209 protein-coding genes, 7 tRNA genes, 1 other RNA gene and 2 pseudogenes (2 of these 219 only partly in view) are annotated in these 229747 nt (G+C 74.2%); 82 read left to right on the forward strand and 137 right to left on the reverse strand.

The features are described from left to right. The 4 genes from infB to rimP form a co-directional block, all read right to left on the reverse strand. A protein-coding gene (gene infB, locus FIC82_RS13785; RefSeq protein ID WP_168731880.1) for a translation initiation factor IF-2 crosses the window boundary here: on the reverse strand, window positions 1–526 show its beginning. 2348 nt of this gene lie to the left of the window's left edge; only the first 526 of its 2874 coding nucleotides appear in the window; its start codon is at window positions 524–526; its stop codon lies off the left edge, out of view. 154 nt (window positions 527–680) lie between these two features. Further along, complete coding sequence (locus FIC82_RS13790) at window positions 681–1061, reverse strand: YlxR family protein (RefSeq protein ID WP_154798908.1); 381 nt, start codon at window positions 1059–1061, stop codon at window positions 681–683. A 24-nt stretch (window positions 1062–1085) separates the two neighbouring features. After that, a complete protein-coding gene (gene nusA / locus FIC82_RS13795) occupies window positions 1086–2147 on the reverse strand; it encodes a transcription termination factor NusA (RefSeq protein WP_154798909.1) in 1062 nt (353 codons plus the stop codon). Window positions 2148–2149: 2 nt separating this feature from the next. Continuing rightward, entirely contained in the window at window positions 2150–2764 is a 615-nt protein-coding gene (gene rimP / locus FIC82_RS13800; protein ID WP_154798910.1) for a ribosome maturation factor RimP, read from the reverse strand. Between the two features lie 150 nt (window positions 2765–2914). Between rimP and FIC82_RS13805 the strand changes: the two genes are divergently transcribed. Together FIC82_RS13805 and FIC82_RS13810 are read left to right on the forward strand one after the other, a co-directional pair. Continuing rightward, the gene (locus tag FIC82_RS13805) at window positions 2915–4039 is read left to right on the forward strand and encodes a DUF4439 domain-containing protein (protein WP_154798911.1); all 1125 of its coding nucleotides are present in this window, start codon (window positions 2915–2917) and stop codon (window positions 4037–4039) included. 206 nt (window positions 4040–4245) lie between these two features. Continuing rightward, window positions 4246–4461, forward strand: a complete 216-nt coding sequence (locus FIC82_RS13810; protein WP_154798912.1) for a hypothetical protein — start codon at window positions 4246–4248, stop codon at window positions 4459–4461. A gap of 248 nt (window positions 4462–4709) precedes the next feature. On the opposite strand, the gene FIC82_RS13815 is transcribed toward FIC82_RS13810, so the two are convergent. Further along, the gene (locus FIC82_RS13815) at window positions 4710–6578 is read right to left on the reverse strand and encodes a proline--tRNA ligase (protein WP_154798913.1); all 1869 of its coding nucleotides are present in this window, start codon (window positions 6576–6578) and stop codon (window positions 4710–4712) included. Window positions 6579–6611: 33 nt separating this feature from the next. On the opposite strand from FIC82_RS13815, the gene FIC82_RS13820 reads away from it, so the two are divergent. Further along, window positions 6612–7535: an Fpg/Nei family DNA glycosylase gene (locus tag FIC82_RS13820; protein ID WP_154798914.1), complete on the forward strand. Its 924-nt coding sequence runs from the start codon at window positions 6612–6614 to the stop codon at window positions 7533–7535. Window positions 7536–7553: 18 nt separating this feature from the next. Here the strand turns inward: FIC82_RS13820 and FIC82_RS13825 are convergent, their stop codons facing one another. The 12 genes from FIC82_RS13825 to rpsB form a co-directional block, all read right to left on the reverse strand. Next, window positions 7554–8432, reverse strand: a complete 879-nt coding sequence (locus FIC82_RS13825) for a GNAT family N-acetyltransferase (protein ID WP_253691167.1) — start codon at window positions 8430–8432, stop codon at window positions 7554–7556. Window positions 8433–8523: 91 nt separating this feature from the next. Beyond that, window positions 8524–9663 (reverse strand): flavodoxin-dependent (E)-4-hydroxy-3-methylbut-2-enyl-diphosphate synthase, encoded by a 1140-nt coding sequence (ispG, locus tag FIC82_RS13830; protein ID WP_021482273.1) that lies wholly within the window; start codon window positions 9661–9663, stop codon window positions 8524–8526. 148 nt (window positions 9664–9811) lie between these two features. Continuing rightward, a complete protein-coding gene (locus FIC82_RS13835; protein WP_154798915.1) occupies window positions 9812–11122 on the reverse strand; it encodes a M50 family metallopeptidase in 1311 nt (436 codons plus the stop codon). A 55-nt stretch (window positions 11123–11177) separates the two neighbouring features. Then, entirely contained in the window at window positions 11178–12377 is a 1200-nt protein-coding gene (dxr, locus tag FIC82_RS13840; protein ID WP_154798916.1) for a 1-deoxy-D-xylulose-5-phosphate reductoisomerase, read from the reverse strand. Window positions 12378–12433: 56 nt separating this feature from the next. Continuing rightward, window positions 12434–13195 (reverse strand): class I SAM-dependent methyltransferase, encoded by a 762-nt coding sequence (locus tag FIC82_RS13845; RefSeq protein WP_253691169.1) that lies wholly within the window; start codon window positions 13193–13195, stop codon window positions 12434–12436. A gap of 25 nt (window positions 13196–13220) precedes the next feature. After that, entirely contained in the window at window positions 13221–13772 is a 552-nt protein-coding gene (locus FIC82_RS13850; protein ID WP_168731882.1) for a DivIVA domain-containing protein, read from the reverse strand. After that, window positions 13769–14914, reverse strand: a complete 1146-nt coding sequence (gene rlmN / locus FIC82_RS13855) for a dual-specificity RNA methyltransferase RlmN (RefSeq protein WP_144425681.1) — start codon at window positions 14912–14914, stop codon at window positions 13769–13771. Before rlmN ends, FIC82_RS13850 begins: the two co-directional genes overlap by 4 nt. Window positions 14915–14986: 72 nt before the next feature. Continuing rightward, window positions 14987–15844, reverse strand: a complete 858-nt coding sequence (locus tag FIC82_RS13860) for a phosphatidate cytidylyltransferase (protein ID WP_154798917.1) — start codon at window positions 15842–15844, stop codon at window positions 14987–14989. Window positions 15845–15876: 32 nt separating this feature from the next. Beyond that, window positions 15877–16434: a ribosome recycling factor gene (gene frr / locus FIC82_RS13865; RefSeq protein ID WP_168731883.1), complete on the reverse strand. Its 558-nt coding sequence runs from the start codon at window positions 16432–16434 to the stop codon at window positions 15877–15879. A gap of 68 nt (window positions 16435–16502) precedes the next feature. Next, window positions 16503–17258: a UMP kinase gene (gene pyrH / locus FIC82_RS13870; RefSeq protein WP_253691173.1), complete on the reverse strand. Its 756-nt coding sequence runs from the start codon at window positions 17256–17258 to the stop codon at window positions 16503–16505. A gap of 165 nt (window positions 17259–17423) precedes the next feature. Continuing rightward, window positions 17424–18263: a translation elongation factor Ts gene (gene tsf, locus FIC82_RS13875; protein WP_154798918.1), complete on the reverse strand. Its 840-nt coding sequence runs from the start codon at window positions 18261–18263 to the stop codon at window positions 17424–17426. 131 nt (window positions 18264–18394) lie between these two features. Then, complete coding sequence (rpsB, locus tag FIC82_RS13880; RefSeq protein ID WP_154798919.1) at window positions 18395–19378, reverse strand: 30S ribosomal protein S2; 984 nt, start codon at window positions 19376–19378, stop codon at window positions 18395–18397. 430 nt (window positions 19379–19808) lie between these two features. Here rpsB and FIC82_RS13885 point away from each other — a divergent pair, with 430 nt between their 5' ends. Next, on the forward strand, window positions 19809–20429 hold the full coding sequence (locus FIC82_RS13885) for a M23 family metallopeptidase (protein WP_154798920.1): 621 nt from the start codon (window positions 19809–19811) through the stop codon (window positions 20427–20429). 17 nt (window positions 20430–20446) lie between these two features. Here FIC82_RS13885 and FIC82_RS13890 read toward each other — a convergent pair whose 3' ends face one another. From FIC82_RS13890 to ileS, 29 genes are all read right to left on the reverse strand, one after another. Beyond that, window positions 20447–21355 (reverse strand): tyrosine recombinase XerC, encoded by a 909-nt coding sequence (locus FIC82_RS13890; protein ID WP_154800296.1) that lies wholly within the window; start codon window positions 21353–21355, stop codon window positions 20447–20449. Between the two features lie 235 nt (window positions 21356–21590). After that, a complete protein-coding gene (gene dprA, locus FIC82_RS13895; protein ID WP_168731885.1) occupies window positions 21591–22916 on the reverse strand; it encodes a DNA-processing protein DprA in 1326 nt (441 codons plus the stop codon). After that, window positions 22909–24447: a YifB family Mg chelatase-like AAA ATPase gene (locus tag FIC82_RS13900; RefSeq protein WP_154798921.1), complete on the reverse strand. Its 1539-nt coding sequence runs from the start codon at window positions 24445–24447 to the stop codon at window positions 22909–22911. The genes dprA and FIC82_RS13900 overlap by 8 nt, the downstream gene beginning before the upstream one ends. Beyond that, window positions 24447–24806 (reverse strand): YraN family protein, encoded by a 360-nt coding sequence (locus tag FIC82_RS13905; protein ID WP_154798922.1) that lies wholly within the window; start codon window positions 24804–24806, stop codon window positions 24447–24449. The genes FIC82_RS13900 and FIC82_RS13905 overlap by 1 nt, the downstream gene beginning before the upstream one ends. A 114-nt stretch (window positions 24807–24920) precedes the next feature. Beyond that, window positions 24921–25220 (reverse strand): DUF2469 domain-containing protein, encoded by a 300-nt coding sequence (locus FIC82_RS13910; protein ID WP_024840525.1) that lies wholly within the window; start codon window positions 25218–25220, stop codon window positions 24921–24923. Between the two features lie 60 nt (window positions 25221–25280). Continuing rightward, complete coding sequence (locus FIC82_RS13915) at window positions 25281–26120, reverse strand: ribonuclease HII (protein ID WP_253691175.1); 840 nt, start codon at window positions 26118–26120, stop codon at window positions 25281–25283. Then, complete coding sequence (lepB, locus tag FIC82_RS13920) at window positions 26117–26941, reverse strand: signal peptidase I (RefSeq protein WP_253691177.1); 825 nt, start codon at window positions 26939–26941, stop codon at window positions 26117–26119. Before lepB ends, FIC82_RS13915 begins: the two co-directional genes overlap by 4 nt. A gap of 155 nt (window positions 26942–27096) precedes the next feature. Continuing rightward, the gene (gene rplS, locus FIC82_RS13925; RefSeq protein ID WP_154798924.1) at window positions 27097–27456 is read right to left on the reverse strand and encodes a 50S ribosomal protein L19; all 360 of its coding nucleotides are present in this window, start codon (window positions 27454–27456) and stop codon (window positions 27097–27099) included. 279 nt (window positions 27457–27735) lie between these two features. After that, window positions 27736–28578, reverse strand: coding sequence for a tRNA (guanosine(37)-N1)-methyltransferase TrmD (gene trmD, locus FIC82_RS13930; protein ID WP_168731886.1), 843 nt, complete (start codon window positions 28576–28578; stop codon window positions 27736–27738). Between the two features lie 2 nt (window positions 28579–28580). Continuing rightward, window positions 28581–29177, reverse strand: a complete 597-nt coding sequence (rimM, locus tag FIC82_RS13935) for a ribosome maturation factor RimM (protein ID WP_154798926.1) — start codon at window positions 29175–29177, stop codon at window positions 28581–28583. A 140-nt stretch (window positions 29178–29317) separates the two neighbouring features. Further along, window positions 29318–29557 carry an RNA-binding protein gene (locus FIC82_RS13940; RefSeq protein ID WP_024840519.1) on the reverse strand — a complete coding sequence of 80 codons (240 nt, stop codon included), beginning with the start codon at window positions 29555–29557 and terminating at the stop codon, window positions 29318–29320. Next, entirely contained in the window at window positions 29557–29994 is a 438-nt protein-coding gene (rpsP, locus tag FIC82_RS13945; RefSeq protein WP_168731887.1) for a 30S ribosomal protein S16, read from the reverse strand. The genes FIC82_RS13940 and rpsP overlap by 1 nt, the downstream gene beginning before the upstream one ends. Before the next feature lie 170 nt (window positions 29995–30164). Beyond that, a complete protein-coding gene (locus FIC82_RS13950) occupies window positions 30165–31289 on the reverse strand; it encodes an amidohydrolase family protein (RefSeq protein WP_154798927.1) in 1125 nt (374 codons plus the stop codon). 148 nt (window positions 31290–31437) lie between these two features. Then, entirely contained in the window at window positions 31438–33048 is a 1611-nt protein-coding gene (gene ffh, locus FIC82_RS13955; RefSeq protein WP_168731888.1) for a signal recognition particle protein, read from the reverse strand. Between the two features lie 112 nt (window positions 33049–33160). Next, a complete protein-coding gene (locus FIC82_RS13960) occupies window positions 33161–35023 on the reverse strand; it encodes a [protein-PII] uridylyltransferase (protein ID WP_154798928.1) in 1863 nt (620 codons plus the stop codon). Between the two features lie 16 nt (window positions 35024–35039). Continuing rightward, window positions 35040–35378 (reverse strand): P-II family nitrogen regulator, encoded by a 339-nt coding sequence (locus FIC82_RS13965; protein ID WP_154798929.1) that lies wholly within the window; start codon window positions 35376–35378, stop codon window positions 35040–35042. Beyond that, window positions 35375–36688 carry an ammonium transporter gene (locus FIC82_RS13970; protein ID WP_154798930.1) on the reverse strand — a complete coding sequence of 438 codons (1314 nt, stop codon included), beginning with the start codon at window positions 36686–36688 and terminating at the stop codon, window positions 35375–35377. The genes FIC82_RS13965 and FIC82_RS13970 overlap by 4 nt, the downstream gene beginning before the upstream one ends. 226 nt (window positions 36689–36914) lie before the next feature. After that, window positions 36915–38093 (reverse strand): signal recognition particle-docking protein FtsY, encoded by a 1179-nt coding sequence (gene ftsY, locus FIC82_RS13975; protein WP_168731889.1) that lies wholly within the window; start codon window positions 38091–38093, stop codon window positions 36915–36917. A 115-nt stretch (window positions 38094–38208) separates the two neighbouring features. After that, window positions 38209–38586, reverse strand: coding sequence for a hypothetical protein (locus FIC82_RS13980; RefSeq protein WP_154798931.1), 378 nt, complete (start codon window positions 38584–38586; stop codon window positions 38209–38211). Between the two features lie 149 nt (window positions 38587–38735). Next, window positions 38736–42293 carry a chromosome segregation protein SMC gene (gene smc, locus FIC82_RS13985; RefSeq protein WP_171445710.1) on the reverse strand — a complete coding sequence of 1186 codons (3558 nt, stop codon included), beginning with the start codon at window positions 42291–42293 and terminating at the stop codon, window positions 38736–38738. Window positions 42294–42542: 249 nt separating this feature from the next. Then, complete coding sequence (gene ndk, locus FIC82_RS13990; protein WP_154798932.1) at window positions 42543–42995, reverse strand: nucleoside-diphosphate kinase; 453 nt, start codon at window positions 42993–42995, stop codon at window positions 42543–42545. A 78-nt stretch (window positions 42996–43073) separates the two neighbouring features. After that, entirely contained in the window at window positions 43074–43568 is a 495-nt protein-coding gene (locus FIC82_RS13995; protein WP_336240040.1) for a DUF4233 domain-containing protein, read from the reverse strand. A 4-nt stretch (window positions 43569–43572) separates the two neighbouring features. Beyond that, window positions 43573–45297: an MDR family MFS transporter gene (locus FIC82_RS14000; protein ID WP_154798934.1), complete on the reverse strand. Its 1725-nt coding sequence runs from the start codon at window positions 45295–45297 to the stop codon at window positions 43573–43575. 116 nt (window positions 45298–45413) lie between these two features. Continuing rightward, complete coding sequence (locus FIC82_RS14005; RefSeq protein ID WP_154798935.1) at window positions 45414–46109, reverse strand: TetR/AcrR family transcriptional regulator; 696 nt, start codon at window positions 46107–46109, stop codon at window positions 45414–45416. Between the two features lie 64 nt (window positions 46110–46173). Beyond that, window positions 46174–46911 carry a dihydroxyacetone kinase phosphoryl donor subunit DhaM gene (gene dhaM / locus FIC82_RS14010; protein ID WP_253691181.1) on the reverse strand — a complete coding sequence of 246 codons (738 nt, stop codon included), beginning with the start codon at window positions 46909–46911 and terminating at the stop codon, window positions 46174–46176. Continuing rightward, window positions 46908–47552, reverse strand: coding sequence for a dihydroxyacetone kinase subunit DhaL (dhaL, locus tag FIC82_RS14015; RefSeq protein WP_154798936.1), 645 nt, complete (start codon window positions 47550–47552; stop codon window positions 46908–46910). The genes dhaM and dhaL overlap by 4 nt, the downstream gene beginning before the upstream one ends. A 67-nt stretch (window positions 47553–47619) precedes the next feature. Further along, window positions 47620–48615: a dihydroxyacetone kinase subunit DhaK gene (gene dhaK / locus FIC82_RS14020; protein WP_168731890.1), complete on the reverse strand. Its 996-nt coding sequence runs from the start codon at window positions 48613–48615 to the stop codon at window positions 47620–47622. Window positions 48616–48808: 193 nt separating this feature from the next. Then, window positions 48809–50224 (reverse strand): bifunctional folylpolyglutamate synthase/dihydrofolate synthase, encoded by a 1416-nt coding sequence (locus FIC82_RS14025; protein WP_168731891.1) that lies wholly within the window; start codon window positions 50222–50224, stop codon window positions 48809–48811. Continuing rightward, window positions 50221–53682, reverse strand: a complete 3462-nt coding sequence (ileS, locus tag FIC82_RS14030) for an isoleucine--tRNA ligase (protein WP_154798937.1) — start codon at window positions 53680–53682, stop codon at window positions 50221–50223. The genes FIC82_RS14025 and ileS overlap by 4 nt, the downstream gene beginning before the upstream one ends. A gap of 388 nt (window positions 53683–54070) precedes the next feature. Here ileS and FIC82_RS14035 point away from each other — a divergent pair, with 388 nt between their 5' ends. Next, window positions 54071–56941 (forward strand): hypothetical protein, encoded by a 2871-nt coding sequence (locus FIC82_RS14035; protein ID WP_154798938.1) that lies wholly within the window; start codon window positions 54071–54073, stop codon window positions 56939–56941. After that, entirely contained in the window at window positions 56938–57447 is a 510-nt protein-coding gene (locus FIC82_RS14040; RefSeq protein WP_154798939.1) for a hypothetical protein, read from the forward strand. Before FIC82_RS14035 ends, FIC82_RS14040 begins: the two co-directional genes overlap by 4 nt. Here the strand turns inward: FIC82_RS14040 and FIC82_RS14045 are convergent. The 3 genes from FIC82_RS14045 to FIC82_RS14055 all read right to left on the reverse strand — a co-directional run bounded on the left by FIC82_RS14045 (window position 57426) and on the right by FIC82_RS14055 (window position 60452). Continuing rightward, window positions 57426–57623 (reverse strand): hypothetical protein, encoded by a 198-nt coding sequence (locus FIC82_RS14045; RefSeq protein ID WP_154798940.1) that lies wholly within the window; start codon window positions 57621–57623, stop codon window positions 57426–57428. The two genes, FIC82_RS14040 and FIC82_RS14045, sit on opposite strands and share 22 nt — an antisense overlap. 336 nt (window positions 57624–57959) lie before the next feature. After that, a complete protein-coding gene (locus FIC82_RS14050) occupies window positions 57960–59552 on the reverse strand; it encodes a molybdopterin-dependent oxidoreductase (protein WP_154798941.1) in 1593 nt (530 codons plus the stop codon). Between the two features lie 84 nt (window positions 59553–59636). After that, window positions 59637–60452, reverse strand: coding sequence for an SDR family oxidoreductase (locus tag FIC82_RS14055; RefSeq protein ID WP_253691183.1), 816 nt, complete (start codon window positions 60450–60452; stop codon window positions 59637–59639). 299 nt (window positions 60453–60751) lie between these two features. Between FIC82_RS14055 and FIC82_RS14060 the strand changes: the two genes are divergently transcribed. From FIC82_RS14060 to FIC82_RS14075, 4 genes are all read left to right on the forward strand, one after another. Further along, on the forward strand, window positions 60752–61831 hold the full coding sequence (locus FIC82_RS14060) for a putative F420-0 ABC transporter substrate-binding protein (protein WP_253691185.1): 1080 nt from the start codon (window positions 60752–60754) through the stop codon (window positions 61829–61831). 116 nt (window positions 61832–61947) lie between these two features. Beyond that, window positions 61948–62943, forward strand: coding sequence for a putative F420-0 ABC transporter permease subunit (locus tag FIC82_RS14065; protein ID WP_154800307.1), 996 nt, complete (start codon window positions 61948–61950; stop codon window positions 62941–62943). Further along, on the forward strand, window positions 62940–63842 hold the full coding sequence (locus FIC82_RS14070) for a putative F420-0 ABC transporter ATP-binding protein (RefSeq protein WP_154798942.1): 903 nt from the start codon (window positions 62940–62942) through the stop codon (window positions 63840–63842). The genes FIC82_RS14065 and FIC82_RS14070 overlap by 4 nt, the downstream gene beginning before the upstream one ends. Window positions 63843–63867: 25 nt before the next feature. After that, the gene (locus tag FIC82_RS14075) at window positions 63868–64386 is read left to right on the forward strand and encodes a hypothetical protein (protein WP_154798943.1); all 519 of its coding nucleotides are present in this window, start codon (window positions 63868–63870) and stop codon (window positions 64384–64386) included. 1 nt (window position 64387) lies between these two features. Here FIC82_RS14075 and FIC82_RS14080 read toward each other — a convergent pair whose 3' ends face one another. From FIC82_RS14080 to FIC82_RS14095, 4 genes are all read right to left on the reverse strand, one after another. Then, window positions 64388–64819: a TIGR03667 family PPOX class F420-dependent oxidoreductase gene (locus FIC82_RS14080; RefSeq protein WP_154798944.1), complete on the reverse strand. Its 432-nt coding sequence runs from the start codon at window positions 64817–64819 to the stop codon at window positions 64388–64390. Next, window positions 64816–65268 carry a CoA-binding protein gene (locus FIC82_RS14085; RefSeq protein WP_154798945.1) on the reverse strand — a complete coding sequence of 151 codons (453 nt, stop codon included), beginning with the start codon at window positions 65266–65268 and terminating at the stop codon, window positions 64816–64818. Before FIC82_RS14085 ends, FIC82_RS14080 begins: the two co-directional genes overlap by 4 nt. Window positions 65269–65342: 74 nt before the next feature. After that, window positions 65343–65813, reverse strand: a complete 471-nt coding sequence (locus FIC82_RS14090) for an anthrone oxygenase family protein (protein ID WP_154798946.1) — start codon at window positions 65811–65813, stop codon at window positions 65343–65345. Beyond that, window positions 65810–66718 carry a Rossmann-fold NAD(P)-binding domain-containing protein gene (locus tag FIC82_RS14095; protein WP_154798947.1) on the reverse strand — a complete coding sequence of 303 codons (909 nt, stop codon included), beginning with the start codon at window positions 66716–66718 and terminating at the stop codon, window positions 65810–65812. Before FIC82_RS14095 ends, FIC82_RS14090 begins: the two co-directional genes overlap by 4 nt. A gap of 152 nt (window positions 66719–66870) precedes the next feature. On the opposite strand from FIC82_RS14095, the gene FIC82_RS14100 reads away from it, so the two are divergent. The 3 genes from FIC82_RS14100 to FIC82_RS14110 are packed head-to-tail and all read left to right on the forward strand — an operon-like array spanning window position 66871 to window position 68875. Next, window positions 66871–67821, forward strand: a complete 951-nt coding sequence (locus FIC82_RS14100) for an AraC family transcriptional regulator (RefSeq protein ID WP_154798948.1) — start codon at window positions 66871–66873, stop codon at window positions 67819–67821. Between the two features lie 35 nt (window positions 67822–67856). Further along, a complete protein-coding gene (locus tag FIC82_RS14105) occupies window positions 67857–68267 on the forward strand; it encodes a nitroreductase family deazaflavin-dependent oxidoreductase (protein ID WP_154798949.1) in 411 nt (136 codons plus the stop codon). 8 nt (window positions 68268–68275) lie between these two features. After that, complete coding sequence (locus tag FIC82_RS14110) at window positions 68276–68875, forward strand: HhH-GPD-type base excision DNA repair protein (RefSeq protein WP_154798950.1); 600 nt, start codon at window positions 68276–68278, stop codon at window positions 68873–68875. Between the two features lie 5 nt (window positions 68876–68880). Here the strand turns inward: FIC82_RS14110 and FIC82_RS14115 are convergent, their stop codons facing one another. Then, on the reverse strand, window positions 68881–69525 hold the full coding sequence (locus FIC82_RS14115) for a TetR/AcrR family transcriptional regulator (RefSeq protein WP_154798951.1): 645 nt from the start codon (window positions 69523–69525) through the stop codon (window positions 68881–68883). An 86-nt stretch (window positions 69526–69611) separates the two neighbouring features. On the opposite strand from FIC82_RS14115, the gene FIC82_RS14120 reads away from it, so the two are divergent. The 3 genes from FIC82_RS14120 (at window position 69612) to FIC82_RS14130 (ending at window position 72416) form a co-directional block, all read left to right on the forward strand. Beyond that, complete coding sequence (locus FIC82_RS14120; protein WP_154798952.1) at window positions 69612–70568, forward strand: NAD(P)-dependent alcohol dehydrogenase; 957 nt, start codon at window positions 69612–69614, stop codon at window positions 70566–70568. A 181-nt stretch (window positions 70569–70749) separates the two neighbouring features. After that, on the forward strand, window positions 70750–71967 hold the full coding sequence (locus tag FIC82_RS14125; protein WP_168731893.1) for an AI-2E family transporter: 1218 nt from the start codon (window positions 70750–70752) through the stop codon (window positions 71965–71967). A gap of 83 nt (window positions 71968–72050) precedes the next feature. Then, window positions 72051–72416 carry a VOC family protein gene (locus FIC82_RS14130; RefSeq protein WP_154798953.1) on the forward strand — a complete coding sequence of 122 codons (366 nt, stop codon included), beginning with the start codon at window positions 72051–72053 and terminating at the stop codon, window positions 72414–72416. A 49-nt stretch (window positions 72417–72465) separates the two neighbouring features. On the opposite strand, the gene FIC82_RS14135 is transcribed toward FIC82_RS14130, so the two are convergent. From FIC82_RS14135 to FIC82_RS14145, 3 genes are all read right to left on the reverse strand, one after another. Then, on the reverse strand, window positions 72466–72849 hold the full coding sequence (locus tag FIC82_RS14135; protein WP_154798954.1) for a hypothetical protein: 384 nt from the start codon (window positions 72847–72849) through the stop codon (window positions 72466–72468). Window positions 72850–72912: 63 nt separating this feature from the next. Then, the gene (gene cofE, locus FIC82_RS14140; protein ID WP_154800309.1) at window positions 72913–73722 is read right to left on the reverse strand and encodes a coenzyme F420-0:L-glutamate ligase; all 810 of its coding nucleotides are present in this window, start codon (window positions 73720–73722) and stop codon (window positions 72913–72915) included. Window positions 73723–73781: 59 nt separating this feature from the next. Then, the gene (locus FIC82_RS14145; protein ID WP_047232622.1) at window positions 73782–74780 is read right to left on the reverse strand and encodes a TIGR03557 family F420-dependent LLM class oxidoreductase; all 999 of its coding nucleotides are present in this window, start codon (window positions 74778–74780) and stop codon (window positions 73782–73784) included. A gap of 76 nt (window positions 74781–74856) precedes the next feature. On the opposite strand from FIC82_RS14145, the gene FIC82_RS14150 reads away from it, so the two are divergent. Both FIC82_RS14150 and valS read left to right on the forward strand, forming a co-directional pair. Further along, window positions 74857–75846, forward strand: a complete 990-nt coding sequence (locus tag FIC82_RS14150) for a hypothetical protein (RefSeq protein WP_154798955.1) — start codon at window positions 74857–74859, stop codon at window positions 75844–75846. A 64-nt stretch (window positions 75847–75910) separates the two neighbouring features. Next, a complete protein-coding gene (gene valS, locus FIC82_RS14155; RefSeq protein WP_154798956.1) occupies window positions 75911–78718 on the forward strand; it encodes a valine--tRNA ligase in 2808 nt (935 codons plus the stop codon). 66 nt (window positions 78719–78784) lie between these two features. On the opposite strand, the gene FIC82_RS14160 is transcribed toward valS, so the two are convergent. Both FIC82_RS14160 and FIC82_RS14165 read right to left on the reverse strand, forming a co-directional pair. Beyond that, window positions 78785–79984, reverse strand: a complete 1200-nt coding sequence (locus tag FIC82_RS14160) for a baeRF2 domain-containing protein (protein ID WP_154798957.1) — start codon at window positions 79982–79984, stop codon at window positions 78785–78787. A gap of 154 nt (window positions 79985–80138) precedes the next feature. Then, entirely contained in the window at window positions 80139–80489 is a 351-nt protein-coding gene (locus FIC82_RS14165; protein WP_168731894.1) for a chorismate mutase, read from the reverse strand. A gap of 105 nt (window positions 80490–80594) precedes the next feature. Between FIC82_RS14165 and FIC82_RS14170 the strand changes: the two genes are divergently transcribed. Then, window positions 80595–82412: an AMP-dependent synthetase/ligase gene (locus FIC82_RS14170; protein ID WP_154798958.1), complete on the forward strand. Its 1818-nt coding sequence runs from the start codon at window positions 80595–80597 to the stop codon at window positions 82410–82412. Between the two features lie 715 nt (window positions 82413–83127). Here FIC82_RS14170 and clpX read toward each other — a convergent pair. The 6 genes from clpX to FIC82_RS14200 all read right to left on the reverse strand — a co-directional run bounded on the left by clpX (window position 83128) and on the right by FIC82_RS14200 (window position 88917). Continuing rightward, on the reverse strand, window positions 83128–84414 hold the full coding sequence (clpX, locus tag FIC82_RS14175) for an ATP-dependent Clp protease ATP-binding subunit ClpX (RefSeq protein ID WP_168731895.1): 1287 nt from the start codon (window positions 84412–84414) through the stop codon (window positions 83128–83130). Between the two features lie 212 nt (window positions 84415–84626). Next, window positions 84627–85343 carry an ATP-dependent Clp protease proteolytic subunit gene (locus FIC82_RS14180; protein ID WP_269808394.1) on the reverse strand — a complete coding sequence of 239 codons (717 nt, stop codon included), beginning with the start codon at window positions 85341–85343 and terminating at the stop codon, window positions 84627–84629. A 37-nt stretch (window positions 85344–85380) separates the two neighbouring features. Further along, the gene (locus tag FIC82_RS14185) at window positions 85381–86028 is read right to left on the reverse strand and encodes an ATP-dependent Clp protease proteolytic subunit (RefSeq protein ID WP_087471688.1); all 648 of its coding nucleotides are present in this window, start codon (window positions 86026–86028) and stop codon (window positions 85381–85383) included. A 257-nt stretch (window positions 86029–86285) separates the two neighbouring features. Continuing rightward, entirely contained in the window at window positions 86286–87695 is a 1410-nt protein-coding gene (gene tig / locus FIC82_RS14190) for a trigger factor (protein ID WP_168731896.1), read from the reverse strand. Between the two features lie 109 nt (window positions 87696–87804). Beyond that, the gene (locus FIC82_RS14195) at window positions 87805–88758 is read right to left on the reverse strand and encodes a DMT family transporter (protein ID WP_168731897.1); all 954 of its coding nucleotides are present in this window, start codon (window positions 88756–88758) and stop codon (window positions 87805–87807) included. An 85-nt stretch (window positions 88759–88843) separates the two neighbouring features. Further along, window positions 88844–88917, reverse strand: a tRNA-Pro gene (locus tag FIC82_RS14200). A 214-nt stretch (window positions 88918–89131) separates the two neighbouring features. On the opposite strand from FIC82_RS14200, the gene FIC82_RS14205 reads away from it, so the two are divergent. The 6 genes from FIC82_RS14205 to FIC82_RS14230 all read left to right on the forward strand — a co-directional run bounded on the left by FIC82_RS14205 (window position 89132) and on the right by FIC82_RS14230 (window position 94070). Further along, window positions 89132–89202 (forward strand) — tRNA-Gly (locus FIC82_RS14205). 546 nt (window positions 89203–89748) lie between these two features. Then, window positions 89749–90684 carry a cysteine synthase A gene (cysK, locus tag FIC82_RS14210; RefSeq protein ID WP_154798960.1) on the forward strand — a complete coding sequence of 312 codons (936 nt, stop codon included), beginning with the start codon at window positions 89749–89751 and terminating at the stop codon, window positions 90682–90684. 1 nt (window position 90685) lies between these two features. After that, the gene (gene epsC / locus FIC82_RS14215; protein WP_253691188.1) at window positions 90686–91315 is read left to right on the forward strand and encodes a serine O-acetyltransferase EpsC; all 630 of its coding nucleotides are present in this window, start codon (window positions 90686–90688) and stop codon (window positions 91313–91315) included. Between the two features lie 89 nt (window positions 91316–91404). Continuing rightward, window positions 91405–91758, forward strand: coding sequence for a GntR family transcriptional regulator (locus tag FIC82_RS14220; protein WP_168731898.1), 354 nt, complete (start codon window positions 91405–91407; stop codon window positions 91756–91758). Then, window positions 91755–92771 (forward strand): DUF1648 domain-containing protein, encoded by a 1017-nt coding sequence (locus tag FIC82_RS14225; RefSeq protein ID WP_154798961.1) that lies wholly within the window; start codon window positions 91755–91757, stop codon window positions 92769–92771. The genes FIC82_RS14220 and FIC82_RS14225 overlap by 4 nt, the downstream gene beginning before the upstream one ends. A gap of 249 nt (window positions 92772–93020) precedes the next feature. Then, complete coding sequence (locus tag FIC82_RS14230) at window positions 93021–94070, forward strand: LLM class F420-dependent oxidoreductase (protein ID WP_154798962.1); 1050 nt, start codon at window positions 93021–93023, stop codon at window positions 94068–94070. A gap of 51 nt (window positions 94071–94121) precedes the next feature. Here the strand turns inward: FIC82_RS14230 and FIC82_RS14235 are convergent, their stop codons facing one another. Then, window positions 94122–94544, reverse strand: coding sequence for an MGMT family protein (locus tag FIC82_RS14235; RefSeq protein ID WP_154798963.1), 423 nt, complete (start codon window positions 94542–94544; stop codon window positions 94122–94124). 66 nt (window positions 94545–94610) lie between these two features. Here FIC82_RS14235 and FIC82_RS14240 point away from each other — a divergent pair, with 66 nt between their 5' ends. Then, window positions 94611–95951, forward strand: coding sequence for a GNAT family N-acetyltransferase (locus FIC82_RS14240; protein WP_154798964.1), 1341 nt, complete (start codon window positions 94611–94613; stop codon window positions 95949–95951). 28 nt (window positions 95952–95979) lie between these two features. On the opposite strand, the gene FIC82_RS14245 is transcribed toward FIC82_RS14240, so the two are convergent. After that, complete coding sequence (locus FIC82_RS14245; RefSeq protein ID WP_168731899.1) at window positions 95980–97023, reverse strand: Fpg/Nei family DNA glycosylase; 1044 nt, start codon at window positions 97021–97023, stop codon at window positions 95980–95982. Window position 97024: 1 nt separating this feature from the next. Further along, window positions 97025–97486, reverse strand: a complete 462-nt coding sequence (locus tag FIC82_RS14250) for a ribose-5-phosphate isomerase (RefSeq protein WP_154798965.1) — start codon at window positions 97484–97486, stop codon at window positions 97025–97027. A gap of 60 nt (window positions 97487–97546) precedes the next feature. On the opposite strand from FIC82_RS14250, the gene FIC82_RS14255 reads away from it, so the two are divergent. Next, complete coding sequence (locus tag FIC82_RS14255) at window positions 97547–99601, forward strand: M13 family metallopeptidase (protein ID WP_154798966.1); 2055 nt, start codon at window positions 97547–97549, stop codon at window positions 99599–99601. 105 nt (window positions 99602–99706) lie between these two features. Here the strand turns inward: FIC82_RS14255 and FIC82_RS14260 are convergent, their stop codons facing one another. Together FIC82_RS14260 and FIC82_RS14265 are read right to left on the reverse strand one after the other, a co-directional pair. Beyond that, a complete protein-coding gene (locus FIC82_RS14260; RefSeq protein ID WP_154798967.1) occupies window positions 99707–100900 on the reverse strand; it encodes a hypothetical protein in 1194 nt (397 codons plus the stop codon). Between the two features lie 165 nt (window positions 100901–101065). Continuing rightward, window positions 101066–101710, reverse strand: a complete 645-nt coding sequence (locus FIC82_RS14265; RefSeq protein ID WP_269808395.1) for a mycothiol-dependent nitroreductase Rv2466c family protein — start codon at window positions 101708–101710, stop codon at window positions 101066–101068. Between the two features lie 234 nt (window positions 101711–101944). On the opposite strand from FIC82_RS14265, the gene pepN reads away from it, so the two are divergent. Then, window positions 101945–104524, forward strand: coding sequence for an aminopeptidase N (gene pepN, locus FIC82_RS14270; RefSeq protein WP_168731900.1), 2580 nt, complete (start codon window positions 101945–101947; stop codon window positions 104522–104524). 910 nt (window positions 104525–105434) lie between these two features. Here pepN and malQ read toward each other — a convergent pair. Beyond that, window positions 105435–107618 carry a 4-alpha-glucanotransferase gene (gene malQ / locus FIC82_RS14275; RefSeq protein WP_168731901.1) on the reverse strand — a complete coding sequence of 728 codons (2184 nt, stop codon included), beginning with the start codon at window positions 107616–107618 and terminating at the stop codon, window positions 105435–105437. A 90-nt stretch (window positions 107619–107708) separates the two neighbouring features. Between malQ and FIC82_RS14280 the strand changes: the two genes are divergently transcribed. Then, a complete protein-coding gene (locus FIC82_RS14280; protein WP_216609908.1) occupies window positions 107709–108842 on the forward strand; it encodes a mechanosensitive ion channel family protein in 1134 nt (377 codons plus the stop codon). A gap of 71 nt (window positions 108843–108913) precedes the next feature. On the opposite strand, the gene FIC82_RS21195 is transcribed toward FIC82_RS14280, so the two are convergent. Beyond that, entirely contained in the window at window positions 108914–109489 is a 576-nt protein-coding gene (locus FIC82_RS21195) for a PTS sugar transporter subunit IIB (RefSeq protein WP_336240041.1), read from the reverse strand. Here FIC82_RS21195 and ptsP point away from each other — a divergent pair. The 5 genes from ptsP to FIC82_RS14310 all read left to right on the forward strand — a co-directional run bounded on the left by ptsP (window position 109401) and on the right by FIC82_RS14310 (window position 115340). After that, a complete protein-coding gene (ptsP, locus tag FIC82_RS14290) occupies window positions 109401–111104 on the forward strand; it encodes a phosphoenolpyruvate--protein phosphotransferase (RefSeq protein WP_168731902.1) in 1704 nt (567 codons plus the stop codon). The genes FIC82_RS21195 and ptsP overlap by 89 nt on opposite strands. Window positions 111105–111268: 164 nt before the next feature. Continuing rightward, the gene (locus FIC82_RS14295; RefSeq protein ID WP_154800318.1) at window positions 111269–111712 is read left to right on the forward strand and encodes a globin; all 444 of its coding nucleotides are present in this window, start codon (window positions 111269–111271) and stop codon (window positions 111710–111712) included. 144 nt (window positions 111713–111856) lie between these two features. After that, window positions 111857–112705 (forward strand): acyl-CoA thioesterase, encoded by an 849-nt coding sequence (locus FIC82_RS14300; protein WP_253691826.1) that lies wholly within the window; start codon window positions 111857–111859, stop codon window positions 112703–112705. 101 nt (window positions 112706–112806) lie between these two features. Further along, entirely contained in the window at window positions 112807–113793 is a 987-nt protein-coding gene (locus FIC82_RS14305) for a DNA topoisomerase IB (RefSeq protein WP_168731904.1), read from the forward strand. Next, the gene (locus FIC82_RS14310) at window positions 113790–115340 is read left to right on the forward strand and encodes an SDR family oxidoreductase (protein WP_253691190.1); all 1551 of its coding nucleotides are present in this window, start codon (window positions 113790–113792) and stop codon (window positions 115338–115340) included. Before FIC82_RS14305 ends, FIC82_RS14310 begins: the two co-directional genes overlap by 4 nt. A 66-nt stretch (window positions 115341–115406) precedes the next feature. On the opposite strand, the gene FIC82_RS14315 is transcribed toward FIC82_RS14310, so the two are convergent. From FIC82_RS14315 to FIC82_RS14350, 8 genes are all read right to left on the reverse strand, one after another. Beyond that, complete coding sequence (locus tag FIC82_RS14315) at window positions 115407–115904, reverse strand: acyl-CoA thioesterase (RefSeq protein WP_154798969.1); 498 nt, start codon at window positions 115902–115904, stop codon at window positions 115407–115409. Window positions 115905–116077: 173 nt separating this feature from the next. Then, the gene (locus FIC82_RS14320) at window positions 116078–117820 is read right to left on the reverse strand and encodes a GTPase (RefSeq protein ID WP_154798970.1); all 1743 of its coding nucleotides are present in this window, start codon (window positions 117818–117820) and stop codon (window positions 116078–116080) included. Further along, the gene (locus FIC82_RS14325; RefSeq protein WP_154798971.1) at window positions 117817–119907 is read right to left on the reverse strand and encodes a dynamin family protein; all 2091 of its coding nucleotides are present in this window, start codon (window positions 119905–119907) and stop codon (window positions 117817–117819) included. Before FIC82_RS14325 ends, FIC82_RS14320 begins: the two co-directional genes overlap by 4 nt. A gap of 142 nt (window positions 119908–120049) precedes the next feature. After that, window positions 120050–121084, reverse strand: coding sequence for a phosphotransferase family protein (locus FIC82_RS14330; protein WP_154798972.1), 1035 nt, complete (start codon window positions 121082–121084; stop codon window positions 120050–120052). Between the two features lie 152 nt (window positions 121085–121236). Further along, entirely contained in the window at window positions 121237–122919 is a 1683-nt protein-coding gene (gene ettA / locus FIC82_RS14335; RefSeq protein ID WP_168731906.1) for an energy-dependent translational throttle protein EttA, read from the reverse strand. Between the two features lie 137 nt (window positions 122920–123056). Beyond that, window positions 123057–123731: a single-stranded DNA-binding protein gene (locus tag FIC82_RS14340; protein ID WP_154798973.1), complete on the reverse strand. Its 675-nt coding sequence runs from the start codon at window positions 123729–123731 to the stop codon at window positions 123057–123059. A gap of 44 nt (window positions 123732–123775) precedes the next feature. Beyond that, window positions 123776–125362: a P-loop NTPase family protein gene (locus FIC82_RS14345; protein ID WP_168731907.1), complete on the reverse strand. Its 1587-nt coding sequence runs from the start codon at window positions 125360–125362 to the stop codon at window positions 123776–123778. Continuing rightward, on the reverse strand, window positions 125359–127041 hold the full coding sequence (locus FIC82_RS14350; RefSeq protein WP_168731908.1) for a GTPase: 1683 nt from the start codon (window positions 127039–127041) through the stop codon (window positions 125359–125361). Before FIC82_RS14350 ends, FIC82_RS14345 begins: the two co-directional genes overlap by 4 nt. 133 nt (window positions 127042–127174) lie before the next feature. Here FIC82_RS14350 and FIC82_RS14355 point away from each other — a divergent pair. Beyond that, window positions 127175–127250: transfer RNA gene (locus FIC82_RS14355), tRNA-Arg, on the forward strand. A gap of 17 nt (window positions 127251–127267) precedes the next feature. Here FIC82_RS14355 and FIC82_RS14360 read toward each other — a convergent pair. Continuing rightward, entirely contained in the window at window positions 127268–127792 is a 525-nt protein-coding gene (locus FIC82_RS14360) for a DUF6221 family protein (RefSeq protein ID WP_154798974.1), read from the reverse strand. A 118-nt stretch (window positions 127793–127910) separates the two neighbouring features. Between FIC82_RS14360 and FIC82_RS14365 the strand changes: the two genes are divergently transcribed. The 3 genes from FIC82_RS14365 to FIC82_RS14375 all read left to right on the forward strand — a co-directional run bounded on the left by FIC82_RS14365 (window position 127911) and on the right by FIC82_RS14375 (window position 129933). Next, entirely contained in the window at window positions 127911–128363 is a 453-nt protein-coding gene (locus FIC82_RS14365; protein ID WP_154798975.1) for a hypothetical protein, read from the forward strand. After that, entirely contained in the window at window positions 128347–129444 is a 1098-nt protein-coding gene (locus tag FIC82_RS14370) for a fatty acid desaturase family protein (protein WP_168731909.1), read from the forward strand. The genes FIC82_RS14365 and FIC82_RS14370 overlap by 17 nt, the downstream gene beginning before the upstream one ends. A gap of 135 nt (window positions 129445–129579) precedes the next feature. After that, window positions 129580–129933: a lipopolysaccharide assembly protein LapA domain-containing protein gene (locus FIC82_RS14375; protein ID WP_154798976.1), complete on the forward strand. Its 354-nt coding sequence runs from the start codon at window positions 129580–129582 to the stop codon at window positions 129931–129933. 26 nt (window positions 129934–129959) lie between these two features. Here the strand turns inward: FIC82_RS14375 and FIC82_RS14380 are convergent, their stop codons facing one another. Continuing rightward, complete coding sequence (locus FIC82_RS14380; RefSeq protein WP_253691192.1) at window positions 129960–130325, reverse strand: PPOX class F420-dependent oxidoreductase; 366 nt, start codon at window positions 130323–130325, stop codon at window positions 129960–129962. Window positions 130326–130372: 47 nt separating this feature from the next. Further along, window positions 130373–131113, reverse strand: a complete 741-nt coding sequence (locus FIC82_RS14385) for an SDR family NAD(P)-dependent oxidoreductase (RefSeq protein WP_154798977.1) — start codon at window positions 131111–131113, stop codon at window positions 130373–130375. Between the two features lie 304 nt (window positions 131114–131417). On the opposite strand from FIC82_RS14385, the gene FIC82_RS14390 reads away from it, so the two are divergent. The 10 genes from FIC82_RS14390 (at window position 131418) to FIC82_RS14435 (ending at window position 144377) form a co-directional block, all read left to right on the forward strand. After that, complete coding sequence (locus FIC82_RS14390) at window positions 131418–132635, forward strand: toxic anion resistance protein (RefSeq protein ID WP_087471651.1); 1218 nt, start codon at window positions 131418–131420, stop codon at window positions 132633–132635. Between the two features lie 77 nt (window positions 132636–132712). Continuing rightward, window positions 132713–133285, forward strand: coding sequence for a hypothetical protein (locus tag FIC82_RS14395; protein ID WP_154798978.1), 573 nt, complete (start codon window positions 132713–132715; stop codon window positions 133283–133285). Continuing rightward, on the forward strand, window positions 133282–134976 hold the full coding sequence (locus tag FIC82_RS14400) for an AAA family ATPase (protein ID WP_216609909.1): 1695 nt from the start codon (window positions 133282–133284) through the stop codon (window positions 134974–134976). Before FIC82_RS14395 ends, FIC82_RS14400 begins: the two co-directional genes overlap by 4 nt. Further along, window positions 134973–136331 (forward strand): hypothetical protein, encoded by a 1359-nt coding sequence (locus tag FIC82_RS14405; RefSeq protein ID WP_154798979.1) that lies wholly within the window; start codon window positions 134973–134975, stop codon window positions 136329–136331. The genes FIC82_RS14400 and FIC82_RS14405 overlap by 4 nt, the downstream gene beginning before the upstream one ends. Further along, the gene (locus FIC82_RS14410) at window positions 136328–137347 is read left to right on the forward strand and encodes a glutamate ABC transporter substrate-binding protein (protein ID WP_168731911.1); all 1020 of its coding nucleotides are present in this window, start codon (window positions 136328–136330) and stop codon (window positions 137345–137347) included. Before FIC82_RS14405 ends, FIC82_RS14410 begins: the two co-directional genes overlap by 4 nt. After that, window positions 137344–138450: a hypothetical protein gene (locus FIC82_RS14415; protein WP_168731912.1), complete on the forward strand. Its 1107-nt coding sequence runs from the start codon at window positions 137344–137346 to the stop codon at window positions 138448–138450. Before FIC82_RS14410 ends, FIC82_RS14415 begins: the two co-directional genes overlap by 4 nt. Further along, complete coding sequence (locus FIC82_RS14420; RefSeq protein ID WP_168731913.1) at window positions 138447–140798, forward strand: serine/threonine-protein kinase; 2352 nt, start codon at window positions 138447–138449, stop codon at window positions 140796–140798. The genes FIC82_RS14415 and FIC82_RS14420 overlap by 4 nt, the downstream gene beginning before the upstream one ends. Continuing rightward, the gene (locus tag FIC82_RS14425) at window positions 140795–142084 is read left to right on the forward strand and encodes a PP2C family protein-serine/threonine phosphatase (protein ID WP_154798980.1); all 1290 of its coding nucleotides are present in this window, start codon (window positions 140795–140797) and stop codon (window positions 142082–142084) included. The genes FIC82_RS14420 and FIC82_RS14425 overlap by 4 nt, the downstream gene beginning before the upstream one ends. 92 nt (window positions 142085–142176) lie before the next feature. Beyond that, window positions 142177–143460 carry a VWA domain-containing protein gene (locus tag FIC82_RS14430; protein WP_154798981.1) on the forward strand — a complete coding sequence of 428 codons (1284 nt, stop codon included), beginning with the start codon at window positions 142177–142179 and terminating at the stop codon, window positions 143458–143460. Continuing rightward, window positions 143457–144377: an FHA domain-containing protein gene (locus FIC82_RS14435; RefSeq protein ID WP_168731914.1), complete on the forward strand. Its 921-nt coding sequence runs from the start codon at window positions 143457–143459 to the stop codon at window positions 144375–144377. Before FIC82_RS14430 ends, FIC82_RS14435 begins: the two co-directional genes overlap by 4 nt. A 7-nt stretch (window positions 144378–144384) precedes the next feature. Here the strand turns inward: FIC82_RS14435 and FIC82_RS14440 are convergent, their stop codons facing one another. Then, window positions 144385–144870: an Hsp20/alpha crystallin family protein gene (locus tag FIC82_RS14440; RefSeq protein ID WP_418884323.1), complete on the reverse strand. Its 486-nt coding sequence runs from the start codon at window positions 144868–144870 to the stop codon at window positions 144385–144387. Between the two features lie 359 nt (window positions 144871–145229). Here FIC82_RS14440 and FIC82_RS14445 point away from each other — a divergent pair, with 359 nt between their 5' ends. The 5 genes from FIC82_RS14445 to FIC82_RS14465 all read left to right on the forward strand — a co-directional run bounded on the left by FIC82_RS14445 (window position 145230) and on the right by FIC82_RS14465 (window position 150003). Further along, entirely contained in the window at window positions 145230–145898 is a 669-nt protein-coding gene (locus FIC82_RS14445) for a biotin transporter BioY (RefSeq protein WP_154798982.1), read from the forward strand. A 19-nt stretch (window positions 145899–145917) separates the two neighbouring features. Then, the gene (locus tag FIC82_RS14450) at window positions 145918–147396 is read left to right on the forward strand and encodes a class I adenylate-forming enzyme family protein (protein WP_168731915.1); all 1479 of its coding nucleotides are present in this window, start codon (window positions 145918–145920) and stop codon (window positions 147394–147396) included. Then, the gene (locus tag FIC82_RS14455; RefSeq protein ID WP_154798983.1) at window positions 147393–148589 is read left to right on the forward strand and encodes a thiolase family protein; all 1197 of its coding nucleotides are present in this window, start codon (window positions 147393–147395) and stop codon (window positions 148587–148589) included. Before FIC82_RS14450 ends, FIC82_RS14455 begins: the two co-directional genes overlap by 4 nt. A 155-nt stretch (window positions 148590–148744) precedes the next feature. Continuing rightward, window positions 148745–149407 (forward strand): energy-coupling factor ABC transporter ATP-binding protein, encoded by a 663-nt coding sequence (locus FIC82_RS14460; protein ID WP_168732302.1) that lies wholly within the window; start codon window positions 148745–148747, stop codon window positions 149405–149407. After that, window positions 149404–150003: an energy-coupling factor transporter transmembrane component T family protein gene (locus FIC82_RS14465; protein ID WP_168731916.1), complete on the forward strand. Its 600-nt coding sequence runs from the start codon at window positions 149404–149406 to the stop codon at window positions 150001–150003. Before FIC82_RS14460 ends, FIC82_RS14465 begins: the two co-directional genes overlap by 4 nt. Before the next feature lie 7 nt (window positions 150004–150010). Here FIC82_RS14465 and FIC82_RS14470 read toward each other — a convergent pair whose 3' ends face one another. From FIC82_RS14470 to FIC82_RS14480, 3 genes are read right to left on the reverse strand one after another with little or no spacing between them, the layout of a single operon-like run. Beyond that, on the reverse strand, window positions 150011–151309 hold the full coding sequence (locus FIC82_RS14470; protein WP_154798984.1) for an MFS transporter: 1299 nt from the start codon (window positions 151307–151309) through the stop codon (window positions 150011–150013). Next, on the reverse strand, window positions 151306–151986 hold the full coding sequence (locus FIC82_RS14475) for an ArsR/SmtB family transcription factor (RefSeq protein ID WP_154798985.1): 681 nt from the start codon (window positions 151984–151986) through the stop codon (window positions 151306–151308). The genes FIC82_RS14470 and FIC82_RS14475 overlap by 4 nt, the downstream gene beginning before the upstream one ends. Before the next feature lie 43 nt (window positions 151987–152029). After that, window positions 152030–152821 (reverse strand): phosphatase PAP2 family protein, encoded by a 792-nt coding sequence (locus FIC82_RS14480; RefSeq protein ID WP_154798986.1) that lies wholly within the window; start codon window positions 152819–152821, stop codon window positions 152030–152032. Between the two features lie 224 nt (window positions 152822–153045). Here FIC82_RS14480 and FIC82_RS14485 point away from each other — a divergent pair, with 224 nt between their 5' ends. The 7 genes from FIC82_RS14485 (at window position 153046) to FIC82_RS14515 (ending at window position 157941) form a co-directional block, all read left to right on the forward strand. After that, window positions 153046–153186, forward strand: a complete 141-nt coding sequence (locus FIC82_RS14485; RefSeq protein ID WP_154798987.1) for a hypothetical protein — start codon at window positions 153046–153048, stop codon at window positions 153184–153186. Window positions 153187–153373: 187 nt separating this feature from the next. Continuing rightward, on the forward strand, window positions 153374–154018 hold the full coding sequence (orn, locus tag FIC82_RS14490; RefSeq protein ID WP_154800331.1) for an oligoribonuclease: 645 nt from the start codon (window positions 153374–153376) through the stop codon (window positions 154016–154018). A 76-nt stretch (window positions 154019–154094) separates the two neighbouring features. After that, window positions 154095–154170: transfer RNA gene (locus tag FIC82_RS14495), tRNA-His, on the forward strand. Window positions 154171–154731: 561 nt separating this feature from the next. Continuing rightward, window positions 154732–155565, forward strand: a complete 834-nt coding sequence (locus FIC82_RS14500) for an ABC transporter ATP-binding protein (protein ID WP_154798988.1) — start codon at window positions 154732–154734, stop codon at window positions 155563–155565. Next, a complete protein-coding gene (locus FIC82_RS14505; RefSeq protein WP_154798989.1) occupies window positions 155562–156203 on the forward strand; it encodes an ABC transporter permease in 642 nt (213 codons plus the stop codon). The genes FIC82_RS14500 and FIC82_RS14505 overlap by 4 nt, the downstream gene beginning before the upstream one ends. After that, on the forward strand, window positions 156200–156934 hold the full coding sequence (locus tag FIC82_RS14510) for an ABC transporter permease (protein ID WP_154798990.1): 735 nt from the start codon (window positions 156200–156202) through the stop codon (window positions 156932–156934). The genes FIC82_RS14505 and FIC82_RS14510 overlap by 4 nt, the downstream gene beginning before the upstream one ends. Before the next feature lie 89 nt (window positions 156935–157023). Beyond that, entirely contained in the window at window positions 157024–157941 is a 918-nt protein-coding gene (locus tag FIC82_RS14515; RefSeq protein ID WP_154798991.1) for an ABC transporter substrate-binding protein, read from the forward strand. Window positions 157942–158056: 115 nt separating this feature from the next. Here FIC82_RS14515 and FIC82_RS14520 read toward each other — a convergent pair whose 3' ends face one another. The 7 genes and pseudogenes from FIC82_RS14520 to FIC82_RS14550 all read right to left on the reverse strand — a co-directional run bounded on the left by FIC82_RS14520 (window position 158057) and on the right by FIC82_RS14550 (window position 165798). Beyond that, entirely contained in the window at window positions 158057–158980 is a 924-nt protein-coding gene (locus FIC82_RS14520; RefSeq protein WP_168731918.1) for an ATP-grasp domain-containing protein, read from the reverse strand. Window positions 158981–159076: 96 nt separating this feature from the next. Next, the gene (locus tag FIC82_RS14525; protein ID WP_154798992.1) at window positions 159077–160651 is read right to left on the reverse strand and encodes a dihydrolipoyl dehydrogenase family protein; all 1575 of its coding nucleotides are present in this window, start codon (window positions 160649–160651) and stop codon (window positions 159077–159079) included. 52 nt (window positions 160652–160703) lie between these two features. Next, window positions 160704–161357 (reverse strand): annotated as a pseudogene (locus FIC82_RS14530) (AAA family ATPase); the annotation flags it as partial. 79 nt (window positions 161358–161436) lie between these two features. After that, window positions 161437–163083, reverse strand: coding sequence for a solute symporter family protein (locus FIC82_RS14535; RefSeq protein ID WP_168731919.1), 1647 nt, complete (start codon window positions 163081–163083; stop codon window positions 161437–161439). Next, window positions 163080–163430, reverse strand: a complete 351-nt coding sequence (locus tag FIC82_RS14540) for a DUF485 domain-containing protein (RefSeq protein WP_154798994.1) — start codon at window positions 163428–163430, stop codon at window positions 163080–163082. Before FIC82_RS14540 ends, FIC82_RS14535 begins: the two co-directional genes overlap by 4 nt. Before the next feature lie 194 nt (window positions 163431–163624). Continuing rightward, the gene (trmB, locus tag FIC82_RS14545) at window positions 163625–164428 is read right to left on the reverse strand and encodes a tRNA (guanosine(46)-N7)-methyltransferase TrmB (protein WP_168731920.1); all 804 of its coding nucleotides are present in this window, start codon (window positions 164426–164428) and stop codon (window positions 163625–163627) included. A gap of 59 nt (window positions 164429–164487) precedes the next feature. After that, window positions 164488–165798 (reverse strand): TrpB-like pyridoxal phosphate-dependent enzyme, encoded by a 1311-nt coding sequence (locus tag FIC82_RS14550; protein WP_154798996.1) that lies wholly within the window; start codon window positions 165796–165798, stop codon window positions 164488–164490. A gap of 350 nt (window positions 165799–166148) precedes the next feature. Between FIC82_RS14550 and FIC82_RS14555 the strand changes: the two genes are divergently transcribed. Further along, entirely contained in the window at window positions 166149–166910 is a 762-nt protein-coding gene (locus tag FIC82_RS14555) for an SDR family NAD(P)-dependent oxidoreductase (protein ID WP_154798997.1), read from the forward strand. 121 nt (window positions 166911–167031) lie between these two features. Here the strand turns inward: FIC82_RS14555 and FIC82_RS14560 are convergent, their stop codons facing one another. From FIC82_RS14560 to FIC82_RS14575, 4 genes are all read right to left on the reverse strand, one after another. After that, window positions 167032–170829, reverse strand: a complete 3798-nt coding sequence (locus tag FIC82_RS14560) for a metallophosphoesterase family protein (RefSeq protein ID WP_154798998.1) — start codon at window positions 170827–170829, stop codon at window positions 167032–167034. Window positions 170830–171070: 241 nt separating this feature from the next. After that, window positions 171071–171143: transfer RNA gene (locus FIC82_RS14565), tRNA-Lys, on the reverse strand. 123 nt (window positions 171144–171266) lie between these two features. Next, window positions 171267–171342, reverse strand: a tRNA-Lys gene (locus FIC82_RS14570). 104 nt (window positions 171343–171446) lie between these two features. Continuing rightward, complete coding sequence (locus FIC82_RS14575) at window positions 171447–171743, reverse strand: GroES family chaperonin (RefSeq protein WP_154800334.1); 297 nt, start codon at window positions 171741–171743, stop codon at window positions 171447–171449. A 158-nt stretch (window positions 171744–171901) separates the two neighbouring features. Here FIC82_RS14575 and bcp point away from each other — a divergent pair, with 158 nt between their 5' ends. Together bcp and FIC82_RS14585 are read left to right on the forward strand one after the other, a co-directional pair. Next, window positions 171902–172378 (forward strand): thioredoxin-dependent thiol peroxidase, encoded by a 477-nt coding sequence (gene bcp / locus FIC82_RS14580; RefSeq protein ID WP_154798999.1) that lies wholly within the window; start codon window positions 171902–171904, stop codon window positions 172376–172378. Between the two features lie 97 nt (window positions 172379–172475). Continuing rightward, window positions 172476–172560: transfer RNA gene (locus FIC82_RS14585), tRNA-Leu, on the forward strand. A gap of 56 nt (window positions 172561–172616) precedes the next feature. Here FIC82_RS14585 and FIC82_RS14590 read toward each other — a convergent pair. Continuing rightward, window positions 172617–173309 carry a DUF4333 domain-containing protein gene (locus tag FIC82_RS14590; protein WP_154799000.1) on the reverse strand — a complete coding sequence of 231 codons (693 nt, stop codon included), beginning with the start codon at window positions 173307–173309 and terminating at the stop codon, window positions 172617–172619. Between the two features lie 488 nt (window positions 173310–173797). Then, a complete protein-coding gene (gene trxA / locus FIC82_RS14595) occupies window positions 173798–174181 on the reverse strand; it encodes a thioredoxin (RefSeq protein WP_141388748.1) in 384 nt (127 codons plus the stop codon). A 149-nt stretch (window positions 174182–174330) separates the two neighbouring features. Between trxA and FIC82_RS14600 the strand changes: the two genes are divergently transcribed. From FIC82_RS14600 to FIC82_RS14620, 5 genes are all read left to right on the forward strand, one after another. After that, window positions 174331–175785, forward strand: a complete 1455-nt coding sequence (locus FIC82_RS14600; RefSeq protein WP_168731921.1) for an MFS transporter — start codon at window positions 174331–174333, stop codon at window positions 175783–175785. Continuing rightward, a complete protein-coding gene (locus tag FIC82_RS14605; RefSeq protein WP_253691194.1) occupies window positions 175751–177352 on the forward strand; it encodes a pyridoxal phosphate-dependent decarboxylase family protein in 1602 nt (533 codons plus the stop codon). The genes FIC82_RS14600 and FIC82_RS14605 overlap by 35 nt, the downstream gene beginning before the upstream one ends. A 68-nt stretch (window positions 177353–177420) precedes the next feature. Beyond that, complete coding sequence (locus FIC82_RS14610) at window positions 177421–177990, forward strand: NUDIX hydrolase family protein (RefSeq protein ID WP_168731922.1); 570 nt, start codon at window positions 177421–177423, stop codon at window positions 177988–177990. Then, complete coding sequence (locus FIC82_RS14615) at window positions 177987–178649, forward strand: Pr6Pr family membrane protein (protein ID WP_154799001.1); 663 nt, start codon at window positions 177987–177989, stop codon at window positions 178647–178649. The genes FIC82_RS14610 and FIC82_RS14615 overlap by 4 nt, the downstream gene beginning before the upstream one ends. A 205-nt stretch (window positions 178650–178854) precedes the next feature. Then, entirely contained in the window at window positions 178855–179397 is a 543-nt protein-coding gene (locus tag FIC82_RS14620; RefSeq protein WP_154799002.1) for a flavodoxin domain-containing protein, read from the forward strand. A 30-nt stretch (window positions 179398–179427) separates the two neighbouring features. Here FIC82_RS14620 and FIC82_RS14625 read toward each other — a convergent pair whose 3' ends face one another. Beyond that, entirely contained in the window at window positions 179428–181062 is a 1635-nt protein-coding gene (locus tag FIC82_RS14625) for an ABC-F family ATP-binding cassette domain-containing protein (RefSeq protein WP_168731923.1), read from the reverse strand. Window positions 181063–181222: 160 nt separating this feature from the next. On the opposite strand from FIC82_RS14625, the gene FIC82_RS14630 reads away from it, so the two are divergent. Continuing rightward, window positions 181223–181672 (forward strand): DUF3054 domain-containing protein, encoded by a 450-nt coding sequence (locus tag FIC82_RS14630; RefSeq protein WP_154799003.1) that lies wholly within the window; start codon window positions 181223–181225, stop codon window positions 181670–181672. Here FIC82_RS14630 and rdgB read toward each other — a convergent pair. The 6 genes from rdgB to clpS form a co-directional block, all read right to left on the reverse strand. Next, on the reverse strand, window positions 181661–182353 hold the full coding sequence (gene rdgB, locus FIC82_RS14635) for an RdgB/HAM1 family non-canonical purine NTP pyrophosphatase (RefSeq protein WP_168731924.1): 693 nt from the start codon (window positions 182351–182353) through the stop codon (window positions 181661–181663). The genes FIC82_RS14630 and rdgB overlap by 12 nt on opposite strands. After that, complete coding sequence (gene rph, locus FIC82_RS14640; protein WP_154799004.1) at window positions 182350–183108, reverse strand: ribonuclease PH; 759 nt, start codon at window positions 183106–183108, stop codon at window positions 182350–182352. Before rph ends, rdgB begins: the two co-directional genes overlap by 4 nt. Before the next feature lie 92 nt (window positions 183109–183200). Continuing rightward, entirely contained in the window at window positions 183201–184031 is an 831-nt protein-coding gene (locus tag FIC82_RS14645; RefSeq protein WP_154799005.1) for an MBL fold metallo-hydrolase, read from the reverse strand. After that, entirely contained in the window at window positions 184031–184834 is an 804-nt protein-coding gene (gene murI / locus FIC82_RS14650) for a glutamate racemase (protein WP_168731925.1), read from the reverse strand. The genes FIC82_RS14645 and murI overlap by 1 nt, the downstream gene beginning before the upstream one ends. Before the next feature lie 138 nt (window positions 184835–184972). Then, window positions 184973–185635 carry a DUF2017 family protein gene (locus tag FIC82_RS14655; protein ID WP_168731926.1) on the reverse strand — a complete coding sequence of 221 codons (663 nt, stop codon included), beginning with the start codon at window positions 185633–185635 and terminating at the stop codon, window positions 184973–184975. After that, window positions 185632–185919: an ATP-dependent Clp protease adapter ClpS gene (gene clpS, locus FIC82_RS14660; protein WP_253691833.1), complete on the reverse strand. Its 288-nt coding sequence runs from the start codon at window positions 185917–185919 to the stop codon at window positions 185632–185634. Before clpS ends, FIC82_RS14655 begins: the two co-directional genes overlap by 4 nt. A gap of 113 nt (window positions 185920–186032) precedes the next feature. Between clpS and FIC82_RS14665 the strand changes: the two genes are divergently transcribed. Next, entirely contained in the window at window positions 186033–187463 is a 1431-nt protein-coding gene (locus FIC82_RS14665; RefSeq protein WP_154799006.1) for a nicotinate phosphoribosyltransferase, read from the forward strand. Between the two features lie 37 nt (window positions 187464–187500). On the opposite strand, the gene FIC82_RS14670 is transcribed toward FIC82_RS14665, so the two are convergent. The 9 genes from FIC82_RS14670 to FIC82_RS14710 form a co-directional block, all read right to left on the reverse strand. Next, the gene (locus tag FIC82_RS14670) at window positions 187501–189246 is read right to left on the reverse strand and encodes a DEAD/DEAH box helicase (protein WP_154800341.1); all 1746 of its coding nucleotides are present in this window, start codon (window positions 189244–189246) and stop codon (window positions 187501–187503) included. A gap of 104 nt (window positions 189247–189350) precedes the next feature. Further along, entirely contained in the window at window positions 189351–189686 is a 336-nt protein-coding gene (locus FIC82_RS14675; protein ID WP_034605677.1) for a DUF3039 domain-containing protein, read from the reverse strand. Between the two features lie 177 nt (window positions 189687–189863). Beyond that, entirely contained in the window at window positions 189864–190646 is a 783-nt protein-coding gene (gene nagB, locus FIC82_RS14680) for a glucosamine-6-phosphate deaminase (RefSeq protein ID WP_154799007.1), read from the reverse strand. Continuing rightward, the gene (locus FIC82_RS14685) at window positions 190646–191671 is read right to left on the reverse strand and encodes an ROK family protein (protein WP_253691198.1); all 1026 of its coding nucleotides are present in this window, start codon (window positions 191669–191671) and stop codon (window positions 190646–190648) included. Before FIC82_RS14685 ends, nagB begins: the two co-directional genes overlap by 1 nt. Before the next feature lies 1 nt (window position 191672). Continuing rightward, window positions 191673–192605, reverse strand: a complete 933-nt coding sequence (locus FIC82_RS14690) for a carbohydrate ABC transporter permease (protein ID WP_418884324.1) — start codon at window positions 192603–192605, stop codon at window positions 191673–191675. Continuing rightward, window positions 192602–193555: a carbohydrate ABC transporter permease gene (locus FIC82_RS14695; RefSeq protein ID WP_154799008.1), complete on the reverse strand. Its 954-nt coding sequence runs from the start codon at window positions 193553–193555 to the stop codon at window positions 192602–192604. The genes FIC82_RS14690 and FIC82_RS14695 overlap by 4 nt, the downstream gene beginning before the upstream one ends. A 152-nt stretch (window positions 193556–193707) precedes the next feature. Continuing rightward, the gene (locus tag FIC82_RS14700) at window positions 193708–195018 is read right to left on the reverse strand and encodes an extracellular solute-binding protein (protein ID WP_168731928.1); all 1311 of its coding nucleotides are present in this window, start codon (window positions 195016–195018) and stop codon (window positions 193708–193710) included. 195 nt (window positions 195019–195213) lie between these two features. After that, the gene (locus FIC82_RS14705) at window positions 195214–196374 is read right to left on the reverse strand and encodes an ROK family transcriptional regulator (RefSeq protein WP_154799009.1); all 1161 of its coding nucleotides are present in this window, start codon (window positions 196372–196374) and stop codon (window positions 195214–195216) included. 155 nt (window positions 196375–196529) lie between these two features. Further along, window positions 196530–197420 carry a PfkB family carbohydrate kinase gene (locus tag FIC82_RS14710; RefSeq protein ID WP_168731929.1) on the reverse strand — a complete coding sequence of 297 codons (891 nt, stop codon included), beginning with the start codon at window positions 197418–197420 and terminating at the stop codon, window positions 196530–196532. 150 nt (window positions 197421–197570) lie between these two features. Between FIC82_RS14710 and FIC82_RS14715 the strand changes: the two genes are divergently transcribed. Next, on the forward strand, window positions 197571–198554 hold the full coding sequence (locus tag FIC82_RS14715) for a DUF4349 domain-containing protein (protein ID WP_154799010.1): 984 nt from the start codon (window positions 197571–197573) through the stop codon (window positions 198552–198554). Continuing rightward, complete coding sequence (locus FIC82_RS14720; protein WP_154799011.1) at window positions 198547–198906, forward strand: hypothetical protein; 360 nt, start codon at window positions 198547–198549, stop codon at window positions 198904–198906. The genes FIC82_RS14715 and FIC82_RS14720 overlap by 8 nt, the downstream gene beginning before the upstream one ends. Window positions 198907–198979: 73 nt before the next feature. Here the strand turns inward: FIC82_RS14720 and ssrA are convergent. The 16 genes and pseudogenes from ssrA to FIC82_RS14800 form a co-directional block, all read right to left on the reverse strand. After that, window positions 198980–199346, reverse strand: a transfer-messenger RNA (tmRNA) gene (ssrA, locus tag FIC82_RS14725). Window positions 199347–199484: 138 nt separating this feature from the next. After that, the gene (locus FIC82_RS14730) at window positions 199485–199898 is read right to left on the reverse strand and encodes a hypothetical protein (RefSeq protein ID WP_047234046.1); all 414 of its coding nucleotides are present in this window, start codon (window positions 199896–199898) and stop codon (window positions 199485–199487) included. 98 nt (window positions 199899–199996) lie between these two features. Further along, window positions 199997–200467, reverse strand: coding sequence for an SsrA-binding protein SmpB (gene smpB / locus FIC82_RS14735; protein WP_047234045.1), 471 nt, complete (start codon window positions 200465–200467; stop codon window positions 199997–199999). A gap of 204 nt (window positions 200468–200671) precedes the next feature. Next, entirely contained in the window at window positions 200672–202054 is a 1383-nt protein-coding gene (locus FIC82_RS14740; RefSeq protein WP_154799012.1) for a M23 family metallopeptidase, read from the reverse strand. Window position 202055: 1 nt separating this feature from the next. Next, a complete protein-coding gene (ftsX, locus tag FIC82_RS14745; protein ID WP_168731930.1) occupies window positions 202056–202967 on the reverse strand; it encodes a permease-like cell division protein FtsX in 912 nt (303 codons plus the stop codon). Window positions 202968–203200: 233 nt separating this feature from the next. Beyond that, a pseudogene (gene ftsE / locus FIC82_RS14750) lies at window positions 203201–203881 on the reverse strand (cell division ATP-binding protein FtsE); the annotation flags it as partial. A 219-nt stretch (window positions 203882–204100) separates the two neighbouring features. Beyond that, window positions 204101–205213 carry a peptide chain release factor 2 gene (gene prfB, locus FIC82_RS14755; RefSeq protein ID WP_168731931.1) on the reverse strand — a complete coding sequence of 371 codons (1113 nt, stop codon included), beginning with the start codon at window positions 205211–205213 and terminating at the stop codon, window positions 204101–204103. A 79-nt stretch (window positions 205214–205292) separates the two neighbouring features. Beyond that, window positions 205293–206438, reverse strand: a complete 1146-nt coding sequence (locus tag FIC82_RS14760) for a DUF916 domain-containing protein (protein WP_216609911.1) — start codon at window positions 206436–206438, stop codon at window positions 205293–205295. A gap of 136 nt (window positions 206439–206574) precedes the next feature. Then, window positions 206575–207189 (reverse strand): hypothetical protein, encoded by a 615-nt coding sequence (locus FIC82_RS14765; RefSeq protein ID WP_154799014.1) that lies wholly within the window; start codon window positions 207187–207189, stop codon window positions 206575–206577. Between the two features lie 189 nt (window positions 207190–207378). Further along, window positions 207379–207804, reverse strand: coding sequence for a hypothetical protein (locus FIC82_RS14770; protein WP_154799015.1), 426 nt, complete (start codon window positions 207802–207804; stop codon window positions 207379–207381). A 65-nt stretch (window positions 207805–207869) separates the two neighbouring features. Then, window positions 207870–208349, reverse strand: a complete 480-nt coding sequence (locus tag FIC82_RS14775; protein ID WP_253691203.1) for a TadE/TadG family type IV pilus assembly protein — start codon at window positions 208347–208349, stop codon at window positions 207870–207872. Continuing rightward, window positions 208346–208753, reverse strand: a complete 408-nt coding sequence (locus FIC82_RS14780; protein WP_168731932.1) for a TadE/TadG family type IV pilus assembly protein — start codon at window positions 208751–208753, stop codon at window positions 208346–208348. The genes FIC82_RS14775 and FIC82_RS14780 overlap by 4 nt, the downstream gene beginning before the upstream one ends. A gap of 1 nt (window position 208754) precedes the next feature. After that, entirely contained in the window at window positions 208755–208970 is a 216-nt protein-coding gene (locus FIC82_RS14785; protein ID WP_154799016.1) for a hypothetical protein, read from the reverse strand. 87 nt (window positions 208971–209057) lie between these two features. Further along, entirely contained in the window at window positions 209058–209996 is a 939-nt protein-coding gene (locus tag FIC82_RS14790; protein WP_154799017.1) for a type II secretion system F family protein, read from the reverse strand. Beyond that, window positions 209993–210853 carry a type II secretion system F family protein gene (locus FIC82_RS14795; protein ID WP_168731933.1) on the reverse strand — a complete coding sequence of 287 codons (861 nt, stop codon included), beginning with the start codon at window positions 210851–210853 and terminating at the stop codon, window positions 209993–209995. The genes FIC82_RS14790 and FIC82_RS14795 overlap by 4 nt, the downstream gene beginning before the upstream one ends. After that, window positions 210854–212149, reverse strand: a complete 1296-nt coding sequence (locus FIC82_RS14800) for a CpaF family protein (RefSeq protein ID WP_418884325.1) — start codon at window positions 212147–212149, stop codon at window positions 210854–210856. A 191-nt stretch (window positions 212150–212340) separates the two neighbouring features. Between FIC82_RS14800 and FIC82_RS14805 the strand changes: the two genes are divergently transcribed. Beyond that, window positions 212341–213567 (forward strand): pyridoxal phosphate-dependent aminotransferase, encoded by a 1227-nt coding sequence (locus tag FIC82_RS14805; RefSeq protein ID WP_154799018.1) that lies wholly within the window; start codon window positions 212341–212343, stop codon window positions 213565–213567. Window positions 213568–213627: 60 nt separating this feature from the next. Here the strand turns inward: FIC82_RS14805 and FIC82_RS14810 are convergent, their stop codons facing one another. Together FIC82_RS14810 and FIC82_RS14815 are read right to left on the reverse strand one after the other, a co-directional pair. Continuing rightward, on the reverse strand, window positions 213628–214995 hold the full coding sequence (locus FIC82_RS14810; protein ID WP_253691204.1) for an LCP family protein: 1368 nt from the start codon (window positions 214993–214995) through the stop codon (window positions 213628–213630). A gap of 152 nt (window positions 214996–215147) precedes the next feature. Then, window positions 215148–216383 carry a multidrug effflux MFS transporter gene (locus FIC82_RS14815; protein ID WP_253691205.1) on the reverse strand — a complete coding sequence of 412 codons (1236 nt, stop codon included), beginning with the start codon at window positions 216381–216383 and terminating at the stop codon, window positions 215148–215150. A 133-nt stretch (window positions 216384–216516) separates the two neighbouring features. Between FIC82_RS14815 and FIC82_RS14820 the strand changes: the two genes are divergently transcribed. Beyond that, window positions 216517–217284, forward strand: a complete 768-nt coding sequence (locus tag FIC82_RS14820) for an SOS response-associated peptidase (protein ID WP_154799020.1) — start codon at window positions 216517–216519, stop codon at window positions 217282–217284. 42 nt (window positions 217285–217326) lie between these two features. Here FIC82_RS14820 and FIC82_RS14825 read toward each other — a convergent pair whose 3' ends face one another. Continuing rightward, window positions 217327–218415: an adenylate/guanylate cyclase domain-containing protein gene (locus FIC82_RS14825; protein ID WP_168731934.1), complete on the reverse strand. Its 1089-nt coding sequence runs from the start codon at window positions 218413–218415 to the stop codon at window positions 217327–217329. A gap of 104 nt (window positions 218416–218519) precedes the next feature. After that, window positions 218520–219434 (reverse strand): biotin--[acetyl-CoA-carboxylase] ligase, encoded by a 915-nt coding sequence (locus tag FIC82_RS14830; RefSeq protein WP_154799021.1) that lies wholly within the window; start codon window positions 219432–219434, stop codon window positions 218520–218522. 246 nt (window positions 219435–219680) lie between these two features. On the opposite strand from FIC82_RS14830, the gene FIC82_RS14835 reads away from it, so the two are divergent. From FIC82_RS14835 to FIC82_RS14870, 8 genes are all read left to right on the forward strand, one after another. Further along, complete coding sequence (locus tag FIC82_RS14835; protein ID WP_216610064.1) at window positions 219681–221252, forward strand: acyl-CoA carboxylase subunit beta; 1572 nt, start codon at window positions 219681–219683, stop codon at window positions 221250–221252. A 49-nt stretch (window positions 221253–221301) separates the two neighbouring features. Next, window positions 221302–221820: a hypothetical protein gene (locus FIC82_RS14840; RefSeq protein WP_154799022.1), complete on the forward strand. Its 519-nt coding sequence runs from the start codon at window positions 221302–221304 to the stop codon at window positions 221818–221820. After that, window positions 221817–222074: an acyl-CoA carboxylase epsilon subunit gene (locus FIC82_RS14845; RefSeq protein WP_168731936.1), complete on the forward strand. Its 258-nt coding sequence runs from the start codon at window positions 221817–221819 to the stop codon at window positions 222072–222074. Before FIC82_RS14840 ends, FIC82_RS14845 begins: the two co-directional genes overlap by 4 nt. Next, window positions 222050–222877 carry a hypothetical protein gene (locus FIC82_RS14850; RefSeq protein ID WP_154799023.1) on the forward strand — a complete coding sequence of 276 codons (828 nt, stop codon included), beginning with the start codon at window positions 222050–222052 and terminating at the stop codon, window positions 222875–222877. Before FIC82_RS14845 ends, FIC82_RS14850 begins: the two co-directional genes overlap by 25 nt. Before the next feature lie 10 nt (window positions 222878–222887). Further along, window positions 222888–224630, forward strand: a complete 1743-nt coding sequence (locus FIC82_RS14855; RefSeq protein WP_168731937.1) for a DUF885 domain-containing protein — start codon at window positions 222888–222890, stop codon at window positions 224628–224630. A gap of 80 nt (window positions 224631–224710) precedes the next feature. Then, complete coding sequence (locus FIC82_RS14860) at window positions 224711–225628, forward strand: AEC family transporter (protein ID WP_154799024.1); 918 nt, start codon at window positions 224711–224713, stop codon at window positions 225626–225628. A gap of 59 nt (window positions 225629–225687) precedes the next feature. After that, window positions 225688–226347, forward strand: coding sequence for a Maf family protein (locus FIC82_RS14865; RefSeq protein ID WP_168731938.1), 660 nt, complete (start codon window positions 225688–225690; stop codon window positions 226345–226347). Between the two features lie 196 nt (window positions 226348–226543). Further along, window positions 226544–228343: an acetyl/propionyl/methylcrotonyl-CoA carboxylase subunit alpha gene (locus tag FIC82_RS14870; protein WP_253691206.1), complete on the forward strand. Its 1800-nt coding sequence runs from the start codon at window positions 226544–226546 to the stop codon at window positions 228341–228343. A gap of 475 nt (window positions 228344–228818) precedes the next feature. On the opposite strand, the gene FIC82_RS14875 is transcribed toward FIC82_RS14870, so the two are convergent. Beyond that, window positions 228819–229747, reverse strand: partial view of an MFS transporter gene (locus FIC82_RS14875; protein ID WP_168731939.1) — the 3' portion only. 382 nt of this gene lie beyond the right edge of the window; only the last 929 of its 1311 coding nucleotides appear in the window; its start codon lies off the right edge, out of view — the gene reads right to left on this strand; it ends in the stop codon at window positions 228819–228821.

Here is a 229747-nt window from a genome sequence, read left to right on the forward strand (position 1 = left end):
TGGAGGCGAACGGGTTGTTGCCCGGGCGCGGGGCGCCGGGACGCGCGCTCGTGCCACCCGGACGGGGGGCGGGCGCGTTCGTACCGCCACCCGGCTTGGGCGTGGCGGTGGGCTTCTGGGCGGGCGCGGGGCGCTCGGCAGCAGGAGCCTTCGGCGCGGGAGCCTTCGGTGCCGCGGGCGCGGCGGGCGCCGGGCTCTCGGCCTTCGCCGGTGCGTCCGGCTTCGCCGGGGCGGGTGCCGCCGGCTGGGGCGCGGGCGCCTCCGCCTTCGGTGCGACCGGCTCGGCCTTCACCTCGGGCTTCGGGGCCGGCTTGGGCGCGGCCGGCCGCGCGGCGGGTGCCGCCGCGGGCTTGCTCGCGCCGCCGCCCCCGGCGGGGAAGGCGTCGCGCAGCTTGCGGACCACCGGTGGCTCGATGGTCGAGGATGCCGAGCGGACGAACTCACCGAGCTCCGTCAGCTTGGTCATGATGGTCTTGCTCTCCACCCCGAGCTCCTTCGCGAGCTCGTAGACGCGGACCTTTGCCACAACTCTCCTGTCTCGGCCCGCCCCGGACAGGGAGGACCGTCGTTAGTGCTGGGTGCTCATCGCTGGGTACTCATCGGGTGCCCATCGGCTTCTAACCCGCTTCCTTGTCGACGTGTCGTGCAGTGCGGCCCCGGACGGGACCGTGACGCATGGCTCAGCCGTGCTCTCCGGGCCGGGCCTCGATGACGCCGCGGACCGCGGCGAGGTCGAGGGGCCCGGCGACGTGCAGGGCCCGCGGGACGGCCCGCCGGCGTTCCGCCGTCTCGAGGCACCGGGTCGACGCGTGGAGCCACGCACCGCGACCCGGCAGCGACCGCCCGGCGTCCACCACGAGCCGGGGCTCGTCGGTGCTCGCACCGGACCGGTCGAGGACCAGACGGAGAAGAGCTGACCGCAGGTCGCGTTCCCGGCATCCGACGCACGTGCGGACAGGACCCGAGTCCGTGGGTACGGGGCGGGTCGTGGTGTCCTGGGGCATGGTCGAGGTGCGGGCGCGCGGCCCGGTCGAGGACAGTCTACCGCGCCGTCCCGTCATCCGTGACCGTCCCACGCCCTGCGGCTACCGGCCCTCGGCGCGAGGACCTGCGGGAGCGCCTCCGTCGGACCCGGCCGAGGGTGCGCCGCCCTCGTCCGAGCGGATGTCGATGCGCCACCCCGTGAGCTTGGCGGCGAGGCGGGCGTTCTGCCCCTCCTTGCCGATCGCGAGGGAGAGCTGGAAGTCCGGGACGACGACGCGCGCGGCCCGGGCCACCTCGTCGACGACCGTGACCGACGACACACGAGCCGGCGACAGCGCGTTCGCCACGAACTGCGCGGGGTCGTCGCTGTGGTCGACGATGTCGATCTTCTCGCCGTGCAGCTCGGCCATGACCGCGCGGACGCGCGAGCCCATCGGCCCGATGCAGGCACCCTTCGCGCCGAGGCCCGGGACGCGGGAGCGCACCGCGACCTTCGTGCGGTGCCCGGCCTCCCGGGCGATGGCGGTGATCTCCACCGACCCGTCGGCGACCTCCGGCACCTCGAGCTCGAAGAGCTTGCGCACGAGGTTCGGGTGCGTCCGGCTCAACGTGATCTGCGCGCCCTTCATTCCGCGGGCCACCTCGAGCACGTAGGCGCGCAGGCGCTCGCCGTGCACGTACTCCTCCGTCGGCACCTGCTCGTGCGGCGGGAGGACCGCCTCGGTGCCGCCGACATCGACCAGGACGACGCGCGGGTCGCGACCCTGCTGGATGACGCCCGCGAGGACCTCACCCTCCTTGCCGCGGAACGTGCCGAGGATCTGGTCGTCCTCGGCGTCGCGCAGGCGTTGGACGATGACCTGGCGCGCGGTCGACGTCGCGATCCGGCCGAAGTCGGCGGGCGTGTGGTCGAACTCCGGCCCGTGCTCGACCGGGCCGCGCGGGGCGTCCTCGTCGTCGGTCTCCGGAGCGGGCAGCTCCTCGCGCGCCCACACCGTGACGTGCCCGGTCTTGCGGTCGAGCTCGACCCGGGCGCGCGTGTACGCGTCCGGGGTGCGGTGGTAGGCCGAGAGCAGGGCCTGCTCGATCGCGGCGACCAGGACGTCGAGGCTGATGTCCCTCTCGCGCTCCAGCAGGCGCAGCGCGCTCATGTCCACGTCCATCGTCAGGCCTCCTCGTCGTGGGCGGTCGTCTCGTCGGTCGAGCCGTCGGTGTCGTCGAGCTCGGGCAGGTCCGCCTCGAGGGCGCGCTTGAGCTCGACCTGCACCTGCCCGCGGACCACGGCTGCCAGGGGCACGACGCGCTCCGTCACGACCCCGCGCTTGCCGGGCACGTCCAGGACGAGGTCGGGGTCGACCTCCGACCCGGTGCGCAGCCGCCCCTCGACCGTGCCGCCGTCGGCGAGCACGAGGCGGACGAGGCGACCGCGGGCGCGGCGGAAGTGGCGGGGCTCGGTGAGCGGGCGGTCGGTGCCGGGCGTCGAGACCTCGAGCGTGTACGCACCGTGGAGCGGGTCGACCGCGTCCAGCGCCGTCGAGATCGGGCGCGTCGCCTCGGCCACGGTGTCGAGGTCGAGGTTGCCCTCGACGTCGTCCGGGAGGTCGAGCACGACCCGCACCACCGACCGGGCGCCGGCGCGCGACACCGTGACGTCCTCGAGGTGGAGGCCCGCGCCGCGGACCACCGGGTCGATGGCCTCCCGCACGCTCTCACGGAGCGCGTGCGTGGCCGCGTCGCCTCCGGGTGCCCTGCCGGACTGACCGCCCGCCTGCCCTGCCATGACTCAGCTCCTGTCCGTGTCCCACGCCGGGTACGGAAGACGACCGGTGTGTTGTTGTCTCGGGGTCTCCCGACGATCCGCTCGTCGGGACGTTCGACCGGGGACCAGCCTAACGACTCACGGGCCCCGGACGTGACATCATCGCCCCCGATGACCCCCCACGCGACCGCGGCGGCCGCCGCGACCCGAGCCCGCCGGAGCCGGACGGCCCGACGGGGCGCCCGGCTGCTCGCAGCCCTGTCGGTCCTGGCGACCGGCGCCCTGGCGGCCGGGTGCGGTGTCCGGCTGGAGACCCCGCCCCCCACCGAGCTCTCGCCCGACGCCGTCGAGGTGCTCCGCGCAGCTGCGGTGGACGACGCCCTCGCGGTCGCCGACCTCGTGGCGGACGTCACGCCGGGAGTGACCGACCCGACGACGCTCGCTGCGCTCGAGGAGGTCGCCGCGTTCGCCGAGCAGCACGCGGACGCGCTCGGCGGGGTCTACGACTCCGGCCTGGCCGACCTCGATCTCCCCGGTGACGACGACGTCGCGCCGAGTCCCCCGCCGGCCGGCGACGAGGCCGCTGCGGACGACGAGACGTCGGGCGCCACCGGGACCGACGGCGGGGGAACGGAGGACGACGCGACCGAAGCCCCCACCACCGGTGACGACGTCACCACGACCGACGACGTCGTCGTCGCCCTCGTCGAGGCGGCTCAGCGCACGGGCGCCTCGGCCGACGCGTCGACGGACGCCGGGCTCGCCCGGCTCCTCGCGTCCGTCGCCGCCTCGGAGCACGTCTCCGCGCGGCGCCTCGCGGCGCTCACGGGGTCGACCGCCGCGGACGGGCTCGTGACGACGGCCGCTCCGGTCGATCAGGCGCCCGCGGGGATCGGCGCGGCCGACCTCGCGACGCTGGTCGGGTCCGAGGACGCCGCGGGGTACGCGTACGAGGTGCGAGCCGCGCAGTCCGAGGGTGACGCGCGCACGGCGGCCGTCGCCCGCGCCGCCGAGCACCGGGCCCGCGGCCAGGCGTGGGCCCTCGCGGCCGGGACGGACGGCACCGCGCAGGACCCTCGCCGCGTCGCCTACGTGCTGCCCGACGCGGACCTCGCCGACCTGGCCCGCCAGGTGGAAGCGGGCCTCGCGCAGACGTACGCGGGCCTCGTCGCCACGGCGGCGCCGACGTCCCGGGCTGAGGCCCTCACCCTCCTCGTCGACTCGTGGGCGAGCGCTGTCGCGTGGGGTGAGGCACCCGTCGCGTTCCCCGGCCTCCCGGAGCAGGCCGCCGGCTGAGCCCCCGGAGCCCCCGTCGGACGGGGCGACCCCCGGCTGCCGTCACCCGGTCGGCACGTGACCCGTGCAGGGCCGGCGCGCCCCGACGCTCCCCGGGACGACGGAGGCGCGCCGGTCCCTGACCCGGACCGGTGCGCGGAGAGGGGCAGGCACCTCGCTCCCTCGGGGAACGCGGGGTGGGCGTACTGTCGAGCGATGGACTCCGTATGAGTGTCATCGAGAAATGGATCAGCGTCGTGTGCCCCGACTGCGGCGGACCTGCCCGCGCCCGCGTCCTGCACGTCATCGCCTGGGGCGCGATCCCGACCTCCGCCATCCCGCACCACGTGAGCATCGTCTGCGAGCACCTGTGCACGATCTCGGGGTTCGACGCCAAGGAGACCGTCCGGGTGTGCCCGCACTGCCGGGTCTACATCGGCTGACCACCGCGTGCCGTATCCGGCACCCCACGAGCAGGCGTCCCGTCCGTGGAGACGCCGGGCCAGCCGCAGCTGGCCCAGCGCCTCGACGGGCTCACGTCTGAGCCCCGGCAAGGAGCCCGACGCCTCTTCTCAACGACGAGACCATCACCACCAGGATCCTTGCACGGCATGCGGCACCACACCCCGTGATGCGACGACCACGGGAATCCACCGCACCCGGACCGGGGCGCCTCCGACGCCGCGTCGTGTCAGCCGAGGAGCTCGGCCACCTGCGCCGTGACGTGCTCGACGGCGTCCCCGACGGCGACCTGTACGGCCTCACCCACGCGCGGGCGGACCTCGACGACGCCGTCGGCGAGGCCGCGACCCACGACGAGCAGCAGCGGCACGCCGAGGAGCTCGGCGTCCTTGAACTTCACGCCGGGCGCGGCCTTGGGCCGGTCGTCGTAGATCACCTCGACGCCCCGGGCGGCGAGCTCGGTCGCGAGGCGCTCGGCCGCGTCGAACACGCTCGCGTCCTTGCCCGTCGCGACGACGTGGACGTGCGCCGGGGCGACGTGCGCAGGCCACGCGAGACCGGCGTCGTCGTGGTTGGCCTCCGCGAGCGCCGCGAGCACGCGGGTCACGCCGATGCCGTACGACCCCATGGTCACGACGACCTGCTTGCCGTTCTCGTCGAGCACGGTGAGGCCGAGCGCCTGGGCGTACTTGCGCCCGAGCGCGAAGATGTGGCCGATCTCGATGCCGCGGGCCAGCTCGAGCGGGCCCGAGCCGTCGGGCGCGAGGTCGCCCGCGCGGACCTCGGCGGCCTCGACCGTGCCGTCGGCGGCGAAGTCGCGCTCGGCGACGAGGTCGAACACGTGCCGACCCGGCTCGTTCGCGCCGGTGATCCAGCGCGTGCCCGCGACGACGCGCGGGTCGAGGAGGTAGCGCACGGAGTGCCGCTCGGGCTCCTCGCCCTCGGCGACGTCCGCGGGCACGTCCCGACGGACGTTCGGGCCGAGCGCCTGCGGGCCGATGTAGCCCTTGACGAGCTCGGGGTGCGCGGCGAAGTCCGCGTCCGTCGCCGGCTCGACCTCGGCCGGCTCGAACGCCGCGCCGACGCGCTTGAGGTCGACCTCGCGGTCGCCGGGCAGACCGACGACGACGACCTCGCGGCGGCCGTCGGGGTGCGTGAGGGCGAGCACGACGTTCTTCAACGTGTCCGCCGCCGTCCACGCGCGGTCCGCGCGGGGGAAGCGCTCGTTCGAGAGGGCGACGAGCGAGTCGATCGTCGGGGTGTCCGGGGTGTCCTCGACGTGCGCCGCGGGCGCGTCCGCGTAGTCCACCGCCTCGGGCACGGGCGTGACGACCGCCTCGACGTTCGCCGCGTACCCGCCGGGCGAGCGCACGAACGTGTCCTCGCCGATCGGCGTCGGGGTGAGGAACTCCTCGGAGCGCGAGCCGCCCATGGCGCCCGACGTCGCAGCCACGATCACGTACTCGAGCCCGAGCCGGTCGAAGATGCGCCGGTACGCCGCGCGCTGCGCCTCGTACGAGCGCTCGAGACCCTCGTCCGTGGTGTCGAACGAGTAGGCGTCCTTCATGACGAACTCGCGCCCGCGGATGAGACCCGCGCGCGGACGCGCCTCGTCGCGGTACTTCGTCTGGATCTGGTAGATCGTCAGCGGCAGGTCCTTGTACGACGAGTACAGGTCCTTGACGAGGAGCGTGAACATCTCCTCGTGCGTCGGCGCGAGGAGGTAGTCGCCCTCCTTGCGGTCCTTGAGCCGGAAGATGTTGGGCCCGTACTCCGACCAGCGACCCGTCGCCTCGTACGGCTCCTTGGGCAGCAGCGCCGGGAAGTGCACCTCCTGCGCGCCCGCGGCGGCCATCTCCTCGCGGACCACGTCCTCGACCTTGCGCAGCACGCGCAGCCCGAGCGGGAGCCAGGTGTAGATGCCGGGAGCGGCACGGCGGATGTAGCCCGCTCGCACGAGGAGCTTGTGGCTCGCGACCTCGGCGTCGGCCGGGTCCTCGCGCAGCGTCCGGACGAACAGGGTGGACAGGCGCAGGAGGTCGGCGCCCCGGACGCGGGTGGAGGCCGCGGCGGGCGCGCCGGACGTGACGGAAGACATGCGGCACACCTTACCGGCGGGGAGGATGTCCCCATGCCCGAGCTGCCCGAGGTCGAGGCCCTGGTCCGGTTCCTCGACGACCGCGCGACCGGCCGCACCGTCGTCGCCGCCGACGTCGCCCAGATCGCCGCGCTCAAGACGTTCGACCCGCCCGTCGGCGCGCTCGTCGGGCGCGTCGTGACGGGCGCCCGGCGGCACGGCAAGTGGCTCGACCTCGTCCTCGCGCAGCCCGTCGGCGGCCCGCCCTCGCCGGGGCCCGACGACGAGGTCCACCTCGTCGTCCACCTCGCCCGGGCCGGGTGGCTGCGGTGGTCCGAGAAGGCGCCGACCACGCCCGTCCGTCCCCGGCTCGGCGGCAGCGGCGGCGGGAAGGCCGCAGTGCTCGCGCTGCGCGTGCGGTTCGACGACGGCTCGGGGTTCGACCTCACGGAGGCCGGGACGCGCAAGCGGCTCGCGGTGCACGTCGTGCGGCACCCGGAAGAGGTCCGGGCTATCGAGACGCTCGGGATCGAGCCGTTCGACCCGGGCTTCACCCCCGAGGCCCTCGGTGCGCTCATGGCCGCGCGCAACCAGCAGGTCAAGGGGCTGCTGCGCGACCAGTCGTCGATCGCCGGCATCGGCAACGCCTACTCCGACGACATCCTGCACGCCGCCCGCACGAGCCCGTTCAAGCTCACGCGCTCGTTCACGCCGGACGAGGTCGCGCGGGTGCACGCCGCCGTGGGCGAGGTGCTCGCCGAGGCCGTGGCGGCGTCGTCGGGCAAGCCGGCCGCCGAGCTCAAGGACGCCAAGCGCGCGGGGATGCGCGTGCACGGTCGCACCGGTCTGCCCTGCCCGGTGTGCGGGGACACCGTGCGCGAGGTGAGCTTCGCCGACCGCAGCCTGCAGTACTGCGCCACGTGCCAGACGGGCGGTCAGGTGCTCGCCGACCGCCGGATGTCGCGTCTGCTCAAGTAGCGCGCCGGGCGCGGGTCGTCAGAAGAGGACGGTCGCGTACGTGCCGACCTGCTCGAACCCGACGCGACGGTACGTCGCGAGCGCGCGCGTGTTGTAGTCGTTGACGTAGAGCGACACGACGGGCGGGGCGAGGCGCCGCGCGGCCTCCGCCGGGGTGCCCCGGCGCGCGAGCTGCACGACGGCGGCCATCCCGGGCGCCGCGAGTCCTTGCCCGCGGTACCGCGGGTCGACCCACACGCCCTGCACCTGCGCGACGAGGGGGGTGACCGCCCCGAGCTCGGCCTTGAAGACGACGTGCGGTCCGCCGTCGCCTGCCGCGAGCCGGACGAACGACCGCCCCGCGAGCACGAGCGACCGCACGCGCTCCTCGTACGCGCGCCCGCCGCCCTCGACGGGCGAGTAGCCCACCTCCTCGGTGAACATGCGCACGCACGCCGGGAGGACGACGGGGACCTCGGCGGGGACGGAGCGCCGCACGCCGGGGTCCGGCTCGACGTCGGGGTCGCGGTCGATCGCGAGCGACGGCTGGTTCGCGCGGATCTCGCGCGGCGACGGCCAGTGCGGGGCGAGCAGCTCCCACAGGGCCAGGACCGCGTCGCGCTCGCCCACGACCGACGACGAGCGCCGCCCGGCGTGCCGCGCGAGCACCGCGAACGCGGCGACCGCCGCGCGGGTCCGGTCGGGTTCGAGCGACGCCGGGACAACCGGCACGAGGTTCGCCCCCGCCCAGCACACCGCCTCGAGCGGCCCGACCGCCGGGAACCCCCACGCCTGCCCCCCGGCCGCGTGCAGCCCCGCGTGCTGCGCGACCGCGAGACGCGCCGCCGCGAGCGTCGACGCGACCGGGTCGCCCGCGCACACCGCCAGCGCCTCCGGGACGTCCGCGTCGACGAGCACACGCCCCCGGGCGTGCTCGGTGTCACCGGCCCCCCCGCGCGTCCGCGGCCTCAGGGCCGGGACGGACGGACGCCAACGGGCCACGGGACCGTCAGCCGACCGTGACGACCGGCGGGCCGGCCTGCGCGTCGTTCTCCGGCGTCATGGTCTCTGCGATGCGCAGCGCCTCCTCGATGAGGGTCTCGACGATCAGCGACTCCGGCACCGTCTTGACGACCTCGCCCTTGACGAAGATCTGGCCCTTGCCGTTGCCCGACGCGACGCCGAGGTCCGCCTCACGCGCCTCACCCGGGCCGTTGACGACGCAACCCATGACCGCGACGCGCAGCGGCACCTCCATGCCCTCGAGCCCGGCCGTGACCTTCTCCGCGAGCGTGTACACGTCCACCTGGGCGCGGCCGCACGACGGGCACGACACGATCTCGAGCTTGCGGGGGCGCAGGTTGAGCGCCTGGAGGATCTGGTTGCCGACCTTGACCTCCTCGACCGGGGGCGCGGACAGCGAGACGCGGATCGTGTCGCCGATGCCCTTGCTCAGCAGCGCGCCGAACGCCGTGGCCGACTTGATCGTGCCCTGGAACGCGGGGCCGGCCTCGGTCACGCCGAGGTGCAGCGGCCAGTCCCCCGCCTCCGCGAGCAGCTCGTACGCCCGCACCATGACGACCGGGTCGTTGTGCTTCACGGAGATCTTGAAGTCGTGGAAGCCGTGCTCCTCGAACAGCGACGCCTCCCACACGGCCGACTCGACCAGCGCCTCGGGCGTCGCCTTGCCGTACTTCGCGAGCAGGCGCGGGTCGAGGGAGCCGGCGTTCACGCCGATGCGCAGGGACACGCCCGCGTCGGACGCCGCCTTCGCGATCTCCTTGACCTGGTCGTCGAACTTGCGGATGTTGCCCGGGTTCACGCGCACCGCGGCGCAGCCCGCGTCGATCGCGGCGAACACGTACTTGGGCTGGAAGTGGATGTCCGCGATCACCGGGATCTGCGACTTCTTGGCGATCGCCGGCAGCGCGAGCGCGTCGTCCGCGCTCGGCACCGCGACGCGCACGATGTCGCAGCCCGACGCCGTGAGCTCCGCGATCTGCTGGAGGGTGGCGTTGATGTCCGTCGTCGGCGTCGTCGTCATCGACTGGACGCTGATGGGGGCGTCGCCGCCGACGTCCACCTTGCCGACCTTGATCTTGCGGCTCTTGCGTCGCGGCGCGAGGACCGGCGGCGGGGCGGCAGGCATTCCGAGACTGATGGGTACGCTCACGCCCCTAGTATCCCCCGTCGGCCGTCCGACGCCGCACGTCGGACCTGTCCGGGTCGTCACCTTCCCGGCGGCTCCGGCACATCTTCGCTCCCCCTCCACGCACGCCTCCCGCCGAGACGCCGGACTACGTGAGGCGGACGGGGTCGATGATGTCGGCGAGGATGAGGAGAGCGCCCACGCCGACGAGGACGACGAACATGACGTACGCGACGGGCATCATCCGGGCGAGGTCGGCCGGGCCGGGGCGCGGGAGGCCACGGACGCGCGCGACCGTGCGCTTGGCCCCCTCGTAGAGGGCGTTGACGACGTGCCCGCCGTCGAGCGGCAGGAGCGGGATGAGGTTGAAGACGAACAGGGCGACGTTGAGCGCGGCGAGCAGCAGCAGCATCGTGACGACGCGGTCGAGGATCGGGCTCTCCGCCCCCGCGACGTCGACCGCGACACGACCGACCCCGACGACGCTCATGACGGAGTCCTGGCCGCGGGGCGCGTCGGTGAACGCGGCCTCGGCGGCCTCGTAGACCTTGACGGGGAGGGTGACGATGATCCCCGCCGTGCCGCTCACCTGCTGCCACGTGGCCTCGGCGGCGACGCCGATCCCGGTGGGCTCCCGCTCGACCGTCGGGGTGAAGCCCACGAACCCGGCGGGCTCGGTCACCGGGTCTCCGGAGTCGTCCACGACGGGCGTCCCGTCCTCGGCGACGACCTGCCGCTCGACGTCGACCGGTGTGATGGTGAGGTCGACCTGCTCGCCGTCGCGCTCGACGACGACGGGCGTCGCCTGCCCGGCCGATCCGCGGATCATGCCGGAGAGCTGGTCCCAGGAGGTGACCTCCTCGCCGTCGAACGACACGACCGTGTCGCCCGGCTCCAGGCCCGCGGCGGCCGCGGGCGACGGGTCGGCGGTGGCGGCGCACTCCTCCTGCTCGGTCGCGACGACCGACGGGACGCACGCGGAGACGGAGCCGACGGTCGTCGTGACCGCGGGCAGGCCGATGCCGACGCACACGATCGCCATGAGCACGAACGCGATGAGGAGGTTCATGAACGGGCCGCCGAGCATGACGACGACCTTCTTGGGCGCGGAGAGGTTGTAGAAGGCCCGGTGCTCCTCGCCGGGACGGATCTCCTCGGTGCTCGCGTCGCGCGCGTCGGCGACGACCTGCGAGAAGAAGCCGTTGCCCCGCGGCCGGGCGCCGGCGGGCGCGGGCGGGTACATGCCGACGAGGCGGACGTAGCCGCCGAGCGGGATCGCCTTGAACCCGTACTCGGTCTCGCCCTTGGTACGCGACCACAGGGTCGGGCCGAACCCGACCATGTACTGGCTCACCCGGACGCCGAACCTCTTCGCGGGCACCATGTGCCCGACCTCGTGCAGCGCGATCGAGACGACGATCCCGACCACGATCACGAGGATGCCGATCAGCGTCGCCATCGTTCCCTCTGCTCCTTCTCGGCCCGGGCGCTCGACGCGCCCGAGCGGTTGCTCGTCACCGGCGGTCCAGGATCTCGTGCGCACGGGCCCGCGCCCACGCCTCGGCTCCCGCCACGTCGTCCAACGTCACGGTGTCCGCGGGGGTTCCGTCGTGCGCCGCGAGCACGCGCTCGACCGTCGTCACGATGTCACCGAAACCTGCGCGTCCGCTGAGGAACGCCGCGACGGCCTCCTCGTTGGCCGCGTTGTACACGGCCGGGTGGGTCGCGCTCGCCGCGACGGCCGCGCGCGCGAGGTGCACCGCCGGGAACGCGGCGTCGTCGAGCGGCTCGAACGTCCACGACGTGGCGGCCGTCCAGTCGCACGGCGGGGTCACCGGGTCGAGCCGGTCGGGCCACGACAGCCCTAGCGCGATGGGCAGGCGCATGTCCGGGGGCGACGCCTGCGCGATGGTCGAGCCGTCGACGAACTCGACCATCGAGTGCACCACGGACTGCGGGTGCACGACGACCGTGATGTCGTCGGCCGGCACGTCGAAGAGCAGGTGCGCCTCGATGAGCTCGAGCCCCTTGTTCATGAGGCTCGCGGAGTTCACGGTGACGACCGGCCCCATGGCCCAGGTGGGGTGCGCGAGCGCCTGGTCGACGGTCGCCGCCTTCACCGCGTCCGCGTCCCACCCGCGGAACGGGCCGCCCGACGCCGTGAGGATCAGGCGGCGCACCTCCGCGCGCGTCCCGGAGCGCAGGCACTGCGCGATCGCCGAGTGCTCGGAGTCGACGGGCACGATCTGGTCGTGGCGCTGCTGCGCCGCGCGCACGAGCGCGCCCCCGGCGACGAGCGACTCCTTGTTCGCGAGCGCGAGCGTCGACCCGGCGCGCAGCGCGGCGAGGGTCGGGCCGAGGCCGACGGAGCCGGTCACGCCGTTGAGGACGACGTCGCTCCCCCGGCCGGCGAGCTCGGTCGCTGCGTCGGGTCCGGCGAGCACCTCGGGGACGTCCTCCCTGCCCGCGAAGGCTCCCGCCAGCGCCTCGCGGAGGCCGGCCGCACGGGACGCGTCCGCGACCCCGACCGCGCGCACCCCGAGATCTGCGGCCTGACGCGCGAGCAGGTCGACGTCGCCGCCGCCCGCCGAGAGCGCGTCGACGCGGAACCGGCCGGGGTGGGCCCGGACGACGTCGATCGCCTGCGTGCCGATCGACCCGGTCGAGCCGAGGATCGTCACGGTGCGGGAGGTGCGAGCGGGACTGTCGGGCATGATCCCCATCCTCCCAGCCCCGGGGCCGTGCGTGCGCACGCCGGGCTGCCGTCCGGTCAGCGCGGGGCGGTCCACTCGATCGTGTAGCGGAAGAAGAGCCGACGTCGGACGCGCGCCCCGGGGAGACGCGCTCGGGCCGTGCGCGCGATCTCGTCGACGGAGTGCTGAGGGTCCCGCACGGGCATGCCCGGAGCGTCGGGCCCGGCGTCGCCGGGCCGGGCTCGGCGGGGGTGCTTCACGAGGCCGACGAGCGGGTTGAGGACCGCGGACGCGACGTCGACGGCGAGGTCGCGCGCCGACGCCACGCGCGCGAGACCCACGACGAGCAGGCGACCGCCCGGGCCGAGCAGGTCCCGGGCGTGCCCCAGTGCCTCGTCCAGGTCGAGGTGGTGCAGCACCGCGACCATCGTCACCGCGTCGTAACCGCTCGTGCCGTCGACGTCCGCCCCCACCGGGTGCTCGAGCGGAGCGGTCCCGTCAGGCGAGCGGACGTCGTCGGGCGAGCGGACGTCGTCGAACCTCAGCATCCGTACGACGACCGCAGGGTCCGCGACGTGGCGCGCGCGGGCCTGGGCGAGCATGCCGGGGTCGACGTCGATCCCGTGGACCTCTCCGGCCCGTCCGCGCAGCCTGCCGAGCAGCACGCCGGCCCCGCAGCCCACGTCGAGCACGACCCGGGCGTCGTGCCGCACGCGCCGCGCGACCCAGCCATGGAAGTGGTCGTTGTGGTTCCAGGGGTGCCGGGCGTTGAGGTCGCTCAGCCACGACGCCGCACCCCGGACCAGGGGGCTCGAGGAGGTCCGGGGATCGAGGCTCACGCGCGTCGGGGACGACGACGCGTCGTCACTCGACGCCGAGCAGGACCTCGATGGCCCGCGCGAAGAAGGCGTCGACCGGGCCCTCCGCGTAGCCGTCGCGACCGCGTGCGCGACCGAACGTCGCGGACCGGATCTCCGCCGCGGTGATCGGGACCTGGCGGTCGAAGTAGGCGACGAGCCGGTCGCACAGGTCGTCGACGTCGTCGACGTCGTAGGCGGGCTTGCCGCGCTCCGCGAGCGCGAACTTCTCGCCGTCCGGGCGGCCCAGGCGACCGTAGAGCGACCGGGCGCGCTCCGCGAGCGCGTTCATCCAGGCCTGCTGGCCGTGCGCGGCGACGTACTCCGCGCGCTGGCGCGCGATGAACGCGCCCTCGAGCCGGTCCAGCGCGGCGTCGACCTCGTGCGTGTCGTACCCACCACGGACCAGGTCGAAGACCGAGGCCTGGATCTCGGTGCTCGTCAGGCGCTCGGACACCCGGCCCTCGTACACGTCGCGCGCGTGCTCGAAGAAGTCGTCGACCTCCTCCGGGTCGTACCCGTTCCGGGTCTTGCCGACCGTGGTGAACAGCGAACTCACTCGTCCTCCTCTGCAGCGAGCTGCCCGCAGGCGCCGTCGATGTCGCTGCCGCGGGTGTCACGGATCGTCGTCGGGATCCCGTGCCCGCGCAATCGTGCCACGAACTCCGCCTCGACGGCAGGGTCGCTGGCCGTCCAGATCGAGCCGGGCGTCGGGTTGAGCGGGATCGGGTTGACGTGCACCCAGCCGCGGCCGCGCGCGTTGAGCTTCTCGCCGAGCAGGTCGGCGCGCCACGCGTGGTCGTTCATGTCCTTGATGAGCGCGTACTCGATGCTCACGCGCCGGCCCGTGACCTCGAAGTAGTGCCGCGCCGCGTCGAGCGTCTCGTCGACGCTCCACCGCGTGTTGATCGGCACGAGCTCGCTGCGCAGGTCGTCGTCGGGGGCGTGCAGCGACAGCGCGAGCGTCACCGGGATCCCCTCGTCCGCGAGCTTGCGCATCGCCGGGACGAGCCCGACCGTCGAGACGGTGATGTTGCGCGCCGACATGCCGAGACCGTCCGGGGCCGGCGCGACGAGGCGGCGCACGGTGCCCATGACGGCCTTGTAGTTCGCGAGCGGCTCCCCCATGCCCATGAACACGAGGTTGTTGAGCCGGGTCGCGCCGCCGGGGATCTCCCCGTCCGCGAGCGAGCGGGCCGCGGAACGCACCTGCTCGACGATCTCGGCGACGGACAGGTTGCGCGTGAGGCCGAGCTGCCCGGTCGCGCAGAACGGGCACGCCATGCCGCACCCCGCCTGGCTCGACACGCACAGCGTCGAGCGCTGCGGGTAGCGCATGAGCACCGACTCGACCTTGGCGCCGTCGAAGAGGTGCCACAGCGTCTTGACGGTCGTCCCGCCGTCGGCCTCCATCCGGCGCGCCGCGGTGAGCAGCGGCGGGAAGAGCGCGTCCGTGAGCACGTCGCGCGTCGCCTTCGGCAGGTCCGTCATCGCCTCGGGGTCGCGCGTGAGGTGCGCGTAGTAGTGCGTCGCGAGCTGCTTGGCCCGGAACGGCTTCTCCCCCAGCTCGACGACGACGTCGCGCACCTCCTCCGGCGCGAGGTCGGCGAAGTGGCGCGGCGGCTTGCCGCGCCGCGGCGCGGTCATGACGAGCGGGAGCGGCTTCGACTCCGCGGAGGGGCGGACGGAACGGACGGTCATGAGGAGGTCCAAGCGTGGGGGGGGTCGTGCGGACGGTTCGCACCGCGGTGCGGTCGGGCTGTCGGACGGCGGTCAGACGGCCAGCGCGAGGAGCACGTACACGAACGGGGCGGTGAGGAGCATGGAGTCGAGCCGGTCCAGGATGCCTCCGTGACCGGGCAGGAGCGACCCCATGTCCTTCAATTCTAGGTCGCGCTTGATCATCGACTCGGCGAGGTCGCCGATCGTGGCCGTGAGCGGGGCGAGGACGCCCAGCGCGACACCCACGAGCGGGCTCACGCCGAGGCCCACCACGGCACCGACCACGCCGACCGCCGTCGCGAGCACGAACGAGCCGGCCAGACCCTCCCAGGACTTCTTGGGGCTCACCGACGGGGCCAGCGGGTGCCGGCCGAACAGCACGCCCGCGACGTACCCTCCGACGTCGTTCGCGACGGCGAGCAGGATGAAGATCAGCACCCGGACGCGCCCGTCGGGGGCGGCGAGCATGAGCATGACGAAGCCGGCCATGAACGGCAGGTACGCCGCCGCGAACGTGGCCGCGGCCGCGTCCCGCACCGCCGCCGTCCCCGACCCGTCGATGACCCGCCACACGACAGCGCCCGCGACCGTGAGCATGAACGAGACGAACAGCGCCTCGGGCCCCGAGTAGAACGAGGACACGAGGATGCCGACCGTCCCGACCAGCAGCGGGAGGAGCGGCAGGTGCAGGTCACGGCGCTTGAACGCCTGCGCCAGCTCCCACAGCGCCGCCCCGACCGCCACGGTCGCGAGGAGCACGAAGAACTCGGGACGGAAGGCGAGGCTCGCCGCGACGAGCGCGAGCAGGCCGAGGCCCACCGCGATCGCCGCGGGAAGGTTGCGGCCCGCCTTCGGGGCGCGGCCTGCGGAGGTGCTGTCGCCGGCGGCGGTCGAGGAGGTGTCTGTCATCGGTGCGTGGAGGAGCTCGCCGGGCGAGGTGCTCAGACCTCGAGCAGCTCGCTCTCCTTGCCCGCCAGCAGCGCGTCGACCTGGTCCACGTGCGCCTTGGTGAGGCCCTCGAGCTCCTTCTCGGCGCGAGCGACCTCGTCCTCGCCGGCCTCGCCGTCGCGCGCGATGCGGTCCAGCTCCTCCTTGGCGCGACGACGCACGTTGCGGATCGCGACGCGCGAGTCCTCGGCCTTCGACTTCGCGAGCTTGACGAAGTCCCGGCGGCGCTCCTCCGTGAGGGCGGGCAGCACGACGCGGATCACGTTGCCGTCGTTCGAGGGGTTCACGCCGAGGTCGGAGTCGCGCAGCGACTTCTCGACCGCCGCCATCGAGCTCTTGTCGAACGGCGAGACGAGGATCGTGCGCGCCTCGGTCACCGTGAACGACGCGAGCTGCTGCAGCGGCGTCGGCGCGCCGTAGTAGTCGACCGTGATCTTGTTGAACATCGCGGCGTTCGCACGGCCCGTGCGGATCGCGGCGAAGTCCTCCTTGGCCACCTCGACGGCCTTGTCCATCTTCTCCTCGGCCTCGAGGAGGGTCTCGTCGATCACCAGTGCTCCTTCGTCGTTCGTCGGTGGGGTCGTGCGGTGTCCGTCGTCTGTCCGTCGTCTGTCCGTCGTCAGTCGGTCGTGACCAGTGTCCCAATATTCTCGCCGACCAGGGCCCGGGTGACGTTCCCCGGCTCGCCCATGCCGAAGACGCGCATCCGCACGTCGTTGTCGCGGCACAGGCTCAGCGCCGTCGCGTCCATGACCCCGAGGTCGTTGACGAGCGCGTCGGTGTACGTGAGGTGGTCGAGCTTCGTGGCCGACGGGTCCGTGCGGGGGTCGGCCGTGTAGACGCCGTCCACGCCGTTCTTGCCCATGAGGACCTCCTGGCAGTGCGTCTCGAGGGCGCGCTGCACGGAGACCGTGTCGGTGGAGAAGTACGGCATCCCTGCGCCCGCGCCGAAGATGACGACGCGGCCCTTCTCGAGGTGGCGGATCGCGCGCAGCGGGATGTACGGCTCGGCGACCTGGCCCATGGTGATGGCGGTCTGCACGCGCGTCTTCACCCCCGCCTGCTCGAGGAAGTCCTGGAGCGCGAGGCAGTTCATGACCGTGCCGAGCATGCCCATGTAGTCGGCACGCGCCCGGTCGAGCCCGCGCTGGGAGAGCTCGGCGCCGCGGAAGAAGTTCCCGCCGCCGACGACGATGGCGACCTGGACGCCCTGGGCGACCGCGTCCGCGATCTCCTGGGCCACGCGCTGGACGACGTCGGGCGCGAGACCGATCTGCCCGCCGCCGAACGTCTCGCCCGACAGCTTGAGGAGCACCCGCCGGTGCTCGGTCCCCGCTCGGGGCGTGGTCTGCTCGCTCGCCGTCACTGTCGACACCTGTCCTTCGTCCTGGCCCGGTGGGGCGGGGTGGTCCTGCTCCGCCGTCGTCCACCCGATGATCCGGCACGACGGCGTTCGTCGCGCACGCAGGGCCTCGCCCCGGGTGCGCGGTCGGCCCGGCCCCGACGCCGCGCGGGCGTGGGGACCGGGCCGACGGGGGCGTCAGGCGCCGACGCGGTACCGCACGAACTCGGTGATGGTGCCGCCGGCCTCGGAGACGACCTGGCCGACCGTCTTCTTGGGGTCCTTCGCGAGCGGCTGGTCGACGAGGACGACGTCCTTGAAGTAGCCGTTGAGGCGACCCTCGATGATCTTCGGCAGCGCGGCCTCGGGCTTGCCCTCGTTGCGCGAGGTCTCCTCGGCGATGCGGCGCTCGTTCTCGACCGTGTCGGCCGGGACCTCGTCGCGCGACAGGTACGTCGGGGACATCGCGGCGACGTGCTGCGCGACGTCCTTCGCGACGGCCTCGCCCGCGGCGTCCGTGGCGACGACGACGCCGATCGACGGCGGCAGGTCGCGCGCGGTGCGGTGCAGGTACGCGGTGACGCGCTCGCCCGCGACGCGGGTCACGCGACGCAGGACGATCTTCTCGCCGAGCGTCGCGGCCTGGTTGTCGATGACCTGCTGGACGGTCTCGCCGTCCGCGTCCGCGGCGAGCGCCGCGTCGGCGTCACGGGCACCGGCCTCGGCGGCGGCCTTGAGGACGCGGTCCGCGAGGGAGATGAACGTCTCGTTCTTCGCGACGAAGTCCGTCTCGGAGTTGAGCTCGATGAGCGTCGCGACCTGGCCACCCTCGGTGTCGCGGATGTCGACGGCGATGAGGCCCTCGGAGGTCGAGCGGCCCTCGCGCTTGGCGACGCCCTTCAGACCCTTGACGCGGATGATCTCGAGCGCCTTCTCCGCGTCGCCGTCCGCCTCGTCGAGAGCCTTCTTGACGTCGAGCATGCCGGCGCCGGTGCGCTCGCGCAGGGCCTTGATGTCAGCGGCGGTGTAGTTCGCCATGGTGGTTCCTCACTCGTGGTTCGTCACGGGTTCTTCGTCACAGGGACGTGCTGGTGGCACCGCGCCGGTGCCGGTGCGCCGGTGGCGCGGCGCGGGGTGCGCGGCGGTCGCCCGCCGCGCACCCCGGGACGTCACTTGGTCTCGTCGGCCTCGGCGTCGGCGACGACGGCCTCGGCGTCGGCCACGACGGCAGCCTCGGCGGCGACCTCCGCGACGACCTCGGCAGCGGCGTCACCCGGCTCCTCGGCGGCGACCTCGGCAGCAGCCTCGGCGACCTCCTCGGCCACGGCGGCCTCGACGTTCGCCTCGGCGGCGGTCTCGTCGGCCTCGAGCTGCTTCTCGGCACCGGCGAGGAGCTCGCGCTCCCACTCGGCCAGCGGCTCGGCCTCGGCGCCCGCCTCGGTCTCGGCACCCGAACGGCCGGAGTGACGCTGGAGCAGACCCTCGGCGGCGGCGTCCGCGATCACGCGCGTGAGCAGCGTGACGGAGCGGATGGCGTCGTCGTTGCCCGGGATCTTGTAGTCCACGACGTCGGGGTCGCAGTTCGTGTCGAGGATCGCGACGATCGGGATGTTGAGCTTGCGCGCCTCGTCGACCGCGAGGTGCTCCTTGTTCGTGTCGACGATCCACACGGCGGAGGGGACCTTCGCCATGTCACGGATGCCGCCGAGCGTGCGCGCGAGCTTGTCCTTCTCGCGACGCAGGACGAGGAGCTCCTTCTTGGTCAAACCGGAGCCGGCGACGTCGTCGAAGTCGATCTCCTCGAGCTCCTTGAGGCGCTGGAGACGCTTGTGCACCGTGGTGAAGTTCGTGAGCATGCCGCCGAGCCAGCGGTGGTTCACGTAGGGCATCCCGACGCGCGCGGCCTGCTCGGCCACGGGCTCCTGGGCCTGCTTCTTGGTGCCGACGAAGAGGATGGAGCCGCCGTGCGCGACGGTCTCCTTGACGAACTCGTACGCGCGGTCGATGTACGACAGCGACTGCTGGAGGTCGACGATGTAGATGCCGTTGCGCTCGGTGAAGATGAAACGCTTCATCTTCGGGTTCCAACGGCGGGTCTGGTGCCCGAAGTGGACACCGCTCTCGAGGAGCTGGCGCATGGTCACGACGGCCATGACACGTCCTTTCGCCGTGCGGCCCGGGATCCACCCGGTGCGCGCACGCTTCTGGCGGCCCCTCCCGGAGGACGGACCGCGGTGCGGTTGTCGGTGACGACCTCGTGGTCGCACCCCTGGCGCCACCCGAGCCGACGCCCGCGCCGCACCCTGCGAGCAGGGGCGAGCGGGACCGACGCCGGACGCGGCCCCACCCGTCCGGCGGAGCCGGGAGCACGGGCGAGGACGTGACGCGCGATGTCGACCGGCTCCGCCCTCGGCCGGGGTCGGGACCCCGGTCCGGGCACGGCGAACGCGCCGGTCGCAGCGGCAAGTCTACCCGACGGCTCGGCCGACCACAGCCGCCGTCCCCGGGTACGCGGCGGGCCGCCCGTCCACAGGCCGGCACGACCGCGACCCGCTCTCCGGCGGGGTACGACACCCTGGCGCGATGGCTCCCGACCACCTCTCGCTCACCGTCACCTCGACAGCCCCCTCGCCGTCGCCCGCGGCACCCCGTCGGCGCACGCTCGGGATCGTGCTGAGCGTGCTCGTCCTGTCCGCCGGCCCCGTGGCGGACGCCGCGCCCGGCGCCGTGGTCACGCCCCACGCACTCGCGGAGGCCTCGGCCACCGCCGCCTGGGTGCCCCCGCTCGACCTCGCGCCCGACGACCTGGAGGTCCTCGCGCCCTTCGACCCGCCCGAGCAGGACTGGCTCCCCGGGCACCGGGGCGTCGACCTCGCCGCGACGCCCGGCGCCCCGGTCCGTTCCCCGGCACCGGGGGTCGTGACGTTCGCCGGTCCCGTCGCGGGCCGCGGCGTGGTCGTCGTCACGCACGACGACGGGCTGCGCACCTCGCTCGAACCCGTGACCGGCGTCGTCCCGCGGGGGTCGCGGGTCGCGGCCGGCGCGGTCGTCGGCACGCTCCAGGCCTCGCAGGACGCCCTCGGGAGCCACTGCCCGGGGACCTGCGTGCACTGGGGCGTGCGGCGCGGGGATCGCTACGTGGACCCGCTCGCCCTCCTGGGCGACCGTCCGCCGATCGTGCTCCTCCCGCTCGGGGAGCCGTGACCGGGTGCGGCAGGGTGTCAGGCGCGAGGGAAGGCCTGCTCGAACGAGCTCCGCAGCCGCTCCGCGGTGACGTGCGTGTAGCGCTGGGTCGTCGCGAGCGAGGAGTGCCCGAGGATCTCCTGGACGCTGCGCAGGTCGGACCCGCCCGCCAGCAGGTGGGTCGCGGCGCTGTGGCGCAGGTCGTGCGGGGCGACGTCGTCGACCCCGGCGTCGGCGGCGAGCCGGTGCACGGCGTCGCGCACCTGCCGCTCACCCCAGCGGCCGCCGCGGTCACCGACGAGGAGCGCAGGACCGCTCCGCGCCGTGACCAGCGCGGGGCGCCCGACGTCGAGCCACCGGTCCAGTGCGCGGGCCGCCGGGACCCCGAACGGGACGACCCGTTCCTTGTCCCCCTTGCCGAGCACGCGGACGACACGCTGTGCGAGGTCCACGTCGTCCACGTCCGTGCCGGCGAGCTCGCCGACACGGACACCGGCCCCGTAGAGCAGCTCCGCCGCCGCCCACTCCCGCACGCGTGCCGGGTCGCCCTCGACCGCGGCCTCGCGCGCCGCGTCGAGCATCCGGGCCGCCGCGTCGACCGCGAGGACGGTCGGCAGCGTGCGCGGCACACGAGGGCTCGCCAGGCGTGCCGCAGGGTCGTCCGCGACGCGGCCGGTCCGCCGCGCCCAGTCGAAGAACGCTCGTGCGGCCGCTCCTCGACGCGCGAGCGTCGCCCGTGCGAGGCCCCTCTCCGACTGCTCGGTCAGCCAGGTGCGGAGCGCAGCCAGGTCGACCTCCGCGAGCGTCCCCGTGCCGTGCCGTGCGACATGACGCAGCAGCGCCTCGACGTCGCCGACGTACGCGCGCACCGTGTGGTCGGACGAGCCCTGGGCGACACGGAGGTGCGCGGCGAAGTCGTCGACGGCCACACGGAACGTCTCGGGCAACGCCTCCGGGGTGGTGGCCTGCGGCTCGTCGGGCGCGACGGGCGCCGTGCCCCCGTCTCCGCCTCCGGTCGGTCGGGTCTCCGTCACGCTCCCAGTCTGCTGCCGGGCCGAGCCGGGCGCGTGGAGGCGCTCCGGGGGCGCCTCCTCCGGGCCGTCTCCGTGCCCGGTGCTCGGGCCGACGAGCGTGCCCGCGTCCCCGGGCACCGCCGAGCCGGCGTGACGCCTCGCGCACGACTCATCCCGGGCGCACGCGCCGCCAACCGCCTGCCGTGCGCTCGGCCAGGCCGCGGACCTCCAGCCTGCCGAGGGCGCTCATCGCGTCGGCGACCGCGAGCCCGGCCGAGCGGGCGACCGCGTCCGTCGGCGCGCCCGAACGGAGCGGGAGCGCGTCCCACGCACGGGTCTCGACACCGTCGAGACCGTCGTAGTCGGCGCGGCGCGACGCGCCCCCTGCCACGGGAGGCGCACCGGGTGCGGCGTCGCGCGTCAGGCTCCCCGCGAGCTCCGCCACCTCGTCGGCGTCGGTGACGCACACCGCGGCACCGTCCCGCAGCAGCCGGTGGCAACCCGTCGACGCCATCGACGTCACCGGCCCGGGCACCGCACCGACCGGTCGGGAGAGCTCGGTCGCCCGGGTCGCCGTGCTGAGCGACCCCGAGCGCCAGGCCGCCTCGACGACGACGGTCGCCCCCGAGAACGCCGCGATGAGCCGGTTGCGCTGCAGGAACCGCACCCGGCTCGGTACGGAGCCGGGCGGTACCTCGGACACCACCGCTCCCCCGGTCTCGACGACGGCGCGGAGCAGGTCCGTGTTCCCCGCCGGGTAGAGCCGGTCCACCCCGCCCGCGAGGAACGCCACCGTCGGCCCGCCCGACACGAGCGCCGCCCGGTGCGCGGCGGCGTCGATCCCGTAGGCACCGCCGGACACCACGGTGAACCCTCGTGCGGCGACCCCGGAGGCGATCTCGCCCGTGACGTGCCGCCCGTAGTCGGTGCACGCGCGCGCCCCGACCACGGCCACGGACCGGGCGGCGAGCCCCGCGAGACCGGGTGCGCCCCGCACCCACAGCGCGATCGGCACCGCCGCGCCGAGGTCGGCGAGGGCGCCGGGCCACCCGGGGTCGCCCGGGACGACGAGGGTGCCCCCGAGTCGTTCCAGGACGCGCAGCTCACGTCGCGGGTCGAGCCCGTCGAGCCGTGGCGCCCACCGCGCGACACCTCGCAGGAGCCGTGCGACGGAGCGGCTCCTGGCGTCGTGCGACGCCCCGTCGCCGCTCGGGTCCTCGGGCACCGGGCCGGCGAGCCCGACCCCGCGCGTCGGCCCCGACGTGGGGACGGTCTCGGAGCGGGCGACGAGCGTACGACGAGCCTCGGCCGGGTCGTCGACGGCCTCGTGGAGCCAGGCGAGCGCCGGTCCGGCGCCGAGCTGCTCCACGAGCGCGACCGCGACGTCGTCCCCGGGCTCGGCGATGCGTGACCAGGCCGCGCGGGCGAGCCGGTCGTCGGTGACGTCGAACACGGGCCGCCGCGACGCGCTCGGACGGGTCGGGCGCTCAGCCACGGTAGCCCCGTGTGCGGAGGGCGAGGCCGGCACCGACGTCGCTCCGGCTCGGCGCGTCGCGGCCCGCGAGGTCGGCCACCGTCCACGCGAGACGCAGCACGCGGTCGGCGCCGCGCAGGCTCAGGGTGCCCCGGTCGAGCGCCGTGTCGACGTCCGCGAGCAGACCGGGGTCGGCGCCGAGACGCTCCCGCAGCCAGGTGCCGGGCACCTCGGCGTTCGTCCGCCACGGTGTCCCCGCCAGGCGGGCCGCGGCCGCGGCCCGCGCGGCGCCGACCCGGCGCGCGACGACGGCGCTCGCCTCCGGCGCGCCCGCTCCTGCCCGCTCGACGCGGGTCACGGGCCGGACCTCGACCTGCACGTCGACCCGGTCGAGCAGCGGCCCGGAGAGCCTGCCGAAGTACCGCCGCTGCGCGACGGGCGAGCACGTGCACTCGAGGCCCTTGCCGACCCCCTTGCCGCACGGGCACGGGTTGGCGGCGAGGACGAGCTGGAAGCGCGCCGGGTACCGGGCGGTCCCGCCGGCCCGGTGGATCACGAGCTCGCCGTGCTCCAGGGGCTGCCGCAACGTCTGGAGGACCCGCGCCCCGAACTCGGGGGCCTCGTCCAGGAAGAGGACCCCGCGGTGGGCGCGCGACGCGGCACCGGGACGCGGCAGGCCGCTCCCTCCGCCGACGATCGCCGCCGGGGTCGCGGTGTGGTGGGGGTCCTCGAAGGGCGGCCGCCGGAGCAGACCGGCGCCCGGGTCGAAGACCCCGGCGACCGAGTGGACGGCGGTGACCTCGACCGCCTCGCTCTCCGTGAGGTCGGGCAGGATGCCGGGGAGCCGCGACGCGAGCATCGTCTTGCCCGCCCCGGGCGCCCCGACCAGGAGCAGGTGGTGGCCGCCCGCGGCCGCCACCTCGAGCGCGTGCCGCGCCTCGCCCTGGCCCACGACGTCGGCCAGGTCGCCCGGCCGGGCGCGCACGTCGGCCGCGCGCGGTACGACGACCGGCGGCACGCCACCGCCCGGTCCGTCGAGCATCGCCCCGTGCAGGCGCGCCACGTCCGCGAGGCTCGCCGCCCCCACCACGCGCGCGCCCGGGACGAGGCTCGCCTCCTCGACGTCGGCAGCAGGGACGACGACGTCGCGGAACCCGGACGCGACGGCGGCCGCCACGGCCGGCAGGACTCCGCGCACGGGCTGGAGCCGGCCGTCGAGCCCCAGCTCCCCGAGGTGCACCACGTCCTGCACGGCGCGCGCCGGGACGACCTGTGCCCCGGCGAGCAGCGCGACGGCGATCGCGACGTCGAAGCCCGTCCCCGACTTCGGCAGCGCGGCCGGGGAGAGGTTGATCGTGACCTTGCGCTGGGGCCACGGGATCCCCGACGAGGTGACCGCGGCGCGGACACGGTCCCGTGACTCGCTCAGCGCCGTGTCGGGGAGCCCGACGAGCACGAACCCGGGCACCGACGCCGCGAGGTGCGCCTGGACCTCCACGACGTGCCCCGTGAGCCCGACGAGCGCGACCGCGCGGGTCGTGCCGAGGCCCATCAGGCGCTCACCCCGACGAGGTGCTCGACCTGCGCGGCGCCCGCCCTGGCCACGACCACGGCCACGACGTCGATCCGGACCGACCGGGCCCGGACGTCGTGGGTCGCGAGCCACTCACCGGTCAGGCGTCGCAGGCGACCGAGCTTCGCCGCGGTGACGGCCTGCGCCGGGTGCCCGAAGCCCGTCCCCCGCCGGGTCTTGACCTCGACGACCACCAGGACGTCACCGTCCAGGGCGACGACGTCGAGCTCGCCGCGCGTCCCGCGCCAGTTGCGGTCGAGCAGGGTCCAGCCCGCCTCGACCAGGTGGGCCGCGGCCACCTTCTCCCCGTACCGCCCGACGGCGTCGTTCGCTCCCATGGGCTCACCTCCGCCGCCCACCGTGGAGGTCGACGGGTGCGCGGCGCCAGGTGCGCGTGCGGCCCTGTGGGCACCACCGTCAGAGGACGTGCCTGTGGACGGCCAGGACCCTTGTCAGAGCTGGAGCTCGGCCTTCGCGAGCTCCTCGACGTTGACGTCCTTGAACGTCACCACGCGGACCGACTTCACGAACCGGGCCGACCGGTACACGTCCCAGACCCACGCGTCGGCGAGCCGCAGCTCGAAGTACACCTCACCGGCCGCGGACCGCACCTGGAGGTCCACCTGGTTCGCCAGGTAGAAGCGGCGTTCGGTCTCCACCACGTACGAGAACAGGCCCACCACGTCGCGGTACTCGCGGTACAGCGCGAGCTCCATCTCGGTCTCGTAGTTCTCGAGGTCTTCGGCGCTCACGCCTCCATCATGGACCATCGCCGGGCCCGCGCTCGTCGCGGCGCCGACGCGCGTCGTTCGTCAGCTCGTGGCCAGACCCGCCGCCGGGTCGAGCTCCAGCACGTCGACCGGTTCGCCGTAGGCCGGGGCGTCGAGCACCTCGTCGCCCCGCTCGGGCAGGCGCCACGACCTGCGGTGCTGCGGCGTCGGCCCGTGCTCGCGCAGCGCGTCGACGTGCGCCGCCGCACCGTAGCCCTTGTTCTGGTCCCACCCGAAGGCGGGGTACTGCCGCGCGAGGCTGGTCATGAGACCGTCGCGCTCCGTCTTCGCGAGGACGCTCGCCGCGGCGACCGACGCGCACTGGAGGTCGGCCTTGACCAGGGTGCGCACGCGGGGGTCAGCGAACCGCTCGTCGTCGTGGGGGTCGAGGTCGAACGCCTCGAAGAGGTCGACCGCCGACGGCCTGCTGAGCCAGTCGTGCTTGCCGTCCAGGAGCACCGCGTCGACGTCCCCGACCGTCCGGCGGACCTGCGCGAGCGCGCGCCGCCCCGCGAGGCGCAGTGCGCCCACGATGCCGTGCGCGTCGATCTCGGCAGGTCCCGCGTGGCCCACGGCCCACGCGACGCTCCACGAGCGTGCGAGCGGGACGAGAGCCTCGCGGGCGGCCGCCGTGAGGAGCTTGGAGTCGGTGAGTCCGGGCGGGCAGGGCTTCGTCGTGAGGTCGACGACCACGACGCCCACGGAGACCGGGCCGGCGAGCGCTCCGCGGCCGACCTCGTCCATGCCGGCGACGAGCCGCGCGCCGTCGCGCAGCATCGCGCGCTCCTGGCGCAGGTCCGGACGCCGCCGCGCGGGCGCACGCCTCGCGGCCCTCGGCGACGCCGTGCCGGGAGCCGGACGGGCGACGGCGTCGAGCGTCACGGCTCCACCGCGGGCACGTCGGCGAACACGTCGCCGGGGTTGCGCAGCAGGCCGAGGTGCGACAACGGCCAGACCTTGACGAAGGCCGTCCCGACGACGTTCCCCATCGGGACGAAACCACCGCCCGGCTTCCCGGTGTTGTAGCGCGAGTCCGCCGAGTTCTGCCGGTTGTCGCCCATGACGAACAGCATGTCGTCGGGGACCGTGGTGTCGAACGGGTCCTGGCTCGGGACCGACCCGGGCTTGATGTACGTCTCGTCGATCGACACGCCGTTGACGCTCACGCGCCCCTCCGCGTCGCAGCACACCACGTGGTCACCGGGCGTGCCGATCACCCGCTTGATGAGGTGCTCGCCCGTGTCCTGCGGCAGCAGACCGACGAACGTCAGCGCCGCGCGCACGGCCTCCGAGACCGGGCTCTCCTCCTGCGGCACCGGCGGCGGCAGCCACCCGCCCGGGTCCTTGAACACCACGACGTCGCCGCGGTGCACGTCGAACGCCCCCGGCACGAGCCGGGACACCATCACCCGGTCACCCTCGACCAGCGTGTCCTCCATCGAGGCGCTCGGGATGAAGAACGCCTGCACCAGGAACGTCTTGATGAGCAGCGACAGCACCAGCGCGCTGACCACGATGATCGCCGTCTCGCGCAGCAGCGACGACTTGCGCGCCGGACGCTCGGACCCGCGTCCCGACCGGTGCTCCCCGGGCCCCGCGAGGTGCTCCCCGTGCGGGGTCTGCTCGTCGCCCCGAGGACCGAGCGCCGCGCGCTCGGTGCCGGCGTCGGGATGCGGGCCGCGGGGCGGGGCGCTGTCGGTCACGCGTTCACAATGCCACCTTCTGCCGTCTTCCGAGAAACGGACCGGCTCTCGGACCGCGTGTTCTCGGGAACGACGACGGCGGCCGCCCCTCGAGGGGACGACCGCCGTCGGACGAGCGGAGCAGCAGGTCCGGTCAGGAGCCTGCCGGCAGCCGATCAGCGAGCGGGCGCGGTCTCGCGCTTCTCCTTGATCTTCGCCTTCTTGCCGCGCAGCGCGCGCAGGTAGTACAGCTTGGCGCGACGCACGTCACCGCGCGTCACGACCTCGACCGACTCGATGGACGGCGAGTGCACGGGGAACGTGCGCTCGACACCGACACCGAAGCTGATCTTGCGGACCGTGAACGTCTCACGGACGCCGCTGCCCTGACGGGCGATGACGACGCCCTGGAACGCCTGGACGCGGGAGCGGTTGCCCTCGACGACCTTGACGTTGACCTTGAGCGTGTCGCCGGGACGGAAGTCCGGGACGTCGCTGCGCAGCGATGCTGCGTCGACGCTGTCCAGCGTGTGCATGGTGCTTCTCCTCGCCCGCCACAGGTCGGACGCGTGCTCGTGGCCCGGGCGCGCCGGGCCGTCGTCGTCTGTCGATGGGGTGTGCCGTGCTGGGCGCGGACGGTCGACCACCTCGCGGTCGTCGACGCGTCGTGCCAGTCCGCCCGAGGATCCGGGCGCGGGCTCCCCTGTGGCAGAGGTTCCGGGGCGGCACACACCGATCGACCATTCTGCCACACCCGGAAGGTCGAGCGGCAGCCAGGCCCGTCGCCGACCCCGTTTCGTGAGCGGCGGGGGTGGTCAGGGAGCGTCGCGCGCGACGAGCGCGAGCCGGTCGTCGACGACGGACCACCCCGCGCCCGCGAGGACCTCCAGGTCGTGCCGGTCGAGCGTGCCGACGTCGAGCGCGCGCACCATGTCCGGCCGTCGCGCGGCCGTGCGCCGCAGGGCCTGGTCACGGCGCCAGCGGTGGATCCGCGCGTGGTGCCCGGAGAGCAGCACGTCCGGCACCTCCAGGTCGCCCCAGGCCGGCGGCTTCGTGTACACGGGGTACTCGAGCAGTCCCGCGGCGCCGTGCGACTCCTCGACGAGCGACTCGGGGTTGCCCACGACGCCCGGCAGCAGCCGTCCGACGGCCTCGACCATGACGAGCGCCGCGACCTCGCCCCCGTTGAGCACGTAGTCGCCGATCGACAGCTCGCTGACCCGCATCCCGGTGGAGCGGTAGTGCTCGGCGACGCGCGCGTCGATCCCCTCGTAGCGCCCGCAGGCGACGACGAGGTGCTCCTCGGTCGCGAGCGCCTCCGCGGTGCGCTGCGTGAACGTCTCGCCCGACGGCGTCGGTACCACCAGGTGGGCCGGCGCGCCCTCGCGCGGGGTGCGGTCGACGGCTACCGACGACCCGGACGGGTCCGCACGGCCCGTCACCTCGTCGATGGCGCGGCCCCAGACGTCGGGCCGCATGACCATGCCCGCACCTCCGCCGAACGGCGTGTCGTCCACGGTGCGGTGCCGGTCCGTCGTCCAGTCCCGCAGGTCGTGGACGCGCAGGTCGAGGATCCCTGCCGCGCGGGCCTTGCCGACGAGCGACAGGTCGAGCGACGCGAGGTAGTCGGGGAAGATCGTGACGACGTCGATGCGCACGGTCAGGCCTCGCCGTCGTGCTCGTCGCCCTGCTCGCGCGCACCGGCGACCGATGCGTCGCCGCCTCCCTCCGGTGCCGCCACCTCGAGCCGGTCGGCGTCCGAGGCGAGCAGCCCGCCCGGCGGGTCGAGCACGACGCGGCCCCCGGCCACGTCGACGAGCGGGACGATCTGCCGGACGAACGGGACGAGGGTGCGGGCGCCGCCCGTCTCGCGCAGCACGAGGACGTCGTGCGCGGGCAGGTGCTCGAGGCCGTCGACACGCCCGAGCACCCGGCCGTCAGCGTCCTCCGCCCGGAGCCCGACGAGCTCGTGCGGGTACCACGCGTCCTCCTCGTCGGAGGCGTCGACGTCGACCACGAGCTCGACCCCCCGCAGCGCCTCCGCGGCCGTGCGGTCGCGGACGCCCTCGAAGCCGACGAGCCACCGCCCCTGGTGCACGCGCACCGTCCCGACGGTCAGCGGCCCGGCCGTCGAGGGGCGCGTCTCCAGGCGCTCGCCCACGGCGAGACGCTCCTCGGGATCGTCGGTGCGCAGGTCGAGCGCGACCTCGCCACGCAGTCCGTGCGCCTTGCCGACGCGCGCGACGGTCAGCTCCATGGTCGTCACTCCTCCGGGGTCCTGGTCGGGGCCGGTGCCGGGCGGGCACCTGGTAGGGGGTGGGTGCAGGAAGGCCCGGCCCGCCGGTCGGCGGGCCGGGCCTTGCCCGTGGCCCCTCGCGGGGCACGATCGTGCGGGCCTCAGCGGCGGTCGACGTCCACGACGTCGACGCGGACCGGCCCGTCGGTCGCGAGCGCGCCGATCACCGTGCGCAGGGCACGGGCGGTGCGACCACCGCGACCGATCACGCGGCCGAGGTCGTCCGGGTGCACCCGGACCTCGAGCAGGTCACCGCGACGCAGCGTCTTCGCGTTCACCCGGACGTCGTCCGGGTTGTCCACGATGCCGCGCACGAGGTGCTCGAGCGCCTCGGCGATCATCAGGCCTGCTCGTCGGCAGCGGCCTCGTCGGCCGTGTCGGCGGGCGCCTCGGCCGGAGCCTCGGTCTTCTTCTCGGCAGCCTTGGCCTTGACCTTCTCCGCGTCCGCGGCGGCGGCCTCGATCGCGGCGGCCGGGTCGACCTTCTCGCCCTTGACCTTGAGCGTGCCCTCGGTGCCGGGCAGGCCCTTGAACTTCTGCCAGTCGCCCGTGATCTTGAGGAGCGCGAGCACCTGCTCGGTCGGCTGCGCGCCGACGCCGAGCCAGTACTGGGCGCGGTCCGAGGTGATCTCGATGAACGAGGGCTCCTCGGTCGGGTGGTACTTGCCGATCTCCTCGATCACGCGACCGTCACGCTTGGTGCGCGAGTCCGCGACGACGACACGGTAGTACGGCGCACGGATCTTGCCGAGACGCTTCAGACGAATCTTGACGGCCACAGTGGTGGTCTCTCCTGGTTCTGGTTCGGGCGAACCCGGACCCGTCCCGTGGGGACAGGACGAGGAAGGGGTTCAGGACACGGCACGCGCCGGAGAGAGGGGCCGGGGCACGCCGAGTACCGGGACATTGTGCCAGACCGGACCGGCCCGGACCAACCTGCGGCGACCGCTCAGCCGCCCTGCGGCGCGACGATCTCGCCGCGCAGCACGACCGCCGTCGGGGCGCGCAGGACGCCGACGTCCTGGCGCGGGTCCTGCGGGTAGACGACGAAGTCGGCGGAGGCACCCTCGACGAGCGACGTGTAGCCGAGGTACTCCCGGCCCTGCCAGCTCGCCGCCGCGACGACGGCCGCGTCGGGGATGCCGGCGGCCACGAGCTCGGCGCACTCGTCCGCGAGGCGGCCGTGCGCGATCGTCCCGCCCGCGTCCGTCCCCACGAGGATCTGGATCCCCGCCTCGTACAACGCCCGGGCCTGCTCGTACCGGCGCTCGTGCAGCCGTCGCATGCGCGCCGCGAACACCGGGTACTTCCCGTCGGCCTGCCGGGCGATCGCCTCGAACTGCCCGATCTGGAGCAGGGTCGGTGTCACCGCGACGCCCCGCTCGGAGATCTCGTACATGAGGTCGGGGTCGATCCCCGTGCCGTGCTCGATCCCGTCGACACCCGCGGCGAGCAGGGACGGGATCACCTCCTCCGAGAACGCGTGCACGGTGACGCGCGCGGCCTCCGCGTGCGCGGCGGCCACCGCCTCGGCGAGGACGTCGTCGGGCCACAGCGGTCGCAGGTCACCCTCGGCGCCGAGGTCGCGGTCGATCCAGTCGCCCACGATCTTCACCCAGCCGTCGCCCTGGCGCGCCTCGCGGCGCACGGCCTCGGGGAGCTGCGCGACGTCGTCGAGCTCGAGCCCGTAGCTGCGCAGGTAGCGCTTGGGGCGTGCGAGGTGACGCCCGGCCCGTACGAGCCGCGGCAGGTCGCGGCGGCCGTGGACCCATCGCGTGTCGAGCGGCGAGCCCGCGTCGCGCACGAGGAGCACGCCGCTGTCGCGGTCCGTCACGGCCTGGTCCTGGGCCGTCGCCGCGTCGACCGCGCCCTGGGCGCCCAGGCCGACGTGGCAGTGCACGTCGACGAGGCCGGGAAGGACCCAGCCCTCGAGCTCCACCATGTTGGTGCCCTGCGCCGACGGCCGCGTGAGGCTGATCCGGCCGTCCTTGACCCACAGGTCGCCCACCTCGCGGTCGTCGCCGACGATGACGTGGCCGCGGACGTGCAGCGTGGGGCCTTCCAGCGCGGACATGCGGCTCCTGGGTGACGACGGTCAGGACGAGGCCCGGCTTCGCGGGCACGACGCGGCACCGGGCGGTACCACGGACATAACTTAGCGCTCGGGCGGCGGCGGGACGCACCGGGGCACGACACGCCCCGACGACGCCGCCGCGGACGCGTCAGCGGCCGAGCAGCTTCTCGAACCCGGGCGGGAGCTGGAGGTCGTCGGGCGACGGCTGCGCGGGCTCGCTCGGTCGACCCATGCCGAACGCAGAGCCGGTGGGCGCGGGCGGGCCCGTGACCTCCCCCGCGGCCCGGGCGGCGGCGGCCCGCTCCTGCGCGGCGCGCTTCGCCGGGTTGCCCGACTTCCCCTTGACCTTGCGCTGCGGCGCCTGGCGCCCGCGGGCCTTCTTGCCGCCCATGCCCGGGAGGTTGCCCATGCCCGGCATGCCCGGCATCCCGCCGCCGCGGCTCATCTGCCGCATCATCTTCTGCGCGCCCGCGAACCGCTCGAGGAGCTGGTTGACGTCGCTCGTCGTGACGCCGGAGCCCCGCGCGATGCGGGCACGGCGCGACCCGTTGATGATCTTCGGGTTGTCGCGCTCCGCGGGGGTCATCGAGCGGATGATCGCCTCGATGCGGTCGACCTCGCGCTCGTCGAAGTTGTCGAGTGCCTCCCGCATCTGGCCCATGCCCGGCAGCATGCCGAGCATCTTCTTCATCGAGCCCATGTTCTTCATCTGCTGCATCTGCACCAGGAAGTCCGCGAGCGTGAAGTCCTGCCCCGTCGCGACCTTCTCGGCCATCTTCGCGGCCTGCTCGGCGTCGAACGCCTTCTCGGCCTGCTCGATGAGGGTCAGGACGTCACCCATGTCGAGGATGCGCGACGCCATGCGGTCCGGGTGGAACGCCTCGAAGTCGGTGAGCTTCTCGCCCGTGGACGCGAAGAGGATCGGGCGGCCGGTGACGCCACGGACGGAGAGCGCGGCACCTCCGCGCGCGTCGCCGTCGAGCTTGGTGAGCACGACGCCCGTGAAGTCGACGCCCTCCTCGAACGCCTTCGCGGTCGCGACGGCGTCCTGGCCGATCATCGCGTCGATGACGAACAGGACCTCGTCCGGCTGCACCGCGTCGCGGATGTCCGACGCCTGCTGCATGAGGACCGCGTCGAGACCGAGGCGTCCCGCGGTGTCGACGATGACGACGTCGTGCTGGCGCTGGCGCGCCGTCTCGACGCCCTCGCGCGCGACGGCGACCGGGTCGCCGATGACGTCGTCGACCTCGACCCCGCTCTGGTTGCCCGGGTGGGGGGCGAAGACCGGGACCCCGGCACGGTCGGCGACCACGCTGAGCTGCGTGACGGCGTTCGGCCGCTGCAGGTCCGCGGCGACGAGGAGCGGCGTGTGCCCCTGCTCGCGCAGGTGCAGCGCCAGCTTCCCGGCGAGAGTCGTCTTGCCCGCACCCTGGAGGCCGGCCAGCATGATGACCGTCGGCGGGGTCTTCGAGAAGCGCAGCCCGCGGCTCTCACCGCCGAGGATGCCGACGAGCTCCTCGTTGACGATCTTCACGACCTGCTGCGCCGGGTTGAGCGCGCCCGACACCTCGGACGAGAGCGCCCGCTCGCGCACCGTCGCGCTGAACTCGCGCACGACCGGGACGGCCACGTCGGCGTCGAGCAGCGCGCGCCGGATCTCCCGGATCGTCGCGTCGATGTCCGCCTCGGACAGCCGGCCCTTCGCACGCAGGTTCTTGAAGGTCGAAGTCAGTCGGTCCGACAGCGTGTTGAACACCGCGTCATCCTCACCAGTCGTCGGAAGTCTCGTCCGCGTCGGCGCTCCCGCCTGCCGGCGCCCGAGGCCGGGCACACGCTGGCAGAGGACGGGCCGTCCGCGAGGGTCCAGCCTACCCGGGAGCCGCTGCGTCCCCCGGCACGTCCCTCGGCACGGCCCTCAGCACGCGCAGCGTCTCGCCGACGAGGTCGTCGACGAGACGAGCCCGCCACGCGGTCCACGCGCTCGGGCCGAGCGACGACGCGTCGGCCTCGGTGAGCGCCCGCAGCACCTCGAGCAGGTCGGCGCGATGGTCGACGGCGACGGCGAGCTCGTCGACCGTCGCCGGGTCGTCGGGGTCCTCGCTCACGGCGAGGCGGGACAGCGTCAGGTGGTGGAGCACGAGCGTCTGGACGTCCGACACCACGTCGGGCTCGAAGCCCATCCGGCCGAGGATCGCGGGCACGAGCCGCGCGCCCTCGACGGAGTGGTCGACCGCGCCCGCGCGCTTGCCGATGTCGTGGAGCACCGCGGACAGCAGGAGCAGGTCCGAGCGCGCGACGTCCTTGCGGCTCCGCGCGGCCCGGGCGACGACCTCGACGAGGTGCCGGTCCACGGTGTGGCGGTGCACGGCGGCGCGCTGGGGCCGGTTCCGCACACCGGCCCACTCGGGGATCCACGTGGTCACGACCCCGGCGAGGTCGAGCGCCTCCCACACCGCGACCTGCGCCTGCCCGGAGCCCAGCAGGGAGAGGAAGGCCGAGCGCGCGGCGCGCGGCCACGGCTCGGGCAGGGGCGGGCACTGGGCGAGGCTCGCGACGGAGACCGGCGAGAGCGTCAGGCCCGTCCGCGCGGCGGTCGCCGCGGCACGCAGGGACAGCAGCGGGTCCGCCTCCGGGTGCGCGTCCACCGCGAGCACGAGCTCGCCGTCGTGCTCGACGAGCCCGTCCCCGACGGACCGGAGCCGGGGCGCCGTCCGGCGTCCGCGGACCAGGACGGGACGCCGGGCGACCGACGGCCGCTGGAGGGCCTGGCGTGCGCGCCGGACGGTCGTGTCGAGCGCGTAGGAGATCTCGCGGCCCGCCGCGGCGAGGCTCGCGAGCAGCTCGTCGGGGTCGTCGAACCCGGACAGCGCGGCGACCTCGTCGAGGTCGGCCAGCAGGAGCCGGCTCGTGTGCCGTCCCGTGACGACCTGCAGGGTGTCCCGGACGTCCAGCAGGTGCGCGTGCGCGCGGTCGACCGAGCCGTGCGGGCGGTCCGTGAGCCACGTCGCCGCCAGGGCCGACAGCACGACGGCGTCCCGGATCCCCCCGCGCGACTCCTTGAGGTCTGGCTCGATGAGGTAGGCGAGCTCGCCGGACCGCTCGGCACGCTCGCGCGTCGAGGAGAGCAGGTCGGGCAGGCGGCGGCGCGACGCGGAGCGCCAGTCGGTGAGGACCGCGGACGACGCCCGGTGCACGACGACCGCGTCGCCGGCCACCGCGCGGACGTCGAGCCAGCCGACGGCCGCGGGCACGTCCTTGGACGCCACCTGTCGGCACTGCGAGAGCGAGCGCACGGAGTGGTCGAGGTCGACGCCGGCATCCCAGAGCGGGTACCACAGTCGCTCGGCGACCCGGGCGACGTCGTCCGCCGTGTGGTTGCGGCCGTCGTGGACGAGGACGAGGTCGAGGTCGCTCGCGGGCCCCATGTCGCCCCGGCCGAGGCTGCCCACGGCGGCGAGCGCGATGCCGTCGGGGGCGACGCCGTCGGTCGCCTCGCGCCAGAGGCCCTGCAGCGACGAGGTCACGAGGTCGACGACGGCGGCGCGGCGCGCGACCCCGCTGCGGCCCGGCCCGCTCATGGACCGCGCGACGTCGAGCATCCGCGCGCGGAGGTCCCGCACCCCCTCGGGGTGCGGGACCTCCGCGCTCTGCTCGCCCGGCTGCTGCCCGAGGCGCCCCGCCGATCCCCCTGCGACCCCGCCCGTGGTCGGGGTGTCGGCGTGGTCGGTCATCCGATGGTCCGTCGCCTCACAGGGCGCCGGGGCCGTGCTCGCCCGTGCGCACACGGGCGACGTCGTCCACCGGGACCGTCCAGACCTTGCCGTCACCGATCTTGCCGGTCTGCGCGGCCTTGACGATGACCTCGGTGACCGCCGTGGCGTCCGCGTCGTCGACGAGGACCTCGATGCGGACCTTGGGGACGAGGTCCACCGTGTACTCGGCGCCGCGGTAGACCTCGGTGTGGCCCTTCTGGCGCCCGTACCCGCTGGCCTCGCTGACCGTCATGCCCCGCACGCCCGCGGCCTCGAGCGCCGACTTCACGTCGTCGAGCCGGTGCGGCTGGATGATTCCCGTGACGAGCTTCATGCCCGCACCTCCTTGATGACGCTGCCCTGCTGGATGGACTCGTACGCCGTCTCGCCGTGGACCGCGAGGTCGATGCCGCCGACCTCGGCGTCCTCGCTGACCCGCCAGCCCATCGTGACCTTGAGGATCAGGCCGATGACGAGCGTGGTGGCCGCCGAGAACACGATGGCGACGAGCGCGATGAGGATCTGCACGACGAGCTGCTGCGCGCCGCCGCCGAAGAACAGGCCCGTGTCGGTGGCGAGGAAGCCGATCGCGACGGTACCCCAGAGGCCGGAGACCAGGTGGACGCCGACGACGTCGAGCGAGTCGTCGTAGCCGAACCGGTACTTGAGGCCGACCGCGAGCGCGGAGAGCGCACCGGCGACGAGGCCCAGGACGATCGACGTGACCGGGTTGAGGGCACCGGCCGCCGGGGTGATCGCGACGAGGCCGGCGACCACGCCGGACGCCGCACCGAGCGACGTCGCGTGGCCGTCGCGGATCTTCTCCGTGAGGAGCCAGCCGATGATGCCCGCCGCGGTGGCGCTCGTCGTGTTGACCCAGGCGAGCCCGGCGGTCTCGTTGGCCCCGAAGGCCGAGCCCGCGTTGAAGCCGAACCAGCCGAACCACAGGAGGGCGGCGCCGAGCATGACGAACGGCAGGTTGTGCGGCCGCATGGGCTCCTTGCCGAAGCCCTTGCGCTTGCCGATGAGGATCGCGAGCACGAGGGCAGCGACACCGGCGTTGATGTGGACGACCGTGCCGCCCGCGAAGTCGATCGGTGCGACCGTGGCGGCGCCGTCGGTCACCCCGAAGATCATCGCCGCGAGACCGTTCTCGTTGCCCGAGAGGAAGCCGCCGCCCCACACCATGTGGGCGAGCGGGAAGTACGTGACCGTGACCCAGACCGCCGTGAAGGCGAGCCAGGTGCCGAACTTCACGCGGTCGGCCAGCGCCCCCGAGATGAGCGCGACCGTGATGATCGCGAACGTCACCTGGAACGCGATGTCCACCACGTTCGGGTAGTTGCCGAGCGTGCTCGCCACGGCGCTGCCGTCAGCGTCGGTGATCGCCCCCGAGAGGCCGAACTGCGCGAACGGGTTGGCGACCAGGCCACCCGTCCCGGCCTCGCCGTAGGACATCGACCAGCCCCACAGCACGTAGACGACGCCCACGACGGCCATCGCGCCGAACGACATCATCATCATGTTCAGCACGGACTTGGCACGGACCATGCCGCCGTAGAAGAACGCCAGTCCGGGCGTCATCAAGAGCACGAGGGATGCTGAGGTCAGCATCCACGCGGTTGCCCCGGTGTCCCACTCCATCGGATCATCTCCCCTCGCCAGCCGGGCGGCCGGTCGGGGACTACGGTGGTGCGGGCGGGTTTCCCCCGCGGTGTCGTCGTGTTACGCGGGTGTGACAAGGGCTCCTCGGACGTAAACGTTCCGTTTCACCCGCGTGGAGGGTCCGCGTGGCGTCCGGATCGCGACACGTTCGTGATCGCAGCGTGACACGACCGTGACCCGCCGGGACGACGGCCGGGGTCGCACGTCAGTCGCCGAGGAGGCCGTCGACGAACTGCTCCGCGTCGAACGGGGCGAGGTCGTCCGGACCCTCCCCGAGGCCGACGAGCTTCACCGGGACCCCGAGCTCGCGCTGGACCGCGACGACGATGCCTCCGCGCGCGGTGCCGTCGAGCTTGGTCAGGACGATGCCCGTGACGCCGGCGACCTCGCCGAACACGCGCGCCTGGTTGAGGCCGTTCTGCCCCGTCGTCGCGTCGAGGACGAGGAGCACCTCCGACAGCGGGGCCTCCTTGGTGATGACGCGCCGGATCTTGCCCAGCTCGTCCATGAGGCCCTGCTTGTTCTGGAGGCGCCCGGCGGTGTCGACGAGCACGACGTCCGCACCCTCCGTCCGCCCCCGGCGCACGGCGTCGAACGCGACCGCCGCGGGGTCCGCACCGTCACGGTCCGACCGCACCGTCGGCACGCCCACGCGCGAGCCCCAGGTCTCGAGCTGGTCCGCCGCCGCGGCCCGGAACGTGTCCGCCGCGCCGAGCACGACGCTGCGGTCCTCCGCGACGAGCACGCGCGCGAGCTTGCCCACGGTGGTGGTCTTGCCGGTGCCGTTCACGCCGACGACGAGCACGACGGCCGGGACCGGGGACCCGTCCTCCCCGGCGCGGGGCGAGGTCGCGAGCGACCGGTCGAGCGACGGGTCCACGAGCGCGACGAGCTCCGTCCGCAGCAGGTCGCGCACGCTCGCGGCGTCCCGGACCCCGAGGACGCGGACCTTGGTGCGCAGCGCGTCGATGAGCTCGCCGGCAGGACCGGCGCCCACGTCCGCGAGCAGGAGCGTCTCCTCGAGCTCGTCCCAGTCCTCCTCGGTGAGGTGGTCGCGCGACAGGACGGAGAGAAGCCGGGCTCCGAGCGGCGAACCGGACCGGGCGAGCCGCTCGCGGAGCCGGACCAGGCGCCCCCCGACCGGCTCGGGACGCTCGACCGCCGGTGCCGCCGCGGGAACCTCCTCCGCCACGGGCGGGCCCTCGGTCGCCGTGCCCGGGGGCGCACCCGCGGGCTCACGGCTCTCGGGGGGCTCGACCGGTGCGGCGGGCGGGGGCTCGACGACGTCGCGTCGGCGTCGGCGGACCGACACGGTCCCGAGGGTGACGAGGCCGACGACGAGCAGGACGCCGAGGACGATCCAGAGCGGGAGGAGGTCGTTCACCCCGGAAGTCTCTCAGACGACGACGGACGCCACGCGGCCGAGCCGCGCTCACCGGGTCCGCGGCCGAGCGACGCGCACCGCGTCCAGCGGTGAGCACGACGAGGTCGCGCAGTGGTCACGCCTGGGGAGGACGCTCCCCCGTGTGCAGCGGGCGCACGCGCGCACGCGCGCGGTGCAGGACGTCGGTGAGCTCCTCGGCGTCGACGTACGCGTTGGACGTCACCTCGGTCGCGGTGAAGAAGTCGTCGATGCTCGTGTCGACGGGTCGGGGCATGCGCACGGTCCCGACGTGGTGCGCGTCCAGGCCACCACGACGCCTGCGTCGGCGCAGCCCCGAGCGGAAGTCGCGCCAGAACGCGCGCATCCCCTCGTCGGAGCGGTCACCCTGCGCGGCCGTGGACTGGGCCTCCGAGCGCGCGACGACGCTCGCGAACAGGAACACGACAGCGGCGACGCCGAGCGTGAGCCCCAGCCACACGAACATCCAGACCATGGGTCCAGTATCCGGGTCGACCCGCGTGCCGCGACCCCTGCCACGCCGGGTCGTCCGATCGGCACCACATCTTCACAAGGCCCGGAATTCCAACGTTCCTGCGGTGTCCACCCAGGTCACGAGCGCACCCCGGACGGGCGTGAGTCCTCTCACACAGGGATCTCCTCGTGCGCGTCGCTCATCCGCTGGCTGATGACCGTCGTCACGCCGTCGCCGCGCATCGTCACGCCGTAGAGGGCGTCGGCGATCTCCATCGTGCGCTTCTGGTGGGTGATGACGATGAGCTGCGAGTCCTCCTGGAGCTCGCGGAAGATCTCGAGGAGGCGGCCGAGGTTGACGTCGTCGAGCGCCGCCTCGACCTCGTCCATGACGTAGAACGGCGAGGGGCGCGCCTTGAAGATCGCCACGAGCAGCGCGACCGCCGTGAGCGAGCGCTCGCCGCCGGAGAGCAGGGAGAGCCGCTTGACCTTCTTGCCCGCCGGTCGCGCCTCGACCTCGATCCCGGTCGTGAGCATGTCGTCCGGGTCCGTGAGCACCAGCTGGCCCTCGCCGCCGGGGAACATGCGCGCGAAGACCCGCTCGAACTGCTCCGCGGTGTCGCGGTAGGCGTCCGTGAAGACGCGCTCGACGCGCTCGTCGATCTCCTTGACGATCTCCAGGAGGTCGGAGCGCGACTTCTTGAGGTCGGCGAGCTGGTCCGCGAGGAACTTGTGCCGCTCCTCGAGAGCTGCGAACTCCTCGAGCGCGAGCGGGTTCACCTTGCCGAGCCGGCCGAGGTCGCGTTCGGCGGCGCGGAGCCGCTTCTCCTGGGTCGCGCGGTCGTAGGGCACGGTGCGCGGCGCGTCGTCCTCGGACGGGACGGGGACGTCGCGGTGCGGCCCGAACTCCTCGACGAGGACCGCCGGGTCGAGTCCGAGCTCGTCGACGCTGCGGGCCTGGAGCTGCTCGATGCGCAGCTGCTGCTGCGCGCGCGCGACCTCGTCCCGGTGCGCGACGTCGGTCAGCTCACGCAGACGGGACGCGAGGTCGTCGACCTCGCGCCGGGCACCGGTCACGGCGGCGTCGCGCTCGGCCCGCGCTGCCTCGGCGGCGTCGCGCTCGGCGCCCGCCCGCGCGAGCGACCGGTCGACCGCGTCCAGCGCGCGCACCGCGCCGTCGCGGACGGCCGACGCGCGCTCGGCCTGCCGCACGCGCGCGGCCTCCCGCCGCGCCGCCCGCTCGCGCGCCTCGCGCTCCGCTGCGGCCGCCCGGGCGAGCGCCTGCGCACGGCCGGCCACGGCACGCGCGCGCTCCTCGCTCGTGCGCAGCGCGAGGCGCGCCTCCGTCTCCGCCGTCCGCGCCGCCGAGGCGAGCGCGAGGTGACGGTCGCGCTCCGCCGTCGCGTCGGCGACCGCCTCCTCCGACTGCTCCGGCGCCGCCTCCGCGCCGTCGAGCCGCTCCACGAGTCCCGCGAGCGTCTCGCGGGCGTCGTCGAGCCCCTGCGACGCGCGCTCGAGCGAGGCGCGCACCCGCTCCGCCTCCGCGGCGGCGGAGCGGGCCGTCGCCCCGAGGTGCCCGAGCTGCTCCGCGACGGCCGCGAGCTGGGCGTCCGACTCGTTGAGCCGGTCCAGGGTGTCGTCGTGACGGGCGCGAGCCTGCTGCGCCGCGTCGCGCGCGCCCACGAGGGCGAAGCGCGCGCGCTCGCCGCGCGCCGCGGCGTCGTCGTGAGCGGTGCGCGCCTCGTCGAGCGCGGACTGCAGGTGCAGCACGCTCGGCGCGGACGCCGACCCGCCCCACGCGCGCGTCGTCGCCAGGAGGTCGCCGCCGCGCGTCACGACCGCGACGGCCGGGTGCCGGGCGACGAGAGCACGGGCCTCCGCGAGGTCCTCGACGACGGCGACGTCCCTCAGCAGCCCACGCACCGCGCGGCCGACGCCCCCGCCCGCCGTCACGACGTCGACGGCCCAGCGTGCGCCGTCTGGCAACGCGACGTCGCCGTGCGCGTCACCGTCCGTCGCGTCGGCGGCCACGACCAGCCCCGCGCGACCGGCGTCCTCGGTGCGCAGGTAGCGCAGCGCGTCGACGGCGGCGTCCACCGACTCGACGGCGACGGCGTCCGCGGCGGGGCCGAGCGCCGCGGCCACGGCGTCCTCGTACCCGGCCTCGACGCCGAGGAGCGCCGCGAGGGATCCCACGACCCCGACGCCGTCCGCAGCGAGCAGCGCACCGGCGCCGTCCTTGCGGTCCAGGCTCAGCTCCAGGGCCTCGATCCGCGCGCTCCACGTGGCGCGCTCCTGGTCCGCGGCGGAGGCCGCGTCCTCCAGCTCCCGCACGGCGGACGTCGTCCGCTCGACCTCGTCGGCGGCGGCCTCGTGCTCGGCGTCGAGGCCCTCCTCGCCCTCCTCGGCGCCGACCACCTGGGTCTCCAGCACCGCGAAGTCGGTGCGTGCCTGCGTACCCCGGTGCTCGGCCTCGGCCAGCGACTCGCGGAGCCGCCCGATCTCCGCCTCCGCGGCTTCGACCCGGGTCCGCTGCGCGGCCACCTGGCCCGCGAGGCGCGCGAGGCCCTCGCGCCGGTCCGCGGCACCGCGCAGCAGGGTCGCGACGGCCCGCTCCGCGTCCCCCGCCGACCGCTCGGCGTCCTCCCGGTCCGCCACCGCCGACCCGAGCGCGTCCCGCGCGCGGGCTACCTCCGCCTCGAGCTCGGCCTCGGTCGCGCGCACGCGCTCGGCCTGGGCCTCGAGCTCGTCGGGGTCCTGGCCGCGCTGGGCGGGCTCCGGGCGACCGAGCAGGCGCACGCGCTCCTCCGCGAGCGTCTGCGTGCCGCGCAGGCGCTCGCGCAGGGACGAGATCCGGAACCAGACGTCTGTGGCCGCGCCGAGCGCGGGCGCCGCGTCGGCGGCCTCGCGCTCGAGCCGGCCGAGCGTGTCGCGCGCCGCCGCGAGCGCGCGCTCGACCTCGCTCTGCTGCGCCCGCAGCGCCGCCTCGTCGGCGATCTCCTGCTCCAGGGTCGCGGTGAGCTGAGCGAGGTCGTCCGCGAGCAGGCGGGCGCGCGCGTCGCGCAGGTCCGCCTGGATCGTCGCGGCCTTGCGGGCGATCTCGGCCTGGCGGCCCAGGGGGCCGAGCTGGCGCCGGATCTCCGTCGTGAGGTCGGCGAGGCGCGTGAGGTTGGCCTGCATCGCGTCGAGCTTGCGGAGCGCCTTCTCCTTGCGCTTGCGGTGCTTGAGGACACCCGCGGCCTCCTCGACGAAGCCGCGCCGGTCCTCGGGCGTCGCGCGCAGGACGGCGTCGAGCTGACCCTGCCCGACGATCACGTGCATCTCGCGCCCGAGGCCGGAGTCGGAGAGCAGGTCCTGGATGTCGAGCAGGCGGCACGCGGAGCCGTTGATCGCGTACTCGGAACCGCCGCTGCGGAACAGCGTGCGGGAGATCGTCACCTCGGTGTAGTCGATCGGCAGCGCGCCGTCGGTGTTGTCGATCGTCAGGGCGACCTCGGCACGGCCGAGCGGCGGCCGCCCCGCCGTCCCGGCGAAGATGACGTCCTCCATCTTGCCGCCGCGCAGGGTCTTGGCGCCCTGCTCCCCCATGACCCACGCGAGCGCGTCGACGACGTTGGACTTGCCCGAGCCGTTCGGCCCGACGACGCACGTGACCCCGGGCTCGAAGCTCAGCGTCGTCGCGGACGCGAACGACTTGAAGCCGCGCAGCGTCAGGGTCTTGAGGTGCACGCACCCGAGCCTAGTGCGGCGCTCCCACGATCCTGCGGACGTCCGGGACCGGTCGTGGCGAGCCGGCCGGCGAGCCGACGCCGGAGCGAGGGGCGGGGCGGGTCGTGGCGGGTCATGACGAAACGAGCCGTGAGCCGCGAGGGACGAGCGGGCGGATGGTAGACCCGACCCGCCCCTCGCGCAGGTGTCGGCGGAGGCGAGAACGCGAGACCGCCCGCCCCACGACGGAGACGGGCGGTCCGGCTCGTGTCAGCCGAGCTCGGGGAACCAGAGCGCGACCTCGCGCGCGGCGGACTCGGGCGAGTCGGACCCGTGGACGAGGTTCTGCTGGACCTTGAGGCCCCAGTCGCGGCCGAGGTCGCCGCGGATCGTGCCGGGCAGCGCCTCGGTCGGGTTGGTCGCGCCGGCGAGCGAGCGGAAGCCGGGGATGACGCCCTGGCCCTCGGCGACGACCGCGAGCACCTTGCCCGAGAGCATGAAGTCGACGAGCGGCTGGTAGAAGGGCTTGCCCTCGTGCTCGGCGTAGTGCGCGGCGAGCAGCTCGGGCGTCGCGTCGAGCAGGCGCACGGCGGCGAGCGTGTAGCCCTTGGCCTCGACGCGGCGCAGGACCTCGCCGGACAGGCCGCGGCGGACGCCGTCGGGCTTGACGAGGATGAGGGTGCGCTCGATGGTCTCGGTCAGTGCGGGTGCGACGTCGGTCATGGTCGCCGAGCCTACCGGCCGCACCGGTGTGCGGGACGCCGTGACCAGCACCGGCGCGAGGCGCCGGCGAACCGGACCTCAGTCGGCGTTGGGCGCGGTCTCGGGGTGCTCGGCGTCGTACGCGGCGCGCTCGCGGTCGATGCGCCCGCCGAGCCGGATCGAGACGATCCACAGGACGACGAAGAGCCCGCCCACGAGGAACATCATGGGCACGACGAGGCCGAACGCGAGCACCGGGACCTGGACGACCGACCCGGCGACGTAGCCGCCGGGCGTGCCGACCATGCGCGAGAGGACGACGAGGACGACGGCGAGCGCGCCGCCGACGAGCCAGATGGACGTCGCGCTCGGGAGCTCGAGCGGTCCGCGCGAGTAGGGCACGTCCCGCAGTCCGTAGGCGACGAGCGTGGCGAACACCACGAGGAACGCCTCGAGCAGCAGCGTGGTCGACGCGAACTGGGCCTTCGCGGGCTTCTTGGGCTTGATGCGGTCGCCCGGGGACGGGCGCACCGGGCCCGCCGCGCGGCCGTGGCGGGACGGCTGCGCGGCGGGCTGGGACGACGGGGTGCTCACCCGGTCAGGATACCGGCGCGCCGTCGCGCTCCCGGTGGTCCGGGCGGTCGTCGCCGACCCCCGGAGCGCCCGCGGCCACGGCCACGGCGCCCGTGCCCTCGGCACCCGCATCCGGCGCAGGAGCGTCCTCGACGAGGTCGCCGTGGTCCGCGACGGCCTCGCCGCGCGCGACCATGCCCGCGACGTCGGAGAGCTTGACCTCACGCAGGAAGAGCGCGAGGACGAACCCGACGAGCACGAGCGGGACGAGGTACCAGAAGGCGGGGGCGAGCGCGTCGGTGAACGCGTCGACGACGCCCGTGTGGACCGGCTCGGGGAGCTGCTGCACCATCTCCGGCGTGAGCGAGGAGCCCTCGGCCCCGGCCGGGGCCGAGCCCGCGGGGAGCCCGGCGAAGACGCCCTCGAGGTTGTCGGCGAGGCGCGACGTGAAGATGGTGCTGAACAGCGCCGTCCCGACGGCGGCGCCGATCTCGCGGAAGAAGTTGTTGGCGCTCGTGGCCGTCCCGATCTCGTGCGGGTCGACCGAGTTCTGCACCGCGAGGACGATCGTCTGCATGACGAGGCCCATGCCGGCGCCCATGACGAAGATCATCGCGCCGAAGAGCCACATCGACATGTCGCCGGTGATGCGCGTGAGCCAGACCATGCCCGCCGCGGTGATCGCGAGACCGAGGACCGGGTAGATCTTGTAGCGACCGGTCTTGGTGATCGCGATACCGGACCCGATCGCCGTGATCATGACGCCGACCATCATCGGCAGCATGAGGAACCCGGACTCGGTCACCCCCGCGCCGGTCGACATCTGGAGGAACGTGGGCAGGAAGGCGAGCGCCGAGAACATGCCCATGCCGAGCACGAGGCCGATGAGGGTCGCGATCGTGAAGGTCCGGTTCTTGAAGAGGTGCAGCGGGAGCAGCGGCTCCTCGGCGCGGTTCTCCACCACGACGAACATCGCGATCGACACGACCACCGCGGCCACGAGGCCCAGGAGCCAGGGGTCGGACCAGTCGTAGCCGCGCGAGCTGGTGAGCGACTCCCAGCTCGTGACGAGCACGATGCCGGAGGTGGCGACGACGAGGAAGAAGATGCCGGCGACGTCGATCTTGCGGCCGGAGCGGTGCGACGGGAGCTTGAGCGCGACCCACGCGACGACGAACGCCGCGACGCCGATCGGGACGTTGATCCAGAACGCCCAGCGCCAGCCGGGGCCCTCGGTGAACCAGCCGCCCAGGAGCGGGCCGATGACGGCCGCGATGCCGAACAGGGCGCCCATCGGGCCCATGTACTTGCCGCGGTCCTTGGCGGGGACGATGTCCGCGATGATCGCCTGCGACAGGATCATGAGCCCACCGCCGCCGAGGCCCTGCACGCCGCGCCAGGCGACGAGCTCGGGGAACGACTGCGCGAACCCGGCGCCGGCGGACGCGATCGTGAAGAGCCCGATCGCGACGAGGAACGGCCAGCGACGACCCCAGAGGTCGCCGAACTTGCCGTAGAGGGGCATGACGATCGCGATCGCCAGGATGTAGGCCGTGATGACCCAGCCCTGGTGCTCGACGCCGTGGAGCTCGCCGACGATCGTCGGCATCGCGGTGCCGACGATCGACTGGTCGAGGGAGGACAGGAACATCGACGCCATGAGCGCGCCGAAGATCACCCACACGGTGCGCGGGGTGAGCACGACGAGCGGCTTGCCGCCGTCGACGGGTGCTGCGGTGGTGGAGGCCATGAGGATCCGGTTCGGTCGGGACGGGCGGGCGCGCGCCGACGGGCGCGGCCCGTCGTCGGGTGGGGAGCTGGTGAGGCGGTGGTGCTGGTGGTGCGGTGGACCTGCGGGCCGTGCGGCTAGCCCACGGGTTCGGGGCCGCGCGTGTCCGTCAGGAGCGCGCGGAGCTGGTCGACGACGCCCGGCAGGTGGTCCACGGGCTCGCCCACGCGGTCGCGCTGCTGCCACTCGAGCGTGCTCGCGCGCAGCAGGCTCATGACCACCAGGGCCAGGAGCTCGGGGTCGGGGACGAACGGCCGGACCGCGCGCCGGGCGACGAACATCTCGACGAGCTCGGCGCGGTGGCCCTCGACCCAGGCGACGTGACGGGCGACGAGGTGCGGCTCGCGCTGGACGAGCTCGAGGGTGCGCGCCATGCGCTCGGGCGTGACGACCTGCTGCGCGAGCACGTCGGCCACGACGACCTCGAGGTCGTCGAGCAGCGCCCCGCTGGGCCCGCCCTGGACGAAGGTCGCCACGACCTCCGGACGGACGGCGAGGTCCTCGAGGCCGAGCACCGCGTCGTCCTTGGAGGGGAAGTAGTTGAAGAACGTGCGGGGTGAGACCCCGACCTCGGCGCAGATGTCCTCGACGGTCACCGTGTCGAGACCGCGCTGCAGGACGAGCGTCTGCGCCGCCTCGACGAGCGCCTCCCGTCGCGCGCGCTTCTTGCGCTCGCGCAGGCCGTCGGGCGACGGGGCGAGGCGTGCCGCGGTCCGCCCGGCCGGTGAGGGGCGAGCGGGCACGTCAGGCAGAGTCGTGGGCACGGGAAGCATTCTTGCATCCCATGCAATTTTGCATCAACTGCAATGCCGCGTGACCGTCGTCACACCGCGACCGTCAGACCTCGCCGAACCCGCCCTCCACGGCCTCGACCACCGCACGCACGGCGTCGGCGGCCTGCGGCCCCTCCCCGGTCACGGTGAGCTCCTGGCCGCCCGTCGCGCCCAGCTTCATGAGCTCGAGCACGCTCGCGCCGTTGACCCCGTCGATCGCCACCGTCGCGTCGAACCCGGCGACGAGCCGGGCGAGCACCGCGGCAGGGCGCGCGTGCAGGCCCAGGGGGTTGCGCAGCGTGACGACGGCGCGCGCGGCCCCGGCCGCGGGGGCCGTCGGCTCGGTCGTGGGACCGTCGCCCGCCGGAGGTCCGGCCGCGACCGCGAACGTGCCGCCCGCGTGCTCGGCGGACGCCAGCACCTCGGCGACGTCGCCGCCGCCGTGGGCGGTCACCGCCGCCGCGACGGACCCCTCGACGAACGGGGCGTCCGCGAGCCGCACCCTGCCGTCGAACCCGTCCTCCATGTCGAGGACGGACTCGACGGTCATCACGGCCGACCCGAGGTCTGCGAGCACGACCACGCCGTCCGCGACACCCAGCGCCTCCTCGAGCGCCGCCGACACCCGGTCGTAGCTCGTGCCGAGCCCGCCGTCGTCCGTCCCGCCCGCCGCGAGCAGGAGCACGCCCGGGGCCATCTGCGCCGAGAGCTCGACGGCACCTTCTGCGAGCCGCTGCGAGTGCGAGACGAGGACCAGCGCCACCCGTGCGCGCGCACCGACCGGCGCGGCCTCGCCGCTCACGCCGTCGCCGCGTCGCGCGCGGCCTCGAGCAGGATCGCGGTCGAGGTCGCCCCCGGGTCCTGGTGGCCGGCGCTGCGCTCGCCGAGGTAGCTCGCGCGGCCCTTGGTCGCGACGAGCGGGACGGTCGCCGCCGCCCCCTGACGAGCCGCCGCGGCCGCCGCCGCCAGCACGTCGGCGGTCGAGGCGCCCGCGTCGGCGGCCGCCTCGGCCGCGTCCACGGCGGGCTGCCACGCGTCCACCATCGTCTTCTCGCCGACCTGCGCCTTGCCCCGTGCCGTGATGCCCTCGAGCGCGCCCTCCAGGAGCGCGACGACGCCGTGCGCGTCGAGCTCCTGCAGCCCGGTCACCTTCGCCGCCCGGAGGTACGCGGTGCCGTACAGCGGCCCCGACGCGCCCCCCACGGAGGACATGAGGGTCGTGGCGACCAGCTTGAGCACGTCACCGATCTGGCCCGGCGGCTGCTCCTCGCCCGCCGACCCGTCCAGCTTGGCGACCACCGCGCGGAACCCCCGGTCCAGGTTCTCGCCGTGGTCGCCGTCACCGATCTGACGGTCCAGCTCGGTCAGCTCGTCCCGTGCCGCCGCGATGCGCTCAGCGCTCAGCCGCGTCCACCGGTCCGCCCAGGCCACGTCCAGCGTCATGCCCCACCTCTCCTCGCCGTCGAGCCGGCGGTCCGCCGGCTCGGAGACTGCACGAACGGGCACCGCCTCACCAGCGCAGCGCAGCCGTGTGGACGGGAGCGTCCCACAGGGCGGTGAGCTCGTCGTCCAGGCGCAGCACGGTGACCGACGCACCCTGCATCTCCAGCGACGTGACGTAGTTGCCGACGAGCGAGCGCGTCACCCGTACGCCGCGCCCCTCGAGCAGCCTCCTCGCCTGACGATAGACGACGTACAGCTCGGACAACGGCGTACCGCCCATTCCGTTAACGAACAGCAACACGTCCTCGCCGTCCCCGAGGCCCAGGTCGTCCGCCACCGGGTCGACGAGACGCTGCGTGATCTCGTCGGCCGACGCGAGCGGGATGCGGTGGCGTCCGGGCTCGCCGTGGATGCCGATCCCGATCTCCACCTCGTCGTCGCCCAGGTCGAAGCTCGGCTTGCCGACGTGCGGGACCGTGCACGCCGTGAGCGCGACGCCCATCGAGCGCACGTTCGCGACGACGCGCCCCGCGATCTCGGTCACCGCGCCCAGGTCGTCGCCCCGCTCGGCCGCGGCACCGGCGATCTTCTCGACCGCGACCGTGCCCGCGACGCCGCGGCGGCCCGCCGTGTACAGCGAGTCCTCGACCGCGACGTCGTCGTTGACGAGGATGCTCGTGACCTGCGTGCCCTCGGCCTCGACCAGCTCGACCGCCGTCTCGAAGTTCAGCACGTCGCCCGTGTAGTTCTTCACGATGGCGAGGACGCCCGCGCCCGAGTCGGCGCCGAGGATCGCCGGGACGATCTGGTCCGGCGTCGGCGAGGTGAACACCGCTCCGGGGACCGCGGCGTCGAGCATGCCCGCCCCGACGAAGCCCGCGTGCAGCGGCTCGTGCCCCGAGCCACCGCCCGAGACGAGTCCGACCTTGCCGGGGACGGCGCCCCCGGCCCGCGAGACGTACGGCGGCGCGAGGTGCACCTCCACGAGGTCGGCGTGCGCCTGGCCGAAGCCCTCCAGGGACTCCGACACCGCGTCCTGGGGATCGTTGAGCAGCTTCTTCACCGGTCATCCCTCCATCGGTCCGTGCGTCCGGGGACCCGGACGCCGACGACCCCCGCCCGGCGCGCCCGTGCCGTCGTCGCCTCCATCAAACACCCGGGCGCAGCGGGCCGCGAGGTGTCCCTCCCCGCAGGAGGAACGCCACCGGGTGGAGCGCCTCGTGCGCGCAGGGACACCCCGCGCGGGGGCGGGGGCGTCAGCCGCGGCCGAGGAGGACGCGGGCGTCGGCGACCGTCACGACCGAGCCCGTGACGAGCACGCCCGAGCCCGTCCCGACTCCCACCGTGTCGTCCCGTTCCGCGAGGTCGACCGCCATCTGGAGCGCCTCGTCGAGGCGCTCGGTGCTGTGCACCCGGTCCTCGCCGAACACGTCCGCGGCGAGCTCGGCGAGGTCCGTCGGGTCGGCCGAGCGCTCCGAGCTGTTGCGCGTCACGACGACCTCCGCCAGCACCGGCTCGAGCGCCGCGAGCAGCGGTTCGGCGTCCTTGTCGGCCATGATCGCGACGACCCCGACGAGGTGGCGCAGGTCGAACGCCTCGCCGAGCGCGAGCGCGAGCACCTCCGCGCCCGCGGCGTTGTGCGCCGCGTCGACGAGGACGGTCGGGCTCGACCGCACGACCTCGAGCCGGCCGGGCGACGTGACGTCCGCGAACGCCGCCTCGACGAGCGGTCCGTCGAGCGCGCGGCCGCCGAGGAACGCCTCCACCGCGGCGAGCGCGAGGAGCGCGTTGTGCGCCTGGTGCTCCCCGTGCAGCGGGAGGAACACCTCGGTGTAGAGCGCGGCGGGCGTGCGCAGGTCGAGGAGCTGGCCACCGACCGCGACGTGGCGCGCTGCGACGTCGAGGTCGACGCCCTCGCGCAGGAGGCGCGCACCGACGCGCTCGGCGCGGGCGCGCAGCACCTCCTCGACCTCCGGGCGCTGCGCGGCGGAGACGACGGTCGCCCCGTCCTTGACGATGCCTGACTTGACCGTCGCGATCTCCTCGAGCGTGCTGCCGAGCCAGCGCTCGTGGTCGAGAGCGACGGGCGTCACGACGGCGACCTCGGCGTCGACCACGTTGGTCGAGTCCCACTCCCCGCCCATGCCGACCTCGACGATCGCGACGTCGACGGGCGTGTCGGCGAACGCCGCGAACGCCACGCCCGTGAGCACCTCGAAGAAGCTGAGCTGCGACTGCCCGGCCTCGGCGAGCTCCGCGTCGACGACCTGGACGTACGGGTAGACGTCCTCCCACACCTCGACGAACCGCCGCGGCGAGAGCGGCTCGCCGTCGACGACGATGCGCTCGGTGACGCTCGTCAGGTGCGGGCTCGTGAACATCCCGGTGCGCAGGCCGTGCTCGCGCACCAGGCGCTCGGCCACGCGCGCCGTGCTCGTCTTGCCGTTGGTCCCGGTGAGGTGGATCGTCCGGAACGCGTGCTGCGGGTCGCCCAGCAGCTCGAACAACCGCCGCACGCGGTCGATCGTCGGGTCGAAGTCGTGCTCAGGGGCACGGGACACGATGTGCTGGTAGACGCGCTCGAGGTCCGCCTGCGCGGCGGCGTCCTCCGCCGCCGCGCGGGCGTCCTTCTGGTCCTTCCGGCGGGATCCGCCGGCGCGCGCGGCGCTCACAGTGCCGCCCCCTCGGCGGCGCCGTCGACCTTCTCGACCCGCACCGAGCGGACGTCGGTCGGGGACGTCTCGACGACCACCTCGACCGCGAGCGTCTCGCGCGCGACGAGCTCACGGTGCTCGTCGACCGCGACGAGCCACTCGCCCGGCACGTCGAGCGAGAGGCGGATGCGGTCCGCGACGTCCAGCCCCGCCGCCTTGCGCGCGTCCTGCACGTCGCGGATGACGTCGCGCGCGTAGCCCTCGGCCAGCAGCGCGTCGTCGAGCACGAGGTCGAGGACGGCGAACCCGCCACCCGCGAGGACTGCGGCGGCGACGCTCGGCGCCTCACCCTCGGCGACCCCCCGGTCGGCGACCACCGTCGTCAGCTCGTACTCGGCGGGCAGGAGCGCCACGTCGCCGTCGTCCGTCGTCACGACGACGTCGCCGGCGTCGTCCACGCGCCACGCACCCGCCTTCGAGGCCTTGATGACGGCCTGGACGCCGCGCCCCAGGCGCGGGCCCGCGGCGCGCGCGTTGACGGCGAGGCGCTGCGTGATGCCGAACCGCTCGGCGGCGTCGGAGTCGGTCGACTCGAGGTCGACCGCCTTGACGTTGAGCTCGCGCGCGAGCAGGTCGGTGTACGGGGCGAGCGCCGCGGGGTCGTCCACGACGACCGTGAGCCGCGCGAGCGGCTGGCGCACCCGGAGCTGGTGCGCCTTGCGCAGACCGAGCGCGGCGGACGCGACGGCACGGACCTCGTCCATCGCGGCGACGAGCCCAGGGTCGGCCACGAGGGACGCGTCCGGGACGTGACGGACGACCGTCGCGGACGATCCGTCCTCGCCGTCGAACCGCTCCCCGACCTCCTCGGTGGCCGCGGGCCAGTCCGTGATGTGCACCGAGCGCCCGCCCGTCAGGCCGCGCCAGACCTCCTCCGCGAGCAGCGGGGCGAGCGGCGCCATGACGCGCGTGAGCGTCTCGAGCGCGGTGTACAGCGTGTCGAACGCGTCGGCGTCCTCCGCCCAGAACCGGTCGCGCTGCGTGCGCACGTACCAGTTCGTCAGGACGTCGAGGTGCTCGCGCACGGTCTCGCACGCGCCCGCGATGTCGTACGCGTCGAGCTGCCCGGTCACGCGCACGACGAGGTCGTGCGTGCGCGCGAGCAGGTAGCGGTCGAGCGCCGGGAGCCCGGTCACGCGCTCGGGCGCGACGCGCTGCGCGACGTACCCGCCGCCGTCGGGCACCCCGCCGCCGCTGCGCGCCTGGGCCTTCGACGTGTTCGCGTACAGGGTGAAGAAGTAGTACGTGCTCCACAGCGGCAGCAGCACCTGGCGCACCGCGTCGCGGATCCCGTCCTCCGTGACAACGAGGTTGCCGCCGCGCAGGATCGGCGAGCTCATGAGGAACCAGCGCATCGCGTCGGAGCCGTCGCGGTCGAAGACCTCGTTGACGTCCGGGTAGTTGCGCAGCGACTTGCTCATCTTGCGGCCGTCGGAGCCGAGCACGATCCCGTGCGAGACGGCCGAGCGGAACGCCGGGCGGTCGAACAGCGCGGTCGCGAGCACGTGCAGCGTGTAGAACCAGCCGCGCGTCTGGCCGATGTACTCGACGATGAAGTCGCCCGGGTTGTGGTGCTCGAACCAGTCGGTGTTCTCGAACGGGTAGTGCACCTGCGCGTAGGGCATGGACCCCGAGTCGAACCAGACGTCCATGACGTCCTCGACGCGGCGCATGGTCGAGCGGCCCGTCGGGTCGTCGGGGTTCGGCCGCGTGAGGCGGTCGACGAACGGGCGGTGCAGGTCCGGCTCGCCCTTCTCGTTGCGCGGCAGCGTGCCGAAGTCGCGCTCGAGCTCGGCGAACGACCCGTAGACGTCGACGCGCGGGTGCTGCGGGTCGTCCGAGCGCCACACGGGGACGGGGCTGCCCCAGAACCGGTTGCGCGTGATCGACCAGTCGCGCGCGTTCTCCAGCCACTTGCCGAACTGGCCGTGCTGGATGTGCTCGGGCGTCCAGGAGATCTGCTCGTTGAGCTCGACCATGCGGTCCTTGAACTTCGACACCGCGACGAACCACGACGACACGCCCATGTAGATGAGCGGCTGCCGGCAGCGCCAGCAGTGCGGGTAGGAGTGCGCGTACGACTCGCGGCGCAGCAGCACCGTCCCGGCGCTCGTCGCGCCGAGCGCGAGGTCCGGGGTCTGCTCGCCCGCGGCGACCGCGGCGTCGTGGCGCGTGCGGCCCTTGAGGTGGTCGATGATGAGCGCGTTCGCGTCGAAGACCTGGAGGCTCTCGTAGTCGACGACGGGGAAGACGAACTTCCCGTCGGACGCGACCGGCAGCACGGGCTCGACGCCCTCGCGGTCCGAGACGACCTTGTCCTCCTCGCCGAACGCGCCGGCGTTGTGCACGAGGCCGGTACCGTCCGTCGTCGTGACGAAGTCCGCCTCGACCACGCGGTGCGCCCCGGCGTGCCCGGAGAAGTACGAGAACGGCGGCGTGTAGGAGCGCCCGACGAGGTCGGCGCCCGTGAGCCGCTCGACGACCTGCGTCGTCACGTCCTCGACGCCCTCGTCGGCGAGCTCGCGCGCGTACGCCGCGAGGCGCTCGGCCGCGATCACGTAGCGCTCCTTGACACCCGTGAACGACGACTCCACGACGACGTACTCGACGTCGGGGCCGACCATGACGAAGAGGTTCGACGGCAGCGTCCAGGGCGTCGTCGTCCAGATGAGCGCGAGCTCGCCCGTCTCGAGCCGGAAGCCCACGGTGACCGCCGGGTCCTGGCGGACCTGGTACACGTCCTCGTCCATGCGCAGCTCGTGGTTGGACAGCGGCGTCTGGTCGTTCCAGCAGTACGGCAGCACGCGGAAGCCCTCGTAGACCAGGCCCTTGTCGTAGAGCTGCTTGAACGCCCACAGGACCGACTCCATGAACGTCGGGTCGAGCGTCTTGTAGTCGTGCTCGAAGTCGACCCAGCGCGCCTGGCGGGTCACGTAGTCCTGCCACTCGCTCGTGTACTTGAGCACCGACGCGCGGCACGCGTCGTTGAACCGCTCGATCCCCAGCTCGAGGATCTCCTCCTTGGTCTTGATCCCGAGCTGGTCCATCGCCTCGAGCTCGGCGGGCAGCCCGTGCGTGTCCCACCCGAAGCGGCGCTCGACGTGCTTGCCCCGCATGGTCTGGTAGCGCGGGACGACGTCCTTCGCGTACCCCGTGAGCAGGTGCCCGTAGTGGGGCAGGCCGTTCGCGAAGGGCGGACCGTCGTAGAAGACGAACTCGTTGCTGCCGTTCTCGCCGGCGGGGTTGCGCTCGACCGAGGCGCGGAACGTGTCGTCCGCGTCCCAGTAGGCGAGCACGTCGCGCTCGATCGCGGGCAGGTCCGGGGAGGCGGGGACGCCGAACGCGGCGCCGGGCTGCGCGGTCGTGGGCTCGGAGGTGGGATCGGACGCGGGGTCGCGGTGCAGCGGGTAGGCCATGGTCTCGAGGACTCCGGTGGGTAGCGGCCGGCGGAGGTCCGCCGTGGTGGTACGGGTCGGTCGTGCTCTCCTGCGAGGACGACTCCCCCACCCAGGGGCGGGCTCGCCGCGGTACCACCTCGCTTGCCGGCGTGCGCCTCCGCGCCCGACGCCGTCGGGCCCGGCGGGCGGTCGCCGACCGCTCGTCGCAGGCTGTGACGGGCCCACCCGTCCGGTTCTAGTGAGGACCTGGCCGCGGGGCCGTCAGGCCTGCCCGACGGCGCGGGTCCCGTTCTTCCGGAGGCTCGCCGGTGATGGCCGGGTCGACGCCTGTGCCCCGATCCTACCGCCTGGGGAGCTCCGCGGCCGGGACGTGGCCGGAACCGGAGTCCCGGTCCTCTCTCCGGGTATGAGCCCGGCACACACGCTCGCCACGGACCAGGACGGCCCTCTCCCGCACGTCGTCGCGGACGGCGTGATCACGCTCGGACGGGTCGCGGCACGGTTCGACGTCGAGGGCGCGCTCCCCGCGCTCGAGACGCTGCTGGCGGCCGAACCCGGACTGACGGGGTCCGACCTGCACCGCGCCGCGGCGAGGCACGACGTCGTGTGCACGACCCACCTCGTCGCCGCCCTCGTGACGGCACAGCTGCTCCACTGGGACCGGGGCGGGTCGGGGCTCCTGTGCCTCGCCGTGCCGGTCGGCGACCTCGTCGGCACCTCCCAGGAGCGGGAGCTCCTCGCCGCGTGGACCGGGGCGTGCGAGCGGCTCGCCATGCTCCGGGAGGGCTTCGACGACCCGGAGGCACGCGCAGCGACCGCGATGTCGCACCTCTGCGCGCGGCTCGCCGGGACGGACCCGGACGCCGCGGTCGCGGCCGGCATCAACGGCGTCATGCTCGCGTACGCGTGCTCCGCCACCGGTCCGGCGATCACGGCGGCGGCCGGGACGCTGTTCGCGGCGGCCAACGGTCACGACGAGGACGTCGCGCGACTCGCGCTGGCCTGGCGCGCACGCGGCCTGTCGCTCGTCGACCCCTCGGCCCGCGACGACCTGGCACTCTGGGACGCCGTCGAGAGCGCGTGCCGGTATCGGCCGACTGCGGAACCGGCAGCCACGGCGGCCGCCACCGAGGTCCGCGCCGTCCTGGACAGCGTGGGCACGGTCCGCGACCTCGGGCCGACCTACACCCTCGCGTTCCTGCGCGACCCGGCCGCGTCCGCGGCGCTCGACCGGCTCCGCCCCCTGGTCGACCCGGTGTGGCAGTTCGACGCGGACGCGCTCCAGTCGACCATGGCCGCGCTCCAGGGGATCAGCACCGAGTTCGACGAGCGACGGCTCCTGCTCATCCCGCCGCCCGAGCGCTCGGTCGCGACCGCAGACATCGACGCCTGGTCGATCGACCACCACGCCTTCCGGAGTGCCGTGCCGTTCTCGACCGGGTTCCGCCGGGAGTCCGCCCAGGCCGACATCGTGCTCACGCTCGGGCACGAGCTGGTCCACATCGACTCGGCCTACGGGTGGCTCGGCACCGCCGTCTCCGCGCTGCGCACGGCCGCGACCGCCGACGAGGTGCTCCACCACGTCCGGCTGTCGGGCGAGGGAACCCCCGACCCCGAGGTCGTCGGCGGGCTCGCGTCGCTCGAGCCCGAGGCGGTGCTGCTCCCGTTCGTCGAGCGTCAGCTCGAGCTCGTCGTCAAGGCGCGGATCCTGCGCGACGTGTGGACCCCCTGGCTCGAGGGCGTGGCGGTGTTCGGCGAGCTCGCCTGCGACCCGACCACGGACACGGAGCGGACGACGAGCTTCGGCGGACCGTTGGTGCACCTCGTGGACCGGGTCTGGGACCCGGCCCACGACCCGCCCGTCGAGGAGTGGTACGCAGCGCGGCACGGCGAGGCCGAGCAGCTCTACGCGGACGCGCTCGGCGGGCTGGCGGCGCATCGTCTGCGGACCTACCTGGGACGCTCGCACTCGCGCTACCTTGCGGGCTACCTCGCCGTGCGCGGGGTGGTCGCGGCCTGGCGAGCGCAGCGGGACCTGGGCGGGATCGAGGCGTACCAGTCGCTCCTCGGTGCGACGCGCGCCACGACCCGGCACGCCCTCCCCGACCTGAGCCTGCCCCTCGAGGAGTTCGAGGAACGAGCGGTCGCGCTCATGACCGAGTGGGTGGGTCGGACCGCCGCCCTCGACGACCGCGCGATCGCGCGGCTCGACCCGTACCGTCGACGGACCCCGCTCGACCCCTGGACCGGCGAGGAGGCGCACGAGCCGACCACGCGCGACGCCGCGCTGCTCGCCGAGGCCGCCGCAGCTCCCCGGTCCGGTCGCGACCGCGAGCTGGGCCACCTCACGCCCGAGACGCGGGGCCTGCTCGCGCCCCTCCTCGACATCGCCGCGCCGAGCATGGGCACGCTCGCGACCGACGACCTCCAGCACCTCTCGAACGACCGTGCCCGACGCATGCACCTCGTCCCGATAGGTCGGTTCGACGCGCTCTTCTGGCTGTGGGTCGGAGAGGACGGGTCGCGCACCCAGCTCTTCCTCCAGCTCCGGGTGACGAGCGAGACCGTCGACGACGGGCGTGGCGGCTACTCCCTGTACGGGATACCCCTCACGCCGGACGAGATGGCGCTCCTGCGCTCCGAGACCGCCCGTCTGCGCGGCGCTCGCATGGAGGTCCACCGCTTCGTCGACCGTGCGGACTCGCGCGAGAACGGCCTCACCTCGGGCCAGGTCCTGGCGCTGCGCTACGGCGAGTTCGTCAAGGCCGTCCCGAGCGGGCTGTGCTGGGGCATCGACCCGACCCCGTCGATGCTCGAGGACGTCACGGCGCGCGTCCGTCCCGACACCCTCACCCTGCTCGACCTGCGCGTCAACGACGGACCCGCGCTCGCCCGTCGCGCGCGCTCGTGGCTGACGAGGGTCGAGGGCTCCGACGTCCACCCTGCGGTCCCCGCCTGGTGCGACCTCGTGCAGGGCCTCGCGACCCTCGCCGCGAGCCCCGGGAGCCCGGGGGTCGTGGACCGCTCGGGGCGGGCGCTGCTGGGCCTGCTCGGATGGCCCGGCGAGCAGGTCGAGGACGTCCTGCGCGTCGGTGTGCGCGCGCTCGCGTCGGACGAGTCCGCCGCGCTCGGGCCGCTCCTGGCGACGCTGCTCGCCACCGGTGTCGCCGGTCCTACGGACGCGCCGCACGACCTCGACCCGGGGTTCCTCGACTCGCTGTTCTCGCACCGTGGCCCCGGCTGGGACGTCCGGCCGCTGCAGAAGGAGGAATCATGATCGCGATCGGACTGCTCGACCGTCAGGGGTTCGAGGACGCGCTGGCCCACGCGGGCGCGCTCGGCGCCGGCGGGGACGACCTCGCCGGACTGTCGGCACCCGCCGACGGCGGCTTCCTCGGCAAGCTCTCCGAGGTCTGGGAGTCGATCGAGCGGGCCCTCCGGGAGGCCTTCGTCCACGGCGCGGAACGGGCCACGGCGGCGCGGGACGCCGCCGTCGCGCTCGCGGAGCGGTGCATGGAGGAGGCCGGTCGCCGAGCACGCGACGTCCACCAGGCGCTCCTGAGCAGGCTCCAGGACTACGTCGGCACCCTCGTCGACACCATGCTGGCGCGGCTGCGCCCGGCGTTCGCCGTGGGGGGCTCGGACCTCACCCTCGACTCCGTGGACGTGAACCAGAGGATCTCGTTCACCGGCTCCCTCAAGGCGGCCATCACCGAGGTGGTCGCGCTCACGTCCAGCGGCGAGCTGACGGTGAGCGCCGGCTACCGCGTCTCGCGGTCCTGACGTCGACGCGCCGTGTAGGCGTCGATGTCCCGGGCGACGAGCCACTCCAGCGTGAGGGGCGGGCGAGCGTCGTGCCCGACGGCGGTCGTCGCGGCGCGCGGGCGGACGGCCTCGGGCGACGGCGCGGCGAGCGGCGTCGTCGGGCGGTAGCGGGGAAAGCTCGGGGGAACGTACATGGTGGTCTCGCGTCCTGTGCTCGGTGGGCGTCCGGAGGTGCAGACCCGGGCGTCGCGCGGGACTCATCGATGAGCCCGTGGCACGAGACCGGCGACCGTCACGCCCCTTCGACAGGAGGGAGGGGCGGGAGGCTGCTCGCGGACACCAGGTCGGGGCTGCGCAGGGCGCCGCGAGCCCTCAACAACAGGTGGCGGAGAGGACCTGCGGGCGCGCGGGGACGAGCGTGCTGCTCGTGGGGCGCGGGGAGGTCACGCGGACATGCTGCCAGGGCGGACCGACGGCAGGCAACCCCGGGTCCACGGGCCGGACGACGAGGCCTGCGCGAGGGTGACGGCTCACTGCACGCGGACGGTGACCTCGTGCCAGCCGGACGCACCGTCGGGGGCGGGCGGGGCGACGTCGGCGGTCTGCGTGCGGCCGCCGGCGTCGGTCGCGCGGACCGTCAGGCGGTGCTCCCCCGGCGTGGCGTCCCACGTGTACGACCACTGCCGCCACGTGTCAGGCCCCACCGTGTCGGCGAGGGTCGCCGTGCGCCACGTGCCGTCGTCGACCCGGACCTCCACACCCGCGATCCCGGTGTGCTGCGCCCACGCGACGCCCGCGACGGTCACGACGCCCGCCGGCACCGGCGCCCCCGCGCGCGGCGTGTCGACGCGCGACGCGAGCTTGATCGGGCCGCGCTCCGACCAGCCGCGCGTGGACCAGTACGCGACGTCGTCGGCGAACGTCGTGACCTTGAGATCGGTGACCCACTTGGTCGCCGAGACGTAGCCGTAGAGACCCGGGACCACGAGCCGCGCGGGGAACCCGTGCTCGGCGGGCAGCGGCTCGCCGTTCATCCCGACGGCGAGCAGGCACGCCCGGCCGGGGTCGGTGAGCACGTCGAGCGGCGTGCTCGCGGTCCAGCCGTCGGCGCTCGTGGACAGGACCATGTCGGCGCCGTCCTGGACCCCGGCCCGCGCCAGCAGCTCGTGCACGGGGTACCCGAGCCACCGCGCGTTGCCCACGAGGTCGCCGCCGACCTCGTTCGACACGCACGTCAGCGTCACGTGGTGCTCCGTGAGCGGGAGCGCGAGCACCTCGTCGAGCGTGAGCTCGAACGGCTCCTCGACGAGACCGGTCACGCGCAGGGTCCACGAAGCAGGGTCGACCTGGGGCACGCGCAGCGCGGTGTCGATCCGGTAGAAGTCGTCGTTCGGCGTGACGTACGGCGCGAGTCCCGGGACCCGCAGGTCCGCCCCCGCGGGGACGGACGGCGCGGGCGTCGCCGGCGCCGGCAGCCGCAGCGCCTCGCGCGCAGCGGTGACGGCGCGCGACCCGGCCGACACCGCGCGGGAGGTCGCGAGCGCGACGACGCCCGCCGCGGCCGCGAGACCGGTGACCAGGAGGAAGCGACGGCGGTCCATCGGGCCGCGCACGCCGGTGCCCGCGCCGCCGCCGGCCTCGACGTCCCCCTCGAGGACCCCCGCCTCGGTCGTGCCGCGCAGGGGCGCGAGCGACGCGCGCAGCAGCAGGATCGCGACCCCGACCCCGACGAGCGAGGGCAGCGCCCACGCGACGCTCGCACCCGGCCGGGTCGCGGCCACGAGTGCAGCGACCGCACCCACGACACCCAGGAGCACGGAACCCCACGGCGGACGGCGGAGCTCGAGCCAGCCCGCGAGCGCCGCGCCCGCGGCGAGGACGACGGCCATCCCGCCGAGCAGGACGGCCTTGTCCGCCGTGCCGAACGTCGCCACGGCCCAGTCCTTGACCGGGCCCGGGACGGCGTCGACCACCCCGGCCCCGGCGGCGAACAGCGGGCTCGACCCGGGCCCGACGAGGGCGGCGACGAGCTCGGCGACCGCGAACCCCACGGCCGCGCACACGACGCCTGCGAGCGCAGCCCACGCGCCCGGGTGCCCGTGCCGCCCGGACCTGTCCGTCATCTGTCGCCCTCCTCTCCCCCAGTCAACGCCCGTCGCGGGCTGCGCGCCACGGTCCCCGCGTCACCGGGGCCGGCCGCGCAGCCGTCAGGCCGGGTCGACGCCCTTGGGGACGAGCGGCGCTCGCCACAACGAGTAGGTGGACGCCTGCGCCACGGGGCGCAGGACCAGCGAGTCGATGTTGACGTGGTGCGGGCGCGTGACGGCGAAGGTCACGACGTCCGCGACGTCGTCCGCGGTGAGCGGGTCCACGACGCCGGCATACACGGCGTCGGCTCCCGCCTGGTCACCGTGGTAGCGGTTGAGCGAGAACTCCGGCGTGTGCACGAGGCCCGGAGCGATCTCGATGACGCGGATCGGCTCGCCGACGAGCTCCAGCCGGAGCGTCTTCGCGACACCGAGCAGCGCGTGCTTCGACGCGACGTAGCCGGACCCTCCGACGTACGTGTCGTGGCCAGCAGTGGACGTCATGAGCACGATGTCGCCGCGGCGCGACGCGCGCAGGAGCGGGAGGAACGCCTTCGTGACCCGCACCGTGCCGAGCACGTTCGTCTCGTACATCGCGCGCCACTCGTCGATCTTCGCCTCGTCGACGTGGTCGACGCCGAGCCCGAACCCTGCGACGTTGAGCAGCGCGTGCACCGGCCCGCGCGCACCCGCCTCCGCGACGAGGCGCGCGACGTCGTCGTCGGACGTGACGTCCCCGACGACCGGGTGCGCGCCCGTGCGCTCCGCGACCTCGGCGAGCCGGTCCGCGCGCCGCGCGAACGCGACGACGTCCCAGCCGCGGGCGCGCAGGAGCCGGACGCACGCCTCCCCGATGCCCGACGACGCGCCGGTCACCACCGCGCGCAGCGGTGCGGTCGAGGGGGTGGGGGCAGGCAGGTTCGATGGCTCCGTCACGACGGACACTCTGCCACGCGGCCCCCGCGTGGTCCGCCGTCCCGCACGAGGCGTCCCACCGGTCGGGCACGTCGCGCCGCACCCGGCACGCACCTCGGCAGAAGGACTAGGCTGGCGGAGGATCACGGGCCCTGCACTGGCCCGTCGGGGCGGCACCGGATCTGTGCCGCGGGTCCGCGCGACGCGAGATGACGCGTCGGTCCCGGCCGGCGCTCGCCGGCCGGCGTCCAGAACGCACCGCCGCAGCGGCGCGCCCACCGAGGGCGGCCGCTGCGCGCCCGACCCCGGAGACCTCGCCCGTGCCCTCCCCTCGCACCCTGACCCACGCTCTGCCCCGCCGGTCCGCCCGCCGCGCCGTCCTCGTGCTCCCGGCGGCCGCGCTCGCGCTGCTGCTCACCGCCTGCTCGTCGGGCACGGCGCCCGGGAGCGGCCCGTCCGGGGGCGGCGACGCCTCGCCGTCGGGCGGGACGACGGCGACGGCGACGGCCACGACGTACCCGCTCACGCTCGACGACTGCGGGTTCGAGGTGACGTTCGACGCGGCGCCCGAGCGCGTCGTGACGATCAAGTCGAGCACCACGGAGATGCTGCTCGCGCTCGGGCTGGGCGACCGCATCGTCGCGAGCGCGTTCGCCGACGGCCCCGTGCCAGATTCGCTCGCCGATGCCGCGGCGGACGTCCCCGCCGTCGCCGAGCCGCTGTCCGATCAGGTGCCCGGCGCGGAGGCGGTCCTGGAGACCGAGCCGGACCTCGTCTATGCGGGCTGGGAGTCGAACCTCACGGCCGACGGTGCGGGCGACCGCGAGACGCTCGCGCAGCTCGGCGTCGCGACGTACGTCTCCCCCGCCGCGTGCAAGGCGCCGGAGTACATGCCGGACCCGTTGACGTTCGACGACGTGTTCGCCGAGATCACGGAGGTCGGCACGATCTTCGACGCGCAGGACGCGGCCGCGGACCTCGTCGCCGAGCAGCGCGCCACGCTCGACGGCGTCGCCCGGGACGAGCGCGGGCTCACGGCCCTGTGGTACTCGTCCGGGGACGACATCCCGTACGTCGGCGCGGGCATCGGCGCGCCGCAGATGATCATGGACGCCGTCGGGCTGGAGAACGTCGCGGGCGACGTCCACGACACCTGGACGGCGTTCGCGTGGGAGGAGGCGATCGCCGCCGACCCGGACGTCCTCGTCCTCGTCGACGCCGCGTGGAACACCGCCGCCGCGAAGATCGAGCGTCTCGAGTCCAACCCGGCGACGGCCGAGTTGACGGCGGTGCGCGAGGGCCGCTACCTGACGATCCCGTTCCCGGCGACCGAGGCGGGCGTCCGCAACGTCGACGCGGTCGTGGACCTCGCGGCGCAGCTGGAGGCGCTCGACCTGTGACCGCGACCGACCGCGCGACCGGCACTGCGCCGCACCCGCCGAGGCGTGGGTTCCCGCCCCCGGACCGACCACGTCCGGGGCGGAAGCCCGCTTCTCGGCGCGGTGCCGCGTGGTGGCTGCCCGTCGGGGTGGGTGCGCTCGTCGCGACGGTCCTCGTGACCGTGACGATCGGCCCCGCCGACCTCGCGGTCGGGGACGTGTGGCGCTCGGTCGCGACCCACCTCGGGCTCGGCGGGCTGCTCGGCCTCGAGCCGCTCGGCGCGCTCCAGGACGGCATGGTGTGGCAGCTCCGCCTGCCGCGCGTGCTGACCGCCGCCGCGGTCGGCGCCGGGCTGGCCGTGTGCGGCGTCGTCATGCAGTCGCTCACGCGCAACCCGCTCGCCGACCCGTACCTCCTCGGGCTGTCGTCGGGCGCGTCGCTCGGCGCGGTGCTCGTGCTCGTCGCCGGGTGGACCGTGCTCCTGCCCGTCGCGGCGTTCGGGGGCGCCGTGCTCGCGCTCGTCGCGGCGCTCGGGCTCGCGGGCGCGCTCGGCGCGCTCACGCCGACGCGGACCGTGCTCGCGGGCCTCGCGGTGAGCCAGCTCGCCGCGGCCGCGACGAGCTTCGTCATCTTCTGGTCCGCGACGGGCGACTCGTACCGCGAGATCCTCTCGTGGCTCATGGGGTCGGTCGCCGGGGCGACGTGGACCTCGGTCGCGGTCGCGGGCGGCGCGACCCTCGTGCTCGGGACGCTGCTCGCCTCGACCGGCTCCGTGCTCGACGCCTTCACGTTCGGCGACACCGCGGCGTCCACGCTCGGGGTCGACGTCGCGCGCGTGCGCTGGACGGTGCTCGTGGGCGTCGCGCTGCTGACCGGGGCGCTCGTGTCGCAGTCCGGGTCGATCGGGTTCGTCGGGCTCATCCTGCCGCACGCGGTGCGGTTGCTCACCGGCGCCCGGCACCGGCTGCTCCTGCCGTTGTCCGCGCTGTTCGGCGCGACGTTCCTCGTCTGGGCGGACACGCTCGCGCGCACGGTCTTCGCGCCGCGCGAGCTGCCCGTGGGGATCGTCACCGCCGCGATCGGCGCCCCGGTGTTCGCGCTGCTCCTGTGGCGCGGGAGGAGGTCCGCATGAGCGAGACGACCCGGACGACGACGGACGCGCCCTCCGGCGTCGGCGTCGGCGGGCCGCAGGACGTCGTGGAGGTCGGTCCCGGCGCGACCGGCCCGCAGGACGCGGGTGGCCTGGACGCGAGGCGCGTGTCGTGGTCGGTCGACGGCCGGCTGATCCTCGACGGGGTCGACTGCACCGCCCCCACGGGCGCGGTGAGCGGGCTGCTCGGGCCCAACGGCTCGGGGAAGTCGACGCTGCTGCGCGTGCTCGCGGGCGTGCGGGCCCCGTCCGCCGGGGCCGCCGGGGACGCCGCGCAGGTGCGCTTCGAGGGGACGGACCTGCTCGCTCTGCCGCGGCGGCGCCGCGCGCGCGTCCTCGCGCTCGTCGAGCAGGACGCGTCGACCGACCTGCCACTCTCCGTGCTCGACGCCGTCCTGCTCGGCCGCATCCCGCACCGTGCGCTCCTGGCGGGCGACTCCGCCCGCGACCGGGAGGTCGCGACCGCGGCGCTCGCGCGCGCGGGGATGGCCGCGTTCGCGGACCGCGAGGTCGCGACGCTCTCGGGCGGCGAGCGCCAGCGCGTGCACCTGGCCCGCGCCCTTGCGCAGGAGCCCGCGCTGCTCCTGCTCGACGAGCCGACGAACCACCTCGACATCGCCGCGCAGCTCGACACGATGCGCGTCCTGCGGGACCTCGCGCACGACGGCGTGACGGTCCTCGCCGCGCTCCACGACCTCAACCTCGCCGCCCAGACGTGCGACCACGTCGTCGTGCTCGCGGACGGCCGGGTCGTGGCCGCGGGCGACGTGCGTGACGTGCTGGTCCCCGACGTCCTCGACCCGGTCTACGGGGTGCGCAGCGACGTGCTGGTGCACCCGCGCACGGGGCGCCCCGTCCTCACGTTCGCGCCGCAGGACTGAGCGCCCGTTCGCGTACCCTCGGCGGGTGCGCCCCTCCCTGGTCCCTCGTGGTCGTCGGTCGCTCGTCGCGGCGTGCGTCGTGCCCCTCACCGGCTGCGCGGTGCTCGACGGCCGGTCCCCGTTCGACAGCTCGAACGTCTCGTACGCGGACGTCGACGACGCGCTCCCCGCGGTCCAGGACGCCCTGGACGACGCGGACCTCCCCGTCGACGTGAGCCTCTACACCGGGGCGAGCAACTGCGAGGGCGCGTGCGACCTGGGCGTCGGGGTGAGCCTGCTCCCGACCGAGGACGCCGAGGGTCCCGACCTGCACCCGGACGCGCTGGCCGCCGTCCTCGTGGTCGTGCTGCCCGAGGTGTCCGGCATGCCGGTCTACGTCGGGACCGGTGTCACCGACGACGGCGCGGGCCTCGACCTCGAGCCCGCGGCCCGGGCCCTCGGTCTGGACGAGGGTCCCTTCTCCGTGTCGATCGGCGAGCTGCGACTCCCGAAGGACGAGCTCGACACCGCCCTCGACCTGGCCGCCGCCCGCCTCGACCGCTGACTCAGTACCCGCGGAGGCGTTCGAGGCGGATGCGGACGGTGACGGAGTAGTCGTCGTGGAAGCCGTCGGGGGTCGTGCCGAGGCCACGGATCCCCTCGTCGTACTTCGCGTCGTACGCGGCGCGCTCGGCGGGCGTCAGGCCGGCGTCGTCGATCGCGGCGGTGCCGGTGAGGACGACGACGTCACCTCCCGTGGCGGTGCTGTTGAGGTGCACCGCGACCCGCGGGTTGCCCCGGACGTTACGGAGCTTCGCGGTGCGCGGCTGGGACTTCACGACGACCTCGTCGGCGCCGTCCCAGCGGAACCACACCGGGGTCGGCTGGGGTGCGTCGTGCGGGTCGACGGTGACGAGCCAGAGGACCTGCTCTACCGGGAGGCGCGCGGCGGCGCGCGCGCCCAGGTCGGTCGTCGTGTCGATCGCGGTCACGGTCATGCCTCCTTGTCGGGGGTGGTAGCCGCCAGGCGCGGCAGCTCGATCGCGGGGCAGCGGTCCATGACCATGTCGAGGCCGGCGTCGCGGACGCGCTGCGCGGCCTCCTCGTCGATCACGTCGAGCTGGAACCAGACGGCCTTCGCCCCGATCGCGACGGCCTGGTCGGCGACGTCGCCCGCGAGCTCGGAGCGCACGAACACGTCGACGACGTCCACGGGGAACGGCACGTCCGCGAGCGTCGCGTACCCCTGCTCGCCGTGCACGGTCTCGGCGGACGGGTGCACGGGGACGATGCGCTTGCCGTGCTGCTGCAGCACGCGCGCCACGCCGTACGCCGCGCGCGCGGTGTTGTTCGAGAGGCCGACGACGGCCCAGGTCTCGGTGCCCTCCAGGACACGGCGGACGGTCTCCTGCTCGTGGGCCGGCTCGGCGGCTGCGACGTCGCTCATGTCGTGCGCAACCCGGCCCCGCCCGCGGCTATTCCGCCCGCGGTCCCGGAAGCGGCACGAGGCACGGGTCGACGTCAGACGAGGGCGAGCGCGAGCAGCGCGGTCGCGACGGCGCCCGCGACGGTCCGCACGTGGTTCCACGCGAGCCAGCGCGGGAGGAACGCGGTCCAGGTGGCGGCGAGGTCGTCGTGCCGGGGCGCCGCGGCGTCGAGGCGGTCGTTGAGCGGGACGTTGCCCACGGCCGTGACGCCGAGGATCCCGACGACCGCGACGACCGCGCCCGCGAGCGCCCACCCGGCACCGGACGTCCCGCCGACCAGGCCGACGACAGCCGCCGCCGCGGGCACGAGCACGCTCGCCGCGAGCAGGAGCATGAGGGGTGGCCTGACGGCGTCCTTGTTGATCGCGACCATCGCGGTCGCACCCTCGACGGCCGGGAGGCGGCGCAGGCCGCCCATGACGAACGTGGAGAACGCGAAGAGCACCCCGCCCGCGAGCCCGGTCGCGACGGCACCCGCGACCACCAGAACGGTGAAGACGCTCATGACGGCCGCCCCGGGAGCGGACCCCTCACCGACCAGGTCGCGGCCTCGCGCGCGGCGAAGTCGCGGAAGTCCCGCGGCTCGCGGCCCAGCGCCTGCCGGACCCCGTCCGCGACGGGGGTGCCGCGCCCGTCGAGCACCTCGGTGAAGAGGTAGCGCATGAGGCCCACGACGTCGTCGGGCAGCCCGATCGCGCGGAGCCCCGCGACGAACTCGTCCATCGTGATCGGGACGAACGACACGTCCCGTCCGCTCGCGGCGGTGATCTCCGCGACGGCCTCGGCGAACGTGATCGCGCGCGGCCCGGTGAGCTCGTAGACCCGGCCCGCGTGCCCGTCGCGGGTGAGGGCCGCGACGGCGACGTCGGCGACGTCCTCGAGGTCGACGAACGGCTCGGCGACCTGGTCGACGGGGAGCGCGAGGACGCCGTCGAGCACGGGGTCCAGCAGGAAGCTCTCGCTGAAGTTCTGGGCGAAGAACGCGCACCGCACCACGGTGCGGGCGGGGAACGCGTCGGCGACGAGGCCCTCCGCGCGCTGCGCCTCGACCTCGCCGCGCCCCGAGAGCAGGACGAGCCGGCGCACCCCCGCCTCGCGGGCGAGGGCCGCGAACCGGGCGACGGTCTCCGGGGAGCCCGGGACCGCGAGGTCGGGCACGTACACCACGTACACCGCCTCGGCCCCGGTGACGGCGGGACCCCACGTGGCCTCGTCCTCCCAGTCGAAGCGGACGGCCCCCGAGCGGGACGCGCGCCGCACGGGGATCCCGAGCGCGTCGAGACGGTCGGCGACCCGGCGGCCGGTCTTGCCGGTCGCGCCGAGGACGAGGACCGGGCCGGTCGTCGTGCTCGCGGTGGTGCCCGGGGCGACGCCCGGATCGGTGGTCGCGGTCGGTGCGGTGGCGCTCATGGCGACTCTCCTGTCGAGGGTTCGTGCGCTGGACGTCTGCCAGTCAACCGGCCTCTGACGAGACGCGACATGGTTCTGACGCTCGTCCCCATGCGCGATCGTCTCCCGTTCGACCCTGGTCGAGGACACGCACCCGTGCGTACCCTGGCCGCATGGACGTCGTCGCCGGGCTCCTCGACGGGCCGCGCGCCCGCGGGGCCTTCCTCCTGCGCAGCCATCTCCGCGCCCCCTGGGGCATGCGCATCGAGGACGAGTCGCCGCTGACGATCGTGCCCGTGCTGCGTGGCTCGGCCTGGGTCGGCCCGGCCGTCGGGGACGAGCCGTCCGACCCGGGCGAGCACGTCGCGGCAGGAGACGTCGTGCTGCTGCGCGGCCCGGCGCACTACGTCGTGGCCGACGCGCCCACGACCGCGCCGCAGGTCGTCGTCGGGCCGGAGCCCGACATGTGCCGTGCGGTCGACGGCGGCCCCTCCCCCATGACCGTGCTCGGCGTCCGGTCCTGGGGAAACGACCCCGACGGAGAGACCGTGATCGTCACGGGCACGTACCCGCTCGACGGCGAGGTGGGCCGCCGGGTCCTGCGCGTCCTCCCGCGGCGTGTGGTGCTGCGCGGCGACGAGGTCGACGGCGTCCTGGTCGAGATGCTCGCCCGGGAGGTGGTCCAGGACCTGCCCGGGCAGGAGGCCGTGCTCGACCGCCTGCTCGACCTGCTCCTCATCTCGTGCCTGCGGACCTGGCTCTCGCGCGACGACGCGCCCGGCTGGTACCGCGCGGACGCGGACCCGGTGGTCGGTGCGGCCCTGCGCCTCGTCCACCACGACCCGGCGCGCGCGTGGACGGTCGACTCCCTCGCCCGGGAGGTCGGGCTCTCCCGCGCGGCGTTCTCACGACGGTTCACGACGCTCGTCGGCGAGCCGCCGATGAGCTATCTCACCGGCTGGCGCCTCGACCTCGCGGCCGACCTGCTGCTCGAGCCCGACGCGACGCTGACGGCGGTCGCGCGCACCGTCGGGTACGCGTCACCGTTCGCGCTGAGCGCCGCGTTCAAGCGCGTGCGCGGGGTCAGCCCTGCGACGCACCGTCGACGCGCGGGTGCCGCCTGAGGCGCGCGGCACCGACCGCGGGCAGGATGGTCGGCATGCCGATCCCCCGCTGGGTGACGAGATCCAACAAGCGCTTCCTCAACCCCGTGATGCTGCGCGTCGCGACGGGCGTCGGGCCCATGGCGGTGGTCCGCCACGTCGGGCGCCGCAGCGGGCGCCCCTACCGCACGCCCGTCTTCGCCTTCGCCTACCGGGCGCCGGAGGACCCCGGCGTCCGCGTGGTCCTGGCTCTCACGTACGGACCCGACGTCGACTGGGTGCGCAACGTCGACGCCGCCGGGTCGTTCGAGCTGGAGCGCCGCGACGAGCGCTACGCGGTCGACGACCTGCGCCGCGTCACGGGCGAGGACGGGCTGCGACTGCTGCCCGGCTGGACGAGCGCCGTCCTGCGCCGCACGGGGGTCGACGAGTTCCGCACCGGACGGCTGCGCCGCACCCTGCCATGATGGACGGCATGACCGACCAGCTCTGGATCACCGGTGACCCCGACGCGGACGCGCTCCTCAGCGACGACGCGTTCGCCCTCCTCGTCGGCATGCTCCTCGACCAGCAGTACCCGATGGAGCACGCGTTCGCCGGGCCCCGCAAGATCCGCGACCGCCTCGGCTCCATCGACCCGCGCGCCGTCGCGGACGCGGACCCCGACGCGTTCGTCACGCTCGCCACGACCCCGCCCGCGATCCACCGGTACGGGCGCTCGATGGCGGCGCGGGTGCAGGACCTGGCGCGCGTCGTCGTCGACGAGTACGACGGCGACGCGACGCGGATCTGGACCGCGCCCGGCGCCGACGGCGAGAGTGCCCCGACCGGTGCCGAGGTGCTCGCCCGGCTGCGGGCGCTGCCCGGGTACGGCGACCAGAAGGCGCGGATCTTCCTCGCCCTGCTCGGCAAGCAGCGGGGCGTGGAGCCCGCGGGGTGGCGCGAGGCCGCGGGCCACTACGGCGACGAGGGGTCGCGCCGGTCCATCGCCGACGTCACGAGCCCCGAGTCGCTCGCCCAGGTGCGCGCCTTCAAGAAGGAGCAGAAGGCGGCGGCCAAGGCCGCGAAGGCCTGACGTCGTCACGACGCCGCGGCCAGCCGGCGCTCCAGCCCGTCGAGGACGAGGTCGAGCCCGTCGTCGAACTGGTCCGCGAACGCGTACCCGTGCCCGACGACGAGCTCGGCGACCATCTCGGCCAGGTGGGGGTACTCCTGCGCCGGCAGCGCGATCTCCGCCACGAAGTCCTCGACGTCGTCGTCCGGCGAGAACGGCAGCCGGGTCTCGGTGAGCACGAACCCGTACACGTACGCGTCGATCGCCGAGAACGCCTGGCTGGCCAGGGCGACCGTGAAGCCGTCGGCGCGCAGGCAGCCCAGCACGGTGTCGTGGTGGCGCAGCAGGGCGGGCCCGCCGCTGCGTCGCGACTCGACGAGCCCGAGCGACCACGGGTGCCGGGCGAGGACGGCGCGGGCCGACGCGGCACGCGCGGCCATCGCCGGTCGCCACGGGGTGCCCGGCTCGGGCAGCTCGATCTGGGCGAAGACCCAGTCCGCCAGCTCGTCGAGCAGCTCGTCCTTGCCCGCCAGGTGGTGGTACAGCGACATGGCCTCCACCCCGAGCCGGCGCCCGACGTTGCGCATGCTCACCGCGGTCAGCCCGCCGTCGTCCGCGACGGTCACCGCGGCCTCGACGATGCGCTCCCTGCTCAGCGCGCCCCGCCCCATCGTCGACCTCCTTCACCCTTGCCAGCCTTACGAGTGTAAGCCTAGAGTGGTCGGCACGCAGCCTTACACCCGTCAGGAGGACCGTGATGAGAGCCGCCGTCGTCGACCGGTACGGGCCGCCGGACGTCGTCCGAGTCGCCGAGATCGCCCCTCCCCGCGTCGGGACGCACGACGTCCTGGTCCGCGTGCACGCCACCGCCGTCACCGCGGCCGACGCCCGGATCCGTGGCGCCCGCTTCCCGCGCGGCTTCGGCGCGTTCGCCCGGCTCGCGTTCGGCGTGCGGAGGCCCCGGCACGCCGTCCTCGGCGGGGTCTTCTCCGGCGTCGTCGAGGAGGTCGGTGCCGCCGTCGAGGGCGTCGCACCCGGCGACGCCGTCTCGGGCATGACCGGCAGCCGGATGGGCGCCCACGCCGAGCTCCTCGCCGTCCCCGCGACCCGCGCCGTCGCCCGGCCGGACGGGGCGTCGCACGACGACGCCGCCGCAGTCCTCTTCGGCGGCACCACGGCGTGGCACTTCCTGCGGCGCCGGGCGACCGTGACCTCCGGGACCTCCGTGCTGGTGGTCGGCGCGGGCGGGGCCGTCGGCTCGAACGCGGTCCAGCTCGCGGGGCACCTCGGCGCGACCGTCACGGCCGTGACCAGCACGCCGAACCTGGACCTGGTGGCACGGCTCGGCGCGGACCACGTCGTGGACCGGACCACGGCCGGGGCGGGCTGGCCCGACCGGCTCGGCGAGCGCTACGACGTCGTGCTCGACGCGGTCGGCGCGCTCTCGCCCGCCACGGGACGACCGCTGCTCACCGACGCGGGCGTGCTCCTGCTCGTGGCCGCGGACCTCGGGCAGACGCTCGCCGCCCGCGGGGCGGTCCGGGCCGGACCGGCGCCCGAGCACGCCGACGACGTCGCGCACCTGCTCGGGCTCGTGGCCGAGGGGACCCTCACGCCGGTGATCGAGTCGGTGCACGATCTCGACGGCATCCGGGACGCCTACGTGCGCGTCGACTCCGGTCACAAGGTCGGCAACATCGTCGTGCACCCGTGAGGAGCGGAACCACGGACCCATGCGCGTCGTCCTCGCCGGCTGCTGATCGCCGTCGGCGTCGTGCTCGACGGTGTGCTCGTGCGGCGGGGCTGGGTGCGGAGCCCGTCGACACCGCACCGACCTCCTGACCGTCCGCGAACGGCCCCGGGTCGGCGGACGACGTTCCGCTAGGGTCGGCCGCGTGACCACGACGACGCCGGGCGCTCGCGCGCTGCCTCCCGCCACGCGCACGCTCCTCGCCCTCGCCGCCGGCGTGGTCGTGCTCGCCGGGGTCCACACGGCCCGGGAGGTGCTCGCACCGATCCTCCTCGCGGCGGTGATCGTCATCATCTGCCATCCCGTGCGCTTCCCCCTGGAGCGGCGGGGCTGGCCGCGCTGGGCCGCGACGACGGCGGTCGTGGCGGTCGCCTACCTCATCCTCGCGGCGCTGGTCGCGATGCTCGTGTTCGCGGGGTTCCGGTTCGCCGACCTCGTGCGCGAGTACCTGCCCGCGCTCGTCCGGTCCGTCGAGGACGTCGTCGACCAGCTCGCCGCCGTGGGCATCGACACCGACGTCGCGGAGGCGGCGACGTCCTGGCTGGAGCCCGCCCGGGTGCTGAGCCTCGCCGGGAACGTGTCGGGCATGGCGCTCGGCATCGCGACCGCCTTCTTCTTCGTGCTCGCCTACGCGATCTTCATGGCCGCCGACGCGGCGCGGTACTCGACCGCGTCCACGGTCTTCGGCGCCGAGCGCGCCGCGACGATCGACCGCGCGACCCGGTTCAGCGGCGGCGTGCGGCGCTACTTCGTCGTCAACGCGTCCTTCGGCGCGGTCGTGGCGGTCGTCGACGGCGTGGCGCTCTTCCTGCTCGGCGTCCCTGCCCCGACCGTGTGGGCGATCCTCGCGTTCGTCACCAACTTCGTCCCGAACATCGGGTTCGTGCTCGGCCTCGTGCCGCCGGCCATCATGGCCTTCGTCGTCGGGGGCTGGCAGCTCGCCCTGGCGGTCGTCGCGGTCTACTGCGTCGTCAACGTCGTGCTGCAGGTGCTCGTCCAGCCGAAGTTCGTCGCCGACGCGGTGAACCTCAGCCTCACCCTCAGCTTCGTCTCGGTCGTGTTCTGGACGTTCGTCATCGGGCCGCTCGGGGCGATCCTCGCGATCCCGCTCACGCTGCTCGTGCGTGCGCTCGTGCTGGAACCCGACCCGGGCTCGGGCTGGCTGCGCTGGCTGTCGGGCGACGACGTGCCCCGTGACGACGGTCCGGCGAGGACTGCGACCGACACCCCGGACGATGCCGCGGCGGCCCACGCCGCGGCTCCCCCGCGTGAACCAGTCCCCGACGCGGAGCCCGAGCGTGACCCTCAGGTCCAGCCTGAGGGTTCGTCGGCGGACGACGCCCCCGCCCCGGGGACGGCGTAGCGCGCACCCTGTTGCGACCACGTCCGTGGTCCCTAGGCTGGCAGACGGCGGGTGTCCGCCCGTCACCGGCACGGGGAGGAACCATGGCGCACGGAGACATCACGCACATCGACATCCCGGTGAGCGACAGCGGCCGGGCCACGCAGTTCTACGGCGCGCTCTTCGGCTGGCAGATCGCGGAGATCCCGGGCTTCGAGGGCTACCCCATGTGGCGCGCCCCGAACCAGATCAGCGGCGGCGGGCTCGCGCCGCGGTCGGAGGGGTTCACGACCCCGCGCAGCTACGTCGAGGTCGACTCGATCGAGGACACGCTCGCGAAGGTCCGCGAGCTCGGGGGCAGCGTGATCCTGGAGAAGTCCGAGATCAGCCCGACGTCCTGGTGGGCGGCGTTCGAGGACGCCGACGGGAACCAGATCGGCCTCTACGAGGGCACGACGGACGCGGGCTGAGCCGCCGCGGGGCCCCGCTCCACCCGCTCCACCCGCTCGGTCGTCGTGGTCAGTGCGACAGCACGCGACCGTCCGGGTCGCCGGGCCGGCGCGGCCGGAGCGTGGGCGGGGGCGGCCACGGGAGGTCGTAGCGCTCCACCGGGACGTCGATCGCGCCGAAGTCGTCGGTCTGCACGACCACGCCGTCCGGCGTGACCTCCACGAGACGGACGCGCAGGGGCGGTGCGCCGTCCCGCTCGAGCATCCACACGTCGGCCAGCCACGCGAGGCTGAGCGCGTCGAGCGCCTCCTCGGCCTCCAGCCAGTCGACCGGGCCGGTCAGCTCGCGCCCGAGGAGCGACACGGCGACCCAGGCGTCGCCGTCGGGACGGATCCAGCCCACGTGCTCGCGGTCGTCGGGTCGGCGGTGCGGGATCCACTCGGCGGGCAGCATCCCGGCAGGCTAGCCGCCCGCCGCACCGTGAGCCACGGGATTGCGGCGGTCACGCACGCCCGCTCAGTCGACGGGGACCGGCTCGTTGCCCGACCCCTCACGGAAGCCCTCGCCGAACCCGTCGCGGTACCCGCCCTGGTAGGCCTCGGCGCTGCCCTCGCGGAACAGGTCGTCAGCCGACGCGCGGACGAGCGAGCGCGCCCCCGGGCCGTCGTCGTCGCCCACGTACCGCGCGAGGCCGCGCACGACGGCGACGGGCCGGCCCGCCGACTTGCCGCGCACGAGCTCGCTCGCGGAGGCCACCTCGTCCGCGACGGCCGTCACCGTCACGGTGAGGGGCCGGCCGTGCGCGTCCACGCCGCCGCGCAGGTCCTCGACGACGACGATCCCCGCCGCGCCGATCGCGACGTCGACCAGCCCGTCGCGCCACGCGCGACCCGCGGTGTCCGTGACGACGACACCGAGGCGGGTCAGTCCGAACCGTGCGCGCAGCGTGGCCCGCAGCGCCCGCGCCGACACGTCGGGGTCGAGCGGCAGGAGCAGCACGGTGCCGTCGGGCGTGTTGGACGCGTCGACCCCCGCGGCGGCCATGACGAGGCCGAGGCGGTTCTCGACGATGCGCAGCGGAGGCTGCCCCGGGCGCTCGCGCGTCGCGACGACGCGCACCGTCTCGTCCGTGATCGCCTGCTCGCGGTCGGCGGCGGCGACCACGCGGCCCTCCGCCTTGGACACGACCTTGCTCGTCACGACGACGACGTCGCCCTCGGCGAGCGCGTCACCCGGCGCCCCGCCGGCGAGCAGGTCGCCGACGAGAGCGGCGAGGTCGTCGCCCGGGCGTACCTCGCCCAGGCCCGACGGCGCCCACACGGTCAGGCGAGCCGCGTCGCCCGGGCCCGGGTCGCCGTCGAGCCCGACAGGGTCCGCGCCGGTGGTCACCGCGCCAGCTTCGGCAGGACCTCGCGGCCGAAGACCTCGATCCACTCCCGCTGGTTGCGGCCCACGTTGTGGAGGTAGATCCGGTCGAAGCCCAGATCGACGAACTTCTGGATGTACGCGCGGTGCTCGTCGGGGTCGGCGGAGATCACCATGCGGCCCTCGAAGTCCTCGGGGCGCACGAGCTTGGCCATCTGCTCGAAGTCGTGGGGCGAGCGGATGTCGGCCTTGGGGAACTTCATGCCGCCGTTGGGCCACTCGGTCATCGCGTTCGCGAGCGCCTCCTCGTCGGTCGCGGCCCAGGACAGGTGGAGCTGGAGCACCTTGGGCATGGCCTGCGGGTCACGGCCGGACTCGCGGACGCCGTCGTCGAACTTGCCGAACAGCATGGAGATCTTCTCCAGCGGCGCGCCGACCGTGATGAGGCCGTCCGCGTGCCGGCCGGCGCGCTTGGCCGTCACCGGCCCCGCCGTCGCGACGAGGATCTCCGGCGCGACCTCGGGCATGGTCCACAGCCGCGTGGACTCCATCTTGTAGAACTGCCCGGAGTGCTTGACGTCCTTGTTGTCGAGCCCGGACTGGAACAGCTTCTTGATGACGTCGATCGCCTCGAACATGCGGTTGATGCGCTCGGGCGCCTCCGGCCAGTAGCCCGCGACGACGTGCTCGTTGAGCGCCTCGCCCGAGCCCAGGCCGAGCCAGTGCCGACCGGGGTACATCGCGGCGAGCGTCGCCGAGGCCTGCGCGACCATCGCCGGGTGCCAGCGGAACGTGGGCGCCGTGACGCCCGGGCCGAGGTCTCCGGTCGTGCGCTCGCCGAGCGCGGTGAGCACGTTCCACACGAACGACGACTCGCCCTGCGCCGGGACCCACGGCTGGAAGTGGTCCGCCGCCATGGTCCCGGAGAAGCCGTGCTCCTCCGCGTAGGCCGAGAGCGCGACGGCCTCGGTCGGGTGGAACTGCTCCAGCATGGCGGCGTAGCCGATCGTCAGACCCATGCTCCGACACTAGTACGCACGGGACGAGGTCTCGCCAGGTGCCTCGTCGCGCCCGGCGCCCGCTAACCTCTCGTCGGTGAGCACCACGTCCCCGGACCGCGCCGCCCTCGACACGCGGGCCCTCGTGGAGCCGGTGGACCGCGCGGCGGTGCGCGCGCACCACCGGGAGCTCCGTCGCCGGGCGCGTGCGGAACGAGCGCGGACGAGGTCCTCGGGGCCGTCCCGGGTGCTCGCCAGGGTGCTCGGGACCACCCTCCTCGCCCTCCTGCTCGCCGTCGGGGCGGCCGTCGTCGCCGCCGTCCTCGCCCTCGCCGTGGTCGGCCTCGTCGCCGCCGGAGTCGCCGTCCCGGTCGCCGTCGGGCTCGTGGCGGCCGGCGTCGTGGCGGTCGGTCTCCTGGTCGCCCGGGGCGTGCGGGGGTCGTCCGCCCGGGAGCACGAGCTGGCCTACCGGCTGAGCAGGTTCGCCGCGGCGAACGGGTTCGACGTCGAGCCGCGGATCGACGAGCCCGCGCGGCCCAGCGGGGCGTTCGACGTCGGCATCCTCCGCGTCGCCCGGGACGTCGTCCGCGCGCGGGGCCCGCGCGCCGTGGAGGTCGCGACCTACACGTACAGCGCCGGCTACCGCAACGGCGAGCCCTTCGCGTTCACCTACGCCATGGTCGCCCTCGACCGCACCCTGCCCCGCGTCGTCGTGGAGACGGTGCCCGCGCGAGGCGTGCGGGGCGCGCGGGCGCCGCGGGGGGTCGAGCGCGTGTGGGAGCTGCCGGTCGACGGCCCGTTCGGCGACCGCCACCACGCCTACGGACCCGTGCGGTCCGCGACCGGCACCGCGCGCGCCGTCTTCACCCCGGAGATCGTCGAGGCCCTCGTCCGTGGTCCCCTCCCCCTCGCGGCCGAGGTGTCCGGTGACCGGCTCTTCCTGTTCAGCGAGCGCGCGCTCGACCTGCTCGACCCCGCGGTCTGGGAACGCCTCCTGGGGACGGCCACCGACCTGGCCGCACGTCTGTCCCGCGCGGACGGGCCGGGCGGCCCGGGCGGTCCGGGCGCCGCGCCCGGCACCCGGTGACGACGGCGGCCGGGAGGCGAGACGCCGTCGGGAGCGGCCCCGAGATCTGGGAGAATGGGCGACCATGAGCGACTTCCCGACGAACGCGCCGACGGGCGCGGCCGATGCCACTGCAGCAACGACCTCCTCCGCCGGCCGCGTAGCCGGCGACGTCGTCCGCGCGGTGGTCGCGGGAGTACCCGACCGGGTGAGCCTCGACGGGCTCGAGGAGACGTACGACGCCCGCTGGGCCGAGCAGGGGACGTACGCGTTCGACCGCTCGAAGACCCGCGAGCAGGTCTTCTCGATCGACACCCCGCCGCCGACGGTCTCCGGCTCCCTGCACGTGGGCCACGTGTTCTCCTACACGCACACCGACGTCGTCGCGCGGTTCCAGCGCATGCGCGGCCTCGAGGTGTTCTACCCGATGGGCTGGGACGACAACGGCCTGCCCACCGAGCGCCGCGTGCAGAACTACTACGGCGTGCGCTGCGACCCGACGCTGCCCTACGTCGAGGGCTTCGAGCCCCCGCACGAGGGCGGCGAGGGCAAGTCGGTCAAGGCCGCGGACCAGGTGCCCGTGAGCCGCCGCAACTTCATCGAGCTGTGCGAGCGCCTGACCGCCGAGGACGAGAAGCAGTTCGAGGCGCTGTGGCGCCGGCTCGGCCTCTCGGTCGACTGGGCGCAGCACTACCAGACGATCGACGCGCGGTCGCGCACGGCCGCGCAGCGCGCGTTCCTGCGCAACCTCGGCCGCGGCGAGGCCTACCAGGCCGAGGCGCCGGGCCTGTGGGACGTGACGTTCCAGACCGCGGTCGCGCAGGCCGAGCTCGAGGCGCGCGACTACCCCGGTCACTTCCACAAGGTCGCGTTCCACCGCGTCGCGCCGGGCACGCCCGACGACGGCGCGCCCGTCTACATCGAGACGACCCGCCCCGAGCTGCTCGCCGCGTGCGTCGCGCTCGTCGCGCACCCGGACGACGAGCGCTACCAGCACCTGTTCGGCACGACGGTGCGCTCGCCGCTGTTCGACGTCGAGCTGCCCGTCCTCGCGCACCCCGCCGCCGAGCGCGACAAGGGTGCGGGCATCGCGATGTGCTGCACTTTCGGCGACCTCACCGACGTGCAGTGGTGGCGCGAGCTGCAGCTCCCGACGCGCTCGATCATCACGCGCGACGGCCGCATCACGCGCGAGACGCCGGACTGGATCACGTCGCACTCCGGCCAGGGCGTGTTCGCCGAGATCGAGGGCAAGACGACCTTCTCCGCGCGCCAGGTCGTCGTCGACGCACTGCGCGACGCGGGCGACCTCGACGGCGAGCCCGTGCCGACGCAGCGCAAGGCGAACTTCTTCGAGAAGGGCGACAAGCCCCTCGAGATCGTCACGTCGCGCCAGTGGTACATCCGCAACGGCGGCCGCGACTGGACCACCGAGGACGGCACGGCCCGCGACCTGCGCGGCGAGCTGCTGGGTCGCGGCAAGGAGCTCGCGTTCCACCCCGACTTCATGCGCGTGCGCTACGAGAACTGGGTCGGCGGCCTCAACGGCGACTGGCTCATCTCGCGCCAGCGCTTCTTCGGCGTCGCGATCCCGCTCTGGTACCCGGTGCTCGAGTCGGGCGAGGTCGACCACGACCACCCGATCGTCCCGTCCGAGGACGTGCTCCCGGTCGACCCGTCGTCCGACGTGCCCGCGGGGTACACCGAGGACCAGCGCGGCGTGCCGGGCGGGTTCGTGGGCGAGAACGACATCATGGACACGTGGGCGACGTCGTCGCTCACGCCGCAGATCGCGGGCGGCTGGGAGGTCGACCCCGACCTGTTCGAGCGCGTGTTCCCCATGGACCTGCGCCCGCAGGGCCAGGACATCATCCGGACCTGGCTGTTCTCGACCGTCGTGCGCTCGCACCTCGAGTTCGGGTCGCTGCCGTGGAAGAACGCCGCGATCTCGGGCTGGATCCTCGACCCCGACCGCAAGAAGATGTCGAAGTCCAAGGGCAACGTCGTCACGCCCATGGGCCTGCTCGAGGAGCACGGCTCCGACGCGGTACGCTACTGGGCCGCGTCGGCCCGCCTGGGCACCGACGCCGCGTTCGAGGTCGGCCAGATGAAGATCGGCCGCCGCCTCGCGATCAAGATCCTCAACGCGTCGAAGTTCGCGCTCTCCTTCGGCGTGGACGCAGAGGCCGGGACGGGCGAGATCGTCCTCGACCCCGCGCTCGTCACCGAGACGCTCGACCGCGCGATGCTCGCGGGCCTCGCGTCGGTCGTCGAGAAGGCGACCGAGGCGTTCGAGGCGTACGACCACACCCGCGCGCTCGAGACCACGGAGACGTTCTTCTGGACGTTCTGCGACGACTACCTCGAGCTCGTCAAGGACCGCGCGTACGGGGCCGGGGCCGCTGCCTCCGACGTCTCGCCCGAGACCCGGTCGGCGCGCGTCGCGCTCGCGATCGCGCTCGACACGCTCCTGCGCCTCTTCGCGCCGTTCGTGCCGTTCGCGACCGAGGAGGTGTGGTCGTGGTGGCGCGCGTCCGAGGGCTCGATCCACCGCGCCCCGTGGCCCACCTCGGACGTCGCGCGCTCGGCGGCCGGCGACGCCGACCCTGCCGTGCTCACCGCCGCGGGCCACGCGCTCGCCGCGCTGCGCAAGATCAAGTCCGAGGCGAAGGTCTCCATGCGCACCCCGATCCTCGCGGCGCAGGTCGCGGTGCCGGCGGCGTCGCTCGCCGGCGTCGAGGCGTCGGTCGTCGACGTCCGCAACGGCGGTCGCGTCACCGGCACGCTCGACCTCGTCGCGGCCGTCGAGGGCCAGGGCGACGCCGCCGTCCAGGGCGGGATCGTCGTCGTCTCCTCCGAGCTCGGCGAGCCCGAGGCCCGCAAGAAGGGCTGACCCTCCGCACGACGACGCCCTCCCCGGCCGCGGCCGGGGAGGGCGTCGTCGTCGGTGGTGGCGGGCCTAGATGATCTCGCCGCGCAGCCGCGAGTCGTCGCCGGACATCGTCGCCGCGACCTCGCGCGGCGTCCCCTCGTCGGCCCATCGGAGCGTCGCGCCCACGCCCTCGATGAGCTCGACGCTGCCCTCCGGCGCGAACGTCAGCCCGGCGTCCTGGCCGATCGCGGCGCGCACGAGCGCGACCGTCGCGGGAAGCTTCTCGAGCCCGTCCGTGACCCCGAGATCCTGGATCTCCTCCTTCGACGCCGCGATGTGCATCGGGCTCGGCCCGATCCAGAGCGACCGGCCGTCGAGCGCCGCGTCCTGCCCGTACTCGTCGGCCAGGACGAGCTCCTTCACCTGCCCGCGCGCGAGGACCGCGACGACGTCCTCGACGGAGGTCACGGCACCCGACTCCCGTCCCTGCTCCTGGCGGAACTCCGCGAGGACCTTCTCGCGCCGTCGCTCGCGGAAGCTGTCCAGGGCGTCCGCGACGTTCGACTCGAAGGCGGCCTCGTTGATGCCCGGCCCGCGACCACCACCCGGGACCTCGACGACGAGCTCCGCCGTCGCGCGACCCAGCGCGCCGCGAACGAGGGGCACGGCCCGCACGTCCCCGGTGAGGAGCACGAGCTCGGGGCGGTACTCCGCCGCCTGGCGCTCGAGCTCGGCCGCGACCGCCTCGGCGTTGCGCTCCCACGAGTCCTCGGCGCGCGACTCGATGCGCTTGTGCGACAGCCCGCCGGTGCGGACCTTGTTGATGACGTCGTGACCGCCCTCGACCGACTCCGGCTCCGCGTAGGGGACGTGGCCGCCCGCGACGGACCACGTGAGGTCCGCGCCCTGTCGGTCGACGACGACGCGCACGTAGTCGACCGACTCGTCGGCCGCGCGTGCCGCCTGGAGGAGTGCCGGGACCGGCCCCCACGACCCCTTGGTGAGCGCCGGCGGGTCCTTGACGACCCGGTCGACGAGCACACCCGTGTCGTCGGCGATCAGCACACGCCCGTGGGTGCCCCCGACCCGCGTCGGCCGCAGCACCACCTCCTCGAGGTCCTCGAGGACGGCGTCGGGCGCGCCCTCCTGGCGCAGCGTGCGCCGCACGCCCTTCCAGCGGTTCTCGACCTCGCGGTCCCCGGCCTCGTTGGCCCGCGTCGCGTCGATGTACACCGTCGCGAAGGGGCCCGGGTGGCCGAGGAGGGGCTTGAGCCAATCGATCTTCATGCGAACACCTCTAGCGTCCGTCGGCGTGGCGGGCGGGCCACCCGGCGCGCAGGTCGTGCCGACGCCGGGGCCCACCCTGGGACCCCTCCAGGGTCGGTCAGATCGACCGGGGTCGCCACCGCGCGTCAGGCGGGTCCGTCACGGGCGCCTGCCGTCAGGAGTAGGTGTCGAGGACGGGCGTGCCCTCGCCCGAGGCGGCGTGGTCGGCGGCGATCCGCTCGTGGTGGCGGATGACCTCGCGGACGATGAACTCGCGGAACTGCTCGGCGAACTCCGGGTCGAGGCCCGCGGCATCGGCGATGCCCGTCAGGCGCGCGATCTGCTGCCGGTCCCGGTCCGGGTCGGCCGGGGGCAGCCCGCCCTGCGCCTTGAGCTCCCCGACCCGGCGCGTGAACTTGAACCGCTCGGCGAGCAGGTGCATGAGCGCCGCGTCGATGTTGTCGATGCTGTCGCGCAGCGTGAGGATCTCGGCGGGGACGGCGGGCTGGCCGGGCTGGTTCGTCACCCACCGATCCTAGGCGCGCCCGGCGACCCGAGGAACGCGATACTCGGAGTACGGAGTAAAGTGTCACGCCGTCCCTACCTGCCGTCCCACTCAGCGGAGAGTCCCATGACGGAACACGCGTCGCCGAGCCTCGTCGAGGTCTCCCCCACGGCGACCATCAGCACCCTCCTCACCGACCGCGTCGCCCGCGGTCCCCACGCGACGCTCGTCGAGCGCCGGACCACCGCGGACGGCCCGTGGGAGCCCGTCACCGCGCGGGAGTTCGAGGCCGACGTCGTCGCCGTGGCGCGCGGCCTCGTGGCCCGCGGCATCGAGCCCGGCGACCACGTCGCGATCATGTCCCGCACGCGCTACGAGTGGACGCTGCTCGACTTCGCGACCTGGGCCGTCGGCGCCGTCCCCGTGCCGGTCTACGAGACGTCGTCGGCCGAGCAGGTGCACTGGATCTGCTCCGACGCCGCCGTCCGCCTCGCGGTCGTGGAGACCGCGGCCCACGCCGCCGAGATCACGACCGTGCGCGACCGCCTGCCCGACCTGGAGGACGTGCTCGTCGTCGAGGACGGCGCCGTCGACGCCCTCCGCGCCGCGGGCGCCGACGTGCCCGCCGAGGAGATCGACCGCCGTCGTGCCGCCCAGCGGGTCGACGACCTCGCGACGGTCATCTACACCTCCGGCTCGACCGGGCGGCCCAAGGGCGTCGAGCTCACGCACCGCAACTTCGTCCACCTCGCGCTGAACGGCCGGGCCGGACTCGCCGAGATCCTCGACTCCGACGGCGCCCGCACGCTGCTGTTCCTCCCGCTCGCCCACGTCTTCGCGCGCTTCATCCAGGTCGTCGTCGTCGCGTCGAACGCCGTGCTCGCGCACTCGTGGGACACCAAGAACCTCGTCGCCGACCTCGGGACGTTCCAGCCCACGTTCCTGCTGGCCGTCCCGCGCGTCTTCGAGAAGGTCTACAACACCGCCGAGCAGAAGACCGGGACCGGCGCCAAGCGCAAGGTGTTCCACTGGGCCGCCAAGGTGGCCATCACCTGGTCGCGCGCGCTCGACACCACGGGCGGGCCGTCGGTCGGGCTGCGCGTGCAGCACGCCGTCGCCGACCGCCTCGTCTACTCGACGCTGCGCGCCGCGATGGGGGGGCAGCTCACCTACTCCATCTCCGGCGGCGCGCCCCTCGGCGAGCGGCTCGGCCACTTCTATCGCGGCGTCGGGCTGCGCATCCTCGAGGGCTACGGCCTCACCGAGACGACCGCCCCCACGGCCGTGAACCTGCCCGGCCTCACCAAGATCGGCACCGTCGGTCCGGCGTTCCCCGGTACGTCGCTGCGCATCAACGACGACGGCGAGCTCCTCGTGAAGGGCGACCACGTCTTCCGCGGCTACCGCAACCAGCCCGAGCTCACCGCCGAGGCGCTCCAGGACGGCTGGTTCCGCACCGGTGACCTCGGCGCGTTCGACGACGACGGCTACCTGCGGATCACCGGCCGGAAGAAGGAGATCATCGTCACCGCCGGCGGCAAGAACGTCGCCCCCGCCGTGCTCGAGGACCGCCTGCGCGCGCACCCGCTCGTGAGCCAGGTCGTCGTCGTGGGCGACCAGCGTCCCTTCATCGGCGCCCTCGTCACGCTCGACGCCGAGATGCTGCCCGGCTGGCTCTCGACGCACGGGCTGCCGCCCATGGACGTCGACACCGCCGCGCAGGACCCCGACGTCCTCGCCGCGCTCGACCGCGCCGTCGCGCACGCCAACGAGGCCGTCTCCCGGGCCGAGTCGATCCGCAAGATCACCGTGCTCACCACCGACTTCACCGAGCAGAACGGCTACCTCACGCCGTCCCTCAAGGTGAAGCGCGGCCTCGTCATCAAGGACTTCGCCGACACGATCGACACCCTCTACGGCTCCAAGGTCGGCGCCGACGCCTGACCGAGCGCGAAGCCCCGGTCCCCCGAGGTAGAACCCTGGTTGCGCGGGGTAGAACCGTGGTCGCGCGAAGTAGAACCGTGGTTCTTGTGCCCGACGGCGCGTGGTCGCCCTGGGTGGTCGGGGTGGGTGGTGGTGCCGCGTCTACCATCCGCCGCTCGTTCCTCGCGGCTCCCGCCAGGCCCGACCACGACGCGGCACCACCACCCACCCCGCCCGGCGTCGTCTCACCCGGGTCGGTGCTCACCCCGGGCGACCGCCCGCGGGGAGGGGTTCCGCCCGCGCCGCGCGAGCAGCCGGGTCGCCGCACCGCCGCACCCGGAACGGGTCGCCGGTCATGACGCCGTCGCGGCGAGCAGGTGGTTCGGGCGCGTCCGGCGCGCCGGACGCGCCCGAACAGCCTGCTCGACCCGCCGGGACGGCCTGGTCGGGCTCCTACCGGGCCGACGTCGACCCACCCGGCGCCTGCGGGCAGCCCGAAGGTCGTGAGCGGCGACCGACGGCCCCGGGGCGAGACGATCGCCGAGCGGCGGGGGTGGGCTCGGATGCGAAGGGGCGTCAGAGCGGCGCTCCTAGAGCCCACGGCCGACAGACCAGGGCGACGGCGCCGCAGCCCCGAGCACCGAGGCCACCCGCGCCGCGGGCCCGACCAGGCGGGCCTGCGACCTGATCCGCGGTTCTCTCGGCCGACCGGGGTTCTACCCCGGCGGGTGGCAGGTCAGGCGGACTTCTCCCGCGGGGTACGGCTGCGCGCGGTCGAGGTGCGCGGCACGATCGTGGGGTTCACGTTGTCCAGCACGACCTCCCGCGTGATCACGACCCGCTCCACGTCATCCCGCGACGGCACGTCGAACATCACCTGCTGCAACACCTCCTCCATGATCGCCCGCAACCCCCGCGCCCCCGTCCCCCGCAACAACGCCTGCTCCGCGACCGCCTCCACCGCACCCTCGGTGAACTCCAGCTCCACCCCGTCGATCGCGAACATCCGCTGATACTGCTTCACCAACGCATTCCTGGGCTGCGTCAAGATCCGCACCAACGCCTCAGAGTCCAACGCCGACACCGACGCGATCACCGGAAGGCGCCCGATGAACTCCGGGATCAACCCGAACCGATGCAGATCCTCCGGACGCACCTGCGCGAACAGATCCTCCCCCGCACCCGTCTCGATCGGCGCACCAAAACCCACCCCACGCTTACGCGCCCGCGCCGCCACGATCTCGTCCAACCCCGCAAAAGCCCCCGCCACGATGAACAACACGTTCGACGTGTCCACCTGGATGAACTCCTGATGCGGATGCTTACGACCACCCTGCGGCGGCACCGACGCGCTCGTCCCCTCGATGATCTTCAACAACGCCTGCTGCACACCCTCACCCGACACGTCACGCGTGATCGACGGGTTCTCCGCCTTCCGAGCCACCTTGTCGATCTCGTCGATATAGATGATGCCCGTCTCAGCCTTCTTCACATCGAAGTCCGCAGCCTGCACCAGCTTCAACAAGATGTTCTCCACGTCCTCACCGACATACCCCGCCTCGGTGAGCGCCGTCGCGTCCGCGATCGCGAACGGCACGTTCAACATCCGCGCCAACGTCTGCGCCAGATACGTCTTCCCCGTACCCGTCGGACCGATCAGCAGAATGTTCGACTTCGCCAGCTCCACGAAGTCCGGGTCGTCGGGGCTCGACGGCTTGGCCTGCTCGCCCGCCTGGACGCGCTTGTAGTGGTTGTAGACGGCGACGGCCAGGGCCCGCTTCGCGGCGTCCTGGCCGATGACGTACTGCTCGAGGAACTCGAAGATCTCCTTGGGCTTGGGCAGCTCCGTGAGGCCCAGCTCCGTCGCCTCGGCGAGCTCCTCCTCGATGATCTCGTTGCACAGGTCGATGCACTCGTCGCAGATGTACACACCCGGGCCCGCGATGAGCTTCTTGACCTGCTTCTGCGACTTGCCGCAGAACGAGCACTTCAGCAGGTCGGCGCCGTCTGAGATACGAGCCACTACGCGTCTCCTTGTCCCGGTGCCCAGGCCTCCTGCCGTCGGGTTCGACGGCGCGGGGCCCGGGCACGGCCGAGCGAGTCCTGCTCCCCATTCCACACCACGGGGCCCCCGTTGTCAGGTGGGCTCCCCGTACGGGGCGCAACGTGTCGCGCCGCCGCCCCCGGGCGGGGGACGGCGGCGCGGCGTGAGGTCATGCGGGTCGGGCGGTCGGATCAGGGCTTGTTGATCGCGACGGCCTTGCGGCTCTCGAGGACCTGGTCGACGAGGCCGTACTCCTTCGCCTGCGCGGCGGTGAGGATCTTGTCGCGCTCGATGTCCTGGCGGACCTGCTCGACCGACTTGCCCGAGTGCAGGGCCAGCGTGTCCTCGAGCCACTCGCGCATGCGGATGAGCTCGTTCGCGTGGATCTCGATGTCCGACGCCTGCGCGTAGCCACCGCCCTCCATCGCGGGCTGGTGGATGAGCACGCGCGCGTTCGGGAGCGCGAGGCGCTTGCCCGGCTGGCCGGCGGCGAGCAGGACCGCGGCGGCGGACGCCGCCTGGCCCAGGCAGACCGTCTGGATCTGCGGCTTGATGTACTGCATCGTGTCGTAGAGCGCGGTCATCGCGGTGAACGACCCGCCCGGCGAGTTGATGTAGAGGATGACGTCACGGTCCGGGTCCTGGCTCTCGAGCACGAGGAGCTGGGCCATGACGTCGTCGGCGGACGCGTCGTCGACCTGGACGCCCAGGAAGATGATGCGGTCCTCGAACAGCTTGGTGTAAGGGTCCTGCCGCTTGAAGCCGTACGCGGTGCGCTCCTCGAACTGCGGGAGCACGTAGCGGGCCGACGGCGCGCCGCCCGGCAGGGCGACGCCGCCGGGACGCGCGCCCGCGCCGGCGAGGCGCTGCGCGGTGGACAGGTACTGGGACTCGGCGCTGAAGCTCACGGGTTCTCCTCGGTGAAGTCTGGTGTCCGGTGCGGGGTCAGGAACCCGTGGTGCCGCCGCCGCCGGTCACGGACGACGCGTTGGTGACGACGTGGTCGATGAAGCCGTACTCCAGCGCCTCCTCGGCCGTGAACCAGCTGTCGCGGTCGTTGTCCTTGAGGATCTGCTCGAGCGGCTTGCCGGTCTGCTCGGCCGTGAGCTCGGAGAGCACCTGCTTCATGTGCATGATGAGCTGCGCGTTGATGCGCACGTCGGTCGCCGTGCCGCCGATGCCGCCCGAGGGCTGGTGCATCATGACGCGCGCGTGGGGCGTCGCGTACCGCTTGCCCTTGGTGCCGGACGAGAGCAGGAACTGCCCCATCGACGCCGCCATGCCCATGGCGATCGTCGCGACGTCCGGCTGGATGTACTGCATCGTGTCGTAGATCGCCATCCCGGCCGTGATCGACCCGCCGGGCGAGTTGATGTAGAGCCAGATGTCCTTCTCCGGGTCCTCCGCGGCGAGCAGCATCATCTGCGCGCAGATGGCGTTCGCGTTCTCGTCGCGCACCTCCGAGCCGAGCCAGATGATGCGCTCCTTGAGGAGCCGGTTGTAGATGGAGTCGTTGAGTCCGAAGCCCGGACCCTCGGCGCGGTTGACCGGGGCCGTCGCGTCGGACGGCAGGTACAGCTCGTTCACTTCCATCTCCTTCGTCGCTCCCGCGGGTCGACCCCGCCTGCGCTGCCCTGGCCGGGACCGGGAGGGTGCCCCGTCCAGCCGTGCTGCAGTGACCCTAACGCGGTCCGTGCCCGGCGTTCGTCCCGATAGCGCGCGTTTTCGCTGACGGCGCACCAGGCGGCCGGCGCGCCCCGTGACAGCGCGGGCACGACGACGGCCCGCCCCCTCGTGCGGAGGGTGCGGGCCGTCGTGGGGCCTGCTCCGGCGGGACGGCCGGTGCCGTGTCAGGCCTTCGTCGCGTCCTTCTCGTCGTCCTCGACCGGCGCCTCGGCGGCGACGGTGGCCGAGTCGTCGACGAGCGCCTCCTCGACGGGCTCGGCCGCGACGTCCTCGACCGACTCGTCCGCGGCGGCGTCCTCGTCGTCCGAGCCGATGAACTCGGTCAGGTCGACGACGTTGCCGTCGGAGTCCTTGACCTCGATCTGGCGCAGCGCGACCGCGAGCGACTTGGAGCGCGCGACCTCGCCGACCATCGCGGGGATCTGCCCGCCCTGGTCGAGCGACTGGATGAACTGGTTCGGGTCCATCCCGTACTGGCGCGAGGCGCTCACGAGGTACTCGAGGAGCTCGTTCTGCGCGACCTTGATCTCGAGCTGCTCGGCGAGGGTGTCGAGCAGGATCTGGTTGCGGATCGCGTCGGTCGCCTCGACGGTGACCTCGGCGCGGTGCGTCTCGTCCTCCAGACGGCCCTCGGACTCGAGGTGGCGGTGCACCTCGGCCTCGACGACGCCCGACGGCACGGGGATCTCGACGGCGTCGTTGAGCGCCTTGAGGAGCTCGTCGCGCGCGGCCACGGCCTGGTTCGAGGTCTTGATGCTCGCGACCTGCTCGCGCAGGTCGGCGTTGAGCTCCTCGAGCGTGTCGAACTCGGACGCCAGCTGGGCGAAGTCGTCGTCCGCCTCGGGCAGGTCGCGCTGCTTGACGGAGGTGGCCGTGACGGTGACGGACGCCTCCTGGCCCTCGTGCTCGCCGCCGGCCAGCGGGGCGTTGAACGTCGTGGTCTCGTCGGCCGAGAGGCCGGTGAGCGCCTCGTCGAGGCCCTCGAGCATGTTGCCCGAGCCGATCTGGTAGCTGACGCCGGAGACGGAGTCGACCTCCTCGCCGTCGATCTCGGCCGTGAGGTCGAGCACGACGAAGTCGCCCTCGGCCGCGGGACGGTCGACGCCGACGAGGGTGCCGAAGCGCTCGCGGAGCGCGTCGAGGCGCTCGGTGACGTCCTCGTCGGTGACCTCGGCCGGCTCGACCGTGATGGCGAGCGAGTCGAGGGCGGGCAGCGTGATCTCGGGGCGGACCTCGACCTCGGCGGTGAAGACCAGCTGGCCCTCGCCGGCCTTGGCCGGGATCTCGGTGACCTCGACCTCGGGCTGGCCGAGCGGGCGCAGGCTCTCCTCGCTCGCGGCCTGGCGGTAGAAGCCCGAGAGGCCGTCGTTGACGGCGTGCTCGATGACGGCGCCCCAGCCGACGCGCTGGTCGATCACGCGCGGCGGGACCTTGCCCTTGCGGAAGCCGGGGATGTTCACCTGCTCCGCGATGTGCTTGTAGGCGTGCTCGATGCTCGGCTTGAGCTCGTCGTACTCCACCTCGACGGTCAGCTTGACCTTGGTGGGGTCCAGGGTCTCGACGGCGCTCTTCACTTCGATGATCTCCAACTGATCGGGGCGGGCCGGCGTGCGGCCGGGGACGGCTCCGCACGCAGACGTACGGGCAACCGTCCTATCGTACGCGAGCGGTCAAGCGCCGCGATCAGGCCGACGTGCGCGCACCCGGGCGCTGGACCACCAGCAGGACCGCGATCCCGACGACCGCCGTCGCGACGACGGTCTGCCACCGCAGCCCGACCACTCCGAGGACGTCGAGCAGGACGGCCATGACCATCTGGCCGCCGACGACCGTGATCGTGAGGACGAACGTGCCGAGGTGGCGCACCGCGAACGCGGCCGCCACGGTGATGAGCGTCCCGAGCGGGCCGCCCAGGTAGAGCCACCACTGCCCGGGGAGCGTGACGCCGTCGAGCCCGCCGAGGGCCGCGACGAGCGCGCAGACGACGGAGATGCCGACGAGCCCGCCCGTGACAGAGGTGAGGGTCGCGACGACCGGGTCGCCCGTGAGCTGTGTGACCCGGCCGTTCCCGGCCTGCTGCCCGCACAGGACGGCGCCGCCGACGAACAGCGCGACCCCGGCGAGGACGGCGCCCCACCCCGCGTCGGTCGTCGCGCCACCGAGCACCGCGACGCCCAGGCCGACGAGCGCCGCGAGGCCCGCGGCGGCCCGGCGCGGCGTGAGCCGCAGCGGGGCGGAGAGCCCGACGCCCCGCGCGTCGAGCGCGAGGCCCGCGACCGTCTGGCCCGCGACCGAGCACACGGACGCGACCGCGACGCCGACGAGCGGGACCCCGGCGGCCATGGCGACGACGATCGGGACGCTGCACAGCCCGACCGCGAACCACCACCAGGACGCCGAGGTGCGCACGACGTCGAGCGTGGACCGGGTACGCCGAAGGGCGACCACCACGAGCACGGTCGCGAGGAGTGTCCCGACGTAGGAGAGCCAGGCGGCGACCACAGGCCCCGTCCCCGCGGCGGCGAGGTCGCCGTTGAGGCGGCCCTGGAGCGACAGCACGGCGCCGCTGCCCGCGGCGACGAGCGCCGCGAGGGTGACGCGGGTCGCCGGGCCGGACGCGGGTGCGGACGGGGTCACGGGTGCCTCTCGGGGACGAGGCCGACGAGACGGCCCGGACGTCGACGACGCCCTGCGACGCCCCCGGAGGGGCGCCGCGCGAAGGTCGGGGTGACAGGATTTGAACCTGCGACCTTCCGCTCCCAAAGCGGACGCGCTACCAACCTGCGCCACACCCCGTCGCCCGCCGCGGCGGCGGGCCAGGGCAAGTGTACTGGCGGGCGGGAGCGCCCTCGTCGGGCCACCGGAGCACCACCCGTGCGGCGACGGCTCGCCGGTGGCAGGCAGGCGACGCGAACGGTCACCGACGTTTGCTAAGGTTGCGGCCGCAGGTCGGCGCCGCGCCGGTCCTCGGCCCTGGCCGGGGAGCCCGGATCCCGGTCCCACGGCCCACGCGGGCGTAGCTCAATGGTAGAGCCCCAGTCTTCCAAACTGGCTACGCGGGTTCGATTCCCGTCGCCCGCTCCGATCTCTTCGCCGAGCACCGTCCTGGACGCCGCTCTCGAACCTGACGAAGGGCGTCCCGCCGAGGCGGCGGGACGCCCTTCGTCGTCTCGCCGCACGCCCCGTCCCTCCGCCCGCCCGGGTGCCGACGGCCCACCTGCCGGACGACCGTCTCGTGGACGGCGTTGCAGGGTCCGGACGCGGACCGATAGCCTCGGGTCACACGCGCCGCGCCGCCCGGACCGCCGGGCTCCCGCGGCGCGACCGACCAGGAGGAGCGAGGAATGACCGCGACGATCGCGCGTCCCGCATCGCTGCACGGCGCCGTCTCGCGCCTCTCCTGTTGTCGCTGTCTCGGCTGTCGCTGACCACCCGCCGCCGCCCCCGAGCGCATCCGCGCCGCCCCAGGCCGCACCGTCCGCACGAGCCCGCACCCGCCGTCGCGCCCGCGCGCCCGCACCGCTCCCGCGAGACGCTGAGCACCGTGGCCACGGACCCGACGGCCCTCATCCCCTGAGCGGTACCCCCACCCCGGCTCACCCCGAGCCGTCGACAGAAGAGGAAGTCATGGCACGCATCTACGACGACGTCACGAAGCTCGTCGGCAACACCCCCCTCGTCCGACTCAACAAGCTCACCGAGGGCCTCGGCGCGACGGTCGTCGGCAAGCTCGAGTTCTACAACCCGGCGAACTCCGTCAAGGACCGCATCGGGGTCGCGATCATCGACGCCGCCGAGGCCTCGGGCGACCTCAAGCCGGGCGGGACGATCGTCGAGGCGACGTCCGGCAACACCGGGATCGCGCTCGCGATGGTCGGCGCGGCGCGCGGCTACGACGTCGTGCTGACGATGCCGGAGACGATGTCGAAGGAGCGCCGTGCGCTGCTGCGGGCGTTCGGCGCAGAGCTCATCCTCACCCCGGGCTCGGAGGGCATGAAGGGCGCGGTCAACAAGGCCGACGAGGTGGTCGCCGAGCGCGAGGGCGCGATCCTCGCGCGCCAGTTCGCCAACGAGGCGAACCCCGAGATCCACCGGCGCACGACGGCCGAGGAGATCTGGGCGGACACCGACGGCGCGGTCGACATCGTGGTCGCGGGCATCGGCACGGGCGGCACGATCACGGGCGTCGGGCAGGTGCTCAAGGAGCGCAAGCCGGGCGTGCAGGTCGTGGCGGTCGAGCCGGAGGAGTCGGCGATCCTCAACGGCGGCCAGCCCGGCCCGCACAAGATCCAGGGCATCGGCGCGAACTTCGTGCCCGAGATCCTCGACACCTCGGTCTACGACGAGGTCATCGACGTCAACGCCGAGACCGCCGTCGAGTACGCGCGCCGCGCCGCGAAGGAGGAGGGCCTGCTGGTCGGCATCTCGTCCGGCGCCGCGATCGCCGCCGCGCTCCAGCTCGCCGCGCGCCCCGAGAACGCGGGCAAGCTCATCGTGACGATCATCCCGTCGTTCGGCGAGCGCTACCTGTCCTCCGTGCTCTACGCCGACCTGCTGGACTGACGTGACCGACCCACGGCCCCACCACCGGACGGTCGGCTACCGGCTGCGCCGGTTCGTGCGCGTGCTCGGCGAGGACCTCGAGGCGGCCCGACGGCGCGACCCCGCCGCCCGCAGCCGCCTCGAGGTCGCGCTGGCGTACCCGGGCGTGCACGCCGTGTGGGCCTACCGGCTCGCGCACCGCATGTGGCGCGAGCCGCTCCTGCGCCTCCCGGCCCGCCTGGTCTCTCAGGTGGCACGGGCGCTGACCGGCGTGGAGATCCATCCCGGCGCGCGCATCGGCAGGCGGCTCTTCATCGACCACGGCATGGGGGTCGTCGTGGGCGAGACGGCGGTCGTCGGCGACGACGTGGTGCTCTTCCACACGTCCACGCTCGGCGGTCGGTCGATGAAGCGCGGCAAGCGGCACCCGACGCTCGGGGACCGTGTGGTGGTCGGGGCGGGGGCGAAGATCCTCGGGCCGGTCTGGGTCGGCGACGACGTGCAGGTGGGGGCCAACGCCGTCGTCGTCAAGGACGTGCCTGCCGGTGCGGTCGCGGTCGGTGTCCCGGCGAGGATCCGGATGCCCGCGACGACGCCCGCGGCGCGGGACGCCGTCGAGGACCCGTCGCTCCTCATCGAGTACGTCATCTGAGCACGGACGAAGGGCCGCCGTCGGGCACGACGGCGGCCCTTCTCTCCTCGTTCTTGTTCTAGTTACGCTAGAACAACTAGACTGGGGTCGTGATGTTCCGCATCGACCCGCAGGCCGACGAGCCGCTGTTCGCACAGCTCGTCGCGCAGGTGCGCCTCGGCGTCGTCCAGGGGCGGCTCGCGCCGGGCGAGCGGCTCCCCGCGGCCCGCGAGCTCGCCGAGGCGCTCGACGTCAACGTGCACACCGTGCTGCGCGCCTACCAGGAGCTGCGCGACGAGGGCCTCGTCGACCTCCGCCGCGGGCGCGGCGCCGTCGTCACGGCGCCGCCCGCCGTCGACCTCACGTCGCTGCGGGCCGCGGTGGACCGCGTCGCGGCCGAGGCACGTTCCCTCGCCCTGCCGCCCGAGACCGTCCTGACCCTCGTGAAGGAGGCCCTCCGATGACCCGAGCCGCCCCGCGCCGCTCCCCCGGACGTCCGACCGCGGACGGTCGCCCGCGCCCGGACGACCACCGCACCCTCGCGCTCCTCGTCGGCGTCGCGGGTGCGGTCGTCACCGTGGTCGCGGCGCTCGTCGCGCTGACCTGGTCCGCGGACCTCCCCGACCCCGTGGCGATCCACTGGGGCACGGGTGGCGCCGACGGCTTCGCGTCGCTCGGCGCGGCGGTCGCGGGGAGCACGGCGCTGGGCCTGGTCGCCTCCGCGGGGTTCGCCGCGATGACAGCGTTCCTCGGGCGGTCGGCCGCGAACCGGCGGGTCGCGGCGGGAGTCGCCGTCGGGCTCCCGGTCATGCTCGCCGTCCTCACCCTCGGGCCTCTCTGGATCCAGCGCGGCCTCGCCGACGCCCACGACGTCGGCGGCGTGAGCGCCGTGACGGCCGTCGCGCTGGGCGCCGGGCTCCTCGTGGGCGTCGTGGTCGGCGTGCTGATCCCGGGCGACCGCCCGGACCCGACCGACGCCGGGGTTCCCGACGACGCGCCCCGCGTCGCGCTCCGACCGGGCGAGCGGGCGGCCTGGGTCGGGCACGTGAGCGGTGGTCCGACGGTGCTCGTCGCGTTGGGTGCGATCGTCCTCACCACGGTCCTGGCGCTGGTCCTGCGCGAGTGGGCGCTCCTCCTCGTGCCGATCGTCCTGGGCCTGCTGCTCGTCGCGATGATGTCGTGGGTCGTGCGCGTGGACGAGGGCGGCCTGTCGGTCCGCTCGACGCTCGGGTTCCCCCGCACGCGCGTCCCGGTCGACGAGGTCGTGCGGGCCGACGTCGCCGAGGTCTCGCCGCTGCGCGACTTCGGCGGCTGGGGCTGGCGGGCCGGGCGGGGCGGCGCCGTCGGGATCGTCGTGCGTGCCGGCGAGTCGCTGCGCGTCGAGCGCACGGGCGGCCGGGCGCTCGTGGTCACGGTCGACGACGCCGGGACCGCGGCGGCGCTCCTCAACACCCTCGCCGACCGGGCGCGCCGTTGACCCTCGACGCCGAGGCGGTGCGCCGTGGCGTCGGCGCACGGTCGGGCGCGGCGGCACGCGGGCGCTCCCGGGCGCCGCGGAGGATCGGCTAGTCTGGAGCCGGGCGGTACCCGAGACTCTGCGTACCGGATACCCCCTGCCCGGCGCGCGACCGGGTACCGCCCGCATCCCTCCCGCCACGCACCACGCCTCGGCATCCGGCGCGGCGGGGACGCCCTGTACGAAGACCCTCGACGAGGAGGAGCCCGCATGCGTCTCGGCATCCACACCGGCTACTGGTCGGCCGGCCCCCCGGACGGCATCCAGGACGCGATCGTCGCGGCCGACCGCCTGGGCGTCGACTCCGTGTGGACCGCGGAGGCCTACGGGTCCGACGCGTTCACCCCGCTCGCGTGGTGGGGTTCGCGCACGAACCGGATCCGGCTCGGGACCGCCGTCGCGCAGATCTCCGCCCGCACGCCGACCGCGACGGCGATGGCGGCGCTGACGATGGACCACCTCTCGGGCGGCCGGTTCGTCCTCGGGCTCGGCGTCTCGGGCCCTCAGGTCGTCGAGGGCTGGTACGGGCAGCCGTACGCCCGCCCGCTCGCCCGCACGCGCGAGTACGTCCAGGTCGTGCGCGACGTGCTGCGCCGCGAGGCCCCCGTGACGTCCGCGGGACCGCACTACCCCCTCCCTCTGCCCGAGGGTGCGGGCACCGGGCACGGCAAGCCGCTGCGCTCGACCGTGCACCCGCTGCGCGCGGACCTGCCGATCCACCTCGCCGCCGAGGGGCCCAAGAACATCGCGCTCGCGGCCGAGATCGCGGACGGCTGGCTCCCGCTGTTCTACTCGCCGCGCATGGACGCGACGTTCCGCGAGCTCCTCGCGGACGGGTTCACGAAGCGCTCCCCCGAGCGCTCGCCCGAGGCCGCGTTCGAGGTGAGCGCGACCGTACCCGTCGTCGTCCGCGAGCACGTCGAGCAGGCCGCGGACCAGGTGCGCCCGTTCCTCGCGCTGTACGTCGGCGGCATGGGTGCGAAGGGCGCCAACTTCCACCGCGACGCGCTCGACCGCCTCGGGTACGCCGAGGCGTGCGACGAGATCCAGGCCCACTACCTCGCCGGGCGCAAGGACCTCGCGGTCGCTGCCGTCCCGACGGCGATGGTCGAGGACGTCGCGCTCGTCGGGCCTCCGGAGAAGATCGCCCGCGACCTCGTCGCGTGGCGCGAGACCGCCGTCACGACGCTCCTCGTCCAGGGCGACGCGACGGCCGTGCAGACGCTCGCCCCGCTCCTCGCCTCCCCGTCCTCCCGTTGAGTGCTGGGTATCCGTCGCCGCCCGGAGGATCAGACGACAGATGCCCAGCACTCAACGGGCGGGGGTGTCGTCCTCGGGGAACCAGACCGCTCGGCGCAGGTCGACGCGGCGCCCGTCGCGCGACAGCGGGCATCCCTCGGCGCGCAGCTCCGTGAGCGCCGCGTCGAGGTGGTGCGCGGGCGGTGAACCCGCCGCGTTGACGACGCGCCACCACGGGACCGGCGCGCCGTCGTCGTCGACGCCCGACGACCCGGCGAGCACCTGACCGACCTGACGGGGGCCACCGCGGCCCAGCGACTCGGCGACGATCTCCGCGACGAGCCCGTACGTCGTCGCCCGCGCCGGCGGGATGCGCCGGACGAGCGCGAGCACGGCGACCGCGTACTCCGCGGCGAGTGCCGTGCGGTCGGTCCCCGCGGGCGCCGGGCCGTCCGTGCGCCCGCCCGTCGCGCGACCGCGCGTGCCTCGTGCCATGGGGCCCGACCCTAGCCGCCGCATTTGTCCTGGCGCGAGGTGTGCCGAGCCGGGAGGATCGGACGCATGAGCGACCACACCACCGCGCGCCTCCCCGACGGCTACGACCTCGTCCCCCTCACGACGGACGACCTGCGCGAGGTGCTCGACCTCGACACGACGACGTTCCCCTCTCCCGTCGAGGTCGACGAGCTCGTCGACCTCCCGTTCCCCCTCACGTGGGAGCGCACGCTGGGCGTGGTCCAGGAGCGCGAGGACGACGACGCGCCGCCCGTCGACGGCGCGCGGCCCGTGCGTCGCGAGCTCGTCGGGATGCATGCCTCGTACCCGTTCGCGCGGTTCCCCGTACCCGGCGCGACCGCTCCGGTCGCGGGTCTGACGTGGGTCGCGGTGCACCCGGGCCACCGCCGCCGCGGGATCCTCACCGCGATGATCGACACGCACCTCGCGCGCTGCCGCGAGCGCGGGGAACCGCTGTCCGCGCTCTTCGCCGCGGAGGCCGCGATCTACGGGCGCTTCGGGTACGGCAAGGCCGCGGACGACCTGCGCCTCACGGTGCCCCGCGGGGTCGCGCTGCGCGACGTCCCCGGCGCCGAGCGCCACACCGTGCGCATCGAGCGGGCCGACCGCGAACGCCACGGCGCGCTCGTCGCCGCGCTCCACGAGCAGGCGGGCGCCGACGCGACCGGCCAGGGCGCCGGGATCAACCGCCCCGGCTGGGCGACGCGCGAGACGCCCGAGCTCCAGGCGACGTTCTGGGACGACGCGAAGGTGTGGCGCAAGGACCGCGAACCCACGCGCATCGCGATCGTCGAGCTCGACGGCGAGCCGCGCGGGTACGCGCGGTTCCACCGCAAGCTGTCCTGGGAGGTCACCGGCCCGCGCGGTCCGGTGAGCACGGGCGAGGTCGTCGCGCTCGACGCGGCGGCGGCGCGCGCCCTGTGGGGCGTCCTCACCGACCTCGACCTCACGCACGAGGTGACGCCCTTCATGCTCCCCGTGGACGACGTCGTCACGAGCCTCCTCGTGGACCCGCGGTCGGCCGCGCCACGGCTCGCGGACAACCTCTGGGTGCGCGTGGTGGACGTCCCGGCCGCGCTCGCCGCGCGTCGCTACGCGGCCGACGTGGACGTCGTCCTGCACGTGACCGACGAGCGCCTTGCCGAGAACGCCGGGCACTGGCGGCTGCGTGCCGGGGCCTTCGGGGAGGCGACGGCCGAGCGCACCGAGGACGCCGCGGACCTCTCGCTCGACGTGCGCGAGCTCGGCGCCGTCTACCTGGGCGGGACCTCGCTCGCGGCCCTCGGCGCCGCGGGGCTCGTCACCGAGCACGCCCCCGGCACCCTCGCCCGCGCGAGCGCGGCGTTCGGCTGGCCCGTCGCGCCGGTGTGCAGCTGGGTCTTCTGAGCCACGCGGCGCACCGGTCGGAGCGCCGTCAGGTCTGGCAGACCCCGCACCAGAACAGGTTGCGCCCCGCGAGCTCCTTCAGCAGCACGGGTGTCCCGCACACCCGGCACGGCAGCCCGTCGCGCCGGTAGACGTAGAACGACTCGTCCCTCGGCACGGCCCCGGGGTCGCCGTCCGTGTTCTGCCGGACGACCCGGCGCCCGGCGCCGGGCGCGGTCTCCGTGACCGGCGCCGGGCCCGGCGCGTCGCGGTCCTCGGGTCGCGTCGTGACGATCGCGCCGCGCCGCACGCCGTCGTGCATGAGGACGACGAGGTCGTCCCACAGTCCGCCGAGGACCTCGGTCGGGACGTCGCGACCGGGCCGCAGCGGGTCGAGCCCCGCCCGGAACAGCGACTCCGCACGGTAGATGTTGCCGACGCCTGCGACGACGTCCTGGTTCATGAGCAGCAGCGCGACGGCGCTCCGCGAGCGCCGCACGGCGGTCACGAACTCCTCGCGCGGGTCGGGCTCCCCCGGGCGAGGATCGCGGATCGGGTCGGGTCCGAGCCGACGTTCGACCTCGCCCTTCTCCGCTCCCGTGATCACCTCGCACGCCGTGGGCCCGTTGAGGTCGGCGACGGCGTGCCGCCCGAGCAGCCGCGCACGCACGGCGCCGCGCGGTGCCGGAGGGGACCAGGCGTCGTCGGGCGACTCCTCGACGGGCTCCGCCGGCACGGTCTCGCGCTCCCCGACCCGTCGGCGCGGGGCGCCGATCGCGTGGACGACGGCGGTGCTGCCGTCGCCGGCGAACGTCCAGGCGCCGTAGAGGCCAAGGTGGACGCGGAGCCAGCGGACGTCGTCGCGCCGTGCGACGGCAGACGGGTCGTCGAGGACGGCGCGGGCACGCGCGGGGTCCGCGAAACCGAGGAAGAGCTGTTTGCCCCACGCCTCGCTCGCGACGAGCACGTGCCCGTCGAGCAGGGCGGCACCCGCGGCGAACCGGCCCTGCGGGCTGCTCACCGCGAGCGTCTCGCCCGTGAACAGCTCGCCGAGGGCGCGCGCGAGCCGGTGGACGGTGTGCCCCTCGGGCACGTCAGGCGGAGGCGCCGCGCGCCGTCTCGTACGCCGCGAGCTGGTCGATCCGGCGCTGGTGGCGCGGGTCGCCGCTGAACGGCTCGGCGAGGAACGCGTCGACGAGCTCGACGGCCTCGTCCACGGAGTGCTGACGCGCACCCACCGCGACGACGTTCGCGTCGTTGTGCTGGCGGCCGAGACGCGCGGTCTCCAGGCTCCACGCGAGCGCGGCACGCACGCCGACGACCTTGTTGGCCGCGATCTGCTCTCCGTTGCCGGACCCGCCGATCACGACGCCGAGCGAACCGGGCTCGGCAGCGACGGCCTCGCCCGCCGCGAAGCAGAAGGACGGGTAGTCGTCCTGCGCGTCGTAGGTGTGGGCCCCGTGGTCGACGACGTCGTGCCCCGCTGCCTCGAGGTGCTCGACGAGATGGGTCTTGAGCTCGTAGCCCGCGTGGTCCGCGGCGATGTGAACGCGCATGGGCCCATCATGCCCCAGCGGCACACCTGGACGTCGGGGGGAGGCCGTAGCCTGAGACGCATGACACAGACCTCCCCGACGTCCACGCCGGCGTCCCCGTCCGGCACGACCGACCGGGCGCGCTCCGGCATCGACCTCGACGCGCTGGACCCCGCCGTCCGGCCGCAGGACGACCTCTACCGCCACGTCAACGGGCGCTGGCTCGCGACGCACGAGATCCCCGCGGACCGCGCCATGGACGGCGCGTTCCGCGCGCTGCACGACCAGGCCGAGCTGCACGTGCGCGAGATCATCACGGACCTCGGCGAGCAGGTGGCCTCGGGGGCCACGGACGTCGGGGCGGACGCCGCGAAGGTCGGCGCGCTCTACGCGAGCTTCATGGACACCGGCCGGATCGAGGCGCTCGGCACGTCGCCGCTGCAGACCGACCTCGCGCTGGTCGCGTCGGCGACGACGCAGGCGGAGCTCACCGGGGTGCTCGGTGCGCTGCAGCGCACGGGTGGCGCGGGTGCGGTCGGCTTCTGGGTCGACAACGACGCGAAGGACCCCGAGCGCTACGTCGCCTACCTGTACCAGTCCGGCCTCGGGCTGCCCGACGAGGCGTACTACCGCGAGGACCAGTACGCCCCGGTGCGCGAGAAGTACGTGCCGCACGTCGCGCGCATGCTCGCGCTCGCGGGCGTCACCGCCGAGACGTGGGGCGCAGCCCCCGAGGACGCGGCCACGCGGGTCCTCGCACTCGAGACGAGGCTGGCCGCGAAGCACTGGGACGTCGTCCGCGACCGCGACGCCGACCTCACCTACAACCCTCGCACGCTCGCCGCGCTCGCCGACGAGGCGCCCGGGTTCGACTGGCGCGCGTGGGTCCTCGCGCTCGGTGCGCCGCAGGGCTCGCTGGACGACGTCGTCGTGCGCGAGCCGGACTTCGCGGCCGGCTTCGCCGAGCTGTGGGCGAGCGAGCCGCTCGAGGACTGGAAGCTGTGGATGGTGTACCACCTGGTCACCGCCCGCGCGCCGTACCTCACCGACGAGATCGTCGAAGCCAACTTCGACTTCTACGGGCGCACGCTGTCGGGCGCCCAGGAGGTGCGCGAGCGCTGGAAGCGCGGCGTCTCCGTCGTCGAGGGCGCGCTCGGCGAGGCCGTGGGCGCGCAGTACGTGGCCCGGCACTTCCCGCCCGCGCACAAGGCGCGCATGGAGGAGCTCGTCGCCTACCTCGTGGAGGCGTACCGCGAGTCGATCACGACGCTCGACTGGATGACGGAGGAGACGAAGGAGAAGGCGCTCGCCAAGCTCGAGGCGTTCACTCCCAAGATCGGCTACCCGGTGAGGTGGCGCGACTACTCCGCGCTCGTCGTCGAGGCCGACGACCTCGTCGGCAACGTGCGCCGCGCCCACGCGTTCGAGCAGGACCGCGAGCTCGGCAAGATCGGCAAGCCGCTCGACCGCGACGAGTGGTTCATGACGCCGCAGACCGTGAACGCGTACTACAACCCGGGCATGAACGAGATCGTCTTCCCCGCGGCGATCCTCCAGCCACCGTTCTTCGACCCCGAGGCCGACGACGCCGTCAACTACGGCGGCATCGGCGCGGTCATCGGCCACGAGATCGGGCACGGGTTCGACGACCAGGGCTCCAAGTACGACGGCGCGGGCCGCCTCGAGGACTGGTGGACGACGACCGACCGCGAGGAGTTCGAGAAGCGCACCACGGCGCTCATCGCCCAGTACGACGCGTTCCGCCCCGCCCAGCTCGGCGAGGACGGGCCGCACGTCAACGGTGCGCTGACGATCGGCGAGAACATCGGCGACCTCGGCGGCCTGTCGATCGCGCTCAAGGCCTACCGGATCGCGCTCGGCCGACCGCTCGACGAGGCGCCCGTCGTCGACGGGCTCACGGGCATCGAGCGCGTGTTCCTCGGCTGGGCGCAGGTGTGGCAGTCCAAGGGCCGTGACGAGGAGGTCGTGCGCCGGATCGCGACCGACCCGCACTCCCCCAACGAGTTCCGCTGCAACGGCGTCGTGCGCAACGTCGACGAGTTCTACGCGGCGTACGACGTGCAGCCGGGCGACGCGCTGTACCTGGCGCCCGAGGAGCGCGTGCGCATCTGGTGACGGACAGCACGAAGGGCCCGCGGCGGTTCTCCCGCCGCGGGCCCTTCGTGCGTCGCGGAGCGCTTCGTGCGCCGCCGAGGTCGCCGGGCGTCGCCCGGCAACGGGTCAGAGAGTCCGGATCCCCGCGCGGGCGATGGTGAAGCCCTTGCCCGTCGCGTCGTCCCGGCACGTCATTCCTGTCTCCGCGCTGTCGCACGTGAACGGACCGACCGTCTTGGACGTGCCGTAGTCGAGGATCGCCGTGTCCCCCGGGGCCGCCTGGGGCTGCTCGGCCGCCGGGACGCACGGCTGCTCCACGCTGCCGTCGGCGTTCAGGACCACCTTGTAGCCGACGGTACCGGTGCAGCCGTCGACCGGGGCCGGCTGAGCGCCGAGCTGCGCGATGACGCACGTCGCGCTGACGTCCGTCACCTCGCACGTGATGTTGCGCGACTCGGACGCGAACGTCTCCGACACCGTGGGTTCGGCCGGAGCCGGCTCCTCGGCACCCTCCGTCGCGCTCGCGGCCGGCGGCGTCGTCGCGCCTCCCGCGGGGTCGCCGTCGCCCCCGCCGCCGAGCAGCGAGATCGCGAAGACGACCGCCCCGAGGACGAGCAGGGCGTCGACGACGATGAAGGCGATCCAGCCCGGGCTCAGCCGGTCGGACCCGCGGCCACCACCGCCCGCGCCGCGCCCGTTCCCGCGGCCCGCGGGCGGACGGGACGGCGTGCCGGACCCGCCCGACGCTCCCGCTGTCTGCGGCGTCGAGGCGCCGGCCGGCGGGTGGTAGGCCGGCTGCGACCCGGGCTGGTGCGGCACGGACGACGCGTAGCCCGCCTGCGGCGCCGGCTCGAACGAGGGAGCACCCGGTGCGGTGTAGGCGCTCGTCGCCGCGTACCCGGTCGTCGCCGGGTCCGACGTCGCGTAGGCCGGGCGGCTCGCTGCGGTCCCGACCGGAGCGGCGACGCCGAAGCCGCCCTGCTCCGTCGCGTAGCGCACCCGCTGCGGGGGCACCGGTGACGGCGCGGGGACCGCGGGCTGGGCCGCCGTCGGGAGCTGCGTGATCGGCGTGGCGTGCTGGACCGTCGTGGGCTGGAACGACGACGCGACGACGGTCGGCTGACCGTCCGCGGGGGTCGCGCGGGGGGCCTGGGCGGTCGGACCGCTCGTGGGCGCGAAGGACGGCGGCGCGGCGGACGCGGCGCCGGGCACCGGGCCGGCGAACGCCTGCGTCGGCTGCGCGTCGTGCCGACCGACCGCGGGCCCCGGCACGCCGCCGGGGGGCGGCGGCGGCGGTGGCACGGGTGCGTTCGGGGACATTCGGCTCCTCGCGGGCTCCTCGACGGACTCGCCCGGCACGACCGGGCGGCGGGCGCTCCTGACACCGCCCGCAACCTGACGAAGCATGGCACGAGGCACCCGTGCGGGTCGAACCCCGCCGACGGCCGGACCGTCCCGCCGGCGGGGTGCCGGGCCGGGACCGCGTCAGTCGAAGACCGGCCCCTGCGTACGCGTGCGCTTGATCTCGAAGAACCCGGGGGTGCTCGCGACGAGGACGCACCCGTCCCACAGCCGACCAGCGGCTTCGCCCTTCGGGGCGGGCGTCACGACGGGCCCGAAGAAGGCCGTGCCGCCGAACGCGACGACCGGCGTGCCGACGTCCTCGCCGACGCGCCCGATCCCCTCGGCGTGCGACGCGCGCAGCTGCTCGTCGTACGCGTCGGAGCCCGCCGCCTCGGCGAGCGACGCCGGCAGGCCCACCTCCGCGAGCGCCTCGCGCAGCACCGCGTCGTAGTCCGTGCGGCCGCCCGGGTGCAGGCGCGTCCCGATCGCGTCGTAGAGCGGCTTGACGACCTCCTCGCCGTGCTCGACGCGCGCGGCGGTGACCACGCGCACCGGACCCCAGGCCTTCTCCATGAGCTCGCGGTACTCCTCCGGCAGGTCCCGGCCCTCGTTGAGCACGGCGAGGCTCATGACGTGCCAGCGGACGGTGACGTCGCGCACCTGCTCGACCTCACCCATCCAGCGGCTCGTCATCCACGCCCACGGGCAGACGGGGTCGAACCAGAAGTCGGCGACGCGCACGGCGTCCTCGGTCGCGGTGGTGTCGGACGTCGCGGTGAGGGTCACGGGACGGGTCTCCTTCGTCGTGGGCGGCGCCCGGTGGACCCGGGTCGCCAAGGTGTCAGGGCGGCGCGCGCGGACGGCCGACGCCGTCGCCCACCCAGTCTCGACACCGGGCGGCCGCAGCGTATTCCCGGGAGGTATTCCCGGGGGCGGGCGCGGGCACCCGTGGGATGATCGTCCGTGGCCCACAGGCCGCCGTCGAGGCCGCCCGGCCCGACCCGAGACCGAGGAGATGCAGTGCCCGGAGAGAACCTCACCCGCGCCGAGGCGAGCGAGCGCGCGGCGATCGTCGACGTCCAGTCCTACGAGGTCGACCTCGACCTCACGACGGGGGCGACGACGTTCGCGTCGACGACCGTGGTGCGGTTCACCGCGACCGAGGGGGCGAGCACCTTCGTCGACCTCGTCGCCCCGACGGTGCACGAGGTCGTGCTCAACGGGCGCTCCCTCGACCCGGCGGAGGTCTTCGCGGACTCCCGCATCGCGCTCGACGGCCTGGCGGCCGAGAACGAGCTGCGCGTCGTCGCGGACTGCGCGTACACGAACACCGGGGAGGGGCTGCACCGCTTCGTCGACCCGGTCGACGGCGAGGTCTACCTCTACACGCAGTTCGAGGTGCCGGACTCGCGGCGCGTGTTCACCGTGTTCGAGCAGCCCGACCTCAAGGCGACGTTCGCGTTCTTCGTGACCGCGCCCGCCGCGTGGCAGGTCGTGAGCAACCAGCCGACGCCGGCGCCCGAGGCGCTGGGCACGAAGGCCGACCCGACGGGCACCGGCGCGGGCGACGTCGAGGTCGCGCGGTGGGCGTTCGAGCCGACGCCGCGCATCTCCTCGTACATCACCGCGCTCGTCGCGGGCCCGTACGTCGTCGAGCGCAGCGAGCTGACGTCGTCCGACGGCCGCACGATCCCCCTCGGTGTCTTCTGCCGTGCGTCGCTCGCGGACCACATGGACGCCGACTACGTGTTCGACAAGACGCGCGAGGGCTTCACGTTCTTCGAGTCCGCATTCGAGCACCCGTACCCGTTCGACAAGTACGACCAGCTCTTCGTGCCCGAGTACAACATGGGCGCGATGGAGAACGCCGGGTGCGTGACGTTCACCGAGACGTACGTGTTCCGCTCCAAGGTGACCGACGCGGTCAAGGAGCGTCGCGTCGTGACGATCTTGCACGAGCTCGCGCACATGTGGTTCGGCGACCTCGTCACCATGAAGTGGTGGAACGACCTCTGGCTCAACGAGTCGTTCGCCGAGTACGCCTCCACGCTCGCGACCGCCGAGGCGACCGAGTGGACCGAGGCCTGGACGACGTTCGCCGCGATGGAGAAGTCGTGGGCGTACCGCCAGGACCAGCTCCCCTCGACCCACCCGATCGTCGCGACGATCAACGACCTCGAGGACGTCTTCGTCAACTTCGACGGCATCACCTACGCCAAGGGCGCGTCGGTGCTCAAGCAGCTCGTCGCCTGGGTCGGCAAGGAGCAGTTCCTCGCCGGCGTCGCCGCGTACTTCCGCAAGCACGCCTGGGGCAACACCGAGCTGCGCGACCTGCTCGTCGAGCTGGAGGCCACGAGCGGGCGCGACCTCACGCAGTGGTCCGCGCTGTGGCTCGAGACGGCGGGCGTCAACACGCTGCGCCCGGAGTTCGAGCTCGACGCGCACGGGCGCTTCACGACGTTCACCGTCCTGCAGTCCGCTGCCGCCGACCACCCGACGCTGCGCCCCCACCGTCTCGGCATCGGCCTCTACGACCTCGTGGACGGAGTCCTCACGCGGGTGCACCGCGTCGAGGTCGACGTCGACGGCGCCCGCACCGAGATCCCCGAGCTCCTCGGGCTCGACCGTCCCCAGCTCGTCCTGCTCAACGACGACGACCTCGCCTACGCGAAGATCCGCCTCGACGACGCGTCGCTCCAGGTCGCCACCGAGCACCTCGCCGACCTGGCCGACCCGCTGGCCCGCTCGCTCGTCTGGGGCTCCGCGTGGGACGCGACGCGCGACGGCGAGACCCCGGCCGGCGACTACGTCCGCCTCGTGCTCGGCAACATCGCCCGCGAGACCGAGTCGACGACGATCCGCACCACGCTCAACCAGCTCGCGCTCGCCGCGAAGTCGTACGTCTCGCCGGAGCGCAGGGACGAGACCCTCGCGCACGTCGGCGACGTGCTCTGGTCGCTCGCGCAGGACGCCGCCCCGGGCTCTGACCTGCAGTTCCAGCTCGTGAAGTTCTTCGCCCACCTCGCGTCGACGCCCGAGCACGGGACGGTGCTGCGCGCGCTGCTCGACGGCACGCGGACCCTCGACGGGCTCGAGATCGACACGGACCTGCGCTGGGAGATCCTCGAGGGCCTCGTCCTCCTCGGGCTGGCGGACGACGCCGAGATCGAGGCGACCCTCGTCGCCGACTCGACGGCGACGGGCCAGCAGTCGGCCGCCCGCGCCCGGGCGACCGTCCCGACCGCCGACGCGAAGCGCGCGGCGTTCGACCGGCTCGTCGGCTCGGAGGACGCCCCCAACGCGATCGTCCGAGCCACGACGCTCGGCTTCCAGCACGTCAACGACCCGGCCGCGCTCGCACCGCTCGTCGGCCCGTACTTCGACGCGCTGCTGCCGCTCTGGGAGGAGCGGTCGTACCACATCGCCGAGGCCCTGGTCACCGGCCTGTACCCCGCGCCGCTCGCCACCACCGAGCTGCGTGACGCCACGCAGTCCTGGCTCGACGCGAACCCCGACGCCGCGCCCGCGCTGCGCCGACTCGTCGTCGAGAACCTCGCCGGTGTCGAGCGCGCCCTCACCGCCCAGGCCGCCGACGCCTGACCTCACCCACCACCGACGAACGCCGGGCAGCTCCCACGACGGGAGCGGCCCGGCGTTCGTCGTCCGACCTGTTCACCGTGCACACCTGGCGCGACGGCGGGGGGCCGCCACCCATCGCAGGGCACCGTACCGGGGTGGTCTCGTTCCCTGCGACGACTGGCTGCTCCCGAGTCCCCACCACTCGCCGAGGTAGAACCGTGGTCGGCCGAGGGAGAACCCTGGTCCGCCGAAGTGGAACGTTGGTCGTCCGAAAGAGAACCGTGGTCTTGCACGACGGCGTTCGCTCACCCGTCGCGGTCGGGTCGTCGACGGCGGTCGACCACCAGGGCGGCCAAGAGCTCCGAGACGTCGCAGCCGGTCCGGCGCGCTCGGGGTCGGCCCGGGGACCCGGCCGTGTCACCTACGTGACCTGTCCGTGCCCGGCACCGGACCAGGGTGTGCGTGAACCGTCTGCCCGCGCGGGACGGGCCGCGCGCCTGTCCCTAGCCGAGCCCTGTGACGATACGGCTCGTCGGGCGGCCGGAGAGGGCCACGACCACATGCTCGGCGGAGCACGACGTTCGGCCCACGACGGCGACGCGCGAAGGTGCGTAACATGCGCGACCGCGACCGCGACCGCGAGACGCGAGACGCACCCCACCACGCGGGCAGTCGCCAGAGGCGAGCACAGACCAGGGCGAGACGACGCCGGGCGGGGTGGGTGGTGGTGCCGCGTCGTGGCGGGCCTGGCGGGAGCGACGCGAGGAACGAGCGGCGCGGATGGTAGACGCGGCACCACCACCCACCCCGACCACCCAGGGCGACCAGACCGCCGTCGGGCACAGTGACCACGGTTCTCCCTCGCGCGACCAGGGTTCTACCTCGGCCAACCAGGGTTCTACCTCGCGCGATCGGGGTTCTTCCTCGGCGGTCAGAGGGCGTCGTTCATCGCCTTGGCGAGCGAGCGGAGGCGGGCGGAGTCGAAGAGGTCCTCCAGGAGGACGACGTTGCCCGACGAGTCGCCGAGGGGCACCTTCCAGTTGGGGTACTCCTGATTCGTGCCGGGCTGGTTCTGCGAGCGTCGCTCCCCCACGGCGTCGGCGAGCGAGACGCCGAGCAGGACGGCGGGCGTGCTGCGGATCAGGCGGTGCAGGGCCTCGACGAGCTCGCGCTCGGACGGGTCGTCCCCGACGAGGCCGCGTTCGCGCAGGAACGAGACCATGGCGTCGCGCTCGGCACGGGCTGCGCGCCGCACGTCCGCGACGTCCTCGGTGAGGACCCCGAGGCGGTCGCGCAGCTCGACGTGCTCGCCCGCGAGGTAGCCGGCCGACGGCGGGAGGTCGTGCGTCGTGACGGTGGCGAGCGCGAGCCGGCGGTAGTCCTCCGGCGGCAGCGGCGCGCCGTCGCCCGTCTTCTCGAACCACAGCACGGACGTGCCGAGCACGCCGCGGTCGGCGAGGTAGTCGCGCACCCACGGCTCGAAGACGCCGAGGTCCTCCCCGATGACGATCGCCCCGGCGCGCTGCGCCTCGAGGCACAGGATGCCGATGAGGGCCTCGTGGTCGTAGCGGACGTACGCGCCGGCGTCGGCGCGCGCGCCGCCGGGGATCCACCAGAGACGGAAGAGCCCGATGACGTGGTCGATGCGGATCGCGCCCGCGTGCCGCAGGACGGTCCGCAGCATGTCGCGGTAGGGCGCGTACCCGGCGCGGGCGAGCGCGCGCGGGTGCCACGGCGGCTGGGACCAGTTCTGGCCCTGCTGGTTGTACATGTCCGGCGGCGCGCCGACGGAGACCCCGGTGGCGAGCACGCCGCGGTGCGCCCACACGTCGGCGCCCTCGGGGTGCACCCCGACCGCGAGGTCGTGCATGATCCCGACCGACATGCCGGCCTCGCGCGCCGCGCGCTGGGCGGCCCGGAGCTGCTCGTCGGCGACCCACTGGAGCCAGCAGTAGAACTCCACGCGGTCGGCGAGCTGGTCGCGCAGCGCCGCGACGGTCGGCCCGTGCGGGTCGTACGCGCCGGGCGGCCAGTCGCGGTCGCCGTAGTGGTCCGCGAGCGCGCACCACGTCGCGAAGTCCTCCAGACCTCGGCCCTGCTCGGCACGGAACGCGTCGAGCGACGCCTGGCGCGCGGTGGACCGAGGAGCCGCGAAGACGACCTCGAGCGCGGCCTTCTTCGCGTCCCAGGCGGCGTCGCGGTCGATCGGTCCGGGGTCGGTGTCGAGGTCCCGCACGGGGTCGAACGCCCACTCCACGAGCGAGCGGTCCGCGGCGGACAGGTACCCCGTCTCGCGGATGTCCTCGACGCGGACGTAGAGCGGGTTGACGAAGCGCCGGCTCGTCGGCAGGTACGGGGACGGTGTCAGGGGGGTCCGCGGCTCGGCGGCGTGCAGCGGGTTGACGAGCACGAAGTCGGCCCCCGCCTCGCGCGCGGACAGCCAGGCGAGGTCGGCGAGGTCGGCCAGGTCCCCGACGCCCCACGAGGCGCGCGAGCGCACCGAGTAGAGCTGGGCCATGAAGCCCCATGCGCGCCGCTCGACGACCGCGGCGGGCAGCTCGAGGCGCTGCGGCGTCACGACGAGCGTCGCGCGGGCCTGCGCGCCCTCGCTCTCGGCGTGCAGGACGTGCCACCCGAGGGGCAGGTCGGCGGGCACCTCGAACGTCGCGCGCCCCACGCGCCGGCCGTCGACCATGCGCGGCTCGACGAAGACGTCGAGCTGGCCGAGGTCGCGACGTTCACGCGGGGTCCGGGCGGCATGGTGCCCGGACGACTGGCCCCCGTGGCGCGACGGCTCGGCCTCGAGCTCGACCCACACCTCGACGGCGGACCCGTCGTGGACGTGCACGGGCAGGGGGACGGCGTCGCCCTGCCGCACGACCACGGTGGGCGGGAGCATCTGGCGCCACGCGTCGTCGCGCGAGTGCTCGAGGCTGACCGCCACCTTCTCGGGCGACGAGGCCGGGACGCCGAGGGCCTCGAGCACGGCGACGAGGGTCGAGGCGCGGACCTGGCGGCGCGACCCGTCGAAGTCCCAGAAGTCGGACGCGACACCGTGGGCGTCGGCCAGCTGCACCAACGGCTCGGGCAGGTCCGTCTGCGGGGGTTCGCTCACGCCTGCATCCTGCCAGAACGCGGGCCCGCGAGCAGCGCGTTCGCCCGGCGCGCCCAGGGACCGCCCACCTGCCCCGGGTACCCTGCGCTCATGCTCCTCCCCCTCCTCACCCCCTCCCTGGTGCTGCCCGCGGACGCCCCGCCCGAGGTGGCGAACGGCTTCGACCCGAGCAACCCGGACGACTGGTTGGAGTGGTTCGTCGGGCTGCCCCTGCGCATCCTGCTCATCGTCGCGATCGGCTCGATCGTCCTGGCGGTCCTGCGCCGGCTCATCCGCAAGGTCAGCGAGCACATCGCCGAGGGGACGCCGACGCTGCGGAGCAAGCGCCTCCAGGGCGTCGCGGAGTCCGGGGTGGGCACGGTCCTGCTCCGCGCGAACCCGCTCGCGAGCGCACGACGGGCGCAGCGCGCCCGCACGGTGGGATCGGTGCTGCGGTCCGTCGCGAACATCGTCGTCGGGGCGACGATCGTCCTCATGGTGCTCACCGAGCTCGGTGTGAACATCGCGCCGTTCCTCGCGTCGGCGGGCATCGCGGGCGTCGCGCTGGGCTTCGGCGCGCAGAGCCTCGTGAAGGACTTCCTGTCCGGGACGTTCATGCTGCTCGAGGACCAGTACGGCGTCGGCGACACGGTGGACTTCGGGGAGGTGACCGGCACGGTCGAGGAGGTCGCGCTGCGCGTGACGAAGGTCCGCGGCATCGACGGCACGCTCTGGTACGTGCGCAACGGCGAGATCCTGCGCACGGGGAACAAGACCCAGGAGTGGGGCCGGGCGATGGTCGAGGTACGGGTCGCCTACTGGGCGGACGTCGAGGAGGTCCGCGCCACGTTGCTCGCCGCGGCCGAGGACGTGCGCGCCGACCCCGTGCTGGGGACGTACTTCCTCGAGCCGCCCGAGGTCACGGGCATCGAGTCGATGTCCGCCGAGGCGCTGCAGCTCAAGGTGCAGGCCAAGACGCAGGCCGCGATGCAGTGGGAGGTCGCACGGGCGATGCGGGCGCGCGTGCGACAGGGGTTGTCGGACGCGCGGATCCCGCTGGCGGGGGCGCAGCAGGTGGTCGTCCTCGACCACTCGCCGTCGGTGCGCGACGACCGCGCGGACGACGGCACCGACGAGGGCCCGGGCTCCTCCGTACGGGACGAGCAGGCGGCGCGCGACCGCCGCGGCGCCGCCGCGGCCGTCGTGCAGGACCGCACCGGCGAGGCCGCCGGGCCGACCGCCTGAACCGGGTGGCGCCGTCGGGCACCTACGACGACGGCGCCCGACCGACGCGCGAGGCCCGGAGGGTCGCAGGATCAGCGCAGGCCGTCGAGCTCCGCGGCGAGGTTGTCGGCCTCCGGGCCGACGATGACCTGGACGACGCGGCCCGAGCGGACGACGCCGAAAGCGCCGGTCGCCTTGAGGCGCGCCTCGTCGACGAGCTGCGGGTCGGTGACCTCGACGCGCAGGCGCGTGATGCACGGCTCCAGGTCGACGACGTTGCCCTGGCCCCCGAGGGCTTCGAGGATCTGCTGTGCCTTCTGGTCCGAGGGGGTGCTCATCGAAAGTGTCTCCTGAGGCGAGTCGCGGGTGGGATCCGCGCGGGGGATCCGGGGTGTCGGGGTGCCGTGCACCTGGCAACAGCCTAGTCTCCTGGCGAGGTTGTCACCGGATCGACGCGGGCCCGCAACGGCGCAACAGGCGTGTGCCGCGCGCGTGCGACGGTCATGATGGTGGCGGGCACGCGTGCGCACCGGCCCGGGCACCCGGGTCGCACGCCCGAGGCGGACAGGAGCGAGGGTCGTGACGGGCGGAACCCAGGACGAGGCACGGCGGGTCATCACGGGCATCGGTGTGTGCCCCGGCACGGTGGTCGGGCCGGTGGTGCTCATGCCGGCACCGATCGAGGAGCCGGCACCCGGGCTCCGGATGGGCCCGCGCGAGGACCACGAGGCGCAGGCCCGGCGGGTCGACGCCGCGGCCGCGCAGGTCGCGGCCGACCTCCAGCGCGCGGCGGACGCCGCCGACGGCGACACGCGCGACGTGCTCGAGGCGACGGCCGCGATGGCGGGCGACCCCACCCTGGCCGCCGACGCGCGGCGCCGCGTCCTCGACGAGCACCTGGTGCCCGAGCGCGCGGTGTGGGAGGCCGCGCAGGAGGTCGTGCGGCAGTTCACCGAGCTCGGCGGGTACTTCGCCGAGCGCGCCCGCGACGTCGCGGACGTGCGCGACCGCCTCGTCGCGGTGCTGACCGACCGCCCTGCGCCCGGTGTCCCCGAGCATGCCGAGCCGTTCGTGCTCGTCGCGCCCGACCTCGCGCCGTCGGCCACGGCGGCGCTCGACCCGGCGCGCGTGCTGGCGATCGTCACCGACGGTGCGGGGCCGACGTCGCACACCGCGATCGTCGCCAACGCCAAGGGCATCCCCGCGGTCGTGGCCGCGACGGGGGCGAGCGCCGCGCTCGCGCCCGAGGACGTCGTCCTCGTCGACGGTGCCGCCGGGACGGTGGTCGTGCACCCGTCCGCGGAGCAGGTCGCGGCGGCACGGGCGCGGTCGCAGCAGGTGCGCACGTTCGACGGCACCGGTCGCACGCGGGACGGGCACCGCGTCCAGCTGCTCGCGAACGTCGGCGACCCCGCGGGCGCCGCGCCCGCGGCCGCGGCGGGCGCGGAGGGCGTGGGTCTGTTCCGCTCCGAGTTCTGCTTCCTCGACCGCGAGCAGCCCCCGACGGTCGAGGAGCAGGTCGCCGCCTACCGCACGGTGTTCCACGAGTTCGGCGGGCGCAAGGTCGTGATCCGCACCCTCGACTCCGGCGCCGACAAGCCGCTGCACTTCCTCACGGTCGACGACGAGGAGAACCCGGCTCTCGGCGTGCGCGGGCTGCGCACGGCCGCGCGCTGGCCGGAGCTGCTCGAGCAGCAGCTCGACGCCATCGCGCAGGCGGCCGCGGCCGAGGAGGCCGAGGTGTGGGTCATGGCGCCCATGGTCTCGACGGTGGGCGAGACCGAGTGGTTCGTCGAGCGCTGCCGCGCGCACGGTCTCGACGTCGCCGGCGTCATGGTCGAGGTACCGAGCGCGGCGCTGCTCTCCGGGCCGATCCTGGCCCGCGCGGCGTTCGCCTCCATCGGCACGAACGACCTCACGCAGTACACGATGGCCGCCGACCGTCTCCTGGGCTCGCTCGCCGAGCTGAGCGACCCGTGGCAGCCCGCGGTGCTGCGGCTCGTCGAGGCGACGTGCGCCGGCGGCGCGCAGCAGGGCAGGCCCGTGGGCGTGTGCGGCGAGGCGGCCTCGCAGCCCGTGCTGGCCGTCGTGCTCGTCGGGCTCGGGGTGTCGTCGCTGTCCATGACGGCCCGGGCGATCCCGGACGTCGCGGCGCTGCTGCGCGAGGTCGACCTCGACGAGTGCCGACGGCTCGCGCGGCTCGCGGTCGAGGCGGAGAGCGCGGCCGAGGCCCGCGCCGTCGTCCGCGAGAACCTCCCCGTGCTCGCCGAGCTCGGCCTCTGACGCGGACGGCGTGGCGCGGCGCCCGTCACGGCGAGCGCCGCGCTGGCCGCCCCGTGTGACGTGCGCCCCGGCCGCCGTGCGCGAGCCGGACAGGTCGCGCCCGGTGCGATGATGGGCCGGTGACGACCGAGCCCAGCCCCCGCACGTCGCTGCCCGTCGCCGGGATGTCGAACGGCACGACGACCGGCCCGGCAACCAGACCCGCGACCGACGCCGTGCCGGTCCGCCCGAGCCGCACGTTCTACGACGAGGTCGGCGGCCACGAGACGTTCGTGCGCCTCGTCGACGCGTTCTACGAGGGCGTCGCGGACGACCCGGTCATGCGGCCGATGTATCCCGAGCAGGACCTCGGCCCGGCGCGCTGGCGCCTCACCGCGTTCCTCGAGCAGTACTGGGGCGGCCCGACGACGTACAGCGAGCAGCGCGGGCACCCGCGCCTGCGGATGCGGCACGCGCCGTTCAAGGTCAACCCCGAGGCGCGGGACCGCTGGCTCGCCCACATGCGGGCCGCCGTCGACACCCTGGACCTGCCGCCGATCCAGGAGGCGACGCTGTGGGACTATCTGGAGCGCGCGGCGCACTCGCTCCTCAACACCTTCGAGGACTGACCGACCCGCCGCCCGAGCGAAGGAGCCCCACCCGTGACCCCCGAGCCCACGCCGCCCGCCGAGTCTCCCTCGACGTCCCCCGGGCCGACGTCCGACGCCGCGCCGCAGGAGCGGGTCCCCAACCCGCTGAGCCACCTCCTCGACGTGCTGCAACTCGAGCAGGTCGGCGACGGGGACGGGTCGGCCGCCGACCCCGACCACTTCCGCGGCGTGAGCGTGCACCAGCCGACGGGTCGGGTCTACGGGGGCCAGGTGCTCGCGCAGGCCGTCCTCGCGGCGGGGCGCACCGTCCCCGAGGGCCGGCTCCCCCACTCGCTGCACGGCTACTTCCTGCGCCCCGGCGGCCTCGACGTGCCGATCGACCTCGCCGTCGAGCGGCTGCGCGACGGGCGTTCGTTCAGCGCGCGCCGGACGCACGCGATCCAGCACGGCAAGCCGATCCTGTCGATGATCGCCTCGTTCCAGGAGGACCAGGGCGGTATCGAGCACTCGTCGCCGATGCCCGACGCCCCCGCGCCGGAGGAGGTGCCGTCCGCGCTCGACGTGCTGGGCGGCATCGACCACCCGATCGCGCGCTTCTGGTCGCACCACTCGGCGTTCGAGCTGCGGCACGTGGGCGGCTCGCTCTACCTCGGTCCCGACCACGAGCCCAAGGACCACCAGATGGTGTGGATGCGGGCGCGCGGCGACGTCGGCGACGACCAGCTGCTGCACCGCGCGCTCATGGCGTACGCGTGCGACCAGGTGATGCTCGAGCCGATCCTGCGGCAGTCGGGCACGAGCTGGGTCACACCCGACCTGTCGATCGCGAGCCTCGACCACGCGATGTGGTGGCACCGCGACGTGCGCGTCGACGACTGGCTGCTCTACGTGCAGTCGGCGTCCAGCGCCCAGGGCGGACGCGGGCTCGGCGCCGCGCGCGTGTTCGCGCAGGACGGGACGCTCGTCGCGTCCATCGCGCAGGAGGGCATGGTCCGTCTCCCGGCGCTGTGACGACGGCGAGCGGCGATCCGGCCCGTGCGCGGGCCGTGCCGCGGTGAGGTCGAGGACCGTCCCGGGCTGCGACGTCGGGCCGACGACCCGACACTGACCAGGTGCGACTGCGCCGCGTGTCCGTGACCTCCCCCGGCTACTCCCGCCGCCCGAAGGGCGAGGAGTGGGTGTTCCTCGACGTCGAGGGGCTGCCCCTGACCGACGACGACGAGGTCGCGCGCTGCGCGCGGCTCGCGGTGCCGCCCGCGTGGCAGGACGTGTGGATCTGCCGCTACCCGAACGGGCACGTCCAGGCGTTCGGCCGCGACGCGGCCGGACGAGGGCAGTACCTGTACCACGAGCAGTGGCAGGCGCGCCGGGCGCGGCGCAAGCACGACCACGTGCTCGACGTCGGCCGTCGCCTGCCCGCCGCCCGGCGCCGGGTCGCGCGCGACCTCGCCGAGCCCGGGATCGGCCGCGAGAAGGTGCTCGCCCTCGCGTTCCGGCTGCTCGACCTCGCGTACTTCCGTGCGGGCGGGGAGATCTACGCCCAGCAGAACAGGAGCTACGGCCTGGCGACGATCCGCAAGGAGCACGCCCGGGTCCGCCGCGACGGGAGCGTGCACTTCCACTACCCCGCGAAGTCGGGCCAGGTGCGCGACGTCGTCGTGGACGACCCGGTGGTCGCCGAGCTCACCACGACCCTCAAGCGGCGGCGCGGCGGCGTCGAGCTGCTCGCGTGGCGCGAGGACGGCGCCGACGGGCACGCCGCGTGGCACGACGTCACGAGCGCCGACGTCCAGGCGGGCATCAAGGAGCGGCTCGGCGACGACGCGACGCCCAAGGACTTCCGCACGTGGCACGCGACCGTCCTCGCGGCGCGCGCGCTCGCCGACGCCGGGGCGGCGCCCGCCTCGGACCGGGCACGGCGCCGGGTCGTCACGGGGATCGTCAAGGACGTCGCGGAGGAGCTGGGGAACACGCCCGCCGTCGCGCGGTCCTCGTACATCGACCCGAGGCTGTTCGACCTGTGGGAGCGCGGCGAGACGATCGGCTCGACGCGCTCGCAGACGCGCGCCGAGCGCGAGGTCCTGGAGCTGCTCGCGTGAGGGCGGCGGTCACCGGGGTCACCGGGTACGTGGGCGGGCGGCTCGTGCCCGAGCTGCTGCGCGCGGGGTTCGACGTGCGCGCGCTGGCACGGCACCCCGAGCGGCTCGCGGGGCGCGAGTGGGTGCACGACGTCGAGACCGTCGCCGCGGACGCGGGTGATCTGGACCAGATCCGGGCCGCGCTCGAGGGTGCCGACGTCGCCTACTACCTCGTGCACTCGCTCGGCACCGGGAGCACGTTCGAGGCGCGCGACCGCCGCACCGCGCTCACGTTCGCGCGCGCGGCGCGCGAGGCGGGCGTCGGGCGGGTCGTGTACCTCGGCGGGATGTTCCCGGACGTCCCGGAGGGCGAGCTCTCGCGCCACCTGGCCTCGCGCAAAGAAGTCGGCGAGATCCTGCTCGCGTCCGGCGTCCCGACGACGGTCCTCCAGGCCGCGGTGATCCTCGGCTCCGGGTCCGCGTCGTTCGAGATGATGCGCTACCTCACCGAGCGGCTGCCGGCCATGACGACGCCGAAGTGGGTCGACAACCGCATCCAGCCCATCGCGGTGCGGGACGTCCTGCGCTACCTCGTCGGGTCCGCGACGATGCCGACCGACGTCTCGCGCGCGTTCGACGTCGGCGGACCGGACGTCCTCACCTACCGCGACATGATGCAGCGCTACGCGAAGGTCGCCGGGCTCCCCCGCCGCGCGATCGTCAGCGTCCCCGTGCTCACCCCGAAGCTGTCCAGCCACTGGGTCGGGCTCGTCACGCCCGTGCCGTCGGGCATCGCGCGGCCGCTCGTCGAGTCGCTCCAGCACGAGGTCGTGTGCCGGGAGCACGACATCCGGAGGTACGTCCCCGACCCGCCCGAGGGCCTGCTCGGGTTCGACCGGGCCGTCGAGCTGGCCCTGGAACGCATCCACGACGGCGAGGTCGTGACGCGCTGGTCGTCCGCCTCGATCCCGGGAGCGCCGTCGGACCCGCTGCCGAGCGACCCCGACTGGGCCGGCGGCTCGCTGTACGTCGACGAGCGGCGCACGGTCGTGGACGCGCCGCGCGACGTGCTCTGGCGCGTGGTCGAGGAGATCGGCGGGCAGGGCGGCTGGTACTCGTGGTCCCTCGCGTGGCGCGTGCGCGGGCTGCTCGACCGCGCCGTCGGCGGGCCCGGGCTGCGCCGCGGTCGGCGCGACGAGAGGCACCTGCGCGTCGACGACGAGCTCGACTGGTGGCGCGTCGAGGCGATCGAGCCCGGCCGTCGTCTGCTGCTCCGGGCCGAGATGCGCCTTCCGGGCCTCGCGTGGCTCGAGCTGCGCGTCGACGAGGCCGCCGCCGAGCTCCCCGACGCGACCGATCCCGACGCACCCGGCCCCGCGCCCGAGGACGCGACCGGACCCGGCCGGACCTACTTCGCGCAGCGCGCGCTGTTCTACCCGCACGGCCTCGCGGGCCAGCTCTACTGGTGGTCGGTGAAGCCGTTCCACGGCGTCGTGTTCGGCGGGATGCAGCGCAACGTCGCACGAGCCGCCGAAGCCCTGTCCCGACCCGACCCTCGTCGTGCGTGACGACCCGGGCCTGGCGCACCCGAGGGAGCGTCCCGTGCGCTGCCGCGCGACGTCCTCGGCGCACGGTCAGCGGCGGCGGCGGAACGCGAGCGGCTCCTCGACGTACGGCTCCCAGGCCGCGCGCTCGGCGTCGGTGATCCGTCGGGGCGCCCCGGTCGCCGCGTCGACCACGACGATCGTCGTCGCGGCCTTCGCGTAGGGGGCGCCGCCCGAGGTAGGGCCGGTGCGCTCGAACCGGGCCGCGCCGTCGTGCACCTCGTAGCAGACCTCCAGGCTCGCGCCGCCCAGGTGCCCGATCCACAGCTCGACCCGCACGGGCGTGCGCGTGAAGCCGAGCGGTCGCAGGTACTCGATCTCCTGCCGCGCGACGAGCGTGTGGCTCGTCGCGGCCGGCCCGGTCTCCAGGACCGCGGTCGGCCAGGCGTCCTCGCCCGCCTCCGGGTGGGTCCAGAACGCGGTGATGCGCGCGTCCTCGAGCAGCCGGAACATCTCGACGTTGTTCACGTGCGCGTACGCGTCGAGGTCCGACCACCGCAGGGAGACGGGGACGTGCAGGCGGGTCATGGAGGGTCCTCTCGCTCGACGGGCACGGCCGGACACGGGTGCCCCGGTCACCGACCGGGACCATTCTCCACCGGCCCGCCGAGCACGACACCACCCCGCGCCGAGAACGACATGGAGGTCGTCGTCGCGCCCAGAACGACCCTCAGGTCGTGTTCGGCGGAGAGGCGGGGGACTCAGGAGGCGGCGACGTGGGCCGCGGCGCGGCAGCTCGCGAGCGCGGAGAGCTCCTCGCCCACCGGGAGGCGCACGAGGCGGTCCGCGACCTGGCCGACGGCGTCGCGCAGGCGGCGGCGGGCCCGCGCTGCCCGCCGACGCCCACCCACGGACGCGGCGGCGCGCGAGACCAGGGCGACGAGGAGGCCGACGACGATGCCGCCGACCGCGAGCAGCGTCGGCCAGGGCATCTCCGGGGCCCCGGGGCCGCCGAGCGTCAGGACGGGGGTCGGTGGCTCGGGCAGCCGCAGGTACGTGAAGCCCCAGAGGGCGGCGAGCCACAGCAGCCCGACGCCGAGCGCCGCGAGCACGAGCCACTGGAACGCGCCGACGACGCGCCACCACACGGGTCGGCGGGACGCCTCGAGCTCGGTCCCGGCGACCGCCTGGTCGAGCGCGTCGGCGAGGTCGGCCGCACCCTCGGAGGCCCGACGCCGCACGGCGAGCGCCCAGTCGTCCGGCACGCCCGCCGTGGCCTCCGCCGCGTAGTCGCGCACGGCCGTCTGCGCCCCGGCACGCAGCGCCGCACCGACCGCGGGGAGCGAGGTCCGCGCGAGCTCGGGGCGGACCTCGGCCTCGCCTGCCCCGAGCTCCTTCGCCGTGCGCGCCCGGGCCGAGCCCGGAGCCGGACCGGTCCGCAGCCCGATGCGGCGCAGCGGGTCGGGCCGGAACCGCCCGACCCAGCGCGTGACGGGCCAGCCGGTCGCGGCGCGCGCGTCGCGGACCGCCGAGCCCCGCACGGCCGCCACGACCGTCGGTACGCCCGCGGCGGCCTCGAGCGCGTCGACGAGGCCGTCGCGCGCCCGTCGGGCGGCACGCTCGGGCACGGGTTCGCCGCACGCGGCGGCGACCCGACGGGCCACGGCGCGCACGTCGGCGGCGAGCCGGTCGTTCGCCGCGCGCCGCCGCGCCGCGGCGTCCGCGAGCAGCGTGCGGAGCTCGTCCAACCCCTGCCCCGTGCGCGCCGAGACCCCGAGCACGCGTGCGTCGGCGAGCCCGTCCTCGGCGGCGAGCCGGCGCAGGTCCGCGAGGCACGCGTCCGCGTCGGCAGGGGCGAGCCGGTCGACCTGGTTGAGCACGAGCACGACGACCGCGCCGTGCCCGGCGAGCGGACGCAGGTACCGCTCGTGCAGCGCCGCGTCGGCGTACTTCTGGGGGTCCACGACCCACACGAGCAGGTCCGCCCGCTCGACCAGGCGCTCCGCGCGCACACGGTGCTCGACGACGACCGAGTCGTGGTCCGGCAGGTCGAGCAGCACGAGACCGCTCGTGACCTCGCCCGCGCGCCGCCCCCGCAGCAGGCCGCGCAGCCCACCGCCCGAGCGCGCGTCACCCGGGTCCCCCGACGTGAGCGGCGTGCCCATCTCGTGCCGACGCCGCACCTCGAGCCAGTCGAGGAGCGCGCCCACCGCGGGCGAGCCCGCGGGACCCCACACGGCCGCGAGCGGGTGCGAGGTCGTCGGGCGCTGCACCCCGACCGTCGCGAGGTCGTCCCCGGCCAGCGCGTTGAAGACCGACGACTTGCCCGACCCCGTCGCGCCGGCGAGCGCGACGACGGTGTGGTCGGCCGAGAGCCCCGCGCGCTCGCGGGCACGCGCGACGACGGTGCGCGCGTCGGCGAGGAGGTCGGCGTCCACGCGCCCTTCGCCTGCGCGAACGGCGGTCTCGAGGGCGGTCGTGCGTGCGGAGAGGTCGATGCTCATGCGCGCTCACCACCGAGGAGGCGGCGCCAGAACCCGGGGCGCCGCGCGGGCTCGGCACCGTCCTCGTCCGGCGCCACGACCGGCTCGTCCGGCGCCCGCGGGCCCGCGCCGCGCAGGAGCCGCGCGGCGTGCCGGCCGACCGGGGTGCGGCCCGCGTCGGACGCCACACCCCGCGCGGAGCGCTCGACGCGCGCCGCCGCCTCGACCGCCCGCGCCGCCTCCCGGACCGAGCGCGCCGTCTCGTCCGCGTCGGCCGTGCCGAGCGCGTCGAGCTGGGCCGTGTAGCGCCGGGCCTCGTCGTCGAGGACGGCGCGCACACGTTCGCCGAGGCGCTCGCGCGCGGTCCGCGTCAGACGCCGCACGGCGTCGTCGCCGAACACCGCCTCGAGGAGCTTCTGCGCCAGGATCGCCGTGCCTCCCGCGATGCCGACCTCGGCACCGGTGAGGCCGCCGGTGGACGCGAACACCACGACCATGAGGCTCAGCCCGAGGCCGTTGATCCCGAACGACAGGGCGCGCGCCGCCCCACGCTTACCCGCACCCTGCTCGCGCACGAGGTCCAGCACGTCGGACTGCCACCCGCGGATCTCTTCCGCGACCCGCGCCCGCGCGCCCGCCGACGAGCGCGACAGGTCGAGCCCGTCGAGCAGCGCGGTCCCCGCCGGGTCGGCACGCCACCCGCCGTACGCGCGCTCCGCGGCCGCGTCCGTCGCGTCCAGGACGACGGCCTCCAGGCCGTGCGCGATCGCCTGCTCGACCTGCGGCGCCTGCGCGGGACGCCCGCGGAAGAACGCCGCGACGGCGTCGCGCACGCGCCCCACGCCCTGCTCGACCGAGCGGAACAGCTCGCTCGTCCCGACGAAGTCCTGCCAGCGTGCGAGCACCTCGCCGCGCAGCAGCGCGCCGTCGCTCGTCGCCGCGTCCACCGTGGCCGCGGCCTCGTCGTAGGCGCGCCCGACGACGGCCCGCAGCCGCGCGTCGGACGTCGCCTGGGCGTCGGCCGCGCCGGCGACGAGGACCGCGCGCCGCACCAGGTCGACCACGACGCCGTCGCGCGTGGCGGTCGCGACCCTGTCGCGCGCGTCGCCGTCGGCGCCCAGCGCGGACAGCCACGACGCGACCTCCGCGACGGACTGCTCCGGCAGGAAGCCGTCGACCAGCTCGGACTCCCCCACGACGAACAGCGGCGCGGCGTCCAGCCCGTTCTCGTCCATCATGCGGCGCAGGTCGTCTGCCACCGCCTCGGCGCCCGGGTCGACCCGGTCGAGCACGATCGCGACCTGCGCGCGCCGCTCGGCCGCGCGGTGCAGCAGGTCCCACGGGACCGCGTCGGCGTAGCGCGCCGCGGTCGTGACGAAGAGCCACAGGTCCGCCGCCGCGAGGAGCTGGGCCGCGAGCTCGCGGTTCGCCGTCTCCACGGAGTCGACGTCGGGCGCGTCCACGAGCGCGAGCCCCTGCGGCAGCGCGTCGCTCGCCACGAGTCGCAGCGTGCGCGTCGGGTCGGCCGGGCTCGCTGTCGAGGTGCCGGGAGTCTCGCGGGGTGCGGCCGTCTCGCGCGCGGCCGCGACGGAACCCCGCCCGTGCTCGCTCACGCGCGCGAGACCGGGCAGCACGCGGTCGGTCGAGAACCACCGCTCGTCGAGCGGGTGGTGGACCAGGACGGGGGCGCGCGTCGTCGGGCGCAGCACGCCCGGTGCGGACACGTGCTCGCCGAGCAGGGAATTCACGAGCGTCGACTTCCCCGCGCCGGTCGACCCGCCGACGACGACGAGCAGCGGCGCGGCGTGCGACCGCAGCCGTGGCAGCAGGTAGTCGTCGAGCTGGTGCACCGCCAGGTCGAGGTCCTCGCGCGCCGCCACCGAGCCCGGCAGGTCGAGCGGCAGCCGCGCGGCCGCGAGCCGGCCGCGCAGGATCTCCAGGGACTCGACGAGACCGGCCGTCGCCGCAGCGCCGGCGGCGACCGCCCCACCCGGGGCAGCTGCGTCACGGGCACTCGCGTCACGAGCAGTCACGTCATGGGCACCGGCGTCCCCGGACGACACGTCCGAGCGGGCCGCGTCGTCTCCGTCGTCACCGCTGGCCGTCATACCGCCAGTCTGCCGCAACGCCGCTGGTCAGGCCCGGTGTGACGACGGCGCGGCGGCCGCCCCGCCGCGCGAGGTCGACCCGCCCGGCACGGGATCGGCCCTCCGAGGGTCGATCGCGGAGGGTCGATCGCGTGGTCGTGCCTCACTCCCCCAGTCGGCGCCGGAGCCACGCGACCCCGACCTCGGCCTGCGCGCGCTGGAACGCCCGCACGTGCGGGATGCCCGGCGGCGCAGGGTCGAGCGAGGACTTGAGGAAGTACCCCGTGATCGCCGCGAGGTAGCAGGTCACGGCATCAGGGTCGACGTCGCGCGGCGGCGGGTGGCGGCGCAGCACCTCCTCCGGCGGCGGCCCGCCCTCGACCTGCACGGCGGGGAGCATCCCGACCGCGTCGCAGAAGGCGGCGCCGCGCGATGCGTACGGCCAGTCGACGGCGACGGCGACGAGCCCGCTCGGGGCGGGGCCGTCCGCTTCGCGGGACCACGCGCCAGGTCTCTCGTCGGGCCGGGTGAGAGGCCCCGCGTCCGGCTCGACGAGCAGCGCGTTGTCACCCCGGAGGTCGCCGTGGACGAGGTGGTCTCCCGCCGTCGCCTCGGGCCACGGCGCGGCGAGCGTGGCAAGGTCGTCGAGCCGCGCGGAGACCCAGGGGTCGTACGTGCCCAGGCCCGGCGGTCGCCGGTCGGCCAGGTCCTCCCACTCGCGCCACTCGGCCGTGTCCGCGAACCGAGGCAGGGACGTGTCGCCCGGGACGTGGATCTCCGCGACCCGGCGCGCGAGGTCGGCCACGGCCGCGAGCTCGTCGTCCCGCCACGGTGTCCGGACAGAGCGCCCCGGCACGACGTCGAACGCCAGCGCGACCCACTCGCCGGCGCCGTCGAGGTCGGCGTCGAGGACCCACCGGAGCGCGGGTGCCGGGGTCCGGTCGGGCAGCGCCGCGGCGACGCGCGCCTCGAGCCGGTACAGGTCGCGGGTGAACGCGTGCTCGGGCCCGACCGCCTTGACGAACACGCCGCCCGTCGGCGTCCGCAGGGTCGACGCGAGCCCCTGCGAGTAGCCGCCGTCGTGGCTCGTCCATCCGGAGACCGCGGCGCCCAGACGTGCCTCGATCGCGGCACGCACCGCCGTCGGGAGCTCGGGCCAGGCCGGGCGGGTGCGTGAGGGAGCGAGATCGGCGGTCATGCCGCGCGATCTTGCCGACCTCGGCAGCGCGACGTCAACGCGTTTCCACGGTTCCTCGGGCACCCCGGACGCGCCGACGCCGGGCAGGAACGTGTCCTGCCCGGCGTCGTGAGTCGATCGGTGCGTACGTCGACCGACGTCGTGCGACCAGATCAGTCGCGCGTGAGCTTGCGGTACGTCACGCGGTGCGGACGGGCCGCGTCGGCGCCGAGGCGCTCGACCTTGTTCTCCTCGTACGAGGCGAAGTTGCCCTCGAACCAGTACCAGTTCGCCGGGTCCTCCTCGGTGCCCTCGTACGCGAGGATGTGCGTCGCGACCCGGTCGAGGAACCACCGGTCGTGGGACACCACGACGGCGCAGCCGGGGAACTCGAGGAGCGCGTTCTCGAGCGAGCCGAGGGTCTCGACGTCCAGGTCGTTCGTCGGCTCGTCGAGCAGCAGGAGGTTGCCGCCCTGCTTGAGGGTGAGCGCGAGGTTGAGGCGGTTGCGCTCGCCGCCGGACAGCACGCCCGCGGGCTTCTGCTGGTCCGGGCCCTTGAACCCGAACGACGCGACGTACGCGCGCGACGGGATCTCGACGTTGCCGACCTTGATGAAGTCGAGCCCGTCGGACACGACCTCCCACAGCGTCTTCTTGGGGTCGATGCCGCCGCGCGACTGGTCGACGTACGAGATCGAGACGGTCTCGCCGACCTTGAGGTCGCCGCCGTCGAGCGGTTCGAGCCCGACGATCGTCTTGAACAGCGTCGTCTTGCCGACGCCGTTCGGGCCGATGACGCCGACGATGCCGTTGCGCGGCAGCGTGAAGCTCAGGCCGTCGATGAGCTGACGCCCGTCGAAGCCCTTCTGCAGGTTCGACGCCTCGAGGACCAGGTTGCCCAGGCGCGGGCCCGGCGGGATCTGGATCTCCTCGAAGTCGAGCTTCCTCGTGCGCTCCGCCTCGGCCGCCATCTCCTCGTACCGGGCGAGGCGAGCCTTCGACTTGGTCTGGCGGCCCTTGGCGTTGGACCGGACCCACTCGAGCTCCTCCTTGAGGCGCTTGGCGAGCTTCGCGTCCTTCTTGCCCTGGACCTGGAGGCGTTCGCCCTTCTTCTCGAGGTAGGTCGAGTAGTTGCCCTCGTAAGGGTAGAGGCGACCGCGGTCGACCTCGCAGATCCACTCCGCGACGTGGTCGAGGAAGTACCGGTCGTGGGTGACGGCGAGGATCGCGCCCGGGTACGTCGCGAGGTGCTGCTCGAGCCACAGGACGGACTCGGCGTCCAGGTGGTTCGTGGGCTCGTCGAGCAGGAGCAGGTCCGGCTTCTCGAGCAGGAGCTTGCACAGCGCGACGCGGCGGCGCTCACCACCGGAGAGCACCGACACGTCGGCGTCCGGCGGCGGGCAGCGCAGCGCGTCCATCGCCTGCTCGAGCTGGGAGTCGAGGTCCCACGCGTCGGCAGCGTCGATCGCCTCCTGCAGCGTGCCCATCTCGGCGAGGAGCGCGTCGAAGTCGGCGTCGGGCTCCGCCATGAGCGCGGAGATCTCGTCGAAGCGCTGCTTTTTGGCGAGGATGTCCGCGACGGCCTCCTGGACGTTGCCGAGGACGGTCTTCTCCTCGTTGAGCGGCGGCTCCTGCAGCAGGATGCCGACGCTGTAGCCCGGGGAGAGGCGTGCCTCGCCGTTCGAGGGCGTGTCCAGGCCGGCCATGATCTTGAGGATCGTGGACTTCCCGGCGCCGTTGGGGCCCACGACGCCGATCTTGGCGCCGGGCAGGAAGTTCAGGGAGACGTCGTCGAGGATGACCTTGTCTCCGTGCGCCTTGCGCGCCTTGTACATGGAGTAGATGAACTCAGCCACAGCCTGTCGTTCCACCGTTTCGGTCGGGAGAGGTACGGGATTCGTCGACCACTCAGCCTACGCGGTCGGGCCGCCGCGGCGCGCCCGACCGCGCCGCGACCCGCGCGGGTCGCAGCGCCGCCCACGCGGGTCGCTGCTCACACGGCTGCCGGCTCGTCGACCGCCACGTCCCGGCCGCCCGTCTCGGCACGGTCCGCGGCGTCCGCCGCGGGGTCACCCTCCGGCGGCGCGGCGTCGTCGCCCGCGAGCGCCGTGCCGACGTCCGCGAGCGTCCACGGGTCGTCGAGCTCACGCTCGTCGGGTCCCCCGTCGTGCGCGCCGTCGTGCGCCGGGACACCGGGGACACCGGTCGGCCGGGCACCCCGGTCGGGTCCGCCCTCGCCGCCACCCTCCCTGCCGGCGACGCCGTCGGTCGCCTCGCCGCGACGCGCGCCGTCACCCTCGCGCCGGTGGACCGTGCGCGCGAACCGCGCCTCGCCGAGGGCGAGGTCGGGGCCGAGCGCGGTCGCCTCCACGACCAGGCTGGTGCGCGGGCCGTCGGGGCCGTCCCACTCGTCGAGCGAGAGCCTTCCCGTGACGACCACGGGGTCGCCCTTGTGCAGCGACAACGCAACGTTGCGCGCCACGTGCTTCCACACCTTCACCGTGAACCACAGCGTGCGGCCGTCGACCCACTCGCCGCGCTCGCGGTCGAGGTAGCGGCGCGTCTGCGCGATGCGGAAGCTCGTGAAGTCGTTGCCGGACTGCGAGCGGAAGAGCGTGGGCGTGGTCGCGACGAAGCCGGTCAGCGTGACCGTGACGTCACCGGGCATGGTTCCTCCTGAGGTCGGCGGCCGGGCATCTCCCGGCCACGGCCTCAGGGTGCTGTCGGGGCGGCGGCGCCGTCCGTCGTCGTGCCGCCGCCTGTGGACAGGCCCCCGAGATCCGGGCCTGTGGGTAGCCGTAGCGCCCCGGTGAGCGGCGCGGCGGGCTCCTTGTCCCGCGCGGACTGCGCCAGCTCGCGGACCTGGCGGTGCGTGTCGAGCAGCGCCTGGGTGGGCTTGCCCATCGCGTCCTGCACGACCCGTTCGATCGCGCCGCGGCCGGAGGCGAGCACCTGCTGCTCGCGGCGCCTGGCGAGCGTGCGACGCACCTGGAGCGCGACGAGGAACGCGACCACGGCGCCGAGCACGGCGACCGCCGCCACGACCGCGCACACCGTGACGAGCGTGCGTCCGAGGTCGAGCACGCGCAGCGACCCCAGCACGGCGAGGACACCCGCGACCACGCCGACCGCGAGCGCCGACCACGCCGCGCGCCGCGTCGGCCGGGAGGACGAGGGACCGCGCGTGTCGAGGGGGATCTTCGCGAGCGCCGACCGGGTCGCCTCGGCCACCTTGCCCGCGGGGGCGACGGCGTCGTCGAGGGCCCTCTGCCACCCGGGCCGCAGCGACCGGCCCGCGCGCGCGAGCCAGCGCGAGCGGGAGAGCGCCACGGCGTCGGGCTGCGGGGGCGAGAACTCGGGGCGGCCGTAGCCGTTGCGCACCGCCGCGCCGACCTGCCCCGCGACCGCCGCGAGGCCGGTCGCGTCGGCGAGCGCGTCGACCTCCTCCTCGACGGCCGTGCTCATCGTCCACGGCACGTCGCCGGGGAGCTGCGCCAGCAGGAGGGCCCCGGCGCGGTCGAGCTCGCCCGCGACCCGGCTCGCGGCGACGCTGCGGCGCGCGACGGCCTGCTCGAGCAGCGAGCGCAGCTCGTCCAGCCCCTCGCCCGTGCGGGCGGAGACGGTCGTCACGTAGACGCCGTCGAGGCCGTCCTCCTCGAGGAGCCGCCCCATGTCCTCGACGAGCGCCGCGCGCCGCGCCTCCGGCACGGTGTCGATCTGGTTGAGCGCGACGACCATCGAGCCCTCGAGCCCCGTGGACTTCTGGAGGTAGCCCGAGTGCAGCGCGTCGTCCGCGTACTTCTGCGGGTCCACGACCCACACGAGCAGGTCGACGAGCGGGAGCACCCGGTCGACGACGTCGCGGTGCGCGGGCTCGATCGAGTCGTGGTCCGGCAGGTCGAGCAGGACGAGCCCGCCGAGCGCCGACTCGTCCTCGGCGTCGAGCTCGCCGTCGCGCGAGATGCGGCGCTCGGGGTCGACGTCGAGCCAGTCGAGCAGGGCCGTCGCGGCGTCGCTCCACGAGCACGCGGTGACGCGGGCCGTCGTCGGGCGCTTCACGCCGACGTCGGCGAAGTCGAGTCGCGACACCCGGTTGAACAGGCTCGACTTGCCCGACCCGGTGCCGCCCGCGAGCGCGACGACCGTGTGGTCGACGCCGAGCGCGAGGCGCTCCCGGACGCCGCCGATCGCGTCCCGCACCTGGGCCGCGACCGCGGGGTCGAGGTGGTCCCCCGCGAGGTCCACCGCGCGCGCGAGGTCGTCGACCCGGGCACGCAGCTGGGCGTCGTGGGACGTCACATGAGCCTCCTCAGCTCGGCGAGTCGTAGGCGGAGCCCGACGGCGGCGTCCGCCGCGAGCGACGGGTCGGCGAGGGCCGTCAGGACGGGTTCCGCCTCGCGCTCGACCATGGTCGCGGCCCGGTCGGCGAGATCGTCGCGCAGCGACGCGACCGCGGCGTCGCCGTCGTCGGCGAGGACGGTCCGCACGAGCCGTGCCGCGTCCTCGCTCCCGGCGGCGCCCGCGAGCAGCAGGGCCGCGAGCCCGGTCTCCCCGAAAGCCCTGACCGCGGCCCGCGCCGCGTCGCTCGCGGTCGGTGCCGCGAGCTCGGCCACGACCCGCTCCGCTCGCGTGGACCACTGGAGCACCTGCGTCGTGGCGGAGGCCTCGCGACGTGCGGCGGCGTCCTCCTCGGCCGGCAGGACGTCGGCGGCGCCCGGGAGCGGTCGGTCCCCGGCGAGCGCGGCGCGCAACGCCTCGTGGCCCAGCACCCCGTCGGCGGCGAGCGTGCGGCGCGCGGCGTCGCGCGTCTCGTCGAGCAGCGGGGCGAGCACGACGTCGCGCGCGCGGCCCCGGCGCTTCGACGACCGGACCACGCCGCCGCGGACCTTGACGCGGTCCACGCGCTCCGCGCCCGTCACCTGGGCCCAGCGCGCCTCGAGCGACCCGTGCGCGACGGCGCCGTCGAGCGCCGCCTGCCGTGCGGCGTCGCGCACCGGCGGGACCGCCCGCTCCGCCGCCGTGCGCAGGTCTGCCGCGGCCTCCACCTGCTGCTCCACGGCGTCCGAGACGCCCGTGACCCAGGCGGGCAGCGCGCCGAGCGCCCCCTTGAGCGTGCGCACGATGACCGCGCGCGAGCGGTCCGGCCCCGCGAGCATGGTCAGCCAGCGCGCGACCGGCGCCACGACCGAGCGGTCGAGCAGCCCCTCGTGCGGGCCGACGTCGGGCACGACGAACAGCGGCGTGCCGTCCATGCCGTGGTCGCGCAGGCGCTGCAGCAGGTCGCCGCGGATCGTCGTGAGCGTCTCGCGCGGGACCCGGTTGAGCACCATCGCGACGCTCGCACCGCGCTCCTTCGCGCGCGACAACGCCTGCCACGGCAGCGCGTCGCCGTAGCGCGAGGCGGTCGTGACGAACAGCCACAGGTCCGCCGCCTCGAGCAGCAGGCTCGCGGTGTCGCGGTTCTCCGAGAGCAGCGAGTCCAGGTCCGGGGCGTCGAGCAGCCCGGTGCCGCGCGGGACGCCGTCGTGGTCGATGACGCGCGCGACGCGCGTCACGGGCCCGTCGACGATCACGTCGGCGTCGAGCGGGTTGAACGCGAGGACGGGCTCGCGCGTCGTGGGGCGCAGCACGCCCGCCTGCGACACCTCCTCGCCGAGCAGCGAGTTGTACAGCGTCGACTTCCCGGCACCCGTCGAGCCGGCGATCACGACGATCGCCGGCGAGGAGAGCTCGCGCAGCCGCGGCAGCAGGTGCTCGTCGAGCTGCGTGAGCAGCCGACGCCGCGAGGCGTCCGCGTCCGTCGCGCCGTCGATCGCGAGCGGGAGGCGCACGTCCGCCACGTCGCGGCGCAGGTCGCGCGCGACGTCGAAGACCGTGACACCGAGCTCCTCGGTCGCCTGCGCGGGCCTCCACGAGCCCGGCGACCGGCCCGTGGCGGTCGCGCTCGCGTCGCTCGTGGCGGCGTCTGGGGTTCTCACTGGTTCATAGTGACGGCTGCACGGGGCCCCGCCAAACGCACGCGCCGCACGGCGCGCGACCACGCGACCTGCACGTCCACCACCACGGCCCCGACCTCCCGAGCACGCCCGGCTCCCACTACGATGGGCGCGCGCCTCGATAGCTCAATGGATAGAGCAACGGCCTTCTAATCCGTAGGTTGCAGGTTCGAGTCCTGCTCGGGGCACCACTCGTACCGGCCGCGCGTCACGTTCCCGTCGCCCAGCGAGGGTCGTAGTCCGGGTGCTCGGCGTAGGGGGTCGCGAGGGCCCTGAGGATGCGGTCCCCGACGAAGGCGACACCGCTCTCGCTGCGCTCGTCCGTCTCCCGCTCGAGGTCGACCGTCATGTCGTACCCGGTCGCCTCGTAGGCGAGGGTGATGATGCGCCGCTTCACCGCACACTCGTCCAGCCGCCGCGACCGAGACCACGGACCGCCCGGAACCGCGTCATCGGACGCCGCGGAGGCCGCCTCGTCCTCGTCGATCCTGGCGAGCAGGAACTCGGTCAGCGTCATCTCGCCATCCTCCCACCAGTGCCCGGCCCCGGCCCCCGGCCCCGCGGTCCGATCCCAGACGGCGAGCGCCGCCCGCCGGTGTAGTGTCGAGGTGTGGTTGATCGCCGGATCGGCCCACGTGACGTCGGCCAGTCCGAAGCCCTCCTCCCCGAGCGCGACGCGCTCGTGCAGGACGAGGACGACGAGGGCGCGCGGTGGGACGACGACGGCGGTCACGAACCCGACCTGGAGGACGAACCCCGATCTCCTTGAGTGGGACGCCTGGCGCCTCACCGACTGCCTCGACGGCAGCGGACGAGAGCCGGTACGCCGGCTCCGAGGATCGGACGACGCCATGAGCACCACCACCTCCACCCCCACGTCCTTCGGGCGGGTCCAGGACACCGCGCTGCAGCTCCGGGGGGTGCTCGAGACCGCCCTGCCGCGTGAGCTCGGCACGGACGCCGAGCCCGCGCTCTACACCGTGACCGCGGTCTTCTCCCGTCGGGTCTCGGGACCCGAGCAGGCGCTGCTCGAGCTCCCCGCCGTGACCGCGCTGCTCGCCGACCACGGGTACCCCGGGATCGTGCTCCGGGTCGAGGACCGTCGCCTGCTCGTCGAGAACACGAACCTGGCCATGCTCTCCGGCGGGCTCGCGCACGAGATCGCCGCGGTGCTCCGCGACGTCGAGGGAGCGATCGCGGCCGAGCGCACGCGCAAGGCCGACGAGCTGGCCGAGTGGCGCGCCGCCGAGGTGCTGCGCGCGGCGACGGTGAAGGTCGAGGCGGATCGTGTCCGCTTCGAGTGAGCGGTCGCGCACGACCGGCGTCGTCGCCCGCGCGCGCCCTTCGGCGAACCGGACCACGCGCGACTACTCGGTGCTCGCGAAGATCGTGCGCGAGTCCGGGCTCCTGCGCCGGCGCTACGCGTACTACTGGACCCGGCTCGTCCTGACGGTTGCCGCCCTGGGGGCGGTGTGGGCGGGTGTCGTGCTCGTGGGTGACTCGTGGTGGCAGCTCGCGCTCGCCGCGGCGCTCGCGCTCGTGCTCTCCCAGCTCGCGTTCCTCGGCCACGACAGCTCCCACCGGCAGATCTTCCGGTCGCGCGCGTGGAACGACTGGACCGCGCGCATCCTGGCCAACGCGCTCGTCGGGCTGAGCCACGTCTGGTGGACCACCAAGCACGACGCCCACCACGCGGCACCGAACCAGGAGGGTCACGACCCGGACATCTCGCCGGGGGTCGTCGCCTTCACGCCTGCGGCCCTGGCCAGCCGCCGCGGCTGGCGCGCGTGGCTGGCCCACCGGCAGGGCTGGTACTTCTTCCCGCTCCTCACCCTCGAAGGGCTCCACCTGCACGTCGCGAGCGTGCGCAAGGTGCTCGGACGCGGGCCCGTGCCACACCGTGGCGTGGAGGTGCCGGTCCTGCTCGCGCGGCTCGCGCTCTACCTGGTCGCGCTGGGCGTGCTCCTGCCCCCGGCTCTCGCGCTCGCGTTCCTCGCCGTCCAGCTCGCCGTGTTCGGTGTCCTGCTCGGCGGTGCGTTCGCGCCCAACCACAAGGGCATGCCGATCGTGCCCGCGACGGCGGACATCGACTTCCTGCGCCGCCAGGTGCTGATGTCCCGCAACATCCGCGGGGGCGCCGTCGTCGACTTCCTCATGGGCGGCCTGAACCGGCAGGTCGAGCATCACCTCTTCCCGAGCATGCCGCGACCGAACCTCAGGACGGTCCAGCCCCTCGTGCGCGAGTACTGCTCGCAGCTCGGGGTCACCTACACCGAGGTCGGCTTCTTCGCCTCGTACCGCATCGTGATCGGCTACCTCAACGACGTCCCCGGCCGTGCCCGCGACCCGTTCTCCTGCCCCCTGGCCGCCGGCCTCGGCAGGTGAGATACGGCGGTCCCGTCGAGGAGACTCCCCGCGGCTCCCAGGTTCGCTCCCAGGAACGAGGCGTACGATCAGGACATCCGTGGCGAACGTGCCCCGTCTGAGGTGCGCGGGCCCGGAATCCCGAGGGAGGCCGTCATGGCCACCATCCCACCCCTGGCGTCCGCCACCAACGGCGAGCCGACAGCGGCTGTCCACGGCACCCGTCCGAGTTCCGTCACCCGCACCTCCGGCGCCCCGGCCGGTGCACCCCGTACACGTGCCGGCGCCACCTGGGTCGGGTTGTGCGTCGCCGCCCTCGTCCTCGTCGCGCTCATCGTCTTCATGCTCCAGAACACCCAGGCCGTGCTCGTCTCCTTCCTGGGCTGGCAGGGCTCCGTCCCGCTCGCGCTCGCCCTGCTCGTCGCCGGCGTCGGGGTCGGGGTCGTCGCCCTCGTCGTCGGCACGCTGCGCATCCACCAGCTCCGCCGCCGCCTCGCGCAACACCGGTAGTGCCGCGCCCTCGCGCCCGTCCGTGCTCAACCGAACGACGGGGCCGTCGCGCGGTCGATCTCGACCAGGTAGGCGTGCCGCTCCTCGCCGCGCGGGTAGGGGCCGCCGGTGTAGAGCTCGGAGAGCCGGTCGACGACGGCCCAGCCCGCGTCGCCGTCGAGCACCTCGACGACGCGACCGCGCAGGGTCGCCATGACGAACGGGTTCCCGGTCTCCGTCACGGACACCGCGACGCGCGGGTCGCGCGCGAGGTTGCGCGCCTTGCGCGAGCCGGGGCCCGTGAGGAACGCGAGCCGGTCCCCCTCCCAGCCGACCCAGAGCGGCACGACGTGCGGGCCGCCGTCGGGCAGGACGGTCGCGAGGTGCGCGACGTGCGGTCCGGCGACGAGCACGCGGGCCACCTCGGGGACGTGGGCGGGACCGGGTGCGGGCCGCGCGCTCACACGATCGCCCCGCACGACAGGTCGACGACGACCCCCGTCGTCGCACCCGCGGCGTCGGACGCGAGGTAGACGGCCGTGCCGGCGACCTCGGAGAGCCGCGGCAGGCGGCCGAGCAGCGTGTCCTTGACGAGCATGGGCAGGTCGTCGTCCGACGCGCCGACGGTCTCGGGCGTGAAGTTGGGCCGGAGCCCGACGACCCGCACGCCGTGGCGGCCGACCTCGCCGGCGAGGCTGCGCACGAGGGTCTCGATCGAGGCGCACGCGAGGCTGAACCCGCCCATCTCGTGGCGCGACTCCCGCGCGGCCGTCGACGAGAGCATGACGATCGCCCCGGACCCCTGGGCGATCATGTGCCGCGCCGCCGCGGTCGCCGTGAGGAAGTGGGTCGTCGTCGCGGACACGATCGGCGCCACGAAGTCCTGGAGGGACATCTCGACGAGCGGGACGTTCTGGAGCACGTCGTACGCGACGGCGTTGAAGGACACGTCGAGGCTCCCTGCCCGCTCGACCACGAGCGCCGCGTGCGCGTCGACCGACTCCTTGTCCGTCGCGTCGACGACGGCGGTGCCCGCCCGCCCGCCGGCGGCCCGGATCTCCTCGGCGAGCGCGTCGAGCGTGGCGGCCGTCCGTCCCGCGAGGAAGACGTGCGCGCCCGCGGCGGCGAACGCGCGGCTCACCGCCGACCCCATCGACCCCGCGGCCCCGTAGACCACCGCGTTCTTCCCGGCGAGCTGCATCTGACGTCCCTTCCTCGACGGTGGCGCGCACGTCCGCGGAGGGCGTGCGCAGCGAACTCTCGCAGACGGACGACGGCGCGGGCGGGCGGAACTCATCGGCCGCCCGGACGTTGGGTCTGGCATGGGGAGTTCTCACCCTCCCGATCCCCGGAAAGGGTAAAGATCAGGCCACCGGCCGTAGATATACTCGGCCGACCGGCGCAGGCCGGTTCCGCCCGGTTCGCCCGGGTCGAGGGGGAGCTCGCGAGGGCCGCCCCACCCGCCACCGACGGCGTCCGACGGCACGCACGAGCGAAGGACAGACATGACCGAGGCAGCACCGCTCCAGCCCCCCGCTCCGACGGAGACGCTCACGCTCAGCGCCCCGGAGCCCGTCAAGCCGGTCGCCACCACGCAGGCTCCGTCGCTCGCCCCGCGCGTCGACGAGGCCGCGATCCCCGGCCTCCAGTCGAAGGTCTCCTCCTATCTCGACCAGCTCCTCGCGACGGACACCCGTTCGCCGGAGTTCGCCGCGAAGGCCGACGACATCCGCAAGATGGGCGACAAGGACATCCGCGCGGCCTCGGACGTCTCGAACCGCATGCTCGAGATGCCGGTCCGGGAGCTGCGCGAGGGCGGCGTCTCCGAGAGCTCGAAGGTGAGCAAGTCGCTGCTCGAGCTGCGCCGCACGGTCGAGGACCTCGACCCGAGCGAGGCGAGCATGGGCAAGAAGTTCCTGGGCCTCATCCCGTTCGGCGGGAAGCTCCAGGACTACTTCCGCCGCTACGAGAGCTCGCAGAAGCAGCTCAACGCGATCGTCCAGTCGCTCTACAACGGCCAGGACGAGCTCCGCAAGGACAACGCCGCGCTCAACCTCGAGAAGCAGAACCTCTGGGACTCGATGGCCCGGCTCAACCAGTACATCTTCATCGCCGAGCGCCTCGACACCGAGCTCTCCACGAAGATCGCCGAGCTCGAGGCGAGCGACCCCGAGCGTGCCCAGGCGCTGCGCGAGGACGTGCTGTTCTACGTCCGCCAGAAGCACCAGGACCTGCTCACGCAGCTCGCGGTGTCCATCCAGGGCTACCTCGCGATGGACATCATCATGAAGAACAACGTCGAGCTCATCAAGGGCGTCGACCGCGCGACGACGACGACGGTCTCGGCGCTGCGCACGGCCGTCATCGTGGCGCAGGCGCTCGCGAACCAGAAGCTCGTGCTCGACCAGATCACGGCGCTCAACACGACGACGTCGAACATGATCGCCTCGACCTCGAAGATGCTCGCGGACCAGTCGGCGAGCATCCAGCAGCAGGCCGCGAGCGCGACCGTCGGGCTCCCCCAGCTCCAGCAGGCGTTCGCGAACATCTATGCGACGCTCGACTCGATCTCGACCTTCAAGACGCAGGCGCTCGACTCGATGGCGCAGACCATCGGCGTGCTCGAGACCGAGACGACGAAGGCGAACGAGTACCTCGACCGCGCGCGCCGCTCGGACCAGTCCCAGGTCGGCAACGGCTCGCTCGACATCGGGCGCCTGTGACCCCTGGCGACGTACGACCCTCGTCCTCCCGCGGCCCGACCGCCGCTCCCCGCACCACAGATCGGACCCCGAGCTAGATGGGCTGGTTCTCCGACGTGATCGGCCGCCTCGGCGGCCGGTCCCCCGCGCCCGAGCCCGCGTACGAGCTGCCCGCCCCGCCGACGTCGGCCGAGATCCTCGCGTCCGTCGAGCGCGTCGAGCAGCAGATCGAGGGGCGCGTGCCGCCCGCGGTCACGGCACGCGTGCACCGCATCACCGGCACGGTCGAGGACATGGTGCCGCGCCTCGACCGCCTGGGCGGCGGGTCGCAGCAGGCGCACACGGTCGTCGCGACGGCGACGAGCTACCTGCCCGAGGCGGTCGGCGCGTACCTGCGCCTGCCGCGCGACTTCGCCGACCGGCGGGTCGTCGCGCAGGGCAAGACGTCGCTCATGCTGCTGTGCGACCAGCTCGACCTGCTCGGCGTCACGCTCGACAAGATCTCCGACGCGGTCTCGCGCGCCGACGCCGCGGCGCTCGTCGCGCACGGCGCGTTCCTCGCGGAGAAGTTCCGCGACTCGTCGATCGCGCTCGACCCGGGGGCCGGGCAGGGCACGCCCCAGCCGCCCACCGGGTCGGCGTCGGAGCCCGGACGTCTGGAGGCTCCGTGACCGGCCAGACGACCCCGAGCCTCGCGGCGGCGCTCGAAGCGCTCGACGCCGCGGCACGCGCCGCGGGCGTGGACGAGGAGGCGGCGCGCGACGAGGGCGCCCGGCTCGCGGCGGCCGTCGCCGAGTCCTCCCCCGGCGCGCCGGCGGCGTGGCTCGCCGCGCTCGGGCACGACCCGGCCGCGACGGGCGCGTTCTTCACCGCCGCGTCGAGCGCGCGGCGCTGGCGCACGTCGCCGACCGACGTCCTCGCCGCCCTCGGTGCGGCGCGCTCGAAGCACGCGGCGGCGTACGGGCAGGCGCTGGCCGACGTCGCGCGCGCGGCGGGGCACCTCGGCTCGCCCGGACCGCACGTGGCCGGGGCCGCCGCCGCGACGGCGGCGGTCCAACGGACGGGTACCCCGCAGGGGGCCGGTCCGGTGGCTGCTCCGGCTCCGGGTCGGGCACCGTCCGGCCCGACGGCGCCGCCCGCCGTGGGCGGCCCCCTCGCCCCGCGCTCCGCGCCGAGTGGCGCGGACCCGTTCGACCTCGGCGACCTGCTCGCCGCGCAGGGCTCGCTCGACGCCCTGCGTCGCCCCGCGCCCGAGGTCCCCTCGGTCGAGTCGATCCTCGACGCGCTCGGCGCGCGCCCGGCCGCGGCACCGCCCGGCCCGGCGTCCGCGGCGCCGTCGGTCGCGACCCCGGCGGACCCGTCCCCGGGCTCCGCGGCCGCGACCGCCGCGCAGGCGACGACGACCACCGAGGCGGCCGCCGAGGAGGAGCCCGCGCGATCGATCGAGGAGCTGCTCGCCGAGCTCGACGCGCTCACCGGGCTCACGCGCGTGAAGGACGAGATCCACCGCCAGACCGAGCTGCTGCGCGTCGAGAAGCTGCGCACCGAGGCCGGCCTGACCCGCCCGACGCTCACGCGCCACCTCGTGTTCCTCGGCAACCCCGGCACGGGCAAGACGACGGTCGCGCGGCTCGTCGCGGGGATCTACCGCGCGCTCGGACTGCTCGAGAAGGGCCACCTCGTCGAGGTGGACCGGTCCGAGCTCGTCGCGGGCTACCTGGGCCAGACCGCCGTCAAGACGTCCGAGGTCGTCGCGACCGCGCTCGGCGGCGTGCTGTTCGTCGACGAGGCGTACGGTCTCGCGGAGGACCAGTACGGCGCAGAGGCCATCAACACGCTCGTCAAGGACATGGAGGACCACCGCGACGAGCTCGTCGTCATCGTGGCCGGCTACCCCGGCCCGATGGCGGAGTTCCTCGCCACGAACCCCGGCCTCGAGTCGCGGTTCTCCACGACCATCACCTTCGAGGACTACGCCGACGCCGAGCTGCGCGACATCTTCGCGGGCATGGCGGGGAAGTCCGACTTCGAGCCGACCCCCGAGGCGCTCGACGTGTTCGCCCGGCTCGCCGCGGCGCAGCCGCGCACCGAGGGCTTCGGCAACGCGCGCTGGGCCCGCAACGTGCTCGACGCCGCGATCGCGCGCCACGCGTGGCGCCTCAAGGACACCGAGGCGCCGACGATCGACGAGCTCCGCCTCCTGCTGCCCGTCGACGTCGTCGACGGCGAGGGCGCCCCCGCGCTGCTCGCCTCGCTCGACCCGCCGGAGCCCGCGGATTCGCCGACCGACGGCACGACCGAGGACGCTCCCGTCGACGACGCACCCGACACCGCCCCCTCCACCGCCGAGGAGAACGCATGACGACCACCCCGGTCCGCCCGGCGGGCCAGCAGATCGTCCCCGCGGGCGGCCCCGCGCCGGGCGGCGCGCCCGGCCCGGCCGGCCACACGAACGGGGCGCCGAACGGGGCGCCGAACGCCACCGTGTCCCGCGCCCGCGGCGCGCTGCGCCGCACGCCCGGCAAGCTGCGGCTCGTCATGGGCCTGTGCGTGCTCGCCGCGCTCGCGCTCGGCGTGCTCGGCTTCCAGGCGGGCAGCGTCCAGTCCCGGGCGCTCGAGGCCGCGAGCGAGGACACCGCGCAGCTCGTCGGGGTCCAGGAGGTGCGCAACGCGCTCGTCGCCGCGGACGCGACGGCGACCGGCGCGTTCCTCGTCGGCGGACTCGAGCCCGCGGACCAGCGGGCCCGGTACGACGACCTCGTCGACCAGGCCGCGAGCGGCCTCGCCACGCTCTCCGGGAGCAACGAGGGCGACGCGGAGCTGCTCGGCCAGGTCGCGGCCGACCTCACGGTCTACACCGGCCTCGTCGAGCAGGCCCGCGCCAACAACCGCCAGGGCTTCCCGGTCGGCTCGGCCTACCTCGACCAGGCGTCGACCATCCTGCGCGAGCAGATGCTCCCGGCGCTCGACGAGGTCGTGCTCGACGACGCCGACCGCGTCGCCGCCGACTTCTCCGGCGTCCGCAACGCGCTGTGGGTGCTCGCGGGCGGGCTCGTCGCGCTCGCCGTGCTCGTCGTGAGCCAGGTCTGGCTCGCGCGCCGCACGCACCGCGTGCTCAACGTCGGCCTCGCGGTCGCGACCGTCGTCGTGCTCGTCGTGGGCATCGTGTCGACGGTCCTCCTGACCCAGGCGAGCTCGCGCGCGCAGGACGTGCGCACCGGCCCGTACGCGGCGACGCTCGCCGCGTCCCAGGCGTACTCGCTCGCGAACGACGCGAAGTCGATGGAGGCGTTCACGCTCATCAAGCGCGGCTCCGGGCAGGCGTACGAGGAGGCCTTCGTCACCGCGACGGACGACGCGGCGGCGCGCCTGGACACCGCGGCGTCCGAGGGCATCCTCGACGGGTCGACGGCGCAGGCCCTCGACGCGTGGGTGACCCGGCACGCGGACGTCCGCGCGCTCGACGACGCGGGGCAGTGGGACGACGCCGTCGCCCTCGCGACCGCGACGGACCCGGAGAGCCCGAACGCCGCGTTCGACGCCTTCTCGTCGGCGGCACGCGACGACATCGAGACCAACGCGGCCGCGACGAGCGACCGCCTCGACGGCGCGGCGACCACCGCGACCGTGGCGGGCTGGCTCCTGCTGGCCGCCGGCCTGGTCGCGGCCCTGCTCGCGTGGCGCGGCGTGACCGCACGACTGGAGGAGTACCGGTGACCCAGACGCTCGCCACCCCCGACCGGAGCCGCCGCGCCGGCGCCCGCCGGCGCCGCACCGGCGTCGTCGCCACCGTGCTCGCCACGGCGCTCGTGCTCGCCGCGTGCTCGGGACCGTCCGGTGCGGACGACCTGCGCCTCACCGAGGCGCCCCCGGAGGAGACCGCCGAGGAGGCTCCCGCCGCCCCGGCCGCTCCCGCGGAGTGCGCCGACCCCCTCGCGTCGTACGCGCCCGAGGGCGCGCTGCCCGGCCCGGACGCCCTGCCGGGCGGCAGCACGATGGCCGCGATCCGCGACCGCGGCTCGCTCATCGTCGGCGTCTCGGCCGACACGCTGCTCATGGGCGCACGCAACTCGCTGTCCGGTCAGATCGAGGGCTTCGACATCGACGTGCTGCACGAGATCTCGCGCGCGATCTTCGGCGACCCCGACCGGCTGACGTTCCGGGTCATCACGTCCGGCCAGCGTCTCGAGGTGCTCGAGAACGGCGAGGTCGACCTCGTCGCGCGCGCGTTCACCATCAACTGCGAGCGGTGGGAGTCCATCGCGTTCTCCGCGGAGTACTACCACGCGGGCCAGAAGGTGCTCGTCACGCGCGACTCGACCGCGAGCGGCATCGCGGACCTCGAGGGCCAGCGCGTGTGCGCCCCGGAGGGCACGACGACGCTCACGCGCCTCGAGCAGTTCTCCGGCATCGAGCCCGTCCCGGCCACGACCCACACCCAGTGCCTCGTGCTGTTCCAGCAGGGCAAGGTCGACGCGATCACCGGTGACGACACGATCCTCGCCGGCTTCGCGGCGCAGGACCCGTACGCGAAGGTCGTCGGCGAGGCGATCAGCGACGAGCCGTACGGCATCGGCGTGCCCGCGCAGAACGTGGACATGGTGCGGTTCGTGAACGGCGTGCTCGAGCAGATGAAGTCCGACGGGCGCTGGGCCGCGATCTACGGCGAGTGGCTGGGCGGGCTCGGCCCCGCCCCGACCCCGCCGGCCGCGGTGTACGGCCGCACGCCGTGACCCGCACGACCGCACCGGAGGCGCCGGGACGGCTCGGCGAGGCGATCCCCGCCGCCGACCTCCTGGCGTACCTCGCCGCGCTCGAGACCTGGCTCGACGAGCGGCGCACGGAGCTCGACCGCCTCGACGCCGCCGCGCAGGCCGCCGCGACGCCCGACGTCTACACCGCGGACCTCGTGCTCGCCCTGTCGCTGTGGCAGGCGATCCGCACGCGCGCGGACGAGATCCGGCCCGTGTGGGACTCGGGCCGCGCCGACGCGGTGGCGCGCGAGAAGATCTCCCAGCTCGTCTGGGGCCGGCTCGACTCCGGCTCGGGCGCCGCGCTCGTCTCGCTCGTCGAGGCGGTGAAGCTGTGCGACGCCCTCGTCGTGCAGCTGCGCACGCGGCTGTCGTTCGACCCGCACACGGCCGACCAGGTCGCGCGTCTGCGCGGTGTGCGCGCCGAGCTCGTGCGCTGCGAGGACCTCGCCGGGTCGGACGCCGACGCGCGCGGACGCGTCGAGACCCTGCGGGGACGCCTCGACCACCTCGTCGCGCAGGCCGCGCGCGGCGCGGACGTCTCCGGCCCGCTCGCGGAGCTCGAGACGGAGGTCGCGCGGGCCGAGCGCGACCTCATCGTCGCCTCCGCGCAGCGCCGCGAGCTGCGCCGCGACCGCGCGCGCACCGAGGAGCAGCGTGCCGCGCTGGAGGCCCGCGAGCCCGCGCTGCGCGAGCTCGTCGCCCGGTGCCGGCGAGAGATCGCGCACCCCCCGCGACTCGCGGTCCCCGACGTCTCCCGGCTCGGGCCCGTCCCCGACTCCCGCTTCGAGCTCGACGCCTACGCGGCGCGTCTGGCGACCGTGGCGCGCGCCGTCGAGACCGTCGAGGACGCCTACACCCGGCCCCTGCGCGCACGCGCCGAGCTGCGCTACAGCCTGGAGCGGCTCGCCGCGAAGGCCGAGTCCAACGGTCGCTCCGCGTCCCCCACCGTGCGCTCGGGCCACGCCGAGGCGCGCGACGCCGTCGAGGCCGTGCCGTGCGACGTCACGCTCGCCCGCTTCCTCGTCGAGCAGTACCAGTTCCTCACCCGCGACCTGCCCACCCCGGAAGGAGCGTCGTCGTGACCACCACCGCGACCGTCCCGTGCTCGGAGCCCGGCTGCCCGGGCACCATCGAGGACGGCTACTGCAACGTCTGCGGCGCACCCGCGGGCGGCTCCGGCGGAACGCCGGCCGCGACCGGAACCGCCGGTGCGCCCGCCCCCGGGACCGCCGCGGCCGCCTCGCCGTCGGCCATGCTCGGGACCGGCTTCGTCCAGGGTCGGCCCGGCACGGGCCCGACGTCCGCGGCCGACCCCGACGCGGAGCGCTCCACCCGCACGGGTCGCACGAGCTCGAGCCGCCTCGCCACGGCCGCGCTGGGCTCGGCCCGCACGGCGGCGACCGGCTCGAAGGCGACGCGCCGCGTCGGGACGTCCTCGACGCGCCTGCGCGGCCGCGGCCTCGGCGCGGGCCTGACGACCGTCCCGTCGGTCCCGGCGCGCGACCCCCTGCAGTCCGTCATGGCCGTGCCCGAGGTCGCGGAGCGCAAGCGCTTCTGCCCGGCGTGCGGCGAGAAGGTGGGCCGCGGCCGCGACGGCCAGCCCGGCCGGACGTCCGGCTTCTGCCCGCACTGCGGCAACCGCTTCGACTTCACGCCCCAGCTCTCGCCCGGCGACCTCGTCGGCGGGCAGTACGAGGTCGTCGGCTGCCTCGCGCACGGTGGCCTCGGCTGGATCTACCTGGCTCGCGACCAGAACGTGTCCGGCCGGTGGGTCGTGCTCAAGGGCCTGCTCAACTCGGGCGACCCGGACGCGTACGCGGCGGCGATCTCCGAGCGGCAGTTCCTCGCGGAGGTCGAGCACCCGCTCATCGTCGAGATCTACAACTTCGCCATGCACGAGGGCGCGGGCTACACCGTCATGGAGTACGTCGGCGGCGAGTCGCTCAAGGAGATCCTCCAGCAGCGCCGGGAGGACAACAACGGGGTCATCGCCCCGATGCCGGTCGACCAGGCGCTCGCGTACGTGCTCGCGATCCTCCCCGCGTTCGCCTACCTGCACGACCACAACCTGCTGTTCTGCGACTTCAAGCCGGAGAACGTCATCCAGCAGGGCGACGGCGTCAAGCTCATCGACCTCGGCGGCGTGCGGCGCAGCGACGACCTCACGTCGGCGATCTTCGGGACGGTCGGGTACCAGGCGCCCGAGGTGGCGGAGGTGGGCCCGTCGATCGCGTCGGACATCTACACGATCGGCCGCACGCTCGCGACGCTCGTGCTCGACTTCCGGGGCAACACGTCGACGTACGTCGCGTCCCTGCCCCCGGTCGCGGACACACCCGTCTTCCAGCAGTACGACTCGTTCTACCGGCTGCTCGCCAAGGCCTGCGCGCTCGACCCCGCGGACCGGTTCGCGACGGCCGACGAGATGCGCACCCAGCTCCTCGGGGTGCTGCGCGAGGTCGTCGCCGCCGACGCGGGCCCGGGCAACCCGGCGCTGCACTCCGCGGCGTCGGTGCTGTTCGAGGCCCCGGTCGCCGACGTCGCGGCGCGCCCGCTCGCGTGGGACGAGCTGCCCGCGCTGCGGCGTGACGACCACGACCCCATGGCGGCCTGGCTCGCGGGCATCAACATCGCCGACCCCGAGGCCCGGATCGTCGCCCTCATGGACGCCCCGGAGAGCACGATCGAGGCCCGGCTCGCGCTCGCGCGCGCCGCGCTCGAGGCCCAGTGGTGGGGCGACGTCGACGCGACCATCCAGGCGATCCTCGACGACGACCCGTGGGAGTGGCGCGCGGCGTGGCTGGGCGGGCTCAAGCAGCTCGCCCAGGGCGACCCGGTCGGCGCGCGCGCGTCCTTCAACGCCGTCTACGGCCAGGTGCCCGGCGAGCTCGCGCCCAAGCTCGCGCTCGCCGCGGCCTGCGAGCTGAGCGGCGAGCCCGACATCGCCGAGTCGCTCTACGTGATCTGCGCGCGCACCGACGCCAACTACACGGCACCCGCCGCGTTCGGCCTCATGCGCGTCCGTGAGGCGCGGGGCGACCTCGACGGTGCGCTGCACGCGCTCGACCTCGTCGGCCCGACCCGCGGGTCGTACGTCGAGTCCCGCACGCTGCGCGCGCACCTGCTCGCCGAGTCGGGGCGCGGCCTGCCCGCGCTCGCGGACGCGATGGCGAGCGTCGCCACGGTGTCGATCGCGCCGCGCGAGCGCGCGGAGCTCTCCGTCGGCGTGCTGCGCTCCGCGCTCGAGACGGTCACGCGGTCCGGGCCCGAGCCGACGACCCGGATCGCGGGCGTACCCGCCGACGAGCCGGCGCTGCGCGACGCGCTCGAGGGCGCGTACCGCGAGCTCGCGTCGCTCACGGACTCGCGCGACGAGCGCATCACGCTCGTCGACCGGGCGAACGAGGTGCGGCGGTGGACGGTCCGATGAGCGACACCCCGTCACCCACCGTGGACGGAGCCGTCACGGAGCCCGTCAAGGAACCCGTCACAGTGCCCGCCACCGTTCCCGCCGAGGTGCCCGCCCTCCTCTCGTGCCCCGCGTGCAGCGAGCCGTCGCCCGAGGGGGCGAGGTTCTGCGAGGCGTGCGGCACCCCGCTCGCGACGATCCCGCCGGCCGGGAGCGCGGCGGAGCGAGGTCCCGACGGCCCGGGCGACGAGCCCGCGCCGTCGCACGTCCCTCCGGGGCACGCCTCGAGGGCCGGCACGGCCCCGGACGGTGCCGTACCAGGACCGGGCACCGGCGTCCGTCCGTGCGTGCGCTGCGGGGGGCCTGTCGCCGAGGACGGGTACTGCAGCGAGTGCGGCGAGCCCGCGGCCTCGGAGCGCGACCACTGGGCCGAGCGTCCCGCGACCTGGGTCGCCGGCGTGTGCGACCGCGGCGTGCGGCACTCCCGCAACGAGGACGCGATGGCGCTCGCCGCGAGCGCGTCGGCGACCGCGGACCGCGCGTTCGCGGCGCTCGTCGTGTGCGACGGCGTCTCCTCCGCGCCCGACTCCGACGTCGCGAGCCTCGCGGCCGCGCGGGCGGCGCGCGACGTGCTCGCCGCGGGCGCCCCGGAGGGGACCTCCCCCGTCGTCGGCGAGCCGACGGCACGTGTCGCCGCCTGGTCGGCGCTCGTCGGGGACGCCTCCCGCGCCGCGCAGGACGCGATCCTGGCGACCGTCGGCGCGATGGCCGACCGCGAGAACCCGCCGTCGTGCACGTTCGTCGCGGCCGTGGTCGACGGCCCGCTCGTCGTCACGGGCTGGGTGGGCGACTCGCGCGCCTACTGGATCCCGGACGAGGGCGAGGCGCAGCAGCTCAGCGTCGACGACTCGTGGGCGCAGGAGATGATGGCCCAGGGCATCCCGCGCGCCCAGTCGGAGAGCTCTCCGCAGGCGCACGCGATCACGCGCTGGCTCGGCCCCGACGCCCCGGACCCCGTCGCCCGGACGGCCGCGACCTTCCCCGACCGCGACGGCTGGGTCCTGGTCTGCTCGGACGGCCTGTGGAACTACTGCTCCCCCGCGGCGGACCTCGCCGTGCTGCTCCACGACACCCGGCGGCGCGTCGGCGACGACCCGCAGACGCTGGCCGGTGCGCTCGTGGACTGGGCGAACGCCCAGGGTGGGCGCGACAACATCACGGCGACGCTCGCCCGGTTCGACCGGTCGTCGGCCACCGCACCCGCGGAGCTCGACCCGGACCTCGAGACGACGATCCCGCGGAGCTGACGCACGCGGCCCGACGCCGTCTCCCCCGCCACGCACGACCCGCACACGACCCGATAGCCTGCACGAACACCCGCACCACCGAAGGAGCCCCCATGGCCGAGTTCGCCGCCGAGGTCTACCAGAACGAGTTCCTGTCCGAGGGCGCCACGGACGTCCACGCGATCGTCACCGTGACGTGCACGGGGGCCGGGAGCGCGGGGAGCGTCGGCGGTGCGGGCGGCGTCGCCGAGATCATCATGGTCGACACGTCCGGGTCGATGTCGGGCCGCAACATGGAGGCCGCGAAGCACGCCGCGCAGGTCGCCGTCGACCAGATCCTCGACGGAACGTGGTTCGCGATCGTCGGCGGCAGCCACGTCGCGAACCGCGTCTTCCCCTACCCCAACGCGCGCATGGCGATGGTCCAGATGGAGCCGGGCGCCCGTGCCGAGGCGAGGCGCGCGATCTCGATGCTCACGCCCGGCGGCGGCACGGCGATGAGCACGTGGCTGCGCCTCGCCGACCAGCTCTTCGCGACGGTCCCGCAGGCGGCGCAGCGGCACGCGATCCTCCTCACCGACGGCAAGAACGAGTCGGAGCCGCGGGCGAACCTCTCCGCCGCGGTCCGCGACGTCACCGGGCACTTCCAGTGCGACGCTCGCGGCGTCGGGTCCCGCTGGCAGGTCGACGAGCTGCGCGAGATCTCGACCGCGCTGCTCGGCACGGTAGGCCTCATCGCGGACCCGAATGAGATCGCCGCCGACTTCGAGACGCTCATGCGGGCGTCCATGGCGCGCGGCGTCGCCTCCGCGGACCTGCGCGTGTGGGCCCCGCAGGGCTCGCAGGTGCTGTTCGTGCGCCAGGTCGCTCCCACGGTCGAGGACCTGACGAACCGCCGTGCCGACGTCAACCCGCTCACGGGCTCCTACCCGACCGGCTCGTGGGGCGACGAGTCGCGCGACTACCACGTCGCGGTCCGCGTCGCGTCGAAGCCGGTCGGCTCCGAGCAGCTCGCGGCGCGCGTCCAGCTCGCGGTGAACGGGGAGGTCGTCTCCTCCGGCCTCGTCAAGGCCAAGTGGTCGGACGACGAGTCGCTCACCACGCGCATCAACCCCGAGGTCGCGCACTACACGGGCCAGACCGAGCTCGCCGCCGCGATCCAGGAGGGCCTGGCGGCCAAGGCCTCGGGTGACGAGGCGACGGCGACCGTCAAGCTCGGGCGCGCCGTGCAGCTCGCGCAGCAGACCGGCAACGACGAGGCGACGTCCCGCCTGCGCAAGGTCGTCGACATCGACAACGAGGAACAGGGGACGGTGCGCCTCAAGCGCAACACCTCGACCCTCGACGAGATGGCGCTCGACACCGCCTCGACGAAGACGACCCGGGTCCGCCGGTGAGCGCCGTCGTCTGCCCCAACGGGCACCCGTCGGAGTCGACCGACTACTGCGACGTGTGCGGCGAACCGATCGGCGCCGCGTCAACGCCCGTCGCGTCCGCGCCGAGCGGCTCGACTCCCGCGCCGGGCGGCGCCCCCGCCGCGCCCGCGACGACATGCCCGAACTGCGGGTCGCCGGCACCCGGCGGCGCGCTGTTCTGCGAGAACTGCGGCTACGACTTCACGACGGGCGCCCTGCCCGACCCGGTCGACCCGCCGTCCGCGCTCTCCCTCGACCCGCCGTCGCGCCCGACGCCGCCCGCACCGGCGGCACCCGTGGCGGGCACGGCCTCGGGGGCCACCCCGCCCCCGCTGCCGGCCTCCGCCGCGACCGCGGCGTCGTCGTCGACCCCGCCCCCGCGGCCCACGCCGGCCGCGCCCACCGCCCCCGAGGCAGGCGCGGCGGGCGAGCCCGCCGTCCCGGGCGAGCCCGCGACGTCGGGCACCCACCTGCCGACGCCCCCGGTCCCGGGACCGGACCAGTGGGTCGTCGAGATCTGGATCGACCCCGACTGGTACACGGCGCAGCAGCCCGAGGACCCGATGCCCTCGGCGGGCCTGCCCGGCCTCGTCGTGCTGCGCGAGCGCAGCGTGCTCGTCGGGCGCCCGTCGGTGTCGCGGGGTATCCACCCGCAGGTCGACTGCGGCGCGGACACCGGCGTCTCGCGTCGGCACTGCCAGCTCAGCACGGACGGCCAGCGGTGGTGGGTCGAGGACCTGCAGTCGTCGAACGGGACCTACGTGAGCCCCGCGGGCGAACCGCTGCCGACGGACCCGATCCCCGCCGGGCAGCGACGGGAGCTGTCCGACGGGGACCGGATCTACCTCGGCGCCTGGACGCGGCTCGTCGTCCGCCAGGCGCTCCCGGGCGAGGTCTGAGCGGGGCTCAGCCCTCGCTCGCCCGAGGCTCGGCCTCGGCCGTGAGCTGCGTCGCCGCACCGCTGCCCGCACGGTGCGCGACCTCGATCCGGCGGGGCCGGGCCTCCTCCGCGACGGGGATGGTCAGCGACAGCACCCCGTCCTCGTAGGACGCCGAGATCTTGTCGAGCGCGAGCCCGCGCCCCACCGTGAGCTGGCGCGCGTAGGTCCCCGAAGGCCGTTCGCGCGCGAGCCACTGGACGTCGGGGTCGGTCCGCGGGCTGCGCTCGGCGCGGACCGTCAGCGTCCGGTCCTCGACGGACACGTCGATCGTCCCCGGGTCGACCCCGGGAAGGTCCATCGTGAGGACGTAGTGGTCCCCCGCCCGGAACAGGTCGAGCGGCATACCACCCGACGCCGACGCGGCGGTCGCGCGTGCCCCGGACGCGAGCTGGCCGACCAGCCGATCCATCGCGTCGAAGGTGGTCGTGAACGGGTCGGTCATCGCAGCCACACCTCTCACCTCCCTCGTCGGTCGGTCCCGGACCGTCCGGGACCGGTCGGTGCTCCCGCGAGGTAGGCACCTCACGGGCGGCTACACGACTGTTCTAGCACTCTCCCCCGGGGAGTGCCAAGAGGTCGTCGCGAATCCCGGCCGAGGCCATCGGGAAGCACGTTTGTCGGCTTCCTCGGGTTCCGCCACCCGTCGGCGCGATCCTGTTGGGGGAACCCTCCAACCGCTTGTGCGATTCGTGCACGCGACGCCACCGCGGTCGTCCGCGCCCTCGTCGTCGCGCACCACCGCGAGTCGGGAGAGTGGACGTGGCCACGACGGGTCGAGCACCGACCCGCCACGACGACGCAGGGAGCGCCATGACCGACGCATCGACCGGGACGACCGCCGGGACGCCCCGGACCGCCACGACGACCCCCGCCCCGGCGGCCGGGACCCGCGGACCGCTCGCCCTCGACGCAGGCGACGCGGCGCGCGTCGCGACGTTCGCGGCCCTGATCGCGGCGCTCGGGATGCCGGGCTCGGTCGCGCTGTTCGGGAACGCCGTCCCGATCACGCTCCAGACGCTCGGCGTGATGCTCGCCGGCACGATCCTCGGGGCGTGGCGTGGCGCGCTCGCCGTCGCGACGTTCCTCGCGCTCGCGGCGGCAGGGCTCCCCGTCCTCGCGGGCGGGCGCGGCGGCCTCGGCGCGTTCGTCGGGCCGTCCGCGGGCTACCTCGTCGGCTTCCTCGCCGGGGCGGCGGTCGTGGGCTGGCTCGTGGACCGGCTGCGCCGGGTGACGTTCGGCGGCGTGCTCGTCGCGTGCGTCGTGGGCGGGATCGCGGTCGTCTACGCGTTCGGCGTGCCGGTCCAGTCGCTCGTCACGGGCGTGCCGCTCGCGACCACCGCGCAACTCTCGCTCGCGTTCCTCCCGGGCGACGTCCTCAAGGCGCTGGCCGCCGCGGCGATCACGGTCGGCGTCGTGCGGGCCTACCCGGCCGCGCGCCGGACGGGCCGCCCCGCGGCCGCCGACCGCACCGCCTCCTGACACCTGCGAGAGTGTCCGCGTGCCCGTCGCCCCCCAGGTCCTGACACACGCCGCCGACCCGGCCCTGCGCGGGCGCCCCGCCCTGCGCACGCCCGAGCGGTCGCGCACGTACGCCGCGCTCGCCGCGGACGTCCGTGCGGGGGCGACGCACCTCGCGGCGACCGGCACGCGTCCCGGCGACCTCGTCGCCGTGTCCCTGCCCGACCCGCTGGACCTGCTGACCGCGGTGCTGGCCGCGGACCACCTCGGGGCCACGCCGCTCGTGTGCGACGCGGCGTGGCCGCGGGCCCACCGCGCCGAGGTCCTGCGCACGCTCGCGCCCCGCACGTTCGTCGAGGTGCCGCTGCCGCGCGGGACCGGCGCCGTCCCCGACCTCGTGCCGGGGCCCGCCCCGCAGGGGGGTGCGGGCCCCGGCACGGGCCACGCGGCCGCCCCGGACGACCTCGCGTGGGCGGGCTTCTCCTCGGGCAGCACGGGCCGGCCGCGCGCGGTCGTGCGCACGCGCGCGTCGTGGGCGGGGTCGTTCGACGACGTCACGCGGCTCCTGCGCCTGCGGCCCACCGACACGGTGCTCGTCCCGGGCCCGCTCGCCTCGTCGCTCTACTGCTTCGCTGCCGTGCACACCCTCGCCGTCGGCGCGTGCGCCTACCTCACGCGCACCCCCGCGGCCACGACCTCCGCGCTCGCGACGAGCGACGTCGTGCACCTCGTGCCGCAGGTCCTCGACGACGTGCTCGACGCCGTCGCCGCGGGAGCGCCGTCCCGGCTGCGGCACGCGGTCGTCGGCGGCGCGTCGCTCCCCCCGGAGGCGCGGTCGCGCGCCGCGGCGCTCGGCGTCGACGTGCTCGCGTACTACGGCGCGGTCGAGCTCTCCTTCGTCGCCTACGACCCCGACGGGTCGGGGCTGCGCGCGTTCCCGGGCGTCGACCTCGCCGTGCGGCCGCTGCCGCAGGCGAGCGTCGGCGAGGTCTGGGTCCGCTCGCCCTGGGTCTCGCGGGGCTACCTCGCGCGCGCCACCGGCCCGCTGCGGCGCGACGGCGCGTGGAGCACCGTCGGCGACCTCGCCGACCCCCTCCCCGAGCGATCGACCCGAGCCGAGTCCGGCGCCGCCCCGGGCGCGACGGCTCGGGGCGGCCTCGTGCTGCGCGGGCGCGGGGACGGCGCGATCCTCACGGGCGGCGCGACCGTCGTGCCCGAGGACGTCGAGGTCGTGCTGCGTGCCGTGCCCGGGGTGCGGGACGTCGTCGTGCTGGGGACCGCGCACCGCCGACTCGGCGCGGTCGTGAGCGCGGTCGTGGAGTGCGACGAGCGCCCCGGCCTGCGCGCCCACCTCGAGCGCGTCGCGCGCGCCGCGCTCGCCCCGGCCCAGCGGCCGCGGCGCTGGTACGGCACGCGCGCCCTGCCCCGGACGCCGTCGGGCAAGCCCGCGCGCGGGGCAGTCAGCGAGGCGCTGCGCGGGACGGACCTCGCGCGGTCGGGCCTGGAGCCGTTGCGATGAGCCCGGCCCGGGCGGCGCGCGACGACGTGCCCGTCGTCGTCGCGGCACGCCGCACCTGGATCGGGACGGCCGGTCACGGGCACCGGTCGCTGTCCGAGGTCGATCTCGCGGCCGGGGCGCTCGGCGCGGCCCTGGCCGACGCGCGGTCCCTGGGCGTCGAGGACGCCGTCGCGGACGTCGTGCTGGGCTGCTGCGCCGGGCCCGGCGGGAACGTCGCCCGGGTCGCGGCGCTCGCCGCCGGGCTGGACGTCTCCGTGCCCGGGCTCACCGTCGACCGGCAGTGCGCGTCCGGTCTCGCGGCGGTGCTGCTCGCCGCCCAGCAGGTCCGGGCGGGCGAGGCGCGCCTGGTCCTCGCGGGCGGGACCGAGAGCGCGTCGAGCGCACCTACCCGCGCCCACCGCACGACGTGGGGCGACGTGCCCTACGCGCGGGCGGCGTTCGCGCCCACCCCGTGGGCGGACCCCGGCATGGGCGCCGCCGCCGACGAGCTCGCCCGCCGCCGCGGGGTGACCCGGGAGCGTCAGGAGGCGTACGCGCTGCGCAGCCACGCGCGGGCGCTCGCGGCCCACGCGGGCGGCCGGTTCGCGGCCGAGACGGTCCGCGTCGGCGCGCCGGGGACGACGCTCGCGCGCGACGAGCGGGCACGTCGCCTCGACCCCGCCGTGCTCCCCCGGCTCTCGCCCGCGTTCACGCCCCGCGGCACCGTCACGGCGGCCACCGCGAGCCCCGTGAGCGACGGCGCGGCAGCGGTCGTGGTCGTGCCCGAGGCGGTGCGACGTGACGTCGGCGTCCCGGGCCTGCGCGTGCTCGCGTCGGCGACCGTCGGGTGCGACCCGGCGCTGCCCGGCTGGGGCCCGGTCCCCGCGGTCCGCGCAGCGCTCGACCGTGCGGGTGCGCGGCTGGACGACGTCACGGCGGTCGAGGTCGTCGAGGCGTTCGCCGCGCAGGTCCTCGCGGTGACGGACGCGCTCGGCCTCGACCCGCTCGACGACCCCGGCGACGACGCGCGGGTCTGCGCCGACGGCGGCGCGCTCGCGCTCGGGCACCCGTGGGGCGCGAGCGGCGCGGTGTCGGTCGTGCGGTTGTTCTCCCGGCTCGTGCGTGCGGGCGCGCCCGCGGGGACGCTCGGTCTCGCGACGGCCGCCGTCGGGGGCGGGCTCGGCGTCGCCGCCGTCCTGGAGGTCGTCCGGTGATCGCGCGAGCCCGAGCCCGGCTGCGGCGACGAGGCTCCGGCGGAGGTGCCCCGACCGCCCCGGAGCACGGGTCCGGCACGGTCCTCGCGACGGCTGGCCCGAGCACGCCCGACCACGGGTCCGGCGGGCCCGGCTGCACGGTCCGGCTCGAGGACGTGCACGTGCGCCTCGGCGAGCGCGACGTGCTGCGCGGGGTCGACCTCGAGCTGACCGAGCGGCGCGTGGGGGTGGTCGGGGCCAACGGCTCCGGCAAGAGCACGCTCGCGCGGCTGCTCAACGGCCTCGTCGTCCCGACGTCCGGCCGCGTCCTGGTGGACGACCTCGACACCCGCCGCGACGGCGCCGCGGTCCGGCGCCGCGTCGGCTTCGTCTTCACGGACCCCGACGCCCAGATCGTCATGCCGACCGTCGCCGAGGACGTCGCGTACTCGCTGCGTCGCGTCCCCGCGGCGGAGCGCGACGGCCGCGTGCGGGCCGCGCTCGCCGAGCGCGGGCTGTCGGGCCACGCCGACCACCCCGCGCACCTGCTCTCGGGCGGGCAGAAGCAGCTCCTCGCGCTCACGTCCGTGCTCGCCGCCGGTCCGCGCCTCGTCGTCGCCGACGAGCCGACGACGCTCCTCGACCTGCGCAACACGCGACGGTTCGCCGCGGAGCTCGCGACCCTCCCCCAGCAGGTCGTGCTCGTCTCGCACGACCTGTCGCTCATGGGCGCGATGGACCGCGTGCTCGTGGTCGACGGCGGGCGGGTCGTCGCCGACGACGCCCCGGGGCCGGCGGTCGCGCACTACCGGCGCCTCGTCGACGAGGCGCCGTCGTGACACCGGGGACGTACCGGCCGGGGACGTCGGTGCTGCACCGCGCGCCCGCCGGGGCGAAGCTCGGGGGGCTCGCGGTGGCGTCGGCCGTCGTGCTCCTGGTGTCGTCGCCGGTGGGGGTGGGCGCGCTGGTCCTCGTCGTCGGTGCGCTCTACGCGGTCGCGGGCGTCGGGTGGCGCGCGGCGTGGGCGCAGGTGCGGCCCCTGCGCCTCGTCGTGCCCGTGCTCCTCACCGTCCAGTGGCTCGCCCTCGGGCCGGTCCCGGCGGTCGTGCTCACGACCCGGCTCCTCGCGCTCGTCGCGCTCGCCGGGCTCGTGCTGCTGACGACCCGGACGTCCGCCGTCCTCGCGGCGATCGAGCGCTTCCTGCGTCCGCTGGGACGGGTGGGCGTCGACGTCGACCGGGCCGCCCTCGTGCTGTCGCTCGCCGTGCGCTGCGTCCCCGTCGTCGCCGCGCTCGCGCAGCGCGTGCGGGACGCGTGCCGCGCCCGGGGCCGCGAGCGCGACGTCCGCGCCTACGCCGTCCCGCTCGTCGTCGGTGCGCTGCGCCAGGCCGACGCGCTCGGCGACGCCCTGCGCGCCCGCGGCCTCGACGACTGACGACGTCCTACCTCGGCGGGGTGGTGGCGCGGTGGCCGCGGAGGGAGACGACCGTGGCCGCGAGGATGCCGACCACCGTCACGACGAGGAGCAGGCGGTAGTCGACCGCTCCGACGAGGGCCGCGCCGACCACGGTCAGCACGAGCTGCGGGACGTTGACCAGCAGCAGGCTCGCGGCGGCGACGCGACCCTGGAGCTCCGGAGGGGTGCGGAGCTGGCGCTCGGTGACGAAGCCGACGATGGACCACGTCGCACCGAGCCCGACCGCGCCGAGCCCGAGGACGATCGCCACGACGCTCGTCCCCGTCGCGGGGACGATGCCGAGCGCGAGCACGAGCAGCCCCAGGGCGACGAGCCGCTGCGCGCCCCAGCGGGCGACGAGACGGGCGGCCGTGAGGCCCGCGACGATCGCGGTGAGCGCCTGGACGGAGGAGATCGGGCCCAGCAGCGCCGGAGGCAGCTCGAGCCCGTCCTCGATGATCGCGAGGCTGACGGCGTTGAGCAGCCCGACCCCCGCGAACGCGACGAGCATGGCCAGGGTGAGCACCCCGAGCGGCGCCGTCCGGACGAGGTGGCGGAAGCCCGCCGTCATCTCGGCCAGGTAGGGCTCGCGCTCGGCGGCAGGCGTCGGCGGCGTCTCGACGAGCCGGATGCGGCCGATCACGGCGCCCGCGACGGCGAACGCGACCGAGGCCGCGACCACGAGCGGCCACGCGCCGGCGAGCGCGTACGCGCCCGCGCCGACGACGGGCATGAGGAGGCGGAAGACCTGGTCGATCGTCGTGAGCCGACCGTTCGCGGGGGCGATCGCCTCGTCCGGCAGCATGTCGCGTACCAGACCCGCCTGCGCGGCGGCGGTCGCGAACCCGACGCCCGAGTAGACCACCGTCACGACGAACACGAGCCAGACCTGCTCGGGCCCGCGGACCGCGAGGAGGGCGAGGAGGCTCACCGCCCCGACGAGGTAGGTGACGACGAGCATCCGACGGCGCGACACCCGGTCGGCGAGCTGGCCGAGGAGCGGCGACGCGAGCGCGGGCAGGCCGAGGGCCGCGAACACGAGCCCGGCGGCGCCGTTCGAGCCGGTGAGGTCCTTGACCCACACGGCGAGGATGATCGCGAGGACCGAGTCGGCGAAGTTGGTGAAACCCCACGCGACGGACAGGAGCCGGAACGAGCGGCCGCGCAGCGCGGCGCGAGGGTCCGGGGCGCGGTCGGGGGCGGTGACGCTCTCGTGCGCCACCCCGGGAGCGTCCTCGGGCGCGGGCCGGGCGGTGACGGCAGCCGGCTCCGGGGTCGTGCTCATCGGGGTGCCTCCGGGAGGTCGGCGTTGACGACGGAGAAGAGGCGCGCGCGACGCGCGCCCTCGGGACGGAGCGACGGGTCGTCCCAGCGCCCCCGGAAGCGGTCGGTGAGCGCCTCGACCTCGCGGGCGAGGGCGTCGAGCTCGTCGCGCGTCGCGTAGAAGGACGCGCCGGTCATCGTGGAGGCGAGGAGCCACTGCGGGTCGTCGGCGGCGGCGCCCGCGATCCACGCCCGCACGCGCGCGGCCTCCTGGTCGATCATGAGGCTCGCGACCGCACCCGCGGCGTGCAGCGTCTCCGGCACGTCGGGGTCGAACGTCGTCTGCCGCCCCCGCCCCACGGACCGCCACGGCCGCTCCTTGCCGCGCCGCTCGGCGGGCTCGACGTAGCCGTACTTGGCGAGCATCCGCAGGTGGAAGGAGCAGCTCGCCACGGACTCGCCCGTGACCTCGGCGCACCGCGTCGCGGTCACCTCGCCCTCGTCGTCGAGCAGCGCGAGGATCCGCAGGCGCAGAGGGTGGGCCAGCGCCCGGATCGTCGCCGGGTCGCGCGCGACGACCTGCCCGGCCTCGGGCCGCGGGCCACGCGGGCGGGTCTCCGACGACGGCGCGGGGCCGGGCGCGGTCGGTGCGACCGGGTCGTCCGGCGAGGTGGCGTGAGGATCGGCGGGCGTGCTCATGCCGCCACGCTAGTTCACAAAAGAGTTCTTGCGCAAGAGTCCTTTAGCGACCCACCCCTGCCGGGGCCTCAGCACGCGAGACCACGAGGTCGTGGACGCGGCTCACCGCGACCACCACGCCGAGCACCGCCACGGCGAGCGACAGTCCCGCCAGGACGTCGGTGAGGAAGTGGTACCCGAGGTAGAGCCTGCTCAGCGCGACGGTGCCGATCACGAGCACGGAGGCGACCGTCCAGACCGCGAGGACGCGGGCGTCGTGGTGGCGGTGCCACACGAGGTACCCGCCCACCAGGAGGAGCGTCGCCGCGCCGATCGTGTGCCCCGACGGGAAGGAGAACGACCGCTCGACCCCCGCCACGACCATCGAGACCTCCGGCGGCCTCGGCCGCGCGATCACCGCCTTGAGCACGGTCGAGACCAGCGTCGCGAGCACCATCGCGCCCGCGAGCAGTCCCGGCTCCCACCACGTCCGGGTGCGGCGCGCCCACACCACGCACCCGACCGCGACGAGCACCGGCAGCACGAACGGCCCGAAGACGTTCGTGACGACCGTGAGGACGCTCGTCGCGACCGGCGTCCGGTGCGCGACCATCCAGGCGAGCAGCGGGTCGTCGAGCCGCCACAGGTCCTCCTGGTCGCGCACGGCGTCGAGGAGCAGGACGAACCCCACGACCCCGACGAGCACCAGCAGGAGCCCCGGCCACACGCTCGCGAGGACCGCGCGCACGGGCGGCCCACCGCTCTCGCGCGCGGTCGCGCCCCTCGCCGCGCTGCTCGCGGCATCCCCCGCCACGTCCCCCGCGGCGTCTCCCGTCTTGCTGCCCCTGTCACCCATCCCCGGAGGCTACGCACGGCGGGCCGACGACGCAGCGCGGCCGAGCGACGTCGGGCACGACCTCGAGGGAACCGACGCTGCCGGCGTAAAAGGCGTGCACCACCCACGACGACCGTGGTCCTATGTCTCCACACCGCGGTGACGTCCGTCCGGTCCGTACCGGGCGGTGGAGGGTCCGGCCAGACCCACGAACCCAGCGTCACGAGAGCAGAACAGTGCATCCCTTGATCACGTACGACGTGGCGGCCCTGAACCGCCGCGAGCAGCTGCAGGAGCAGACCCTGCGCCGGTCGCAGCTGCGCCGCACCACGACCCGCGTCCCGGCGCACACCCGGCAGGCACGCCTGCCGCGTCGTACCGCATGACGCGCACCGACCGCTCGCCGGGCCGGGGACCCTCCCCGACAGGCGGCGGCGCACCTCGCCGAAGGCCCCGACCGTCCGGACCCCCGTGGACCGGACAGCCGGGGCCTTCGTCGTGCGCGCCACGGTTAGGCTGTGGGCCGTGAGTCCTGTGAACGCGAACGAACGCATCGTCTGGATCGACTGCGAGATGACCGGGCTGGACCTGGGCGCCGACGCCCTCGTCGAGGTCGCCGCCGTCGTCACCGACTCCGAGCTCAACGTGCTCGGCGACGGGGTCGACGTCCTCGTCCGCCCCCCGGCCGAGGCGCTCGAGCAGATGGGCGACTTCGTCCGCCAGATGCACACGACCTCCGGGCTGCTCGACGAGCTCGACGAGGGCCTGACGCTCGCCGAGGCGGAGCAGCTCGTCCTCGACTACGTCCGCACGTGGGTCCCCGAGCCGGGCAAGGCACCGCTCGCCGGCAACTCGGTCGGCACCGACAAGGGCTTCCTCGACCGCGACATGCCCGCGCTCATGAGCCACCTGCACTACCGGATCATCGACGTGTCGTCGGTCAAGGAGCTCTCGCGCCGCTGGTACCCGCGCGCGTACTTCTCGTCGCCCGAGAAGCACGGCGGGCACCGTGCGCTCGCCGACATCCTCGAGAGCATCGACGAGCTGCGCTACTACCGGGCCGCCGTGTTCGTCCCCCAGCCCGGTCCCGACTCGGCCACGGCGCGCAAGGTCGCCGAGCAGGTCGTCGCGACGAGCGTCACCCGCGGCCGCACGCGGCCCGCGGACGACGACGTCGAGACCTCCGTGGCCACCGTCACAGGGACGGCCGACTCCTGACCTCGAAAAGCGGTCCGGGAGCCCCTCCCGGACCAGGTACACTTTTCGACGGCCGGTGCTTCACGCCCCGGTCATGGTGGGTATAGCTCAGCTGGTAGAGCACCTGGTTGTGGTCCAGGGGGTCGCGGGTTCAAGTCCCGTTACTCACCCCAGACGGCGAGGGCCGGTCTCCGAGACGGAGGCCGGCCCTCGTCGCGTCTCCACGGTGCCGCACGACCCGCCACCACGGCTCGCGGACCGGCGCGACCGCGACGTCGACCGTCCCGACCTTCCGGTGCCGGACCGCCCGAACGCCGAGGTGGACGAAGGAGGCGGCGCCCACGAGCTCGACGACGGTGGACACGGCCACGGACGTCGCGACGACCGGAGACGAAGAGCACGCTCGGCCCGGGGACCACGACGAGCACGACGAGCACGAGCGAGGCGAGGGAGGAGGCGAGCAGGGAGTCGAGGGGGCGGCACGTCGGCACGACAGGCCCGGGCGTGACGCGCGTCACGGGAGAATCCGTCGCGTCGTGCCTGGGGCGACCTGCGGCGGGCGCAGCGGGGCGCGGTGCCCGCGCTGCGGCGCGAAGCCGACGTACCGGTGCGAGTGCGACGTGTCGGTGGTTCGTCGTACGGTCGGTGGACGCGTGGCATTTGCGCTCGGCTGGCCGGCCCCGGTCGTGGTTGGGTGGGAGGCCGGTTCACCGACTGTCGGGAGGCAGCGCCCCATGATCGAGTTCCGATCGGTCACCAAGACGTACCCGGACGGCACGGCAGCGGTCGCGGACTTCGACCTGGTGATCCCGCCCCACCGCACGACCGTGCTCGTCGGGTCGTCCGGGAGCGGCAAGACGACGCTCCTGCGCATGATCAACCGCATGGTGGAGCCCACGTCGGGCACGATCGAGATCGACGGCGCCTCGATCCTGGACCGGGACCCCGTGAAGCTGCGCCGCAGCATCGGGTACGTCCTCCAGAACGGCGGCCTGCTCCCCCACTACAAGGTCGTCGACAACGTGACGACGGTCCTGCGCCTCGAGGGCACGCCGCGGCGCCAGGCGCGCGACCGTGCGCTCGAGCTGCTCGACACGGTCGGGCTCGACCGGGCGCTCGCGGACCGCTACCCGAGCCAGCTCTCGGGCGGGCAGCAGCAGCGCGTCGGCGTCGCGCGGGCGCTCGCCGCCGACCCGAACATCCTCCTCATGGACGAGCCGTTCGGGGCGGTCGACCCGATCGTGCGCGCCGAGCTCCAGACGGAGACGATCCGGCTGCAGAGCGAGCTGGAGAAGACGGTCGTCTTCGTCACGCACGACATCGACGAGGCGTTCCTCCTCGGCGACCAGGTCGTCATCCTCGAGAAGGGGGCGCAGGTGGCCCAGATCGGGTCGCCGAGCGAGATCATCGAGAACCCCGCGAGCGAGTTCGTCGCGAGCTTCATCGGGGCGGAGCGGGGCGCCCGGGCGCTGCGCACGAAGCGCACGGACCACGGGACCGTGCTCGTGGACGGCACGGGACGCACGCAGGGCGTCCTCGTCGACGACCTGGTCGAGGGCGGCGCATGACCTGGGTCCTCGACAACCTCGACCTCATCGGCCGCCTCACGGTCGAGCACCTACGCCAGTGCGTGGTGCCCATCGTGCTCGGGTTCCTCGTCTCGATCCCGGCGGGCTGGCTGGCGTTCCGTTTCAAGCTCACGCGCGGGCTCGTGCTCACCCTCGTCGGGCTGCTCTACACGATCCCGTCGCTCGCGCTGTTCGCGCTGCTCCCGCCGCTCCTCGGCATCAGCTTCCTGTCCGAGCTGAACCTCGTCGTCGCGCTGACGATCTACGCGGTGGCGATCATGACCCGGTTCGTCGCCGACGCCCTCGCCTCGGTCGACCCGACGGTCCGGCAGGCGGCCCTCGCGGTCGGCTACGGGCCGTGGCGGCGCTTCTGGCAGGTCGACCTCCCGCTCGCCGGACCGGTCGTGCTCGCCGGGCTGCGCGTCACCGCGGTGTCGACCATCTCGCTCGCGACGGTCGGCATCCTCATCGGGATCGACAACCTCGGCTACCTCTTCACCAACGGCTACCAGCGGCAGATCGTCGCCGAGATCCTCTCGGGCGTCGTCGCGGTCGTCGTCATCGCCCTGCTCGTCGACCTGCTGCTCGTGCTCGCCGGGCGAGCGGTCATGCCCTGGTCCCGGAAGGTGCGCGCATGAACCTGTTCTCCGACGCGATCGCCTGGATCTTCTCCCCCGACCGGCTCACGGGCGCGCTCCCCCTCCCGGAGGCGATCTGGACCCACCTCGCGTTCACGTTCGTCTCGGTGCTGATCGCCGCGGCGATCGCGATCCCCGCGGGCTGGGCCATCGGGCACACCGGCCGGGGGCGGGAGGTCGCGGTCGCCCTCTCGGGCGCGGCGCGCGCGGTCCCGTCGTTCGGGCTCGTGCTGCTGCTCGTGCTCGTCCTCGGCGTGACGCACAAGGTCGCGGCGTCCACGACGGCGTTCGTCCTGCTCGCGATCCCGCCGATCCTCGCGGGCGCGTACGCGGGCGTCGAGGCCGTCGAGCGACGGGTGATCGACGGCGCCCGGTCCGTCGGCATGACCGCGTGGCAGGTGCTCTTCAAGGCCGAGGTGCCGCTCGGTTTGCCGCTCCTCATCGGCGGGCTGCGCTCCGCGACCCTCCAGGTCGTCGCGACCGTGACGCTCGCGGGGTACGTCGGCAACTGGGGCCTCGGCTTCTACATCGTCCAGGGCATCCAGATCCGCGACTTCTCCCAGATCCTCGGCGCCGCCCTCGTCATCGTCGTCCTGGCCGTCGTGCTCGACGCGCTGTTCGCGATCCTCCAGCGGGTCGTCGTGCCGCGCGGGGTGACCGCCGGCCGCACCCCGGACGACGAACCCGCCCGGCGGCGGCGTCGCCGGGTTCCCGCACCGACCACCGCCTGACACCCGCGGGACCGGCCCCACCCGGTCCGCGGCACCGCCCCTCCAGAAAACCTCCCGGCCCACGGGACGGCCCTCAGAAAGGCAGACACATGCGCACCACCCGACGCACCGCCGCCCTCGTCGCCGCCGCGGCGACCGCCGTCCTCACGCTCAGCGCCTGCGGCGGCGGGGACGACCCGCTCGACGCCGACACCGGGACGTCCGACGGCGGCGGCTCGTCCGACACGATCGTCGTCGGCTCCCAGGCGTACTACTCGAACGAGATCATCGCCGAGATCTACGCCCAGGCGCTCGAGGCCGAGGGCTTCACGGTCGAGCGGAATTTCTCGATCGGCCAGCGCGACGCGTACATGCCCGCGCTCGAGAACGGCGAGGTGCAGCTCTTCCCCGAGTACACGGGCAACCTGCTCCAGTTCTTCGACCCGGACACCACCGCCACGTCGCCTGACGACGTGTACGCGGCGCTCCAGGAAGTGCTGCCCGACGGGCTCACCGTCCTCGACCAGTCGAGCGCGACCGACCAGGACTCGTACAACGTCACCGAGGCGTTCGCGACGGAGAACGGGCTCACGAGCATCGCCGACCTCGCGGGCCTGGACGTGCCGCTCACGCTCGGCGGTCCCGCGGAGCTCGAGCAGCGCCCCTACGGCCCGCAGGGGCTCAAGGACGTGTACGGCGTCGACGTGTCGTTCGTCGCGACGGGCGACACGACCGTGCAGGACCTCGTCGCCGGCACGGTGAACGTCGCGAACGTGTTCAGCGCCGACCCGCGCATCCAGACGGAGAGCCTCGTGACGCTCGAGGACCCCGAGGGCCTGTTCCTCGCGTCGAACGTCGTGCCGCTCGTCAACGCGGACATCGCCGAGGAGATCGCGGACGTCATCAACCCCGTCAGCGCGGCCCTCACGCCGGAGGGTCTCGTCGCGCTGAACGTGGAGTCCACGGAGGACCAGCGTTCTCCCGAGGACATCGCCGCCGACTGGCTGTCGGAGAACGGCCTCGCCTGACCTCGTCCCCGCGCGACCGTGGCCCCGTCCCGACGTCGGTCGGGGCGGGGCCACGGTCGTGGGACCTGCGGGTCGAGCCGGACCGGGACACCCAGCAGACCGGGCTCGGGGGGGGTCAGCGCCCGACGCGCGCGGCGATCGCGTCGGCGAACCGGTCGAGCGACCCGGGGGCCAGCGCGAGGAACAGCGACGGCTCGGTGAGCTCGAGCTCGATGACCACGACGCCGCCGTCGTTGCCCGTGACGACGTCGACGCGCGCGTAGAGGAAGCTCGCCGGATCCCCGCCGCCGACCGAGTCCGCAGCGACGGACAGCGCCCGCCGCGCGACGTCGAGCTGCTCCTCGCTCGCCGTGAAGGGGCTCATCTCCTCCTGCTGGTACAGGCCGCGCGTCGGGCGGTGCGGCCCGGTGAGCAGCGCGTTCTTGCGGACGGCGTGGGAGAACTCGCCGTCGACGAAGACCAGCCCCGTCTCCCCCGCGGTGTCGACGCTCGTCACGTACGGCTGCACCATGACCTCGCGGCCCGAGACCAGCAGGTTCTTCGCGTGCTGGATCGCGAGCCCGCGCGAGTGCGCCTCGCCCGCCTGGTACCGGCCGGTGTCCTTGGCGCCCGCGCTGACGACGGGCTTGATGACGAAGTCGCCCTGGGCGGGCAGGCGCGTGTGGATCGCGCGCGAGGAGAGATTGCGTGCCGGGTCGAGCCACAGCGTCGGGATGACGGGGATCCCCGCGCCCTCGAGCTCGCGCAGGTAGCCCTTGTCGGTGTTCCAGCGCAGCACGGCCTCCGCGTTGAGGAGGGCCGGGACGCGCGCCGCCCACGCGACGAACTCGTCGCGCCGGGCCGAGTAGTCCCATGTCGAGCGCACGACGACGGCGTCGAACGCGGCCCAGTCGACGTCCGGGTCGTCCCAGACGGCGGGCTGCGCGGCGACGCCCCGGGACTCGAGCGCGCGCACGAGGGGCGCGTCGTCGGGGTCGAGGTGCGGCAGGACGGAGCACGTCGCGAGGGCGACGCGCGGGGCGGAGGTCTCGGTCGTCACGCCCCGAGCCTAGGGGACGGGGCGGCCGCGCGGGCTCCCGGCACCTGTGACGTGCCCGGCCTCGGCGTGCCCTCGCCGCCGCGTCTCGCGCATGCCCTACAGCCCGTACTCCTCGAGGAACCGCAGCCAGACCTCGCTCACCGTCGGGTACGACGGCACCGCGTGCCACAGGCGGCGCAGCGGGACCTCGCCCACGACGGCGATCGTCGCCGCGTGCAGCATCTCCGCCGCGTCGGGACCGACGAACGTCGCGCCGACCACGACCTCGCGCGCGGCGTCGACGACGAGCTGGGCGCTGCCGGCGTAGTCCTCGGCGCGCACGGCGGCGCCGGACACGTTCGCGAGGGCGTAGCGCACGACCCGCACGTCGATCCCGGCCGCGCGCGCGGACGCCTCGGTGTGCCCGACGGCGGCGACCTCGGGCCGGGTGAAGACGACCTGCGGCGACGCGACGCCGTCGGCGGTCGCCGCGAACCGCGACCACGGCTCGGGCTCGGCCCCGACCGCGGGCGGGCGCTCCCCCGCCGTCGGTGCGCCGTCGACGTCCGGGTCGCCGAAGCGTGCGGCGACGACGTCGCCCACGACCCGGCCCTGGTACTTGCCCTGGTGCGTCGTCGCGACCCGGCCCGTGACGTCGCCTGCGGCGTAGAGCCAGCCGCCCTCGACGCCGGGTGCCAGCCCCTGGACGAGCATCGTGTCGTCCACGTCGAGCGCACGCCCGGGGACGAGCCCAACGGCGTCGACGCCGAGGTCCTGGGTCCGCGGGGCACGGCCCGTCGCGACGAGCACGCGCGCCGCGGTCACGGGTGACAGGTCGGGCCAAGCGTCCGACCCGCCGTCGCCGCCCCGCGGCGACCCGACGGCGGACAGCGTGAGGCGCGCACCGCCGTCGGGCAGGGTCTCGACGGACTCCGTACCCACCCCGATCCGGACGTCGACGCCGAGATCGCGCAGCGACGCCGCGACCGCGTCGCCCGCCCAGGGCTCCGTCCGGCCGAGCAGTGCGCCGCGCGAGAGCACCGTGACGCGCGCGCCGAGGTCGGCGAAAGCGACCGCCATCTCCGTCGCGACGACGCCCCCGCCCACGATCGCGAGCGATTCCGGCACGTCGTCGACGGCCGTCGCCTCGCGGCTCGTCCACGGGTTCGCGTCGGCGAGGCCGGGCACGTCCGGGAGCACGGGGACGCTCCCCGTCGCGACGACCACCGCGTGCCGGGCCGCGAGCCGGCGCGTGCGCGGGAGCCCGTCCGTGTCGGCGTCCGGATCTTCGGGGACGACCTCGACGAGCCGCGGCCCGACGATCCGCCCCAGCCCGCGCACCAGCGCGATGCCCGCGCCCTCGACCCACGAGACCTGACCCGCGTCGTCCCAGTCCGCGACCATCGCGTCGCGGCGGGCGAGCACAGCGGGGACGTCGAGCGCGTCGTCGACGCCGACGCCCGGGACGCCGCGCGCCTCGGCGCGCGCGGCGCCGGGACGCAGGAGCGTCTTGGAGGGGATGCACGCCCAGTACGAGCACTCCCCGCCCACGAGCTCGGCCTCGACGAGCGCGACGCTCAGCCCGGTGCGCCCGGCGCGGTCGGCGACGTTCTCCCCGACGGGCCCGCCGCCGATCACGATCACGTCGTACGTCTCGTCGGGCGTGGTCTCCTGCTGCGGGTCGCTCGTCATGGGCCCATCCTCACGCGGGTGCGGGATCGCCGCTCAGCGGGACGGTCCCGGGTCAGGCGACACGCGCCTCGTCGAGCCGGTCGAGGACCTGCCGCACGGTCTCCTCGACGGTCCACCCGGTCGTGTCGAGGTGCAAGCCACCGGGGGTCTCCCGCGCGGCGGCCGCGAACTCGTCGGGGGTCCAGTCCCCGTACCCCTGCTTGTGGCGGGCCGCGTCGCGCGCGGCGAGCGTCGCGGCGTCGGGCGTGAGCACGACGGCGTAGCACGGGCGGGTCCGCACGCGCGCCGTGAAGCGTCCCAGGTCGGGCCCGAGCAGGATGTCCTGCACGACGGCGAGGACGCCCGCCGCGGCGTACGTGTCAGCGGCCTGCGCCGCGAGCTCCTGCCGCAGGTCGAGCTGGGCGCGGGCCTCGACCGACAGCGGCGGCGCCATCGACGCCTGCCCGCTCACCACGAACCGCCGGAACAGGTCGCCGCGCACGTGCGCCGCGAGCGGGAACGTCCGTGCGAGCGCGTCGGCGACGGTCGACTTGCCCGAGGCCATCCCCCCGGTGACCACGAGGACCGGTGCCGGGATCCCTGCGGAAGCGACAGGGACGTGAGGGGTCGGGGAGGTCATGGCGCGACCGTACGTCGCGCGTCGCGCCCACGGCCACGGGATTGCGGTACGAGGAGACGTCGGCGTGGCGGAGCGGGTTCGCAGACGCGCGGGGACGGCCCGACGTGCGGGTTGCCCCCGGTCCGGGTGGGACCGGGGGCGCCCGTCGTGCGGAGGAGCCGTGCCGCTAGTGCGTGACCGCCTTCTCGGCGCCGGCGCCCGTGAGCGAGCGGACCTCCATCTCGGCGAACTTCTCGGGGTGCGGCTTCTCCTTGCTGAGGAGCGTCCCGAGGATCCCGAGGAGGAACGCGAGCGGGATGGAGACGATGCCGGGGTTGCTCAGGGGGAAGATCGCGAAGTCGATGTCCGTGTTCTTGATCATCGACAGGCTCGCCCCCGTCACCGGGTCGACCTTGCCGGACACGACGGGCGAGAACGCGATGAGCACGACGCACGAGATCAGGCCGCCGTACATGCTCCACAGCGCCCCGGACGTGTTGAACCGCTTCCAGAACAGCGAGTAGAGGATCGTGGGCAGGTTCGCGCTCGCTGCGACGGCGAACGCGAGCGCGACGAGGAACGCCACGTTCTGCCCCTGCGCGAAGATGCCGCCGAGGATCGCGAGGATCCCGATGACGACGACGGTGATGCGCGCGACCTTGACCTCGCCGTCCGGCTTGACCTCGCCCTTCTTGATGACGTTGGCGTAGATGTCGTGGGCGAAGCTCGCCGCCGCGGTGATGGTCAGGCCCGCGACGACGGCGAGGATCGTGGCGAACGCGACGGCGGAGATGAACCCGAGCAGGATCTCCCCGCCGAGCGCGAACGCGAGCAGCGGCGCCGCCGAGTTCACGCCGCCCGGTGCGGCGCTGATCGTCTCCGGCCCCACGAGCGCCCCGGCACCGTAGCCGAGCACGAGCGTGAACAGGTAGAAGATGCCGATGAGCCAGATCGCCCAGACCACCGAGCGGCGGGCCTCCTTGGCCGACGGCACGGTGTAGAAGCGCATGAGGACGTGCGGCAGACCGGCGGTGCCGAGCACGAGCGCCAGGGCGAGGGACAGGAAGTCGAGCTTCGTCGTCTCCGTCGCGCCGTACTGCTTGCCCGGTTCGATGAGCGCCTCGCCACCGGCGCCGGCCTTGTCGATCGCGCCCTGGAGCAGGTCGGAGAGGTTGAAGCCGAACTTCGCGAGCACCCACACCGTCATGACGGCGGCACCCGCGATGAGCAGCACGGCCTTGATGATCTGCACCCAGGTGGTGCCCTTCATCCCGCCGACCAGGACGTAGAGGATCATGAGCGCGCCGACGACGGCGACGACGAGGCTCTGCCCGGCGGTCGAGTCGATGCCGAGCAGGAGGGCCACGAGCCCGCCGGCCCCCGCCATCTGCGCGAGGAGGTAGAAGAACACGACCGCGAGCGTCGCGATCGCGGCCGCCATCCGCACGGGCCGCTGCCGGAGGCGGAACGACAGCACGTCCGCCATCGTGAACTTGCCCGTGTTGCGCAGGAGCTCGGCGACGAGCAGGAGCGCGACGAGCCACGCGACGAGGAACCCGATCGAGTAGAGGAACCCGTCGTACCCGTTGATCGCGATCGCGCCGCAGATGCCGAGGAAGCTCGCGGCGGACAGGTAGTCCCCCGCGATGGCCGTGCCGTTCTGCGGCCCGGTGAACGAGCGCCCGCCCGCGTAGTAGTCCGCGGCGGACTTGTTCTGCCGCGACGCGCGCAGCACGATGACGAGCGTCACGGCGACGAACACGCCGAAGATCGCGACGTTGACGACGGGGTTGCCGACGTCGGTGGCCTCCGCGGCCAGGAGGTGCGCGCTCACAGCTCGTCCTCCTCGATCTCATGGCGCAGCTCGTCCGCTGCCGGGTCGAAGCGCTTGTTGGCCCAGCGCGCGTAGATCATGGTGATCGCGAACGTGGACACGAACTGGCCGAGGCCGAGCAGCAGGCCGACGGTGACGTTCCCCCAGACCTTCGTGCTCATGAAGTCGTGCGCGTAGTTCGCCAGCAGGACGTAGACGAAGTACCAGACGAGGAACAGCGCGGTCATCGGGAACACGAAGTTCCGGAAGCGGCGGCGCAGGTCCTGGAACTCGGGCGAGCGTTGCACGCGCTGGTAGTCGGTCTCGTCGGCGGGCCCCGGTCCGGGGTCGGCCGTCACGTCGGTCATGATGCCTCCGTTGGCTCATTCCGTGGACTGACAGGGCCCGCTCCCCGCAGACGGCCACCTGTCGACGCGACCGCACGCGACACTGCGTGCCCGGGGCGACGTTTGCCCCCGGCACAATGTGCCGGAGATCACTTCTGTCCGCAAGCGTCGCGCCCGGCACGTCCGCATCACGACGCACCGGGCGGTCGCAGGGCTCAGGCGCGCACGTACTCCAGGTCGGTGATGACGCGGCCCGCCTTCTCGCCCTTGCGCTCGAACCCGGTGAGCACGCGGCCCTCGAAGCGGGGCGCCACGCCGCGCGGGCCGTGGACGTTGCGCAGGCCCGGCGCGTCGTCGAGCACGTCGATCATCCGCTCTGCGTACTCGGCCCAGTCGGTGGCGAGCCGCAACGTTCCCCCCGGGCGGGCGCCGTCGCCCTGCTCCGGAGCCCGCAGCACGCGCTCGACGAGCGCCGCGAACGACGGAGCCACGAGGCGCCGCTTGTGGTGGCGGGACTTGTGCCACGGGTCGGGGAAGAACACCCACAGCTCGTCGACGCTCCCCGCGGGCAGCGTCGTGGCGAGCAGCTCGGCCGCGTTCGCCTGGACCAGCCGCACGTTCGTCAGGTCGCGCTGGGAGGCTCGCAGCACGGTCTGCGCGAGACCCGGGGCGTACACCTCGACAGCGAGGAAGTCGGAGCCCGGCTCGCGCTCGGCCGCCGCGACCACGGCCTCGCCCTGGCCCGAGCCGATCTCCACGACGAGGCGCGCGTCACGCCCGAACGTGGCCACGGGGTCCAGCTCGAACGACGGGTCCACCGACGTGCGGGCGACGTCGCGCGGCACGTCGAGCAGGTAGCGGTCCCGGTAGGCGTCCCACGCGCGCTGCTGGCGGGGCGCGAGGCGCCCGCTGCGGCGCACGAACGACACGGGCTGCGTGCGGTAGCGCGGGCGACCGTCGTCGTCGGTCGCCCGGCCGGTCACGGGGTCGTCGAGGGTCTCGGGGGTCGGGTCGGGCACCGCACCAGGGTACGGGCGCCCCGCGCACGCGCGTGCCGCGCGGGGCGCCCGCGGGTCCGTCAGACGTACGCCGCGTAGGCGGGCAGGTCGAGGACGCCGTTGCCGGAGAGGCCGAGCACGATCACCTCGGGCTCGGTCGCGGCACGCGCGTGCGCGATCGCGGCCGCCACGGCGTGCGTCGACTCGGGCGCCGGGATGATGCCCTCGCTGCGCGCGAAGAGCGTGCCCGCGACGAACGCGTCGTCCTGCTCGACGGCGGTCGCCTCCATGAGCCCGAGATGCACCGCGTGCGACACCATCGGCGACATGCCGTGGTAGCGCAGACCGCCCGCGTGGATCGCCGGCGGGACGAAGTCCTTGCCGAGCGTGTGCATCTTGAGCAGCGGCGTGAGGCCCGCGACGTCACCGAAGTCGTACCGGTACTCGCCCTGCGTCAGCGACGGGCACGCGGCCGGCTCGCACGCGACGAGGCGCGTCGTCGTGCCCTCGCGCAGGTTGCGGCCGAGGAACGGGAACGTGAGGCCCGCGAGGTTCGAGCCGCCGCCCGCGCACCCGAACACGACGTCGGGAGCGCCCTCGCCCGCCTCGTCGAGCTGGACGAGCGCCTCCTGGCCGATGACGCTCTGGTGCAGCATGACGTGGTTGAGCACGCTGCCCAGCGCGTAGTGCGCCGCGGGGTCCTTCGCCGCCGTCTCCACGGCCTCGCTGATCGCCATGCCGAGCGACCCCGTCGTGGTCGGGTCGGCCGCGAGCATCGCGCGCCCGGCCTCGGTGAGGTCCGACGGCGACGGGTGGCAGATCCCGCCGTAGACCTCCATCTGGGCGCGGCGGTACGGCTTGGCGTCGTAGGACGCGCGCACCTGCCACACCTCGACGTCGAGCCCGAGCAGCGCGCCCGCGAACGACAGCGCCGCGCCCCACTGGCCCGCTCCCGTCTCGGTGGTCAGCTTCGTGGTGCCCTCGAGCGCGTTGTAGTACGCCTGCGCGACGGCGGTGTTCGGCTTGTGCGAGCCGACCGGGCTCACGCCCTCGTACTTGTAGTAGATCCGGGCCGGGGTGCCCAGGGCCCGCTCGAGGCGCCGCGCGCGCACGAGCGGCGACGGCCGCCACAGCGCGTAGATCTCGCGGATCGTCTGCGGGATCTCGACGTAGCGCTCGGTCGTCACCTCCTGCTGGACGAGCGCGAGCGGGAACAGCGGCGCGAGGTCGTCGGGCGTGAGCGGCTCGCGCGTGCCGGGGTGCAGGTGCGGGGGCACCGGCTCGGGCAGGTCCGCCGCGAGGTTGTACCAGTGCGTCGGGACCGTCGAGGGCACCTCGGCACCGGTCGGTTCGAGGGACCGGACGGGGACAGGAGACTGCTGTGTCGTCATTCTGGGGCTCCAGCTCAGGGGTGCTCGGGAGCGCGCGGGGCGCTCGGGAGGAGGGGCCGCTGGGCCGACGACGCGTGCACCGGGGTCCGCCGAGTCCGCCCACGTCGTCGGGGCACGGCCGGATGAGGCGGCCGTCAGGCGGCCGGCCACCAGGGGGTCACGGACGGGTGGGTCACGACGCCGACCCTACCCCGGTGCGGACGGCGGGGACCACCGACCCCCGGCACCGTGCGGGGACCACCGGCGCCGACGTCGGGACGATCGGCTCTCGCGCGTGTCGGGCCCCGGTCGATGGGATGGGAGCAGGACGCCGGACGACGGCAGTGCCGGCGCGGACGGAAGGAGCCGTCATGGTCAGCAACCACGTTCCCGGCCGGTTCGAGGGCCGCACCGCGATCGTCACCGGCGCGGGCGCCGGCATCGGGCGCGCGACGGTGGAGCGGCTGCTCGCGGAGGGCGCGCGCGTCGTCGCGACCGACGTCCGGGAGGACCGCCTGGACAAGCTCGTCGCCGACGTCGGGACCGACGCCCTCGTGACGGTCGCGGGCGACGTGAGCGCGCAGACGACGGTCGACGCGGTCGTCGCCGCCGCGGACGGCCGCGTGGACGCGCTCGCCAACGTCGCGGGCATCATGGACGGCTTCCTGCCGACCGCGGAGCTCGACGACTCGACGTGGGACCTAGTCCTGGCCGTCAACGTCACGGCCGTCATGCGGCTCACGCGCGCGGTGCTGCCCCTCATGCTCGACGCCGGGAGGGGCTCGATCGTCAACGTCGGGTCCGAGGCGGGCACGCGTGCCTCGGCCTCGGGCACCGCCTACGCGACGTCGAAGCACGCGATCGTCGGCTTCACGAAGAGTACGGCCTTCTTCTACACCCCGCAGGGCGTGCGGGCGAACGTCGTCGCGCCGGGGGCCGTCGCGACGAGCATCGAGGCGCCCTTCCGCTCGCAGTACGCCGGCGAGCGGCTCGGCCCGATCATGGCGACGACCGTCCCGCCCGCCGCGAGCGCCGACGAGCTCGCCGCGGCGATCACGTGGCTCCTCTCGGACGACTCGGCGAACGTCTCCGGCGCCGTGCTGCACAGCGACGGCGGGTGGGCCGCCGTCTGACCACGACGGCTCTCGGGCCGAGAACGAGGACGTGGCCCCCGAACGCGAAGGCTCGGGGGCCACTTCTCACCTCTCGGCGCAGCGTGTCACCGGGTCACCCCGGTCACCCGCGGCGAACGTGTCAGCCGCACGCGAACGCGTCGAACGCGACGTCGCCCGCGAACGTGCGGTCGTCGCCCGTCGCGGTGACGTGCGCCGTGCCCGCGGCCACCTGGGCCGAGCGGACCGGGAACGCCTGGTAGGCCGACGCACCCGGCTGCACGCCGGTCACCGTACGCTCGCCGTAGGGCGTGCTCAGCGTGACGTCGACGGGCACCGTGTCGGCGTTGAGGGCGCGGACCGCGACGAACGCCTTGCCCGCCATGCACTGGCTGCGCGCCGTCGTCTCGACGACGAGCCCGCCCGAGGCCGGGGCCGTCGTGAACGTGCTCACGGGAGAGACCGCGGTGCCGCCGTGCGCGCTCGTCGCCGTGACCAGCCACGCGTGCAGCGTGCCCGGGGCGAGCCCGTCCCAGGCGACCGTCGCGACCTCGCCCGACGGCACCGTGACGCTCCCGATCTCGTCCGCCGGGGCGTAGAGCGACACGGCGTCGGTCTCCAGGCTCGTCACGCGCGACGTCAGGTCGACGGGGACGGTGAAGTCGTCCTCCCCGCCGTCGTAGCGCTGCTCGTCGTCGTACTCGGTCGCGCCGAAGTTCGCGAGCCACGGCGAGTAGGTGTCCACGATCATCTCGGAGCGGTCGACGTCGAACTGCAGCAGGCGCAGGAAGCTCGCGCCGAGGCGCAGACCCTGGTCGGGCGTGTACCCGCCGATCTCCGTGAGCCCGGCCTCCTCGGCCGTGACCTCGTAGAACTGGTAGTCGGCGAGCAGCTCGACGACGCCGCTGCCCTCCGTGCCGACGTCCTGGCGCACGTTGATGCCGACCCCGTGCCGGTGCCCCGCCATGACGAGGAACACGTTCGGGTTGGGCTCGACGACCTTGGCGTGCACGAGGCGGCCGTCGGGCGTCGAGATCTCGGAGTCGCGACCGTCGGGGTTCGCGCTCGGCACGAGGTAGTCGTGCGTGAGGACGATCGCGTTGCGGTCGGGGAACTGCTTCAGGACGCCGTCCGCCCAGGCCGCCTCCTCGTCCGTGACGCCGTACGACAGGTACACCGCGACGAAGTCGAGCCCGCCCGCGCTGAACAGGTCGTAGTGGTTCTGGTTGTCGCCCTCGCGCCACGGGCCGCCGTAGGACGCGTCCTCCCAACCGGCGGACAGCGCCTCGTAGCGGTCCGGCCCGTAGAACTCGTTGAACAGGGCCCCGGGGCCGTTGTCCTGGCCGGTGAGGTTGTCGTGGTTGCCCGCGAGCACGCCGTTGGGGATGTTCGCGTCGTCGAGGATCTTCTGCGCGGAGGAGGAGAACTCGTACTCGCCGCGGATCTGGGCCGCCATCGCGTCGTCCGCCGGGAGCCGGGTGTAGTTCTCGTTGACGTCGCCGGTGTGCGCGGCGTACGCGATGTTGCGCGCCTCGGCGTTGTCCACGACCCACCGCGTGAGGTCCGTGTAGGCCTTCGCCCACACCGCGCGCTCCTCGGCCGTCTCCTGCTCCACCGCGCCCTCGGCGAGGTACTGCGTGTCGGTGAAGTGCACGAGCGAGAAGTCGTAGTCCTCGCGCGGCGCGAAGTCGGTCTCGTCGCGCGAGCCGCCCGCCGCGATGTCGTCCGCGAACGGGTCCGTGCCCGTGACGAGCACGTGGACGGTGCCGTCGTGGTCGGCTCCCGAGCCGAGGACGGCGCTCAGCACCGTCGGCCCCTCGGCCACGCCGCGCCCGGACGCGACCGGCGTCCAGCGCTCCCCGTCCCACACGTGCAGGGTCGCGAGGCGCTGCGGGTCGACGACGCCCTCCCAGCGGACGACCTGGCCCGCGGTGTCACCGTCGGCAGGGATCTCCAGACGCTGGTAGGTCACGTCGCGGCTCTGCGGGGAGTCGAGGGTCGCGTCGTCACCGGGGACGAGCGCGTCGACGGCGGCGGGCTGCTCACCCTCGACGGGCAGCGTGGTCGGGACGCCCGCGCTCTCTCCCTGGGCCACGAGCACGGGGGTCGCGACCCGCGCGCGGGAGAACGTCGCCGTGACGTCCCCCTCGCCCGGTGCCGTGACACGCGCCGAGAGCTCGGTGCTCTCCCCGACGTCCCGCGCACCGTGGGCCGGCGCGAGGTCGGTCGGGACGTCGGGCACGCCGAGGCTGGTGAACGTGATCTCGTGGCTGCTCGCGTTGCCGAGCACGTCGGTCGCGGTGACGACGAGCGCGTGCTCGCCGGCGGGCAGGCCCGGGCCCACGGGGGCACCGATCTCGACCGGCTCGCCGTCGAGCGTGACGTCGGGACCCGACAGGACGCCCGAGGCGTCGACGAGCTCCACGGCGAGGCTCGCCGCGGCGGCGAGGTCCGCCCCGGCAGCCGGGGTGCTCGACGCGATCGCGGGACCGGTGTTGTCGGTCGTCACGGTGCGGCGCGCGACCGCTCCCGTGGCGGTCGCGGACGTGATCGTGTGCTCGCCGTCGGCGAGCGTGGCGGTGTCGACGTCGGCGCGCAGGCCGGTCGCGGGTGCGTCGGCGTCGCGCACGACGTCGAACACGAGGTCGACCTCGCGCGGCTTCGTCGCGCTCGTCCCGCAGTCCCCGTCGCCGAGCGAGTACGACGGCGCGATGCCGACCCCGGTCGCGGTGGCGTCCGTGACGTCCAGCGCGAGACCGGAGACGGCGAAGTCGTCGCGGTTGTCGCCGCACGACGTCGGGTACGTGCCCGTGACGAAGCGGACCGTGTTCCGGCCGGGCAGCAGGTACGCGTTGGGCACGTCGACGCGCACCGTCTCGCTCACGTAGTCGCGGTCGACCAGGTCGATGCGCTGCCCGTTGACGAGCAGGTGGTTCGTGTACCGGGCCTCGATCGAGTTCGACCCCACGGTGAACACGAACTGGGAGGTGCCGGCGCCGTGGGTCGTCACGGTGTCGAGCGGGGTGCCGTCGAGCTCGACCGCCGCGGGGGCGTCGCCGCCCGCGGTCGGGGTCGCCAGGACGGTCTGCGTCCCGACGAGGAGGGCGCCGTCGGCGGGCGTGAGCGCGGGTGCGCCCGGGGCGCCGTTGTTGACCGTCACGGCGCTCGACGCGGTCTCTCCCGCGGCCGTGGTCGCGGTGAGCGTGTGGGCGCCGTTCTCGAGCGTGGTCGTGTCGAGGTCGGCCGCGAGGCCGGTCGTGGCGGCCGGGTCCTGGTCGAGGTCGAACGTGAGGTCCGCCGTGAGGACGCGCGCGGTGTTGGAGCCGCACGACCCGTCCCCGAACGCGTACGAGTACCGGTTGTCCGAGCCGTCCGCAGCCTCGCCGAGCAGCTCGAGCGAGAGGTCGGTCAGGTCGAAGTCGTCGTAGTTGGAGCCGCACGACGTCGTGACCGCGCCGACGACGAACCGCACCTGGTTCTCGCCCTGCACGAGCCACTGCGCCGGGACGTCGAGCGCGACGCGCTCCGAGACCATGTCCCGGTCGAGCTCGAGCCGCTCGCCGTTGACGAGCACGTGGCTGCCGTAGCGCCGCTCGATCGAGTTGCTGCCGACGTCGAAGAGCAGTCGGGCCGTCGCGGGGGTCGCCGCGGCGTCGAGCGGGACGCCGTCCACCGCGAGAGCGGTGACCGGGTCGCCCGCGGCCACGGGGTCGGCGGTCACCGGCACGGTGCCGTCGAGGTACGTGCCGGACGTCGGGCGCAGCTCCGGCTGCGACGCCGCCGCGACGCGCTCCGCGCGCTCCTGCGGCGCGGCTGCGCCCTCGGTGGCGGCGGTGGCGGCGGGGGCGAGGAGGCCGACGACGAGCGTCGCGCCGAGCACTCCCGCGAGCGTGCGTCGTCGGCCGAGCGTGGTGTGGTCGGTGGGCACTGGCGTGTCCATCGTGTGTGTCCCTTCCGTGGTGAACGGGTCGAGGGCGAAGCGGCCTCGTGGACGGTCCGCCGACGCCGGCGAGACGGCCCGCGGCGGCGCGGCACCCGTCCGGCACCCTCCCGGTCGCGGGTGAACACGAGACCGGCCGCAGGCGAACTCCGGCGAAACGGACGGCGACGGTTGCCGCGGGCAGCCTGCGGGGACGACGAAGGCCGCCCACCCGGAGGGTGGACGGCCTGGTCAGGAAGGGTGCGCCATCAGGGACTCGAACCCCGAACCCGCTGATTAAGAGTCAGCTGCTCTGCCAATTGAGCTAATGGCGCGCGAGAGGGAACACTACCAGCGGCCGGGCCACCACCTCGCGCGGAGGTGCGGTGTCCCGCCCGCCGCCCCGGCTCTCGACCGGCGCGGCTCGGGCCGCCCGCGTGCGGACGGCCCGATCGGTGTGGTGCGCCATCAGGGACTCGAACCCCGAACCCGCTGATTAAGAGTCAGCTGCTCTGCCAATTGAGCTAATGGCGCGCGAGAGAAAACACTAGCAGTCGCGGGCGCGCCGGGAAAATCCGTTCCGCCCGTCCTCGTGTGACGTCGGCGACAGCCCGCGGGCGCGCGCCCGCGGGCCACCGTCACAGGTAGAGACCGGTCGGGCCGTCGTCCTCGGCCTCCTGCGAGACACCGTGCACGTCGCGCTCGCGCAGCAGCACGAGGTCCTTCCCGCCGAGCTCGACCTCCGCCCGGTCGTCCGGGTCGAACAGCACGCGGTCGCCCACCGCGACCTGGCGCACGTGCTCACCGGCCGCGACGACGACGGCCCACGCGAGGCGCTTCGGGCCGACGGCGGTCGCGGGGATGACGAGGCCCGCCGAGCTCTGCCGCTCGCTCGCGTCGACCTCGGGGTCGACGAGCAGCCGGTCGTGCAGCATCCGGATCGGCAGGTCGCGGGCCGCGGTCGCGGACGAGGACGGGCGGGACGAGGACGTAGAGGGCGCGGACGTCGTCTTGCTCACAGCCTCCACGCTACCGGTGCCGCGGACCCTCACCTACGCTCGAACCGACACCCTGGCCGGACCGAAGGAGATCCATGTCCACGCGCCTCACCGTCGGCGACACCGCTCCCGACTTCACCCTGCCCGCCGCCGACGGCAGCACCGTCACGCTCTCGGACCTGCGCGGCAAGCACGTCGTCGTCTACTTCTACCCAGCCGCCGGCACCCCCGGCTGCACGACGGAGGCCTGCGACTTCCGCGACAACCTCGCGTCGCTCCAGGGCGCGGGGTACTCGGTGGTCGGCGTCTCCCCCGACCCGGTGGACAAGCTCGCCGCGTTCGTCGAGGCCGAGCACCTGACCTTCCCCCTCGTCTCCGACGAGGACAAGGCGGTCCTGGAGGCCTACGGCGCGTGGGGCGAGAAGAAGCTCTACGGCAAGACCGTCGTGGGCGTCATCCGCTCGACGGTCGTCGTCGGACCGGACGGCACGGTCGAGCTCGCGCAGTACAACGTCAAGGCGACGGGGCACGTCGCGAAGCTGCGCCGCGACCTGGGCATCGACCCGAAGTAGTCGCCGCAGCGAGCGCTGCGTCCTCGCCCGAGCGCTGCGCCCCCGGACACGTCGCCCGGCCGGGGACGCAGCGCTCGCGCCGTAGACTGACCTCCGCGCGCGAGTGGCGTAACTGGCAGCCGCGCCAGGTTTAGGTCCTGGTGTCCTCGGACGTGCGGGTTCGAGTCCCGCCTCGCGCACCACGACGGCCCGCGGACATGTCCGGCGGGACGCGCGATTTGACGTCGGCCCACCGACGTCAGATCCGCCAGTTCCATCCTCCAGTCCAGTCCAGGACGTCGACGTTGACGGTCTCGGTTGACCCGTCGGAGTACACGACGTCGCACGAGAAGAACGACCCGACGGGTGCGATCGCGGCGTCAGGGCACGTCACTTCCGCGCCAGGCAGCTCATACAGCTCCGCGAGGTCGGCCTCGATCTCCTCCTCGACATACTGCGCGTCGTACTCGACTCCACCGAGATAGGAGATGACCGGCGTCGCAGCCAGCGACACGATCCACACGACCACCCACAACGCGGGAATCCACCACGTCTGCTTCGAACGCAGGGTGCGCTGGATCAGGTAGGCGGGGACGAACAGGAACACGGTGATCCACATGCCCGTGCTGATCGCAATGCCCGCACGACGGACGTTCGCGATGTCCCAGAGCGCCAGCAGCGTGTTGACGAGCGCAAGGAGCAGGCCCATCCCCAGCGTGGTGTTGCTGACACCGGACTGGAGCGCGACGATCGACGCGAGAATCCAGAGGATCGGGGCCCCGACCAGCATCCAGGCGGCCACGTTGTCGACCCTCGCCCGCGGAGCAACCTGTGGCGCCATCGCCATCGCGCCGTACGGCAAGAGCGGCGCAGGCTGCCAACCCGTCGACTGCGGTACCGACGTGATCAGTGGCGCGGTCTCGTACGGGTTCGCCACCAGCTGCCCAGGCACGGCTCCTGCGTCGTCGACGTAGAAGATCCACCCTGCTGGTGCCGGTGGCCACGACGGATCCGGGACCCACCCCTGAAACGGGACCCAACCTGCTGGCGGCTGCGGCCAGCCTGGGGGCGGGTTGAAACGCATCGTCGTCGCTCTCCGGGTTCTCACACTCGACACCTCGTGGTGCCGCGGCCATCCAACCAGAACGCGAGAGCTGTTCGTGCTGGTCATCGGGTGAAGTCGCGGAGCGAGCGGCCGGGCTCCGATGAGGCCTGCCGCTCGGTCGGAAGATTCACCCATCGGCCAACTGGACGCCCGTCCAGTTGGCCGACTAGCCTGGCGTCACAGTCGGTGCCCGCACCATTGCCCCCTGCCGGTGCGGGCACCGACTTCTTCCGTCGCGGCGCATCCTGCGCGCGCACGACGGCCTCTGACCGAGACGCGGACGGCCCGGCACCTCGAAGGTGCCGGGCCGTTCGTGTGCGCGAGGGCGGAGCCGGTCAGGCGTCCTGCGCCGGGGAGCCGTCGTTCGCCGCGGCGATCTGGCGGCGGACGTCCTCCATGTCGAGGCCCTTGACGGCGTCCACGACCTGCTTGAGGGCAGGAGCCGGGAGCGCACCGGGCTGCGAGAACACGAGGATGCCCTCGCGGAAGGCCATGAGCGTCGGGATCGACGTGATGTTCGCGGCGGCCGCGAGACCGCGCTCGGCCTCGGTGTCGATCTTGCCGTGCACGACGTCGGGGTTCTCCTCCGACGACGCCTCGAACACCGGGGCGAACATCTTGCACGGGCCGCACCAGTCGGCCCAGAAGTCGACGAGGACGATGTCGTTCTCGGTGATCGTCTGCTCGAAGGTGGACTCGGTGAGCGTCTGCGTGGCCATGCGTGATCCTCCTGGGACGTGGGGTTCTGCCTCGTAGAGCACCGATCCTCGGCCAGGTATTCCCCGCGGCGCCGCGCCGCGTCCCCCGGCAGTCCCGCTGGACCGCGCCCGGGACGTCCCGCGCGCCGTCGAGCCTCTACGCTGCCCCTGTGACGAACGCCACGACCGCACCCCGCCTCTCGCGCGCCACGATCGCGGGCTACGCCGCCGGCTCCGTCGGCACGGGGGGCTTCGGCACCCTGCCCGGGCTCGTGCTGCTCGTGTACCTGACCGACGCGCTCGCCGTCCCCGCCGCGGCGGCGGGGCTCATCGTCACCGGCGCGAAGGTCTGGGACGTCGTCATCGACCCGTTCATCGGCTACGGCTCCGACCGCGACCTCGCCCGCACCGGGTCCCGCCGACGCTTCATGACGATCGGCGCCCTCACGCTGCCCGTGCTCTTCGCGCTGACGTTCGCCGTCCCCTCCGCTGCGGGACCCACGGCCGCCGCGATCTGGGTCCTCGTCGCGTTCCTCCTCGCCGCCACGGCGTTCTCGCTCTTCCAGGTCCCGTACATCGCGCTCCCGGCCGAGCTCGACCCCACCTACGACGGCCGCACGCGCCTGCTCGCGTGGCGCGTCGCCGCGCTCGCGTTCGCCATCCTCCTGTTCGGTGCCGGCGGTCCCGCGTTGCGCGGGGGCGGCGACTCGACGTCGGGCTACCTCGTCATGGGCGTCGTGTCCGGCGTGGTCATCGGCGCGGGCATGCTCGTCGCCTCTCGCGTGGCCCCCCGCGTCGCCCCGCGCAGGCCGGGTGCCCGGGACGGCGGCGCGCCCGGCGGGTCGACGGCGCCCGCCCCTGCCGCCTCGACGTCCGCCGCCCGCGCGTGGGTCCTCGCGGTGCGCGAGGCGGTCGACGCGCTGCGGCGCTCCCGGCCGTTCCGCACGCTGCTCGCCGCGTTCTTCCTCCAGGCGGTCGCCACCGGGCTCATGCTCGCGGGGGCCGCGTACGTCGCGCGCTACGTGCTGCACGACGAGGCCGCGGTGAGCTTCCTGTTCGCTGCCCTCATCGCGCCGGCCCTGCTCTGCATGCCGCTCTGGACCCGGCTCGCGCGCCGCGACGGGAAGGAGCGCGGCTTCGTCGTCGCGACGGTGCTCTTCGCGGTCGCGGCGCTCGGGATGATCCCGCTCCTGTGGGCGCCCGGTGCCTGGGTGTACGCCCCGACGGCGCTCGCGGGGATCGCCTACGCGGGCATGCAGGCGCTCCCGCTCGCGATGCTCCCGGACGTCATCGCGCACGACGCGCGCACGCACGGCGAGGGCCGTGGCGGGGCGTTCAGCGGCGTCTGGACGGCGGGCGAGACGACGGGCATGGCGCTCGGCGCCGCGGTGCTCTCGCTCGTCCTCGGGGTCACGGGCTACGTGTCCACCCGGGCCGGGGAGACCGTCGCACAGCCGGTGGCCGCCGTCGACGGCATCGCCCTGTCGTTCTCTGTCGTCCCGGCGGTCCTCGTGCTGGTGAGCCTCGTCCCGCTCGTGCGGTACGGTCTGCGCAAGGGGGACATCGACGACACAGCACCGGAGCTGCCGCGTGACCACGCCCCCACCGACCGAGCCCACGACTGAGCCCTCCCCGGACCACGCCGAGGCAGGGCCGGACGGCAGCGTCCCGCTGCGCACCGACGGGATCCTCGACCGGCTCGCCACGCTCCGCGCCGCCGACGCCCCGACGCACGGCGGTCGCGTCCTGTCGTACGTCTACGACCCGGGCCTGGCCGAGCTGGACGAGCTCGCCGCCGCTGCCGCGCGCGCGGTCCAGCCGGTCAACGGGCTCGACCCGACGACCTTCACGTCGGTCGCCGTCATGGAGCGCGAGCTGGTCGCGTTCGCCCGTGACATGCTCCGCGGGACGGCCGACGGCCCGGACGCCGTCGTGGGGTCCGTGACGTCCGGCGGGACCGAGAGCTGCCTGCTCGCGGTGAAGATCGCGCGCGACGCGTTCCGGGAGGACCATCCCGGCCTCCGGCCCCGCGTCGTCGCCCCGGTGAGCGTGCACGCGGCGTTCCGCAAGGCCGCGCAGTACCTCGACGTCGCGATCACGCTCGTGCCCGTCGACCCGGCGACCGGCACGCCCGCCGCCGACGCCCTCCTCGCGGAGCTCGACGGAGGCGACGTCGCGCTCGTCGTCGTGTCCGCGCCGTCCTACCCGCACGGCGTCGTCGACCCCGTCGCCGAGGTCGCCGCCGCGGCCGCCGCGCGCGGCGTGCCCGTGCACGTGGACGCGTGCGTCGGCGGCTGGGTGCTCCCGTTCTGGGAGGGCGCGGGCGGTGAGCCCGTCCCCGCGTTCGACTTCTCCGTGCCCGGCGTGACGAGCGTCTCCGCCGACGTGCACAAGTACGGCTACGCCCCCAAGGGCACGTCCGTCCTGCTCGTGCGCGGGCGCGACCGCCAGCGCCGCCAGTTCTTCGCGACCACCGGGTGGCCGGGCTACCCCGTCGTGAACCCCACCACGTCGGGCTCCCGCTCGGCAGCCCCGCTCGCCGCCGCGTGGGCCGTGAGCCAGGCGCTCGGCGTCCCGGGGTACACGGCCCTCACGGCGCGCTGCGTCCGCGCGACGCGAGCCCTGCACGCGGCGGTCGACCGGATCGACGGCCTGCGCGTCGTCGGGCACCCCACCGGTCCCCTGGTCGCCGTGGCGTGCGACGAGTCCGTGCCGCCCGCGCGGCAGGTCGACCCGCACCTGTGGGCGGACGCCGTCCGCTCCCTCGGGTGGGTCCTCCAGCCGCAGCCGGGACTCACGCAGGACGACGGGACCCGCCTGCCGCACACGACCCACCTCACGGTCACGCCCGTGACGGAGGCCGGGCTCGACGGGCTCGTCCCCGCGCTCGTCGCGGGCGCCGACGCGGTGCGCGGCGAGGCCCGCCCCGACGTCAGTGCCGTCCTCGGGGCCCTCGCGGGCGCGTTCGCCCGGCCTGCGGGTGCGCAGGCTGCGGGGCCGAGCGCGGACGCCGTCTGGGAGGCCCTGCTCGCGGCGCTCGGCGCCGACGGCGGGACCGAGCGCCGGGCGACGGGTTCCGTCCTCCCCGACCGCCTCGCCCCGCTCATGGCCGTCATGGAGGTGCTGCCCGCGCCGGTCGCGGAGCGGGCCCTCGTCGAGATCGTCGCCCGCGTCGCCGAGGCACCCGCCTGACCGCCCGAGGGCACCGACGCGCCGCGGGCGGACTCGCCCCGTGGCACCGGTCGGGGTAGAACAGTCGCGTGACCGACACCGCCGACTTCCCGCCCGACGACTTCTCCCACGAGAACCCCAGCCCTGCCGGGTGGCTCAGCCCGGAGGAGATCGCGGTCGCGCGCGCGCAGCTCCCGCTCGTCTACGTCGACGCCGTCCCGGTGCGGGTCGACGACTCGGGCGACGTCGTCGCCGTCGGGCTCCTGCTGCGCGTGACGCCCGAGGGCATGATGACGCGGGCCCTCGTCTCGGGCCGCGTGATGTACCACGAGCGCATCCGCGACGCCCTGCTGCGGCACATCGAGAAGGACCTCGGCCCCGTCGCGCTCCCCCAGGTCCCCGCGTCGCCGCAGCCGTTCACGGTCGCCGAGTACTTCCCGACGCCGGGCATCACCTCGTACCACGACCCGCGCCAGCACGCGGTGTCGCTCGCGTACGTCGTTCCGGTCAACGGCGACTGCCGGCCGCAGCAGAACGCGCTCGAGCTCGCCTGGCTGACGCCCGAGCAGGCGTGCAGCGACGAGGTCCAGCTCGAGATGCGCGGCGGACAGGGCGTGCTGCTGCGCCAGGCCATGGCGTACGTCGGCCGCCTGCCGTGACCGGCGCGCCGCGCGTCCCGCCTCAGGGACGCCGGGCCGCCCTCGCGCGGGCGCTGCACGCCCTGGTGGCCCTCGCCGCGCTCACAGGCGTCGTCATGGAGCTCGTCATCGCGCTCGTCGACGGGCCCGGCACCGCCCCCAGCCAGGCCGAGCGTCTCGTGCGCCTGTTCTCCTACTTCACGATCCAGTCGAACGTGCTCGTCGGGGTCGTCTCGCTCTTCCTCGCGGTGCGGCCCGAGCGTGACGGTCCCGTGTTCCGCGTCGTCCACCTCGACGCCCTGCTGTGCATCGCGGTCACCGGGATCGTCTACAACACCGTGCTCCGCGGCCTCGCCGAGCTGAGCGCCGCAGGCCAGGTGTCGAACCTGCTGCTCCACCTGCTCGCACCGCTGCTCGCGGTGGTGGCCTGGCTCCTCGTCGGGCCGCGCCCGCGTGTGCGCGCCGCGACGGTGTGGTGGTCGGTGGCCTACCCCCTCGCGTGGATCGCGTACACGTTCGTCCGGGGTGCCGTCGTCGGCTGGTACCCCTATCCCTTCCTCGACGTGGCCGCGCTCGGCCTCGCCCGGGCGCTCGTCAACACGGCGGTCGTGGCCGTCGTGTTCCTCCTCCTCGCGTGGCTCGTGCGCCTCGTGGACGCGCGGCTGCGCCCCGCGCCCTGACCCGCTCGCCCGGTCGGCCTTCGCCGCGGCTCCGGATCCGCACGGGCAGGCGCGGGCGACCTCGCAGGACCTGGGACCGGCGAGACCCGGGACCAACGGCCCTCCACCTCCGTCCGCCCGACCCTGGGTCCGAGCGCCCCCGTCCCGGACGCTGGAGGGAGGGGACCCGTCCCGTCCGGACGGGCGCACGACGAAGGGGCGCGCCATGGATGCCGCAGTGGTCTACGAGTCGATGTACGGGAACAGCGAGCGGGTCGCGCAGGCCGTCGCCGAGGGACTGAGCGAGACGGTCCGCGTCATGGTCGTCGACGTGACGGACCCGGCCGCGAGTCCCGACGCGCTCCGGCACATGGGCCTCGTGGTCGCCGGGGGACCGACCCACGCGTTCGGCATGACCCGGCCCGCGACCCGTGCCGAGGCGGTGCAGCGCGCGAGCGGCGACGTGTCCGACCGCGCGACGGGCCTGCGCGAGTGGGTCGAGTCAATCCCGCGCCAGGAGGAGACGCGCCTGGCCGCGACGTTCGACACGCGCGTCACCAAGGTCAAGCCGCTGCCGGGGTCGGCGGCCAGGGGCGCGGCCAAGGTGCTGCGCCGGGCGGGCTTCCGCCTCGTCACGCCGCCCGCGTCGTTCTACGTCGGGGACGTCGAGGGCCCGCTCGACGACGGCGAGCTCGACCGCGCGCGGGCGTGGGGTCGCGCCCTGGGGAAGGTCCTCGCGCCCGCGAGCGCCCCCGCCGAGGGTCGCTGAGCGAGCACCTGCGCGGCCGGGTGGCGGTCGTCAGCCCGCGAGCTCGAGCCGCGGCCAGTCGTCGAGGTCCTCGCGCATGCGCCGGTCGTGCGTCGCGACGACCACGGCCGCGGGCGTGACGCGCAGCGCCTGCGTCAGCTCGTCCACGAGGTCGATCGAGAGGTGGTTGGTCGGCTCGTCGAGGATCAGCACGTGCGGTGCGGCCAGCAGCGCCCGCGCGAGGTCGAAACGGCGACGCTGCCCGGCCGAGAGCTCGCGCAGCGGCCGCTCCAGGTCCTCCTCGGTGAGCAGGCCGAGGAAGGCCACGGGCACGAGGTGGTCCGGGTCCAGGCGGTCGGCGTCGAGGAGCTCGAGCGCCTCGCGCGCGTACTCGTCGAACCCGGTGCGGTCCTCCGCGTCCGGCGGCAGGACCGGCCCCTCCTGCGCGACGACCCCCAGGCGCGCGCCGTCGACGACGGACCGTGCGCCCCGGTCGAGCGCGACCAGCCCCGCGAGCGCCGCGAGGAACGTCGACTTGCCGCTCCCGTTCGGACCCGTGACGAGGAGGCGTCCCGACGGCGGGATCGCGACGCGGGTGCCGGCCAGGTCGAGGCGAGGGTCAGGGCCCGGCCCGACGCGCGGGCTGCGCAGCTCGAGCACCGGGTCGCCCGGGTCCCAGCCCGGGGACATCGCGGGCAGCTCGGGGAAGACGAGCTGGAGCGGCGGCACGGGGACCTCGACCGCCTCGGCCTCGAGCTGCTGCAGGCGGCGGTCGGCGGCCTTGACGTGGATCCGGGCGCGCGTCGCGCGGCGGTGCTTCTGGCTGCCCTTGGGCGGGCGCCACTCGTCCGACAGCCCCTCGTAGGACGCGTCGAGCACCGCGGCGAGCTTCTCCGCCCGCTTCTGCTCCGCCCGGAACCGCTGGCGCCAGCGGTGCAGCGCCTGGTTCTTCGCGAACCGGTAGGACAGGTATCCCGGTTGCCCGTAGAGCACCGGCTTGCCGTCCATCGCGGGGTCGAGGTCGAGGATCTGGGTCGCGACGTCGTCGAGGAGCTGGCGGTCGTGCGTGACCATGACCACTCCCCCGCGCCACGCGACGAGCTCGCCCGTGAGGAAGTCGATCCCGCCCGTGTCGAGGTGGTTGGTGGGCTCGTCGAGGAGGAGCAGGTCGGCGCGCTCCGCGAGCCGGCACGCGAGCCGCACGCGGTAGCGCTCGCCGACGGACAGCGTCGCGAGCTCGCGGTCCCGGTCGCGGCACGCGCCGAGGCGCGAGAGCGCGACGTCGACGCGGCGGTCCGCGTCCCACACGGCGAGGTGCTCGGCCCGCGCGAGGATCTCCGTGAGCTCGGCGAGGTCTCCGGCCTCGTGGTCGAAGTCGCGGGCGGCCGCCTCGAGCTCCGCGGCGACCGCGCGCAGCCCGCTGAGCGTCGCGGCGACGAGCGTGCCGACCGTCTGGCCCGGCTCGATCGCGAGCTCCTGCTCGACGAGCGCGAGCGAGCCCGCGCGGCGCACCTCCCCGCGGCTCGGGACCAGGTCGCCGGACAGGACGTGCAGGAGGGTCGACTTGCCCGTGCCGTTCTCGCCCACGACGCCCAGCCGTGTCCCGCCCGCGACGCGCAGGCCGACGCCGTCGAGGACGGGTCGTCCGGGGTAGGCGAAGGCGAGGTCGTCGGCGGCGAGATGCACGGGACCACCCTAGGTGGCGACGTGGCCTCCGCGAGATCGACCCCTGCGTCGCGAGATCGGTCTCCTGAGGGTCGACCTCGGTCGCACGGGGTCGATCTCGGCCGTGCAGGACGGTCTCGGCCGTGCGGAACGGTCTCGCGAGCGGGGTACGGTCGTGAGCATGACCGACCTCGCGCCCACCGGAGAGGCCCCGCGTCGTACCGGGCTCGTCCTGCTCGCCGCGCTCGCCGACGTCGCGTGCGTCCTGGCGCTCGCGAGCGGGGGCCTCGCGACGCACTCGGCCGACGAGGGCATGGCCCGGCTGCTCGTCGTCGCCTGGCCGTTCGCGGCGGGCGCCGCGCTCGGGTGGCTCCTCACCCGGGCGTGGCGCCGCCCGTGGCGGGTCTGGCCCACGGGAGTCGTGGTGTGGGGCTGCGCCTGGGCACTCGGCGTCCTGCTGCGCGTTCTCACCGACCAGGGTGTCGCCCCCGCGTTCCAGCTCGTGTCCTTCGGCTTCCTCGCGGTCACGATGCTGGGCTGGCGTGGCGTGGTCGCGCTCGTCGGCGTGCTCCGGCCGGGCGACCGGCGACGCCGCGCGCGCGACCTCGCCGGGAGCCCGCTACCGCGCTGACAGGGCGGCGACGACGTCCGGGGCGAGCGCGCGGAACGCCTTCCCCCGGTGGCTGATCGCGTTCTTCTCCGCCGGGCTCAGCTCGGCAGCGGACCGGGCGCCGTTCCCGGGCTGCTCGTCGGGCAGGAGGATCGGGTCGTACCCGAACCCGTTCTCGCCGCGCGGCGCGGTGAGCAGGGTCCCGCGCATCTCGCCCGTGCGCACGACCTCGGTCCCGTCCGGAGTGACGAGCGCAGCCGCGCACACGAAGCCCGCGGCCCGGTGCTCGGCGCGCACGTCGCCGAGCTGGGCGAGCAGGAGCTCGAGGTTCGCGACGTCGTCGCCGTGCCGCCCGGCCCAGCGCGCGGAGAAGATCCCCGGGGCGCCACCGAGCACGTCGACGGCGAGACCGGAGTCGTCCGCGACGGCGGGCAGGCCCGTGGCCGCGACGAGCGCGCGGGCCTTGATGAGCGCGTTCTCGGCGAACGTCACGCCGTCCTCGACGGGCTCGGGCGCGCCGACGTCGCCCGCTCCGACGATCGCGTCGGGCGCGAGATCGAGGCCCGGGTGCGCGTCGAGCTCGGCCGCGAGGATGGCGCGCAGCTCGGCGATCTTCCCGCGGTTGTGCGTGGCGAGGACGAGACGCGCGCCGTCCGGCACGACGACGCCCGGCGCCGCGGGCGCACCCGCCGCCCCGGTCACCGCGCGTCCGCCGCGAGCGCCGCGCGCTGGATCGTGGTGAGGTCGGCGGTGCCGGCGACGGCGAGGTCGAGCAGCGCGTCGAGCTCGGCGCGGTCGAACGGCGCGTGCTCGGCGGTGCCCTGCACCTCGACGAACGTGCCCGAGCCCGTGACCACGACGTTCATGTCCGTCTCGGCGCGCACGTCCTCGACGTACGGGAGGTCGAGCATGGGCGTGCCGTCGATGATGCCGACGCTCACCGCGGCGACCGAGTCGGTCAGCACCGGCTTGCCGCCCTTGACGTGACCGTGGCGCTGACCCCACGCGACCGCGTCGGCGAGCGCCACGTAGGCGCCCGTGATCGCGGCGGTGCGGGTGCCGCCGTCGGCCTGCAGGACGTCGCAGTCGAGCACGATCGTGTTCTCGCCGAGCGCCGAGACGTCGATGATCGCGCGCAGGGACCGGCCGATGAGGCGCGAGATCTCGTGCGTGCGCCCGCCGATCTTGCCCTTGACCGACTCGCGCTGGCTGCGCTCGTCCGTCGCGCGCGGCAGCATCGCGTACTCGGCCGTGACCCAGCCCTCGCCCGACCCCTTGCGCCAGCGCGGCACACCCTCCGTGAACGACGCCGCGCACAGCACGCGCGTCCGGCCGAACTCGACGAGCACGCTCCCCTCGGCCTGGTCGAGCCAGTGGCGGGTGATGGTCACGGGCCGGAGCTGGTCGGGCGCACGCCCGTCGGCGCGCACGACCTCAGAAGAGGCAGAGATGGTCATGCGGCCACCTTACCGACCCCCCGGCCCCCTGCTGAGTGCATGAAATAGTCGCGCCGATCAGCCTGGGGCGCGACTATTTCATGCACTCACGGTCAGAGGTCGAAGACTGCGCCCGTGGTCGCCACGTCGACCCGGCCCGCGTACGACTCGCGGGCCTCCGTGCGCGAGCGCTCGGGGTCGTTCCACGCCGGGAGGTGCGTGAGCACCAGCCGGTGCGCGCCGGCCGCCGTCGCGACCTCGCCCGCCCGGCGCCCCGTGAGGTGGATGCCCGGCTCGACACCGTCGTCGCGGCCCTCGTGGAACGCGGCCTCCGACAGCAGCAGGTCGGCGTCGCGAGCCAGCTCGACGACGCCGTCGCACACGTCGGTGTCACCCGTGTACGCGAGCACGGCACGCTCGCCCGTCCGCAGCGACGACGGCCCCGTGACGCGCACGCCGTACGCCTCGACCGGGTGGAACACGCGGTACGGCTCGAGGGTGAGCGGGCCGACCTGGACCGGGACCCCCGCCTCCCAGGCCCGCACGTCGAGCTCCTCGGCCATCGCGTCGCCCGGCTCGGCTCCGTACGCCGCCTCGAGACGCCCGGCCGTGCCCGACGGCCCGAGCACCGTGAGGCGGCTCGGCACCCCGGTCCGCGTCGAGCCGCGCTCCGGGTGGTAGCGCAGGTAGACGTACAGACCGCACACGTCGACGAAGTGGTCGGGGTGCAGGTGCGACAGCGCGACGGCGTCCAGGTCGAGCGGGTCGACGAAGCGCTGCAGCGTGCCCAGCGACCCGTTGCCGAGGTCGAGCACGACGTTCCAGTCGCGTGCCTCGAACCCCGCGGCCGCGGCCTCCGCGGCCGGGACCTGGACGAGGTACGACGACGCGGGCGACTCCGGCCCGGCGAACGACCCCGAGCACCCGACCGTGACGAGGCGCATCAGGCCGCCTCCACGCTGAGCACCTCGGGGCCGAGGAACCGGCGCGCCAGGTGCTCGAACGGCTCGGCGCTCCCGGTCGCGACGAACCGGTGCCGCGGCGGTCCCGCGTCGCGCGAGCGCTCGAGGTCGTGCGCGACGAGCGTGCGGTAGACGTCCTTGGCCGTCTCCTCCGCGCTCGACACGAGCGTGACCTCCTCGCCCATGACGTACGAGATCGCGCCCGTCAGCAGCGGGTAGTGCGTGCATCCGAGCACGAGCGTGTCGACCCCCGCCGCCTTGACCGGGTCGAGGTAGCGGTGCGCGACCTCCAGCACCTCGGGCCCCGACGTCACGCCCTGCTCGACGAGCGGCACGAAGTCCGGGCACGCCTGGGTCGTCAGGTGCAGCCCCGGCGTGACGGCGAACGCGTCCTCGTAGGACCGCGACGTGATGGTGGCGCGCGTCCCGATGACCCCGATCCGTCCCGAGCGCGTCGCGGCGACCGCGCGACGCGCCGCCGGGAGGATCACCTCGACGACCGGGAGCCCGTGGCGCTGCGTGTACCGCTCGCGCGCGTCACGCAGGACCGCCGACGACGCCGAGTTGCAGGCGATGACGAGCATCTTCACACCGTCGTCGACGAGCTGGTCCATGATCGCCAGCGCCATCGCCCGGACCGCCGCGAGCGGCTTGGGCCCGTAGGGCCCGTTCGCGGTGTCCCCGATGTAGAGGAGGGACTCGTTCGGAAGCTGGTCGAGGATCGAGCGTGCGACGGTCAGGCCGCCCACGCCCGAGTCGAAGATCCCGATGGGAGCGTCGTTCACCCGCCCGAGCCTACTGGCGCGCTCGCGCGCGGGGCGCACCGAACCGCGGCTCCCGCCTGTGGCAGCGCCCACAGGACCCTCCGTGCGGGTCTTCCCCGGAGGCCGGCCTCGGGACGGCCCCCGGTCTGGTCCGGGCGCTCAGGACGGACGGCCGCGCCCTGCCCGGAGGTCGGCGAGCATGCCGTCCACGAGCGACTCCTGGAGCAGGCCCGTGAGCAGGAACACGCTCACGAGGAAGCGGCGCGGTGCCCCACCCACCTCGTCCACCGGCCCGTCCTCGCCCTCGCGGTCCAGCTCGTCGTACAGGCCCTCGACCTGCTCGTCGGTCCGCAGCCCGAGCCGTTCGGCGAGCACGAGGCGCACGTCCGTCAGCGCGCCCGCCACGTCCTCGGCGTCCTCCCGCGTCACGGCGAACGGGGCCGCCTCGCTCGGCTCCGAGTCCACGAGCATGCGCGCCAGCAGCACGAGCCGCCCGACCTTGCGCGCCGCGAGGTCGTCCTGGGTGAACCGCCGGAACTCGGTCGCCACGTCGGCGTCGTCCGACGCGTCGGGGAGCAGACGCCGCACGGCCGGGTCGGGCGGAGGCGTCGCGTCCGACCCGTGCCCACCCGGCAGCGGGCCCGTCCAGCCGGGAGGCGACCAGACGTCGTCGGGCACGGGCGCGGCGGGACCCGGCGCCCGCCCGGGCACGCCCTCCTGGAGCATCTGGGCGACGTCGCCCGCGAGCTGCGCGAGCACGATCCGCTCCGACGGCTCGAGCTCCGCGACGTACCCGTGCGCCTCGGCGCGGAACGGCCTCACTGCTCGCCGTCCTTCTGCAGCGTCGCCCACAGCCCGAACCCGTGCATCGCCTGCACGTCGACCTCCATGCGCTCGCGATCGCCCGTCGACACGACGGCACGACCCTCCTGGTGCACCTGCAGCATGAGCTGGTGGGCGCGCTCCGCCGCGTACCCGAAGTAGGACTCGAACACGTACGCGACGTAGCTCATGAGGTTGACCGGGTCGTTCCACACGAGGGTGACCCACGGGCTGTCGGGGAGGACGGTCTCGTCGACCCGGGTCGCCTCCTCGGGCACGGTCACGGACGCCAGCGCGCCGGTGGCGCGGGTGAAGATCGGCTGAGGGCTCACGCCACCACTGTATTCGTGGGCCTGTCGACACCCGTCGTGCCCGTCGCTGCCCTACCGTATTCCGCATGAGCCTCGCCGACCCGGGCAGCGTCGCCCCCTCCCTCACCGACAGCGCTGCCTCGCCGGGACGACAGGCGGGCCCGGCGCCGCAGCGCCCGCCCTACCAGCCGGTCGCGTCGACCGCCCTCCTCACCGACCGCTACGAGCTGACGATGCTCCAGGCCGCGCTCGCGGACGGCACCGCCGACCGCCACTGCCTGTTCGAGGTCTTCACGCGCCGCCTCCCACCGGGGCGGCGGTACGGGGTCCTCGCGGGGACGGGACGCGTCCTGGAGGCGCTGTCGTCGTTCCGGTTCGGCGCCGAGGAGCTCGACTGGCTCCACGCGCAGTCCGTCGTCGACGACCGCACGCTCGAGTTCCTCGCCGGCTACCGGTTCACCGGGACCGTCTCCGGGTACGCCGAGGGCGAGGTCTTCTTCCCGCAGTCTCCCGTGATGACCGTCGAGGGCACGTTCGCCGAGGCGGTGCTGCTCGAGACGCTCGTGCTGTCGATCCTCAACTACGACTCCGCCGTCGCGTCCGCAGCGTCGCGCATGACGAGCGCCGCCGTCGAGCGCCCGTGCCTCGAGATGGGCGCGCGGCGCGCGCACGAGCAGGCCGCCGTCGCCGCAGCGCGCGCCGCGGTGGTCGGCGGGTTCGCCGGGACGTCCAACCTCGAGGCGGGGCGCCGCTACGGGCTGGCGACCATCGGCACCGCCGCGCACGCCTTCACGCTCCTGCACGACGACGAGGAGTCGGCCTTCGCGTCGCAGGTCGCCTCGCTCGGTCCCGGCACCACGCTCCTCGTCGATACCTACGACGTACGCAAGGGCGTCCAGAACGCGGTACGCGCCGCCGGCGGGAGGCTCGGTGCCGTCCGGCTCGACTCCGGAGACCTCGGGGTGCTCGCCGTCGAGGTGCGCCGCCAGCTCGACTCCCTCGGCGCGCACGACACGAAGATCACGGTGACCTCGGACCTCGACGAGTACGCCATCGCGTCGCTCGCCGCCGCCCCCGTCGACTCGTACGGCGTCGGGACCTCGCTCGTCACCGGTTCCGGCGCGCCCACGTGCGGCATGGTCTACAAGCTCGTCGCCCGCGCCGACTCCTCCGGCGTGCTCCAGCCCGTCGCCAAGGCCTCCACGGCCAAGACCAGCACCGGCGGGCGCAAGGTCGCCGCGCGTCGGTACGACGTCGACGGCCGCGCGGTCGAGGAGGTCGTCGTGACCGGCGCCGACCTCGCCGTCCAGGAGTGGGAGCCCGACGACGGAGACCTCCGACCGCTCCAGGTCCCGCTCGTCGTCGACGGCGCGGTCGACTCGCGGTGGGTCGGGTCCTACGGCGTGCAGAACGCCGCGCACCGCCACCGCGAGGCCCGTGCCGAGCTGCCCCGCGGTGCCCGCCGCCTCTCGGCCGGCGACCCCGCGATCCCGACGGTCGTGCACACGATCCCCTGAGCCCGCCGGAGCGTGTGACCGCGGTGCGACCCGGCTGCTACCGCTTGCCGACGAACCAGCCGCGGACGGTCGCGACACGTGCATCGAGCTGCTCGACCGTCGCGAGCGGGACCTCGGGCCCGCCGCAACGGCGCCGCAGCTCGGTGTGCACGGACCCGTGCGGCTGCCCGCTGCGGCGCGACCAGGCGGAGACGAGCCGCTGCAGCTCCTTGCGCAGCTCGGCCGCCCGACGGTGGTCCATCTCGGCCCGCTCGCGCTCCGCGGACTGCGTGCTCCTGGAGCGCGCGCTGATCTGGTCGGCCTGACGCTGGCGCAGGAGCGTGGTGACCTGGTCGGCGTCGAGGAGACCAGGGAGGCCGAGGAAGTCGAGCTCCTCGTCCGACCCGACGTCCGCGCCCGTCCCGAACTCGCCGCCGTCGAACAGGACGCGGTCGAACGAGGCCTGCGCCTCGAGCGCCTCGAACGACCCCTGGACGAGCTCGCCCGACGCCTTGTCCTCGCGGTTCGCCTCGGCGAGAAGCGCATCCTCGGGGTTGAAGCCCTCACCCTGCTCCTCCGCCGTGAGCGGTCGGTCGAGCGCGTGGTCCCGCTCGATCTCCAGCCCGTTCGCCAGCTCCAGCAGGTGCGGGACGCTGGGCAGGAACACCGACGCCGTCTCACCCCGCTTGCGGGCACGCACGAACCGCCCGACGGCCTGCGCGAAGAACAGCGGGGTCGCCGTCGACGTGGCGTACACGCCCACGGCCAGGCGCGGGACGTCCACACCCTCTGACACCATGCGCACCGCGACCATCCAGCGGCCGTCGCCGTCGGAGAACTCCTCGATGCGGCTGCTCGCCCCGTCGTCGTCCGACAGCACCACGGTCGGGGACTTCCCGGTGATCCGGGCGAGGTGGCCCGCGTACGCGCGCGCGTCGGTCTGGTCGGTCGCGATCACGAGTCCCCCGGCGTCGGGGATCGCGCGCCGCACCTCGGTGAGGCGCTTGTCCGCCGCCGCGAGGACCGACGGGATCCACTCGCCGTTCGGGTCGAGCGCGGTGCGCCACGCCTGGCCCGTCATGTCCTTCGTGAGCGCCTCGCCCAGACGTGCGCTCACCTCGTCGCCGGCCTTGGTGCGCCAGCGCATGTTGCCCGAGTACGACAGGAACAGCACCGGGCGCACGACGTGGTCCCGCAGCGCGTCGCCGTAACCGTACGTGTAGTCCGCGCGCGAGCGGCGGATGCCGTCAGGACCGCGGTCGTACTCGACGAACGGGATCGCCGCGGTGTCGGACCGGAAGGGCGTGCCCGTCAGTGCGAGACGACGCGTCGCGTCCTCGAACGCCTCGCGCACGGCGTCGCCCCACGACAGCGCGTCGCCCCCGTGGTGCACCTCGTCGAGGATGACGAGCGTCCGGTCGGCGGTCGTGCGCGCCGCGTGCAGCGCGGGCTTGGCAGCGATCTGCGCGTACGTCAGCGCGACGCCGTCGTAGTGGGCGCCGTGCCGGCCCTGGCTGTTGCGGAAGTTGGGGTCGATCCGGATGCCGACGCGTGCCGCGGCGTCGGCCCACTGGTGCTTGAGGTGCTCGGTCGGTGCGACGACCGTCACCCGCCGCACGATCCCCTGCTCGAGCAGCTCGGTCGCGACCCGCAGCGCGAACGTCGTCTTGCCCGCACCCGGGGTCGCGACCGCGAGGAAGTCGCGCGGCGCGCGGGTGCGATACAGCTCGAGCGCCTCGGCCTGCCACGCGCGCAGCTTCGACGCCGAGCCCCACGGGGCGCGACGCGGGAACGCGGGCGACAGGTGCGACGCCGCAGCCGACGACGGGCTCTGCGGCGCGGGCGGGCTGGTCCTGCTACGGGTGTCGGGGGCGGAGTGACCGGTGGACGTCGTGTGGTGCTCCCCGCTCACTTGCCGGAGTCACCCTCGCCGTCCTGCGGGTCCCGCAGACCGTCGTAGATCTCCTTGCACGTGGGGCACACGGGGAACTTGTTCGGGTCGCGACCGGGCACCCACACCTTGCCGCAGAGCGCGATCACCGGCTTGCCGGAGAGTGCGGACTCCATGATCTTCTCCTTGCGCACGTAGTGCGCGAAGCGCTCGTGGTCGCCCGGCTCGGTCTGCTCGCGCGTCTCCTCGCGCTCGAGCACCCCGGTCGACGTGCCGGTCGTCGGCTCGGTCGCGGGGTTCCGGAACGGGTCCTCAGGACCCCCGGGGGGCGTGCTCGCACGGAGTTCGATCATGACCCGAAGTCTACGTCGCGCTGCCGACACCTGTGGGGGCTCTACGCCCGCGACAGACGCACGATGGCCCGTGCCCAGCGACGAAAGAGCCCGCCGGCACACGGTCCAGGGGCGTGGACCGTGCACCGGCGGGCGGCTCCGAGCGGCGGGTGAGACCCGCGCGGCCTGGGCAGCGGCCTACAGGCCCTGCCAGTCGGGCTTGGACGCGTAGGTCTGGCGGTAGTAGTCCCCGAGCTGCAGGCGCGAGGCCGCCGCGTCGTCGACCAGCACCGTCGCGTGCGGGTGCATCTGCATGATCGTCGCGGGCCACAACGCGCTGACCGGGCCCTCCACGAGCTGGTGCACCGCCTCCGCCTTGCCCCGGCCCGTGGCCAGCAGCACCAGGTGCCGCGCCGACATGATCGTCGCCAGCCCCTGCGTCAGGCAGTGCCGCGGCACCCGGTCCACGTCGTCGCCGAAGAACCGCGCGTTGTCCACCCGCGTCTGCGCCGTCAACGTCTTGATCCGCGTCCGCGACGCCAGCGACGACCCCGGCTCGTTGAACGCGATGTGCCCGTCGGTGCCGATCCCCAGGATCTGCACGTCCACACCCCCCGCGGCCGCGATCGACTCCTCGTACGCCGCGCACGCCGCCACCAGGTCCGCCGCGTTGCCGTCCGGGCCCTGGACCGCGCCCTCGGCGAAGTCCACCCGCGACGCGATCTCGGTCTCGATCACGTTCCGGTACCGCTCGGGGTGCTCCGCGGGCAGGCCCACGTACTCGTCGAGCATGAACGCCTTCACCCGGGCGAACGACAACCCGTCCTCACGGTGCCGGCGCGCCAGCTCGTCGTACACCTTCAACGGCGACGAGCCCGTCGCCAGCCCCAGCACCGCCCGAGGCCGCGACCGCACCACCGCCTCGATCGCGTCCGCAGCCAGCACCGCCAACCGCTCCGCAGGAGCGATCACGACCTCCATCACAACACCTTTCGACGGCCGACGAGGGCAGCGCCCACCGCGGCGACGGGGACGTCCGTCGGAGCGAGAGACACCCGCTCCGCGAGACGCAACGAGGACAGGAACGGGGACGTGCTCGACTGCGCGTCGAGCGCCGCACGCACGGCGTCGAGGAGCGGCTGCCCCAGCGCGGAGACGCCACCCCCGAGCACGACGTGCCGCACGTCGACCGAGAGCTCGAGGATCCGGACCGCGGACGCGACCGCGGACGCGAACTCGTCCTTGATCCGGACGGCCTCCGGGTCGCCGGCCGCCGCGGCCTCGAAGAGCTCCGCGGGCGCCGGTCGACCGTGACGCGACGGCCACCGGGCCGACACCGCGGAACCCGAGGCGTACACCTCGACGCAGCCCCGCTGGCCGCACGCGCACTCCGGGCCACGGGGATCGATGGGGATGTGCCCGATCTCCCCCGCCGCACCGCTCACGCCGCGCCGCAGCTCACCACCGAGGACGATGCCGGCGGCGAGCCCGGTGCCGAGCGCGAGGAACGCGAGGTCCGCGCCGTCGTCGCCCCGCAGGTGCGACGCCCCGAGCGCGGCGACGTTGAGGTCGTTGTCGACCTGGACCGGGACGCCCCCGAGCTCCGCGGACAACGCGTCGGCCAGGGCGAACCGCCCTCCCTCGATCCCCAGGTTGACCGCGTGGGTGACCGAGCCGTCCGTCGGGTCCACCAGGCCGGGCACGCCCACACCGACGCCGTCGAGGTCGGCGAGGTCGACGCCCGAGCGGCGCACGACCTCCCGGACGGCACGCGCCGCGCTCGCCACGACACCCTGCGGACCGCGGACGGTCGGCAGGCGCAGCGTCTCGCGTGCGGCACCCTCGGGGTCGAGGTACGCGGCGAGCACCTTGGTGCCGCCGATGTCGAGTCCGACCGCGCTCCCGGCACCTGCCGGGACCCTTCTGGGCGACGGACGGTCGGGGCGCCCGGCCGGGGCTGCGGCTGCCTCGCCGTTCAGCGAGGCAGCCGTGCTCAGGTCGCTCACGTCAGCCCTTCACCGCACCCGAGACGAGGCCACCGGTCATCCGACCCTGGACGATGAGGAAGAAGATCACCACGGGGATGGCGATGAGCACTGCCCCTGCCATGAGAGCGCCCCAGTTGGTCGCCTGGGTCGCCTGCTGGTAGGTCCGGAGCCACACCGGGAGGGTCATCGACTCCGGGCGCGACATGATGATCAGCGCCATGACGAACTCGTTCCAGGCCTGGATGAAGGCGAAGACACCTGTGGCGACGAGGCCCGGCGCGAGCAGCGGGAACGTGATCTTCCAGAACGCCCTGCCGCGCGAGCAGCCGTCGATCATGGCGGCTTCCTCGAGCTCGGCCGGCACGCCGTTGACGAACCCGCGCAGCGTCCAGATCGTGAAGGGCAGCACGCCGGAGACGTAGACGATGCCGAGACCGATGATCGTGTTGAGCATCTGCCAGCCGTCGATGATCCGGAAGATCGAGATCATCATCGCCTCGCCCGGGATCATCTGGACGACGAGGACCGCGATGATGAACGCGCGGCGACCCTTGAAGCGGAACCGGGTCACGGCCAACGAGGCGAGGAAGCCGAGGATCATCGCGATGACGAGCGTGAAGAAGGTCACCGCGAGCGAGTTGCCCATCGCGGGCACGAATGGCGCTCGCGAGTCGTCGGTGATGGCGCTCTCGTAGTTGCTCAGCGTGAAGACGTCGGGGGTCGGGAAGAACTTGAGATCCGTACCACGAATAAGGTTCGACGGCAGGAACGAGGTGTTGATCATCCAGTAGACCGGGAAGACCGACGCCACGAAGACGATGATCGCGAGGATCGCGAAGACCACGTTCGCGGCCTTCTTGCGCTGCGTGTCACGGCTCTTGCGGGGGGCGGTCTTGACGGCCGCCGAGGCGTGCCGTACCGAGGCGCGAGGGGTGGTCGAGATGGTGCTCACAGTTCTTCCTCCCGGACCGTCTGGCGCACGTAGTAGAACGAGATGCCGAGCATGATGAAGACGAAGATCACCGAGATCGCGCCGGCGAGGCCGTAGTGACCCTGCGCCATGCCCATCTGGTAGATGTACACGCCGATCGTGTTCGTCTTCTCCCGGTCACCGCCGACACCTTGGAGGGCGTAGATCTGCGTGAACACGCGCAGGTCCCAGATGATCGACAGCACGATGAGCACCGTGATGATGCTGCGCACGTACGGGATCATGATGAGGCGGAAGCGCTGGACCGGGCCCGCGCCGTCGAGCTGCGCTGCCTCGAGCACCTCTCCAGGGATCTGCGTGAGGCCCGCGTACATGGTGAACGCGACGAACGGGATGGCGCCCCACACGATGATGATCGTCGCGATGAGGAAGAACTGGAGGGGGTTGAGGAGCCACGAGTGGCCCATCCAGTTGTCCCCCGTGATCGTCGTCAGGAGGTTGTTGATCACGCCGTACTGCGTGTCGAAGATCCAGCCCCAGACGATGGTCGCCGCGAGCGCCGGCATGGCCCACGCGAGCAGCAGGCCGACCGAGACCAGCAGGCGGAAGCCGTTGCCGAGCCGCATCATGAGCAGCGCGATGAGGGTGCCGAGCACCATGGTCAGGGCGACGCAGACGACCATGAACAGGAAGCTGCGCAGCAGAACGGTCCAGAAGCCGTCGACGTCGGTGAGGACCTGGACGTAGTTGTCGAAGCCGACCCACTCGGCGGGCTGACCCATGAGCTGGGCCCGCTCGTACTCCTGGAACGACATGACGAACAGTCGGACGATCGGGTACCCGACCAGGATCCCCAGCACGACGAGGCTAGGGACGAGGAGCGTCCACGGCAGGATCGGAGGACGCCGCTTCTTGGGTGGCCGCACGGCGCCGGGGCGCTCGGTGCGGGGTTCGAGGGTGGTTGAGCTCATTTCCTCACTCCGTCAGGGGTGCGCGGTGGTGCGCAGGTGACGTGCCGACGGCCCGTCATGGGAAGGGGTGGGGGCTCCCACGAGGAGACCCCACCCCTGACGGCTCGAGCCTCCGGTGGCGCCCGGACGAGGCCGGGCGCCACCGGACGGGCTCAGCTGTTGAGGATCTCCTCGATCTTCGCGTCCAGGTCGGTCGCGACGGTGTTCACGTCGTCACCGTTCGCGAGGCGGGTGAACGCCGTCTGGAGCACGTTCTGCGCCTCGACGTCGGCCCACTTGGGCGACGCCGGGGTCAGGCGGGCGTTCTTCGAGGCCGCGACACCGGCCTGGGCGATCGCGTCCTCCTGCGGCACCTCGCTCGCGAGCGAGACCTTGGCCGGGATCATGTTGGCCTGCGCGAGGATCGTCTGGTACTCGTCGCTCATCATGATCTCGAACGCCTTGTAGGCGAGCTCGGGGTTGTTCGACTTCTGCGCCACGGCGATGTTCGAGCCACCGGCGAAGACGGCAGCCGGCTCACCCGCGGTCTTGCCCGGGAGCGGGAAGGCCGAGAGGTCCGAGCCGTAGGTCTCGAGGCAACCCGGGGTCGTGTCGGCGTCCTCGGGCGTCGCCGAGGTCTTGATGGTGCCGGCGATCCAGGTCGGGGCCGAGACGTACGCGACCGCACCCTCGCAGAACGGAACCTGCAGGTCGGTCTCCTGACCGTCCTTCGGCGCGAGCGACGTGTTGACCATGAGCTCCTGGACCTGCGTGAGGCCGGCGAGGCCGCCCTCGCTCGAGAACCCGGCCTCCCACTCGCCGTCGTCGTTCTGCTCGGCGATGAAGCCGCCGTTCTCCCAGACGAACGGGAGCGCGTTGTACCAGTCCTGGCCGGGCCAGTACACGCCCGAGACCGTGTCGGAGGCGAGCGCGTTGGCGTTCGCCACGTACTCGTCCAGCGTCGTCGGCACGGGGGTGGTGCCGGTGACCTGCGGGGTGTAGAACACGGCACGCGAGCCCGCGTAGTAGGGCAGCGCGTAGTGCTTGTCGTCCCAGTTGCCGGCCTCGACGAAGCCCTGGAGCAGGTCGTCGCCGCCGAGGGACTGGTACTCGTCCTCGGTGATCTCACGGAAGAAGCCCGCGGACGTGAACGCCGGGGACTGCGTGTTGCCGACCTCGACGACGTCCGGGCTGTCGGACCCGGAGAGCGCCGTGGTGAGCTTGTCGACGAGGCCGGTCCAGGACTGCTCCTCGATCGTGAGGGTGCTGCCCGGGTTCTCCTCCTCGAACGTCGTCTTGAGGTACTCGCGCGCGGCGTCGGGCGTGTCCGAGCCGTTGAGCCAGACACGGATGTCTCCGGTGGTGGCCTCGCCCTCGCCGGAGCCGTTGTCGTCGCTCCCGCCGCCGGTGCTGCAGGCGGTCAGCGCGAGCGCCAGGGTGATCGTCGACGCCACGGAGGCGACGACGAGACGGTTCCTCTTCACTGGGTGCTTCCTCTCGGTGTTTCTTGGTGGCGGCGTCGATGACGCCACCGAGGTGTGGCAGGAGTCCTGCGTAATCGAGCTCGTGCAGGGGTACTGCGATCCTGGGGATGCTGCTCTGGGGTTCCCAGGAGGTCTGGGGACAGGGCGTGGACCCTGCCCGGTCGGGCGGCTGGAGGTCGGTCCGAGCGTGGTCGGCTAGGAGACCCCCAGCTGTCCGGACAGGACGAGGACGGCAGCCCCAGCGAGGACGACGTCTTCGTCGAGCGTGGCCATCCGCACCTGGAGCCCGCTGCCGATGACCGGCATCGTGCGGGAGCGGATGGTCTCGAACGCCGTCTCCCGCAGGGGCCCGTCGAGCAGGTCCGCAGGACCGCTCACGAGCACCTCCGCGAGGTTCAGCGCGCTGACGACAGGTGCCAGAGCGATGCCCAGCGTCCTGCCCACCGACGCCAGGACGGCGTCGGAAGCTTCGGTGTCGAGCCCGTCCACCGCGCGGCGAAGCGCCGGCACGGACAGGACGGTCTCCAGGCAGCCGCGGCGCCCGCAGGCGCACGGCTCGCCGTCGTCGACGACGGTCACGTGGCCCAGCTCGCCGGCGGCGTCCGCGTGCCCCCGGACGCGCGCGCCGTCGACCATGATCCCGGCGCCCACGCCCTCGCCCACGGTGAGGACGAGCAGACCGTCGCCGGCAGCTCCCCCGAACGTGAACTCGCCGAGCGCCGCGATGTTCGCGTCGTTGGCGACGTGGACCGCGAGACCGAGCCGCTCGGTGAGCTGCGCGGCCAGGGGGACGTCGTACCACCGCCGGTTGGGCGCCTCGATGACGCGGCCCTCGGCGTCGACGACGCCCGGCGACCCGATGCCGACGCCGATGACGGGCTGCGTGGCGGACGCGATGAGGCCGCGGCAGAAGCGCGTGAGGAGGTCGACCAGCTCGGTCCCGGTGCGGCCGTCGACGGCGAGGCTCTGCCGGACGACGAAGTCGCCGGTGAGCGTGAGGACGGCACCGCGCATGACCTCGTCGTCGGTCAGGTCGACGGAGACGATCTGGTAGGCGCTCGTCCGCATCCCCACGAGGATCGCGGGCTTGCCGACGCGCTGGCCGGGGCGGACGCCGAGCTCCTCGACGAGGCCCTCCGCGATGAGGACGGACACGAGGTCGGAGATGGTCACGCGGGTGAGGGAGGTCGCCCGCGCCAGGTCGGCGCGCGAGGTGGGCCCCTCGTGGAACAGGTGCTGCAGCACGAGGGACCGGTTGTGCGCCCGAGCGTGCTCGGGGAGCACCTTCGAGGTCGGCCTGAGCCCTGTGCTCAGTCGCCTCCTCGGTGCGCCGGTCCCGGTGACTGCCGTTGTCATGTTTGTTAGTAGACTGCCTTTACTAAGTGCGTGTCAACTCTCCCCGGGCTTCGTGACCGAAATGTTGCCGATCGGGTGGCGGGTCGGGACCTGGGTCCCGGTCCCGCGGGCCCGCTGCCCCTCAGGAACGGCCCGGCAGCACGGCACCGCGCCGGTCACGGCCGTCGGCCGGCCTCGGCCCACCCGCGCGCCCCGGGGTGCTCCACCGAGGCGGTCGCGACGACGACCGCCCGCTCGAGCGCGCGCCGCCACGACGCGCCGCGCGCGACGGACGCCGCGAACGCCCCGTGGACCACGTCCCCCGCGCCGAGCGTGTCGACGACCCGGGCAGGCACGGGGGCGGCGACCTCGTACCGCTCCCCCGCGTCCAGCACCTCGACGGGACGCGGGCCCCGGGTCCGGGCGACGAACTCCGGCCCGAGAGCGAAGACCGCGTCGAGGACGTCGTCTCCCTCCGCCCCGGGGAAGCGGAAGTCGGCAGAGAGCACGACCGCGTCGCACAGCCCGATCATCTCGACCGCGTCGGGCTTCCACGAGCCGCCGTCCAGCACGACGGCGGCCCCCAGGTCTCGCGCGCGGCGCGCGACGGCGAGCGCGAGCCCCGGCAGGTGACCGTCGAGCAGCAGGACGTCGCCCGGCCCGACGCCGTCGAGGAGGTCGTCGCCGACCGGCCCGGCGAGCGACCCGCCGGACGCGAGCCCCGCGAATCCCGACGCGTTCGTGCTCACGACCGCGCGCTCCCCCGTGGCGCGCGTGACGAGCACGGTCGAGACGGCCGGCTGCCCGTCCCCGCCCGCGGCGACGTCGACGAGGTCGACGTCGCACCCCGCGAGCTCACGCCGCACGACCTCCGCGAGCGGTCCACGGCCGACCGCGGTGACGAGCCTCGTGGGCACGCCGAGCGCGGTGGAGGTCGCCGCCGCGTTGGCGGCCGGGCCGCCGAACGTCGCGGTGAGCGACCGCGCCGTGACCTTCTGGTCGGGCCCGGGGAGCTCGTCGACGACCTGGACGACGTCGAGGGTCACGAGTCCGCAGCACACGAGCACCCGTCCATCCTGCCGTGCACGGTGGGTCCGCGCGGCCTGCGGCGCGCGTCGCGCGTGTCGTGCTGCGGTTGGATCACGGCCAGTTCACAAGACGGTCACGATGTCGGGACCGGTGTCCGGTTCGCCTGCTTGGCCCCCTACTCTCGCAGCATGCGGACCGCTCGCCCCCTCGCCCTCGTCGTGGTCGCCCTGCTCGGCGGTGCCCTCCTCGCGGGGTGCTCCGCGTCGAGCGGGGACATGGCGTCCTTCTCGTCGGACGACGCCGGGAGCATGTCGGAGGTCGGCGAGGCCGGCGCCGTCGACGCTGCCGCGGACTCGTCCTCCGGGATCGCGCCCGCCGACGAGGGAGCAGCGACGCAGGCCGACCGCGAGATCGTCACGACGGGCTCCGTGACGGTTGTCGCCGACGACCCGGCCGCGGCCGCGGAGGAGGTCGCCGAGCTCGCGGAGAGCGCGGGTGGCAGGGTCGAGAGCCGGAGACAGACGGAGCGCGAGGGCGACGCCCCCGCGTCCGCGGAGCTGACCGTCCGGGTGCCCTCGGCCCAGACCACCGCGACCGTGGACGCCCTCGAGCAGGTGGGCGAGGTGCGTGACCTGTCGATCGAGGCCGTCGACGTGACGGGGACCGCGCGGGACCTCGACGCCCGGGCGGAGGCGCTCGCCACCTCCGTCGAACGTCTCCGTGCGCTCATGGGCGACGCCGCGACGACCGAGGACCTGCTCGCCGCGGAGCAGGAGCTCACCACGCGCCAGGCCGAGCTGGAGTCGTTGCAGTCGCAGCGCGCGGCGCTCACCGACCAGGTGTCGATGTCGACCCTGCACGTCACGGTCGTGCAGGTCGCGCCGGTGGAGCGGCTCGCCCCCGGCGGCTTCCTCGGCGGGCTGCAGAACGGCTGGAACGCCCTGCTCGCGACCCTCAACGGGCTCGTCGTCGTCCTCGGCGCGCTCCTCCCGTGGCTCGTCGTGGCAGGGGTCGTGCTGCTCGTCGTGCGCTGGGTGCTGCGCCGGGTCCGTCGACGGGCCGGCGACGGCGGCACCCCTCCGGCAGAGAGCGGGCGACCCGGGCCCGAGGGCGGGCCGGACACGCCGGGAGCGGACCGCGAGCCCCTGGTGGGAGCGTCCGCGCGTGAGTGAGACCGCGCGGGCCCAGGACGCGCTCCCGGGACGGGTCGCGCGGCTGTGGAGCGTCGACGACCGCGCGTCGCGTCCGGTCGGCCACCTGGTCACACGGGTGTGCATGCACTGGGACACCGTCGGTCCGCACGCCTTCCCCCGCCACGTCAACCCGGAGCCTCGCGTGCAGTGGCGCGCCCACCTCGACGGCTCGGACGTCGAGGGAGAACAGGACCTGTACAGCGACGACCCCGAGGCGCCCCCGTTCCCTCGCGACGACGACCGGACGATCGTCGTCCGTGGGCGTCGGCTGCGACTCGAGTGGCTCGACGGTGCCGAGGCGGAGGCCGCGTGGGACCGGCACGGATGGTGACGAGCACCTCGGGGCGCACGTCCTGGCACGACGACGGCCCGCACCCCCGAGGGGGTGCGGGCCGTCGTCGCAGGGGTGGAGGTGCGGGGAATCGAACCCCGGTCCGGTGACGCCGATCGAGGACTTCTCCGGGCGCAGTCTGCTGTCGTTTTTCTCGGCCCCCGCACTCACGCAGACAAGATGCGGACGGGCTCAGTCACCTGAAAGTCCCCGCAGCCCCGATGACGAGGACTACGAGCAGTGGCTCTCTAGATGACGCCAGGATCCGAGTCGAGAGCTAGCTCGGGCTGACGGACTTCGGGGCTCGCTCAGGCGGCGAGGGCGAAGTCGGTGCGCTTGTTATCGGCACCTGTGTTTTGCAGACATCGTTTACGAGATAAGCCTGCATCCTCGGCCCGCTTCTCCTCGAAGCACGACCACCGTCGAAACCGATCACCCCCTGTGGAGTTGTCAATCACCGCGCGGCTCCCGGGCGGACCCGGTCCTCGCTCAGCAGGACAAGCCTACGGGATGAACGTCGGTCGCCGCACCGATATTTCCGCACCTCCCGGACGCGGCCCGGCTCGCGACGCCGGCGACTACTTCTTGCGGCTCAGCGCGTCCACGAGCAGACCGCCCGCGATCCCGAGGAGGAACACGTCCTTCGCGAGCCCGGTGCCCTGCTCGGTCGGCCGCACCCCGTCCTCGCGCGTCATCCCCGGGGTCTTCAGGTACATGCCCACGAGCCCCGCCGAGAAGACGCCCAGGCCCACGGCCACGAGCCCGGTCGGGACGAACGGAGCGACGAGCGCCGCGCCGAGCGCGATCTCCGTGGTCGAGAGCGCCTTGGTGAACTGCTTCGGTTCGACGTCCCCCAGGAACGAGTACGTCCCCGCCGCCATGCCGTGGATCCCCTGCGCGGTCGCCTCGTCCGCGCCACGCTTGTTCAGGCCGGAGTTGAGGATGTACGCGCCCGCGGCGAGGCGAGGGATGTACTGACGGAGCTTGACCATGGGGCCTCCAGGTTCGTGGTCGTCGTCTCGCCCTCGACCGTACGTCGAGGGCGACGACGTCACCAGCGGGTGGGCCGTCGGCCCCGAGGCGCCCGGGGTCAGCGCAGCTCGCGCTGCCGCATGGCGCGCTGCGCCTCGCGGTTGTCCTGCTTCTCGCGCAGGGCCTGCCGCTTGTCGTACTCCTTCTTGCCGCGGGCGAGCGCGATCTCGACCTTGGCCCGCCCGTCGAGGAAGTACAGCGCGAGGGGCACGATCGTGTGGCCCTTCTCGCGCGTCTTGGACTCGAGGCGCAGGATCTCCTCCTTGTGCAGCAGGAGCTTGCGCTTGCGACGCGGGGCGTGGTTGTTCCACGTGCCCTCGGTGTACTCGGGGATGTGGACGTTCTCGAGCCAGGCCTCGCCCCGGTCGACGGCGACGTAGCCGTCGACCAGCGAGGCCCGCCCCATCCGCAGCGCCTTGACCTCGGTGCCCGACAGGACGATCCCCGCCTCGTACACGTCCTCGATCACGTAGTCGTGGCGTGCCTTGCGGTTGCTGGCGACGACCTTGCGGCCGGTGTCCTTCGCCATCCGTGTCCTACCGTCCTTCGCTGTCGTGTCGTCGCCCGCGGCGCCGGACCTCCGGTCCCTGCCCGCTCGGAGCCAAGGGCCGTCGTCGTGCCGGCGCACCAGCGTACGGGTGCCCGACGACGCCCGGTACCGATTATCCCCCGCGTCCGGACGGCGCGGGTCGGGTCGCGGCGCGCGACACGGCCGGGCTCGAGCGGACGCCGGTCAGCCCAGGACCGACATCGGGTCGATGGTGGACCCGTTGACGTACACCTCGAAGTGGAGGTGGCACGCCCCGGACAGCCCCGTGTTGCCGGAGTAGCCGATGACCGTCCCCCTCTCGACCCACTGCCCGGAGGAGACGGCGAAGCGGGTCAGGTGGTTGTAGCTCGTCATGAGGTTCGACCCGCCGACCGTGCCGTGGTTGACGAGGACCTGGTTGCCGAATCCGTTGCGCCACTGGGCGTGGACGACCGTGCCGGAGCCCGAGGCCATGATCGGCGTCCCGCAGTAGGCCCGGAGGTCCGTGCCCGCGTGCATGCGGTAGTAGCCGAGGATGGGGTGCAGCCGCATCCCGTAGCTCGACGTCACGTACGGGACCGCGGTCGGGTACGACAGGAAGCTGGAGATGCTGCCGCGGTCGCCGCCCGACGAGGACCCCCCGCCCCCGCCGCCGCCACCGCCGCTGGAGCCGCCACCGCCGCCACCGCCGGACGACTGTTGCTGCTGCTGGCGGCGCGCCTCCTCCTCCGCGGCCTTGCGGTCACGCTCCGCCTGCTCGGCGATGATCCCCTTGATCTCGGCCTGCAGCGACTTCTGCGCCGCCTCGTTCTCGGCGACCTGCGCCTCGGCGGCGGCCTTGCGCTCCTCGATCGTCGCCTTCTTCGCCTGCTGGTCGACGATGAGCTGCTCGACCTCGGCCTTGCGGTCGGCCGCGGCCTTGCGAGCGGCCTCGGCCGCGACGACGTTCTCGTCCGCCTGCTTCTTCAGGTCCGCGACGGTCTCCCGTACCGCCTGAAGCCGCGCCTCCCGGTTCCGCGAGACGGACTCGGCCTCGAGCAGCTCCTGGAGCGACCGCGACTGGCTGCGCGCCGCGGTCGACGAGACGGCGTACTCCTCGATGAACTCCTCGGTGCTCTGGGCGCCGGTGACGATGCCGAGGCTCGAGACGTCGCCCTGGCCGCGGTAGGCCTGGCGCGCCATCTCCGCGATGCTCGACTTCGCGTCGGCGACCTCGGTCGCGCCGCGCTCGATCTCGGCGCTGATCGCGGCCTCCTGGCCGAGAGCGTCCTCCAGCCGCTGGGCGAGCAGCTCCGCCTCGCGCTGGGTCCGCTCGACCTCCGCCTGCGCCGCGTCCAGCTCGGCCTGCGCGACGGGCAGGCGTGCCTCGATGGCCTGGAGGTCGACGACCGCCTGCGCGAGCTCGGCGTCGGTGTCCTCGAGCTCGGACTGCAGCTGCTCGCGGCTGCCGAGGATCTCCGACTGGCGGCGTTCGGCGGCCGCGCGGCGGTCGTCGATGTCGTCGGCGGAGGCCGAGGCGACGCCCCCCACGAGGAGCATCGTCGTGGCGATCAGGGCCGCGGTCGCGCGGCGGAGGTCCCGGGTCATCTCACACCCTCGTGTGCCGGTTGAGCGTGACGACCGAGGACACGGCCGCCAGCAGGAACGCGATGCCGACGAGGACCGGCGCGATGGCCAGGACGTCCGACTCGTCGACGTAGGCCACCCACGTCACCGACTGCGACAACCAGTCGGTGACGAGGTACTTCACCCCCACCCACAACCCGCCAACGGCGAGGAGCGCGCCCAGCACGGCCGCGATCGCCCCCTCGAGGAGGAACGGCAGCTGGATGAACAGGTTCGACGCGCCGACGAGCCGCATGATCCCGGTCTCCCGGCGTCGGCTCAGCGCCGACAGCCGGATCGTCGTCGTGATGAGCAGGACCGCCGCGAGGAGCATGACCGCAGCGAGACCGGCCGACAGGAGGGACGCGCGGTTGAGCGCGAGGAAGAGCGAGTCGAAGATGCGACGCTGGTCCTCGACGACCTCGACCCCGGGCCGCCCGGTGACGACGTCGTTGACGACCTCGTAGTTCTCCGGGTTGGTGAGCTTCAGGCGGAAGGACGCCTGCATGTCGTCGACCGTGAGCTGGGTGCCGAGGTAGCCGTCGGGGTACCGCTCCTCGAAGGCCGAGAACGCGTCGTCCTTGGACTCGAAGTAGACCGTCTGGACCTCGTCGGCGAGCTCGGTCTCGAAGAGGTCCTCGAGCGCCGCGATCTGGTCGGGCGTCGCCTCGCCGCCGGCGCACGTCGGCGAGGGCGACCCGGCCGGGCACAGGAACACGGAGACCTCGACCTTGTCGTACCAGTCGTCCTTGAGCTTGCCGATCTGGGCCTGCAGCAGCAGCGACGCGCCCACGAACGTCAACGACACGAACGTCACGAGGACGACCGAGACGGTCATCGACACGTTGCGGCGCAGGCCCTGCCCGAGCTCGGCGAGGATGAACTGGAGACGCACGCCGCTCACTCCCCCGCCGTCACGTCGACGTGGCGGCGCAGCGACCGGCGACGCGGAGGCGCGGCCTCGGGGTCGGACGCCGTCGCCCCGGTCCCGTCCGGCGCCGCCGCGGCACCCGCGGGCCCGTCCGTGCCGGGCGGCTGCTCCGCAGGTCCGGGCGCCGCGCGACGCACGGTGGCCGTCGGTGCGCTCTCGGTCGTCGCGCCCGCGAGGTCGGGGATGACCTGGCCCCGCGCCCCGTACGACCCGTGCGCCTGGTCGCGCACCAGCGTCCCGGTGTCGAGCTCGATGACGCGGCGGCGCATCTGGTTGACGATCTCCTCGTCGTGCGTCGCCATGACGACGGTGGTCCCGGTGCGGTTGATGCGGTCGAGCAGACGCATGATGCCGAGCGAGGTCGTGGGGTCGAGGTTCCCCGTCGGCTCGTCGGCGAGCAGGATCGGGGGTCGGTTCACCATGGCGCGCGCGATGGCGACGCGCTGCTGCTCGCCGCCGGAGAGCTCGTGCGGGCGGCGCTTCTCCTTGCCCGCGAGGCCCACCATCTCGAGCGTCTCGGGGACCGTGATCGCGATCGTGTGCCGCGGCTTGCCGATGACCTGGAGCGCGAACGCGACGTTCTCGAACACGGTCTTGTTCGGCAGCAGGCGGAAGTCCTGGAAGACGACCCCGATCTGGCGCCGGAGCTTCGGCACGTTCCAGCTCGACAGCGACCCGAGGTCGCGCCCGGCCACGAAGACCTTTCCCTTGGTCGGGCGCTCCTCGCGCAGGACGAGGTGCAGGCACGTCGACTTGCCGGAGCCCGACGCGCCGACGAGGAAGACGAACTCGCCGCGGCGGACCTCCATCGACACGTCGTCGACGGCCGGCCTCGCGCCGCGCGCGTAGACCTTGGTGACGTTCTCGAAGCGGATCACGGCGGCACGTTCCTCGGGTCGGGGGTCGATCCGTGGACGAACGGGGTTCGTCGCACGATCCCGAGGGTAGGCACGCGCGTCCGGCCCCGGCGGGCGGACACGCCGCACCCGGGTGCATCGATCGGTTGCTCGAGTCACCTGCCTGCGTCACCACGCCGGCGTGCGGCTCCGCGCGCGCCCCGCCCCGACCCCCTGCCCGCGGCGCGCAGAGGTCCGGCGTCAGTCGGCCGACTGCGCCCCGCGGCGCCAGCGGATGCCCGCCTCGATGAAGTCGTCGATGTCGCCGTCGAACACCGCCGACGGGTTGCCGACCTCGTGCTCGGTGCGCAGGTCCTTGACCATCTGGTACGGCTGGAGCACGTAGGAGCGCATCTGGTCGCCCCAGCTCGCCTTGATGTCGCCCGCGAGCTCCTTCTTCTTCGCGTTCTCCTCCTCCTGGCGCACGAGCAGCAGGCGGGACTGGAGGACGCGCAGCGCGGCGGCGCGGTTCTGGATCTGCGACTTCTCGTTCTGCATCGACACGACGATGCCCGTGGGGATGTGCGTCATGCGCACCGCGGAGTCCGTCGTGTTGACGGACTGCCCGCCCGGGCCCGAGGACCGGAAGACGTCGACCTTGATCTCCGACTCCGGGATCTCGATCGAGTCGGTCTGCTCGATGAGCGGGATGACCTCGACGGCGGCGAAGGAGGTCTGCCGGCGCCCCTGGTTGTCGAACGGCGAGATGCGCACGAGGCGGTGCGTGCCCGCCTCCACCGACAGGTGGCCGAACGCGTAGGGCGCCTTCACCTCGAACGTGGCCGACTTGAGCCCCGCCTCCTCGGCGTACGACGTGTCGAGCACGGTGGTCGAGTAGCCGTGACGCTCCGCCCAGCGCAGGTACATGCGCAGCAGCATCTCGGCGAAGTCGGCCGCGTCCACGCCACCCGCGCCCGCGCGGATCGTCACGACGGCCTCACGGGCGTCGTACTCGCCGGCGAGGAGCGTGCGGACCTCGAGCAGGTCGAGGTCCTTGCGGATCGCCCCGACCTCCGTCTCCGCCTCGACGAGGGTGTCCTCGTCCTCCATCTCCTGGCCCATCTCGACCAGGGTCTCGACGTCGTCGATGCGCTGACCGAGCTTCTTCACCCGCTCCAGCTCCGACTGCGCCGCGGAGAGCGCCGACGTCACCTTCTGCGCGGCCTCCGGGTCGTCCCACAGGTCGGGGGCCGACGCCTTCTCCGAGAGGTCCGCGATCTTCGCGCGCAGCACCTCCGGGTCGCTCACGCTCTCGATGGACTCGAGCGTGCTGCGCAGCGCCTTGATCTCGGTCGGAAAGTCGATGGTGGCCACGAGGTTCAAGGTTACGCGACACCGCGCGCGGTCCGCGCCGCCGGGCAGGGAGACCCCGTGCCCGACGGCGCGGCAGCAGTCAGCCCTTCGGCTGGCCCTTCGCGGCGGGCGAATCCGCGCCCGACGGCGAGGGCTCGTCCCCGACCGCCTGCTGGCGTCCCTCGTCGCGTGCCTTGGCGAGCATCGCCTCGAGGCGCTGGCGACGACGACGACGGTCGTCACGGACGCCGAGGACCAGGACGACGCCGATCGCGACGAGCAGGAGCTGCGGCCACGGGACCGCCCACGTCGTCACGGTGACCGTGACCGGCTCGAGCGACGCGTCCACCTGGTCGTCGTCCACGGTCGTCGGCGTCACGGTGATCGTCGACCGGACGGGACCGAGCGGCCACACGTTCGACGTCTCGACGCGCGAGCGTTGCGAGCCATCGGGCAGCACCTCGGGGATCGACGCGGCCGAGCGGTCCGTGGACAGCAGACCGAAGAACCCCGACGTCGCGACGTCGCCCTCGGCGCCGAGACGCACGTTGCCGTCGTTCGCCACGTCGTAGGAGACCGTCAGGTCGCCCGCAGCGAACGGGTTCCACGACGGCGCGTAGGAGGCCTTGACGTTCTCGACGGAGAGGAGCGGCTGCACCTCACCCGTGACCCGCGTCGAGACGCGGAAGCCGACGCGGCTCTCCACGCCTACGCTCGTCCCGCCCTCGCCCCCGCCTTCGCCGGTGCTCTTCACCGTCGCGGCGATGCCGGCGACGTGGTCGCCGGGGGTGGCGTTGTCCGGCACGGCGACGGTGAACGGCACGACGACGGTCGCGTCGGGTGCCACCTCGACCGAGTCCTGGACCTCGATCCAGGTCCCGGCCCCTGTCGACTCCCGGTCGGACGGCAGCATGTTGAACCGGCCCTTGGGGTTGATGTACCCGTCGGCAGCCTGGATCGAGAAGGTCACGGGAACGTCGCTGAAGTTCGACACGGCGAGGTGCTCGGACGCGGACGCCCCGGGGTCGAGGACCAGCTCGACGCGGGACCGTCCGTCCGGTCCGTCCGCGTCGGCGGGCTTGACCCCCCAGGTGATGACGTCCTCGGTGTCGAGCGGCAGGGGGCCGCTGGTCGCGGCGCCCGCCGGGAGCGCAGGCGCGAGGGTGGCGACGAGGGCCGCTCCCGCGGCGGCGAGCCAGCGGGCGGACCGGCGCGGTCGGTGGCTCAGGTGTGGTGCAGGGTTCACGCAGGTGCTCTCTCCGTACGACGGCGGGCCGCCCACCCGATCCGACCTGGAGCCGGACGAGTGGAGCGGCCCGCCGTGGACTGCTCGGTCGACGGTCGACCGTGGCCGACCGTCAGGTCACGAGGACCGGGTGTGCTCAGTCCTCGAAGAGGGAGAGCGTGATGGTCGAGGAGTAGGCGCCGGCGGCGACGTCCTCGGCCGTGCGGAGCGTGAGGCCCGCGTTCGCGGTCCAGGAGCCCTCCGGGTTGACCTCGGCGGAGTCGAAGGCCGACACGAGGAGGTCCTGCTCGGCGAGGCCCTCGCCACCCTCGAGCTCGGGGTCGACGCCCTCGCCCGCCTCGACGAGGCCGCTCTCGCTCTCGCTGACGAGCGTCGGCGCCCAGCCGAGGTTCGTCGCCGCGATCGTGCCGGCGTCACCGGTGAAGTCCGAGGCGCTGCCCACGACGTACCAGAATGCGCCCTCGGCGACCTCGGTGCGCGTGTCGGTGACGGTGACGTCGGGCAGGGTGCCCGTGAACTCACGGGTGCCCTCGACGGTCGAGTCCTGCTCGGTGAGCGAGGTCGCGTTCGAAGCGACCGAGAGGGCGAGGTTGCCCGGCTCGACGTTCGACTCGATCTCGACCGAGACGTCGACGCCCTGGTCGTCGCCCACCTGGTCTGCGGAGGCAGCGGACGCGAGGGCGACCGTGCCGATGAGCATCGCACCGAGGGCACCCCCGGCGACGAGCTTCTTCGTTGCTCGTGCGTTCATGTTGTAGCTCTCCATCGTTGGAGTTGTTGTCGGACCGGATCACCATAGCGGCGAACCTGGGGTTTTGACAGGGTGGAACCAGAAGTGGCCATCCAAAGTTAAGAAAGTGAACAAAGGCACGGGAGCGTGCTCTCGCGTCGTTGCGAACCGTCCTTTCCTGGATGCTCGTCGTCGAACAGCAACAGGTGCTCACCACGCCCTGGCACGTGACTCTGCACGCACGATGATGCCATCACTCCAGGCCTGGGTCACCCAGCTGATGAGTGCGGGTCGTGCCCGTGCCGCGAGGGCCACGGTGGCCGTACGACCGTCCGACGTCGACGCGTCGGTCACGACGACGTCGCGCAACCCGGCGAGAGCCGCGGGGTTGCGGGCCAGATAGTCCTGGACGTCCGACCTGATCGTGGCGTCCGTGAGGCTGAGGACCGCACCGTCGACCGGTGCCTCGGCGGCGCCGTCGTAGAACGTCTCGTGCGTCATCGAGTCCGCCGCGGTGAGCGCGAGCGCGTCCGCGAGCTCGTACAGCCGTTTGCGTTCCAGGTGCACCTGGGTCGCGCTGACCACGACCGTGACGAGCAGCAGGGCGAACGCCACGAAGGCCGTCGTGAGCAGCATGATCCGACCATCCTCGCGGCCCTCGTGCCCACCCGCCGCTCGTCGCGGCGTCGTTCGCGCACGCGTCACGGTCGCCGCGCCGCGTACTCGTCGACCGACGCGACGTGCCGTGCCTCGACGGGGACGGCGAGCGGCACGGCGTCTCCCACGAACGCCGGCACGAACGGGAGCGGGACGTCCAGCCGCACCACTGCGCTCACCTCGCCCCCGGGCTCCAGGCACGGCGTCGCCGAGCACGCGACCGCCAGGCTGTCCGGCCCCGCGTCGAAACCCTGGTCGTCGAGGGCGAGCGCGACCGCCGCCCCGGCGAGCCGTGCGCCGTCGTCCGAGCTCGGCGCGGTGACGAACGCCCGCGCCGCCTCCCGCGACGCCCCCTCGACCGCGAACGTCGCCGCCTGCACCCGCCCCACGGTGAGCACGAGGTACATCACCGGCAGCAGGAGGACGAGCGCGACGCCCAGGAACTCGACGACCGCGCTCCCCCGCTCCGCTCCCGGCGTGGCCCCGATGAGCCGTGCGAGCACCGCCCGCGGGCCCCTGGTCACGGCGCCTTCTCGAGGGCGTGGCCGTCGACCGTCACACCGCCGGCCGGTCCCAGCAGGCCGACGACCGGGAGAGGCGCCGACACCGTGACCTCGACGACCGGGAGCCCGTCCACGACGACCTGCCGCGCGACGACGTCCTCGGCGTACCGTGGCGAGAGCGCCGCCCCGATCAGTGAGCGGGTCCGCGCCACGCCGTCCTGCGGGCCGCGGTCCGCGCGACCCGCGACCCGCGCCCCTTCGGCGGCGCAGTCCACGAGGGTCGCACGGACGTGGACCGCGAGCGCGACCTGGACCACCCCGAGGAACAGGACGAGGACCAGGACCGACACGAGCGTGAAGTCGACGACGGCCGACCCCCGCTCGGTCTCGTCGCCGACCCCCTCAGGAGCAGCACGACACGCCACGTCAGGGCGCGCCGACGCTCGAGATCGCGTCGCTGAAGGCCCGCGTGAGCGCCGGCCCGGCGACCGCCCACAACGCGATGACGAGGCCCGCCGTCATGAGCGTGATGAGGACCCAGCCCGGGACGTCCCCCCGCTCCGGGGCTCCACCCGCGAGCCTCCCCCACGCACTCCGCGCCGCTCCGCGCACCGTCGTCGTCCACCGAACCCACCCCTGCATGGTCTCCCTCTCCGTCCGTCCTGCCGTACCTGTGTTCGTCGTACCGTGCGTCGGGCACCCTGCCCACGGCGAGCATGACCTCACCGCTCAGAACCCGAGCCGGAGGGTCGCCAGCGACGGGTAGACCGCGAAGACCACCGTCACCGGCAGGATGAGGAAGACGACCGGGACCATCATCGCCACCTCCTTCTTTCCCCCCACCTCCATGAGCGCGCGACGCCCGGACTCCCGGACGTCCTGCGCCTGCGCTCGCAGCACCTCGGCGAGCGGAGTCCCTCGTTCGACCGCGACCGCGACGCCCTCGGCGAACCTCGTGAGGCTCGGCAGCCCCGTCCTGTCGGCGAGCTGCTCGAGAGCGCGCGCGAGCGGCGTCCCGGCGCGCACCGACGCCAGGGTCGCGCGCAGCTCGCCCGACAGCTCACCGTGCGCCGTCGTGGCGACCCGCTCGAGTGCTGCGACCGGACCCTCGCCGGCGTTCACCGCCAGGGCGAGGAGCTCGGCGACCGTCGGGAACTCGGCGAGCATCCGGTCCTCGCGGCGCCGCACGGCGCGCGACAGCAGGTGGTCGCACACGACGACCCCGCCCACGCCGCACACGAGCGCGAGGAGGACGAGCGAGACGACGGCGGAGCCGCGCGTCGCGGCGAGCACGACCGCCGCGAGCGTGCCGACGGCGAGCCCGACGACGCCCCAGACGAGCTGGCGCGCACGGAACTGCTCCACGCTCTGGGGCCAGCCGGCGCGGTCGAGGCGGCGGCGCACGTCGGCGGTCGTGGACCCGAAGCGCTCCAGGGCCCGCCCGGCGTCCACGAGCAGCGGGGCGACGAGACGCTCGACCGTCGGGAACGGCGTCCGGGTCGGCTGGTCGCGCAGCAGCACCGACGTCCGGTCCTGGGTGCGCAGGTACGGGGCGAGCCGCTCGTCGAGACGGATCGCGCGGTGGCGCACGCCGGACAGGACGAGGAGCATCCCGAGGCCACCCAGGGCCCCGATCACCGCACCCGGCAAGGACACGTCGACGGTCATCGCAGGACCCGCTCCTCCTCGGGCAGCCGCCCGATCCGCAGCATGAGCCGGTACGCGGCGACCGAGCACGCCGCGCCCGCGCCGAGGACCAGGGCCCCCGTCAAGGAGTTGTACGCCGCCGCCGTCTCCGGTCGTGTCGCCAGGAACCCGAGGACGACCCACGGGCCCGCCACGGCGAGCCGCGCGCCGTTGACGGTCCACGACTGGCGCGCCTCCAGCTCGCCCCGCGTGCGGGCGTCCTCCCGCAGGAACGTCGAGAGGGTGCGCAGGAGCCGCCCCAGGTCCGTCCCGCCCACGTCCCGCGTCAGGCGCAGGGCCTCGACGATCCGGTCCGCGACCGGGTCCGCGAGCCGTTCCTTGAGCCGGTCGAGGCAGTCGCCGAAGCGGCCGGACGCCCGGTAGTCGTGCGCGAACCGGGTGAAGGGATCCCTCAGCTCGACCGGGCCGCGCTCGCCGAGCTGGCCGACCGCCTCGGGCAACGGGAGCCCGGCACGCACCCCGGAGGCGAGGTGGTCGAGCACCTCGGGCCAGGCGTCTCGCAACCGTGCCCGGCGCCGCCGGGCGCGGGAGTGCACGAGCAAGGTGGGCGCCAAGGCGGCGATGGCGGCGAAGCACGTCGCGATCGTCACGGACCGGACGAGGACGGCGGAGACGAGGAGCACCACGACCCCGACACCCGCGCTGGTCGCCACCAGCGCTCCCGGCGAGACGGACGGCGCACCCGCCTGGACGAGCAGGTCCTGCGTGCGCACGACCCAGCCGTCCGCCCGGCGTTCTCGCGGCGGACCCGGGACCCAGAACGACCACCAGACGCAGAAGAGACCGGCTCCCAGCAGGAAGCCCACGACGACGCCCACTCAGACCGCCCCCGTCCACGCCGTGGTTCCCGGCGACGGCACGGGCTGGGAGCCAGCGTGGCGGAGCACCGCCGCCAGGTCGATCCCGGCGCGCGCGAACCTCTCCGCGCGCGGCGGGAAGCCGTCGGCCCGGACGAGGTGGTCACCGGTTCGGACGAAGATCTCTGCAGCCTCGACCACTCCCTGCTCGACCCGTCCGGTGACGCCGAGGATCTCTCGGACGACGCGCTGCCCGGCGGCGTCGACCCCCAGGTGCACGACCAGGTCGATCGCCGACGCGACGGTCGGGACGACGAACCGGTCCGACACGTTCTCGCCCGCGAGCAGCGGCAACGTGCACATCTTGGTGATCGCCTCGCGGGCCGAGTTCGCGTGGATCGTGCACATGCCGGGAACGCCGGCGTTGAGCGCGATCAGGAGGTCGAGGCTCTCCGCCTCGCGCACCTCGCCGATGACGATCCGGTCCGGGCGCATGCGCAGCGCCTCCTTGACGAGGCGGCGCAGGGGGATCTCGCCGGTTCCCTCGAGGCTCGGCTGACGGCATTGCATGGAGACGACGTCCCGCACGGCGAACCGGAGCTCGAACACCTCCTCGCACGTGACCACGCGCTGGGTGGGCGGGACGGAGCCCGCGAGCGCGTTGAGCATCGTCGTCTTGCCCGCCTGCGTCGCGCCCGCGACGAGGACGTTGAGACCGGCGCGGACCGAGGCGTCGAGGAAGACCGCTGCCTGCGGGGTGAGCGACCCGAGGCGGACGAGGTCGTCGAGGTGCGCAGCGCGGACGACGTGCTTGCGGATGTTGACGGCCCACTCGCTGCGCGTGACGTCGGGGATCACGACGTGCAGCCGCTCGCCGCCGGGGAGCGAGGCGTCGACGAACGGGCTCGACAGGTCGAGCCGGCGGCCGGACGAGCGGAGCATCTGCTCGACGAGGTCGCGCACCTGCTCGGCGGTGAGGATCGTCGTCGTGAGCTCCGACCGCCCACCCCGTGCGACGAACACCTGGGAGGGCGCGTTGATCCAGATCTCCTCGATCTCGGGGTCGTCGAGGTAGGGCTGGAGCGGCCCGAGCCCGGCGACGGCGTCGACCACGGCGCGACCGGCCGCGGTCGGGTCGGCGAGCGGCGCGACGGCCCCGAGCGCACTGCGCGTCTCGTAGTCGGCGACGGCGTCGCGCACCAGCTGGTCGACGGCCGCCCGGTCCCGCACCGGGTCGACCCCGCGCCGCCGGACGAGCTCGCGCACCTCGCCCTCGAGCACGCCGACGGCGTGCGTGTCCGCAGACATCTCGAGCATTCCCCCTGCTCAGTCGGCCGGCTGCCGCGCCGGTCCCGAAGATCTGTCCGAGAGGGTAGGGCATCGGCGCCCGCCCGGGAACCTCCCCTGTGGACGACCGGGCGGGGCCTCCCGGATTCCCGGGCGAGATCCGGGTCGGCCCGGCCGGCGTCGTCCCACATCGTGGGCGCGGACCCGGCTAGGGTCGGGGCATGACGGACCTCCCGCCCGGCCGCTGGCAGGCCGCCGCCCGCGCCACCGGCCTCCTCGGCGCGGACGGCACGGTGGCGTCGACGGTCTTCGCCGAGATGACGGCCCTCGCGCAGCGCACGGGCGCGATCAACCTGGGGCAGGGGTTCCCGGACGTCGACGGCCCGGCGACGGTCAAGCACGCGGCGATCCGCGCGATCGAGGACGGCCACAACCAGTACCCGCCGGGGCCAGGAATCCTCGAGCTGCGCAACGCCGTCGCGAGCCACCAGTACCGGCACTACGGGCTGGACCCCGACCCGGAGACCGAGGTCCTCGTGACGACGGGCGCGACGGAGGCCCTCGCCGCGACGATCCTCGCGCTGGCCGGCCCGGGCGACGACGTCGTGACCCTCGAGCCGTTCTACGACGCGCACGCCGCGTGCATCGCGCTCGCGGGGGCGAACCACGTCACCGTCCCGCTCGTGCCGGGCGCGGACCGCTTCCGGCTCGACCTCGACGCCCTGCGCGTGGCCGTCACCGACCGCACGCGGCTGATCATCGTGAACTCGCCGCACAACCCCACGGGCACGGTGCTGGACCTCGACGAGCTCGACGCGATCGCGGCCGGCGCGCGCCGCCACGACGCGGTCGTCGTCACGGACGAGGTGTACGAGCACCTGACGTTCGACGACGCCCGGCACGTGCCGATCGCGACGTTGCCCGGCATGCGGCAGCGCACGATCGCGATCTCGTCAGCCGGCAAGACGTTCTCGTTCACCGGCTGGAAGATCGGCTGGCTGCACGGCCCGGAGCCGCTCGTCACCGCGGTCCGCACGGTCAAGCAGTTCCTCACGTACACGTCGGGCGCGCCGTTCCAGCCCGCGATCGCCGACGCGCTCTCCGACGACGAGACCCCGCGCGCGCTCGCCGACTCGCTCGCCGCGCGTCGGGACGTGCTGTGCGCGGGCCTCGTCCGTGCCGGGTTCGACGTCGTGGTGCCGCAGGGCACGTACTTCGTCATCGCCGACGGCGCCCCGCTCGGGTTCGAGGACGGCACCGCCCTGTGCCGCGAGCTGCCCGTCCTCGCGGGCGTCGTCGCCGTCCCCGTGAGCGCCTTCTGCACGCCGGGGTCGACGACGGCCCGGACGTTGGTCTCCCGCGTGCGGTTCACGTTCGTCAAGCGCCCGGAGGTGCTGCACGAGGCGGTGGGACGGCTGTCCCGCCTCGGCGCCGCGCGGCGCGCCTGACCGGGCCGCTGCTGCGCCCCGGTTCCGCGATCGGCACGGCGGCCGACCCGAGCGGTGCCGCTACGGGCAGACTCCGGGCTGCAGCTCCTCGACCGGGGTCTCGGGCGTCGTGCCCGGGTCCGTGGTTCCGGGGTCGGTCGTTCCCGCCCCCGGGTCGGTCGTCCCCGGGTCGGTCGTCCCCGGGTCGGTGCCGGTCGCCGGGTCGGTCGTGCCGTCCGCGGGCGCGGTCGCGTCGTCGCGCGGGTCGGTGACGGGCAGTTCCTGGCCGGGTGCGGGCGCGTCGTCGATGAGCCGCTGCCAGATCGCGTCGGCCTCGGACGTCCACTCGACACGGTTGCGGTTGCTCGCCGCCTCGACGACGGGCACCTGGGTGAAGACGACCTCGGACGGGTTGATGGCACGGAGGCTGAACGCGAGACCCGCGAGCGCCGTCGGGTCCGCGATCGTCGGGTCGGCGCTGATGGAGCTGAGCACGGCCTCGATGACCCCGTAGAGCTGGGGCGAGTTGGTGATGATGTTCTGGGACAACAGCTCGCGCACGGCCGAGTCGATGAACGCCTGCTGGCGCGCGATGCGCGTGAGGTCGGACCCCATCTCGAGGCCCATGCCGGTGCCGTGGCGGGCCCGGAGGAAGTTGATCGCCTCGCTGCCGGTGAGCGTGTGCTCACCCGCGGGGAGGTCGAGGGTGCCGTACCGCGGGTTCTCCTTGACCGGCTCCGGGAAGCACATGGTGACGCCGTTGATGGCGTCGACCACGCCGATCACCCCGGTCATCTTGACGACGACGTGGTTGGTGATGGGCACGCCCGTGAGGTCCTGCACCGCGGTGATGGTGCACGCGGCGGCGTGCGTCATGTCGTCGACCCCGCCCGAGCCGATCTGGAACGCCTCGTTGAACATCGTGTTGCGTCGCGGGCCGGACATCGACCCGTCGGGGAGGTTGCAGGCCGGCAGGTCGACGAGCGAGTCGCGCGGGATGGACACGACCTCCATGCGGGTGCGGTCACCGGACACGTGCACGATGAACGTCGTGTCCGACCGCATGCCCTCTTCCTCGCCCGCGATCGCGGCGTTCTCGGCGTCGCGGTAGTCCGTGCCCATGACGAGGATGTTGAGCGCCTTGCCGGCGAACGGGTCGGACGGGTCCTTCGGGGGTTCGACCACCGGCCCGCCGACGACGAGGTCGGAGACGTCGCTCACGGTGATCTTCGACTTGAGGTCGAGGTACACGGCCCCGGCCCCGACGGCGACGAACACGAGGGCCCCGGTGAGCACGAGGCCGACCGCCCGCGCCACGCGGTGGGAGCGCAGCGCTCGTGCGTGGTGCGGGCCGCCGGAGGGCTTCTCGCCGCCCTTCCGGGAGTGCGTCGTCGGCGTCGCGCGGGGCCGCGAGCGCGGGGACGACGAGGCGGGGGCGGTCGATGGCACGGTCTGAGGGTAAGGGGTGCGGCGTGGATGCGTGCGCCGAACCAGCAGGAGGACGTGTGAAAGGGCGGCGAAGACCCTCTCGCTCGGGGCTTTCCAGCCCGGAGACGCGGGGGCTCGGGTGGGTCGACGAGCGTGCGGCCTGCCGGTGGCCGTCAGACCGGGGTGTGCCAACCCCCGCGGCGGAACGCGGGCGTGGCGAACGCCAGGACGAGCAGGGACGCGACGACGGCGCCGAGCATGACGGTCGCCATCGCCACGGCGTCGCCCCCGAGGACACCCACGAGCGGGCTCACGAGCCCGGCGACGCCGGACTGGAACGCCCCGATGACGGCCGCGGCCGTGCCCGCGATCTCGCCGTGCCGGGTGAGCGCGAGCGCCGACGCGTTCGCGGGGATCATGCCCTGCATCGACAGGACGAGGAACAGGGCGGCGACGATGCCGACGATCCCGCCGGCGCCGGTCACGGCGACCACGAGGAGCCCGACGGCGAAGACCCCCTGCACGACGAGCGCGGTCCGGAGCAGGCGGACGGGCGCGACCCGGCGCACGAGCGCGGCGTTCGCCTGCGCGGAGAGCACGAGGCCGATCCCGTTGACGGCGAAGAGGAGCGCGAACTGCCCGTGGCTCAGCCCGTACCCCTCCTGGAGGACGAACGGCGACCCGACGACGTAGCTCATGAGCACGGCCTGGCCGAGGCCGGGGAGGACGGCGAGCGCGACGAAGTGGCGGTCGCGCAGGAGGCTCGCGTAGCCGCGCAGGACGGTGCGCGCCCCGGCGGGTCGCCGCCGCTCGAGCGGCAGGGACTCAGGCATCCAGAACAGCACGATCGCGCCGAGCGCGAGGCCGCCGAGCGCGAGGACCCAGAACACCGCGCGCCACGAGGCGTGCGACCCGATGAACGAGCCGATCGAGGGTGCGAGCAGAGGCGCGAGCCCGATGACGAGCATGAGGCGCGAGAGGATGCGCGCGGCGTCCGACCCGGTGAAGCGGTCGCGGATCGCGGCGATCGCGACGACGGAGGCGGACGCGTTGAAGAACCCCTGGAGCACGCGCAGCCCGATGAGGATGCCGATGTTGGGGGCGAGCGCGCACAGGAGCGAGGTCACGACGTGCAGCGAGAGCCCGACGAGGACCGGCAGCCGCCTGCCGTACCGGTCGGACAGGGGCCCGATGACGAGCTGGCCGACGGCGCCGCCGAGCAGCATCCCCGACAGCGTGAGCTGCGCGAGCGAGTCGGGAGCGCCGAGCTCGGCTCCCACCTCGGGCAGCAGGGGCAGGTACATGTCGACCGTGAGCGCGGGGAGCGTGGCGAGCGCGCCGAGCAGCAGCACCCAGCGGGCGGACGATCTCGGTCGGGGCACGGCGGGGTCGACCGAGGAAGAGGGCATGGCGTCCATCGTATCGATTCGAGTCGAGGGAACCCGCCCGCGCGGGAGTGAGTCTCCTCTCCCCGCCTCGGCCCGCGCACGGCCCGCCGACGACCGCTCCGCACGTGTGGGTGGCGTGCGGCAGGCTGGGGGCATGTGCGGACGCTATGCCTCCTTCCGGGACGCGCAGGACCTCGCGGACGAGTTCGCGATCGCGGACATCGCCGACGACGCGCGGCTCCTGCCCCCGTCGTGGAACCTCGCGCCGACCGACCCGGTGCGGATCGTCGTCGAGCGTGCGGCGAGGGACACGGGCGAGGTCCGGCGCTCGCTGCGCCTGGCGCGCTGGGGCCTCGTGCCGTCGTGGTCCAAGGACCCGAAGGGCGGCGCGCGCATGATCAACGCGCGCGCGGAGTCGATCCTCGACAAGCCGGCGTTCGCCAAGCCGTTCGGCGTGCGCCGCTGCCTGGTCCCCGCGGACGGGTACTACGAGTGGCGGGTCCTGCCCGACGGCGCGTCCCCGGCCGGGTCCGCGGGCTCCGCGCCGCGCCGCGGCAAGGTCCCCAAGCAGCCGTACTGGATCACGCCCGGCGACGGCGAGAGCGCCGCGTTCGCGGGGCTCTACGAGTTCTGGCGCGACCGGACCAAGGCGGACGACGACCCCGACCGCTGGCTCGTCTCGACGACGATCATCACGACGGACGCGGCGCCGTACCTGGCCGAGATCCACGACCGCATGCCGCTCGCCCTGCCCTCCGACGCGTGGGACGCGTGGCTCGACCCGGCGGTCGACGCCCGAGGAGCGGCCGACCTGCTCGGGCTCGGGGGCCCGCACGACGACGTCCCGATGGTCGCGCGCGAGATCTCGACGCTGGTCAACTCGGTGACGAACGACGGGCCCGGCCTGCTCGAGGCCGTCTGACGCCTGGGCGCACGAACACGCCGGGACGCGAGGGCGCGGCCGTCAGCCGCGGTAGGCCCACTGCAGGCGCACCGGCTCGATCGTGCCGAGCCCTTGCACCTCGGTCTCGGGCTGCGCCGTGAGCGCGAAGCGCTGGTCGCTCGCGAGCAGACCCGCGGTCTGACGGTCGACGAGGACCGTCGTCGGCTCGGCGATGTCCACGAGGCGCGCGGCCAGGTTGACGCTCGGCCCGAACACGTCCCCGAACCGCGAGAGCACGCGACCCCACACGAGGCTCACCCGGACGGGGGGCACGTCGACGTCCTCCTCCCTCCCGCCCGCGGCGGCCAGGCCGAGCGCGACGCGTGCGCCCGTGGCGACGTCGTCCGCGACGTAGAGCACGGCGTCGCCGATCGTCTTGACGACGCGCCCGCCCGCGGCCGTGATGACGTCGCGCGCGCTCGTCTCGAAGAGCTGGACGAACTCCGCGAGCTCGCTCGACCCGAGCCCGCGGGTCCGCTGCGTGAAGGAGACGATGTCCGCGAACCCGACCGCACGCGGGAGCGGGAGCTCGTGCTCGTCGACCGCGGTGGCCCGCGCGTCCGAGAACTCGACCGCGAACCGCCCGGCGACCGCGGCGAGCTGGCGGCGCCACGCGTGCAGGAGCTGCTCCTCGAGGACGGGCGCGAGCTCGGGAAGCCGGTCGAGGACGAGCAGTCGCGCGCTCGTGTCGTCGAGGTCGAACCGGCGCGTCAGGTGCTCCACGAGCGCCTCGACCTGCCAGAGCACGAGGCGCTCGGTCGTGTGTCCCGTGGACCGGATGAGGGTCGTCAGGGCGCGGTCGTCGAGCCGCTCCGTCTCGGCGAACGCGAACACGTCCGCGAGCGCCTGCGCGTCCTTCTCGGTGAACGCGTGCTCCTCGCCCTCGGTGAGCGGGAGGCCGAGCGCCTGCCAGTAGGCGCGCACGCGCTGCTCGTCGACGCCCGCGCGTTCTGCGAGCCGCTCGACGGTGAGGGTGCGGGGGCCGCCCAGCAGCGCCTCGTCGAGCACCGCCTCCGTCGCCTCGGTGTCCGGGGCCGGCTCGCCGCCCTCCCCGCCGTTCGGGGACGGGGCGGTGGGGACGGGCTCGTTCTGCTCAGGGTCCGCGGGCACCCGGCGATCCTATTCCTCGGCCCGGGCGAGATCGGCGGTCGCGCGCGAGGTCGGCGGTCGTGACCGCCGATGTCGTCCCGGACTGCCGATCTCGCCGCGCACCGTCAGCCGTGCGGGCGCAGGTGGTGGACGTCGCCGCTGTGGTGGACGCTCGTCGTGCCGTCGTCCGCGCGTACCACGAGGCCGCCGTCCGGCGCGAACCCGGTCGCGAGCCCGACGACGTCGCCCCCCGCGACGCGCTCGACGCGCACCCGGGTGCCGAGCGTGGCGCTGATCTCGGCACAGTCGGCGTCGAGCCCCGCGGCGTGCGTGTCGCCGCCGGCGTCCTGCCAGCGCCCGAGGATCTCGCCGAACGCCTCGTGGAGGGCGACGAGCAGGACCTCGCGGTCGGTCGTCGCGGCGTCGGCGAGAGCGAGCGACGTGGCGGTGGGCACCGGCAGCTCGTCGCGCTGCTGCGAGACGTTGAGCCCGACGCCGACGACGACGCCGCCGTCGGGCAGCACCTCGGCGAGGATGCCGGCGACCTTGCGGAGGGGGGCCGGGTTACCGGCCCCCGGCGCCGCGACCTCCTGCGGGGCCGGCGCGGTGCCCGCGTCCGGCACGAGGACGTCGTTCGGCCACTTGACGACGGCGTCCACCCCGGCGGTCGCGCGCAGCGCGCGGGCGGTCGCGAGCCCGGCGAGGAGCGGGAGCCAGCTCAGCGCCTCGCGCGGCACCTCGGGGCGCAGGAGGAGCGAGCCGAGGAGTGCGGCGCGCGGCGGTGTCGTCCACGAGCGCCCCAGCCGACCGCGTCCGCCGGGCTGGTGCTCGGTGACGACGAGCGCGGGCGCCGGCCACGCGTCCGGGTCGGCGGCGACGGCGCGCGCGAGCTCGGCGTTGGTCGAGGCGGACTCGGCGACCACCTCGAGCCGCGCGAGCGGCCCCGCGGGGGTCACCAGGAGCTCCCGGAGGAACTCCGCGCGCAGCGGAGGGCGCCGCTCGCCGTCGGGCCGGGACTCGTCGTCGCGCTCGCTCGCCATGCCCGCCATCCTCCCGCACGCGCCCCGCCCGGCGCGCGCACCGCACCAGGGCGGGCCTGCCCGAGGGCGGCGACGCAACGCGCGAGGCTTTGTCGACACCCACCAAGACCCGCCCCGGGCGTGCTGGCGTCGCCCGCATCGAGTTGGTGCCACCCGCCAACTAGGCTCGGGTCCGTGACGGACTCTGCGACCACCTCGCCCGCGACGCCCGAGGCCACCCCGACATCGCCCGACGCGCCCCACCTCGTGGGCACCGCGGCCAAGCTCGCCGACCTCGACCGTCGCCGCGCCGAGGCGACCGAGCTGCCCGAGGAGGCGGCGCGGACCAAGCAGCACGCGCGCGGCAAGAAGACGGCGCGCGAGCGCATCGAGGCGCTGCTCGACGAGGGCAGCTTCGTCGAGCTCGACGCGTTCGCGAAGCACCGTTCGTACAACTTCGGGCTGGAGAAGAAGCGCCTGGCGGGCGACGGCGTCGTCGTCGGGCACGGCACGATCGACGGCCGCCAGGTGTGCGTGTACTCCCAGGACTTCACGGTGTTCGGCGGGAGCCTCGGCGAGGTGCACGGCCAGAAGATCACGAAGGTGCAGGACCTCGCGCTGCGTACGGGCGTCCCGCTGATCGGCATCTCCGACGGCGGCGGCGCACGCATCCAGGAGGGCGTCGCGGCGCTGACGCAGTTCGCCGAGATCTTCCGCCGCAACGTCGCGTCGTCGGGCGTGATCCCGCAGATCTCGCTCATCCTCGGCCCGAGCGCGGGCGGCGCGGTGTACTCCCCCGCGCTCACCGACTTCATCGTCATGGCGGACAAGACGTCGAACATGTTCATCACCGGCCCGGACGTGATCCGCGCGGTGACGGGCGAGGACGTCGGCTTCGAGGAGCTCGGCGGCGGTCTGACGCACAACGAGAAGTCCGGCGTCGCGCACTACCTCGGCGCGGACGAGGACGACGCGATCGACTACGTGCGCCACCTCGTGTCCTACCTGCCGCAGAACAACCTCTCGGACGCGCCGTCGTTCCCGCCCGAGGACGTCGATCTCGACGTCACCGAGGAGGACCTCGAGCTCGACGCGCTCGTGCCCGACTCGGACTCGCAGCCGTACGACATGCGCACGGTGATCGAGCACGTCCTCGACGAGGGCGCGTTCCTCGAGGTCCAGCCCCTGTTCGCCAAGAACGTGCTCGTCGGGTTCGGGCACGTGGAGGGCCAGTCGGTCGGCGTCGTCGCGAACCAGCCGCTCGCGATGGCGGGCACGCTCGACATCGACGCCGCGGAGAAGGCGGCGCGGTTCGTGCGCACGTGCGACGCGTTCAACATCCCCGTGCTGACGCTCGTGGACGTCCCCGGGTTCCTCCCGGGCGTCGACCAGGAGCACCAGGGCATCATCCGCCGCGGCGCGAAGCTCATCTACGCCTACGCCGAGGCCACGGTCCCGCTCGTCACCGTCATCACGCGCAAGGCGTACGGCGGGGCGTACATCGTCATGGGCTCCAAGCAGCTCGGCGCGGACGTCAACCTCGCGTGGCCGACGGCGCAGGTCGCCGTCATGGGCGCGGGCGGCGCGGTGAACATCCTGCAGCGCGCCGCGCTCAAGCGGGCTGCCGACGCGGGCGACGACGTCGAGGCGGAGCGCGCCCGGCTCGTCGCCGAGTACGAGGACGCGATCGTCAACCCGTGGGACGCCGCCGAGCGCGGGTACGTCGACGCGGTCATCCGTCCGTCGGAGACGCGCGTGCAGGTCGTGCGCGCGCTGCGGGCGCTGCGCACCAAGCGCGCGAGCCTGCCCCCCAAGAAGCACGGCAACATCCCGCTGTGACCACGAGCGACCACGAGCACCCGACGCACCGCACGAGGGAGGACCAGGAATGAGCCACGAGGACGCCACGCACGGACCTGCTCCGCTCGGCGCGGTCGACCCGGCACCGATGCACGCCGCGGTCGACGCCCTCGCCGCGGCGCTGCACGAGTACGTGGAGACGGCGGTCGGCGTGCGCGCCGAGTTCGGGGCGTCGGAGGCCGACGAGGACCCGCGCGTGCTCGCGCTCGAGAACCGGGTCGGCGCGCTCAACGCCCGCCTGTTCGACGAGCTGCACGGAGCGCTCGGCATCCACGCCGACCTCACGTCGTCGGTGTGGGACCCGCAGGACGAGGCGGCGGTCGACGACGAGGACGCCTCCCCGGCGGACGTCCACGACGACACGTTCACGCTCGACTACGTCGTCATGACCCGTCCTGGCGGCCCGGACCTCGACGACGTCCTCGGCCTGCTCGACCGCTGGGGGCACGAGGCCCGCGAACGGCTCGTCGATGCCGGGTACGCGGTGCCCGAGTGGGGGGTCGGGCGCGGCGAGGACGACCACGAGCACGAGGAGGACGACGAGTGAGCGAGGAGCGTCCTCCCGCGAGCGTCCGCGTCGTCCGCGGCGCCCCGGACGAGCTCGAGGTCGCCGCGCTCGTCGCGGGCCTCGCCGCGGCGGCCGCCGCGAGCGGCCTGCCCGACGACGTCGCGCCCGTCGACGAGTGGACCAACCGTGCGCGGGGGCTGCGCGGCACCGGCGACGGCGCGACCGCGAAGAGCTTCGGCGGGCGCTCGGGTCGGCACAACGCCGACTCGTGGCGCTGGAGCCTGCGCTCGTGACGGCGCCGGCCGGGTCGCCGCGCGTCCGGCGCCTGCCCGAGCGGGCCGTGCTCGTCGAGCTGTCCGGCTCGGCCGACGCGGTCGAGACCGACCCGGAGTCGCTGCCGGAGCACGCGCCCGTCGCGGCGTGGCGCCGCTGGGGCTGGGCGGTCGCGTTCGTGCCGACCGTCGCGCTGCTCGTCTACCAGCGGCTCGCGACCGGTCGCGGGTGGTCCGTCCCGGAGGCGGTCGTGGTCGTGGCGACCGTCGGGCTGCTCGTCACGGCGCTGCTCGCGCTCGTGCGCTACCAGGACGACCGCGTCGCGGCGGGGCTCGCACGCGGGCGCGCCGCGTTGCTCGCGGCGCCCGTCCGCGCGACCGGGACGCTCCTGCTCCCCGGCGACGCTGCCGCGGGCCCGACGGCGGACGCCACGGCGGGCACCGCCGACGGCACCCGGACGGGCACCCCGGCAGGCAGGGGGACGAGAGCAGCGACGGCGGGGCCCGAGGTCCTGCGGTCGACGCTGGTCGTGACCACCGCGTCGGGCGCGAGGACCGCGCGGCCGGCCCGCGTCGTCGTCCCCACGGGTGCGGCCGGCCCGCGCCCGGGCGACCCCGTCGCCGTCTGGCACGCCGCGGACGACGCGGAGGCGACCGGGGTGCTCCTGGTGCGCTACCACCGTGCGTGGGCGGACGACCTCGTGGCGACGCTGCGGGGCCTCACCGACGCCGCTCCCCCCGAAGACCCTTCGGGGGACCGCGCAGCGGACGGCCGCGGCGAGCGTCCCGAGAATCCGGCAGACCCGCGGCAGGGCGCCGAGTAGTCTCGTCCGGGTGAGCGACACGACCACCACATCCGCCGGCGCACCCGCCGGGAGCCCTGACCGCACACCCACCGCGATCGACGCCGTCGCCGAGGCCTACGTCACGCGGATCGCCGAGCTCGACCCGATCTCCGCGACCGCGATGGGCCTGTCCGGCTACGACCACCTCGTGACCGACCTCTCGCCCGCCGGGCACGACGCGCGGGCCGACGCCGACCGCGCGGTGCTCCGCGAGCTCGACGGCCTGGAGCCGGTCGACGACGTCGACCGCGTCACGCTCGCGGCGATGCGCGAGCGCGTCGGCCTGCAGCTCGAGCTGCACGAGGCGGGCGAGCCGCTCGCGAGCCTCAACAACATCGCGTCGCCCGTGCAGGAGCTGCGCGACGTCTTCGACATCATGCCGACGGGCACGGTCGAGGCGTGGGAGAACATCGCGGCCCGCCTCAACGGCCTTCCCGGCGCGATCGACGGCTACATGGCGTCGCTCACGGAGGCGGCGTCGCGCGGCAACGTCGCCGCGATCCGCCAGGTGCGGATCGGCGTGCAGCAGTCGCGCGAGCTCGCGGACGCGAAGGGCTCGTTCTTCACGACGTTCGTCGCCGGTCCCGAGGCGAACGCCGTGCTCGACGACTCCGCGGCGTGCTCGCTCGTGCGCAAGGAGCTCGAGCACGGCGCCGCCGCGGCGCGCGAGGCCTACGGCCGCCTCGCGGACTTCCTCGAGACGACGCTCGCCCCGCAGGCCCGCGAGCAGGACGCCGTGGGCCGCGAGCGCTACGCGCTCTTCTCGCGCACGTTCCTCGGCGCCGAGGTCGACCTGGACGAGACGTACGCGTGGGGGCTCGAGGAGCTCGCGCGCGTCGTCGCCGAGCAGGAGGAGATCGCGCGCCGCATCGCCGGACCTGGCGCGAGCGTCGAGGACGCCGTCGCGGCGCTCGACGCCGACCCGGCGCGCACGCTGCACGGCACGGACGCGCTGAAGTCGTGGATGCAGGAGACGTCGGACGCCGCGATCACCGCGCTGAACGGCGTCCACTTCGACGTCCCGACCCCGGTGCTCGACCTCGAGTGCATGATCGCGCCGACGCAGACGGGCGGGATCTACTACACGCCGCCGAGCGACGACTTCTCCCGGCCGGGCCGCATGTGGTGGTCGGTGCCGTCGGACGTCACGGAGTTCAACACGTGGCGCGAGAAGACGACGGTCTACCACGAGGGCGTCCCGGGCCACCACCTCCAGTGTGGCCAGGCCGTGTACGCGCGCGCGACGCTCAACACGTGGCGCCGGCTCGCGTGCTGGGTCTCCGGCCACGGCGAGGGCTGGGCGCTGTACGCGGAGCGCCTCATGGCGGACCTCGGGTTCCTCGACGACGACGGCGACCGCCTCGGCATGCTCGACGCGCAGCGCATGCGTGCCGCGCGCGTCGTGCTCGACATCGGCGTGCACCTCGGCCTGCCCGCGCCGGAGCAGTGGGGCGGCGGGACCTGGGACGCCGACAAGGCGCTCACCTTCCTGCGCGCCAACGTCAACATGCCCGACTCGTTCGTGCGGTTCGAGCTCGACCGCTACCTCGGCTGGCCGGGCCAGGCGCCGTCGTACAAGGTCGGGCAGCGCCTGTGGGAGGCCACGCGAGACGAAGCCCGCGCGGCCGCCTCGGCCCGCGGCGAGGCGTTCGACGCCAAGGCGTTCCACGCGCGCGCGCTGAACCTCGGCTCGGTGGGCCTGGACGTGCTGCGCGACGCGCTCTCCTCGTGACCCGGCCGTCGGCACGGCCCGGGTCGGCCTCGCGCCGGCCCGGGCCGACCGGCGTCGGTCCCGCCTCGGGGACCTGACGTATGGGCGCCGTCCTCACCGGTTTCGCGATCATCGCCGTGGTCGTCGCGGCCGGGTACGTCACCGCGCGTCTCGGCATCGGCGGACCCGACGCGAGGACGGCGCTCAACCGCATCGGGTTCTTCGTCGCGAGCCCCGCGCTGCTGTTCACCGTCCTCGCGCGGGCCGACGTCGGCGCGCTGGTCCAGGCGCCGCTCGCCGTCGCGGCGGCGTCGGCCGTCGCGACCGCGGGCGTGTTCGTCCTCGTCGACCGGCTGTGGCTCCGGCTCCCCGCCCCCGAGGCGACGATCGGCGCCGTCGGCTCCGGCTACGTGAACGCGAACAACATCGGCCTGCCCGTCGCTGTGTACGTGCTGGGCGACGCGACGGCCGTCGTGCCGGTGATCCTGCTCCAGCTCCTCGTGCTGGCTCCCGTGACCCTGCTCGTCCTCGACGCGACGACGAGCGGGCGGCTGTCCTGGCGGTTCGTCCTCGCCCAGCCCGTGCGCAACCCGATCATCCTCGGGTCGTTCGCGGGCGCCGTCGTCTCGCTGACCGGATGGACGCCCCCCGTGGCGGTCATGGCACCGCTGGAGATCCTCGGCGGGGCCGCGATCCCCATGATCCTGCTCGCGTTCGGCATGTCGCTGCACGGCACGCGCCCGCTGCGGCGCGGCGAGCCGCGCGCCGCGGTCGGGGTGGCGAGCGTCGCGAAGCTCCTCGTCATGCCCGTCGTCGCGTTCGTCGTCGCCCGGCTCCTCGGGCTCGACGACGCCGCGGTCGCCTCCGCCGTCACGCTCGCCGCGCTGCCCACCGCCCAGAACGTCTACAACTACGCGGCACGGTTCGGGCGGGGCGAGATCCTCGCGCGCGACACGATCCTCGTCACCACGCTCGGCTCGCCGGTCGTCCTCGTCGTCGCGGCGCTCCTCGTCGCGTAGGGCCGCTCCAGGCGCTTCCCCGCCCGGTCGCGCCGGCCCTCGCCGGGTAGTCTGCGCGGGTGCTCCGACTCGTGCTCGCCTCCCGTTCCCCCGCCCGCCTCGCGACGCTGCGCGCGGCCGGCGTCGAACCCCTCGTGCGCGTCTCCGGGGTCGACGAGGACGCGGTCCTGCGGGCGGCTGCCGCGGAGCGCGGCGGGCTCGACCCCGTGGAGGCGGTGCTCGTCCTCGCCCGCGCCAAGGCGGAGGAGATCGTGCGCACCCTGACCGAGGCCGGGCCCGGCGCCGCGATCGACGACCCCGTGCTCCTCGTCGGGTGCGACTCGATGCTCGAGCTCGACGGCGAGGTGCTCGGCAAGCCCGCCGATGCCGACGACGCCCGCTCGCGCTGGCGCGCGATGCGCGGCCGGGCCGGCGTGCTGCACACCGGACACTGGCTCGTCGACCTGCGACCGGAGTCGGACGGCGGGACGGGCACCGCGACGGGGGCCACGAGCTCCACGACCGTGCACTTCGCCGACCTCACCGACGACGAGATCGACGCGTACGTCGCGACCGGCGAGCCGCTGCACGTCGCGGGCGCCTTCACGGTCGACGGCCTCGGCGGTCCGTACGTCGAGCGCATCGAGGGCGACCACCACGGCGTCGTCGGGATCAGCCTCCCGCTGCTGCGCTCGCTGCTCCGCGAGGCCGGGGTCGCCTGGCACGAGCTGCGCGCCTGACCCGACGCGACCATCCTCGGTCGTCTGCGCTCGTTGTGGGTGCCGGACAACCCTACGCGCCGGGCGAGGCCCAGGAGCGCGCCGCTATGGAGGTTTCCTCCAACCGCCCCGCATGCGCCTTGGCATCTTCTCCAATCTTGTCCGGTACCCGGCCCGGGAGCGTGATCGGCGCGGCGCGCACGCGTTACCGTGAGCCGTGCCCGCGAACCCCACCCGCCCCCTGAGCAAGGTCCTCGTCGCCAACCGTGGCGAGATCGCCGTCCGGATCGTCCGTGCCTGCGCCGACGCCGGCATCGCGTCCGTCGCGGTGTACGCCGACCCCGACCGGCAGGCCCCGCACGTGCACCTCGCCGACGAGGCGTTCGCGCTCGGCGGTGCTCGGGCGGCCGAGACCTACCTCGACATCGCGAAGCTGCTCGACGTCGCGCGCCGCTCCGGCGCGGACGCGGTGCACCCCGGGTACGGCTTCCTCGCCGAGAACGCGGAGTTCGCCCAGGCCGTGCTCGACGCCGGCCTCGTCTGGATCGGGCCGCCCCCCGCCGCGATCGACGCGCTCGGCGACAAGGTGAGCGCGCGCCACATCGCGCAGCGCGCGGGCGCCCCGCTCGTCCCCGGCACGCCCGACCCGGTCGCCGACGCGAGCGAGGTGCACGCCTTCGCCGCCGAGCACGGGCTGCCCGTCGCGATCAAGGCGGCGTTCGGTGGCGGCGGGCGCGGCCTCAAGGTCGCGCGCACGACGGACGAGATCGACGAGCTCTTCGACTCCGCGGTCCGCGAGGCCACCGCGGCGTTCGGCCGCGGCGAGTGCTTCGTCGAGCGCTACCTCGACACGCCCCGGCACGTCGAGACCCAGTGCCTCGCGGACGAGCACGGGACCGTCGTCGTCGTGTCGACGCGCGACTGCTCCCTGCAGCGCCGCCACCAGAAGCTCGTCGAGGAGGCCCCGGCGCCGTACCTCAGCGCCGCCCAGGAGGCCGAGCTCTACAAGGCGTCCGAGGCGATCCTGCGCGAGGCCGGCTACGTCGGTGCGGGCACGTGCGAGTTCCTCGTCGGCGCCGACGGCACCATCTCCTTCCTCGAGGTGAACACGCGCCTCCAGGTCGAGCACCCGGTGTCCGAGGAGGTGACCGGCATCGACCTCGTCCGCGAGCAGCTGCGCATCGCCGCGGGTGAGCCGCTCGGCTACACGTCGACGCACGTGCGCGGCCACTCGATCGAGTTCCGCATCAACGGCGAGGACCCCGCCGCGAACTTCCTCCCCGCGCCCGGCCGCATCACGCGCCTGCGCTTCCCGTCCGGCCCCGGCGTGCGCGTCGACTCCGGCGTCGCCGAGGGCGACACGATCTCCGGCGCGTTCGACTCCATGATCGCCAAGGTCATCGTCACCGGCGCCACGCGCGAGCAGGCCGTCCAGCGGGCCCGCCGCGCGCTGCGCGAGCTCGAGGTCGAGGGCATCCCGACGGTCGTCCCGTTCCACCGCGCCGTGCTCGACGCCGAGGCGTTCGTCCCCACGGACGACGAGCCGTTCCGGGTGCACACCCGCTGGATCGAGACCGAGTTCGCCGACCGGCTCGCCGCGCTCGCGCCCGCCCCGGCCGCCTCCGCCGACGAGGACGACGAGCCGCTCGCGACCGAGCGCGTCGTCGTCGAGGTCGGCGGCAAGCGCCTGGAGGTCGTCCTCCCGGCCGGTCTCGGCATGGCCGCGGGACGCGCGCGCAGCGCCAACGCCGCCCGTCGGCCCGCTCGACGCAGTGCCACGAAGGCGAACGGCGGCGCCTCCGGCACGACGCTCGCCTCCCCCATGCAGGGCACGATCGTCAAGGTCGCCGTCGCCGACGGCACCCAGGTCGCCGAGGGCGACCTCGTCGTCGTCCTGGAGGCGATGAAGATGGAGCAGCCCCTCCTCGCCCACCGCGCCGGCACCGTCCGCTCGCTCTCCGCCACCGCCGGCGCGAGCGTCAGTTCCGGCACGGCCATCTGCGAGATCGTCGACTGACCCGCCGCGCCACCGTCGAGCCCGGTGCATCACCCGCGTGGTCGGGGCGCCGGGCTGGGCCAGTTTTCACGACCCGCGTGGTCGGGTCGGGTGGCCGGGGTGCCGCGCTGTCGGCGCAACACGCTCGTGGTTCTTCCGACGAGCCTGTGCTCGCACTCGCCGTGAGGCTTCCGGCCGCCCCGCGTACGACGGCGAGGCGTCCGGCACTGGTACACGCCGGCCCCGCCTGGACCGGGCGGGGCCGCCGGACCCCGGCCGCGGGTCGTGCGGTGACGGACAGGACGAGCGGTGGGGTCGGACCGTGTGCGAAGGACGTCAAGGGCGCACTCCGAGAACCCCCACCCGACAGACCAGGGTGACGGTGCGCCAGTCCGAGCACACGGTCCGACCCCACCGCGGACCCGACCACGCGGGCCGTAGACCCCCATCCGACCGCGTGGGCCGGAGACCCGACCCACCGCGGACGAGGTGGTTTCTAGCCGTGCTGGGCGGCGGCACGGATGGCGCGGCGGCCTGACGGCAGGGCGACGGCGACGGTGATGACGAGGAACATGAGGATCCCGGAGACGACGAGCAGCGACTCGACGGTGAAGCGGTCCGCGAGGGGGCCGAAGACGACCATGCCGAGCGGCATCGAGACGGCCATGACGATGCCGACGAAGCCGAAGACGCGGCCCTGACGCTCGGGCTCGACGGTCTCCTGGAGGACGGTCATGGAGGTCGTCGAGAACGGCGGCACGGAGAGGCCGAGCAGGAACATGAAGACGAAGAAGACCCACATGTTCGTCGAGAGCCCCATCGCGACGGACAGCACGCCGAAGACGAACGTCGACCCGACGATCATGGCGATGCGGTTCTTGAGCCCGCCCCAGGTCGCGAGGAGCACGCCGCCGAGCAGCATGCCGACGGAGAAGGCGACCTCGTTCACGGTGAGCTTCCAGACCTCCTCGCCGAAGGTCCGGGCGACCATGAGCGGGGTGAGGTACGACGGCGCGACGATGAGCAGGAACACGACGGCGTAGAGACCGAGGACCCACCGGACGAACGGGTGCGTGCCGAGGTAGCGGAAGCCCTCGACGAGGTCGTCGAAGTACCCTGCCCGCTCGCCCGCCGCGGCGTGCGCGAGCGTCGGGACGGGGACGAGCAGGAGCAGCCCGATCCCGACCACGGCGGTGACGACGTCGATGAAGAACACGGACACGATGGACGTGCTGGCGTACACGGCCGCGGCGACCGCCGGCGCGAGGAGCATCATCGCGGACTGGATCGATTGGTTGATCCCGTTGACGCGGAGCAGCTTGCTGGTCGGGACGATCTGCGGGAGGAGGGCCGCGACGGCGGGGGTCTGGATCCCGGCGCCCGTGGAGCGGATCGCGAGCGCCCCGTAGATGAGCCAGAGGTCGT

Source organism: Cellulosimicrobium protaetiae (genome assembly GCF_009708005.2).
GTDB lineage: Bacteria > Actinomycetota > Actinomycetes > Actinomycetales > Cellulomonadaceae > Cellulosimicrobium > Cellulosimicrobium protaetiae.

What these genes read in the sequence shown, in the direction of transcription:
- FIC82_RS14365 (WP_154798975.1), top strand. Translation starts at nt 127,911, where the DNA reads ATGAGCACCACCACCTCCACCCCCACGTCCTTCGGGCGGGTCCAGGAC.
- FIC82_RS14390 (WP_087471651.1), top strand. Translation starts at nt 131,418, where the DNA reads ATGACCGAGGCAGCACCGCTCCAGCCCCCCGCTCCGACGGAGACGCTC.
- valS (WP_154798956.1), top strand. Translation starts at nt 75,911, where the DNA reads ATGAGCGACTTCCCGACGAACGCGCCGACGGGCGCGGCCGATGCCACT.
- FIC82_RS14070 (WP_154798942.1), top strand. Translation starts at nt 62,940, where the DNA reads ATGAGCGAGACGACCCGGACGACGACGGACGCGCCCTCCGGCGTCGGC.
- ndk (WP_154798932.1), bottom strand. Translation starts at nt 42,995, where the DNA reads ATGACCGACGTCGCACCCGCACTGACCGAGACCATCGAGCGCACCCTC.
- rpsB (WP_154798919.1), bottom strand. Translation starts at nt 19,378, where the DNA reads ATGGCCGTCGTGACCATGCGCCAGCTCCTCGAGAGCGGTGTCCACTTC.
- FIC82_RS13970 (WP_154798930.1), bottom strand. Translation starts at nt 36,688, where the DNA reads ATGGAGTGGGACACCGGGGCAACCGCGTGGATGCTGACCTCAGCATCC.
- FIC82_RS14230 (WP_154798962.1), top strand. Translation starts at nt 93,021, where the DNA reads ATGCGTCTCGGCATCCACACCGGCTACTGGTCGGCCGGCCCCCCGGAC.
- FIC82_RS14770 (WP_154799015.1), bottom strand. Translation starts at nt 207,804, where the DNA reads ATGCTGCTCACGACGGCCTTCGTGGCGTTCGCCCTGCTGCTCGTCACG.
- FIC82_RS13860 (WP_154798917.1), bottom strand. Translation starts at nt 15,844, where the DNA reads ATGACAGACACCTCCTCGACCGCCGCCGGCGACAGCACCTCCGCAGGC.
- FIC82_RS14110 (WP_154798950.1), top strand. Translation starts at nt 68,276, where the DNA reads ATGACCGACCAGCTCTGGATCACCGGTGACCCCGACGCGGACGCGCTC.
- FIC82_RS14240 (WP_154798964.1), top strand. Translation starts at nt 94,611, where the DNA reads ATGAGCGACCACACCACCGCGCGCCTCCCCGACGGCTACGACCTCGTC.
- rimP (WP_154798910.1), bottom strand. Translation starts at nt 2,764, where the DNA reads ATGGCAGGGCAGGCGGGCGGTCAGTCCGGCAGGGCACCCGGAGGCGAC.
- FIC82_RS14085 (WP_154798945.1), bottom strand. Translation starts at nt 65,268, where the DNA reads ATGAGCGACGTCGCAGCCGCCGAGCCGGCCCACGAGCAGGAGACCGTC.
- FIC82_RS14500 (WP_154798988.1), top strand. Translation starts at nt 154,732, where the DNA reads ATGATCGAGTTCCGATCGGTCACCAAGACGTACCCGGACGGCACGGCA.
- ileS (WP_154798937.1), bottom strand. Translation starts at nt 53,682, where the DNA reads ATGGCCTACCCGCTGCACCGCGACCCCGCGTCCGATCCCACCTCCGAG.
- FIC82_RS14575 (WP_154800334.1), bottom strand. Translation starts at nt 171,743, where the DNA reads ATGCTGCACGACCGGCTGCTCGTCGACCCCGAGGTCGACGCGAGCGAG.
- FIC82_RS13805 (WP_154798911.1), top strand. Translation starts at nt 2,915, where the DNA reads ATGACCCCCCACGCGACCGCGGCGGCCGCCGCGACCCGAGCCCGCCGG.
- FIC82_RS14115 (WP_154798951.1), bottom strand. Translation starts at nt 69,525, where the DNA reads ATGGGGCGGGGCGCGCTGAGCAGGGAGCGCATCGTCGAGGCCGCGGTG.
- FIC82_RS14095 (WP_154798947.1), bottom strand. Translation starts at nt 66,718, where the DNA reads ATGAGCGCCACCGCACCGACCGCGACCACCGATCCGGGCGTCGCCCCG.
- FIC82_RS14645 (WP_154799005.1), bottom strand. Translation starts at nt 184,031, where the DNA reads ATGCGCCTCGTCACGGTCGGGTGCTCGGGGTCGTTCGCCGGGCCGGAG.
- FIC82_RS14675 (WP_034605677.1), bottom strand. Translation starts at nt 189,686, where the DNA reads ATGATCGAACTCCGTGCGAGCACGCCCCCCGGGGGTCCTGAGGACCCG.
- FIC82_RS14405 (WP_154798979.1), top strand. Translation starts at nt 134,973, where the DNA reads ATGACGACCACCCCGGTCCGCCCGGCGGGCCAGCAGATCGTCCCCGCG.
- FIC82_RS14425 (WP_154798980.1), top strand. Translation starts at nt 140,795, where the DNA reads ATGAGCGACACCCCGTCACCCACCGTGGACGGAGCCGTCACGGAGCCC.
- FIC82_RS14860 (WP_154799024.1), top strand. Translation starts at nt 224,711, where the DNA reads ATGGGCGCCGTCCTCACCGGTTTCGCGATCATCGCCGTGGTCGTCGCG.
- FIC82_RS14100 (WP_154798948.1), top strand. Translation starts at nt 66,871, where the DNA reads ATGGACGTCGTCGCCGGGCTCCTCGACGGGCCGCGCGCCCGCGGGGCC.
- FIC82_RS14250 (WP_154798965.1), bottom strand. Translation starts at nt 97,486, where the DNA reads ATGCGCGTTCACATCGCCGCGGACCACGCGGGCTACGAGCTCAAGACC.
- FIC82_RS14715 (WP_154799010.1), top strand. Translation starts at nt 197,571, where the DNA reads ATGCGGACCGCTCGCCCCCTCGCCCTCGTCGTGGTCGCCCTGCTCGGC.
- FIC82_RS14090 (WP_154798946.1), bottom strand. Translation starts at nt 65,813, where the DNA reads ATGAGCGTCTTCACCGTTCTGGTGGTCGCGGGTGCCGTCGCGACCGGG.
- FIC82_RS13885 (WP_154798920.1), top strand. Translation starts at nt 19,809, where the DNA reads ATGGCTCCCGACCACCTCTCGCTCACCGTCACCTCGACAGCCCCCTCG.
- FIC82_RS14280 (WP_216609908.1), top strand. Translation starts at nt 107,709, where the DNA reads ATGCTCCTCCCCCTCCTCACCCCCTCCCTGGTGCTGCCCGCGGACGCC.
- bcp (WP_154798999.1), top strand. Translation starts at nt 171,902, where the DNA reads ATGTCCACGCGCCTCACCGTCGGCGACACCGCTCCCGACTTCACCCTG.
- FIC82_RS14045 (WP_154798940.1), bottom strand. Translation starts at nt 57,623, where the DNA reads ATGTACGTTCCCCCGAGCTTTCCCCGCTACCGCCCGACGACGCCGCTC.
- FIC82_RS14620 (WP_154799002.1), top strand. Translation starts at nt 178,855, where the DNA reads ATGGATGCCGCAGTGGTCTACGAGTCGATGTACGGGAACAGCGAGCGG.
- FIC82_RS14730 (WP_047234046.1), bottom strand. Translation starts at nt 199,898, where the DNA reads ATGGTCAAGCTCCGTCAGTACATCCCTCGCCTCGCCGCGGGCGCGTAC.
- FIC82_RS14560 (WP_154798998.1), bottom strand. Translation starts at nt 170,829, where the DNA reads ATGGACACGCCAGTGCCCACCGACCACACCACGCTCGGCCGACGACGC.
- FIC82_RS14160 (WP_154798957.1), bottom strand. Translation starts at nt 79,984, where the DNA reads ATGAAGATCGATTGGCTCAAGCCCCTCCTCGGCCACCCGGGCCCCTTC.
- FIC82_RS13815 (WP_154798913.1), bottom strand. Translation starts at nt 6,578, where the DNA reads ATGTCTTCCGTCACGTCCGGCGCGCCCGCCGCGGCCTCCACCCGCGTC.
- FIC82_RS14035 (WP_154798938.1), top strand. Translation starts at nt 54,071, where the DNA reads ATGAGCCCGGCACACACGCTCGCCACGGACCAGGACGGCCCTCTCCCG.
- FIC82_RS14480 (WP_154798986.1), bottom strand. Translation starts at nt 152,821, where the DNA reads ATGGGTGACAGGGGCAGCAAGACGGGAGACGCCGCGGGGGACGTGGCG.
- FIC82_RS14740 (WP_154799012.1), bottom strand. Translation starts at nt 202,054, where the DNA reads ATGACCCGGGACCTCCGCCGCGCGACCGCGGCCCTGATCGCCACGACG.
- FIC82_RS13820 (WP_154798914.1), top strand. Translation starts at nt 6,612, where the DNA reads ATGCCCGAGCTGCCCGAGGTCGAGGCCCTGGTCCGGTTCCTCGACGAC.
- smpB (WP_047234045.1), bottom strand. Translation starts at nt 200,467, where the DNA reads ATGGCGAAGGACACCGGCCGCAAGGTCGTCGCCAGCAACCGCAAGGCA.
- FIC82_RS14540 (WP_154798994.1), bottom strand. Translation starts at nt 163,430, where the DNA reads ATGACCGACGTGACGGCCGACCCCGGACCGGGGCCCGCCGACGAGACC.
- FIC82_RS14515 (WP_154798991.1), top strand. Translation starts at nt 157,024, where the DNA reads ATGCGCACCACCCGACGCACCGCCGCCCTCGTCGCCGCCGCGGCGACC.
- FIC82_RS13835 (WP_154798915.1), bottom strand. Translation starts at nt 11,122, where the DNA reads ATGGCGACGCTGATCGGCATCCTCGTGATCGTGGTCGGGATCGTCGTC.
- FIC82_RS14050 (WP_154798941.1), bottom strand. Translation starts at nt 59,552, where the DNA reads ATGACGGACAGGTCCGGGCGGCACGGGCACCCGGGCGCGTGGGCTGCG.
- FIC82_RS14790 (WP_154799017.1), bottom strand. Translation starts at nt 209,996, where the DNA reads ATGACCGTCGACGTGTCCTTGCCGGGTGCGGTGATCGGGGCCCTGGGT.
- FIC82_RS13810 (WP_154798912.1), top strand. Translation starts at nt 4,246, where the DNA reads ATGAGTGTCATCGAGAAATGGATCAGCGTCGTGTGCCCCGACTGCGGC.
- FIC82_RS14785 (WP_154799016.1), bottom strand. Translation starts at nt 208,970, where the DNA reads ATGCAGGGGTGGGTTCGGTGGACGACGACGGTGCGCGGAGCGGCGCGG.
- FIC82_RS14135 (WP_154798954.1), bottom strand. Translation starts at nt 72,849, where the DNA reads ATGCTGCCCGCCGAGTGGATCCCGCACCGCCGACCCGACGACCGCGAG.
- FIC82_RS14765 (WP_154799014.1), bottom strand. Translation starts at nt 207,189, where the DNA reads ATGAACGCACGAGCAACGAAGAAGCTCGTCGCCGGGGGTGCCCTCGGT.
- FIC82_RS14225 (WP_154798961.1), top strand. Translation starts at nt 91,755, where the DNA reads ATGACCCGAGCCGCCCCGCGCCGCTCCCCCGGACGTCCGACCGCGGAC.
- rlmN (WP_144425681.1), bottom strand. Translation starts at nt 14,914, where the DNA reads ATGACCGTCCGTTCCGTCCGCCCCTCCGCGGAGTCGAAGCCGCTCCCG.
- FIC82_RS14235 (WP_154798963.1), bottom strand. Translation starts at nt 94,544, where the DNA reads ATGGCACGAGGCACGCGCGGTCGCGCGACGGGCGGGCGCACGGACGGC.
- FIC82_RS14260 (WP_154798967.1), bottom strand. Translation starts at nt 100,900, where the DNA reads ATGTCCCCGAACGCACCCGTGCCACCGCCGCCGCCGCCCCCCGGCGGC.
- FIC82_RS14455 (WP_154798983.1), top strand. Translation starts at nt 147,393, where the DNA reads ATGAGCCCGGCCCGGGCGGCGCGCGACGACGTGCCCGTCGTCGTCGCG.
- FIC82_RS13905 (WP_154798922.1), bottom strand. Translation starts at nt 24,806, where the DNA reads ATGGGAGCGAACGACGCCGTCGGGCGGTACGGGGAGAAGGTGGCCGCG.
- FIC82_RS14445 (WP_154798982.1), top strand. Translation starts at nt 145,230, where the DNA reads ATGACCGACGCATCGACCGGGACGACCGCCGGGACGCCCCGGACCGCC.
- FIC82_RS14815 (WP_253691205.1), bottom strand. Translation starts at nt 216,383, where the DNA reads ATGCCCTCTTCCTCGGTCGACCCCGCCGTGCCCCGACCGAGATCGTCC.
- FIC82_RS21195 (WP_336240041.1), bottom strand. Translation starts at nt 109,489, where the DNA reads ATGAGCACCACCGGCCCGACCACCGTGCCGGGGCACACACCGATGCCC.
- FIC82_RS14805 (WP_154799018.1), top strand. Translation starts at nt 212,341, where the DNA reads ATGACGGACCTCCCGCCCGGCCGCTGGCAGGCCGCCGCCCGCGCCACC.
- FIC82_RS14840 (WP_154799022.1), top strand. Translation starts at nt 221,302, where the DNA reads ATGAGCCACGAGGACGCCACGCACGGACCTGCTCCGCTCGGCGCGGTC.
- FIC82_RS14375 (WP_154798976.1), top strand. Translation starts at nt 129,580, where the DNA reads ATGGCCACCATCCCACCCCTGGCGTCCGCCACCAACGGCGAGCCGACA.
- dxr (WP_154798916.1), bottom strand. Translation starts at nt 12,377, where the DNA reads ATGCCCGACAGTCCCGCTCGCACCTCCCGCACCGTGACGATCCTCGGC.
- FIC82_RS14330 (WP_154798972.1), bottom strand. Translation starts at nt 121,084, where the DNA reads ATGACCGCCGATCTCGCTCCCTCACGCACCCGCCCGGCCTGGCCCGAG.
- FIC82_RS14105 (WP_154798949.1), top strand. Translation starts at nt 67,857, where the DNA reads ATGCCGATCCCCCGCTGGGTGACGAGATCCAACAAGCGCTTCCTCAAC.
- FIC82_RS14550 (WP_154798996.1), bottom strand. Translation starts at nt 165,798, where the DNA reads ATGACGACACAGCAGTCTCCTGTCCCCGTCCGGTCCCTCGAACCGACC.
- FIC82_RS14170 (WP_154798958.1), top strand. Translation starts at nt 80,595, where the DNA reads ATGACGGAACACGCGTCGCCGAGCCTCGTCGAGGTCTCCCCCACGGCG.
- FIC82_RS14340 (WP_154798973.1), bottom strand. Translation starts at nt 123,731, where the DNA reads ATGCCCGGTGACGTCACGGTCACGCTGACCGGCTTCGTCGCGACCACG.
- FIC82_RS13980 (WP_154798931.1), bottom strand. Translation starts at nt 38,586, where the DNA reads ATGGTCTGGATGTTCGTGTGGCTGGGGCTCACGCTCGGCGTCGCCGCT.
- ispG (WP_021482273.1), bottom strand. Translation starts at nt 9,663, where the DNA reads ATGCCTGCCGCCCCGCCGCCGGTCCTCGCGCCGCGACGCAAGAGCCGC.
- rplS (WP_154798924.1), bottom strand. Translation starts at nt 27,456, where the DNA reads ATGCACACGCTGGACAGCGTCGACGCAGCATCGCTGCGCAGCGACGTC.
- FIC82_RS14080 (WP_154798944.1), bottom strand. Translation starts at nt 64,819, where the DNA reads ATGACCGTGACCGCGATCGACACGACGACCGACCTGGGCGCGCGCGCC.
- orn (WP_154800331.1), top strand. Translation starts at nt 153,374, where the DNA reads ATGACCGGGCTGGACCTGGGCGCCGACGCCCTCGTCGAGGTCGCCGCC.
- FIC82_RS14665 (WP_154799006.1), top strand. Translation starts at nt 186,033, where the DNA reads ATGAGCCTCGCCGACCCGGGCAGCGTCGCCCCCTCCCTCACCGACAGC.
- FIC82_RS14295 (WP_154800318.1), top strand. Translation starts at nt 111,269, where the DNA reads ATGTCGAACGGCACGACGACCGGCCCGGCAACCAGACCCGCGACCGAC.
- FIC82_RS14470 (WP_154798984.1), bottom strand. Translation starts at nt 151,309, where the DNA reads ATGAGCACGACCCCGGAGCCGGCTGCCGTCACCGCCCGGCCCGCGCCC.
- FIC82_RS14705 (WP_154799009.1), bottom strand. Translation starts at nt 196,374, where the DNA reads ATGACAACGGCAGTCACCGGGACCGGCGCACCGAGGAGGCGACTGAGC.
- FIC82_RS13965 (WP_154798929.1), bottom strand. Translation starts at nt 35,378, where the DNA reads ATGAAGCTCGTCACGGGAATCATCCAGCCGCACCGGCTCGACGACGTG.
- dhaL (WP_154798936.1), bottom strand. Translation starts at nt 47,552, where the DNA reads ATGACGCTGGACGTGGCCTGGGCGGACCGGTGGACGCGGCTGAGCGCT.
- FIC82_RS14255 (WP_154798966.1), top strand. Translation starts at nt 97,547, where the DNA reads ATGACACAGACCTCCCCGACGTCCACGCCGGCGTCCCCGTCCGGCACG.
- FIC82_RS14800 (WP_418884325.1), bottom strand. Translation starts at nt 212,149, where the DNA reads ATGCTCGAGATGTCTGCGGACACGCACGCCGTCGGCGTGCTCGAGGGC.
- FIC82_RS14005 (WP_154798935.1), bottom strand. Translation starts at nt 46,109, where the DNA reads ATGCTTCCCGTGCCCACGACTCTGCCTGACGTGCCCGCTCGCCCCTCA.
- FIC82_RS14395 (WP_154798978.1), top strand. Translation starts at nt 132,713, where the DNA reads ATGGGCTGGTTCTCCGACGTGATCGGCCGCCTCGGCGGCCGGTCCCCC.
- FIC82_RS14630 (WP_154799003.1), top strand. Translation starts at nt 181,223, where the DNA reads ATGACCGACCTCGCGCCCACCGGAGAGGCCCCGCGTCGTACCGGGCTC.
- FIC82_RS14315 (WP_154798969.1), bottom strand. Translation starts at nt 115,904, where the DNA reads ATGACCCGCCTGCACGTCCCCGTCTCCCTGCGGTGGTCGGACCTCGAC.
- FIC82_RS13950 (WP_154798927.1), bottom strand. Translation starts at nt 31,289, where the DNA reads ATGTCCGCGCTGGAAGGCCCCACGCTGCACGTCCGCGGCCACGTCATC.
- FIC82_RS14510 (WP_154798990.1), top strand. Translation starts at nt 156,200, where the DNA reads ATGAACCTGTTCTCCGACGCGATCGCCTGGATCTTCTCCCCCGACCGG.
- FIC82_RS14505 (WP_154798989.1), top strand. Translation starts at nt 155,562, where the DNA reads ATGACCTGGGTCCTCGACAACCTCGACCTCATCGGCCGCCTCACGGTC.
- nusA (WP_154798909.1), bottom strand. Translation starts at nt 2,147, where the DNA reads ATGGACGTGGACATGAGCGCGCTGCGCCTGCTGGAGCGCGAGAGGGAC.
- FIC82_RS14385 (WP_154798977.1), bottom strand. Translation starts at nt 131,113, where the DNA reads ATGCAGCTCGCCGGGAAGAACGCGGTGGTCTACGGGGCCGCGGGGTCG.
- nagB (WP_154799007.1), bottom strand. Translation starts at nt 190,646, where the DNA reads ATGGAGGTCGTGATCGCTCCTGCGGAGCGGTTGGCGGTGCTGGCTGCG.
- rimM (WP_154798926.1), bottom strand. Translation starts at nt 29,177, where the DNA reads ATGGAGCTGACCGTCGCGCGCGTCGGCAAGGCGCACGGACTGCGTGGC.
- cysK (WP_154798960.1), top strand. Translation starts at nt 89,749, where the DNA reads ATGGCACGCATCTACGACGACGTCACGAAGCTCGTCGGCAACACCCCC.
- FIC82_RS13960 (WP_154798928.1), bottom strand. Translation starts at nt 35,023, where the DNA reads ATGACCGACCACGCCGACACCCCGACCACGGGCGGGGTCGCAGGGGGA.
- tsf (WP_154798918.1), bottom strand. Translation starts at nt 18,263, where the DNA reads ATGGCGAACTACACCGCCGCTGACATCAAGGCCCTGCGCGAGCGCACC.
- FIC82_RS14475 (WP_154798985.1), bottom strand. Translation starts at nt 151,986, where the DNA reads ATGAGCACGCCCGCCGATCCTCACGCCACCTCGCCGGACGACCCGGTC.
- FIC82_RS14145 (WP_047232622.1), bottom strand. Translation starts at nt 74,780, where the DNA reads ATGGGTCTGACGATCGGCTACGCCGCCATGCTGGAGCAGTTCCACCCG.
- FIC82_RS14820 (WP_154799020.1), top strand. Translation starts at nt 216,517, where the DNA reads ATGTGCGGACGCTATGCCTCCTTCCGGGACGCGCAGGACCTCGCGGAC.
- rph (WP_154799004.1), bottom strand. Translation starts at nt 183,108, where the DNA reads ATGACCATCTCTGCCTCTTCTGAGGTCGTGCGCGCCGACGGGCGTGCG.
- FIC82_RS14695 (WP_154799008.1), bottom strand. Translation starts at nt 193,555, where the DNA reads ATGAGCTCAACCACCCTCGAACCCCGCACCGAGCGCCCCGGCGCCGTG.
- FIC82_RS14525 (WP_154798992.1), bottom strand. Translation starts at nt 160,651, where the DNA reads ATGACGAGCGACCCGCAGCAGGAGACCACGCCCGACGAGACGTACGAC.
- FIC82_RS14000 (WP_154798934.1), bottom strand. Translation starts at nt 45,297, where the DNA reads ATGGCCTCCACCACCGCAGCACCCGTCGACGGCGGCAAGCCGCTCGTC.
- FIC82_RS14830 (WP_154799021.1), bottom strand. Translation starts at nt 219,434, where the DNA reads ATGGCGAGCGAGCGCGACGACGAGTCCCGGCCCGACGGCGAGCGGCGC.
- FIC82_RS13900 (WP_154798921.1), bottom strand. Translation starts at nt 24,447, where the DNA reads ATGGGCCTCGGCACGACCCGCGCGGTCGCGCTCGTCGGGCTCACGGGG.
- FIC82_RS14185 (WP_087471688.1), bottom strand. Translation starts at nt 86,028, where the DNA reads ATGGAAGTGAACGAGCTGTACCTGCCGTCCGACGCGACGGCCCCGGTC.
- FIC82_RS14040 (WP_154798939.1), top strand. Translation starts at nt 56,938, where the DNA reads ATGATCGCGATCGGACTGCTCGACCGTCAGGGGTTCGAGGACGCGCTG.
- FIC82_RS13940 (WP_024840519.1), bottom strand. Translation starts at nt 29,557, where the DNA reads ATGATCGCCGAGGCGCTCGAGCACCTCGTGCGCGGCATCGTGGACAAC.
- FIC82_RS13790 (WP_154798908.1), bottom strand. Translation starts at nt 1,061, where the DNA reads ATGACGGGACGGCGCGGTAGACTGTCCTCGACCGGGCCGCGCGCCCGC.
- FIC82_RS14555 (WP_154798997.1), top strand. Translation starts at nt 166,149, where the DNA reads ATGGTCAGCAACCACGTTCCCGGCCGGTTCGAGGGCCGCACCGCGATC.
- FIC82_RS14430 (WP_154798981.1), top strand. Translation starts at nt 142,177, where the DNA reads ATGGCCGAGTTCGCCGCCGAGGTCTACCAGAACGAGTTCCTGTCCGAG.
- FIC82_RS14320 (WP_154798970.1), bottom strand. Translation starts at nt 117,820, where the DNA reads ATGAGCATCGACCTCTCCGCACGCACGACCGCCCTCGAGACCGCCGTT.
- FIC82_RS14130 (WP_154798953.1), top strand. Translation starts at nt 72,051, where the DNA reads ATGGCGCACGGAGACATCACGCACATCGACATCCCGGTGAGCGACAGC.
- trxA (WP_141388748.1), bottom strand. Translation starts at nt 174,181, where the DNA reads ATGGCCACGCAGACGCTCACCGAGTCCACCTTCGAGCAGACGATCACC.
- FIC82_RS14120 (WP_154798952.1), top strand. Translation starts at nt 69,612, where the DNA reads ATGAGAGCCGCCGTCGTCGACCGGTACGGGCCGCCGGACGTCGTCCGA.
- FIC82_RS14325 (WP_154798971.1), bottom strand. Translation starts at nt 119,907, where the DNA reads ATGACGGCCAGCGGTGACGACGGAGACGACGCGGCCCGCTCGGACGTG.